Source organism: Burkholderia cepacia ATCC 25416 (assembly GCF_001411495.1).
Classification (GTDB): domain Bacteria; phylum Pseudomonadota; class Gammaproteobacteria; order Burkholderiales; family Burkholderiaceae; genus Burkholderia; species Burkholderia cepacia.
In genome coordinates this window covers 2,702,327-2,933,012 of the sequence record NZ_CP012981.1, presented here as the reverse complement: position 1 = coordinate 2,933,012, position 230,686 = coordinate 2,702,327, and the positions used below count along the sequence as shown (strand labels likewise).

The window sequence follows — 230,686 nt, the reverse complement described above, 5'->3', positions numbered from 1 at the left end:
CGCGTACAAGCCGCTGCCCGATGACGTCCTCGCGTACCTGCGCGAGCATGCGGACGTCGTGCAGGCCGACGGCGCCGCAGCCCTCGCCGATGCGCTCGGCGACGCGGACGGCGCGATCGGCGCGAGCCTGAAGGTCACGCCGGACATGCTCGACCGCGCACCGCGGCTGAAGGCGTGGTCGACGATTTCGGTCGGCTACGACAACTTCGACGTCGCGGATCTCACGCGGCGCGGGATCGTGCTCGCGCATACGCCGGACGTGCTGACCGAATCGACCGCCGATACGGTGTTCTCGCTGATCCTCGCGTCCGCGCGACGCGTGGTCGAGCTGGCCGAGTGGGTGAAGGCAGGCCACTGGCATCGCAGCATCGGCCCCGACCTGTACGGTACCGACGTGCAGGGCAAGACGCTCGGCATCGTCGGGCTCGGGCGGATCGGCGGCGCGGTCGCGCGCCGCGCGGCGCTCGGCTTCCGGATGCAGGTGCTGTATGCGAACCGGTCCGCGCATGCGGAAGCCGAAACGCAGTACGGCGCACGGCGCGTGACGCTCGACGAACTGCTCGCGCAAGCGGATTTCGTGTGCCTGCAAGTGCCGCTGTCACCCGAAACGCACCACCTGATCGGCGCGGCCGAATTCGCGAAGATGAAACGCGGCGCGATACTGATCAATGCATCGCGCGGGCCGGTGGTCGACGAAGCCGCGCTGATCGATGCGCTGCGCGCGGGTACGATCCGCGGCGCGGGGCTCGATGTGTTCGAGAAGGAACCGCTGGCCGCGGATTCGCCGCTGCTGCAGATGAAGAATGTCGTCGCGCTGCCGCATATCGGCTCGGCGACGCACGAGACGCGCCACGCGATGGCGCGCTGCGCCGCGGAAAACCTGGTCGGCGCGCTGGCCGGCACGCTGCGCACGAATCTCGTCAATCCGGATGCGCTCGCACGCGCCTGAGCCGCGGCGGGTAACGGGCCGACCGCGAGCGGGTGCCCGCCCGGCGGCCGGGCGGCTTCGTTAGAGTCGATGGTCTTGGTGCCGGAGGGCTGGCTGCGTTATGATCCCCGCGCGTCGTATCGACGGCACGGCAGCGCTGCCGGCGGCGTCTCGCGACGGGTATCCGCGCCAGGTCCGGTGCGGCCGACTGCTTGTGCACGTGACCGGGGCGGGTGCCGACGCGCCGGCGCTGATCGACCGCGAAGCATGGGATCCGCGTAAGCGGTGAAGGGCGGACGCTGATCGACCGCGAAGCATGGGATCCGCGTAAGCGCTGAAGCGCTAACGCGGATCGACAGGAGATTCCACCGGGTGGCTTACGTTTCCAACAACAAAGATCCGTCTGCTCACGACGCGGCGCGGATCGAACGTCGCGAGGCACGACAGTGACCGATTCGCAACCAACCACAACGCGTCCGGCGACGATCAGCGATGTCGCGCGCGAAGCCGGCACCGGCAAAACCAGCGTGTCGCGCTACCTGAACGGCGAGACGCACGTGCTGTCCACCGATCTGCGCCAGCGGATCGAAGCGGCAATCGCGCGGCTCAACTACCGGCCGAACCAGATGGCGCGCGGGCTCAAGCGCGGCCGCAACCGGCTGCTCGGCATGCTCGCAGCCGACCTGACCAATCCCTATACCGTCGAAGTGCTGCAAGGCGTCGAGGCGGCCTGCCAGGCGCTCGGCTACATGCCGCTGATCTGTCACGCGGCAAACGAAGTCGAGATGGAGCGCCGTTTCCTGCAGCTGCTCACGACCTACCGCGTCGAAGGGCTGATCGTCAACGCGCTCGGCGCCGATGAGGACGTGCTGCGCCCGCTGCGCGGGGCCGGCATCCCGGCCGTGCTCGTCGACCGGACCGTCGAGGGCTTCGAGGCCGACCTGATCGGCCTCGACAACGCCGACGCGATCGAGACGGCACTCGCGCACCTGATCGAACACGGTTTCGACGCAATCCATTTCGTCGTGCAGCCGTTCGAGCGCGTCAGCTCGCGGCGCCTGCGCGAGGCCGCATTCCGCGCGGCACTCGGCGCGCGCGGGCTGACGGTGCCGTCGACGGTCGTGCTCGACCTGAACGAGCCCGATGCGACCGCGGCGGCGTTCGCCGACATCGATGCCCGCATCGACGACGCGGCACGGCGCGGCGTGCGCGCGGCGCTGTTCGCCGCGAACGCGCCGGTCGCGCTCGCGATCGCGCGCCACCTGCGCGCGCGCTTCGGCGCCGCATGGCAGCAGAAGGCGGCGCTGCTGTCGATCGACGATCCGGAATGGGCCGAGTTGATCGGTATCACGACGATCCGGCAGCCGACCTACGAAATCGGCTACAAGGCCGTCGAATTCGTGCACGAGCGGATCGACGGCGCAGCGGGCGACGTACGCGTCTCGCTGTTGCCCGGCGAGCTGGTTGTGCGCGCGTCGACCGCAAGCTGAGTATCATTCGGGGCACGCAGCGCGTCAGGTGCGCTGCCCCGAACAAGGAAATACATGACTGTCGCCCCCGTCACGCTGGCGGTGCTGATCGCCGCCACGCTGATCATCGCGCTCCTGCCGCTCGTCCTCTTCCGTATCCTGCGCAAGCCGCTTGCGCTGAACCGCCGCGACACGATCGTCGGCGTGGCCGTCTTCACGCTGTTCGCGATGATCCTCGAACGCGCATTCCACGGGCTCGTGCTGAGCCAGACGCCGCCCGACGGCTGGCTCACGCAGCCGCTCGCGTTCGTCGCGTACAGCGCGCTTGCGACCGCCGTGTTCGAGGAAGCCGGCCGTTATCTCGGGATGCGTTTCCTGAACCGCCGCTACGGCGCGTCGGCCGGCGACAGCCGCGGAATCGGCTACGGGATCGGCCACGGCGGCGCCGAAGCGTGGTTCGTCGGCGTACTCGTGTGGGGCCAGTGGTCGTATCTCGCGTGGCTCGCGAGCCGCGGCCAGCTCGAGACCCAGCTCGCCGACCTGCCGGGCGATACCGTCGTGCGGCTGCACGTGATGCTCGCGACGCTGTCGGCACAGTCGATCCTGCTGTTGCTGCTCGAACGCTGCGCGGCGTTCGTGCTGCAGCTTGCGCTGTCGGTGCTGGTCTGGCGCGGCGTGCGCGCCGGCCGCGCGGGCGTGTTGCCGCTCGCGATCGTGCTGCATGCGCTGGCAGCCGCGCCGGCGCTGCTGTACCAGGTGCGCGTGCTGCCGGCCGGCTGGGTCGAGGCCGCGTATTTCGTGCTGGCCGCGCTTCTGGTCGTCGTGCTGGTGAAGGCGTGCCGGCCGCCGCAATCGGCAGCCTGACGGGAGAGACGGGATGGACGACTATCTGATCGAATGCCAGAGCGCGGAATTCGAAGCGCTCGCACGCGTGATCTGCGATCTCTTTCCGGAGCAGACGCGGTTCGCCGAAAGCAGCGACGCGCGCGGGCGGTTCTTGTCCGTGCACTGGCTCGCGATGCGTTTCGGCGCGACGCCGAAGCGGATGACGCTCGATATCCGCATCGTGCCGGCGGCACTCGCTCGCTATCTGGCGCTCAAGCCGATGCAGCGCGCGCGCAGCCATGCGGTGCTGCATGCGTATACGGAAGCGATGCTCGGGTCGCTCGAGGAGCGCCACGCGGCCGGCGAGGCCGTCGAGCGGGACGCCGAACTCGAGCTCGACGAAGACTTTGCGTGATCGTTCGCGCCGGCGCGATGCCGGCACGACGCGTCACGCGTCGCGGTAGACCTGCGCGAAGCGCTGCGCCTGCACGACACCGTAGTCGCCGGGCGCGTATTGCATCACCCAGTCGCCGGCGACGCCGCGCAGCGTGTCGCCGTTTTCCGAGCGGGCGATCGTGAACGGCTCGTCCATCCGGCGGGCGAGCACGACGGCCGGCCGGTTCCGGTAGGCGCCCGGTGCGCCGTGTGCGAGTGCCGGATCGGCGGGCAGGTATTTGGCGTCGAAGCGCGCGCGCGACACGACCCAGCGGTCGCCGGTGGAGCCCGTGATCAGCGCGTCGCCCGCCACATAGCGGTTCGGGCCTTCGAGGCTCATCAGTTCGCCGTCGGCGTCCGCGAAGGAAACGGCGACGGTTTCGTCCTTGACGACGCGACGGGCCTGCGGATCGGTACGCAGGTCGATGTGCTTGAGTTCGAGCATGGCGGGGAAGTGCGGGAAAAGCCGGGAGCTTATCCCGAATCCGGCGCGCCGTGTGACGCGCCGGTCGCCTGTAGCGGTGCCGTTCGGCCCGGACGGGCCGTGTGCGGTGCCGGCGGAGCCGGCAGGGCGGGCGTCAGGGCTGCGCGGGTGCGCTGGCAGCCGGCGCGGCTGCCGCCTTGCCTTCCTTGCCCTTTGTCTTGCCCTTGCCACGATGCTCGCCGCCGTGGTGCAGCCAGCTGCGGAACGTCGTGTCGGCCAGTGCCTTCTGGTCGGCCGGGAAACTCTCGTAGAGCGGTGCGAAGGCGTCGGCGAGCTTCTTCGCGCCGTCCGCGTTCGCCTGCGACAGTTCCGCATACTGCTTCATGTCGTCGAGTGCGGAGACGTCGTGCTTGGCCATTCGTTCACGATAGAGGCGGCCCATCGTGTCGCCGTTGCCGCGCATCGTGTCGGCGAACGTCTTCCACTGCGGCTCCTGCGCCGACGTGATCTTCAACTGGTCGTGCAGGTACTTGATGCGCTGCTCGACGCGGGCTTCATGGCGCGCCTCGCGCTGCTCGGCGGTCGGGGCCGAAGCCGCGGCTGCGGTCGTCGTGGCCTGAGCGGGCGCTTGCGGCTGCGCCGGGGTTTGCGCGAACGCGCTGGCTGCAACGGCGAGCGTAGCGAGGGTGAGCGAGATTTTCTTCATGGTTGGCTCTCCGGGGTGGTGTCTGGCGAGCGGGCGCGGCGGCAATTGCCGCAAGCACGCATCTCGCATCGCCAGCTATTAGTAGCACGTTGAGTGCGGCGCAGCAGTGAATGCGACACTTGCTTACATCCGATACGAATCGAAATTGAAAGGTTCGAATCGGTTCCGGGCGATGCCGTTTGGGCGGGCCGGCGTTCGGCGCTATCATCGCGTCACCTTCCACTTTGCCGGCACGTCGTGCCCCGGCCCAGCCTCATGCGTCCACCCCGCCTCGACCAACTCGACGATCTCGACCGGCAACTCGTCGCGCTGCTGCAGGCCGATGCGCGTGCCAGCGTCGCGGATCTCGCGCGCCAGCTCGACGTCGCGCGCACGACGGTCGTCGCACGCATCGCGCGGCTCGAACGTACCAACGTGATCGCCGGCTACAGCGTCCGGCTCGGGCAGGACGTGCTCGACGCGAGCATTTACGCGTATGTCGGCATCATCCTTACGCCGAAGTTCGGCAAGGACGTGTTGCGCAAGCTCGACCGGATGCCCGAGGTGCAACTGCTGTGCGCGGTGAGCGGCGAGTACGACTACGTCGCATGGCTGCGCGCCGATTCGCCCGAACGGCTCAACGACCTGCTCGACCAGATCGGCACGCTCGAAGGCGTCGAGCGCACGACGACGTCGATCATCCTGTCGCGCAAGATCGATCGCGGGACGATCGGCGGCTGACGTTCAGGCGCGGTGTTCGTTGCACCGCGCTTGTTGCGCTGCCGTATCGGCCCGACATAGAGCCGCTCGCATTGCGGTGTGACGATCGTGTCGATAGACAGCGTGCGTTCAACGCGATGCCGCACGATGAAGATCGCCGCGAGCGCGCCGCGTTGATCGTCGCGCTCGCGTGGAGGCTGACGTTCACTTCGACGATGAGCAGGTCGGCGATTCGCGTACCGACGATGTTGACCAGCACCACCGTTGGCTGGCAGATCCACGGCACCTCGCAGTGCGTACGCAACTGCATCCACAACGCAATCGCGAGCCGCGACGCCATCGCGATGCGCGCGACGATCCGGCCGGGCCCCACGTTGAGCGCGAGATAGTCCGCGCCGGTTTCGCCGACCGTGGTCGACATGATCTTGCCGATCCGGAGCGACAGCGCGACGTCGGGCACCTTGGTCAGCCAGTGCCGCGTGCGTTCGGCGGGCAGGGATTGCATGCGATGCCTCCTCGGCAATCGTGTAGTCGGCATGCAGTCCGGCTCGCGAGACTTTGGCCAGTCACGGCAGGCCCGCGACGGGTGAAAAAACCCCGTTTCGACGTTTCGACGAAATATGTCGTCGTAACGTCGAAATTATCGGTCGTTTCGCATCATTCTTCGTCTTGGAACTGATTTTGCGCGTCCCTAAACTGTGTTCATGGCTCAACGCCGTCCACTACATCACACCCATCATCAGGAGATAAGCGCATGAAAATCGCCATCGTCGGCGCAGGTCTGATCGGCCACACCATTGCTCACATGCTGCGTGAAACGGGCGACTACGAAGTCGTCGCGTTCGACCGCGATGCGGATGCGCTCGCGAAGCTGTCGCGCGAAGGCATCGCGACGCAACGGGTCGATTCGGCCGACGCAAACGCGATTCGCGAAGCAGTGAAGGGTTTCGATGCACTCGTCAATGCGCTGCCTTATTACCTCGCGGTCAACGTTGCCGCCGCCGCGAAGGCAGCCGGCGTCCACTACTTCGACCTGACCGAAGACGTGCGCGCGACCCACGCGATCCGCGAGCTGGCCGAAGGCTCCGACCGTGCGTTCATGCCGCAGTGCGGCCTCGCACCGGGCTTCATCGGTCTCGCCGCGCATGAACTGGTGAACGGCTTCAGCGAAGTGCGCGACGTGAAGATGCGCGTCGGCGCCTTGCCCGAGTATCCGACCAACGCGCTGAAGTACAACCTGACGTGGAGCGTTGACGGCCTGATCAACGAATACTGCCAGCCGTGCGAAGCGATCCGCGACGGCCGCAAGCAGTGGGTGCAGCCGCTCGAAGGCCTCGAGCACTTCTCGCTCGACGGTACCGAATACGAAGCGTTCAACACGTCGGGCGGCCTCGGCACGCTGTGCGAGACGCTGTCGGGCAAGGTCGAGACGCTCGACTACAAGTCGGTGCGCTACCCGGGCCACCGCGATCTCGTGCAGTTCCTGCTCGAGGACCTGCGCCTGTCGACCGATCGCGACACGCTGAAGTCGATCATGCGCCGCGCGGTGCCGTCGACGAAGCAGGACGTCGTGCTCGTGTTCATCACCGTGACGGGCGTGAAGGACGGCCAGCTGGTGCAGGACGTGTTCACGCGCAAGATCTTCGCGAAGGACGTGTGCGGGATGCACATGAGCGCGATCCAGATCACGACGGCCGGCGCGATGTGCGCGGTGCTGGATCTGTTCCGCGAGAAGAAGCTGCCGCAAAGCGGTTTCATCCCGCAGGAAAAGGTGTCGCTGAAGGCGTTCCTGTCGAACCGCTTCGGCAAGCTGTACGAAGGCGGCACGATGGAGCGCGTGCACGCGGTGGCCTGACCGTCCGCCAGCCTCCGGCACGAGGGCCGTACGACGCCGGGAGCGCAGCAGCGCTTCCGGCGTTGTTTTTTGCGGGAACGAACAGGAGGGGCGATCAGGCCGGCAGCGGCGGGACGATCGTTGCCGCAGGCGGAGGCGGCGCGATGCGGTACAGCAGCGTATCGATGTCGGCGTCGGATGGCGCGGTGTTGTCGAACATCACGATGCCGTCGCATTCGTGGCCGGTCGGCACGAAGCGGCGCTGCCGGTATTCGTCCCAGTGCGCGAGCTTGTAGGCATCGTTCGGGTTGCCGCGCGCGACGATTCGCTGGTGCGCGACGTCTTCCGACGTGTAGACCCAGACGACCGTCAGCGTGACGTCGGGGGAGATGCCGAGCCATGCGCGGTCGAGAATGCGGCGATCGCGCACTTCGCGCGACAGCGGGCCGACGACGAGCGCGCCGATGCCCAGCGCGAGATTTTCACGGGCCGTGTCGAGCAGGCCCTGGTATTCGGGATCGCGCAGGTGCTTCAGGTAGAGCGGGCTGTCGCGGTCGTTCGGATCCTCGGTGAGCGCACCCATTGCGGCCGAGCTGTAGCGGCCATACAGCGTGTCCTTGTCGAGCAGGCAGAAGGCCTCGCCGGTCGCGCGCATCAGCGGCCCGATGAGCCGCTTCGCGAGCGTGGTCTTGCCGGTGCCGGCGTGACCGCAGAAGAACACCAGGTGCGTCACGAAGCCTTGCCTCCCGGCTGCGGGCTCGGCGCACCGTTGCGCTTGTCGCCGCGCGAGAACACTTCCGCCTCGAGCCACATCGCGTTGATGATGCCGAAGCCGAGCGCCACGCCGATGCCGAGAATCCACGAGAAATACCACATGGGTCTGTCTCCTTGACGGTTGGGCCGCAGTGTCCTGGTGCGCGTGCTGCGGCGCACGCAGCCCGATCATGACCAATATCGTCGTGCCGCGCAAGCCGGGCCGCCCGCGCAGCAAACCGGTAAACTGATGCGCAAACCGCAACATCAGAGACACCATGCTGATCAACTGTGCTGCATACCAGGACGGCCGCAAGCTGGCCGACATCGATATCGACGCCATCAGCGACTACGTGTCGAAGCCCGAATGCTTCGTGTGGGTCGCGCTGAAGGATCCGACACCCGAGGAAATCGACCTGATGGGCGAGGAGTTCGGGCTGCACGAGCTCGCACTCGAGGATGCCCGCAAGGGGCACCAGCGGCCGAAGATCGAGGAGTACGGCGATTCGCTGTTCGCGGTGCTGCATACGGTCGAGCTCGATGACGACGGCGAATTCAAGGTGGGCGAGCTGAACGTGTTCGTCGGCCCGAACTACGTGCTGTCGATCCGCAATCACACCGAGCAGGATTTCCGCGACGTGCGCAAGCGCTGCGAGCACGAGCCGCATCTGCTGCGGGAAGGCTCGGCGTTCGTGTTCTACGCGCTGATGGACCAGGTCGTCGACCGCTATTTCCCGATCCTCGAAACGCTCGGCACCGAGCTCGAGGAACTCGAGGATCGGATCTTCGCGAAGGCCACGCCCGCGTCGTCGCGCGCGATCATCGAGGATCTCTATTCGCTGAAGCGCCGGCTCGTGACGCTGTACCAGCACACGGCGCCGCTGATCGAGCCGCTCGCGAAACTCACCGGCGGACGCGTGCCGCAGGTCTGCAGCGGGATGGCGGCTTATTTCCGCGACGTGTACGACCATCTGCAGAGGATCGTGAAGACGATCGAAGGGCGCCGCGAGATGGTCGTCACGGCGATCCAGGTCAACCTCGGGATGATTTCGCTGGCCGAGAACGAAGTGACGAAACGGCTCGGTTCGTTCGCCGCGCTGTTCGCGATACCGACGATGATCGCCGGCATCTACGGGATGAACTTCGCGAACATGCCCGAGTTGCACCTGAAATACGGTTTCTACGGCTGTATCGCGGTGATGGTCGTCGCCGACTTCGCGCTGTGGTGGCGATTCAAGCGGGCAGGGTGGCTGTAGTCCTGCGTCGCGCCTAGCGCGGCGCGTGCTTGCCGATAACGACGCGCCACGGACGCACACGCCACGATTTCACGAGGCCGTTCTGCACATACGGATCGGCGCGCGCGAACGACTCGGCCGCCTCCGGCGAATCGCCCTCGAACACGAGCACGGCCTGGTCGGCCGGGTCCGACAGCGCGCCGGCGAGCACGAGTTCGCCGCGCTCGGTCGCGGCCTGTGCAAGCGCGAGATGTTCGGCGCGGAACGGTTCGCGCCGCGACAGGTAATCGTCGACGAGTTCGTAGATCAGCTGGTAATGCATGCGTGGCTCCGGGAAGGGGGCGGCGGCGCGGTCGTCGTGTCGGCGCGGCTGCCGGTCGGTCTGTTGCGGCCAGTATAGGACAGCCGGGTGGCCGGCGCGTCGCCACCGGGAGCGTAATCCTGTTCTCGAGATTGCAACTAACGGTCAGCCAACTCAGCGACCTGAAATCCTGCCCGCGGTCGCGCCTTTGATCCCACCGCTTTTTCTTCGTGTTTCGCAGGTCCGGGAGACGCGGTTCGCATCGACGATGCGGTCACGTCTGCAGGGCAGGCCCTGGCGGAAGCTCGATGTATGCGCCGCGGCCGCACCGGCGGCCCGCGCCTACGCCTTGTATCCGATCGTGCGCAGCAGATCCTTGCGCCAGCGCACGTCGTCGTCGTTTTCGACGCCGAGCGGCGGAAAGCCGTCGACAACACCGGCGATCCCGCGCCCCTGCGCGCTTTCCGCGACGATCACGTCGGTCGGGTTCGCGGTCGCGCAGTAGATCCGGCAGACCTCCGGCACGGCCTTGATCGCATTGAGCACGTTGACCGGATAGAAACCGTCGCCGAGGAACACGATGAACGCGTGACCGGCGCCGATCGCAAGGGCGTTGCGGCACGCGAGCTCGACGAGTTCCGCATTGGTGCCGGAGCGGCGCACGAGACGTTTGCCCGATGCCTCGCAGAACGCGAGCCCGAAACGAATGCCCGGCACGGTGCCGACCAGCGTCTCGTGGATGTCCTCGACGGACTTGATGAAATGCGACTGGCCGAGGATGAAATTCACGGCCTCGGGTTTGTCGATGGTGACGGTTTCGAATTGCAGCATGGCGGACCTCGTCTGGCGATGCGGCGCGCGCGCCGCAATGGGCTCTCCAAGCTTAGTACGCGGCGGCTGGCGTCGAAAGCGACGCGTCCTATCCTTGGTTGTGTAGGGCGCGCGAGCGCGAATGCAACGGAGGGGAGCATGGACGTGCGACACGGCTTCGTCGACTGCGTGGGACGCACGCCGTTGATCCGGCTGGCGAAGCTCAGCGCGGAAACGGGCTGCGAAATCCTGGGCAAGGCGGAATTCATGAATCCGGGCGGTTCGGTGAAGGATCGCGCGGCGCTCTACATCATCCGCGACGCCGAGCAGCGCGGCGCGCTGAAGCCGGGCGGCACCGTCGTCGAGGGCACGGCGGGCAACACGGGCATCGGTCTTGCGCACATCTGCGCGGCGCGCGGTTATCGCTGCGTGATCGTGATTCCCGACACGCAATCGCCGGACAAGATGGCGATCCTGCGCACGCTCGGCGCCGACGTGCGCCCGGTGCCGGCGGCGCCGTATCGCGACCCGAACAATTATCAGAAGATTGCCGGGCGGCTCGCGGACGAACTCGACAATGCGGTATGGGCCAACCAGTTCGACAACGTCGTCAACCGGCAGGCGCACTACGAGACGACCGGACCGGAAATCTGGCGCGATACGGCGGGCACGGTCGATGCGTTCGTCTGCGCAACCGGCACGGGCGGCACGCTGGCGGGCGTGAGCCGCTACCTGAAGGAGCAGAATCCTGAGGTCCGGATCGTGCTGGCCGATCCGCACGGAAGCGGGCTCTACGGTTACGTGAAAACGGGCGACCTCGGTGCCGAAGGCAGCTCGATCACCGAAGGCATCGGCTCGACGCGCGTCACCGCGAATCTGGCCGGCGCACCGATCGACGACGCCGTGAGGATCGACGATTCGCAGTGCGTGACGATGGTCTACCGGCTGCTGCGCGAAGAAGGGCTGTACGTCGGCGGATCGAGCGGAATCAACGTCGCGGCGGCGGTCTGGCTGGCCCGCAGGATGGGCCCGGGGCATACGATCGTGACTTTGCTGTGCGATCGCGGCGACATCTATCGTGCTCGGCTCTTCAACCGCGAATGGCTGCGCGAAAAGGGGCTGGAATCGGGGTTGGAACCAGAACGGGCACCCGAATGAGGAAGGGGTGAGGCGGCGTTTCCATTGACTCGAATGCGACCTATGCTGAACAAATCCGGAGCGAACGCCGTTCGCCCGATTCGCCCAGACGAGGTGTGCCATGCCAGTATCAGCCACCCTGCAGGATTGCCTGCGCCAGAAGTCATCGCGGTACGAAGTGGTGTACCACCCCTATAGCCATACGAGCATGGAGACGGCCGCCGCCGCGCATATCCCCGGCGATCGCCTCGCGAAAACCGTGCTCCTCGAAGACGACGAAGGCTACGTCGCAGCCGTATTGCCGACCACGCACGCCGTGCGCCTGTCGGATCTCTGGGTGAAGACGGGACGCCATCTCGTGCTCGCCCGCGAGGTCGAACTGCGCGAGCTGTTCAAGGATTGCGACATGGGTGCGCTGCCGCCGGTCTGCATGGCGTACGGCATGAAGACGTTTCTCGAGGAACGACTCGCACAGCAGCCGGAAGTCTATTTCGAGGCCGGCGACCACGAAGCACTGATCCACATGATGCAGGATGAATTCCTGACGCTGATGGAGACGGCCGAGCGTGCGCATTTCTCGCACAAGATGCAGGGCATGCAGTCCTGACGCTTGCGGTGCACGGGCATTTGTCGGTGCGAGTGTGACAGGGTTGCAGGTCTTGTCAGCGGGATGGCCGTCGGATAGTTAATTCGCCATCCGAATTTTTTGGCGGCGTATTTACGGCGGCCGACCAATCCTTAATTTAAGTCGCATTCCAGATTAACTGTTCTGGTACCTCTGGTTCGACATCTCCGGTGCGCCGTCCTTGAGGAAACGATCCCGGCCAGTTCGAGGCGGTCGACTGGCATGTCCGTCGACATGCGGGCGATGACGAGGCGGGGGATGCATCCTCGAGGTTACTTTCCGAATGCCCTTTTTTGGTGCTATGCAGGAGATATGCCGATATTTATGTTGAAGCGGATCAATATCCGTTTTCGCATATACCCATACAATTCAATTACCAAATTAATAATAAAAGTTGTATTTGTGCTTACCGGAATATTATTTGAATATCCCCTCCAAACTTTGTATTCGGGTATCAAATAAAGTTTGACGGCAAAATTTTTTCCTTGCTATCTTCTGCACCCAAGTGAACGGCGCCAATGACATCACCGCGTAACGAACGGCGAATCGTCATACGAAACATGCGGCGCCGCCCGCTCAGCTGACAATTGCCTGAACGTGCAGGCGCGTGGTTTTCCGGTGCAACACCGGGCCGCGCCGGCCGGAACGATTCCTTGAAAAAGAGTGTATTGGAATTCGAATGCAATTCTTTCAATTCGGATTGCAAATTGAATTTGAAATGAAATGTTCGGGTAGATGCGATGGCGATGCCGACCTGGTTTCGCCGCCGGCAGCAATCCGAAACTGGGCGAATCGCTTGGGGGATGGATGGTGGGCATGAAAGTCGAAGAAAGTCTGGTTACGTCGAACAGCGGACTGGCTACGCTGGGCCGTCCGCGAGAGTTCGGCAAGAAGCAACAGAATCCGGTACGCCGGTTCGGCGGCGTCGGAATCGTCCTGGTGCTGCATGCAGTGCTGATCTACGCGTTGCTCAACGGCCTGGCGACGAAAGTCGTGCAGGTGATCCAGCACCCGATCGAAACCCGCATCATCGAGCCGGTCAAGCCGCCGCCGCCACCGCCGATGCCCGTGGTCAAACTCCCGCCGCCGAAGTTCGCGCCGCCGCCGCCCCCGTTCGTCCCGCCGCCGGAAGTGCCGGTGCAGGCGCCGCCGCAGGCGACGATCACGCACCAGTCGGCCCCGGTACCCTCCGCGCCGGCCGTGCAGGCACCGGTCGTGGCGCCCCCGGCGCCGGCCAAGCCCGTCAGCCATGACGTGGGTGTCGTCTGCCCGAATTCGGACGCGCTTCGCGCGTCGATCCAGTATCCGAAGGAAGCGCAGGAAAACAACATCACGGGTGACGTAACGATCGAATTCGTCGTGGATGCGGAAGGGAACATCACGAACGAGCGCGTGGCGCAGTCGGCAGATCCGGTCCTCGATCGCGCTGCCTACAACACCGTAAAACGATTCAAGTGCGTCGCGCAGGGCCAGTCGGTGCGGGTCCAGGTACCGTTCTCGTTCAATCTGAATTGATGCAGTGGGCGGCCCGGCGCGAACCGGGTCGGGAAAAACCATCACGAACTGCCGTATTAAGTTCACCGAAATAACTGGAGTGGGGTATGACGAAGCGTTCACTGGCCGCGTTGGCGGCAAGCATCCTGATGTCCGTCGTCGCAGTCGACGGGTTCGTTGCGCCGCAGCTCGCCCATGCGCAGGCAAGCGGCGCGGCCGGCACGGCGGCACAGGCCGCGGCGCCGTCAGCCGCACCGGCCACGGCTCCGGCCGCCGCCGAACCGGCTCCGCCGCCCGCGCCGGCCACGACGGAAGCGGTCGAGAACCCGTACGGGCTCGGCGCGCTATGGAAGAACGGCGACTTCGTCGCCCGTTTCGTGCTGATCCTGCTGGTGATCATGTCGATGGGGAGCTGGTACATCATGATCACGAAGTTCCTGGAACAGTTGCGCGCCAACCGCCGCGCGAAACTGGCAGATGCGCAGCTCTGGTCCGCACCGTCGCTGGCCGAGGGCGCCAAGCTCCTCGACGAGGCGTCACCGTTCCGGTTCATCGCCGAAACGGCGATCGAGGCCGGCGAGCATCATGAAGATGCGCTGCTGGAAGCCGTGGACCGCAACACGTGGATCGACGTATCGGTCGAGCGCTCGATCACGAACGTGTCGAACCGGATGCAGGACGGGCTCGCATTCCTGGCCACGGTGGGCTCCACGGCGCCGTTCGTCGGGCTGTTCGGCACGGTCTGGGGGATTTATCACGCGCTGACCGCCATCGGCATCGCAGGCCAGGCGTCGATCGACAAGGTCGCGGGCCCGGTGGGCGAGGCGCTCATCATGACCGCGATCGGCCTCGCCGTCGCGGTGCCCGCGGTGCTCGGCTACAACTTCCTGGTCCGGCGCAACAAGTCGGTGATGGAGCGGGTTCGCAACTTCGGCGCGCAACTGCACACGGTGCTGCTGGCCGGCAATCGGCGCCCGGTACGCGCGGCGTCCTCGTCGCCGGCCGCGGCGTCGCTCGCGAACTGACCGGCCGACGGAGACGCGCGATGGCCATGAACGTCGGGCAGGACGATAGCGACGAGGTGATCGCCAACATCAACACGACGCCGCTCGTCGACGTGATGCTGGTGTTGCTGATCATCTTCCTGATCACGATCCCGGTCGTGACGCACACGATCCAGCTTCAGTTGCCGAAGGAGACGGTGCAACCGCTGCAGACGACGCCGAAGAGCATCGAGATCGCGGTGAACCGCGATGGCGACTTCTTCTGGGGCGAACAGCTGGTGGATGCGCAGACACTGCTCGCGAAGCTGAAGGACGTGTCGCAGCAGCAGCCGCAGCCGAGCGTCCACGTGCGCGGCGACCAGAACACGCGTTACGAGTTCATCGGCCGGGTGGTCACGATGTGCGAGCGCGCGGGGATTGCGAAACTGTCGTTCATTACGGAGTCGCCCGCGCGCGGCGGCTAGTCGTGGACGGGAATCTTGGTGAGATGGCGGGCTGGCGGTTGGGGGTGATGCACTGACGCTGGTCGGCCTTGGGGCATGGGGTCGGCGTAGGTGCTGAAGCATTAATGCTGATTGATTGCGAAGCATGAGGGCGGCGTAGGCGCTAAAGCACCAACGCTGATCGACCGCGAAGCATGGGATCAGCGTAAGTGCTAAAGCACCAACGCTGATCGACCGCGAAGCATGGGATCAGCGTAAGTGCTAAAGCACCAACGCTGATCGACCGCGAAGCATGGGATCAGCGTAAGTGCTAAAGCACTAACGCTGATCGACAGGAGTCGACGATGGGAATGAATGTGCCTTCGGGCGGAAGCAATGCCGAACCGGAAGTGATGGTCGATATCAACACCACGCCGCTGATCGATGTGATGCTGGTGTTGCTGATCATGCTGATCATCACGATCCCGATTCAGATGCATTCGGTGAAGATGGACCTGCCGGTGGGTAACCCGCCGCCGCTGGCCACGCCGCCGGAAATCGTGCAGATCGACATCGATTTCGACGGCACGACGACGTGGAACGGCGCACCGGTGCCGGACCGCACGGCGCTCGAGGCGAAACTGACCCAGGTGGCGGCGGAACCCGTGCAGGCGGAAATCCACCTGCGCCCCAACAAGCTGGTGCCGTACAAGGACGTGGCCGCCGTGCTCGCGTCCGCGCAACGCGTGGGCGCGACCAAGATCGGCCTGATCGGTAACGAACAGTTCATGCAATGACGACACGGACGAGCCGATGAACCAGCGACGATGGAAACGGATGATGGCGGTGGCGGCGCTCGGCGCGGCAGGCTTGCTCGGACGCCCGGCATTACCGGCGGACGCGCTGCGGCCGGACGTGGCAAAGCCATTGGCGGCCGCACAGGACCTGTACCGGGCGCACAAGTATCGCGATGCACTGGGCAAGATCGCCCAGGCGGCGGCCGTGCCGAACCGGACGCCGTACGAAACCTACATGGTGGAGGAGATGCGCGGCGCGGCCGCGATGGCGGCAGGCGACTTGAGCACGGCCGCGCAGGCCTACGAGGCCGTGCTGAACTCGGGGCGGCTGTCGGGCGAGGACGAGCAGCGGACCACGGCGGCACTGGCCGGCATCTACTTCCAGCAGAAGAACTACCCGCTGGCGATCCGGATTGCACAGCGCTACCTGAAGGCAGGCGGATCCGATCCGGAAATGCGCACGCTGCTCACGCAGTCGTACTACCTGTCAAACGATTGCACACCGCTCGTGAGCCAGTTGAAAGCGAGCACCGACGCGCAGGCGAACGGCGGACACGCGCCGGATGAAGGGCAGTTGCAGATGCTTGCGACCTGCGCGCAGAAAGTGAAGGACGGCAACGCGTATCGCGGTGCGCTCGGGCTGCTGGTGGCTTACCACCCGAGCCCCGCGTACTGGGACGAAATGGTCACGGCGATTCGCGGCAACCCGGGGTATCTGCCGTCACTCGATCTCGACATCTACCGGTTGCGCCGGGCGACGGGCTCGCTCGCGACAGCCGACGCGTACATGGAGATGACGCAACTTGCGCTGGTGGCAGGGTCGCCCGCCGAAGGCAAGCAGGTGATCGACCAGGGGTTCGCGTCCGGCGTACTCGGCAAGGACGCACAGGCGGATCGCGAGAAGCGGCTGCAGGCGCTCGCGGCAAAGCGCGCGCAATCGGGCGGGGAAGCCGCGACGCCGGCTGCGCCGATCGACGCGGGTATGAACCTCGTCTTCGCAGGCAAGGCGCAGCAGGGCCTGCCGATGATGGAGCAGGCGATCGCGAAGGGCGGGCTCGAGCATCCGGACGCGGCGCGACTGCGGCTCGGCGAGGCGTATTACGTGGCCGGTCAGAAGGCGCGTGCGGTCCAGGTGCTGCGCACGGTCAAGGGCACCGACGGTTCCGCCGACCTCGCACGGCTCTGGACCGTGGTGGCATCCCGCTAACGCAACGCACGGGCACGACGGCCCGCGGCGCGGGAGCGGGCGTGGTCGGTGAGCGGAAATCGGTGCGCCGATCAGACGGCACCGATGCATGAGGGCAGGTCAGCCGAGGGAAAAGGGGTAGCCTTGTTGATTAGTAAGCCGAATGAAATGTGCGGGATCGGCACGGCCGAGCGATGCGGGTGCCGTGCCGCACCACGCGTGGCGTGCACGCCGCGACAGCGTGCAGTCGGGTATCGCGCCGGGCCGGTCGCGTCATGGCATCGGTCGAGGCTTGACGACATCAAACCGATTTCGACTGCGAGGGTCCGTCTTTCCATGGTTTTGCCCCCTGATGAGTCGGTGCTCGTCGCCGTGTCGCTAGGCAACAAGATCCGGGCGCTGCGCCAGCGCCTGAAACTCACACTCGACGAAACGTCGACGATCGCCGGCATTTCGAAGCCGTTCCTGTCGCAGGTCGAGCGTGGGCGGGCGACGCCGTCGATCACGTCGCTGGTCCGGATCGCAAAGGCGCTGGGCGTGACGATGCAGTACTTCATCGACACGCCGACGGAGGCGCGCTCGGTATGCCGCGGCAATGCGCTGCAGTATTTCCAGTTCACCAACTCGGCCAGCCGGTTCGCCCGGCTGACGAATCTGGTGGACGGCCGCAAGCTCGACGCGATCCTCGTCAGGATGCCGGCGGGGCAGTTGTCGTCCGAGATGACGACGCACGCGGGCGAGGAGTTCGTCTATGTGTTGCGCGGGCAGGTGGCGCTGACGCTCGAGGATTGCACGTTCACGCTGAACGAGGGCGATACCGCGCATTACGAATCGACGATGCCGCATGCGTGGCGCAACACCGCCGACGAAGAGGCGGTGATCGTCTGGGTCGGCACGCCCAGGCTGTTCTAGCAAGGGCGGCCGGTACGGCGGGCCGTCAGAAAGGAGAGGTACCCGATCGGTAGCGGATGCCGGTCGAATCGGCAGGAAGCAAGTAATGCGCTCAATGTAGGTGTTTAGTATGGCGAATCAAAATAGAAAACGACGGTGATGCTGAATGGTGCTGGTGCCCCGAAGCCGTGCCGTTCGAGTCGTGGCGGTAGAAAACGTGGCAATCGAAGGCGTGGCAATCGCGGGTTCCGTTACACGGGCACCCAGGACGCGCAAGGAATTCACAAGGTTCCGGCGCGCAGCAGGTGGGGTCTTACTACGAGCGAGAGGGAACAAGATGAAGCAGAGAGTTTTGGCGTTGGCCATCAAGAGGATAGTCTGGGCGGAGCTGGCGCTGACGGCGGCATTGGCGCCGCCGGCGTTTGCCCAGAGCCAGCCGGCGCCGGGCGCCGTCGCGATCGCGGATGCGGTCGCGAACGGCGCGCCCGTGACCGTTGCACAGGCGGGCGGCACGCCGGATGCCGCCGCTGCCACGGGCGCCGCGGCGCCCGACGCGGCAGCGAGCGCGGCAACGGAGGCCACGCCCGCCGCATCCGGCGCGAACGGGCAGGGCAAGGTCGCGCAGATCAAGCGCTTCGAAGTGACGGGTTCGCTGATCCGGCAGGCCGACAAGACCGGTTTCCAGCAGGTGCAGACGATCACGCCGAAGGAAATCCAGGCCAGCGGCGCGGTGACCGTCACCGACTTCCTGCGCGATGCGGCGGCCAACTCGGCGAACAGCTGGGGTGAAGGGCAATCGGGCAACTTCGCGGCCGGCGCGGCCGGTATCGCGCTGCGCGGCCTGTCCGAGAAGTACACGCTCGTGATGGTCGACGGCCAGCGCGTCGCACCTTACGCATTCTTCTCGAACAGCGTCGACTCGTTCTTCGACCTCAACACGATCCCGCTCAACGATATCGAGCGGATCGAAATCGTGAAGACGGGCGCCGTGTCGCAGTATGGTTCGGACGCGATCGGCGGGGTTGTCAACATCATCACGAAACACAATTTCCGCGGCCTGCAGCTCGACGGCAGCCTCGGCAGCGCGATCAATGCCGGCAACGGCGACGGCACGACGAAGTTCGGCGTGCTCGGCGGCTTCGGCGACCTGAACGCCGACCGCTTCAACGTGACGGCCGCGCTCAGCTACTACAAGTCGAACGGCTTCACGCTGGCCGATCGCGATTCGACGCGCAACCAGGACTTCACGGGCAAGCCGGGCGGCTTCTCGCTGCTCGCGCCGTCGTACTGGAACATGCCCGGCGGCGTCGCGCAGGCGCTGAGCGGGGGCTGCCCGTTCGGCGGCTCGGTCCATCAGGCCGCGTCGAATTCGCTGTCGTCCGGATCGCCGGGCACGATCTGCGCGTACAACACGGCTGAAAGCACGTCGATCCTGCCGATGACCGAGCGCCTGAACGCGAAGCTCCATGGGGACTTCAAGATCGACGACAAGACGACCGCGTTCGCGGATTTCCTCGAGAGCTACAACACGACCACGACCAACGACGGCCTGTGGAACAACGTGATCGGCAACCCGCAGAACCCGGCGCTCGTCTGGAATCCGCAGACGAAGCTGCTGTCGCCGTTCAACTACACGGTACCGGTCAGCAACCCGTACAACACGACGGGCGCGGCCACGCCGCTCACCTACGCGTTTCCGAACACGGTCGCGCAGAAGACCTGGGCGAACTACTGGCGTGCGGCCGCCGGCATCAAGGGGTCGTTCACGCTGCCGTACGGCGACTGGGACTGGGCGACGTCGGTCAGCCACTCGCAGAGCACGGTGTCGAACGTGTTCACGAACCAGCTGAACGTCAACGCGCTGAACAACATCTACCAGAACGGCACGCTGAACTTTGCGAACCCGGCGGCGACGCCGAACGCGTTCAACGGGCTGTTCCAGGAAGCGAACAACCTCGGCATCTCGAAGCTCGACACGATCGACGCGACGCTGTCGACGCCGAACCTGTTCCATCTGCCGGCCGGCGACGTCGGGATCGGTTTCGGCGCGCAGTTCACGCATCAGAGCGAAGTGCTGACGCCGGGCTCCGAATACCTGAGCGGGGCGGTCGTTACCCCGGACCTCGAGACGGTGAACGGCCAGCGCAACGTCGCGGCCGTCTATTACCAGATCAACGTGCCGATCCTCGAGAACCTGACGTTCAGCCAGGCCGGCCGCTACGACCACTACACGGACGTGGGCGGTGCCTTCTCGCCGCGCTTCGCGTTGCGCTACCAGCCGATCAAGGCCCTCACGCTGTATACGTCGTACAACCGCGGCTTCCGCGCGCCGACCTTCGTCGAGGACAGCAAGTCGCAGACGCTCGGCATCCAGGTCGATCCGGCCACCGGCCAGAACTACACGTCGATCACCGTCGGCAACCCGAACCTCGCGCCGGAACGCACGCGCAACTTCAACATCGGCTTCCAGGTGTCGCCGAGCCGCTACACGGATCTCGGCTTCGACTGGTACAAGATCCGCATCGACAACGTGATCGGCCAGGGCGCGCCGTCGCAGGTCGTGACCGATCCGACGACGGGCCAGCTGCTGTACAAGATGATTCCGTACCAGAACCTCGGTTACCTCGACACGAACGGCTTCGAAGGCACGTTCCGCCAGGGCCTGCCGCTCAAGGGCTGGGGCACGGTCACGCTGTCGGGCGACTGGGCGTACATCAACAGCTACAAGATCGGCTTCCCGGGCGGCACGCCGGTCAACGGCGCGGGCAACAACTTCACGATCACGCAGCCGTTCGGCGGCAGCTTCCCGCGCTGGCGCGGCAACACGACGCTGGACTGGAACTACCGGAAGTTCGATGCGGCGCTGACGTGGCAGTTCACGGGCCCGTACGCGCAGAACCTGCTGCCGGCGCCCGCGCCGTCGAAGGTCGGCTCGTACAGCCAGTTCAACCTGATGATGACGTACACGGGCTTCAAGAACTGGACGATCTACGGCGGCATCAACAACCTCTTCAACCGCACGCCGCCGTACGACCCGATCTTCGCGAACGGCACGCTGGACCAGAGCGGGTACGACACGTCGGTGTATTCGTACATCGGCCGGTTCGCGCAGGTCGGCGCGACGTACAAGTTCTGACGGCGACCGCAATGCGCTGACAGGCTTTGGACAGGCCGCTCCACGTCCACTACCCCCTTTTCGGGGCGGCCTTTTTTCGCCTGGCGCCACGACGTCCCGCAACCGGGCCGCGCGGCGGCGCAGTTGATCCGATCGTGTACAGCACGAACCCCCACGCGGGACGCGGCCGGCATGCGGCGTCCGGCACAGGCATCGACCGTGCGCAGGCAGCGCGCCCGCACGCTTCCGGACAGACTGACCATGAGACTGTTGAATGGGCGACGGGCACGCGTGCCGCGCCACTCGCACCTGAAGCGCCTGAAGCGCACGCATGCGCGGATGCGTGCCGCCACGCGCGTCGCGCTGCTTGCGTGCGCCGCGTGGTTCGTGTCGGGCGGCGTCATGCCGCAGGCCGCGCTCGCCGTGCCGGCGATCTCGCAATACGACCATCCGAAGTATCCGCCGGGCTTCATGCATTTCGACTACGCGAATCCGGACGCGCCGGACAGCGGCACGCTCGATTTCGAAAACTACGACGAAGCGCAAAGCTACGATTCGCTGAACCCGTTTCTCGTGCGCGGCTCGCCTGCGCCGGACATCAAGAACCTGATGTTCGACACGCTGATGCAGCGCAGCTGGGACGAGCTCGCATCCGAATACGCGCTGATCGCCGACGACGTCGAGGTCGCGCCCGACGGACTCTCGGCCACGTTCCACCTCGATCCGGCCGCACGCTTCTCGAACGGCGACCCGGTCACCGCGGCCGACGTCAGGTATTCGTTCGATACGCTGACGAGCCCGCAGGCCTCGCCGCTGTACAACGCGCAGTTCTCGATCATCAGGCGTGCGGTGGTCGTCGACGGCCACACGGTGCGCTTCGAGTTCAAGCACGCGGAGCGCGACGCCGCGCTGATCGCGGGCGACCTGCCGGTGTTCTCGCCGAAGTGGGGGCAGCGTGCGGACGGCACGCGGCCGCCGTTCGACCAGATCGCAACGGTGCCGCCGATCGCGAGCGGCCCGTACCTGATCGAGCAACGCAAGAACGACAAGCAGATCGTCTATGTGCGCAACCCGCACTACTGGGCGGCGAACCTGCCGTCGCGACGCGGCATGTTCCGCTTCGCGCGCGTGTCGTTCAAGCTGTACCTGGATCAGTACACGGCGCTCGAGGCGTTCAAGGCCGGCGACATCGACGCGCGCATGGAATACAGCGCGACGCAGTGGGCGCGCAAGTACGTCGGCAAGAACTTCCGCAACGGCATGCTCGAGCGCGGCGAGTTTCCTGACGGCCCCGCGCAGATGCAGGGCTTCCTGATCAACATGCGCAAGCCGATGTTCCGGGACGTGCGGGTGCGGCACGCGCTCGCGCTGGCGTTCGACTTCGACTGGATGAGCCGGATGATGTTCTACGGGCAGTATCGCCGTACCAACAGCTTCTGGGAGGCGAGCCCGTTCGCGGCAACCGGCATGCCGAGCGAGAAGGAGCGCGCGTTGCTCGAACCGTTCCGCTCGACGCTGCCACCGGAGGTGTTCGGCCCGATGGTTCGGCAACCGTCGACGCTGCCGCCCGACTCGTTGCGTGCGAACCTGAAGCAGGCGCGCGACCTGCTCGCGCAGGCGGGCTGGCGTTACCGCGACGGCGCGCTGCGCGACGCGAACGGCACGCCGATGACGATCGAGATCATCGACGACCAGCCCGGCATGGACCGCCTGATCCTGCCGTACACGCAGGCGCTCGCGATGCTCGGCATCCACGCGTACCTGCGCGAGATCGACAGCGCGGTCTACCTGAAGCGGCTCGACAACTTCGAGTACGACATGACGACGTACATCTACCTGCCCGTGACGATCCCGGGTGCGGAGCTGACGCGCCGCTTCGGCAGCGCGGCTGCGTCGCAGCCGGGCTCCGAGAACTATCCGGGCGTGAAGTCGAAGGCGGTCGACGCGCTGATCCGCGCGGCGCTCGCGGCCGACACGCTCGACGATCTCGAGACGGCCACGCACGCGCTCGACCGTGTGCTGATCAACCTGTACGCGCTGATCCCGCAGTATTACCTGCCGAATGCGCGGATCGCGTACAAGGCGACGCTCGGCCACCCGGCGATCGTGCCGGACTCCTATCAGTACGAAGACTGGATCATCGACTACTGGTACGTGAAGCATCCGGCGGCGAAACCCGCGCCGGCGGCCTGACGGGGGAACGACGATGCTCGCATACATACTCAGGCGGTTGCTGCTGATGGTCCCGACGCTGATCGGGGTGGTGACGATCACGTTCGCGGTCACGCAGTTCGTGCCGGGCGGGCCGGTCGAACAGGTGCTCGCGCAGTTGCGCCACGGCAGTGCGCGCGGCGGGGAGGCGGGCGGCGGAGGCGGCGGCTACCACGGCAGCCAGGGCGTCGACCCGCAGCAGATCGAACAGATCCGCAAGCAGTTCGGCTTCGACAGGCCGCCGCTCGAACGCTACGTGCTGATGCTGAAGAGTTATGCGACGTTCGACCTCGGCCAGTCCTATTTCGCGCATCGCAGTGTGTGGGCGGTCATTCGCTCGAAGCTGCCGGTGTCGATCACGCTCGGGATGTGGACGGTGATCCTCACGTACCTGGTGTCGGTGCCGCTCGGCATCGCGAAGGCGGTGCGCAACGGGTCGCGGTTCGACACCGTGACGAGCGTGCTGGTGCTGGCCGGCTACGCGGTGCCGGGCTTCGTGCTCGGTGTGCTGCTGCTGATGCTGTTCGGCGGCGGCACGTTCTGGCAGGTGTTCCCGATGCGCGGGCTCACGTCCGACAACTTCGACGACCTGACGCTGATCGGAAAGGCGCTCGACTATCTGTGGCACATCGTGATGCCGGTGACGGCGTCGGTCGTCGGCAACTTCGCGATCGTCACGATCCTCACCAAGAACACGTTCCTCGAGGAGATCGGCCGGCAATATGTGCTGACCGCCCGCGCGAAGGGCGCGCCCGAGCGCGACGTGCTGTGGAAGCACGTGCTGCGCAACGCGGCGATCCCGCTGCTGACCGGGCTGCCGGCCGCGTTCGTCGGCGCATTCCTGAACGGCAACCTGCTGATCGAGACGCTGTTCTCGCTCGACGGCATGGGGCAACTGTCGTACGACTCGGTGATCCGCCGCGACTATCCGGTCGTGCTCGGTTCGCTGTTCCTGTTCACGCTGATCGGCCTGCTGACCAAACTCATCGCGGATATCTGCTATGTCCTCGTCGACCCCCGTATCCAGTTCAACCGCCTGGACCACTGACCAGGCATGCGCCGCGTGCGCGGCCTCGCCGTCGCCGTGGCGGCGCACGTGGTTGCGTTTTCGCGCGCAGCCGCTCGGCTACTGGAGCCTCGTGATCTTCACGGTGCTGTTCGTGCTCAGCCTGGGCGCGAACCTGCTGTCGAACGACCGGCCGCTGATCGTGCGCTACGACGGGCACTATTACTTCCCGATCGTGAAGGACTATCCGGAGACCGCGTTCGGCGGCGATTTTCCCGCGATGACGAACTATCTCGACCCGTACATCCGCACGAAACTCGAGTCGCACGGCAATTTCGCGCTTTATCCGCCAAACCGCTATCGCTACGACACGATCGACTATTTCGCGTCGCGGCCGTATCCGGCGCCGCCGTCGGCCAGCAACTGGCTCGGCACCGACCAGTTCGGGCGCGACGTGCTCGCGCGGCTGCTGTACGGGTTCCGGCTGTCGGTGCTGATGGCGTTCGCGCTGACGGTATCGGGCGTGCTGGTCGGCGTGCTGACCGGCGCGCTGCAAGGCTTCTACGGCGGCCGTACCGACCTGGTCGGCCAGCGCCTGATCGAGATCTGGAGCGCGCTGCCCGACCTGTACCTGCTGATCATCTTCGCGTCGATCTTCACGCCGTCGCTGTGGCTGCTGTTCGTGCTGTTGTCGATGTTCGGCTGGCTCGTGCTGTCCGACTACGTCCGCGCCGAATTCCTGCGCAACCGCGCGCTCGACTACGTGAAAGCGGCACGCACGATGGGGCTGACGAACGCGCAGATCATCTGGCGCCACGTGCTGCCGAACAGCCTCACGCCGGTGATCACGTTCCTGCCGTTCCGGATGAGCGCGGCGATCCTGTCGCTGACGAGCCTCGACTTCCTCGGGCTCGGCGTGCCGCCGCCGACGCCGAGCCTCGGCGAGCTGCTGCAGGAGGGGAAGAACAACCTGGATGCGTGGTGGATCTCGATCGCGGCGTTCGCGGCGCTGGTGGTGACGCTGCTGCTGCTCACCTTCATGGGCGATGCGCTGCGCAACGCGCTCGACACGCGCACGCGCGGCTCGGCATTCGGCGGAGGGCGATGATGACGAGACCGTTGCTGCAGATCGACGGGTTTTCCGCGCATTTCGGCGCGAACGCGGCCGTCCAGGACCTGAGCCTGTCGATCGGCCGCGGCGAGCGCGTGGCGCTCGTCGGCGAGTCGGGGTCGGGCAAGAGCGTGACCGCGCTGTCGATCCTGCGGCTCGCGCAGCAGGCGACGCTGTCGGGGCGGATGCTGTTCGACGGCGAGGACCTGCTCGCGAAGACCGAGCAGCAGATGCGCGGGATCCGCGGCGCCGATATCGCGATGGTGTTCCAGGAGCCGATGACGGCGCTCAATCCGCTGTATACGATCGGCAAGCAGATCGCCGAGAGCCTGCGGCTGCACGAGGGGCTGCGCCCGGGTGAAGCGCGCGAGCGCGGGATCGCGCTGCTTCGGCGCACCGGGATTCCCGAGCCGGAGCGGCGTATCGACAGCTTTCCGCACCAGCTGTCGGGCGGGCAGCGGCAACGCGCGATGATCGCGATGGCGCTGGCGTGCCGGCCGCGGCTGCTGCTCGCGGACGAGCCGACCACCGCGCTCGACGTGACGGTGCGCCAGCAGATCGTCGACCTGCTGATCGAGTTGCAGGAGCGGGAGGCCGCCGAGCGCGGGATGGCCGTGCTGCTGATCACGCACGACCTGAACCTCGTGCGGCGCTTCGCGCAGCGTGTGGCCGTGATGGAGAAGGGCGTGCTGGTGGAGACCGGCACGACCGCCGGGCTGTTCGCGGCGCCGCAGCATCCGTACACGCGCCGGCTGCTCGACAGCGCGCCGCAACGGGCGGTCGAGCCGGTCGCCGCCGGCGCGCAGACGATCCTCGACGTGCGGCAACTTGCCGTCGACTACCGCATCGCGGCAAAGGGCTGGCGCTCGGTGCTCGGCAAGACGACGTTCCGCGCCGTGCACGACGTGCAGTTGAGCCTGAAGCGCGGCGAAACGCTCGGGATCGTCGGCGAGTCGGGTTCGGGGAAATCGACGCTCGCGTCGGCGGTGCTCGGCTTGCAGCGGCCGGCGTCGGGCGGGATCGAGATCGACGGCATGCCGCTCGCGTCGCTGCGCACGACGCAGGGCCGGCGCACGCTGTACGGGCGCATGCAGGTGGTGTTCCAGGATCCGTTCGGCTCGCTGTCGCCGCGCATGACGGTCGAGCAGATCGTCGGCGAAGGGCTGGGCGTGCACCGGCCGCAGGTGACCGGCGACGCGCGGCGGGCGCGGATCGCCGCGCTGCTGCAGGAGGTCGGGCTGCCTGCCGAGGCGATGCTGCGCTATCCGCACGAGTTTTCCGGCGGGCAGCGGCAGCGGATCGCGATCGCGCGGGCGCTGGCGGTGGAGCCGGAACTGCTGGTGCTCGACGAGCCGACGAGCGCGCTCGACGTGTCGATCCAGAAGCAGGTGCTGAATCTGCTGACGAATCTGCAAAAGAAGTACAAACTCAGCTACCTGTTCATCACGCACGATCTGGCGGTGATGCGCGCGATGGCCCACCGGGTCATCGTGATGAAGGCGGGGCGCGTGGTCGAGGAGGGCGAGACGCTCGACGTGCTGCACGCGCCATCCCATCCGTATACGCGGGCGCTGCTCGCGTCGTCCATGCCGGCGCCGGCGCGCGGCCCGCAGCAGAGGCAAGAGAGAACCGATGATTGACGAGAACCGGGCGCCGGGCGCCCGAGCCGTACAGGCGGCGCAGACGTTGCGCAGCGACGCCGATTTCTGGTCGCTGCGCATCGTCGACGAGACGATCGACGAACATGCGGTGCGCAACGACGTCGCGCAGCCGTTCTCGCGCACGCGCGAGCGCGGCGCGATGCTGATGGCCCGGGCCGGCACGGGCGCCGGTTATGCGGCGACGCCCGACCTGTCCCCGGCCGGGCTGCAGGCGGCGCTCGACATCGCGACCGCGCGGGCACGGGCAAGCGCGCCGTGGGCGCTGGTCGATCATCGCCAGGCCGCGCGCCCGCAGACGAGCGGCACGTATGCGTCGCCCGATGTCGACGCGGCACTGCCGTCGCGCGCGGAATGGATCGAGCGTCTCGCGCACGAATGCGCGGCGGCGAACCTCGGCGCGCGCATCGTCGAGCGCGCGGCGAGCGTGATGATCGTCGACACCGAACAGTGTTACCTGACGAGCGACGGCGTCCGGATCGACCAGCGGTTCCGCTTCCTGATGCCCGAGCTGCACGCCGTCGCCCACGGCGACGGCGACACGCAGACGCGCTCGCTCGGTCAATCGGGCACGCTGGCGCAGGGCGGCCTCGACGTGCTGGCGCGCTACGGCTTCGACGGCGCCGGCGCGCGCGTCGCCGACGAGGCGCTGCAGCTGCTGGCCGCACCGAACTGCCCGACCGGCCGGCGCGACCTGTTGCTGATGCCCGACCAGATGATGCTGCAGATCCACGAGTCGATCGGCCATCCGCTCGAACTCGACCGGATCCTCGGCGACGAACGCAACTTCGCCGGATCGAGCTTCGTCAGGCCGGAGATGGTCGGCCACTATCAGTACGGCTCGCCGCTGCTGAACGTCACGTTCGATCCCGAGCCGGTCGCCGAAGCCGCGTCCTACGCGTTCGACGACGACGGCACGCCGGCGCGCAAGCAGTACCTGATCCGCAACGGCGTGCTCGAACGGCTGCTCGGCGGGGCGCTGTCGCAGCAGCGTGCGGGCCTGCCGGGTGTGGCCAATTCGCGCGCGTCGAGCTGGAACCGCGCGCCGATCGACCGGATGGCGAACCTGAACGTCGAACCCGGCGACCAGTCGCTCGATGCGCTGGTCGCGGGCACCGAGCACGGGATCCTGATGCGCACCAACACGTCCTGGTCGATCGACGACCACCGCAACAAATTCCAGTTCGGTTGCGAATTCGGGCAACTGATCGAGAACGGCCGGCTCACGCAGGTCGTCAAGCGCCCGAACTACCGCGGCATCTCCGCACAGTTCTGGCGCAGCCTGCGCGCGGTAGGCGATGCGGGCACGTTCGGCATCTACGGCACGCCTTATTGCGGGAAGGGCGAGCCCGCGCAGATCATCCGGGTCGGCCACGCCGCGCCGGCCTGCGTGTTCGCCGGCGTCGACGTATTCGGAGGCGCGTGATGACGGGATTCGAACCGATGGCACGCCGCGCCGGAATCGACTGGCATGCGCATTTCACCCGGCTCGCCGACGAGGCGCAACGGCTGAAGGCGCCGGCCGAAACCGTCCTGCTCGGTTTCTCGAGCGAAACGTCCGACTTCGTCCGCTTCAACGGCGGCAGGATTCGCCAGACCGGTCGCGTCACGCAGGGGCGATTGTCCGTGCGGCTCGTCGACGGGGCGCGGCAGGCGCATTCGGCGCTGACCGTCTGCGGCGATCCGGCGGCCGACCTGCCCGAACTGGCCGCGGCGCTGGCCGTGCTGCGCGACGGCCTGCGCGATGCGCCGGACGATCCGCACCTGCTGTTCGATACCTCGTCGTGGCTGCAGGAAACGCACCGCACCGGGCGCCTGCCGGATGCGGACGGGCTCGCGCGCGTCGTCGCCGAATGCGCGCGCGGTCTCGACTTCGTCGGCTTTTACGCGGGTGGCACGCTGGCGCGCGGCTTTGCGTCGTCGACCGGCAGCCGCGGCTGGTACGAGGTCGAGAACTTCAACTTCAGCTGGTCGCTGTACGACCCGAGCGGACGGGCGATCAAGACCGCCTATGCGGGCGACGACTGGAGCGATGCGGCGTTCGCCGCCCGCGTCGAGGCGGCCGCCGCGCGGCTGCCCGTGCTCGGCCGCACGCCGAAGGCGCTTGCGCCCGGACGCTACCGCGCGTATTTCGCGCCGGACGCCGTTCACGAGATGACGAGCCTGCTCGGCTGGAGCGGCTTTTCGGCGCGTGCGCTGGCGAGCGCCCGCAGCCCGCTGCATCGCCTGTACGCCGGCGAGGTCGCGCTCGATCCGCGCGTGTCGATCACCGAGGATTTCTCGCTGGGCATCGCGCCGGCGTTCAACGCGGACGGCTACCGGCGCGACAGCGTGCCGCTCGTCGTCGGCGGGCGGGGGGAAGGGCAGCTCGTGAGCGCACGCACCGCGCGCGAGCACGGGCGTGTGCCGAACGGGGCGGACAACGGCGAATCGCCGCAGTCGCTGACGATCGCGGGCGGCACGCTCGCGGATGCCGACGTGCTGGCCGCGCTCGACACGGGGCTCTACGTCGGCAACCTCTGGTACCTGAACTTCTCGGACCCGATCGCCTGCCGGATGACGGGGATGACGCGCTTCGCGACGTTCTGGGTCGAAGGCGGGCGCATCGTCGCGCCGGTCGACGCGATGCGGTTCGACGACAGTTTCTACCGGCTGTTCGGATCGGAGCTCGAGCAACTCGGCGCGGCGCCCACGCTGCTCGCGAACGACGACACGTACGGCGAGCGTGCCACCGGAGGCGCGCAACTGCCGGGGCTGCTCGCGCGCGCGTTCGAACTCACGCTGTAGCGCGGCTGCCGATACTCGCCGATGCCGTCATTCTTCATCGACCGTCCCGTCTTTGCGTGGATCGTCGCGCTCGCGATCGTCGTCGCGGGCGTGCTGGCCATTCCGCAGTTGCCGATCGCGCAGTATCCGCGCCTGGCGCCGCCGCGGGTCGTGGTCACCGCGTCTTATCCGGGCGCGTCGACCGAGACGGTCGATGCCGACGTCGGCAGCGTCATCGAGGAAAGCCTCGACGGCGCCGACGGGCTGCTGTACTACGAGACGAGCAGCGACGGTCACGGCAACCTCGAGATCGACGTGACGTTCTCGCCCGGCACCGATCCGGACATCGCGCTCGTCGACGTCAACAACCGGTTGAAGCAGGTCGAGCCGCGGCTGCCGCAGCAGGTCGTCCAGCAGGGGATCGGCGTGTTCAAGGCGGCGAACACGTTCCTGATGCTCGTCACGCTGACGTCGACCGACGGCACGCGCGATTCCGCGCAGCTCGGCGATTACCTGAACCGCTACGTGCTGCGCGAGCTGAAGCGTGCGCCGGGTGTCGGCGCGGCCGAGCTGTGGGATGCCGACGAGGCGCTGCGGGTCTGGCTCGATCCCGTGAAGTTGCGCGAATACGATCTCGGCGCCGACGACGTGATCGCGGCGATCGGCGCGCAGAACGCGACGGTCACGGCCGGCGCGATCGGCGACGCGCCGTTCGTGCATGGCCAGCAGCTGACCGCGACGGTCGTGGTCAAGGGGCAGCTTGCGTCGCCCGAGGAGTTCGGCCGGATCGTGCTGAAGTCGAAGCAGGACGGTTCGGCCGTGCGCGTCGCCGACGTCGCGCGCGTCGAGATCGGCCGCGACGACTATTCGTTTTATTCGCGGCTGAACGGCCGGCCGGCCGCGACGGTCGGCATCCAGCTCGGCCCGCGCGGCAACGCGCTCGAAACGTCGAATGCGATCCGCGCACGGCTCGCCGAGTTGTCGCGGACGCTGCCGCCGGGCGTCGCGGTCGAGATTCCTTTCGACGGCGCGCATTTCGTCAAGATCGCGATCCACGAAGTCGTGCTGACGCTCGTCGAGGCCGTCGTGCTGGTGTTCTGCGTGATGTGGCTGTTCCTGCGCGACCTGCGCTACACGCTGGTGCCGACCGTCGTGATTCCGGTCACGCTGATGGGCGCGTTCGTCGCGATGTGGGCGTTCGGTCTGTCGATCAACGTGTTCACGATGTTCGGCCTCGTGCTGGCGATCGGCATCCTGGTCGACGATGCGATCGTCGTCGTCGAGAGCGTGCATCGCGTGATGGAGGAGGGCGTGTCGCCGCGCGACGCCACACGCCGGGCCATGAAGCGGATCGGCGGGGCGATCGTCGGCGTGACCGCGGTGCTGACCGCCGTATTCGTGCCGATGGCGTTTTTCCCCGGCAGTGTCGGCGGCATCTACCGGCAGTTCGCGGTGGCGATGATCGCGTCGATGCTGGTGTCGTCGTTCATGGCGCTGTCGCTCACGCCCGCGCTGTGCGCGAACCTGCTGAAGCCGGTCGCGCGACACGGCGGCGGAACCGGCCGGGCGAGGCGACGCGGCATCGGCGCGCGTCTGGCCGACCGGTTCGGCGTGGCCTTCGCGCGCGCCGAATCCGGCTATCGCCGCGTCGCGGTGTTTGCCGTGCGCCGCACCGGGATGGTCGTGGCCGTCTATGCGGCACTCGTGATCGCGTGCGGGCTGCTGTACTGGATGATGCCGGGCGGCTTCCTGCCCACCGAGGACCAGGGGCAACTGCAGGTGATGATCCAGTTGCCGGCGGGCGCCACGCAGGCGCGTACGCTCGCGGTCGTCGAGCGTGTCGAGGCGATCCTGCGCGGGGAGCCGGCGATAGCGAACGTGACGAGCGTGATCGGCTGGAGTTTCGCGGGCAGCGGGCAGAACGTCGGGATGGCGTTCGTGGAACTGAAGGACTGGGCGCAGCGCGACGTCGACGCGATGGCGTTGCGCGACCGGCTCAACGCGCGTTTCGGCGCGATCCTCGACGGCGACGTCGAGGCGGCGCTGCCGCCTTCGGTGCGCGGTATCGGGCATTCCGACGGATTCACGTTCCGGCTCGAGGATCGCGGCGGGGGCGGGCTCGACGCGCTGAAGGCGGCCCGCGCGCAGCTTGCCGAGCGTGCGAAGGCGGATCCGCTGCTCTCGGCCGTGCATTTCGAAGACCTGCCGGACGCGCCGCGTATCGAGCTCGATGTCGATCGCGCGAAGGCGTATGCGCTCGGCGTGCCGTTCGAGCGGATCGCCGGGCTCCTGGGCGGCACGTTCGGCTCGAACTACATCAACGACTTTCCGGCGTCGGGCCGGATGCGGCGGGTGATCATCGAGGCCGACCCGGTCGCGCGCGCGACCGATGCGCAACTGATGGCGCTGACCGTCCCGAACCGCACCGGCGACATGGTGCCGCTTTCGGCGATTGCCGCGCCGCACTGGACGATCGGCCCGGTGATGCTGAACCGGTACAACGGCTATCCGTCGCTCGACATCAGCGGCCGGGCGGCGACCGGCACGAGTTCGGGCGCGGCGATGGCGGAGATGGAGCGGCTGGCCGGTGCGCTGCCGGCCGGGATCGGTTTCGACTGGGTCGATGCGGCGCGCGAGGAGCAGGTTGCCGCGCGGCAGACGCCGCTGCTCGTCGGGTTGTCGGTGCTCGCGGTCTTCATGGCGCTGGCCGCGCTGTACGAAAGCTGGACGATTCCGCTGTCGGTGCTGACGATCGTGCCGCTCGGCATGATCGGCGCGATCGCCGCGGCACTCGTGCGCGGCATGCCGAACGACGTGTACTTCAAGGTCGGGATGATTACCGTGGTCGGGCTGGCGGCGAAGAACGCGATCCTGATCGTGCAGTACGCGCGCGACCTGGCCGGTCATGGCGTGCCGCTGCGGCAGGCGGTGGTCGATGCGGCCGCTGCGCGATTCCGGCCGATCGTGATGACGTCGATGGCGTTCCTGCTCGGTGTCGTGCCGCTCGTGCTGGCGACGGGCGCCGGGGCGGAAAGCCGGCGATCGATCGGCACGGGCGCGTTCGGGGGTGTGCTGGCGGCGACGGTGTTCGGGCTCGTGTTCGCGCCGGTGGCGTTTCGTGTCGTGGCGTCGGCCGGGCGACGCGGCCGGCGTGCGGCGGTGGCGACGCGCGACGATCGTCAGGCTGAGGTGGTGGGGGAGTGACGCAGTCACGCAGTGCCGGCAGGTGGTTTTCGTGCGTTGCGTTGATTGAATGCGATCGTCGTGCGGACGTCTCGCAGACGGCGCGATGCTCAATTCGAATTCAAGGAGACGGATTCAAACCATGTCCTACGTTCTGTATTACTCGCCCGGTGCGGCAAGCATGGCCGTGCATTGGATGCTGATCACCGCGATTGGCGCGATACTGAGGCGGGACGGCTTTACGGTTCGGCAGACCAGCGTGGATAATCAGATTATTATTTACACGAACCGCAATAATCGATCCGCCACAATGGCTCGATTCCCGAATTTCTCGCAAGGATCAACGGAAATTGTAAGGTTCGCATTCTCGGGTCGGCCACGAGGGCACCGTAACAAAGCTTGACGATCTGAGTCACGCAGTCCGTCTAGAATGGCTTTGCTAAATCGGCATATAGTCTAATAGCGGGATTCCGATTGATTTGGAAAGCGCTGGGAAATTTCCGATCGACGCCATGAGGACGCTGGATCATCAGCACCCGGTTTATGTCCTGACGACGCCGGCACCAATGGATGTCTTGTCCGTATTGTTGGGCGATTAGTCGGATTTCGGTCCAGCGGTTCGCTGTTTCCTGTCGCCATTCGATGCGCTATTGGAGATGGTGTTCCTGCTGCGACACGATGCAAAGGTAGTCGAAGGCGTCTTGCTGTCGAGTCGCCTGCCGCGGCGCGTTCTCTATTCAGGCAGGTCTCGACCGTGGCCGCTCACAGTGCCTCTCGCGTGGCTTGCCCACGAGAACCGGCTCGTCGTGCATCACGATGGCCATCTCTTCAGGGTTGCTCGAGACCAGGCTGCACGATGGCGCCAGCACCAAACGGCGGTAGCAATTGAAGCAGCGACGTGGTCGACGCTCGATCGACTGCACCAGTCCGCAGGCCTCTTTGCCTGGCAAGAGACGCGGCAGATCGCTCGACGCTGTCGATGTGATCGTTGTACCTCCCGGCGATGCCGAGCAGTTGGCGCTGTACAACCCGGAAGCCGGGTGCTGGCACTTCGTGCCGCGAGTCGAGACCGTTTGAACAAAAATTGACGGAAGGCCACGTTGTGGCCGCCCGGGCATGAACATAAAACTGAGAGGGCCGAAGTGAGCATCAGCGACACACTTAGTAGCTTCGCGTCGGGCGCGGTCGACTGGAACCGACGTCCGGTCGCTTTGAATTTCGGGCGGCTGCAAGGGACGTTGGGGCGCTTGCTTGCGCTTCAGCACGCAAACGTTCACGAAGGGCTGATGACCGGCATCCACGGCCATCTCACGTGCGTATCGACACGACACGACCTACCGCCCAAGCTGTTTATCGGCGTGCCTGTCTCATTGCGACTGGTAACCGACCGCGGCCAGCTGCAGATGATCAACGCGATCGTTGAGAACGTGCAAGTCGGACAAAGCGATGGCGAGCTGTGCGTTTACCAGCTGACCGTTTGTGATGCGTTGTCACTGATGAACAAACGGACGAACTCGCGCGTCTTCCGCAAGCAGAGCGTCGTTGACGTCCTCACGGTGATGTTCAACGAATGGCGCCAGCGTAGCCCGGCACTCGCGCGAGCCTTCGAATTCGACCTGTCATTCCTGAATCGCGATCGCTATCCGGCCCGGGAATTGACGCGCCAGGTGAACGAGCCGGACGCAGCGTTTGTGCGGCGCTTGTTGCGTCGAGAAGGGATTTCGGTCTTCGTCAAGGCAGGGCCCGCCAAGGGCGGCTCGACCTCCGAAGATGACACCCCTGTTCACACTTTGGTCTGTTGCGACAATCCTGACTCGTTGCAGGAAGCACCGGCCGGAACGGTGCGTCTACACCCACGCGACGCTGGAACCGAAGAGCGCGATACGGTCACGCTGTTCGCGCTGCATGCGCGCCTGGTGCCGGGCGCAGCGAGTCGACCATCATGGGACTACAAGAAGGCGCGTATTGACGAGTCGACCGTGGCGGGCGAAGTCGACCAGGGCGATGCCGGTAACGATCTGGCGACGCTCCTGACCGACGTGGCGATCGATGTCCCGCACGCAGGCGACTCATGGGACGACCACGATCGCCTTACGCGCTCGCGTATGCTGGCGCACCAATTCGAAGCTGAACAGTACGATGGCGCGAGCGGGATCCGCGATCTCGCCGTCGGCACCTGGATCACGCTGACGGGTGACCCCGACCTGGACATGCTGTCGGCCGACAAGCGGCAGTTCGTCGTCACGTCGATTCGTCACGACGTCTCGAACAATCTCCCGAAGGGGCTGACCGAACGCGTGCAGCAGCTCTTTGCTGCGAGCAAGAACCTCGTATCGCCTTCGCCGGCCCAACTGGCCCCGTCGTCCGCTGAATCGGATACGCGCTACGAAAATACCTTTACGTGCGTGCGCCGCGGCGTCCCGATTACGCCGGCATACGATCCCAGAATTGACCTGCCACCCGTCCATTTGCTGACCGGGGTCATCGTCACGCGCGACGGCGATGAGGTTGTGACCGACGAGCTCGGGCGGGTCTACGTGAGGATCCAAGGCCTGGATCCTGCCGATCATTCTCATGCGCAAGGGGCCGGCACGAACGATAACGCAGGCGACAGCGCGCCGATCCGGGTGGCGTCGAGCCTCGCGGGCACGCAGTTCGGTGCGTCGTTTCTGCCTCGCATCGGTATGGAGGTCCTGCTCGGCGCGATCGGGGGCGATCCAGACCGGTTGGTGATCATCGCTGTCCTCGGCAACGGGGCGAACCCGCCGGCGGCGTTCACGCACACCGGTTCGCTGCCAGGCAACCGATATGTGTCGGGTATCAAGACGAAGGAAATCAAGGGACAGCGTTACAACCAGTTGCGGCTCGACGACACGCCGGGAGAAATTTCCAGCCAACTTGCGAGCGAGCACGCTCATTCCCAACTGAATTTGGGTTTCCTCACGCAACCGCGCCAGGACGGGCAAGGGAAGGGCCGCGGCGAGGGTGCGGAGCTGCGCACCGATGCGGCCGCAGCGCTGCGCGCCGCGCAAGGGATCTTGCTAACAACATATGCCCGCTCGCAGGCAAGCGGCGGGCAGCTTGATCGTGACGAGCTGCTGCAACTGCTCGGCGAGTGCACCGAGTTGTTCAAGTCGCTGGGCGACTATGCCGGTGAACATGGAGGGCAAGCGACAGACACTGCCGGCCAGCAGGCTGTCGCCGCCGCGTTCAAGAGCTGGACGCCCGCCGGCGGAGCATCTAACACCGGAGCTGGAGCGGGCACCGGGAGCGGCTCACAGGCGCTGATGGCTTTCGGCGCGCAGGCCGGATCGGTTGCTATCACCCCGAAAACCCACGTGACGTACGCGGGCGAAAACATCGATCAGGTCGCTCAGCAGCACGTCCAGGTGACCAGCGGCCAGCGCATCAACCTGCACGGCGGTCGCGGCGTCGCGATGTTCGCTCACAGCGATGGTGTGTCGGCGATCGCGAACCAGGGCAAGGTTACGCTGCAAAGCCAGAACGACGATACGCAGATCGATTCGGCGAAGAACATCCAGTTCACAGCGGCCGACGGAAAGATCACCGGCATGGCGAACGACCAGGTGGTCTTTACGACATCCGGTGGTGCCTACCTGAAACTTCACGGCAGCGACATCGAGCTTGGGTGCCCGGGAAAGTTCACCGTGAAGTCCGCCGGGCATTCATGGCAGGGACCTGCCAGCATGAGCACGGACATGCCGAAGTTCGACCATGCGGCGCTCGGGCGCGTGCCGAAGCTGGTGCGGGCATCCGACGGGAACCCGATCGAAGGATACGTGGGTGAGGTCCACAAAGCGTCGGGCGAGATCGTGAACGGCCAGACGGACAGCGCAGGCACGATGGCTCCGATCGACCACAACCAGTTCGAACAAGTGGTCGTGAAGTTTTTCAAGAAAGACGCATAACTGAGAGACAGGGTACGGGTCATGCCAACAACACAACGCACTCCAGCAGCCACTACCAAGGGTACGATGCTGCCGAACAAGAAGAAGGAACTCGTTGCGGTCAAACCAATGCCGCTCCCTGGCGTCGTGATCTTCGTTCACGGCGTCAACTCCGAGGGCGAGTGGTTCGGCCCGGCCGAAGAGGGTCTCTGCAAGGGATTGAACCGGCGCCTTGGGCGGCTCGACGATCAGATGATGTTCAAAGGACCGGAAGGTGGACAACTCACCCCAGCCAAGTACGTCAAGTTCCTGACGAACGACGGCTTCATCAACCCGAAGATGACGCCGCAAACCTACGTGCAGCCCGACCCGTCGTGGTCGCCGGTCATCCACTTCCGTTGGGGACACAAGGCGAACAAAGAAGAACTGCAGGAGTTTGGCGGCAACATTTTCCTGAACGAACAAAACTACTGGGGGGGAGGCCCGTTTGCAAATGGGTGTACAACTCTTCCGGATTTGTGGAACGTCGGGGTGAACGATCGACTATTCCTGTGGCTACAGGTTCAGGATTTGAACCCCGTTGATGCCCGCATGGTGTACTCGACGCCAAACCGGCAATACGGAGTCATGGCTGCGCTGCGTCTCGCGAAACTGATCGAGTCGATCAGGAAAAAGCAAGCGGACTGTCCGATCACCGTCGTTTGTCATAGTCAAGGGAACATAGTCGGGCTCACAGCCGCGTTTCTCGGCGACCAATTGCCGGAGGTAAAGGATGGCCAGGGGAAATCTGGCCGTTGTGTCGCCGACGCCTATGTATTGGCAAACGCGCCGTACAGCTTGGTTGACAGCAACTTGCCCGATAACTGGACTCAACGCGGCGCAAAGGATGCAGAGGGTCGACGCGGCCGCGAGACATGGGAAGCGCGGGTCCGCACGCTGTCGAACTTCTTCGACATCATTCGGGCACGGTTCAGCCTAGAACCGACGCCAGAAGATATCGATCCGGAAATGTCCAATATGTCCACGTCGTCAAAAGGCAAACCGTATAAGGCAGCGGACGATCGACAGGCGCACGGCCTTCAGGTATGGGGAAAGACCTCCATGGGGCCGACAGGTTACGGAAACACGTATCGCACATTTGGCCGCGTCACGCTCTACTGCTGCCCGCATGATCAAGTCATCTCGGCGACAACGGTCCAGGGGATCGGCTGGCGTGGCTTGAGCGAGTACGAGATAGAGGTTACGGGCGGTGCTGATTGCTTCACGCAGCGAGTCTTCGCTTCGGGCTACCTGGTCGGCCAGAAGCCCGGGGGATTTTACGATTACACGAAGAATGACTGGCGCTACAAGAAAGGAAAGACGAAAGGGTTTTGGTATCCCCCATCTCCCGAGGCACGATTCTCGCTCATCAAGTCGTTAAAGAACCGAACGACTCTTCACGACATGTGGGGAATCTGGAAGATGCAAAGCATCGGAACGGCCGTAAACATATTCCGGCCGGCGGTCAATGCGACACCATCAGAATGGTGGGCAATCCCGATCGACGCGCCCAAGCTGGATCACCCGTTCACCCCAGTAGCAATGAAGTTTGGCAGTCCGATCGCACCCGTCCATGACGGCCCCGCAGCAACGAGCCAATTTAATGAGGGTAATGACCCGGTTGCGGCCGCACGCGACAGAAACAAGGCTTCTGCTAACAAAAAGCCGGGGGACGCGATCGACAACTACAAGGGCGCGGCACCGATTGGGAATGAGGATAGCGAAGCAGATATGCGGTACGAATTGCATGCGGTCGTGCGACAGACCGTCCGCCAACGTGAGCAAGGAAATGGCTCGCTCATTGACGCGTATGGAAACGTAACCTCCGAGCAACCCGGCTTCAATGCTGACGGCAAGGCGAAGGAGTATTCGACGTCCACCGTGACAACCTATCTCGGTGCGACGGAGAAGAACAATCCGACGAACCATTCGACGATCATGACGAACGCCATGCACGCGGAGCACGCGCTCGCCTACGATGTGGCAATCGGTGTGTGCAAACTGACACCCGAAGATTGGAAGGATTTGCGCATTGAAGCTGACTGGCGCTTCGGTGAAGGCATGGACAAATCGAATCCACACCGGAAGTACGCGTCGTACTTCTCGAAAGGGAAGATGAGTGGTCTGTTTCTATCAGACTGGGTTAAGGCCGATGCAGATGCACATATGCCGAAGAAAATCCAGGACGAACGAGATGGTGGGTGGTTCCTCAGTGCGACGCACGCCCTATGAGTACCGCTCTCTCGACTTGGCCGCGACGTGTAGGCGTCGCTATCGCGATTCTCGTCTTGTCGGTCGCGGTAGCGGCGACGTGGACGTATCATGCTCAGCAGGCTGCGCCGCAGCCGCTTTCGGTTGAGGAATGGATGAAACGATTGATTGTGTTGCCGCTCCTGGTTTTGGTTGCCGTGCTGGCGCTCTGGGCGGGAATTCGGAAATCCAGCGGTGAAAAGGTCGCTTTGGCCACGACTGGGGCAGCTGCCAGCGTTGCAATGGCAGCACCTGCACCCAATCAGCCGTTCCGCGCTCAAGTCGTCGGCCTGGCGTGGCTCAATCCGTTAGAACGACGTGACTATCCGACCGAATGGCAATTGCTTTGGACGATGGGCCTCGTCGGGCCCAATGAGCACGACGACATGGTGAAGGAGGATCCGAAGAGTTTCACGACTGTTCAACCGGTCGCGGGTGTTGCGTATGGAAACGATGGGCGCGAGACGTTTGACGGATTCTACGAAAAATATGTCGACAAACTTCTCAGCTTGTTTGCTGAGATTTATGTGATGAGCCCGGCGTACTTTTACAACGTGCATTCGAAGGACCGAAAAGGCTGGCGAGAACTCGCAGGTACGCATATCGAGTTTGCAATCCCCGAGAAGCGACTCGATCCGGAAGAGTCACGTAAATATCTCGTCGACCAGTTTGTCGACTATTACGAGATCGGGAATAAGTCCGCACCGAGTCTGTGGAACAGTGACACTCCGCCAGATGTCCACATCACGCCAGGTGGTCCAAATGCGGGCTTCACGTCGCTGAATCGTGCGCTTGAGTACCTGCAAGCACACCCCGATAAAAGCGTATGGGTGATGAACTGGGACGCGCCGAGTTTCCCACCGAAGGACAACCAGATGAACGAGAACATGGTGCTGCTCGTTCTGACCGGGCCGGACTTTGCGACGGGGCGAGAGCCGCTCGCGTGGATCGGGCGAGCCGCAGTCGGCAACGTGAACGACTTCGAAAAGAAGTCCGGGACGACCCGCGCAGTCCAGGCGTGGAAATCGACCATTGAGCAAGCTGCCCACAATGCTGGGGTGGCGACGGCTGATCTTCATTACGTGGTCCACGACGCCGGCAAGGGCAGCGACGCCGCATCCGCTCGCCTGGGTACGTTGTCCCAGACGTTGACCGAAGTGCTGCCGGAATATGACTACAAGAAACAGACGTTCAACACGCCGGCGCTCCTCGGTGAGATGGGCGCAGGTACCGCGTTGACGGACGTAGCACCGGCGATCGGTCGCGCAAACCATATCGGCGGCAATACGCTCGTGGCAGGCACGACAGACCTCGAACACCCGACGGCGGTCGTCGTGGTGCCGCCGGCGAAGCTGAATCCCGTCGATCCAAAGAAACCGTGGTTCCGCGCGGCCGGAGAGGGTAGTGCCTATCTGCCTTGGTGGGGGAAGCGCCACGATGTCGATTACAGTCGATCCGGGCAAGGCTACAGCTTCTGAGCACGCGAATGATGCGATAGATCGGGTGCGGCGTGCGGTCCACTGATTCGCGCGTCGTTTGCTTTCGTTGTGGGGAATTTTTATGGAATCGGGAGCGTATAGACCCTCTCGCCGTCAGCAGCTCATGGGGTGGGGCGTTGGGCTGGTTGCCGCTGGGATTTGCCTTTCCGCTGCCTTATTTGTTCTTCTGATCATTGGCGCATTCGACCAGTGGCATATTCAAAGCGATGCACAGTTGACGTTTGTCTTCTCGGTGCCCGTTTTAATGGTATTCGTCGGACTCGTCCTGTTCGTCGTGGGCGTGGTCAACGCATTCAGAGCGCGCAAATGAACCGAATTGGCCACCGCGCGTGGATTGTCATAACGATGGAAGTGCGATGTGATTGTGCGGCGGGATCTATGACGAACACGAACCTGGATCAGAGGCTTTCATGCGCGGTGTAATTCGGGTTGGAGACGTACACAGTCACGGCGGGCGCGTTGAGTCCGGTGCTGCGAACAGCGAGGTGATGGGTCGGCCAGTCGCACGAATCGGCGACCGCTGCACCTGTCCGATCCACGGCGAGTGCGTAATTGTGGAAGGCGATTCCGATTTCAACGTGGAGGGTAGCTTCGCCTCGTTCGACGGTCACAAGACGTCATGCGGCGCGGTGCTGATCACGTCGCTTCCGACGTCCGGGCGATCCTAGCTTCTCGCACGAGCGCGCACGCGCTGATCAGCGTGGTATCGCTCGATAGGTCTCACCTAGGCGTTCTATCGAATACCGACGCGGCCTCCGTACTCCGGCCTTGGACTATCGCGCCGCGCTGTAGCGTACCATCACGGTGCCGAGGCTCATCACGGCGAGGCACGTGACATAAACGCCCATAGAATTAGTCAGAACTCAATTTTACATAATCAGCATTATCGGTATGACTGGTTGTAGTGGCTAGATTGAAATGTCCGCTTTTGGCTACATAGAAATGTCCGCTTTCGTGCCGCGTAAGCTGTTCGGCCGCCGGGTGTCCGGCGCCGGAGGCTGCGATGGCTGCAACGGAGCGGATCACGATGACGATGCGCGAGCTGGACAGGTTCAAGGTCATTCAGGACGTCGCGGACGGCAAGCTCAAGCCTTGGCGTGCAGCGGAACGGCTGGAATTGACGACGCGGCAGATTCGCCGGCTGGTCGCCCGGCTTCGGGAATACGGCGCGGCGGGTTTGGTATCGGGACACCGATCGAAGCCCGGCAATCGTCGGCTGGACCCAGGAGCCGCCGACCGGGCGCTGTCGATCATCCGCGATCGCTACGCCGATTTTGGGCCGACGCTGGCCTGCGAGAAGCTCTGGGAATGTCACGGCATTCGGCTGGCCAAGGAGACGGTTAGGAAGCTGATGACGGAGGCAGGTTTATGGGTGCCGCGCCGGCAGCGACCGCCGAAGATTTATCAGCCTCGAGCGCGCCGGGCGTGCCTGGGCGAACTGATCCAGATCGACGGCAGCGACCATCGGTGGTTCGAGGAACGGGCGCCAGCCTGCACGCTGCTGGTGTATGTGGACGACGCGACGAGCCGGCTGATGATGCTGCACTTCACGCAGACGGAATCGACCTTCAGCTACTTCGAAGCGACACGCGCGTACATCGAACGGCACGGCAAACCTGGGGCGTTCTACAGCGACAAGGCCAGCGTGTTCCGCAACGTGAAGCCAGGCAAGACTGGCAATCGCGTGACGCCGTTCGGCCGGGCGATGTACGAGTTGAACATTGACACGTTCTGCGCGAACAGCAGTTCAGCCAAGGGGCGAGTCGAGCGAGCACACCTGACGTTGCAGGACCGATTGGTCAAGGAGATGCGATTGCGCGGCATCAACACGGTAGCCGACGCCAACGCTTACGCGCCCTCCTTCATGGCCGCCTACAACGCACGCTTCGCGAAGCCGCCGAAGAGCGACTTTAATGCGCACCGACCACTGCGGCCTGACGAAAGCCTGGACCTGGTGCTGACGTGGCGCGAGCCGCGGAAGGTAACGAAGTCGCTGACGGTGCAGTACGACCGAGTGATGTACTTGCTGGAGGACACGCCGGCCAACCGGAAGCTGATCGACCGGCAGATCGAGGTGTGGGAGTACCCGGATGGACGGATCGAACTCCGGGCTGACGACCGTGTGTTGGACTGCAGACAGTACGACCGACTGTCTGAAATCGATCAAGGTGCCGTCGTCGAACACAAGCGCTTGAGTCACGTGCTGCAGATCGCGCAAGCGCTTCAGGCGCAACGCGATAACAGTCGAATCGGCAAGGCCCCATCTCGAACGCATCGTGGCGACTCGACGCGAACCAACCGAAACGAAGCCGAACCGGGTAAGAAGAAGCAACGCAAGATCACGCAGGCCGACGTCGAGCATGTGATCGTGAATCTGGCGCAACGTCGGCAAACCGCCAAGCCAGCAGACAAACCAGGCCGTCGGTCTGCAAAAGCTGAGGAAGCGAAGGTAAGCGCCCTGCCCGTTCAGGCGCCGACCTTCGACTCTGCGTAACGGTTAAAGCGAAGAAAGAAACGCAGCAAAACCAACCTCAAAACCGGACATTTCTATTTAGCTGGCGCCACGACATCTTGAAATGGCTACGACATGTGTGTAGGTCCCAAGTTCAGATGCCGCGTTTCCGCTAAAGGTTGATCGCCTGCACCCTTGGGAGCGCCGGCGATGAACGCGACTGGGACGATCACCATGACGATGCGCGAGCCGGATCGATATTGACGACCCGACAGGTCCACCGACTGGTCGCCCGGCTTCGGGAACATGGCGCGGCATGTTTGGTATCGGGACACCGAGCGAAGCCCGGCAATAAGTGAGCAATACCAACGGGATCGAGTCGAGCGCTTCCCATGGATCGGCGCTTCTTCGCGAGAAGATGATGACCGACCGCCAGAACGAGTCGCTCCGTGAACAGCTGCTCCGATTCGATATCGTCCCGCGACGCGGGATGAAATGCGATGCCGGGCTCAGACCAGCGCGCTCCGATCGAGATGCGCGCACACCGCGACGCGTGCACTCGAACGCACCCTGCGAAGATCCACGCCCGCCCACTCCTGCCGCGACACCCCGCCCGGCAACTACCACTACTGCCAGTACCTCCGCTGTCCGTGCCCCCTTACTCTTGTCGGCATCGCTGGCGCGCCGTCCGAGGCCGCGCCGCTTCGACCGGAGACACGACAGATGCCATTTGACTGGACGCAGGAACAGCATGCGACGCTCGCGCGCTTTCGCGACATCGGCACGGAGATCGCCGCGGCGGAACGCGACGCTCGCGCGCCTGCCGGATTCGATGCAGCCGGCTGGACCCGGCTCGGCCAGGAAGGACTGTGGGACATGATCGTGCCGGAGACCTACGGCGGCGACGGTCACGGTTGGTGGCACTTTTCCGCGGCGCTGGAGGGGCTTGCATCGACGATCCGCCGCCCGGCGCTGCTGCTGTCGGTGATCGCGCAGGCCGGCATGGTGCGCGCGCTCGAACGCTACGGCACGGCAACCCAGCAGGACCGCTATTTCGGCGCGATCCTGCGCGGCGAACTGAGCGCGACGGCGATCGCCGAACCGGGCACCGGCACCGACGTGCGCAGCATTGCGACGAAGCTGGTCGAGCACGGCGACGGCTACCGGCTGACCGGCAGCAAATTCAACATCGCGCACGCGCCGCTCGCGCGCTTCATCCTCGTCGTCACGCGTGTCGAAACGCTCGGCCGGCGCAATACGGCGCTCGTGATCGTCGACCGCGACCAGCCGGGCATGACCGTCGCGGCGCCCGACAGCAAGCTCGGCCTCGACGACCTGCCCACCGGCGCGCTGCATTTCGACGATTGCCCGATCGCGCGTGGCCAGCTGCTGGGCGAACCGGGCGCCGGGCTCGGCAACCTGATCGACATCATTTCGCTCGGCCGTCTCTACTACGGCCTCGTCGCCGCGCAGGTGACGGCGCCGTACCTGCGCGACGCAATCGCCTATTGCCGCGACCGGCGCAGCTTCGACAGCACGATCGACGCGCACCAGTACGTGCAGCGTCGCCTGGTCGACCTGCAGATCGGCATCGAGCGCGGCACGTGGCTCGCGCGCGGCGCGCTCGCGCAGTTGCTGACGGATCACCCCCAAGCGCTGATGTCCTGCTCGATCGCGAAGCTGGTCGGCGCGCAGGATCTCGTCGACGGCGCGCTTGGCCTCGTGCGGCTGTACGGCAGCCTCGGCTACCAGGCCGGGCCGGTGGCCGCATTCGCGTCGGACGCGCTGGGTTTCATGAGCGTCGGCGGAACCGAGGAAATGCATCGCAAGAACATCTTCAACCAGATGATGCGCGCCGGCTGAACGCCCGCCATCGACATGCGTACGACGCACCCTACAGGAATCCAAGCATGACAACGACCCACCGACGCCCTTCCCGCCTGCGCCGCTCCTGGCTGTTCCTCGCCGGCGCCGATCACGATGCGCTCGTCGACGGCGCCGCGAGCGGCGCGGACGTATTGATCCAGGAACTCGAGACCTTTACGCCGCCGGACCGGCGTCCGGCCGCGCGCGAACTCAGCGAGCGCGTGCTCGCGGGCTGGCGCGATGCCGGCATCCTCGCGTCCGTGCGCGTGAACCCGCTCGACGCGGGCGGCATCGACGACCTGCGCGCGGCGATGCGCGGCCGGCCGGACATCGTGATGATGTCGTACGTCGCGACGCCCGAGCAGGTCGTCGCGCTCGACGAAGCCGTCACGCGCTTCGAGCGCGAATACGATATCGCGCCCGGCTCGACGGAACTGGTGCCGAACATCGAGTCGACGCTCGGGCTCGTGAACACGATGGCGATCGCGCGTTCGAGCCCGCGCGTGTCGGCCGTGCTCGTCGCGACCGAGGACATGGTGGCCGACATGGGGGCCGAGCGCACCCGCGCGGGCCGCGAACTCGACTATGTGCGCTCGCGCTTTCGCGTCGAATGCGCGGCCGTCGGCGTCACCGCGATCGACTGCCCGTACAGCTATGCCGACAACGAAGGCGCGGAGCTCGACATGCGCGTGTCGCGCGGCCTCGGATACCAGGCCAAGGCGATCGTCAACGCGCAGTTCGTGCCGGTCGTCAATCGCGTGCTGACGCCGACGGCCGACGAAGTCGCCCTCGCCCGCCGCGTGATCGACGCGTTCGACACCGCCCGGCGCGCGTCCGGCGGCCGCCGCGTGGCCGCGGCCGTCGTCGACGGTTTCCTCGCGGAAGTCCCCGACTATCTCGCCGCGCACCGGCTGATCGCCCGCGCGACGCAATTCGGCATTGCCTGAGCCCGCCATGGATACGATCGCCACGCGCCTGAAGGCGCTGAAAACCCTCGCGCATGCGGCGCCGCACGTTCCGGCCGAGAACTGGCCCGACACGCCGCAAGCGCAATTCGAACGCTGGCTCGACGAGGCCGTTGTCGCAGGCGCCGTCGAACCGCAGGTGATGACGCTGTCGACGGTCCGCCCGGACGGGCGGCCCGACGCACGCTCCGTCGTACTGCTGAACGTCGACGCACGCGGCTGGCATTTCGCGGCGAGCACGCGCAGCCCCAAGGGGCGCCAGATCGAAAACCGGCCGTTCGCCGCGCTGACGTTCTATTGGCCGGTGATCGCGAGCCAGGTCCGCCTGAGCGGCCCGGTCGAGCGGCTGCCGGCCGCCGAAGGCCGCGCCGATTTCGCGGGCCGCCCGGAGCGGTCGCGAGCGAGCATCCTGGCCGGCCGGCAAAGCGAACGGCTCGACGATCCCGCCGACCTGACGCGCGCGATCGACGCGCAGCTCGCACGGCTGGCCGCCGACCCCGCACTCGTGTCGGAGGACTGGCACCTGTACACGCTCGCGCCGGACGAAGCCGAATTCTGGCGTGCCGACAGCGCACGCCGTTTTGCGCGGCAGGCGTACCGTCGTGACGGTCAGTGCTGGGAACGGTGTGCGCTATGGCCTTGAAATCCGCCGCGCTCCCGTCGCGACCGGGCGGCACCCTGCACGACGGCATGAATGACCGGATGCACGAAGACACGCGCCTCATGCACGCGGGCCGCGACAGCGCGGCCTGGCACGGCTTCGTCAATCCGCCTGTCTACCATGCGTCGACCGTGCTCAGCCCGACGGTGTCCGATCTGCTGAATCGCACGCAGCCGTATATCTACGGCCGCCGCGGCACGCCGACGACCGACGCGCTCGAGCGGGCTGTGACGAGCCTCGAAGGCGGTGCCGGTGCGGTGCTGTGTCCGTCGGGCTTGTCCGCGTGCACGCTGGCGCTGCTGTCGTGCCTGAAGCCCGGCGATCACCTGCTGATGACCGCATCGGTCTACGGCCCGGTACGCCATGCGTGCGAAGGCGTGCTTGCACGGCTCGGCGTCGAGACGACCTGGTACGACGGCAGCACGCCCGTCTCAGCCGCATTCCGTGCGAATACGCGCGCGCTGTATGTCGAAGTGCCGGGTTCCTATACGTTCGACATGCACGATATCCCGGCGCTCGTCCGGCTCGCGCACGCACACGGCGCGCTGGTCGTCGCGGACAACAGCTGGGCCACGCCGCTCTTCTTTCAACCGCATGCGTTCGGCATCGACCTGTCGATCCAGGCCGGCACCAAGTACCTGGTCGGGCATTCCGATGCGATGCTCGGCACCGTGTCGGCCACCGAACGCGCGTGGCCCGCACTGAAGCAACTGCATGGCGATCTCGGACTGTGCGCAGGCCCCGACGACGTCTATCTCGCGCTGCGCGGGTTGCGCACGCTTGGCGTGCGGCTGCGGCAGCACCAGCGCAATGCGCTGGCGGTCGCGAGCTGGCTCGCGACGCGCCCCGAAGTGCAGCGCGTGCTGTATCCGGCCCTCCCCGGCGACGACGGACATGCGCTGTGGCGCCGCGATTTCCGCGGCGCATCGGGGCTGTTCTCGGTCGTGCTGCAGCCGGCGCCGGCGCACGCGGTCGAAGCGTTTCTCGACCACCTCGCGCTGTTCGGGCTCGGTTATTCGTGGGGCGGCTACGAGAGTCTCGCGCTGCCGTTCGAGCTGGACGCGCACGGCCTTGCCGCGCGCTGGCCGGCCGGCAGCCGCGGCGTGCGCGTGCATGTCGGGCTCGAGGACCCGGACGACCTGATCGCCGATCTCGCGGCCGGTCTCGATCGTTATGCGGCGTGCGCGCGGCAGGCCGCCGCCTGCGAGGATGCCGCGCGATGCTGACCGTCTGGGGCCGCCGCACGTCGTTCAACGTGCAGAAGGTGTTGTGGCTCATCGGCGAGCTGGGCGTGCCGTACCGGCACATCGCGGCAGGCGGTGAACACGGTTCGCTGCAGACGCCCGCGTTCGCGGCGCTGAATCCGACCTGCCGGATTCCGGTGATCGACTGGGATGGCGACGTCGTGTGGGAGTCGCACACGATCCTGCGCTATCTCGCCGCGCGGGTGCCGAACAATCCGTTCTGGTGCCGCGACGCGTTCGCCCGTTCGCGCGCGGAGCGCTGGATGGACTGGTCGCAGACCGCGCTCGAACCCGACGTGATGACCGGGCTGTTCTGGGCGCTCGTGCGAACGCCGCCGGAGCGGCGCGACGATGCGCTCGTGCGCGACAAGGCCGCACGCAGCGCGACGCATTTCCAGCTGCTCGACCGGCTGCTGTCGACCCAGCCCTTCCTGGGCGGTGCGACGCCGGGCCTGGCCGACATTCCGGCCGGCGCGACGCTGTTCCGCTATTTCTCGCTCGACGTCGAGCGGCCGCCGTTGCCGCACGTCGAGGCCTGGTATGCCCGCCTGAGCCGACGCCCCGCCTATCGCGAACAGGTCATGGTGTCGTTCGACGCGTTGCGCGGTCAGCCGGGCTGACTCTGCGCGTGACGACTCACACGGCCTCGCGGTTTCACGAACTCACGACCCTCTCGACACGACATGACGCACTCCGCCCTTCGTCCGATCCTGATCGTCCTGCACCGCGAACAGTCGAGCCCCGGCCGGATCGGCCGGCTGCTTGCCGCCCGCGGCCATCCGCTCGACATTCGACGCCCGCCGCTCGGCGATCCGCTGCCGGCGACGCTTGCCGACCATGCGGGCGCCGTGGTGTTCGGCGGCCCGATGAGCGCCAACGACGGCGATCGCTGGATTCAGGATGAAATCGACTGGATCGGCGTGCCGCTGCGCGAGGCGGCGCCCTTTCTCGGTGTCTGCCTGGGGGCGCAGATGATGATCCGCCACCTGGGCGGCCGCGTGAGCGCGCATCGCGACGGGCGCGCGGAAATCGGCTATTGGCCGATCGCCGCGACGCCCGCCGGCCGGCGCCTCGGGTCGTGGCCGTCGCACGTCTACCAGTGGCATCGCGAGGGCTTCGAACGCGTCGCCGGGCTCGAGATCCTCGCGACCGGCGAGCACTTCGAGAACCAGGCCGTGCGCTACGGGCCGCGCGCATACGGCGTGCAGTTTCATCCGGAAGTGAGCTATCCGATGATGCGGCGCTGGAGCACGGCCGCCGCGCACAAGCTGTCGGCGCCCGGTGCGCAGGACCTCGCGACGCAGGCACGCGAAGGCCGGCGGCACGACCGCGCGACGGCCGCGTGGCTCAGCGCGTTTCTCGACCGCTGGCTCGACGACGCGCCCGCATCAGGTCGGCACGGTCACGTCGGAGATGCTGATCAGCCCCCACTCGACCGCTCGCAGCACGGCTTCGTGCCGACGTGACACGTTGAACTTGCGGCGGATGTTCATGAAGTGGAAATTGATGCACGACTCGGTCACGTTCAGGATGTGGCCGATTTCCCACGACGTCTTGCCGGCCGCGTGCCAGCGCAGGCATTCGACTTCCCGCCGGCTCAGCCGCGGCACGCTGTCGGGCGGTGCATGGCAGCGCGTGCCGGCGATCGCTTCGCACGCGACGTCGCGCAGCAGCGTCAGCGCCGCGAGATGGCGGTCGCAGTGCTCGCGCGTGGCGGCGAGCTCGTCGGTGCTCGCACACAACAGCATGCCGACCTCCCCCTTCGCGCCGCGCACCGGCAGCACGACGCCGCTGCGCATGCCGTACGCGGCCGCCGCTTCGTAACACGGGCGCTGCTCTGGCAGCGCGAACAATGCGTCGTCCCAGACGAGCGGCAGTGCCGAACGGAAGCAATGCCGCAGCATCGGGTCGACGCGGTCGAACTGGCGCTGCCGGTACAGCGCCGTCCAGCCGGGCACGCCGCTGCTCCATTTGCGCGCGAGATCGAACGACGCGCCGGTAAACGGCAACACGATCAGCACGACCTTGTCGAACCCCATTCCGGCGGCCGCGTCGGTCATTCTCTGCCATGACGCGTCCGTGTCGCCGGGTACCAACCATTTCAGACAATCCAGTCCATTCATACAAGCCACCCCGTTCGTTTAGTTGGAATCTGCAGCCAGGCGGACTTGCGCAACCGGTTCGAGACGTTGCGCGCGAACGGGCCGCGCTAGACCGCCTCGGCCAGACGTCGCCGGCCTGCCTGCCTCGCGTCGTCGAGCGACGCCGTCACGTCGAACGGAATGCCGAACGCCTTTTCGATGCCGGATGCGTTCGCGATGGCCGCTTCACGCTCGGCCGGGTCCGGTTCGATCGTGATGAGCGCACGGCAGACCGCGGCGAGCGCGGCGCGGTTCTGCTTGAGCCACATGCCGCGTTCCTTGCGGTCGTCGTGCGCTTCATCCGGGCGGGCCGGCGGAAAGATCATGACAAACGGCTCGCCGTGCCGCATCAGCGCGTGCATGTCGTCGAGCCAGCGCTGTGCGTAGCCGGCGGATGCGATCGCGTCGTTGCGCACGACGACGAACGGAAATTCCGCGACGTCGAACACGGCGAGCGTCGCCAGGTCGGGGGGCATGGCACCAGCGTGGTGGGTGGGCATCGGGTCAACCTCCATCGAATTGAACAGCATGGGTCGGAACGGGCCGCGCAGCGCCCGCTTCATCGTTTCGCGGCGGCGCCGGGGCCGAACGGCGGACGGGCGAGCCAGACCACCGCGATCACGGCGAGATACACGCAGCCGAGCGCGAACGAAACGTCGTTGAACGAGATCTGGTACGCCTGCGCATCGACCAGGTTGCCCAGCAGCGTCGCCGCGCGCTGCGGATCGCCGCCGCCGAGCCGCGCGACTTCGGCGCGTACGGCGGGGTCGAACGCGCTCACGTGCTCGCTGAGCTGCGCGTGGTGCAGGATCGCGCGCCGGTCCCACAGGAACGACGTGATCGACACCGCGAAGCTCGCGCCGAGCGTGCGCAGGAACGTCGACAGGCCGGAGCCGGCGGCGATCTCGTCCGGCTTCAGGTCGGACAGCAGGATGCTGTTGATCGGCATGATGAACAGTGCGAGGCCGAGGCCCTGCAGCAGCTGGATCAGCGCGATGTGCGTGAAGTCGATGTCGGGCACGAAACCCGCGCGCAGGAACGACGACGTGCCGAGGATCGCGAACGCGCAGCACACGAGCACGCGCATGTTGAAGCGCGGCGCGTACTTGCCCATGAACGGCGTCATCAGCACCGGGATCACGCCCATCGGCGCGACGGCGAGCCCGGCCCAGAACGAGGTGTAGCCGAGCGTGCGCTGCAGCCACTGCGGCACGATCACGTTGACCGCGAAGAACGCCGAATACGCGAGCACGAGCGTCAGCGTGCCGGCCGCGAAGTTGCGATGCGCGAAGAGCCGCAGGTTCACGATCGGGTTCGGCTCGTTGAGCTCCCAGATCAGGAACAGCGCGATGCCGAACGCGGCGACCACCGACATCACGACGATGAACGTCGAGTTGAACCAGTCGGCTTCGTTGCCCTTGTCGAGCACGATCTGCAGCGCGCCGACGCCGACGATCAGCGCGGCGAGGCCCACATAGTCGACGCGCGCGGCAACGGTCGCCTCGACGCGAGCGCGCATCTGCGCGAACACGCACATCGCGGCGAACACGCCGATCGGCAGGTTGATCAGGAACGCCCAGCGCCACGAGTAATGCTCGGTGACCCAGCCGCCGAACACGGGCCCCGCGATCGGCGCGACGACCGTGACCATCGCGATCATCGACAGCGCGAAACCGCGCCGCTGCGGCGGGTAGATCGACAGCATCAGCGCCTGCGTGGTCGGGATCATCGGCCCGGCCACCAGGCCCTGCAGCGCGCGGAACGCAACGAGCTGCGGCAGGTTTTGCGCGAGGCCGCACAGGAGCGACGCGAACGTGAACGCGAGCGTCGCCCACACGAACAGCCGCACCTGCCCGACGCGCTTGACGAGAAACCCGGTCAGCGGCAGCGCGATCGCGTTGCTGACCGAGAACGTCGTGACGACCCACGCGCTCTGCGTCGTGCTCACGCCGAAGTTGCCGGCGATCGTCGGCAGCGACACGTTGGCGACGGTGCCGTCCAGCACCTGCATGAAGACCGCGAGCGCGAGGCCGAAGGTCGTGAGCCCGACGCTCGACGGTCGAAAACCGCTGTCGGCGGCCGCCATCGGGCCGCTCATCGCACCGTCTCCGCGCGCGCTGCCGACGGCAGGTTCGCATGGATGACGTCGGCGATCAGGCTGTCGGCGCGGGCCAGCTCGTCGCGGTACACGTCGGTGCGGAAGACCGGTGCGCGCTGCTCGCGACGCGACAGCATCGCGCCGCTGCGGTCGTGCTGGTCGACGCGTGCGTGCATCGACAGGCCGATGCGCAGCGGATGCGCGTCGAGCTGGGCCGGTTCCGTCAGCTCGATGCGCACCGGCAGCCGCTGCACGATCTTGATCCAGTTGCCGGTCGCGTTCTGCGCCGGCAGCAGCGAAAACGCGCTGCCGGTGCCGACGCCGAGGCTTTGCACGCGGCCGGTATAACGCACCGCGTCGCCGTACAGGTCGGCGGTCAGTTCGACCGGCTGCCCGATGCGCATGTGCTCGAGCTGCTTCTCGGTGAAGTTCGCATCGACCCACAGCTCGCGCAGCGGCACCACCGCCAGCAGCGGCACGCCGGGCGACACGCGCTGCCCGACCTGCACCGTGCGCTTCGCGACATAACCGGTGACGGGCGTGACGATGTCGGTGCGTGCATGCGCGAGGTACGCGGCGCGCAGCCGTTCGGCCGCGGCCTGCACGTCGGGGTGCGACGCGACCGCGGTGTCGTCGATCAACGCCTTGCTCGTCTGGTGCTGCTCGCTCAACGTGGCGAGCGCGCTTTGCGCGGCCGCGTACGCGCTTTGCGCGGAGGTCAGCGTGTCGCGTGCATGCGCGAGTTCCTCGCGTGAAATCGCGCCGGAGCGGCCGAGATCCTCGCGACGGCTGTAGTCGGCCTTCGCCTTGTCGAGCGCGGTGCGTCGCGAGTCGAGTTCGGCGCGTGCGCCGTCGATGCTGTTCGCCAGCCCGCGTTCGTTGCTGTACAGGCCGCGCACCTTGCGCACCGTTGCCGCGAGATCGGCCTGCGCGGTCGCGAGCGCGATCTGCGCGTCGCTCGGGTCGAGGCGTACGAGCGGCGTGCCGGCGCGGACGAGGTTGCCGTCGTCCGCGTCGATCGACACGACGGTGCCCGTCACCTGCGGCGTCAGCTCGACGACGTTGCCTTGCGCGTATGCGTTGTCGGTGGATTCGTACCAGCGTCCGACGATCACGTACCAGATGCCCCAGCCGAGGATGCCCAGCGCGAACACGGCGACGAGCGCGCGCACCAGATGCTTGCGCCGTGCCGGCGGTGCCGGCGGCGTCGCGGGTGCGGCACCGCCGGGTGCCGGTGGCGTGCGGGTGTCCGGCCCGCCCGGCGCGCGGGGTGCGCCGGTGTGGTCGGCCGCCGGCTGCTGGCGGGCGCTGGCGGAATCGGCGGCGGCCGGCCGCGCGGGAGTCTGCAGGGAGTTGTCGCTGCTCATGGTTCGATATCAAGGACGTTGGGAAGGAGTGGCGGCGAGCGCGACGTCGTCCGGCTCGGCGCGAAAGCCGCCGCCGAGCGCGGCGACGAGCTGCAGCGACTGGTCCGCGCGCTGCGCGCGCAGCGCGGCGACCTCGCGGCTCGCGACCAGCAGTTGCTGGCGCACGACGAGCGCGTCGAGGTAGCTGCCGACGCCGGCCCGGTAGCGCGCGTCCGCGAGCCGCCACGCATCGGTGGCGGAGTCGAACGCACGCTGCTGCGCATCGGTCTGCACGGCGAGCGAATCCAGCCGGTGCAGATCGTCGGCCACCTCGCCGATCGCACCGATCAGCGTCTTGTTGTAACCGGCGACCGCGAGGTCGTATTGCGCGTCACGCCTGCGCAGCACGCCGCGCCGCTCGCCGCCGTCGAAGATCGGCAGGCTCACGGCCGGGCTGGCGTTATAGGTGCGCGACGCGGCCTGGAACAGCGATGCGCCCCCGCGCGTCGCGAGCCCGATCAGCGCGGTGAGACTGACGTTGGGCAGGAAATCCGCACGGGCGGCCGCGACGTTGTGGCTGGCCGCCTCGACCCGCCAGCGCGCGGCGACGAGGTCGGCGCGCCGGCCGAGCAGCGCGGCCGGGAGGTCGGCCGGCACCGCGAGCGCGGCGGTCGGCAGCGGCGCGGGCCGCACGAGCGCGAGGCCGCGGTCGGGGCCGGCACCGAGCAGGATCGCGAGCGCGATGCGCGCACTGTCGATCGCCTGGGCCGTGCGTGCCTGCTCGCGCGTCGCGGCCGCGACTTCGCTTTCCGCCTGGCGCTGTTGCGCGACGTTGTCGATGCCTTTCGTGACGCGCTGGCGCGTGAGCGTGAGCGCTTCGTCGGCGCGCGCGTATTCGGCCCGCGCGACGTCCTGCTGATCGAACGCATACGCGAGATTCACGTAGGCACGCGCAACGTTGACCGACAGCAGCACGCGTGCGGCCTGCGCATCGATTTGCGCGGCGCGCGCTTCGCCGAGCGCGGCTTCCCACGCGGCACGGCGCCCGCCCCACAGATCGAGATCCCAGCTCAGGCCGAGATTGACCTCGCGCGTGTGGCTGAAGAAGCCGCCGCCCTCGCCCGACGAAAACTGGGTACCGGACAGCCGCTCGGCCTTTGCGCTCGCGCGGCCGTCGAGATGCGGCAGCCGCGCGGCCCGCGCTTCGATCACCAGCGCCTGCGCTTCGCGTGCGCGCGCATCGGCGGTCGCGAGATCGGGGTTGCCGGCGAGCGCCTCGTCGATCAGCGCGCTCAGTTGCGCATCGTTCAGCGCGCGCCACCAGTCGGCGGCCGGCCAGTCGGCGGCGGGCACATGCGCGAGGCTGCGCGATGCGGCGAGCGTATCGGCGCCGCGCAGCGTGCCTGCGGGTGCGAGCCCGTCGCGGCTCGCGCACGCACCGAGCACGACGAGCGCGGCGGCGGCGGCGATTCGCGACATGACGCGCAGTGCGCCGGCATCGCGTGTCCAGGGAGCAAGTGCTGCATGCATCGCATTCCTCTGCTTCGTATCGGTTTGAACACGACACGCATTGTTGGACGCCCCCGGGCAAAGCTGATAATGTCGTTTAGACAAAAAATAATGAATTCCGGCCATGCCCATCCGAGACACTTCTCCACCGCGCACCGTGCAGCGCGCCAATTCCGATCCGAGCGAACGCGAGGACGGCCCGTCACTGATCGCCGTCTGGGGGGAGGACGACGGCAGCAACACGTACCGGCTCGGCACCCGCGAGGTCGACTGGCACAGCCATCTGCGCGGGCAGGTGTTCTGCGTGGAAAGCGGTTTCGCGCACGTGCGCACGCCGCACGGTTCATGGCTGTTGCCGCCGCATCGCGCGGGCTGGATTCCGCCCGGCGAGCAGCACAAGGTCAGCATCAGCGGCGCGTTGAGCGGCTGGAGCGTCGTGATCGCACCGGCCGCAAGCCGGCGGATGCCGGGGCAGCCATGCGTGATCGCGATCACCGAGTTGATGCGCGCGCTCGTGCGGCGCGCGGTGTCGTGGGCGGACCAGGACAGGCTCGACGTCGAGCAGGCACGCATCAGCGTCGTGCTGCTCGACGAGATGCGCCGCGCGCCGCACGAGCCGCTGCACCTGCCGATGCCGCGCGACCGGCGGCTGCTGCGCATCGCCAACGCGATCCTCGGGCAGCCGCACGACAGCCGCACGCTCGAAGCGTGGGCCGAATGGGCCGGGCTGTCCGCCCGCACGCTGAGCCGGCTGTTCGTCGCCGAAACCGGCACGAGCTTCGCGCAATGGCGCCAGCAGGCGCGCCTCACGCATGCGCTCGAACGTCTCGCGAGCGGCGACAGCGTCGCCAACATTGCCGACGCGCTGGGCTATGCGACGCCGAGCAACTTCATCGCGATGTTCCGCCGCGCGTTCGGCGATTCGCCCGCCCATTACTTCGCGAAGCGCAGGCAGCCGTAGCGCGATACGGCCCTGCCCCTATCACCCCTGCCAGTACAGCACCCGCATCGACGTCGCTATAGTCGCCGTGCGACCGGCCGGTCGGTCGCTCAATGTGACTTGTGGAGGGTGTCGATGTCGAATGCCGTTGGGTCGGACCACACGCCGATCGTCTCCGAGCAGCAGCTCGCCGATCATCTGGCCGCCGGCTGCAAGCCGGCCGTGCAGTTCCGGATCGGGACCGAGCACGAGAAGTTCGTCGTCGCGCGTGCGACGCACGCAGCCGCGCCTTACGACGGGCCGTCGGGCATCGCCGCGGTGCTCGCGGGGCTGCAAGGCGACGGCGCGCCGATCGTCGATGCCGGGCGGATCGTCGGCGTGATCCAGCGCGACGGCGCCGCGATCTCGCTCGAGCCTGCCGGCCAGCTCGAACTGTCGGGGGCGCCGCTCGAAACGCTGCACGATACGCATGCCGAGCTGCATGCGCATCTCGCCGCGGTGCGCGGCGCGTGCGAACCGCTCGGCCTGCGCTGCGCGCCGCTGGGGTTTCACCCTCACCTTGCGCGCGCGGCACTGCCGTGGATGCCGAAGCAGCGTTACGGGATCATGCAGCGCTACATGCCGCGCGTCGGAACGCGCGGGCTCGACATGATGCAGCGCACCTGCACCGTGCAGGTCAACCTCGATTTCGCATCGGAAAGCGACATGGCGCGCAAGATGCGCGTGTCGCTGGCGTTGCAGCCCGTTGCGACCGCGCTGTTCGCGAACTCGCCGTTCGCCGAAGGCAGGCCGACCGGCCTGCTGTCGACGCGCGCGCACACGTGGCTCGACACCGACGAGGATCGCTGCGGGGCGCCGGCGCTGTTCCTGTCGCGCAGCTTCGGTTTCGAGCGCTACGTGAGCTGGCTGCTCGACAACGTGCCGATGTATTTCGTGCGGCGCGGCGACCGCTACGCGGACGCGACCGGATGGACGTTCCGCGATTTCATGCGACGCCGCATTCCGCATCTCGAGGGCGAGACGCCGACCCTCGGCGACTTCGCCGACCACCTGACGACGGTCTTCACCGAAGTGCGGCTCAAGCGCTACCTCGAGATGCGCGGCGCCGATGCGGGTTCGCCCGCCATGATGGTCGCGCTGTCGGCATTCTGGACCGGCCTGCTGTACGATCCGACCGCGCTGTCGGAGGCCGAGACGCTGGCCGCCGCGATCGACCGCGGCACGCTGCTGACCCTGCGGCGCGACGTACCGCGTTTCGGGCTCGGCGCGTCGGTCGACGGCCGGCCGTTGCGCGCGTTTGCCGCCGATGCACTCGCGATCGCGCATCGCGGCCTGCGCGCGCGGGCGCGCAGGGATGCAGCCGGCCGCGACGAATCCGTGTATCTCGCGCCGCTCGACGAGATCGTCGCCGGTGCGCCGACCCAGGCCGAGCACTGGCTTGCCCGCTATCGCGACGCGTGGGCCGGCGACGCGACGCGGATCTACGACGAAGCCGAAATCTGACCGCGTCGCGCGGGGCCGCTCATGCGCAGCACGCGAGGAGCGGCTCGTGCGCGAACTCGACGTCCGGCGCCGGCGCATGGCCGCGCCGGCGCGCACGAACCGCGTGCGCGAGCGTTTCGAGGAGCTGCGTGGTATCGGCGAACGAGAGGCACGCGTCGGTGATGCTCTGCCCGTAGCGCAGCGGCACGCCGGGCACGAGATCCTGGCGCCCTTCGATCAGGTTCGACTCGACCAGCACGCCGACGATGCGCGTATCGCCGGCCGCGACCTGCGCGGCGACGGCCGTGCCGACGCTCAACTGATTGCGGAACTGGCGGCGGCTGTTGCCGTGGCTGACGTCGATCATCACGCGCGGCGCGCAGCGCGCGGCCGCCATGCGTTCGCATGCGGCATTCACCGCGGCTGCATCGAAATTCGGCTCGCGCCCGCCGCGCAGCACGACGTGCGTATGCGGATTGCCGGGCGAGGCCGCCGCGCATAGCCGGCCGCCCGTGTCGACCGACAGGAAGCGATGCGCGCGCGCGGCCGCGCACATCGCATCGACGGCCACCTGGACATTGCCGTCGGTGCCGTTCTTGAAACCGATCGGGATCGGCAGCGACGACGCCAGCTCGCGATGCACCTGCGATTCCACGGTGCGGGCGCCGATCGCCCCCCATGCGACCAGGTCGGCCAGGTAGCGCGGCGACAGCGGATCGAGAAACTCGGTCGCCGCCGGCATCTCCGCGCCGTTGATGTCGCACAGCAGCGCGCGGGCCGTATGCAGCCCCGTGTCGATCCGTTCGCTGCCGTCCAGCAGCGGGTCGTTGATGAGCCCCTTCCAGCCGACCGTCGTGCGCGGCTTCTCGAAGTACACGCGCATCACGATTTCCAGCTCGTCCGCGAAGCGCGCGCGTTGCAGCGCGAGCCGTGCCGCATAGTCGCGCGCCGCGGCCGGGTCGTGCACCGAGCACGGGCCGGCGATGACCACGAGACGGTCGTCCGCGCCGTTCAACACGTCGACGATCGCGTGGCGAGCCAGATGAACCGTGCGCGACGCGCGCAACGCAGGCTGCAGCGCGCCGGCCAGATCCGCGGGGGACGGCAGGTGCAGCTCGGCGTCACGGTTCGTCGTCCAGGTATTCGCATGCATGGGGACTGCCCTCCTGTCGATAATTCGGGGGATTTTTTACTACAGCGCGACTGTATTGAATGGCGCTTTTGGTGCGCAACTAACATAGTTGCCAGTTTCTAATTCATAACCTTATGAATGACAGAAATAAGCAAGGCGACCGGAAATTGAGGCATTGGGTTTGCCTGATTTCGAGACGCGCTCCGGGCCGGGAATGCGATTTTTTATTCTGGATTCTGGAGCATTTTATGACGCACGGCTGCCGATTGTTCAGCCTTTCGAAGCGGGTTGCTATTCGTTCTGATAGTGGCGTCGCGATAGGCGTTCAATTAATTTTCAGATTCCTGACAGGCCAATCAGGTTCATATATATAAATCAACCCAGTTATTGCGGAGAATCACCATGTCGAAACGTCATTACGAAACGCCGATTCACGTCAAGTATCGCGATACCGATTCGATGGGGCATGTGAGCAGTCCCGTCTATTACGACTATCTGCAGCATTCCTACCTCTGCTACATGTTCGATCTCCTCGGCCTGCCGCGGAGCGAGAAGCTGCCGCACATCATGGTGAAGACGCAGTGCGAGTACCTCGCACCGGCGCAATTCGGCGACAACCTGACGATCCGGTCGAGCATCGTGCGTTTCGGCAGCAAGAGCTTCGATCTCGAACACCTGATGGAACGCGACGACCAGACCATCGTCGCGCGCGGCATGTCGACGCACGTGATGTTCGATTACGCGAACAACACGACGCAGGCCGTGCCCGACGAGTTCAAGGCGCGCGTGCTCGAATTCCAGGGTTCGCTGTGATGCGCGCGCGCCATTTCGGGAGCGACACGTGAGCGCCGCGGTGGCGCGCGCCCGGCGCCGGATCGGTGCGATCGTCGAGCGCCGCGACGACCGTGCGATCGTCATCGTCCGGCATGCGGCGCAGGCGTTGCTCGAGCCGGCCGCGCTCGAGCGGCATCGTTCGCTCGTCAGCCGTCACGAGGACGAACTCGAGGTGCTGCTGCAGCCGTGCGGTGGCGCGCACGACGGCGTGCGCCCGCTGCTCGGGCGGTTGCGGGATGCCGGCGTGACCGTCGCGCTCGACGCGGCGACGCTCGCTCACGACGCGTCGCTGCTCGAGTTCGCGAGCTGGGTCACGCAGTGCGCGACGCCCGGCGACACGGCGCAGCCGCGCGACGATGCAGCCGTGCCGGGCGGTGGGCTGTTCTGCGGCCTGGTCGTGCGACGGCGCGACTTGCGCAACGGGTGGCGGCGGCCGGAACGCGACGACGCGCCCGAACGCACGCCGCAAACGATCGCGGCGGATGCGGCCGAGCACATCGCGGCCGGCGATCCGGACGGGCAAGTGCTCGGCGCGCTGCTCGACGCCGACGACGCAGCCACCGACGCGGCGCTGGACACGTTGTCGGACGCGGTACGCGCGCGGCGGATCTGCGCGGCGACGCGGGCCGGCTGGCCGCTTGCGCGACGGTTATGAGCGCCGTCGCCACGGCGGTCGACGCGCGTGCCCTGCCCGACCGCGCGTTCCTGGTCGGCATGATGGGTGCGGGCAAATCGACGCTCGGCCGCGCGCTCGCGGCATCGCTCGGCTGGACGTTCGCCGACAGCGATGACGAGATCGCGCGGCGCACCGGCCGCTCGGTCGCCGAGCTGTTCGACAGGGTCGGCGAAGGCGGCTTTCGTCTGCTCGAAACGCAAATCGTCGACGAACTGACGCAGCGCCCGAACGTCGTCGTGGCGACCGGCGGGGGCGCGGTGCTGAATCCGCGCAGCCGCGCGCGCCTGAGCGAGCGCGGCTGCGTGATCTACCTGCATGCGGACCCCGATGCGCTGTGGCGCCGCACGCGCGATGACACGCGGCGGCCGCTGCTGCAGGTGGCCGACCCGCGGCAAACCCTCGCCGCGCTGTACCGGATGCGCGACCCGCTGTATCGCGAATGCGCACACGCGCTCGTCGATACGACGGCGCAGGACGTCGCGTGCGCGACGGCCGACGTGTTGACGGTGCTGCTGGCGCGGATCGATGCGCCGGATTGACGGTGCGTGCGGCGGACGTTCGCTTCCCTGCCCCCGAAGCGATGGCGGGACGCATGGGCGTGGCGCGAGCTTTGAGTATCCGACGCGTTTTCGAAACGGCGAGTTTGGATTTTCAATCGTGTTGTTGTGATAAGAAAAGTTATCTCGATGATGTGGGAGGGAACGGAAAAGCGCTAGGAAGGCGGCGCTGGAACGTGGGCTGTTTCATGCCGGATTTCCTGGCCGGCGCTTCGATCGGAACGCAATTTCCGCGGCACGGCCGGATGTGCGTCGGCATGCCGCCGATACGCGTCGTTTCGTCCGCTTTCCGGAGTACCTCGGGAATGAATGGCGGCCGCCTGCCTTCACGAATTGGCGCATCGTCTCCGGCGAGCTTCGCGGGTCCCGCTGCGCGTGCGGAGTTCGTCGACGACTGCGCCTCGCGCCAACGGGCGACAACTACCCTCCGCCGCATTTGTTCCCGAGACGCAAGACTGTTGCGCCACGGTGGGTGTTCGAGATCGTGACCGGCGTGTCTACAGTGAGCCCATCGGATTCATCGATCCGTTCGGCACTGAAGCCGGGAACCCATCACCTATCGAGGCAAATCATGAGCGCATCCAAGGTCGTCATCGTCACCGGCGCATCGCAAGGCATCGGCGCGGAAACGGTCAACGCATTCCGGGCTCGCGGCCATCGCGTCGTCGCGACGTCACGTTCGATCGGCCCGTCAAACGATCCGGATCTCGTTACCGTCGCGGGTGACATCGGCGATCCGGCCGTCGCGCGGCGCGTGGTCAACGCGGCCATCGAGCACTTCGGCCGCGTCGACACGCTCGTCAACAACGCAGGCGTGTTCATCGCGAAGCCGTTCACGCAGTACACCGCGGACGACTATGCGCAGATCACGAGCGTCAACCTGAGCGGTTTCTTCCACGTCACGCAGCATGCGATCGCCGCGATGCAGAAACATGGCGGCGGCCACGTTGTCAGCATCACGACGAGCCTGGTCGATCATGCGAACAGCAACGTGCCGTCGGTGCTCGCATCGCTGACGAAGGGCGGATTGAATGCGGCGACGAAGTCGCTCGCGATCGAGTATGCGAAGGCCGGCATTCGCGTGAATGCGGTGTCGCCCGGCATCATCAAGTCGCCGATGCATGCGCCCGACACGCATGCGACGCTTGCGTCGCTGCATCCGGTCGGCCGCATGGGCGAGATGAGCGACATCGTCGACGCGATCCTGTACCTGGACTCGGCACCGTTCGTCACGGGCGAGATCCTGCACGTCGACGGCGGCCAGAGCGCCGGGCATTGAGTCGCGGCGTCGAAACCGCGAGCCGGCGCGTCTATCGCGATGCGCCGGGCCGCCTGGCGCGTGTCCCGGCCGGCCGCCTGGCCGGCTCGCGCGCCAGCTGCTCGACGAGAAAATCGACGAACACGCGCACGCGCGACGACAGGAAGCGCGCATGCGGATACAGCAGCATGAAGGGCCGCGACCGGCCGCCGAGGCCGGGCAGCACTTCCACGAGCGTGCCGGCGCGCAGATCCTGCTCGACGATGAAGCGGTAGGTCTGGAACAGGCCCGCACCGCCGCGCGCGAGCGTCACACCGGCGAGGACGTCGCCCGACGTACCGTAGCTGCCGGTCGTCGCGACGTCGACTTCCTCCGATCCATCGTTGAACAGCCAGGGAATCGGCCGCCCGCTGCTCGGCAGCTCGAACTGGATGCATTCGTGCGCATGCAGGTCGTCGATGGCGGCCGGCATGCCCGCGCGCTTCAGGTAGCCGGGCGTCGCGACGACCACGAGTTCGGCGTCCTCCAGCTTGCGCGCGACCAGGTTCGAATCGGCCGGCGCGCGCCCGCGAATCGCGAGATCGTAGCCTTCCTCCGCGAAATCGATGTTGCGGTTGCTCAGGTGGGTTTCGACGCGCACGTCCGGGTACCGCTCGCGAAATGCCGGCAGCAGCGGCAGCACGCGATAGTGTCCGTACGGCGTCGGCATGCTGATCCGCAGCAGGCCGGCGGGCGTGGCCTGCTGGCCGGTTGCCTCGCGCTCCGCGTCGACGAGTTGCGCCAGCGCGTCGCGGCATTGCTCGAAGTAGCGGCGGCCGGGATCGGTCAGGCGGATCTGACGTGTCGTGCGCACGAACAGCCGCACGCCGAGACGCTCCTCGAGCCGCGCCACCGACCGGCTGACCGCGGCCGGCGTGACGCTCGCCGCGTTTGCCGCGAGCGTGAAGCTGCCGAGTTCGGCGGCAAGACAGAACAGCTCGATGCTGCCCAGCAGCAGATCGTCGAATTGTCGTTGCATGGTTCCTGCGGTCTCCGGCGGATGGCGCGCGATGGAGCGACGAGTGTGCATGAATCTCGTGCGGGAAACCAGCGGGCGCGCATGGCGCGATTCGTTACACCGCGTCGTGAATCAATTGCGCGACCGACATTTACCGGCTTCGGCCGCGTGACTACAGTGCAGTGACTCGCTGGCAGTACCGACCGCCCGACCCTTTTCCCGCAAGGAGCATGACATGACCGTCGAACAGAAGCTGGCCGACCTCGGCCTCGCGCTACCCGAACCGCCGAACCCGCTCGGCAGCTATACGGCCGTCAGCGAAGCGGGCAATCTGTTGTTCGTGTCGGGACAACTGCCGCTCGTCGACGGCAAGGTCGCGTATACCGGCCGCGTCGGCGAACAGTTGAGCGTCGACGACGGCAAGCATGCCGCCCGGCTCGCGGCGCTGAACGTGCTCGCGCAGATCCGCCGGCATCTGGGCGGCTTCGAGCGCCTGAGCAAGATCGTGCGCGTCGAGGGACACGTCAGTTCGGCCGACGGCTTTTTCGGGCAGCCGGCCGTGATCGACGGCGCGTCGGACCTGTTCGCCGCCGTGCTGGGCGACAAGGCGGGACACGCGCGCTCGGCGTTCTCCCAGCGCCAGTTGCCGGCCGACGCGGCCGTGATTCTCGTCGTGATCGCCGCGATCGATCCTGCGTGACGGTTCGGCCGCCCCGCAGGGCCGCAAACGGCCTCCCCCGCGCTACACGGCCGTCAGCGACGCCGGCACGCCGCCTTTCCGAATCAGCGCGTCGGGCGTCAGGCCGCTGCACCGTTCGACGCCCAGCATGGCCATGTTCCGGTCCACTTCGTCGCGCAGCAGCCCGATCGCGTGCATGACGCCGGCTTCACCGGCCACGGCCGCCGCGTAATTGAACGGCCGCCCGACGAACACCATGCGCGCGCCCATCGCGACCGCCTTCAGCACGTCCGACCCGCGCCGAAAGCCGCTGTCGATCATCACCGGATAGTCCGCGCCCAGCGCCCGAACCACGTCGGGCAGGATCCGCATCGGCGAGACCGCGCCGTCAAGCTGGCGGCCGCCGTGGTTCGACAGGATGATGCCGTCGGCGCCGGCGTCGCGGGCGATGACGGCATCGTCCACGCTGAGGATGCCCTTGATCACCAGCTCGCCCTTCCATTCCTGCCGGATCCGTTCCAGGTGGCCCCAGTCGAGATGGTCGCGGGCCGAGAAATCCCGCTGCACCGTGGACGACAGGATCGGCGCGCCGCGTGTGGCAAAGGAGTTCTCGAAATGCGGCATGCCGTGCGCGAGCAACGTCCGGGCGAAGGTGCCGGCGAGCCAGCGCGGGCGCACGATGCCGTCCCAGAACAGGCGCGGCCCGGGGCGCAGCGGCGTGGTGAAGCCGGTCCGCACGTTGTTTTCGCGATTGGCGGACACGGGGATGTCGACCGTAATCACGAGCGTCCGGTAGCCGGCACGCGCCACGCGTTCGAGCAGCGCGCCGATGCGGCCTGCGTCGCCGGGCAGGTATGCCTGGAACCAGGTTTCCGGCGCGGCGGCGGCGACCTCCTCCAGTGGAATGAGCGATGAGCCGCTCATGATCGACGCGATGCCCGCGCGCTGTGCGGCACGCGCCAGCACGATATCGCCGCGATAGGCCGACAGCGCATGGATCCCCATCGGCGCGATGCCGAAAGGCGACGCGTAGCGTCGTCCGAACAGCTCGACGCCCTGCTCCCGCTGTGAAACGTTGCGCAGCACGCGCGTCGCAAACCCGTACTCGTCGAACACGGCACGATTGTCGTCGCGCGTGCGGTTGTCTTCCGCGGCGCCGCTGACGTAGCCGAAGATCGGGCGCGGCAGCGCGCGGCGTGCCGCGGCTTCGAAATCGTGGAGACACAGCATCTTTCGCAGCACGCGCGGCATGTGCGGCGTGCGCGTATCGGCCAGGGGGCGGCTTGTTCCGGGAACGGATGAGGCGGAAGGAGTCATGTCTGAAGCCTGTTTTCGAATCGATGGCGGAATTTTAGGTACGCGCGGCTTGCTTAAAAAGCGATAATCTTCCAATGAATTTGTTCGATAAAAGCGAAAGACAATGGCGACTCCGACTCTCAAGCAGCTCGACGCGTTCTACTGGGCGGCGACCTGCGCAAACTTCTCGACCGCTGCGCAACGGCTGCACCTGTCGGTGTCGTCGCTGTCCAAGCGCATCAACGAACTGGAACAGGTCGTCGAACGCACGCTGTTCGACCGGAGCGGCCACCGGGCCGTGCTGACCGACGACGGCGAGGCGCTGCTGCCGGCCGTGGTGCGGGTGCTCGAGTCCGTCGCCGCGCTGCAGGAATCGGTTGCCAGGGACGAAGGGTTGAGCGGCCGGCTGCGCTTCGGCGTCGGCGAACTGTCGGCGCTGACGTGGCTGCCGCGCTTCGTGGCGGCGGTCCAGAAGCAGCACCCGAAGCTGGCGCTGGAGCCGTATGTCGACGTGGGCGCGGCACTGGAGGAGAAAGTCGATGCCGGTGAACTGGATTTCGCGGTGATCGCCGGCCGGTCGTCGCGCAGCAGTGTGCTGTCGCAGCCGGTGGCGGAAGCGCGGTTCGCGTGGATGGCGGCCGAGGCGCTGGTCGGCCGCGAGCGCGTCCTGACGCCGGCGCTGCTCGCCAGCCACGCGCTGGTGCTGCTGCCGTCCGGTTCGGGCGTGACACGTATTCTCGACGACTGGCTGCTCGCGTGCGGCGTCAATCACGCGCGCAGGATCGAGTGCAACAACTGGAGTGCGGTGGCCGGCATGCTGGGCGAAGGCGTCGGCATCGGCTTCCTGCCGGTCGACTGGGCTCGCGCGCGGCCGGGCGGCCATCTCGTGCAGCTGACGAGCGAGCCGCCGCTGGCGCCGCTTCAATATGCGTTCCAGTGGCGCCGCGGCGACGTGCGCGGGCTGATTCCGTCGATGCTGTCGCTGGTGCGGCATTACGCGGACTTCCGCTGAACCCGTGACTTGCCGCCCGGCGTCAGGCCCGGGCGATCGCGAAGAAGCGTGCCGTCGTCACGCTTCGTCGATGCGCGAGACCTGCTTGGGATCGGGCATCCACAGGTAGCACAGCAGCGACACGAGCACGCACGCCGACACGTAGTAGAAGAACCACGCTTCGTGTCCGATGCTCTTCATCCACAGCGCGACGTATTCGGCCGTTCCGCCGAACAGCGACACCGTGATTGCGTACGGCAACCCGACGCCCAGTGCGCGCACGCCGACCGGAAACAGTTCGGCCTTGGCCACGGCGCTGACCGACGAATACAGGCTGACGATCAGCAGCGCGGCGACGATCAGCGCCAGCGCGGCGCCGGTTGTCTGAACGCCGCGGAGCGCCTGGAAGATCGGCACGGTGCAGAGCGTGCCGAGTACGCCGAACGCGATCAGCAGCGGGCGACGCCCGACGCGATCGGACAGGCTGCCGAAGATCGGCTGCATCGCGACGAATGCCAGCAGGCTGATCACGGAGACCATCGATGCGTCGGCCTTGCTCATCCCCGCGCTGTTGACGAGGAATTTCTGCATGTACGTCGTATAGGCATAAAACGCGACCGTGCCGCCGAGCGTCAGGCCGGCCACGATCAGGCACTCGCGTTTGTGGTGGAACAGGTCGGCGATCGACGCGTGGCGGCGCTTGCTGCGGCGGTGCTGCTCGAACGATGCCGTTTCCTGCATGTTGCTGCGCAGGAAGATCGCGCTGCAGGCCAGCAGCGATCCGAGCAGGAACGGGATGCGCCATCCCCAGCTTTCGAGTTGCGCGGTGGTCAGGAAAAACTGCTGCAGCACGACCAGCACGCCCATCGCGAGCAACTGGCCGAGCGACAGGGTCGCGAACAGGAAGCTCGAATAGAAGCCGCGCCGGGACTTGTCGGCCATCTCGCTCAGGTAGGTTGCCGAACTCGCGTATTCGCCGCCGAGGCTCAGCCCTTGCAGCAGTCGCGCGAAGACCAGGAGCACCGGCGCGGCAAGGCCGATCGTGTCGTAACCGGGGGTCAGGCCGATGATCAGCGAGCCGACGCACATCGCCAGCACCGAGACGAGCAGCGCGGCCTTGCGTCCGTTGCGATCCGCGTACAGGCCGACGAGCCAGCCGCCGATCGGGCGCATGACGAAACCGACGGCGAAGATGGCCGCCGTGTTCAGCAACTGCACGGTCAGGTTGCCGTTGGGAAAGAACGCCTTCGCGAAATACAGCGAAAACGCGGAATACACGTACCAGTCGTAATACTCGATGAGGTTGCCTACCGATCCGCTGAAGATGGATCGGAGGTTCGCGAGGGTTCCGGTCGGCCGGGAATCCGTGGCCGTTGCAAGAGGGCTGACGCGCGACACGTAATGTCTCCGTTTCGATTGTGCTCGTGATCCGTGCAAGTGCCGGCCGTGGGCGGGCCGCTTGCGATCGGGTGTGGCAAGGTTAGAAGAGACAATGCATTGTAGAAAGCGAAATAATGACAAGGAGCCTGTTCGCTTTCTGGAAAGTCAGACCGGCAGCTCCCCGCTTCCGTGTCTGTTTCGGCGTCGTTCCGTGTTCCCCGGTTATCAGGGATCGATCGCCGGAAAGGCTTGTCCTGGAAGGCGCTACGCGTTCCGGATACATTGAAATACAAAATATCGCATGCGATTTAATCGAATGCGCTTGACGTGGGCGGGCGACAAGACCAAACTGCGTCGCATGCGATCGAATCGCATCTGAGACAAACCTCAACTGACGGAGCAAATGATGAGCAAGATCGAACAAGTGCTGTACACGGGCAAGACGCATACGACTTCCGGCGGCCGCGACGGTGCGGCACGCAGTTCCGACGGCCGCCTCGACATCCAGTTGTCGTCGCCGGGCAGCGCCGGCACCGGCACCAATCCCGAGCAACTGTTCGCGGCAGGCTGGTCGGCCTGCTTCATCGGCGCGATGCAGCTCGCGGCGCGTGCCGCGAAGGTGACGTTGCCGGCCGATCTCGCCGTCGACGCCGAAGTGGATCTCGGCACCGCCGGCAACGCGTACTTCCTGCAGGCCCGGCTGAACGTGAGCGTGCCGGGGCTCGATCGCGACGTCGCGCAGCGCATCGTCGATGCCGCGCACCAGACCTGCCCGTATTCGAAGGCGACGCGCGGCAACATCGACGTCGACATCCGTATCGCTTGAACGCACGTCGGGCGGCCTGGCGCCGCCTGACCGAATGCCCGGTTCTAATTCTTTCTTTTAGAGGTGAATGATGAATACCCGACTGATCGCCGCCCTTCTCGTCGCTGTTTCGGCCTCTGCTGCCGCACCGGCGTTCTCCAGCGAAACCACCGTGACGCGTGCGCAGGTGCGCGCCGAGCTCGCCCAGCTGCAACACGCCGGTTACCCGCTGAATCGCGCGACCGACGCAACCTATCCGGACGATCTCCAGGCCGCACTCACGCGGATCCAGGCGGCCGATGCGGTCGCCGGCAACGACCAGGCGTCCGGCTACGGCGGCAACGGCGATGCGGCCACGCAATCGGGCCGCCGGCATGCAGTCAGCGTGGCCGACCGCTCGGTGTATTTCGGACATTGAGCGTGCTTGCGCCGTCCGTCGAAACGCGAACCCTGAATTCCTTCCATCCCTGTTCTGTCGAGGTAAATGATGAAAACCCAATTGATCGCCGCCCTTCTCGTCGCCGTGTCTGCCTCCGCCTCCGTACCGGCGTTCGCCGATGAAGCCGTCGTGTCCCGCGCGCAGGTGCGTGCCGAGCTCGTCCAGCTGGAACAGGCCGGTTATCAGCCGGGCCGCGCGAACGATCCGCACTATCCGGTCGACCTGCAGGCCGCGCTGACGCGCATTCACGCGAACGACGCCGTGGTGGCCGATGCGGCGACATCCGGCTACGGCAGCGAAACCGTCGCCGCGACGCAGTCGGGCCGGCGGCCCGCGACACGCGTCGCCGAACGCTCGATCTACTTCGGTCATTGAACGAAACCGCGAACGGCGCCGGCTGCCGGCGCACGATGCGCAACCGCTGAATCCATTTTTTTGTCGAGGTGAATGATGAAGACCCCACTGATCGCCGCCCTTCTTGTTGCCGTGTCGGCCGCCGTTGCCGCGCCGACGTACGCTGGCGAAAGCACCGTGACGCGTGCGCAGGTGCGTGCGGAACTGGCCGCACTGCAAAAGGCCGGCTACCTGCCGAACCGCCCCAACGACCCGAACTATCCGGACAATCTGCAGGCCGCGCTGCGCCGGGTTCACGACAACGATGCGGTCGCGGTCGGGTCGCAAGCGTCCGGTTACGGCGACGATGCCGTCGGGGCGACGCAGTCGGGAAACCGCAGCGCGATTCGCATGGCGGAACGCTCGATCTACTTCGGCCATTGAGCATGCGTCGCCGGAATCGTTACGCCCGTCCGGGCGGCGCGGTACGACGTGCGGGGAACGGGGGCGCGCGAGCACGACGCGCTCCTCGTCGGCCTTCGGCGGCAAGCAGCGATGCAGGTTGATGTACATCCGTTACTTGCGTCGGCCCGGGATTCGATCGCGCGCGGCACCGATGCGGCCGCCGGTTCTCGCGACCCGCGCGCATGCAAGAAGAGACAGCATTCGTGGCAGGCCGAACAACACTCCATTCCCAAGCGCGTTCACGATGATGAACGCACGTCTGCCGATGGCCCGGCGCCGCTCGAATCGAGTGACGGCGTATGGCGCAACCGGATGATATCGACGCCGTGCAGGATCGTTGCTTCCGCAACCGCATCCCGCTGCGGCGGTGCATCAGTCCATTGACGGCCGATTGCATCGACCCGGCGTTCGAAGCGGTACACGACGGCGGGCGGAAAGTTCATCCACGCGATGCCGATCCGGATGGCGCGAATGTGCATCGCCTCCAGGTAGCGCGCCGGGATCGGGCAGCGCGGCACGTAGGTGAACGGGTAGAACACGCCATCCGCGGCCAGGTGGCGCACGAACGCGCAGTGAACGATCGCGACGGCCTGTTCGACCGGCATCGCGACAAGCGGCATCTCGTCGAGGTGACTGCCGGTACCGGAGGGCACGGGCTGGCGGTGATCCTGTCGTTTCCGGTCAGGGCGGAGCCGGCGCGCCGGCAACGCTGGCCCGGGCTTCGGCAACACGTGCCGCGCACCCCGCACCGTACCGGTGACACGATCGATGTTGCGCCGCGCCCTGCCTCTCCGGTCCCGGTCTATGCTGTGCAACCGAAACCTTCAATCGAGGAGCAGCCGATGTCCGATGCAACGACCGGAAACGCGACAGGCGCAACAGGCAGTACGCACCCGCTCGACCATGTGGTGTGGAACGCGCTGACCGGCAGGCAGCGCCGCTTTGCGCTCGGCGATGGCCGTGCATGGCGGTTTCCGGCCGCCATCGCGCCGTTTGCCGCGATCGAGGATACCGGCGCGGCATCGTTCGACGCGTTGCGCGCACTGGTCGCCGCACACGGGCCGGCGGCACTCGTCATGCCCGACGAGATCGAATTGCCGGCGGGCTTGTCGGCGATCCGGCGCGCGACCCTGTTGCAAATGGTCTGGCAAGGGACGCTCGCCCCGGCACCTGAAGCGGGCCACGTCACGCTCACCGAAGCCGACGTGCCGGACATGCTCGCGCTGACCACGGCCGCGCAGCCCGGCCCGTTCGGCCCGCGCACGTTCGAGCTTGGCCGCTATATCGGCATCCGCAACGAAGGCAGGCTGGCCGCGATGGCCGGCGAGCGGATGCAGGTCGACGGGTATACCGAGATCAGCGCCGTGTGCGTGGATGCCGCGTTCCGGCGGCAAGGGCTGGCGGCACGTCTGATCCGGTCGTTGATCGCGGCCATCGATGCGCGCGCGGAAACGCCTTTCCTGCACGTCCTCACGTCCAACCGGGTCGCGATCGAGCGTTATCTCGCACTGGGTTTTGTCGTGCGCCGCGAGATGCACCTGCTGGTGCTGGGCGACGGGCACGCATGACGACGCGGCCGGCACGATGCACGTGCCGGCCGCTGGTAGCCCGTGGGGTTATTCGTCGGTCGACTGGATCAGGTTGCCGCGCAGCGTGACGATCGCCTTCTGCATCTTCGCGAATTCGTCCGGCTTCAGCCCGGTGGCCTCGACGAGGTTCATGTCGAGCCCCTTCTCGCGCACGCGGCGCCCGCTCTTCGTCAGGCTGACGAGCACCTGGCGTTCGTCCGACGGATCGCGATGCCGCTCCAGGTAGCCCATTGCCTCGAGCTTCTTCAGGATCGGCGTCAGCGTATTGGATTCGAGGAACAGCTTCTCCCCGAGCTGGCCGACCGTCTGGTTGTCCTGCTCCCACAGCGCAATGATCGTGATGTATTGCGTGTACGTGAGGCCCAGCTCTTCGAGGATCGGCTTGTAGGCCTTGCCGAACGCGAGGTTCGTCGAGTAGATCGCGAAGCACAGGAACTCGGACAGCTTCGGCGCGGCGGTGGATGGTGCTTCGGTCGGTTTCATGAACGTCCTCCAGCGACGCGAACGGCCGCAGATGGACGGATTATATATCGCGTGCGATCTTATCGGAAGCATGATAAATCGGTCTCGATGAACCAACGGGCGCCGCGCGCCGTCAATGCGGCGTGCGGCGCTTGCCGGTCTGCACGCGGCTGGCCGACAGCAGCGTGCATTGCACTGGATGCGCGATTTCGGTCGCGACTCCGCCTGCCGCAAACAGCAGGATCATCAGCCAGCGTTTCATGCGTCCTCCACGACCGAAAGGCTCGCGCCGTCGGCGACCGTCGCGTCGAGCGCATACGGGTCGATACCGTCGAGGCAGCCGAGATTGACGCGCCAGCAGGCCGGGTCCTTGCGGGTCTGATGGAACGGATAGACGCCACAATGGCTGCAGAAATAGTGGCGTGCCGTGTGTGTGTTGAAGCGGTAGCACGTCAGCGCGCCCTCGCCTTCGACGATCTTCAGTTCGCTCGCGGCGAACATCTGGCTCATCAGCGCGCCGCGCCGGCGGCACAGGCTGCAGTTGCAGCGAACCGCCGGCGTCACGGCGGCTCGGACTTCGAATCTGACGGCCCCGCAATGGCAGGACCCTTTGAGCCAGGTTGCAGACATCGTGCGCTCCAGAAGAGGTCATGCCTGCTTTATAGCGGACGCCCGAACCTGCGATGTATCGCGATGTATCCGCGGTTCGCGCAGATACAGGACGTTTCAAATCGGCGGCGGGCAATCGCGTTGTGTTTTCCGATCGCCGGCATGCGCATGCGGCCCGCCGCGTGTGGAGCGCGGATCGCGCGATCAATCCAGCACGTGCTGCATCCGCTCGATCGCCGCCCGCGTCTCGCGTTCGAGTGCGGCGAACAGCTCGGCCGCCGGCAGCTGCCGCACGAGCGGCGCCGCCTGCCCGGCCCACTGCGCGCCGTAGCCGAATTCGCCCTTTGCCTTCGCGGCTGCATGCAGCGCCTTGCCGGCGTCGTAGGCGATCGGGTACGCGGGCGTGGCCGGCGCCTGCGGGTCGTCGCCGAGCGCGGTCAGCCGGTTCGCGATCCCGCGCGCGGTCCGGCCGGAGATCGCGGCCGTGAACGTCGTGCGCCGTGCGGCGTCGCTTAGCAGCGCGCGGCGATAACCGTCGTCGATCGCTGTCTCCGGGCACGCGACGAACGCGGTGCCGAGTTGCGCGGCCTGCGCGCCGAGCGCGAGCGCGGCGGCGATGCCCTCGCCGTCCATGATGCCGCCGGCGGCGATCACCGGCAGCGCGCATTCGCGCACGATCAGGCGCGTGAGCGCGAACGTGCCGAGGCGGTCGTCATGGGCGGTCGAATCGAACACGCCGCGGTGGCCGCCCGCTTCGATGCCCTGCGCGACGATCGCGTCGATGCCGGCGGCGGCGATCCGGTGCGCCTCGTCGAGATTCGTCGCGGTCGCGAACAGCGTGACGCCCGCGCGCTTCAGCGCGTCGATCACGTCCGCGGACGGCAGCCCGAAATGGAAGCTGACGACGGCCGGCTTCTCTTCGACGAGCAGTGCCTGCATCGCGTCGTCCGCGACGAAGCTCGTATAGATCTCCGACAGCGACGCGGGCGGCGTCGCGCCGTATTCGCGGAACGCCGGCGCGAGCCAGTCGAGCCACGCGCGTTCGACGGCCGCGTCGGCGCGTGCCGGCCGGTGGCAGAACACGTTGATGTTGAACGGCCGGTCGGTGAGCGCGCGCGTGTCGCGGATCATCTTGCGGGCGCCTTCGGCGTTCGTCGCGCCCACGCCGAGCGAGCCGAGCCCGCCCGCATTCGACACGGCGGCCGCCAGCGCCGGCGTGCTGACGCCGGCCATCGGCGCCTGGACGATCGGTGTGCGCACGCCGAGCGTGCGCAACAGCGTCCGGTTGTCGGTCGATTGATTCATGTCGCTGGCCTCCTGCAAGATCCGCAATCGAAATGCCTCGACCGGATGCGGGCCGAAGCGCGTGCGTCGGGTTCGGATCGGTGCGCGTGGGTCGTGCCTTGCGCGCAGCCGGTCGCATGAAAGTTCTGTCGAAAAGGCGCGCAGCCGTGCGGTGCGGTGTTTGCCGTCGCAGCGACGGCGTACGACATCGCGCGTTGCGCGGCGCGGCACCTGCTGCTGCGCCCATCCTACGCCCGCCCGTGACCCGTCGGCCAGCGGCTATCGGCTATCGGCTATCGGCCGCGCGCCCAATGCGCGAGCCCCGCGCAAGCCGCCAGCAGCGCACCCGTCACGAAGAACACCGAATGCAGCCCGAGCGCGACGCCGATCTGCCCGCCGATCACCGGGCCGATCACCTGCCCGCTGAACTGGGCGGACTGAAGGTAGCCGAGCATCTGCCCGGTCGCGCGCTCGTCGACCGATTGCCGCACGAGCTTGCCGATCGACGGCAGCAACCCCGCGAGGGTCATGCCCATCAGCGCGCGCAGCGCGGCGAGCTGCCACCAGTGCGTGACGAACGCCTGCGGCACCATCGCGAGCGCGGTCAGCAACAGGCAGCCGATGATCACGTTCCAGCTGCCGATCCGGTCGGCCAGCGCGCCGAGCCGGGCGGCGGTCAGCATGCTGCCGAGCGCCGAGCACGCCATCACGACGCCGGCGATACGCGCAAGATGATCGCCACCGACACCGAGGCCGCCGATATAGACGGTGATGATCGGCTCGATCGACATGTTCGCGAGCAGCACCATCATCGCCGTCACCAGCAGCGCGGCCACCGCCGCACGATTCGTGCCGCGCGACGTGCCGGCCGTCGCGCTCGAGGTGCGCGGTTTCGCGTCGGTGCCCGCGTGGAAATCCTCCTTCACGACGAAGATCGTCAGCAGCGCGGCGACGGCGATCATCGCGCCACCGGCGAAGAACGTGCCGCGAATGCCGAGCCAGCCCGGCAGCAGCCCGCCGACGAGCGGCCCGACCAGGTTGCCCGCGAGCGCGCCGGTCGACAGGATGCCGAGCGCCCAGCCCGCGCGTTCGCGCGGCGCCTGCGTGCCGACCATCACGGTCGAGGCCGACGCGTAACCGCCGACGAGCCCCGCGAGCAGCCGCAGCACGACGAGTTCGACCACGTTGTGCGCGACGCCGATCAGCGACATCACGATCGCCATGCCGATCGCCGCGCGCACGAGCATCGGCTTGCGGCCGAAGCGGTCCGCGAGCCGGCCCCACAGCGGCGCGGTGACGGCCGTGCCGAGAAACGTCGCGCCGAACGCGACGCCCGACCACTGGATCACGGCCGATTGCGCTTCGACGCCGAGTTGCCGCACGTACAGCGGCAGGAACGGCAGCAGCATGCTCAGGCTGACGAGCGTCGTGAACGACCCGAACACGCAGACGGCGAGATTGCGCCGCCAGTAGCGCGCGTTGCGTTCGGCGTAGCCGGCGGCGGGCCGTTCGGCCCGTGCCGCGGCGGGGGCTTGCGAGATCGTGCTCATTGCGCCCTCGTCGTCGCGGTCGTCGGTGCGGCGAACCCTTGCGCGACGAAGTTCGCCGGCAACGGCACCAAGGCGAAACGCGCAACGCCGATGCCTGACCCGGTGCGGCGCGCGCTGAACGCACGGGCGCGGGGCCGGCCAGGAAGCGCTCGATCCATGTTGACCTCCATTCGCTGAACGGGCGCCATGCGCGTCCGTTGGTTGAAGGAAGTCTAGATTGAGCCGATTGCCGAGTGAATCGCCGTCACTCGAAAGCCATTCTTCCGTATCCCGGTTCAATCGCCGTCGGTGATGGCCGCCAGCCGCGCGAAGTGCTCGCGCAGGCGCGGCGCCGCGAAATCGACGAACGCGCGCACCTTCGGTACTGAAAGGCGCCCGTAAGGCATGACGAGATGGATCGGCAACGGCGCGTGTTCGCTGTCGCGCAGCACGATCCGCAGCGTGCCGTCCCGCACCGGTTCAGCGACGTGATAGGAAAAGAGCCGCGTGACGCCGTGGCCGGCGACGGCCGACGCGACCGCGCCGCGGATCGTGTTGATGATGAAGCGCGGCGCGAACTGGACGACCTGCGGCAGCGCCGCCGGCGCGGACGGCGGGAAGCTCCACGAATCGAGGCCGAAATGCGTCATCGAGATGATCCGGTGCCGGGCGAGATCGGCCGGCGTCTCGATGGCCGGATGCCTGGCCAGGTAATCGGGCGACGCCACGACGACCCGCCGCACCGCGCCGACCGGAATCGCGACCAGCGTCGAATCGCTCAGGTGCGCGATCCGCAGCGCGACGTCCATGCCTTCGTCGATCAGGCTGACGGGACGGTCGAGCAACTGCAGGCGGATCGACACGGCGGGATGGCGTTCGATGAATTCGTCGAGCAGCGCGCGCAGCACGTCCTCGCCCGCGGCGACCGGCGCGGTGACGGTAAGCATGCCGCGCGGCGCCGAGCGTTCGTCGGCGACCAGCATGTCGGCTTCCTCGAGATCGGACAGGATGCGGCGGCACGCGGCGGCGTAGCGTTCGCCGGCTTCGCTGAGCCGGATCGTCCGGGTCGTGCGGTACAGCAGCGCGGTGCCCGTGTGCGCTTCGAGAAACGCGATCGCGCGGCTGACCGCCGCCGGCGACCGGCCGAGCTTGCGGCCCGCGCCCGCGAGGCTGCCTTCGTCCAGCGTGGCGACGAACACCTTCATCGCGTCGATTCGATCCATGGTTTGAGCGGGCCGGGTGCGAACGGCCGTGTGATGGGCGGCAGGCAAGCGAGCGAGCAGTCTACCGCACACCGGTGCGATGCCCGGCCCGGGGGATGCTGCGCTTGCCGCTTTGGCCCTACAATGCGCAGGCGAAAAAACCGCACGAAAGGCCGTCAGGGCGCCGCGTTCATCGAACGCAGCGTCCGACATTCAAGCGGTTCCGCTGAATAACGAACCACAACCAACCCGCACTCATGAAAAGAAGAACATTTCTCGCGCTGCCCGCCGTGGCCGCGTCCGGCATGCTTGCCGGCTGCTCCAATTTCGGCCCCGTCACCAAGGCGTGGATGAGCGATTCGAAATACGACGAAACCCTGTCGACGTTCCTGATTACCGCGGACGGCAAACAGCTCGTCGTGCTCGGCAAGAAGTATCACTACATCTTCGAGATGCCGCCGAGCCTTGCGACGGTGCTCAACGCCCCCTATCGCCCCAAGATTCACACGGCGTTCAGCGATTTCGAGGCGCACGGCGACGCGATTACCGGTCAATACACGATGAGGCTGGACTACGCGGATGCGCCGACCGGCTCCGACGTGCGCGAGCGTGCGCTCGCGGACGGTTTCAAGAAGGACGGTGCCTACCTGGAGTCGGAAGGCAGGATCAGCGGCAAGCGCTATCTGCCGAACGATGTCACGTCTTCGTCAGTCCCGCAGGCGTTCAATCGGCCGTACGAGGTCACGGTGACGGACAAGCTGACGGCTGTCGGCCGCGGCGCGAAGCTGGCCTTGTCGCCGATCGCGATGGCGGCCGATGGCGCGTTGGGCCTGCTCGGCCTCGCGCTGTTTCCGATCGCGCTCACCACCTTCATCATCGTGGCGAGTTGAGGTGCGATCGGCGATGAAATCTCCTGTCCGAAACCTGTTCCGCATCGGCTGCGTGGCGGCCTGCCTCGCGTTCGCGCAGCATGCCGCTGCCGAAAGCGATTGGGACGCTGCGCGCCATGTCCGTACCGACTGGGTGTTCGCGTCGATGAAGGAAAGCGACGTGCGGCCCACGCTCGATCGCGCGCTGAAGGACCAGGCGCGCTGGGCCGGCCTGCCCGGCAACGCACCGGATGCCGGTGCGTTCAGCTGCACGAAGCTCGCGCTGCCGCCGCCGTCGGCCGAAGCGCAGGCCGCGTTCGACGCGGCGCCGTCGTCGCGCGGCCGCGACGCCGACAAGGCCTACGCGAAGGCCGCATCGCTCGGTTCGTGGCGTGCGGCCGCGCGCCTCGCGAGCAGTTCGCTCGACGACGAGGATTGGGAAGGCGCGCAGCCGGCGATTGCGTGGCTGCTCGTTCATTACGTGCCGGCCGGCTACAACAAGCTCGCGGACGTCTTGCAGGCGATGTCGGGCTACGACGGCGAAACGCCCGGCGAGGGCATGAGCGGGATGATCGCGTCGCTGCGCTGGCGCGCGGCGCGCGAAGGCGATCCGGTCGCGCAGATGGAAATGGCCGACCTGTTCGAGAAGCTCGGCCAGCCCGATCTCGTCACCGCGTTGCGCGCGTGTGCGACGCAGCAGAATCCTGCGCTGAAATGATGCGAGCCGGTATGCCGCAATGACGGGCGGTGTACCGGCTTGTGCGGTGACATTTGCCGTGACGCCGCCGCATCAGACTTCGTACCGCACCGCGTGCGCCTCGGTGGGCAGCGGCGGATCCCAGCGCGGCAGCATCGCCTCGAGCGCGCGGTTCGTCAGCGACGTGTCGCGCTGCGCGTTGCGGCGCAACAGCTCCGCGCGCGGCTTCTCGAGATAGACGAGCGTCACGTCGGCGCCGTACGCGAACAGCAGGTCGAGCGTCTTCTTGCGCATCAGCGGCGACAGGTTCGTCGCGTTCCACACGAACGGCCGCTTCTCCCGCAACAGTGCCTTCGCGGCGTCGACTGCATGGTGCGCGACGGCGCCCTCGTTTTGGCCATGGCGCAGCCCCAATGCATCGCGTGCATCGTCGAACGACACGACGGGCAGGTCCGGATGATGCCGCGCGACCCACGTGTTCTTGCCCGACGCGGGCAGGCCCGACATCATGACAACCTGCGAGCCCGGCGTGCGGAACAGCGGATAGTCGGGATGCACGTCTGCGCCGCGAAAGTAGCTGAGCGCGGTGTGCGCGTCGGCGAACGCGCGCGGCTGGCCATAACACCCTTCCTCCCGCGCCAGTTCGCGCAACAGTTCGATGTTGTCGAGCACGCGCTGCGTATCGCTGCAGATGCGCCCGCGCATATCGGCTTCGGCGAGCAGGCACAGCAGCGGCAGGCTCACCTGCCACGACAGTTCGCGCGCGATGAACTCGGGCGTGCCGCGGCGCGACCCGCTCATCGCGAAGAACGGCACCTGGTGCACGGCGATCATCCGGCAGATCGCCTCGCGCACCGCGAACGGCACGCCGGCATCCCACAGCGCGATACGCGCATCGATCGCCCCCTTGCGCGAGTGGCCGGGATGACCGATCGCGCCGGTGACGGGATCGACGACCGTCGTGCGGTACTTCGCGATGTCGTGCAGCAGCGCGGCCAGGAACACGATTTCCTGGTCGGCGCGCGACGCGGCCTGATAACCGGGCAACGCGAGCAGCGCATCGATCACCATCGTCGTATGCGTCCACACGTGGCCTTCGCCGTGGTATGCCGGCTCCTGCGGTGTCGTTTTCGCCTGTTCGAGCGCGGGAAACGCCGCGATGCATGCGCGGTAGTCCGGCTGCCGTCCGGGCGCGGGCACGAGTGCCTGCAGTTGTTCGTACTTCATGATCAAGACTCCTCTCGAAACGGCGCACGGCCGTTCCGCATTCATGGGTGCGCGCGCGTCGCGGCGATCGATCGCCACGTGACCGTCGGCCGCGGCGCATACAGGTCGACATCCGGCGCGAGCAGGTTCGGGATGAACGGTTGCTCCGAGTGATGGCGCGCCGATTCGAGAATCGCCTGCACGAAATCGTGGCGGACCCACTTCAGGCGCGCGGTCGTCGTGTCGTCCGTCTCGACCTTCACGTAGAGCCCTTCCGCGCGGGCCGACTTGTCGCACTGCTGCCATGCGCGTGCGAGGTCGAGCCCCTGCCGCCGCACCGTTTCCTCGAACGCGCGACGCCAGTCCGGCGTCTTCGCGAGCGACGGGCCGAGCAGTGCCTTCAGGTCGGCGAGCCGCGCCGGCGCGATGCCTTCGTACAGCACGGGCACCGACAGCACGGGCCCGTCGGCAAGCAGCGCGCGACGCGCGCACGTCGACAGGAAACGGCCCGTCGTGCGGTCGAACACGTCGAATTCGAAGAAGTGATGCGGCAGCGCGTCGTAGAACACCGCGTGCTTCTTGCTCATCGTCTCGCCGTACATCACGTAGCGATCGCCGAGGCGGTCGAGCAGCCAGCCTGCATGGGCGGCGGCCCACGTCTTCACGAAACCGAACTGCCGCTCGCGGCCGCCGCCGGCCAGATAGTGGCCGCGCGACTGCAGCAGCAGTTCGCCCGCCGGGCCGAAGCTGATGCCCGTGTTCGCGCCGTCGAGCTTTTCCTCGACGACGATGTGTGCGCCCGCGAGGGTGCGATAGGGAACGTGTTCGCGACCTTCGTCGCCGTCCTGCAGGCGCGAGCCTTCGAGATGCGGCGTGCGCGGGTAGCGGGCGAGGTCGAGCGATTGCGCGTATGCGCGAAAATCCAGCGTCATGGTCTTTCTCCGGAAACAGGGGAAAAAGCCGACGACGTGAACGAACGGTCTGGTGTGCGTTGCGGTGTCAGTGCTTGTCCGGGCGCGTTCCTGCAGTCGACGTTCCGGCGCCGCGAGGCGGGCGGAAACGGGCAGGACGACACGCGGCCGGGACGGCAGTCGTCGGCGTATCAGGCGAAGGGACGAATGTTTGCGGGCACTTGGATCACCGGTTCGATGAGGGTTCAGGGATGAAGCAGGCGGATGCTACGAAACGGCTTTTGCACTGTCAAGCGCTGCCGGAGCCCGCTGATGCGGCCGCCTGCATGCGTTGAGTGCCTGCTGTGGCGTGCCGCACGCGCCATCGGCACGAACATTGTCAGGATGTCTATATGTGTGTTTTTCGCCACATCGGGCGACGATTCGGTAGGCGCCGCCGCGCTACCCGCTTGCTGCGCCCGCTGCGTGCATGCTAGAGTCGCCGCCATTCCGATCAACCCCTCACTCGCAAGGAGAAGAACATCATGACGTCACGCCAACGCTCCTCCCGTCGCGGGTCGTAGTCCGGGTTTTTCGCGTCCGTCCGTTTCATCGTTCACGCCACGCAGCAGCACACCGTATCGCCGTCACGGCGATGAGCCGGGTCGTTCCGATCCGGTCGTGCCGCCCTCTTCCCGACTTCCGATGTCAGGCAGCGCATTCGGGCGCTGCCTGTGCCATGGCCCGCCGTTCTACCTTTTCATCGAACGGAAACCTCCATGGGCAATTCCATGCAATACCTGGGCGAGCGCGTCACCTTGTGCGCTTGCGCCACCACCTGGATCGAAGGTGAGGCCATCCGGCAGCTCGAACACGCTGCCACCCTCCCCGGCATGCGGCGTGTCGCCGGCATGCCCGATCTTCACCCCGGACGCGGCTACCCGGTCGGCGCCGCGTTCTTTTCGACGGGCCGGCTGTACCCGGCGCTGATCGGCGGCGATATCGGCTGCGGAATGGCGCTTTGGCAAACCGCGCTCGATGCGCGGCGCGTCAGCGCGTCGAAGCTCGCGAGCCGGCTCGGCTCGATCGACACCACACCCGACGCAAGCTGGCAGCCGCTCATCGCGGCCGCCGGGTTCGCGGATCACGCGTTCGCGGCATCGCTCGGCACGATCGGCAGCGGCAATCATTTCGCGGAAGCGCAGCGGATCGACGCGGTGTACGACGCCGATGCCGTCCAGGCGCTCGGCCTCGATCACGACCGCCTGCTGCTGCTCGTGCACAGCGGGTCGCGCGGTTTCGGCCAGTCGATCCTCGAACAGCACATGCGCGAGCACGGCTACAACGGGCTCGACGACACGGATGCCGCATGCACGGCGTACCTTGCGCGCCACGACGCGGCGTTGCGCTACGCGATCGCGAATCGCGACCTGATCGCGCGGCGCATGCTGGCGCGCTGGCGCAGCGACGGCCGGTGCGTGCTCGACGTGAACCACAACCTGGTGAGCCGCGCGCGCGTCGACGGCGAGCCCGGCTGGCTGCATCGCAAAGGCGCGACGCCGGCCGATGCGGGGCCGGTCGTCATTCCCGGGTCGCGCGGCGACTACAGCTATCTCGTCGCCCCCGTGCGGCCCGACGATGCGGCCAGCCTCGCGTCGCTTGCGCACGGCGCGGGCCGCAAGTGGGCGCGCGGCGATTGCAAGGGGCGTCTCGAACGGCGCTTCACGCCATCGCAGCTCACGCGTACGCCGCTCGGCAGCCACGTCGTCTGCGAAGACCGCGAACTGCTGTACGAGGAAGCACCGCAGGCCTACAAGCCGATCGACAGCGTCGTCGACGCGCTCGAGGCGGCCGGCCTGCTGCGCAAGCTCGCGCGGCTCGCGCCGGTGCTGACCTACAAGACGTCCGGGGAGGCCGGCCGATGCTGATGCAGATTTCTTCGGCGCACGGGCCGCTGGAGTGCCAGCTCGCCGCAGCCAATGCGTTGCGGCGCCTGCAGGCGGAAGCCGATGCGCAGCGCGTCGTCGTCACGGTGCTCGATGTGCAGCCGGGCGAACGGCCCGGCACGCTGCGCTCGGCGCTGCTCGATCTCGACGGTGCCGGCGCGCAAGCGCTGGCGGACCGCTGGACGGGCACGCTGCAATGGATTTGCGCGAGCCCGTACCGGTTGCGCCATCCGCGCAAGAACTGGTTCATCGGTGTCACGCGCTGCGCCGACGCGCAGCCGCTGCCGGATGGCGACGTGCGGTTCGAAGCGATGCGCGCACGCGGGCCGGGCGGCCAGCACGTGAACAAGACGAGCTCGGCGATTCGTGCGACCCATGTCGCGACCGGCCTGTCGGTGCGCGTGGAAAGCGAGCGCAGCCAGCACGCGAACAAGCGCCTCGCGCTGCAGTTGCTGCAGGTTCGACTGCAGCAGGAAGCCGACCGTCACGCGTCCGACGCGCGCCGGCAGCGACGGATGCAGCACTTTGCGCTCGAGCGCGGCAACCCCGTGCGCGTGTTTCACGGGGCGGCGTTCGTGCCGGCCGACTGAGCATGACGGCCCGACTGCCGGTGGTTGTTTCGCCGGCAGTCGCGCAACGGGCCTCATGGTTTTCCCGGCCAGCCGGTTGCGTGAGCGCGCCGGCGGTTCCGGTGCACGACCGCACGCCACGCAGGCTGCACGGGCCTCACGCGCGGATGCCGGCTGCCGCGTGTTCCGCACCCTTTCTGCGCGGGAAAGGATGCTTGAAACATCCGCAATTATCACGTGCCGCGGATTTGCCCACCATGTGCCGGACGATCGGTACAGCCCGCCTGTCCGGCCCTTTCAACGGCCTTGCGGTGCCTGCCGCCACGTCGTGCGACCGGATGCATCGCGCCGGTCGCGAACGGCCGGGCTTCGCGCCACGGCGTACCGATAATCAGGAGACACGATGAACAGCCATTCCCTCGATCTCGGCGGCAACGCGGGCGAACCCGCGCCCGCACGACCTGCGTCCGCCGCCGGCACGGGCGCTGCCGGGTCGGCCCTCCCCGCCCGCCGCGTCACGCTCGGCGATTTCATGGACGACCTGCCGGTTGGCGCATTGCACCGGTTCGTCGTCTGGGTGATCGGTATCGGGCTGTTTTTCGACATGTACGAGATCTTCCTCGTCAGCACGATCGGTTCCGCGTTGCAGAACGAATACGGGCTGAGCCGGCAGAGCACCGATTTCAAGCTGCTGCTGGCCTCGGCGTTCATCGGCATGTTCGTCGGCGCGATGTGCCTCGGCAGCCTCGCCGACCGCATCGGCCGGCGCAAGGCCTTCCTGCTGACGCTCACGTGGTACAGCGCGTTTTCGCTGGTCGGTGCGTTCTCCGTGAACGCCGACATGCTCGTCGCGTGCCGGTTCCTGACCGGCATCGGCGTCGGCGCGATCTATCCGGTTGCCGACAGCTTCCTGTCCGAGATCCTGCCGAAGGAAAAGCGCGGGCGGCTCGCCGCGTGGGCCTATACGACTTCCTATGTCGCGGTGCCGCTCGTCGGTTTCCTCGCGCTGTGGCTGAATCCGCTGCACGTGGGCGGCGTGGCCGGCTGGCGCATCATCCTCGCGATCGGCAGCCTCGGCGCGGTGTACGTGCTGTTCGTCCAGCACCGGCTGCCGGAAAGCCCGCGCTGGCTGCTCGCGCAGGGCCGCACCGCCGATGCGTACGCGGCATTGCGGCGCTTCGCTGAGGGCACCGGCGTGCGCGTGCCCGAGCAATTCGCGGAACCGGGCGAGCCGCAACGGCCGCTCGGGCTCGGCGAGCGTTTCGCGCTGCTGCGGCGCGAACCGTACGGCGCGCGCTACCTGATGCTCGCGATCTTTCATCTGTTCCAGGGCTTCGGTTATTACGGCTTCGGCACGCTGGCCGGCACGGTCGTGAAGAGCCGCGGCTTCGACGTGACGGACAGTACGCTGTTCATCGCGCTGTCGTTCATCGGCTATCCGGTCGGCTCGCTGCTGTCGATTCCGCTGCTCAACTGGATCGAGCGCCGCACGCTCGTGATTGCGTCGATCCTGTCGATCGCGGCGTTCGGGCTGTGTTTCGCATACTCGGGCCAAACCGTGCTGATCGTCGGCTTCGGGTTCCTGACGACCTGCGCGTCGAACGTGTTCAGCAACGCGTATCACGTGTACCAGGCGGAGATCTTTCCGGCGCGCGTGCGCTCGACGGCGATCGGCAGTACCTATGCGCTGTCGCGCATCGTCAGCGGTGCGCTGCCGTTCGTGTTGCTGCCGGTGCTCGGCGGTTACGGCGCGGGCGCGATGTTCGGCGTGATCTCGGTTGCGCTCGGCATTGTCGCCGTCACGCTGCGCGTGCTCGGGCCGCTGACGACGCGGCGCAGCCAGGACGAAATCAATCCGGTTTGAGCGTGTGTCGATGCGGGGCGCGGGAACGCGCTCACGCATCGTTCCTGATGCTTCGCGGATGGTCGGGCTATCGGTCGCCCGGCGGCCCACGGCAGACGGGCGCATCTTCCGCGCACGGTCACGGTTACGGCTGCGGTCACGCAACGCCCGCGTGCGCCGACCGCTGGCGGGCAAAATCCGAAGCAGGATGCCCGGCGATCGACGGTTCTGCCCTTCACGGCGCGCCGTCGCGGCAAGGGCCCTGCGACGCCATGTCCGCTCGAGAAACGACGACCGTGAATTCGATCCCGGATTCAAAATCCAGTGTCATGGTCGAGAAGCGCGGATCGTCATCGAGATAGTGCTTGTACGGTCGAACGGCGTCCTCGGCCGTGTACATGTTGTCGGCCAGGACGATCGACCCCGGGCGCAGCAGGCGCTCGATCTGCCTGAACAACTTCAGGTAGGCGTCGGCCCAGACGTCGATGAATACCATGTCGAAGTGCCCGTCCAGCTCGGCAACGGTCTCGAATACGTCGCCTTCCCGGATGTCGACATGGGCATCCAGGCCCGCCGTGCCGACGTGATCGCGCAATCGGGCGCACTTGAGCGGGTCGCGTTCGGTCGCGACGACCACGCCACGGCCCAACGTGCGCAGTGCCTCGGCGAAATACAGCGTGGACACGCCGCACGAGCTGCCGAGTTCGAGGATGCGGGCCGGCCGTTGCGAGAGCACCATGTTGCGCAAGAACCCGCCCGTTTCCGGCGACACGGCCAACGATAGCCGGCTGCCTTCCGGGGATTCGAAGTCGTCGGTGAACAGCCCGAACGTTTCGAGAAACCGCCCCCGCAGACGAGGGGCGATCGCTTCGTATTCCTCTGCTAACGACAGAAGCTCCTCGTTCGATCCCGGGAACTGCGCGCGGGCGCGGGCGATGATTTCGGTCCGGCTCTCTTCGTGGAGCCGTCGCAGAAGAACGGCGGTAGGTGAAGCCATGTGCGTTCCTTGACGAGATTGATCACGTCGACGATGTATCTGGCGGCGCCTCTCCCGCCAGGGTTTCGGCGCGGTCGCTCGATATCGGCGACATGCGGAGGTTGTCATGTGATTCGGGCGAGCGTGATGGCGCGCTCGGGGCACGCGGTCACACACAGTCCGCATGACCGGCACGCATGCGCGTTCGGCGTGTAGGCGACTTCCATGCCGTGCACGCGCAGCTTCAGGCGATGCATCAGGCCGAGGCCGACGTAATCGGCCGGGTCAATGCGTCTGACCTCGAACACGTTTTCAGGGCAAACCGCGACGCAATCCCCTTTGCCTTCGCAACGCTTCAGATCGACGACCGGCGCGATCACGCCCGGTTGCTGTTTGCAGTCGCTCGTGGATTTTTCGCGCACGTTCACGCTCCCGAGGGCCGGTCGTCGCCGGAGCGCCACGCGTTGCGGAAATGCTCGCGTTCCTCGGGCGTCATCGATTCCCACTTGCGCCAGTGGCGCCGGCCACGCCAGCCGTGGTGTCCGCGGAATCCGCCGAACAGGATGCGGCTCAACACGAGCAGGCCCAGCGCCCGGGCGAAATCGATCGTACGGGCCCCGACGAACAGCGCCGGCATCACCCAGTTCCACAACATCATGACGACCCATCCGAGCACGCCTATGGCAATCAACGCGAGCACCGCCTTGCCCGCGCATCTGATTCGAAAATTCATTTGTCGACTCCTCTAGGGTCTGTTTACATATGGAACGCACATGCGTTGCCACGAGAACGGCCGCTCGCGAGGCGCGTGACGCCGCGAATACTGACGTATTCGCAAGGAGCGCAACGCGGCGAGCGGCCGTTCTCGTGGCAACCCCTAATTAAAAAATTCATTCCACGGGAATGCCCGAAATCGCCCGTATGGCGGCGTCGCTCGTCGCTTGTCCCCCAAGGGGACTTCCTGCGGGGCGTTTGGCTCGGCCAAACGGCGCTCCTCACTTCTTGCCCTACGCCCCGGAGGAAGTCCCCTTGGGGGACGAGCGATTTCGGGCATTCGCATGTGCGTTCCATATGTAAACAGACCCTAGATATTGTCCAGTTCGTCATGAATGAGCTGCAGTCGTGCACGCAGATGCAAGACCGCATAGCGTTTGCGCGCGAGCAGCGTATTGAGCGCAACGCCGCTTTGCGTGGCCATCTCCTTGAAGGAACGGCCCTCCAGTTCGTGCGCGATAAATACCTCGCGCTGATTCGCCGGCAGCTCGTCGAGCGCATCCTGCAAGGCTTCGAGCAGGAGCGTGCGCGCGTAGACTGCTTCGGGGCCGGCATCGTGCGCCGGCAGCACGAGATCCAGCCGGTACTCGCTGTCCGCGTCGTCGTCGGCCTCGGACAGATCCGTCAGCGGCTGCTCCTTCTTCTTGCGAAAGCGGTCGACGATACGGTTGCGCGCCGCGCGGAACAGCCACGCGCTCACCTGTTCGATCGGCGCCGGAAGCCGGTAAGCCTGGACGAATTCGTGAAACACGTCCTGAAGGATGTCCTCGGCATCGTCCGGGTCGCGAATCCGACGCCGGATGAAGCTCACCAGCCTCGTTCGTTCACGCATCACTATCGCGGTGATGTCGCGGTCTGGGTCGGTCATGTGCGTGAAGTGGGTGGCGATTCCATGCACCTGAAGACGTTTCAGGCGCGGGAATATTGTGTCGAGTGCGAAAAATGACTGCTCAACGGGGCGGCTTCAAGGGAGAGATCGGTTACACCGCCCATCCAGCGGGCAGCAATTGGGCCGGCCCGACGGTCATCGCCGACACGAGCGGGAACGGTGTAACGATAGTGCAAGGAACGAACCCGCGACGACAAGGCGAAGTGTGCGGGCGGCAGGCACGGGCGTTGCCGGGGCCAGACAGGAAAGTATGTGCCGTGCTCGCGACTGTCGGCTGCATCCGGGCCGTACTACTCGCCGGCTGTTCGCGGTCGTCGGCCGGTCGGTCCGGCGCGGCTGCTATGAATAGGCTTCCCACAACGGCATCGGCTCCCCGCCGCGGCGAGCCGAACGCTCCCCGACGATCGCCCTTCCCGAAGCCGCACCGCGACAATCCCCGCCAGCTCGCAGGCCGGCCTCAACGCGCCGACATGAAATCGAACAGCTTCGCGATATCGGTCGTCAGCACCGTTCCGGCCTTCACGCCGACCCAAAGCGTGCGCGTCGCCCACGCATCGTCGAGCTTCACGACCCCGAGCCGCGCCGCGCGCTCGCCGGTCACCGCGTCGCGCGGCAGGATGCCGATCCCGAGTCCCGCCTCGATCATCCGGCTCACGCCGTCGAAATTCGATACCTGGATCCGCAGCTTCAGCGAACGCTCGACCGCGAACGCGGCGTCGGTCATGCGCGCGAGCAGCGAACTGCCGTCGCTGAGCCCGACGTAGTCCTCGTCGAGCGTGTCCGCGAAGCGGATGCTGTCGCGCGCGGCGAACCGGTGCGTGCGCGGCACGAGCAGCACGAGTTCGTCGCGGCGGTACAGCCGCCGTTCGATACCGGGGGCCGGCACGTTGTCGGCGAACACGCCGAGATCGGCCTTGCCGGACGCGAGCGCATCGACGATCTCGTGGCTCAAACGCTCTTCGAGGCTGACCTTGATACCCGGATTGTCAGTGAGGAACGCCGCGAGATCGGCGGGCAGGAACTGGACGATCGCGGACGTGTTGGTCCACACATGGATGTGGCCACGCACGCCGGCGACGTAGTCGCTCATCTCGTGCGCCATCCGGTTGACCTGCTCGATCACCTTCGCCGCATGGTCGAGCAGCGCGCGGCCCGCGGGCGTCAGCTCGACACCGCGCGCATGCCGGACGAACAGCGCGCTGCCCGTCACGCTTTCGAGCTCGGCGATGCGCTTGCTGACCGCGGACAGCGTGAGCTGGCCGTGCTCGGCCGCTTTCGTCAGGCTGCCGTGCTCGGCGACGAGCGCGAACACGCGCAGCGATTGCAGATCGAAATGAAGCGGATTCACCATGTCGTGGGTCCTGGGGAGGCCAGGCCGGCGCTTGCCGTCAGCGCGGCGGCCTGACGCCGATCATACGCCCGGCCGACCCCGCGCGATACGGTGCGGTACGGCGCAAAACAGCGCCTAGCGCGGCGCGATCGACTGCAACGCGGCGAGCATCGCACCGTCCGGCTTCGCGAGATCGTCGAGCACGTCGAAGTGCCGCATGCCGGGGAGCCCGACGTGGACGATCCGTTCGCCTGCCGCTTCGCATGCCGTCGCATAGTCGCGTGCCTGCCGGACGAGTTCGGGCAGCTCGGCATCGCCGACCGCAACGACCGTCGGTGCGCCGGGCCCGACATGACGCAACGGGCTGTACGCGTCGACTTCGCGCGCGCTGAGCTGCAGCTTGTCGTTCAGGACGCACAGCGAGATCGGTTCGAGATCGACGAGCGGGCTGATCGCGAGCGCCGACACGACGGCCGGATGCGCGCGGTACACGGCCGTCAGGTGGCCGCCCGCCGAATGGCCGCTCAGGTGGATCGGCCGCCCGGCGGTGCCGATTGCGTCGGGATCGTTCGCCAGGTAGTCGAGCAGCCCGCCGATCTCGCCGACGATGCCGGTCATCGTCGCGACCGGCGCCAGCGTGTATTCGGCGAGTATCACGTCGAAACCGCGCGCGAGCGGCCCGCTCGCCGCGTACGCGAAATCCTCTTTCGCGCAGTGCTGCCAGTAGCCGCCATGAATGAACACGAACAGCGGCGCATCGGGCCGACCGCACGACAGCCAGTCGAATCGCTGCGCGGGCTGCGCACCGTAACGCAGGTCGCGCCGGCCGCGCGTCGTGTCGTAGAGTGCCGCGCTGCGCGCCTGCATCGATGCCAGCAACGCAGGGAAATCGGGTACCACCTTCGTGTTCAGATAGGCGGCGTCGAGTGCCGCGCGGTCCATGCCGCGATAGAGGATCGTCATCGGAATCGTATGGGTCGGGTTGCGGAAGCGCGGACGCAGGCGTCGCGTCCGGTGCGAAGGCGGCTTCTCAGTCGCCGAAGCACACATTATCCGCAGCGCGGCATGGGCCGGCTATCCGGAATCGGCGAGCGCGGAAACCGGCTGTCCGTTTTCGGCGGCAGATCGACGCGGCATGCGTCCGCACCGGTACGATCCGGGCCGCATGCGCGATGGCACGAGATGCCCGCCGGCGCGCCCGGCGGTCGGCTCGAGTCAGATCAGCTCGGAGATCTCGATCAGGTTCAGGTCGGGATCGCGCACGTAGACCGACCGGATCTTCCGCGTCGCGCCCGTGCGTTCGACGGGCCCTTCGACGATCGGCCATTCGACGCGCTTCAGGTGCGCGATCACGTCGTCGAGCGGCACCGATGCGATGAAGCACAGGTCGAGCGCGCCGGGCACCGGCACATGCGCTTTCGGTTCGAACTCCGCGCCGCGCACGTGCAGGTTGATCTTCTGGTTGCCGAAGCGGAACGCGATCCGGCCGGCTCCGAAGGTTTCGAGCTGCATCTGCAGCACCTCGGTGTAGAAATGCGTCGTCCGGTCGGGATCGACGCAGGTCAGCACGAGATGGTCGAGGTGGTCAATCAGTGCCATGAGGTTCGCTCCGGTTGGTCGTTCACGAGAAAGCGCGTTGCGCGGGCATGTCGCCGGCGTCCGCGCGCGGCGGCGGATGAAGGTCCGAGCGGCGCCCGGCCTTCAGGATCTGGCTCGGCACGTCGTGGCCGATCAGCGCGGGCAGCCGTGCCGACGCGACCAGCACGGCCGCGAGATCGACGCCCGTATCGTAGCCGTCGAGTTCGAGCATGTGCACGAGTTCCTCGGTGCACGCGTTGCCGGTCGCGCCCGGCGCGTACGGGCAGCCGCCGAGGCCGCCGAGCGACGCATCGAAGCGGTCGATCCCGGCGTCGAGTGCCGCGAGCGTGTTCGCGAGCGCCATCCCGCGGGTGTTGTGGAAGTGCAGCGTGAGCTGCAGCGCGCCGAAGCGCTCGCGTGCACGTGCCGACAGTTCGCGCACTTGCGACGGAAACGCCATGCCCGTCGTATCGCACAGCGTGAAGCCGTGCACGCCGAGATCCGCGAAGCGCTGCATCCACGCGAGCACGCCCTCGGCCGCGACGTCCCCTTCCATCGGGCAGCCCATCGCGGTCGACAGCGAGACGTTGATGGCGACACCGGTGCCGCGTACCGCGTCGATCACGTCGCGCAGCTGTGCGAACGATTGCTCGCGCGTCATCCGCAGGTTCGCGCGGTTGTGGCTTTCGCTCGTCGACATCACGAGGTTCACTTCGTCGATGCCGCACGACAGCGCGCGCTCGGCACCGCGCACGTTCGGCACGAGCACCGTATAGACGACGCCCGGTGCGCGCGCGATGCCGTGCATCACCGCCTCGGCGTCGCGCAACGCGGGGATCGCCCTCGGCGACGTGAACGACGTGACCTCGATCTTCGCGTAGCCGCAGGCGCTCAGCGCGTCGACGAGCGCGATCTTGTCGTCGGTGTCGACGAATGCCGCTTCGTTCTGGAAACCGTCGCGCGTCGCGACTTCGTGGATGTAGAGCCGTGTGCGTTGCCCGCTCATGTCGTCGTCTCCTGGTTCGGGTTCAGATCACGCCGCGCGTGCGCCAGTCGCCGCGCGTCGCCGCATCGATGCCGAGCGCTTCGAGTACCGCGTCGGTATCCGCGCCCAGCGCGGGCGCCGGGCGCTCGATGCGCCCGGGCGTCGCACCGAGCTTCGGCACGATGCCGGGCACGAGCACGGGCGTGCCGTCGGGCAGCGCGGCATCGACGAGCATGTCGCGCGCGCGGTAATGCGGATCGGCGGCGATGTCGGCCACGTCGTAGATGCGCCCGGACGGGATGCGTGCGTCGTTCAATGCGGCCAGCACGGCGTCGAGATCGTGCCGCGCGCTCCACGCGCCGATCGCCGCGTCGATGCGTTCGACCTGCGCGACGCGCCCGTCGTTGTGCGCGAGCGCGGGATCGTTGCCGAGATCGGGCCGGCCGATCAGCTCCATCAGGCGCCGGAAGATGCTGTCGCCGTTCCCGGCGATCAGTGCGTACCGGCCGTCGCGGCAGCGATACGCGTTGGTCGGCGCGATGCCGGGCAGGCTGCTGCCGGCCGCCTCGCGCACGGCACCGAACGCCGAGTATTCGGGCAGCAGGCTTTCCATCATGTTGAATACCGACTCGTACAGCGCGACATCGACGACCTGCCCCTTGCCGCCCTGCTGCTCGCGATGCCGCAGCGCGAGCAGCACGCCGATCACGCCGTGCAGCGCCGACAGCGAATCGCCGAGCGAGACGCCGACGCGCACCGGCGTGCGGCCCGGCTCGCCGGTCAGGTGCCGCAGGCCGCCCATCGCCTCGGCGATCACGCCGAAGCCGGGACGGTCGCGGTACGGGCCCGTCTGGCCGAAGCCCGACACGCGCAGCATCACGAGCCCCGGGTTGATCGCGGACAGCGCGTCCCAGCCGAGCCCCCAGCCTTCGAGCGTGCCGGGCCGGAAGTTCTCGATCAGCACGTCGGTTTCCGCGACGAGGCGGCGCACGACGTCCTGCCCTTCGTGCGTGCGCAGGTCGAGCGTCAGCGAGCGCTTGTTGCGCGACTGCGCGGCCCACCAGACCGACGTGCCGTCGTGCAGCAGCCGCCATTTGCGCAGCGGGTCGCCGAGCGCGGGCGGCTCGACCTTGAGCACGTCCGCACCGAATTCGGCGAGCATCCGGCCCGCGAACGGGCCGGCGATCAGTTGTCCGAGCTCCAGCACGCGGATGCCGTCGAGGGGGCGTGTCATGGCAGTCTCCGATGAAAGCGTGTTGTCGATGACGGCGATCATGACGGCGTTCCCGCCCGGCGAAAATCGATCGATGCTCAACCAGCCTTTCCGAAACGGAAAGGCGTGCGCCGCGGCCGTTCACATATGCGGTGCGCCAGCCTTTCCGTCCGGGAAAGCGCACTCGCGCAACGGTCAAACGACGGCCCGCGCGCCGCCGGCAGAATCGAACCCGTTCCGCGCCCGCCCCGGGCGCCTGCCAGCGAGGCCCGCCATGTTTTCCGTTTCCTCTCCCGCGAAGATCGTGTTCCTCGACCGCGCGACGCTGTCGCCGCAAACCGTGCTGAAGCCGTTCCCGTTTCCGCACGCGTTGTGCACGTTCGAGCGGACGGCCGCGCACGAGGTCGCTTCACGCATCGGCGACGCGGACATCGTCGTGACCAACAAGGTGCGGCTCGACGCGGCGGTGCTTGCCGGCGCGCGGCGCCTGCGGATGATCGCGATCGCCGCGACGGGCACCGACATCATCGATCTCGACGCGTGTGCCGCGCACGGCATCGTCGTGAGCAACATTCGCGGGTATGCGGCCCGCACGGTGCCCGAGCACACGTTCGCGCTGATCTTCGCGCTGCGCCGCAGCCTCGTCGCGTACCGCGACGCGGTGCGCGCGGGGCGTTGGCTCGACAGCGGGCAGTTCTGCTTCTTCGATCATCCGATTCGCGACCTGGCCGGCTCGACGCTCGGGATCGTCGGCGACGGCGTGCTCGGGCGTGCGGTGGCCGGCATCGCGCGCGCGCTCGACATGCGGGTACGGTTCGCCGCGCACGGCGATGCGTCGGGGGACGCCTACGCGCCGCTCGACACGCTGCTTCGGGACAGCGACGTGATCACGCTGCACTGCCCGCTCACGCCCGCAACGCGGCACCTGATCGACGCGGCCGCGTTCGCGCGGATGGCGCGCCGGCCGCTGCTGATCAATACCGCGCGCGGCGGGCTCGTGGATGAAAACGCGCTCGTCGACGCATTGCAGTCGGGGCAGATCGCGGGCGCGGGGTTCGACGTGGTTACGCAGGAGCCGCTGCCGGCAGCGCATCCGTTCCACGCGATCCTGTCGCATCCGGCCTTCATCCTGACGCCGCACGTCGCGTGGGCGAGCGACGAGGCGATGCAGGCGCTCGCCGATCAGCTCGTCGACAATGTCGCCGCGTTCGTCGACGGCGCTCCGACGCATGTGGTGTGATGCGCAGCCGCGGAGATCGTTTCGACGGCCCTACGAGAAAAGCCCCGCTCGACTGCTCGAAGCGGGGCTTTGGATTGGGAGTTGCTTACGCCGGCGACCCGGCACGTAGCGGGTTTGTGCATCCACCCTGTCCTGCAGCGGGTTTCTGAATGCCTGACGAGCGCTACGTCAAGGAACTCGGGCCGCCGATGCGGCAGGGCCGGTCTGGCGCTGGCCGGGCCCCGCACTGGAACTCGCCGGCTTTGGCTGCGGCGCACCACCCGGCACGCTGATCCCGACCCGAATGCGCGCGTTTCAGTAAGCGGACATCTCGACGCAAGGATCGACCTTGGACGGCGAGCAGATGACCGAATACTTGGCGCTCTCGCGCATCAGCGCTTCGCCTTCGTGCAGCGCGATCTTGATCTCGGGATGACGCTCGTACGCGAGGAATGCCGAGCACACGACCGCGGACATCACGACGAGGGAAAACACAAATTTTTCAAGGGTTTGGAAACGTTCAGGCATGGTTCGACCTATCACTTAGGCCGTGATTATATCTCGAAATAAGGGTTTTCCCTATAAGCCGGCCCGCATACCGAGGATGCATTCGGTCGCGCGCGGACGCGATGCTCGCGCCCTTTTTTCCTGCCAGTCCGCGCCTGAGTGTCGGTCGAACAGGATGGGGCGACCGGTTGCGGGGTTCGCGCCGTACCGGCGCTGCCGGCAACCGTGTCCGGCCACCGGGCCGGTCGCTGGCACCGCCCCGCCGCTGCGCCAGCCCCGGTGCATCCGGCGATGTGCTCGCGGGCAATCGGTCGGTGGCGTGAAGTCGGCGGAAGGCGCGGCGCGGCGTTCGGGCGCGACAGGCCGCGTATTACCGGAGGGAAACGCCCCGCCCTTCGCCCTCGCAGGTCACCGCGTCACTGCGGCGCCGACGCGCCGCTTGCCGCATTGCCGGGCCATGCCTTGCCGATCTGGTCGACCAGCGATTTCGCGGTGCCCGTCACGATCGCCGCGTCGACGCCGGACGTCTGCCACGAGCCGTCGGCGGCCTTCACGAAGGTCAGGTTCGCGCGCGACGGCTTGTAGTCGGTATTGCGCCACGTGACCACGACGTCGCACGAGTAGGTGCGATCGCCGACCTTCTTGCAGTCGCCGTCGGGCTTCGCCGACACGACATCGGCCGAGACGGGCAGCGGCTGGCCGAACAGCGCGTTCAGCCCGCCGTGGTTTTCCGCCTCGAGCGCGCGGCGCACGGCGGCATCGACGTCGCCCGATCCGGGGCCGTCGTGGAGCAGGTTGCAGGCGGCCAGGAGGGTCGATGCACCGGCGAGTGTCAGCAGCGTCTGGAACTTCATGGATATCCGTTATCGGGGGAACGCCGCGTAGTCTGCAACGTCCGCGTATCGTGCGCGGTATCCATTTGTAACCAATTGCACGGGCGCGATCGCCCCTCCGCTTCTCCCTCGCCTACTGACGCGCCTACTGACGCGCCTACTGCCGCTCCTGCTTCACGCGGCTCACGAGCTGCGTCGGGCTCACGAACTGCAGCGCGATGACCACCCATACGAGCGTGATGGCCATGTAGATCATCGCCATCGCGTCGATCGACTGCGGCGCGCGCACGCCGGTCGAGAACACCGCGTAATACAGCGCGACGACGAGCGTCTGCGTGCTCGGCCCCGCGGTGAAGAAGGTCAGCTCGAACATCCCGATGGTGCGCACCAGCACGAGCAGCCCCGCCGCGAGCATGCCGGGCACGAGCAGCGGCAGCAGCACATGGCGGAAATAGCGCCACGTGTTCGCGCCGAAGATGCGCGCGGCGGCTTCGAGATTCGGATCGATCTGCTCGATGAACGGCGTCATCACGAGGATCACGAACGGCAGCGCCGGCACGAGGTTCGCGAGGATCACGCCGGGCAGCGTGCCCGCGAGCCCGACCTTGTACATCACGGTGGCCATCGGGATCCCGTACGTGACGGGCGGCACCATCAGCGGCAGCAGGAACACCAGCAGCGCGAAGCGCTTGCCGCGAAACTGCACGCGCGCGAGCGCATAGGCGGCCGGCACGCCGAGCGCGATCGACAGCAGCACGACCGCGCCGACGACCTCGACGGTCACCCACAGCACGCTCGCGAGCTGGAAGTCCGCCCACGCCTTCGCGTACCAGTGCAGCGTGAAACCCTGCGGCAGCGGCGTGCCGAACCAGCGTGTCGCGACCGAGTTCACCGCGACGGTCGCGATCAGCAGCATCACGTTCAGCAGGAAGAACGCCATCAGCCCCCAGACGAGCGCGTGCCACGCACGGCCGGCGAGATGGCCTGCCATCTTCCGCGGTTTCCTCGCGTCGGCGGGCCGCACGTCGGGCGGGTCGGGTGCGTCGTGCTTCGGCGGCCACGCGCGGGCGGCATGATTGTCGGTCGCCATCAGCCCTTGCCCCCCGTCACCGCGCCGGTATAGAAGAAGCGGCGCGCGCCGAGCATCGACGCAACCACCAACAGCTGCACGAAACCCATCACGATCGCGATCGCCGATGCGAGCGAATAGTCGTAGCTCTCGAACGCCGCTTCCGCCGCCGCGATCGAGATCACGCGCGTGGGCCCGGCCGGCGCGCCGAGCAGCACGGCCGACGGGAACACCGAGAACGCCTGCACGAACGACAGGCACGCGGCCATCGTGAGCCCGGGCACGAGCAGCGGCAGGTAGATCCGCCGGAACTGCTGCCACGGGTTCGCGCCGAGCGTCGCCGCCGCGCGCGCGAGTGTCGGGTCGATGCCGCTGATGTACGAGAGCATCAGCAGGAACGCGAACGGAAAGCCCGACACGATCAGCGACAGCAGCACGCCCCAGTAGTTGTGCGTGAGGCGCACTTCGTCGGTGTACAGGTGCAGCCCCTGCAACGCCTGCGGGAACCAGCCGTTCGGCCCGAAATACGTGAGCATCCCGTCGGCGACGAGCACCGTGCCGAGCGTGACGGGAATCACGAGCAGCGTCGTGACGAACTTCTGGTAAGGCGAATTACGGCGCAGCGCGAACGCGACGGGTACGGCGACGCCGACGTTGAGCAGCGTCGCGGGCACCGCCAGCTTCAGCGTGACGAGCACCGTGGGCCACATCGCGGTGTCGGTGAAGAACTGCACGTAGTTCGCGAGCGCGCCGCCGCCGTTCATCGGCTGGAACGACAGCACGAGACCGTATGCGAACGGATAGATGAACAGCGCGACAATGAACGCGAGTGCGGGTGTGACGAGCCAGACTTTCGCGTCGCGCGGTGTGCCGCCGGCCGGGAGCGTGCTCACGCGGCCTCCCGGTGGCGCGTTGCAGCGCACGCGATGCGGCGGCCGTTCATCGCGCGTCTCCCGCATAGACGAGCGTGCGCGACGGCGCAACACATAACCGCAAATGCTCGCCTTCCGCGAATTCGCCGGCCACGCGCGCCCAGATCGGGCCGAACGGCGTGGCCGCACGGATCAGCGAATCGCGGCCGCCGTATTCGACCGTTTCGACGGTCGCGTCGAACGCGTTGCCGGCGCCGTCTGCCGCGCGCTCGATATCGTCGGGGCGCAGCGCGACCGCGACGTCCTTCGCGTCGAAGCCGGCCATCGGCACGCCCGTGAGCCGCACGCCTGCGGCGCTGACGTTGACGTGGCCGCCGGCCATCCCGTCGAGCGTGAACGGCAGCACGTTGCGATAGCCCATGAAACGCGCGACGTGCAGGTTGTGCGGGCGCGTGTAGACGTCCTTCGGCGTCGCGACCTGCTGTACGACACCCTCCTTCATCACGACGATGCGGTCGGCCATCGACAGCGCCTCGTCCTGGTCGTGCGTCACGTAGATCGTCGCGCGTTCGAGCTGCGTGTGGATGCGGCGGATCTCGGCGCGCATCTCGATGCGCAGCTTCGTGTCGAGGTTCGACAGCGGTTCGTCCATCAGCACGAGCGGCGGCTCGATGACGATCGCGCGTGCGATCGCGACGCGCTGCTGCTGCCCGCCCGACAGCTGCCCGGGCAGCTTGCCCTCGTGCCCGACGAGCTGCACGAGTTCGAGCGCCTGCTGCGCGCGCCGCCGCGTTTCCTGCTTCGGCACGCCGCGCATCTTGAGGCCGAAACCGACGTTGTCGAGCACCGACAGGTGCGGAAACAGCGCGTAGTTCTGGAACACCATCCCGAAGCCGCGGCGCTCGGGCGGCAGCACGTCGATGCGCGTGTCGTCGAGCCAGATGCCGCCGCTCGTGAGCGGCTGCAGCCCGGCGATGCAGTTCAGCGCGGTCGACTTGCCGCAGCCCGACGGGCCGAGCAGCGCGATGAACTCGCCGCGCCGGATCTCGAGATCGAGCCCGTTCAGCGCGGCGACCTGCGCACCTTCCGCATTGGTGAAGCTGCGGCTGACGCCATCGAGCCGCAGCCGTTCGAAACTCTGCTTCATTGCGCGAACTCCATCGACGCGGGCGCCGCGGCGCCCGCCGGCCCATGCGTCACTTCGACTTCTGCGAACCGATCTCGCGATCCCACTTCTGGAATGCGGCGACCATCGCCTGCGCGCTGAGCGGCTGCACGTGCGGGCGATCCGCCAGCAGCTTCGCGTATTCGGGGCGGCCGAACTTGCGGATCACTTCCTGGCTGTGCGCGGGCGCCATCTCGAGCGTCACGCCCTTCACCGCCGGGCCCGGATAGAAGTAACCGTCGTCGTAGGTCATCGCCTGCTGCGCCGGTTCGAGCAGGAAGTTCATCAGCTTGAACAGGACGTCGAGCTTGTCCTTCGGCACGCCCTTCGGGATCACCATGTAGTGCGCATCGTTGACCCACGTCATGTTGTCGAACGCCTGGACCCGGAACTCGGCCGGCACGATGCCGAGCGCACGCGGGTTGAGGTCCCAGCCGGTGACGGTCACGGTCATGTCGCGCGTGCCTTCGCCGAGCTCCTTCATCACCGCCGACGTGCCGCCCGGGTAGTACGGGACGCAGTCGTTGAGCTGCTTCAGGAACGCCCAGGTCTTGTCCCAGCCGTTGATCGGGTCCTGCGGGTTCTTGTCGCCGAGCACGTACGGCAGCCCCATCAGGAACGTGCGGCCGGGGCCCGAGTTCGCCGGGCGCGCGTAGATCAGCTTGTTCGGGTGCGCCTTGCACCACGCGAGCAACTGATCGGGTGTTTTCGGCGGGTCGCTGACCTTCGCCGGGTTGTATTCGAGCAGCGGGCCGGCCGGCATGTAGGTGACTTCGAGGCCGAAGCCCTGTGCGAGGTCCTGCATCTTGCGCGGGCCGGGTGCGTACCTGTCGAGCACGCCGGGGAATGCGCCCGCGTTGTCGGGCAGCACCTTCAGCCACAGGTTCTGCTCGATGCCGGCGGCCAGCGCGTCGGTGCCCGTCAGCACGAGGTCGATGTCGGCGCGCCCCGCCGCCTGCATCGCCTTGATCTTGCCCGGCAGCTGCGGCGCCGGTGCGTTCGTGAACGTGACGCTCGACACGAGGGTCGGGTTCTTGTCCCTGAAGGCTTCGATGGCCTTCTGCGTGAGCTGCAGGTTGCCCGCGACATCGACGATGTTCAGCGATACGGGGGCGGCAACGGCTGCCGCGGCCGACAGCGTGAAGCCCACGGCGAGTGCGATCCGGCGGACACGGCGAGCGATCGTGGTGGCGTTCATGTCTCCTCACTTCGGTCGGTGGATGGGACCTTTCTTTTCAGGAAATCATGACGGCGTTATACGATGTCGGTCAACAAAAAACCGATCGGCGCGGGGCGGGACTTTCCCTGACAAACACCTTCCGGTGAGTGCCAATTTGGTTACCTGGCAAGATGGGCCGGGGATCGCGGCTGGACGCCAAGTCGTCTTGCGACGTCATATCTCTGCGGGGGCAATCCGGGCGAAGCGGATACAACGGGCCCCGACCGGATCGGTGCCGTCAGCGTTCGGCAGGCCCGGCAAATCAGCGGTTCTTCAGCGCGATCAACACGTCCCGGTGTCCGGAAATGACTTTTCGCGCCGCGCGCGGCACGTCGCCCTTCTCGGCTTCGGTCGAAGCCTTGACCTCGCTGGTGGGACGGATGATCGTGCGGGGTTTCAACGCGACTTCGTACAGCACCTTTCGTTTGGGATCCACGACGGCATTCCGCAAAAAATGACAGTGATCGACCGCTTGTCCGTCAATCGGATGCAGCGGTCGCGTCGCTGTCAGTCATGGCGTCCGACGAACGGACGAAAACGGCCGCAAGGCCGGCAAACAATGCCCGAATATCAATTCCTCAAGCCTGAATCGCCTTCACCCAACGCCCTCACCTCGTCGATCAACCGTTCCGCATCACGCCACTCGCCATACCCGGACGTCGGATTCAGGTGCCCGACCTCGCCGAGATCGACGAGCCTGCTGCCCCACCCTGCCGCCAGCGTTTCGACGCGCTCGTAGCGCGCGAGCGGATCGTTGCGGCTCGCGGCGACGATGCTCGGAAACGGCAGCCGCCCGGTCGGTACCGGCGTCCAGCCGTTCGCGTCGATCGCGTCGGGCGCCGGATAACCGGCGGGCATCGGCGTATCGAGATCGGCCGGCGCCGCGAGCAGCGCGCCGTGGATTTTGCGCGTGGCCTGCCGCGCCCAGTGCACGGCAATCATCACCCCCGCGCTGTGCGCGACGAGGATCACGGGGCCGTCGATCGCGGCCAGCGCCGCATCGAGCGCCGCGACGCGTGCCGCGCGGCTCAGCTTGTCGGCTTCGAGCGGCGCGACGGATCGTGCGTTCGGCAGGCGCCGTTCGAGGTGCGTCTGCCAGTGGTCTTCGACGTGATCGCGCAAGCCGGGCACGATCAGGATGGTGGGTGCGGTCGTCAGGGTCATGCAGCCTCCGAAGCGTTCAGGAAAGTCTGGGCGCGCGCCGTTCGCGTTCGACGCGCGCGAGATCGGCCACATAGCTCGCGCGTCCGATCGCGAACAGCACGGCGGCCATGAGCGGCACGACGGGAATCCATTGGAGTGCGCCGACGAGGCCGGCGCGATCGGCGGCCCACCCCGTCAGCAGCGGGCCCGGCGCCATGCCGAGCAGGTTGTTGGCGAGCGTGAGCGTCGCGAACGCCGATGCGTGGATCGCGGCCGGCGTCAGGTTCGCGACCATCGCGCCCGACGCACCGGACGCGCCCGCGCCGACCAGCATTCCCGCGCAGATCAGCGCGAGCTGCAGCGGCCCGGGCGGCAGCCGGAACGCGACCGCGAGGCAGACGCCGGTCAGCACGCAATATGCGATCGCGGTCAGCCACTTGCGCTTGCCGTCGGTTTTGCCGACGCGGTCGGTGACGATCCCGCAGCCGACCATCCCGATACCCGCGAGCAGCACGAAACCGGCGGCGAGCACGGCCGCGCGGTCGGGCGCCATCGCGTAGTAGCGGTTCAGGTAGCTCGGCAGCCATGCGAACAGCGCGCCCGGCACGAACAGGTGCAGCCCGCTGCCGAGATATGCGCAGATCACCGAACGCGACGCGAACAGCCCCGACATCAGCACGCGCACGCTGCCGCGCAGGTCGCGCGGCGTGTCGGTGTCGCGCCGGCAGGGTTCGGCGCCGCATTCGGTGCCGTACTCAGTGCCGTATTCGGAGCGATATGCGGCGAGCCGCCGTTCGGTCACGACGCAGCGATACGCGACGAGCAGCACGATGCCGAGCGCGGCCATCACGCCGAACGACCAGCGCCAGCCGAGATGCGCGCCGACGAGCCCGCCGAGCGCCATGCCGAACACGGAGCCGAATGCGCCGCCGGCCATGAACGCGCCGGTCAGCGTCGCGCGCAGCCGCGCCGGGAAGATGCTGAGGATCAGCGCGACGCCGACGCTGCCGTACGCGGCTTCACCGAGCCCGACGAGGCCGCGCGCGACGAGCATCTCCGTGTAATGGGTCGACAGCGCGCAGCCGAGCGTCGCGACGCTCCACAGCGCGGCCATCAGCACGATGCTGCGCACGCGCCCGAAGCGGTCGGCGAGCACCGACAGCGGAAACGTCAGCAGCCCGACCAGCAGCGCGACGACGCCGGAGAGCGAACCGAGCTGCGTGTCCGACAGCGCCCATGCTTGCTTGAGCAGCGGGAACACGGCGTTGAGCACCTGCCGCGACATGTAGTCCGACAGCAGCAGGCCGACGGTCAGCCCGAACACGAGCCACGCATAGGCAGGCGCGCGCCGGCCGGCGGCGGCGACGTCCTGGATCGACGGCTCGACATGATGGATCAGCATGCGTGTCTCCTCCGGCACCGGAGCGATCGTGCTCCGGCGCGGCTTGCGTGGCCCCGCTCCGTTGACCGGAGTCCGCCCCCGCATCACGCGCGGGGATGGGTGCCACGCCACAACGATCGGCGGGCCGCGGCCGCCATGGCCGCGGGCCCGGATGCGCGGATGCGCGGCGCGTCAGGCGGCCCGCAGCGGCACGTTCGGCTGGCCCGGCCGGCGGTTCGGCGCCATCCCGAGCTGCGCGAGGGTCTCGTCGATGCCGTCGTACTGCACGCCGATCCGGTAGATCGCCTTCGCTTCCTTGCCGGTCGCGATGTCGCGGCCGAGTTCGCGCGCGATCCGTGCGCACTGCTCGACCTGCTGCACCGACGTCATCCGGTTGCCCTTCTGGTCGATGATCGTGTCCTCGATCCCGCAGCGCGGATGCAGGCCCAGCGCCATCGCGACCGTATTGATCGGCAGCACGTTCTTCATCAGGGATTCGAGCGTGATGCACGCGCCGTCCGGGCAGCGCCGCACGAATTCCATGAAGTTGTACGGATTCGGGCCGTCGAAGCCGCCGCCGATGCCGACCCACGTGACGTTCAGCGGGCCGCGATAGACGCCGCGGCGGATGATCCGTTCGAGCGTTTCCAGCGCATGCATGCCGGTGAGCTGGAAATGGGGCTGGATGCCGGCCGCCTGCAGGCGGCGCAGGTGCTCGTCGACCCAGCCGGGGCCGGCCGGCACGGTCATCTCGCGGTACGCGTCCCACAACGCGGCTTCGTTCAGCGACGTGCCGGCGATGTCCTTGCGGTTCATCAGCTCGGTGATGTTCATCTGCACGGTGTTGATCGCGACCGTCACCTGGTCGGGCTTCGGCGTCAGCTCGGCGAGCATGTGGCGCGTGTCGTCGGACAGCCATTTCGCTTCCGCGCCGTCGCCTTCCGGCGCGAACGAGATCGAGCCGCCCACCTGCAGGATCATGTCGGGCACCGCCTCGCGCAGCCGGCCGAGCAGCTCGTTGAACTTCGACAGCCGCTTGCTGCCCTTGCCGTCGAGTTCGCGCACGTGCAGGTGCAGCACCGTCGCGCCCGCGTTGTAGCAGTCGACGGCCTTCTGCACGTGCTCGTCCATCGTCACCGGAATGTCTTCCGGAAAGTCGGCGGGCATCCATTCGGGGCCGTACGGCGCGACCGTGATGACAACCTTGTCCTGGTTTTCCGGGTGCAGCGAATCGTCGAGAAATTGCATGTCGTCCTCCAGTGGAAATCGTTTTTGTGCAGGCGTACGGGCGTGCGTATCCCGCCGTGCCGGGCGGCGGGCCCGGCGCGTTGTTTGGGGTGGCGAATCGGTTAAGGTGCGAGCGCGCTCAGAACGGCACGTCGCCGACGATGCCCGCGCGCTCCATCCGGCGCACGCACGGCGGGTAGTCCATGACCGCGTAATGCTGCGTGCTGCGGTTGTCCCAGATCGCGACGCTGTTCTTCTTCCAGCGCCAGCGCACCTGGTATTCGGGGATGTATGCCTGGCTGATCAGGTATTGCAGCAGCTGGCCGGCGCCGGGATTCGCGTCCTGCCCGACCCGCACGCGCGCGGGCGTGTGGTAGTTCGTGAAATGCGTGGTGAACGCGTTCACGTACAGCACCTTCTCGCCGGTTTCGGGGTGCGTGCGCACGACCGGATGCTCGGCGTCCGGGTACTGCGCCTTCAGCGCGAGGCGCTTGTCGATCGGCATCGCCGCACCGAAGCTCGCTTCGATGCTGTGGCGCGCGCGCAGGTCGTCGATCTGCTGCTTCACGTGGTCCGGCAGGCGCTCGTAGGCGAGCACCATGTTCGCCCACATCGTGTCGCCGCCAACCGGCGGACCGTCGATGCAGCGCAGCACGCAGCCGAACGGCGGCGCCACGCGCCAGCTCGCATCGCTGTGCCACGCATTCTCGTAGCGGTCGTTCGGCTGGTCGGGCGACTTGTAGATCCGCACGAGCCCCGGGTGCTCCGGGTCGCTGCCGGCGACCGGATGATCCTCGAGTTCGCCGAAGCGCCGCGCGAACGCGACGTGCTCGGCGCGCGTGATGTCCTGGTCACGCAGGAACAGCACGCGATGCCGCAGCAGCTGCGCGCGGATTTCGGCGAACAGGCCGTCGTCGTGCACGGCGTCGGCGAGGCTCACGTCCAGCAGTTCCGCGCCGAGCGCACAGGTCAGGGGTTCGACTCGCATGCGCGTCTCCTCAGACGATGAACACCGACGAACCGGTCGTCTTGCGCGATTCGAGATCGCGGTGTGCCTGCGCGGCATCCTGCAGCGCGTAGCGCTGGTTGATTTCGATCCTGATGCGGCCGGCCGCGACGTGCGCGAACAGTTCGCCGGCCAGGTCGTTCTTCTCGGCCGGATCGGCGATGTAGTCGGCCAGCGCCGGGCGCGTCAGGTACAGCGAGCCCTTCATCGCGAGGCGCTGCGGATCGAACGGCGGGATCGGGCCCGATGCGGTGCCGACGCACACCATCAGCCCGCGCCGCTTCAGCGAATCGAGCGAGCCTTCGAAGGTGTCCTTGCCGACGCTGTCGAACACGACGTCGACGCCCGCGCCGTCCGTCAGTTCGCGCACGCGTTTCGCGACGTCCTCGCGGCTGTAGTCGATCGTATGGTCGCAGCCGTGCGCGCGGGCGATCGCGGCCTTGTGCTCGCTCGAAACCGTGCCGATCACCGTGAGCCCGAGCAGCTTCGCCCATTGCGACACGATCAGCCCGACGCCGCCGGCGGCCGCGTGCAGCAGGATCGTGTCGCCCGGCGCGAACGCGTGGATACGGCGCAGCAGGTAGGCCGACGTCAGGCCGCGCATCGTCATCGCCGCGGCCGTTTCGCACGAAATGCCGGCCGGCAGCCGCACGAGCGGTGCGGCGGGGATCAGCCGCTCGGTGCTGTACGCGCCGAGCGTGTTCAGGAAGCCCGTGTAGGTCACGCGGTCGCCGACGGCGACGTTCGTCACGCCCGGGCCGACGGCGTCGACCACGCCGGCCGCCTCGACGCCGATTCCGGCCGGCAGCGGCACCGGATACAGGCCGCTGCGGAAATACGTGTCGGCGAAATTCAGCCCGACGGCTTCGTGCCGCAGGCGCACCTGGCCGGCGCCCGGGTCGCCGACGTCGACTGCTTCCCAGCGCAGCACGTCGGGGCCGCCGGTTTCGTGGAATCGCACTGCATGTGCCATCGTGTTCTCCGTATGTTGTCAGTCGGATGCGCGCCGCGCATCGTCGGGTTCGTTCATGCCCGGCGGCGTCGCGGCCGCGCCGTCCGCCAGCGGTTCATCCAGCCCGGCCCAGTCCGCGTCGCCCAGGTAGCGACGCGCGGCCGGGAAAATCACGCCTTCCATCCGCCCCATCTGCTCGAACGCGCCGTGTGCATAACGGGCGAGCGCCGCGTCGAACGCGGCCGACGGCAGCCCGTCCGCGGCAATCCGCTCGAGCGCATCGAGCGCTTGCGCATCGCGCTGCCGCTGGCGGTCGAGTTCGTCAAGTTCGGCCGCGACGCACTCCGCGCGCACGCGCAATGCCGCGAAGAGGTGCGCTTCGGCGGCCGTGCCGACACGGGCGCGCTGCAGCGCGGCAAGCGATGCCAGCGCACGCTGCGCGTCGGCCGCGTGCCGCTGCGGTACGTCCGCGTGTGCGGCGGACGCCATCAGGCCATGCTGCGCGTCGCTCGCTTGCCGCTGCCGTGCATCCGCATCCGCGTCCACGCCGGACGCCATCAGCGCATGCAGCAACCCGCCGACCGCGCGATGCGCATCGAGGCAACGCGCCATCACGCGCGCCTCGGCCGGCGTTCGCCGCGACGTGCACACGAGCACCGGTACACCGCTCGTCGCGAGCAGGTGCTGCCGCTGCGCGCAGGCCGCCGCATCGGCATCGTGCGGCAGCGCCGCGACGCCGATCAGGTCGCAGCCGAGTTCGGCCGCCAGCGCGCCGGGTGCCGCGTCGCCGGCCCCCGGATGGCCGGCCCCCGGATGGCCGGCCCCCGCGATCGCATGGGACAACCCCTGCGCCCGCGCGGCGGCTTCCACTTTCGCACCGTGTTCCGGCAGCCGCGCTCCGGATAAACGCGAGGCCGGCGCGGCGCCGATCAGCAGGAACGTGACCCGGGCGCCGACCGCGCGCGCCAGTTCGAGCGCATGGCCGATCGCGTCGATGCCACCGGGCGCGCCGTCGACCGTCACGAGCAGATGGCGGTACATCGTGCCGCTCCGTTTATCCGGCGAGCGACGCGTTGCGCCGTGTGCCGGTCGATACGATGTTCATGGCCCTCTCCTCGTTGCGTTCGTCATGGATCGGAACCCATGCTATCGACGCGGTGCCGGCACGGCCCCACTCGTCGCGGGGGGGATTGACGCGCGAACGCGCTTCGGCCGATCCTTCCCCCCACACCCACCCCGGACGCTGGCCCGCACGGCACCGCCGGATTCCGACTGCTGCCCCGATGGCCCACCCACCCGCTCGCGCCGACGCGCCTCCCACCGAACTGGTCCTGAAGACGACCGCGCCGCGCGTGCCGGCGCAGTTGCTGGCCCGCGCGCGGCTGAGCCTCGCGTCGCCCGCTTTCGACGGCCGGCCGGTCACGCTCGTGCAGGCGCCGGCCGGTTACGGCAAGACGTCGCTGCTCGCGCAATGGCGCCGCGAGACCCTCGCGCTCGGCCGCGCGGTCGTATGGCTGTCGGCCGACGAGCGCGACGATGCGTCCCGGTTGCTGCAGGGGCTCGTGCAGGCGGTGCGGACCGGTTGCGCACGGCCCGGCTTCGGGCGCCTGATCCCGCCCGGCGCGGCCGACGCGGCGCGTGCGCTCGAAGGCGTGACCGCCTGGCTGGCCGAGGTCGCGCAACTGTCGATCGACGCGCTCCTGATCGTCGACGATGCGGAGCGGTTGCCGCCGGCCGGCCTCGAGGCGCTGACCTACGTGCTGCACAATGCGCCGCAAAACCTGCATGTCGTCGTCGCCGCGCGGCGCGGGCTCGACCACACGGCCGGCGACCTGCTCGCCGGCGGGCAATGCACGCTCGCGGGCCCCGACTGGCTGCGCTTCACGCTCGACGAGACGATCGCGCTGGTCGGCGCGCGCTTTGCGCAGCGGGTCGACGCCGACGCGTGCGCGCGGCTGTTCGAACGCGTCGACGGCTGGCCGCTCGGCCTGCAGCTCGCGATGGCCGCGATGGCGCGCTCGGCCGATCCGCGCCAGGCGGTCGACGCGCTCGCCGCGCGCGTGGACGGCACGCGCGACCGGCTCGTCGAGCTGCTGCTCGCGAACCTGTCGGCCGACGACACCGCGTTCCTGACACGCACGAGCGTCGCCGATCGGCTGCATCCGTCGCTGTGCGCCGCGCTGCTCGACGACGCGGGCGCGCCCGACCGTCTCGCGCGGCTCGCGCGCGACACGCCGCTGTTCATTGCATCGGACGATTCGGACTGGTGCCGGCTGCATCCGCTCGTGCGCGACACGCTGCGCGACCGCCTGGCCGCGAGCCCGGAAGCAGAGCGCAGCGTGCTGCATGCGCGCGCGGCCGCGTGGCTCGACGCGCACGGGATGACCGAGGAAGCCGCGCGCCACGCGTATGCGGCCGGCCAGGTCGAGACCGCATACGCGCTCGCGCAACGTTGCCTCGAGGATGCGATCAAGCAAGGCCGCATCAACGACGTGCTCGACTGGCTCGCACTGCTGCCCGACGCGGAGCTCGACAAGCGCCCGACGCTGCGCATCGCGGTCGCGTGGGCACTGGCGCTCGGCGAGCGCCACGTCGAGGCGCAGCGCCAGATCGCGGGCATCCTCGCGGACACCGGCACGCCCGCGGCGATGCGCTACGAATGCGCGCTGATCCTCAGCGCGGCCGCGTATTACGCCGACGAAATCGACCGTTTCGTCGAGCTGTTCGAACCGTGGGCCGACTTCACGCCGCCGGCGGCGACCTGGCTCGCGCAAATGCACGCGAACCGGCTGTCGGCGCGCGCGATCATCGTCGGCGAACCGGCGCAGGCGCGCCGTTTCCAGCACGCGGCACCGCGCGGCGAGACGGCGGCCGGGTTCGGCTACGTCGCGCGCTGGGGCGAGCTGATCACGGGCCTGAGCTACCTGCGCGAAGGCCAGGTCCGGCTGGCCGACGACACGCTGTCGCCGGCGCTGGCACGCGCGGAAGCCGATCTCGGGCGCCGCCATCCGCTGACCTGCATGCTCGCGGCGATGTGCGCGGCGCTCGCGTACGAGGCCGACCGCGTCGACCAGGCCGCCGCGTTGCTCGCGAACCGGCTCGACGTGCTCGAACATGCGGGCACGCCCGATACCGTGCTGCTCGGCTATCGCACCGCCGCGCGCATCGCGCTGCTGCGCGGCGTCGAGCACCGCGCGATCGACCTGCTCGAAGCGCTCGACGCGATGGGCGTTGCGCGCCGCCTGCCGCGCCTGTCGGTCGCGAGCCTCGCCGAACAGGTGCGCATTCACGCGGCGCGTTATCGCGAGGCGACCTGCCATGCGCTCGTCGAGCGGATCGATGCGATCGCGGCCGCCGAGTTTCCGTCGCACGGGCCGTTGTGGCGGCGCCCGGTCGTGCTGCTGCAGGCGAGCGCGCATGCGGGTGCGGCGCTGGCCGCGCGCCGCTGGGACGACGCGCGCGCGGCGCTCGACGAAGCGGCGGTGCTGGCCCGTGAAATGAGCATGGGCCAGGCGCGCATCGAGATCATGGCGCTCGGCGCGTTCGCGCGCGAACAGTCCGGGGGCGGCGGCCGCGCGCTGCTCGACGAGGCGATGAACCTCGCGGAGCTGTTCGGGCTCACGCGCACGCTCGCCGACGCGCATCCGGCCATCGCCGACTGGGCGCGCCGCGCCGGCGACGAAGCGGCCGCCGGCGCCGGTTCCGCGCGGCACGCGTTGCCGCCGCCGCGCATCGTGCCGCCCGCCCCGCGCGGCGCGGCCAGCCCGCGCGCGGTGCCGAGCGTCGTCTTGACGCCGAAGGAGCGCGCGATTCTCGAGCTGCTCGCGCGCAACCTGTCGAACAAGGAGATCGCGGTGGCGCTCGCCGTCGGCGAGGAAACCGTGAAGTGGCACCTGAAGAACCTGTTCGGCAAGCTCGACGCCAGCTCGCGCAAGCATGCGGTGCGCCGCGCGCTGGTGCTCGGCCTGCTCGAAAGCGCGCCGTAACGCCGGTTTCGCCGATCGGGCGGCGCTCCCGCCCCCACCTTCCGCGATTCTCCGCAACCCTGCCCCCCGCGCATGGGGGGGAGCGGCCGCCCGCCGTTGCGTAGTCTTTCCGCATGGCTCACGCGGGCGCCGCCTGTCACGTCTTCCCGCCCGCCTCGTTGCTTCCCCGCTTCAACCGGACGGGCTCGACCCCGTCCGGTCCAATACGACCCTGGAGACTTCATGAAGACGAAACTGGCCGCGCTCGCGGCGCTTGCCTGCTGTTCGGCGCTCGCGCACGCGCAATCCTCCGTCACGCTCTACGGCGTGATCGACACGGGCCTGCTGTACCAGAGCACGTCGGCGGCGTCGTTCAGCCCCACCGCGCCGAATACGGGCAAGGTGTTCCGCATGAAGGACGGCGGCATCTACTCGAGCTTCTGGGGCATCAAGGGCAGCGAGGACATCGGCGGCGGCTACAAGGTCAACTTCAAGCTGCAGGGTTCGTTCGACAGCGGCACCGGCAAGCTGCAGCTGAGCGATACGCCGGGCGCCGTCGCGATCTTCAACCAGGTCGCGTCGCTCGGCGTGTCGGGCCCGTTCGGCACCTTCACGGCCGGCCGCCAGATCGTGCCGATGATCTACGCGATGGCCGACACCGACGTGCGCAACGCGCAGTTCTTCGGCAGCGTGCTGACCGCGTGGCTCGGCCTGAACACGGCGGCCGGCTGGCCCGGGACGAGCACCAACGGCGCGATCGGCGCGCTGTACGACAGCAATGCGCTCGTCTATCAGTCGCCGGTGTTCGCGGGCGCGTCGATCGCGCTCGAATACGCGCCGGGCGGCGTGGCCGGGCAGTTCCAGGGCGGCACGCGCGAATCGGTCGTGCTCAAGTATGCGAACTACGGGCTGAACGCGTCGGCCGTCTACTACAACGGGCACGACACGAACCCGGCGCCGGGCGTCGCGCCGACCGGCGTCGACAACAACCGCTTCGTCTACGTCGGCGCGAAATACACGATCCGCGACTTCTCGGTGTCGGCGTCGTACGGCAACGGCCGAAATCCGTCGCATGCGGACAAGGTGAACCTCGACATGCTGTCGGCCGGCATCGGCTATCGCTTCACGCCTTTCCTTCAGGTGAGCTCGGCCGTGTATTACCTGAAGGATCGCAACGTCTCGGCGAACAAGTCGACGTCGGTCGTGCTCGCGGCCGACTACAGCCTGTCGAAGCGCACGACGGTCTATGCGCAGGTCGGCCATGTGAACAACCGCGGCACGATGGACCAGATGCTCGTGTACGGGCAGCCGGTCGCGCCGGGCGTCGGCACGACGGCCGCGATGGTCGGGCTGCGGCACAACTTCTGACGGCGGCCGGGCGTGTGGCGGACGTGCGGCGGCCATTGGTGACCCTTGGCGGCCGTCGCGCGCGGCCGCCGCCAGCATCGATCGCCGGGATCGGCTACAGTGGGCGTTTTCGGCGCGCGCCGTTCCGCCGCCGCGCCACCGTCCGTGGCGCGCGGCAGCAAGGACGGTGCGCAAGTCATTCACTTCGACGAGCGAACCTTCATGCCCGATCTGTCCGCCTTCCCGATCACGCAAAAGTGGCCGGCCCAGCATCCCGACCGTCTCCAGCTCTACTCGCTGCCGACGCCGAACGGCGTCAAGGTGTCGATCATGCTCGAGGAAACCGGCCTGCCGTACGAGCCGCACCTCGTGCGCTTCGACACGAACGACCAGCTCTCGCCCGCGTTCCTGTCGCTGAACCCGAACAACAAGATCCCGGCGATCATCGATCCGGACGGCCCCGACGGCAAGCCGCTGCCGCTGTTCGAATCGGGCGCGATCCTGATCTATCTCGCGGACAAGACGGGCCAGTTGATCCCGAAGGATCTCGCGGGCCGCTACGAGACGATCCAGTGGGTGATGTTCCAGATGGGCGGCATCGGGCCGATGTTCGGCCAGGTCGGCTTCTTCCACAAGTTCGCCGGCCGCGACTACGAGGACAAGCGCCCGCGCGACCGCTACGTCGACGAGTCGAAGCGCCTGCTCGGCGTGCTCGACGCGCATCTCGCGAACCGCCAGTGGGTGATGGGCGATACCTACACGATCGCCGACATCGCGATCTTCCCGTGGGTGCGAAATCTTGTTGGTTTCTATGAAGCGGGCGATCTGGTCGGCTTTAGTGAATTCCGCAACGTCAAGCGGGTGCTCGATGCGTTTGTTGCGCGTCCGGCCGTTGCGCGTGGGCTCAATATTCCGGCGCGGGGCTGAGCGGCTGGGCGGGTCGCGCGTTGTGCGGCCCGCGCGGCTGCAGACTTGAAGCGCCCGCCGTGTTGGGCGGCGGGCTTTCGGGGGCATTGCGATTTTCCGGGGAATGCTGGGGAGACGGTCGGTGTTCGGCCAATGACGGTCAGTCGCCGCCGATCCCCGGGAGTCCGCTATCAAACAACAGTTCGTCGGCCGCTGTTGGGCTGGCGATGAACCGACCTCTTGAGTAACGAATTCGGAAACCCTCGTTATAGGACGGACTCCTCCGCCGTCACCTACGACGCTATGCGAGAAGTCGTGCGTCGCGAATGATTTCCTCTCCACACTCGGTTGGCGCGGCCAACATTCTCTTAACTCTATTGAGCGCTTTTCGCGACGGTAACCAAATTACACCATCGCCCCGAGAATATTCGGTCGCTAGTTGGTGGCGCTTTAGCAATTCAAGGACATCGGAAACACAACGCCGCTCGTCAACATCGAGCCCCCTGAATAGTGCCCCCTCTGCGCGCCCCGATAAACTTTGAATAAAAAGCTTCCGCAGCGTTATCAGCAAGACTTTCTCGCCGATGCTCATTTGTGCAGACCGGATTGCTCCGTTCGTTCCGCTAGAATCAAATGCAACGAACTCGCACGTGGCAGAAAATCTATCGCTCGGCAAATCCTTAGAAGAGATTCGGCCACTCATCTGTTCGAATAGGCAGTTGTCAAAGTAGGGAAGTTTATTGGAAGGAGTTTCCGGCTCGAGTAGAACATGATCGAAGATACAATGGGAAAACGAAAGCTTACTAAGATCCGACTGTGCTTGGTGAAATTCGATGACATCGCCTGCGAAGCTAATTTCAGACGCATTAAGCGAAATGTCCATTTCGATGCTGCCCTTAAGCAGTACCATTGCCACATCTCCGCGCGCACATGCTAAATCGGTTCTGCTGTTCAGAAACGCAGTAGCCTGTTGGATGTTGCTTCGAAGGTTTCCTTTCGCTTTCAATCTTCGCACCGCCAGTTCGGCACCAACATGAGATATTGCACGGTCACAGGTATTCATAACATCCACCCACGAGCGGTCCTTGGCTACCTCGTATGGGGATTCAAGAAACATCAAAAGTTCACGGCCGTTGCAAACCGAAGCTAGTTCTTTGTCCACGAAGCAGCGACTTTCATCTTCAGCCCTGTAAATTCCCAAACCTGGTAGCCGCTGAATCGCAAGTACGCCTTGTTCGTCTGGCTCATAACCGCAAACCTCGCTAAAGGCGGAGAAGAGATCGCTTCTTGCGATGGGGCCCAATCCATCTTCGGAGGTCCGAGCCGAAGTTGCCGCACGTTGCAGGATGCGCCGCAACGTGGGGCCATCGAGATTGGTTTCGATTGCTTCCTCTCGAACGTAAATCCGGTCAAGGAGGTAGTCCCAACCGTCGACGGCGTCGGGAACGCTTGCTGGATTTGAAAAATCTGTAAGCAACCCCCGCGATGCAAGGTAACCTAGCAGCAACGGACGAGTAGGGAGCCAAGCCGGGAAGGCATGATCACTTGATAGGTTTGGAAACGAAGAGAGAAATTTCTTCACTTGGTCATCGTTAAACTCATCAACGCTTAATACCTGTGCGTTGCCCAAACCCAAAGCTCGACACAGTTCTGACTCATTCTCGAAATAATGGCTTCGGCCGCTGACAACTACGCCACTGCCATTACTATCACGCACAAGTTTCCGAATGCCTTCCAAAGAGCGTGTGCGAAGATCCTTAAGCTTTTTCCACGAGCCCTGTACACCCAGTGACGTAACCTCGTCAAATCCATCGGCTAGTAAAATGACGAATCCAGCCCTCCACGCTCGGATTAGCGAACTGGGAGAATCGAACCCAATGCTTCGAGCATGTCTTTCGAGTAGCTCAATAGGATCGCTTTGCCCAGAATGCTCGCGCAAGTTGATGTAGACAGGAAACTTTGCTGTCCTTCCTTTGATATACATGTCTTGAAGTCGCATGTAGATCTCGCGCAACGTCATGCTCTTTCCTGCACCGTACTGCCCGACGATTGCGAAATGCTCGCCCACAAGGACTCTCGTCACAATGTTGTCAACCATGCAGTAGCTGTCGGTCGCGGCATGGCTGAGACCGATTTCCACAAAGGGGGCCGCGGGTATTTTAGACTTCGTTGCGAAATCTTGAACGCTTCCAAATGAATGATTGCCCCGCGCTGACAAATAGGCACGTACATCGATGAGGCTTTGCTGAAACTGAGTGAACGACACCGCGCGGACTTGTCCCTTGCCCAATTCTTGGACTTCTTTCCGCTGTTCTGCTGTCGGTTCGCTTTTTGTCACGAACCAACCAATCGCAATTTTCAGTGCTCCAGTGCGATTGTGTTCAGAAATAGCTTTGAAAAGCTTCCGCGTATCTTCTTTTGCTTTCCCGGTCCCTGCCGATACCGTAGCTTCGATAAAGTTGATGGACTCTTCTGTTTCAAAAACGCCATCCCTTTCACGGCCTTCTAACATCTGTGCCCCTGAATACTGAGCCGCCGACCATTTCGCTCTTGCAATTCGGCGGACCTCATCTTCAAAATCTCGGTCTGATTGTGTAGTTGACATATTCTTAGAGTTATCAAAATTATGGTCGAAGCCTGTCTTTCAGGCCCCCCGTGATTATAGTGCGGCATCACACCAGGGAGTCGCCGCGGTGGCAGTCAGAATTGGGGCTGCACTGCAGACGTTCACGAGGCCGGATCGAGCGTCCGAAACGGGTCGCCAAGCGACATCCACGAAAATTCACGCAGAACCGTGCTTTTGCCCGCAGCGCGCATTTGCGTGACGCATTCCGCGGCGCTACTTGCCTTCCGGCTCTCCCGGCGCCCCGCCCCCCAGCCCCGCCAGCAGCTTCTCCAACAGTCGCGACAACTGCGCCTGCTCATCATCCGACAGCACGGCCAGCAACGCGCGCTGGTTGTCGATGTGCGCGACGACCGCTTCGTCGATCAGCGCGCGGCCGGTATCCGTCAGCGCGACGAGCGTGCCGCGCCCGTCGGCCGGGTTCGGCCGGCGCTCGACCCAGCCGGCCTTCTGCAGCCGGTCGATGCGCGCGGTCATCCCGCCCGACGACATCATCAGCGCGTCGTACAGTGCCGTCGGCGTCAGCGCGAACGGCGCACCGCCGCGCCGCAGCGTCGCGAGCACGTCGAATTCGCCCGGCTGCATCCCGTAGCGCGCGAACAGCGGATTGAGACGGTCGCGCGCGATCACGAGCGCCGCTTCCTGCAGCCGCCCCATCACCACCATCGACGACGCGTCGAGATCCGGACGCTCGTTACGCCATTGCGCGAGCGCATGCGCGGCTCGATCCACCTGATCCATTAACCCTCCTCGGCCTACCAGTTATCTTGACGTCGAGATAAATCGGCGTTTATCTTGATGTCGAGATACTTTACATGAAAATCGCACGGCTCCCTTCCGGGGCCGCGCACCGATTTCGAGGGCCTTGCGATGAATCGCTTCACTTCCCCCGGATGGCGGCTTGCCGCCATCGTGCTCGTCGGGCTGAACCTGCGGCCGGCGCTCGCCGCGGTCGGCCCGCTGCTCGACATGATCCAGCGCGCGACCGGCATCGGCGACGGCGCGGCCAGCCTGCTGACGACGATCCCGATCCTGCTGATGGGGCTCGGCGCGCTGAGTGCGCGGCGCCTGCAGCGCGTGACCGGCATCGCGGGCGGCGTGTGGCTCGGCGTCGCGCTGATCGGGCTGGCCTGCGTGTCGCGCATCGGCGCGCAGCACGCGTGGCTGCTGCTCGCGAGCGCCTGCTGCGCGGGTGTCGGGATCGCGATGGTGCAGGCGCTGCTGCCCGGCTTCGTGAAGGCCCATTTCGCGACGCGGATCGGCGGCGCGATGGGCGTCTATTCGACGTCGATCATGGGCGGCGCCGTGCTCGCGAGCGTCGTCGCGCCGTTCGCCGCGGCCCGCTGGGGCTGGCTCGCCGCGCTCGCGGGCTGGGCGCTGCCGGCCGCGGTGGCCGCGCTGGCGTGGCCGCTGGCCAGCCGCGGCGGCAACACGCTCGCCGCCGGGCCGGCGTCGGCAACGCATGCGCGGCCGTCGCGCTCGCCGCGCGCGTGGCGGCTCGCGCTGTTCTTCGGCATCGCGACCGGCGCGTACACGCTCGTGCTCGCGTGGCTGCCGCCCTACTACATGCGGCTCGGCTGGTCGCCGACGGCGGCCGGCAGCCTGCTCGGCGGCGTGACACTCGCGGAGGTCGTCGCGGGCCTGACGATCTCCGCGACGATCGACCGCCTGCCCGATCGCCGCCCCGCGCTGCATGCGGCGATCGCGTCGCTGTTCGTCGGTTTGCTGGTGATGCTGGCCGCGCCCGAAGCGCTCGCGTTGCCCGCCGCGCTGCTGATGGGCGCGGGGATCGGCGCGCTGTTTCCGCTGTCGCTGATCGTCACGGTCGACCATGCGGCGACGCCGGCCGATGCCGCGTCGCTGACGGGATTCGTGCAGGGCATCGGCTACCTGATCGCCGGGCTGTTTCCATTCGCGGCCGGCATCGTGCGCCAGCATCTCGCGGACCTGACGCCCGCATGGGTCGCGATGGCTTGCCTGTGTGCCGCGCTGTTCGGGCTGGCCGCGGGGTTTGCACCGCGGCTCGCGCGGCGTGTTGCGCGTGCCTAGCGCGGGACGGGGAACACGGCCGTTGCCGTTCGGCTGCGGCCGCCGCTCAGCAGTGTCCTTGTGATCGACTGCGGCGCGACTGCACGCGCGACACCGAACGCAAATCGTCGCCCCTGGCCCGGAAGCAACGTTCGCGGCGCGCGCGGCAACGCATCGTACTGGAGCGTGGTCGTGCTCAACCCGCCCCCCGTCGTCGGCATCGCCGCGTCGATCCTGATCCTCGGCGAATCGGCCGCGCCGATCTACTTCACCGGCGGTGCGATCACGATCGACGCGGCGCTCTGCACGCTTCTGCGTGAACGCCGCGCCCGTGAGTAATCAACCCGCACTCGCGTACAACGTCGAATCCGCAAACCCTTCGGCGTCGAGCACGCGCCCGATCAGGATCAGCGCGGTGCGCTCGATCTGCGTGCCCCGCACCTTGGCGACGATGTCGGCGAGCGTGCCGGTCACGCGTTCTTCATCCGGCCAGCTCGCGCGATAGATCACCGCGACCGGGCAATCGGCGCCGTAATGCGGCAGCGCTTCGTCGACGATGCGGGCGAGATGGCGCACGCCGAGATGGATCGCGAGCGTCGCGCGGTGCGCCGCGAGCGAGCCGAGCGCTTCGCCTTCCGGCATCGTCGTCTTGCCCGCGAAGCGCGTGAGGATCACCGTCTGTGCGACGCCGGGCAGCGTCAGCTCGACGCCGAGCGTCGCCGCGCATGCGGCCGTGGCCGTCACGCCGGGCACGATTTCGTACGGTATCCCGAGTGTCTTGAGACGGCGGATCTGTTCGCCGATCGCGCCATACAGCGACGGGTCGCCCGAATGCACGCGCGCGACGTCCTGCCCTTTCGCGTGCGCAGCGGCGAGCAGCGCGACGATGGCATCGAGGTCGAGCTCGGCCGTGTTGACGACCTGCTCCGCGCGATGGCCGTCGAGCACGGCGGCCGGCACCAGCGAACCCGCATACAGGATCACCGGGCACGTGCGCACGAGGCGCTGGCCCTTCACCGTGATCAGCTCCGGGTCGCCGGGGCCCGCGCCGATGAAATACACCGTCATCGAAAAATCTCCGTCAATTCATGGGATGACCGGCCGCGCGGCGTCATGCGCGCGCGGCCGGATCGAGCGCGTCGATGAGCGCCGCGGCCGAGTCGAACGCGCGGTCGGCGTCGGGCAGCGGCGGCCGGCGCAGCATCACGACCGGCAGCCTGCGTTCGCGCGCGACGTCGAGCTTGGCTTCGGTGGCCGCGCCACCGCTGTTCTTGCTGACGACGACGTCGATGCCCGCCAGCGCGAACAGCGCGCGCTCGCCGTCCAGCGTGAACGGCCCGCGCGCGGCGACGACCTGTGCACGCGCGTTGCCGGGATGCGGGTCGAGGCAGCGCACGAGCCAGAACTGGTGCGGCGGGATCGCGTCGAGATGTGCGAGCGGTTCGCGGCCGAGCGTGAACAGCGGCCGCCGGAACGGCGCGAGCGCGGCTTCGATGCCGGCCCAGTCGTCGACCATGCGCCAGTCGTCGCCGGGTTGCGGCGACCACGGCGCGCGGCGCAGCGCCCATAGCGGCACGCCCGCTTCACGCGCCGCGGCGGCGGCATTCGCGCTGATTTGCGCGGCATACGGATGCGTCGCGTCGATCACGAGGCCGATACCGGCGTCGCGCAGATACGCGGCCAGCCCGGCAGCGCCGCCGAAACCGCCGACGCGCACGTCGCAGCGCAGGTCGTCGGGCGTCTTGCCGAGGCCGGCGAGACTATAGACATGATGCGGGCCGAGCGCGCGCGCGATCTTCAGTGCGTCGCCGGTGCCGCCGAGCAGCAGGATGCGGGCGCTCATCGCGCTGTCCCGACGAAGCGGCCCTGCCGGTCGATCGCGAACATCTCGACCGCAACCGACGGCGGCACGATGTCGCGCGCGACGCGCAGCGCATGCGCGCAGACGAGATCGCCGAGCGGCACACCGTCGGCGTGCGCGAGCTTCAGCGCTTCCTGGCTCGTGTTCGCGGCGCGCATCGCGGCCTGCAGCGCGTCGCTCGCACCGGCCTCGGCCGCCCACTGCGCGAGCAACGGCAGGTCGATGCTCGAATGGCGGCTGTGCAGGTCGAGATGGCCGGCCGCGAGTTTGCTGAGCTTGCCGAAGCCGCCGCACATCGACAGCCGCGCGACCGGCGCGCGCCGCAGGTGCTTGAGCACCGCGCCCGCGAAATCGCCCATCTCGATCAGCGCCATGTCGGGGAGGTGGTAGTGCGCGCGCATCGCATCCTCGCTTGCGTTGCCCGTGCACGCGGCGATATGCGTGATGCCGTTCGCCCGCGCGACGTCGATGCCCTGGTGGATCGACGCGATATAGGCCGAGCACGAGAACGGCCGCACGATGCCGGTCGTGCCGAGGATCGACAACCCGCCGACGATGCCGAGGCGCGGGTTCATCGTCTTCAGCGCGAGCGCCTCGCCGCCCTCGACGCCGATCGTCACGTCGAAGCCGCCCGCATACCCATGCTCGGCCGCCAGCGCTTCCAGGTGCGTCGTCATCATCCGGCGCGGCACCGGGTTGATCGCCGGTTCACCGACCGGCAGCGTCAGCCCCGCGCGCGTGACCGTGCCGACACCCGGCCCCGCATGAAAACGCACGCCGGGCGCCGCCGCGAGCGCGACACGCGCGAAGATCAGCGCGCCGTGCGTGACGTCCGGATCGTCGCCGGCATCCTTGATCGTGCCGGCTTCCGCGCCGTCGGCCGTCGTCCGGCAGAAATCGAGCCGCATCATCACGCGCTGCCCCTTCGGCAGCACGATCTCGACCGCGTCGTCCGCACGCCCCGCGAGCAGCAGCCGCGCGGCGGCGAGCGACGTCGCGGTCGCGCAACTGCCGGTCGTGTAGCCGAAGCGTAGCGGCGCGGGCTGTTCGGGGGTTTCGTCGCGCATCACGCGTCCGTTGTATGCGTCGTGGCCGGCGAAGCCGCCGTGTCGGCCATGTCGACCGTGTCCGGCTTGCGCACGTCGTACAGCGTGACCGGCAGCGGCTGACGCCAGGTGTCGAAGCGGCCGAGCGGCTCGGCATGCGCGAGCGACACGCGCGTGAGCGTGCCGCCATGCGTCTCGCGCCATGCGGCGAGCGCCAGTTCGCCCTGCAGCGTGACCGCGTTCGCGACCAGCCGGCCGCCGGGCTTCAGCGATACCCAGCACGCGTCGAGCACGCCGGCCGCGGTCGCCCCGCCGCCGATGAAAATCGCGTCGGGCGCGGCGAGCCCCGCGAGCGCATCGGGTGCGCGGCCCGCGACGAGTTGCAGGCCCGGCACGCCGAGCGCGTCGCGGTTGTGCTCGATGAAGCGCTGCCGCTCCGCATGCGCTTCGATCGCGATCGCCTGGCATGACGGATGCGCGCGCATCCATTCGATGCCGATCGAGCCGCTACCGGCGCCGACGTCCCACAGCAGCTCGCCGGGCACGGGCGCGAGGCGGCCGAGCGTCATCGCGCGCAGGTCGCGCTTGGTGAGCTGGCCGTCGTGGCGGTACGCATCGTCGGGCAGGCCGGGTGTGAGCGCGCGGCGCGGCGCGTCGGGGCCGGCCCGGCAGTCGAGCGCGACCAGATTGAGCGCGGCCGTTTCGGCGACGCGCCAGTCCTGCGCGAGCCCGTCGAGACGCCGCTCGAGCGGGCCGCCCAGATGCTCGAACACGCTGATGCGCGTCGGCCCGAAGCCGCGTGCGACGAGTTCGGCCGCGACGGCGGCCGGCGTCCGGCCGTCGGCGCTCAGCACGAACAGGCGGCGGCCCGGCAGCAGGTGGCGCGCGAGCGCCGCAAGCGGACGGCCGACGAGCGAAACCGCGCCGACATCCTGCAGTGCCCAGCCGAGGCGTGCGGCCGCCAGCGACAGCGACGACGGCGCGGGCAGCACGCGCCATTCGTCAGGGGACAGCGAGCGCGCGAGCGTGGCGCCGACGCCGAACAGCATCGGGTCGCCGCTGGCGAGCACGCAGACGGGCGACATGCGCCGTGCAAGCACGCCCGCAAGGTCGAACGGCGACGGCCACGCTTCGCGCGCGGCCGGCAGCCGCGCGGGCAGCATGTCGAGATGCCGCTTCGCGCCGACGACGAGCGTCGCGTCGAGCAGCGCGCGGCGCGCGCTGCGGCCGAGCCCCGCGTAACCGTCGTCGCCGATGCCCACTACCGTCAGCCACGCCGTCATGCACCCTTCCCCATCGTTCGATTCCATCCCGTTTGTTGCGATGCGCGGCTGCCGGAGCGCCGCGCGTTGATTCGTTGCTGATCCCGATCCGCTTTCGCGCCACGCACGCCCTTCGGTGCGATGCAGCGGCGACGTCACCCGAGCGGCACGCCGACGACAAACGTCAGCAAGGCCAGAACCATGCCGCCGATCGACGCGATCAGCAGCCAGCCGAGCAGCAGCCACATGAGCGGCCGCGTCCCGCTTTTCCTGTACAGGAGCGTGCCGCCCGCGACGATCGGCACGCCGAGGCCGGCGAGCCCGACATTCTTCGGCCACTCGGCCGACGGTGCAAGCGGGATCAGCACGCACGCGAGCAGGACCCATGCGGGGATGGCCAGCAGGCCCAGTGCGATGCCCATGCCGAACAGTTCCGTCCTGCCGAGTTTCATGGCGGATGCCGGCGGTCGCCGATCTGATGTCGAGGCGCCAATCCTACCATTTGCGAGACAGCGCAAAACCGTCTGCGGCCATGCTGCGACGCGGTTGCGCGACGTACCGCCGATGCCGGATCGTCGCGAAAATCGGGTATCCTACGGCCGTTCGTTCGCCGGTGCCCTTCGGGGCCGAAGAGGGAACACAGGGCGCCCCACGCGCCGCTGTGGCTGCCCCCGCAACTGTAGACAGCGAGCCGATCTCCCCCTCATGCCACTGGTTTCGCCGGGAAGGCCGGGAGCCGGCGCCGACCTGTCAGCCAGGAGACCTGCCGGCCAGAAAGTGCGTGCGTGCCAGTCGGCGTCGGGCGGGGTGTACCGACGCGTTGGCCGCGGCGCGACACTGCCCCGGTACCCCGTGAGTTCCGCCCCCGATTCGATTCCTGCGTCGCCCGTCGTGCGCCCGTCGGCTTGCCCGGGGCTCGTGCGCGTGGTCGCGGCCGCCGACGGCGGGCTGTGCCGGATCAAGCTGCCGGGCGGCCGGCTCGATGCGCATCAGGCGCGCGCGATCGCCGCCGCTGCGCGTGCCTGCGGCTCCGGTGCGATCGACGCGACCAATCGCGCGAATCTCCAGCTGCGCGGCATTCGCGACGGCGCGGCCGACGCGCTGATACGCGCGTTGCTCGACGCGGGCCTCGGCCCGTCCGTCGACGCCACCGCGGATGCCGTCGCCGATACCGCCGCGCTCGCCGCGAGCGACGACGTCCGCAACGTGATGCTCAGCCCGCTCGCCGGTGACGACCCCGCCGCCCTCGTCGACGGCCGCGCGCTCGCCGCGCCGCTCCTCGACATGCTGGCGCGCGAGCCGCGCCGTGGCGAGCTGTCGCCGAAATTCTCGATCCAGCTCGACGGCGGCGAATCGGTTGCGGCGCTCGATCATCCGCACGACATCTGGCTCGCCGCATGGCGTCGCGGCGACGGTGCGATGCGCATCGCGGCCGGGCTGGCCGGCTGCCCGCCGGTCGCGCACGACGACCGACCGGCCTCGGTCGATGTCGCGCCCGATCAAGGTGTCGCGCTGGTCCGCGCGCTGCTGCTCGCGTTCCTCGATCTCGCGCCGGCGGACGTCACGCGGATGCGTGCCCTGCTCGCGACCTGCGGCGAACGCGCGCTGCTCGAGCGCGCGCAGCACTATGTGCCGTTCGCGCTTGCGGCCGATCCGGCGCTCGCCGGCTGGCGCCGCGCGCGCACCGATCCGGCGCTGCGTTTCGGCGTACATCCGTCGCGCGATACCGCGCGCTGCCACGTCGGCGCGCAATTCCCGCTCGGCCGGCTCGACGCCACGCAACTGGAACGGCTCGCCGCGCTGGCCGAAACCGACGGCGACGGCACGCTGTCGATGACGCCCTGGCAAGGCGTGTTCATGCATCGCGTCCCGCGTGAACGCGCGCCGGCCACGCTCGATGCGCTGGCATCGCTCGGCCTCGTCTGCGCGTCGTCCGACCCGCTGGCGCCGCTCGTCGCGTGCACCGGCAGCGCGGGCTGCGCGAAAGCGCGCGCCGACACGAAACACGACGCGCTCGCGCTCGCCGCGCGCATCGGCCATGCGGTCGACGTGCACCTGACCGGCTGCGAGCGCCATTGCGCGCTGCCGCATCCCGCGACGCACACGCTCGTCGCGGTTGCGCCCGCGCACTACGACCTTTACCGGCGCGATGCGGCCGCGGGCCTCGGCGCCCCGCTCGCGCGCCATCTGACGATTGACCAGGCCGCGGCCCGACTGACGGGCGCGCGGCACAGCCAGGACACCACCGATGCTTGACTACATTCGCGACGGGCAGGAAATCTACCGCCAGTCGTTCGCGACGATCCGCGCCGAGGCCGACCTGTCGCAGGTTCCGCCCGACCTCGAGAAACTCGCGGTGCGCGTGATCCATGCGTGCGGGATGGTCGACGTCGTCTACGACCTGCGCTTCTCGGCCGGTGCCGGCACGGCGGGCCGCACGGCGCTCGCGGCCGGCGCGCCGATCCTGTGCGACGCGCGCATGGTCGCCGAAGGCATCACGCGCGCGCGGCTGCCGGCCGGCAACCGCGTGATCTGCACGCTCGGCGAGCCGGAAGTGCCCGATCTCGCGCGGGATCTCGGCAACACGCGTTCGGCCGCCGCGCTCGAACTGTGGCGTCCGCAGCTCGCCGGCAGCGTCGTCGTGATCGGCAATGCGCCGACCGCGCTGTTTCACCTGCTCGACATGATCGACGCCGGCGCGCCGCGCCCCGCATTGATCCTCGGTTTCCCGGTCGGCTTCATCGGTGCGGCCGAATCGAAGGCGCTGCTCGATGCCGACAGCCGCGGCGTCCCGTACGTCACGCTGCTCGGCCGCCGCGGCGGCAGCGCGATGGCCGCTGCGGCGGTCAACGCACTCGCGACGGAGGTCGAATGACGACCGCGCGCGGACGCCTGTTCGGGGTCGGCGTCGGCCCCGGCGATCCCGAACTGATGACGATCAAGGCGCTGCGCGTGCTGCAGGCCGCGCCCGTGGTCGCGTATTTCGTCGCGAAGGGCAAGAAAGGCAATGCATACGGCATCGTCGAGGCGCACCTGCGGGACGGGCAGACGCAACTGCCGCTCGTCTATCCGGTGACGACCGAGGCACTGCCGCCGCCGCTCTGCTACGAGACGGTGATCGCCGATTTCTACGACACGGCCGCCGGGGTCGTCGGTGCGCACCTCGATGCGGGGCGCGACGTCGCGGTGATCTGCGAAGGCGACCCGTTTTTCTACGGCTCGTACATGTACCTGCACGACCGCCTCGCACCGCGCTACGACACCGAGGTGATCCCCGGCGTATGCGCGATGCTCGGCGGCACCGCCGTGCTCGGCCAGCCGCTCGTCTATCGCAACCAGAGCCTGTCGGTGCTGTCGGGCGTGCTGCCCGAGCACGAGTTGCGCACGCGGCTCGCGCAGGCCGATGCGGCCGTCGTGATGAAGCTCGGCCGCAATTTCGACAAGGTGCGGCGCGTGCTCGACGAGCTGGGGCTCGCGAAGCGCGCGCTGTATGTCGAGCGCGCGACGATGGCAAGCCAGCGCATCGTGCCGCTCGATGAAGTCGATCCGATGGCGTCGCCGTATTTCTCGCTGCTCGTCGTGCCGGGGGAAAAATGGCAAGGATGACGACCCCGCCCGCGATCGTGATCCTCGGCGCGGGCGCGCTCGATACCGCGCGGCGCATCCAGGCGCGTTATCCGGGTGCGCGCGTGCACGGCCTCGCATCGCGCGTCGCCGCCGACGTGCCGTTCGACGATCTCGGCGCGCACTTGCGCGAACTCTATGCACGCGGCCTGCCAATCGTCGCGCTGTGCGCGGCCGGCATCGTGATCCGCTGCATCGCTCCGGCGCTTGCCGACAAGGGCGTCGAACCGCCCGTGCTCGCGGTGGCGGAAGACGGTTCGGCGGTCGTGCCGCTGCTCGGCGGCCTGACGGGCGTCAACGTGATGGCGCGCGAAATCGCCGCCTGCGTCGGCGTCGCGCCGGCGATCACGACGAGCGGCGAACTGCGCTTCGGCGCGTGCGTGCTCAATCCGCCGGAAGGCTATGCACTCGCCGATCTTGCCCAGGGCAAGCGCTTCGTGTCCGACCTGCTCGCGGGTGCGTCGACGCGCATCGACGGCACGGCGCCGTGGCTCGACGATGTCGCGCTGCCGCGCGACGCCGCCGCGGCGCATGCGATCCGCGTGACGCCCGAAGCCTGGCGCGGCACGCGTGACGAGCTCGTGATTCATCCGCGCAGCGTGGTGGTGGGCGTCGATGCGCACGCTGTCCACGCGGACGGCGCGCTCGCGGCGCGCATCGCGGCATCGCTCGACGCGCAGGGGCTCGCCCGGCTGGCGCTCGCGGCCATCGTGGCGCCCGCAGCGGCGATCGGCGATGCCGCGCTGGAGGATGCGGCGCACACGCTCGACGTACCGCTTCGTTTCGTCGATGCAGACGGCGACGGCAATGTACCGGCCGACGCGGCCGCGCTGCTCGGCCGCGCGTTGCGTGTCGCTCACACGCTGCGGGCCACGACGAACGGCATCGCATGCGCGGTCGCGGCGCATCCGGTCGATCCCGCCACGCTCGGCCGTGCGCGCGGCCGCCTGACGGTGCTCGGGCTCGGCCCGGGCGGCGCCGCGTGGCTCACGCCGGCCGCGCGCGCCGCGCTCGCGGACGCGACCGACATCCTCGGCTACACCACCTACGTGAACATGGCCGGCCCGTTCCGCGACGACCAGCGCGTGCACGGCACCGACAATCGCGAGGAGATGCAGCGCGCGCGCCATGCGTTCGAACTCGCGGCCGAGGGCCGGCGCGTCGCGGTCGTGTCGTCCGGCGACCCGGGCGTGTTCGCGATGGCCGCGGCCGTGCTCGAGGCGCTCGACGAAGCGCGCGACCCGCACTGGGCCGCAGTCGACCTGCGCGTGGAGCCCGGCATCTCGGCGTCGCTCGCGACGGCCGCCCAGGCCGGCGCGCCGCTCGGCCACGATTTCTGTGCGATCTCGCTGTCGGACAACCTGAAGCCGTGGGACGTGATCGAGACGCGCCTGCGGCATGCGGCGCAAGCCGATCTGGTGATGGCGTTCTACAACCCGATCTCGCGCGCGCGGCCGTGGCAGCTCGATCGCGCGCTCGATGTCGTGCGCGCGCATCGCACGGCCGATACGGTGGTCGTGCTGGGCCGCGACATCGGCCGGCCGGGCGCGACGCTCGCGACGACGACGCTCGGTGCATTGCGCAGCGACCAGGTCGACATGCGCACGATGGTGATCGTCGGCTCGTCGACGACGCGCCGCTTCGCGATCGGCGAGGGTCGCGAGTGGGTCTATACGCCGCGCTGGTATCGCTGAACCCGGTCAGCGCGCCGGCCTGACGCCGTGCGCGCGGGCATACGCCGTGCCGCCCGCCCCCCAGAACCGATACACGAGCACGCCGACGACGGCCTGCGCAACGACCACGAACGCGACGCAGCCGGCCCATCCCCACCGGTGCCAGCCGGGCACCGGCAGGATCGAGCCGAGGCTGCCGCCGAAGTAATAGCAGGACAGGTAGATGCCGATCGCCGTCGAGCGCGCGCTCGATGCCGCCTGCGAAATGAACGTGTTGGCCGACGCCTGTTCGACGAACACGGCGGTCGAGCCGAGCGCGAGGCCGGCCAGGATCACCGGCACGTGGTCGGACAGCGTGAGCAGCGCTCCGCCGATCGCGAGCGCGGCCGCGGCGAGCCCCGGTGCGCGCGGGCCGCGATGCCGCGCGAGGCGCCCTGCCAGCGGCGTCACGACCACCGCCACCAGGAACACCGCATAGATCGCGCCGATCCCGACCGTGCCGAAGCCGAACGGCGCGCGGGCCAGGCGCAGGCCGACGAACGTAAACGTCGCGACCTGCGACGCGAGCACGCACGCGCCGATCGCGAACGACGCGAGCAGCGGGCCGCGCGTGACGATGCGCCAGGCCGGCCCCGCACCGGCCTCCGTGTCGGGTTCGACACGCCGCGCGATCGCACCGGACGCCGGCAGGCTCGCGTAGATCGCGACGCCCGTGACGAGACACAGCGCCGCGACGACGTCGAGCGCATGCCGCCAGCCCCACATCGACGTCATCAGGTTGGTCGCGAAGCGGCCGGCGAAACCGCCGAGCGTCGTGCCGGCGACGAACAGCGCGCTGATCTCGGCCGACGTGCCGCGATCGAAGCGCTCGGCGATGTACGCGATCGACAGCGCGAAGACGAACGGCATCACCAGGCCGGCGGCAAAGCGCGCGCCGAGAAACGACGCGAAACCTGCCGCATGCGCGGACCACACGACCGGCAGCGCGACGGCCATCGCCGCCAGCGAGATCGCGATGCGCCGCTCGATGCGCGCGGCCAGCACGCCGACGAACGGCGCGATAATGGCGACGGCCGTCGTGGTGGCGCTCACGCCCTGCCCCGCGCGCTCCGCGCTGACGCCGAAGGTGGCCGCGAGTTCGTGCAGGATGCCCTGCGTCGAATACAGATTGAGAAACGCGGCGAAGCCGCAGAGAAAGAACGCGAAGCGCGTGGTCCTGTCGTTCATCGGAGCTGCCTGGTCGTCGATGCCGACAGTCTGACGAGCGCGCCGTGCGCACGCCAATACCGTTTTCATCGCGATTGATACCGGAACGACAACAATGCTCGACCTGCGCCGCCTCCGCTATTTCGTGGTCGTCGCCGACGAACTGCACTTCGGCCGCGCGGCATTGCGCCTGCGCGTCGCGCAGCCGCCGCTCACGCGCCATATCGCCGCGCTGGAAAGCGAGCTCGGCGTGCGGCTGTTCGAGCGTTCGACGCGCGCGGTGCGGCTGACGCCGGCAGGCGCCGCGTTCCTCGAACAGGCGCGCAACGTCGTCAGCGCGGCCGCCGAGGCCGAGGCGAGCGCGCGCAAGCTCGCGCAAGGCATCGCCGGACGAATCGTGATCGGCTATGCGAGTGCCATTCCGATGTCCGACACGTTCCCGGACGTCATCCGCGCCGCGAGCCGCACGATGCCCGACGTCGAACTCGCGTTCCGCGAGGCGGCGACCGCCAGCCAGCACCGGCAGATCGCGGACGGCACGATGGACATCGGTTTCGGCTGGGCATGGGGCGACGCGCCTGGCGTGCCGGTGGCGTCGCTCGTCGTGTCGCGTGAACCGCTCGTGGCCGCCGTGCCGGCCGCGAATCCGCTCGCGGGCCGCGCGAGCGTCGACGTCGCGGCGCTGGCGAGCGAAACCTTCGTGACTTTTCCGCCGGGTTACGGCTCGGCATTGGCCGCGGCACTGGACGACCTGTGCGCACAGTCCGGATTCGCGCCGCGCATCGGCGCGACCGCGGCACAGATCACGACGCTCGTATCGCTGGTGGCCGCCGAACGCGGCATCGCGATCGTGCCGGGCTTCACGGCGACGCTGCGGCGTCCGGGCGTCGTGTACGTGCCGCTCGCCGGCGCGCGCGCGGTCGAGCAGATCATGTCGTGGAGCGAGCCGTTTGCGTCGGCGTGCGTCGAACGCTTCGTCGCACTCGCGCGCTCGCTTGTGCAGCCCGCATCGGCTTGACGCGAGTCAAGCGATCCGGATCGACCTTCCCCGTGGTTTCGATGTTCCGGCCGCGCGACACCCTCTTCCACATCGATCACGTTTGCCGGAACGGTTGATCGCCCTCACCGAATGCCGCGGGTATCGCCGGAATGACGCGCGCCGCACAGCCGCCGCGACGCGCGTCCCGAATGCCGGCGCGCTCGCCCGCGAAATCGATGAGGGCTGCTCGATACCTCACTGCACCACGATGGTGTAAACCGCTCGCGCGTCAGCCAGTCCCCCGTCATTCGTGGCCGTGACGGTAAACGTGTACCGCCCGGTCTTCCTCGGCGTACCAACGATCCCGCCCGTATCCTGATTGAACTGGAGGCCTGGGGGCAAACCCCCGTTGGTCACCGTGAAGCGGACGGTCGCAGGCGTATTCGTCGTGATTTTCGCTCCGTAGAGCGTGCCTTGAGTGGCGACCGGCAGGACGGCGGGGCCCAGTTGCGGTGTGGGTGCCGATACGGTCTGCGGAGCGCCGATCGGGACGCCGTCGGCATTCACCTGCTGCAACGACCAGCTTTGCCCGGGGGTGACGGCGCTCAGGGTCCACGAGGTCGTCTGGTCGCGAAGCGCGGCCCTCTGCTTTTCGGTGAATGCGCCGAGATTCCTGGCGGTTTCCCACTGCTTGATCTTGTCGAGGATATCCGGCGTCGACTCTGCCGAGAGCAGGAATGCCACCGTGCTCTGGAAGCCAATGCCGGCGTTGAGCGCCGCGCCGCGTGCGAGCCTGGTTTCGATCGTGGTCAACGAGACGCCCGTGATATCGAACCATCCAAGCATGCCCGGCAGGTAGTTGGCCTGGTAGAAGGCGTTGTCGCGGTACAACTGATCCACGTCCGGGTTGGACCAGCTCGCGCGGGTCAGCGTGTCCCATGCGTTCGAGGTCATCCGGCTCGTCTCGCTGATGTATCCGTCGTGCCCGGTCTGGGCGGCGTAGGTGCCGTTGATCAACCGGGCAATGCCGAAGCTGCCCCAGCCGGTATCGCTGGCGGATTCCACCCCGTCGAAGGAGTGGGACCGGATGCCGACGTTGTTCCTGAGGGCGCCCAGCCGGGTGGCGATCTCGTCGATGATGCCGAGGCCGCCGATGGCCCCGCCGTACGAATTCACGATCACCCTCGCAACGGGCGTGCCACGCGCGGCTTCGGCCGGGACGGAGCCCCACTGGCCTCGGGTCAGTCCACTGACTTGCCATTCGGTGACGCCCCTTTGGACCGCGTTGAACGAGATGAACTCGTTGCCGATACGCAGCATCTGCTCGTTGATCCCGTCCCGCACCGGCGCGAATCCGCTCAAGTAGAGCATCGTGCTCGTCATGCTCAACTGCCGGGACAAGGCGGCTTGACCGCCCAAGGCCAGACGAGGATCCGCGGGCGGCGAAACGTAGGGATCGATGGAGGTGGGCTGGCCGACGCTGATGAAGTCCGACATGGTATGGACGCCGACGCGGACGCCGTGCTCCTTTGCCGCTTCCACCAGCTTTTCGGCTCCGCTGTCGCTGTCGCCGAAGGTGAAGTCGAACTGATAATGCCCGGTATATTTCCAGGGGCCGCGAAAATTCCGTGGCGAGTAGATGTAGTTGATTCCCGCGCTGCTGGCGAATCGGGCTGCCTTGCCGACATTGCCGGTGTCGAGATCGTCCAGCACGAAAGACGACTGGCCGCTGGCCTGCGCCACTTTCTGCCACTGGCCGTTCTGGGTCGGATACGGGAGGTTTTCACCCGAGGCAATGAACGACAACAGGGTCGTCACGAGTTCCGGTGCGCTGCCGTACAGCGCAATCTTCGAACCGATGACCGAGCCCGCGCTGTCGAGCGGGCCGAGCGGGATCGGATAGCCATTGGGATTGAGCCGGTCGCGCCGGCGCGTATAGTCGAACGTGAAGGCGCGCAGCACGGCCCCCCATGACGTCTTCGCCGCCGCGCACCACGGCTCCAGCGCCGCCACGTCCACGTTGTAAGGATTGGGGATGACGTCGCTTTCCCAGCCGTATTGCGGATATTCCTTGGGCCACGCGCCTTCGGTGCGGTCGTTGAGCGGCTTGAGGCCGATCGCGAATTCGTTGTCTCGCACCACGCCCGCGGCTTCGCCGACGGTCTGGTTGATCGCGACAGGCAACGGCCCCCACAGCAGCGTCTGAACGTCGGAAGCGGGATCGGTCGACACGCGGGTGACTTCAAAGGTGGCGTAGCCGTTTTTCTGCAGGACGCGGACATCGACCTCGAATGCGAGGCCGGCATCATTCACGAAGGACAGCGTGTTGTCGGCGGACGACCATCGGACGCCGGCGGGTTTCGCCAGTACGCCGTTGATCACGAGCCTGACGAGCGGGACGGATTTCCCGGGCGAGATGTAGTTGCGGCCGCTGCGCGAATCGATGAGTTCGACGACAGCGCCGGTGGAGTCCAGGCCGAGCGTCAAGTAGCCGGCCGGAATGTGTAGAGTGCTTGTCATGTTTCGACTTTCCTGACGAAAATGGCGGGGCCGCGAGCGGCGCAGATGCACCCGTGCCCCCGTCCTTGGCGTGCCGCGAGCCAATGTTGGAATTCCGAATCGATCGACCCGACGGACAGATGGCGACGGTCGGCGGATACCCCGGACATTGGACGTAGCGGGTCTGCCCGACCGATTCGAGCGCTCCCGCGTGCCGTCGATGCCGGCATTTTTCATTGGAAGGCCACCGTGCCGGCTATCGAGCGCGATCCTTTGCGGCGCCAGGATCGCGGGATCTGCGTCGTGAGCCCTGGGTCCTGGGTCCAGCAACGCACCATCACCGCCTCGACCGCCCTCGCCTGCGCAAACAACCTGCGCGGAGCATGCGGCGCAACGAGCGACGCCGATGGCGGCCAGCCGCAGTGAATGGCTGCGGCTGGCCGGCCGCCGGAACTGCCTCGTCAAACTTCCGGCGGTGAAACCGGCGCAGTTGGAAAGAGGCAGCGGCCGCGTGATTCCGGTTCGGGTTTTACTGGCTCGGCACTTCGGCGATATACGAAACGTAGAGGTTTTGCCCCCAGTCGCTGCCCGAGTAGTTGGGGAACACCCTGTCTTCGCGGGTGATGTTGACGTTGAATCCGGTCGTCGTGACCTTGGTCACCGTCACCGAGAACGTGTCCGGATAACTGGATGCGTCGTTGGGGTCCTGGAGGGCCGTCACGACCACGATGGGTGCGGTCGAAAACGTGCCCGGAAACGTGATTTGGGCATTGAAAGGCGGGTTGATCCAGGAATCCTGATTGCCGCCTTGAACGCTTCCGACTGCCTGCTTTGCTACGATTCTTTCCAGCATGTTGAGCTCCTGATGGTTGGAACGACGTGACGTCGTGAGTGAGCCTCGCGCGAAAGCACTTCGCTCGCAGACAAAGTTATGCCGCGCATGCGTCGAAAGCGATTACACGTGATTACATGATCGAGGCGGCCATCAAGGGGCGTCGAAAGCGTCGATTTCAAGTCGAAATCGACGGCAATTTTGTCCCGCTCCGCGCCCGATGCATGACGGAACGATGTCGAATCGGCAAGATCGTTACGTATCGAGAATCAAATAACAAAAAGAACAACTAAGCATTCACTATTCGACGCGAATCCTCCAAGATGGGCACGCCGCCGGCCGGGCATGCCCGGTCGCCCGACCGGCGGCGATACGCGGGCCAGCGTATCCCTCTTCCACTTGGAGAACACAATGCACAACAATGTGTTGCCGCGTTTCATCCCGCGCGCGCTTGCCGCGGGTTGCCTGCTCGCCGTGGCGAGCGTGTCCCAGGGCGCCGGCGTCTATGCGCCCTATGTCGACGTGACGCTCTATCCGACGCCGCTCGTCGACCAGATCGGCGTCCGGCAAGGCATCCAGCAGTTCACGCTCGCGTTCGTGGTCGCGGGCAACGGGTGTACGCCGTCGTGGGGCGGCGTGCAGCCGATCGGCAACGGCGCGAGCGGCGGCCTGCTGACCGCGCTGTCGACGTCGATCGCGAGCTATCGCGCGAAAGGCGGCGAAGTCGCCGTGTCGTTCGGCGGCGCGAACGGCACGCCGCTGATGCAGGCATGCTCGACGGTTCCCGCGCTCGCGAGCGCGTACCAGACCGTGATCGACACGTATGGCCTCACGCACATCGACTTCGACATCGAGGGCGCGTCGCAGCTCGACACGGCCGCGGTCGCGCGCAACTTCCAGGCCGTCGCCCAGCTGCAGGCGAGTTATGCGGCGAAAGGCAAGCCGCTGCACGTCACGCTGACGCTGCCGACGATGCCGACCGGGCTCACGCAGGACGGCCTGAACGTCGTCAACGCGGCGATCTCGAACAAGGCCGTGTTCGATGCGGTGAACGTGATGGCGATGGACTACGGCCCCGCGAACATCGATATGGGGGCGGCCGCGATCAGCGCCGCGCAGGCGCTGTACGCGCAACTCGATACGGCCTTCAAGTCGGCCGGCCAGCCGAAGACCCATGCCCAGCTCTGGCAGATGGTCGGCGTCACGCCGATGATCGGCGTGAACGACGTGCAGGGCGAAACCTTCACGCTCGCGAATGCGCAGAGCGTGCTGAACGCGGCGGTCGCCAACGGCTACGGCTTCTTCGGCAACTGGTCGGTCGGCCGCGACCAGGCGTGCCCGTCCGGCGGCACCTATGCGTCGCCGACCTGTTCGGGCGTCGCGCAGCAGCCGTATGCGTTCGCAACGATCTTCAGGCAGCTCGACGGCAAGTGGGGCGCGGGCGTCACGCAGGATCCGAACTACGGCGGCGGCTCGGACGGCGGCACGCCGCAACCGGGCGCGCCCTGGGCGGCCGGCCAGGTCTATACGGCCGGCGCGACCGTCACCTACCAGGGCACGACGTATCAGGCGCAATGGTGGACGCAGGGCGACGTGCCCGGCCAGGCCGCCGTGTGGAAACCGGTCGGCGGCGGCACGGCCACGTGGTCGGCGACCACCGCGTATTCAGGCGGCACCTGCGTGATGTACCAGGGCGCGAAATACTGCGCGAAATGGTGGACGCAAGGCGACAACCCGAGTGCGGGCGGTGTGTGGGTGAAGTCGTGATGCCGCGGATCGGCCGTCGCTAGGCCTGCACGCGCATCGGGGGCCGTTCACGGCGATCGCGGCCCGATCGCCGGCGGACGGCCCGCTTCGCTTGCTGGCCCTCCTCCGGCGCGCCCCGCCCGCCGTCAGCCGCGCGCGTGCTCGGCGAGCAGCCTGGCCTTCGCGTCGACGAGCAGCGCCGCATGCGTATCGCGATGCTGGCGGATCCGCTCGGACGGCCCGACCACCGACAGCCCGTACCAGTCGCCGTCGAGCGTCAGCGCAACCGCGATCGCCGACAGCTCGGGCGCGCTCTCGCCGAAGTTCTCGGCCCAGCCGAGTTCGCGAAACCGTGCGGTTTGCGCGACGAGCGCGGGCAGGTCCGCCACCGTCGCGTCGGTGAAGCGCTCGAACGGCAACTGCGCGCCGAGCGCCTGCTGCGCGTCGCCGGCCAGTTCCGCGAAAATCGCCTTGCCGATCGAGTTCGCATGCAGCGGGCGCAGTTCGCCCGGCTCGCGCGTATAACGGATCGCCTGCTCCGATTCGACGACGTCGAGGTAGGTGACCGACACGCCCTGGATCTTGCCGAGCACGGCCGTCTCGCGGCTCGCGTCGCGCAGCGCGACGAGATGCGGATGGACGACGTCGACGACGGGGTCGGTCGCGTCGATCGCCGCGGCGATCGTCTGCAGGCGGCGCGTCGGGTAGTAGCCGCCGCGCCTGCGCACTTCGTACAGGTAACCGCGGCTCACGAGCGTGCGCGCCATCGCGAGGCAGCTCGACGCCGGCACATTGAGCAGGCGCGCGAGTTCGGTGAGCGGCAGCGGCCGCCGTTCGGCGGCGAACAGCTCGAACAGGTCGAGCGTGCGGGCAACGAGTTTGACGTCCATGACGAGCGCTTGAATCGGAACGGGAAACCGCGCGCCGGGCCGGCCGCCGGGTCGATACGGTCAGTACGACTTCGGCAGCCCGAGCACCTTCTCCGCGATGTAGCACAGGATCAGTTGCGGACTCACGGGCGCGAGCCTCGGAATCATACACTCGCGCAGGTAGCGTTCGACATGGTATTCCTTCGCGTAGCCCATCCCGCCGTGCGTCGCGACCGCCGTCTGGCACGCCTGGAACGCGGCTTCCGCGCCGAGGTATTTCGCGGCGTTCGCTTCCGCGCCGCACGGCTGCCCCGCGTCGTAGCGCGTCGCGGCCTTCATCACCATCAGCCACGCGGCCTCGAGCTGCATCCACGCCTGCGCGAGCGGATGCTGGATCGACTGGTTCTGCCCGATCGGCCGGCCGAACACGACGCGCTCGCACGCATACTGCGTCGCGCGGCGCAGCGCGGCCTGCCCGAGCCCGATCGCCTCCGCCGCGATCAGGATGCGTTCCGGATTCAGCCCGTGCAGCAGATAGCGGAAGCCATCGCCTTCGTTGCCGATCAGGTCGCCTTCCGGCACGCGCAGGTTGTCGATGAACAGCATGTTCGAATCGACCGCCTTGCGGCCCATCTTCTCGATCTCGCGCACCTCGACGCGCGACCGGTCGAGATCGGTGTAGAACAGGCTCAGCCCGTCGGTCGGCTTCGCGACCCGGTCGAGCGGCGTCGTGCGCGCGATGATCAGCATCTTGTTCGCCACCTGCGCGGTCGAGATCCAGATCTTGCGCCCGCTCAGCACGTAGTGGTCGCCGTCGCGGCGGGCCTGCGTGCTCAAGTGCGTGGTGTCGAGGCCCGCATCGGGTTCCGTCACCGCGAAGCACGCCTTGTCGCGCCCGGCGATCAGCGGCGGCAGGAAACGCGCCTTCTGTGCGTCGTTGCCGAACACCTGCACCGGGTTCAGCCCGAAGATGTTCATGTGGACGGCCGATGCGCCGGACAGGCCGGCTCCCGATGCGCTGATCGTGCGCATCATCAGCGCGGCCTCGGTCATCCCGAGCCCGGCCCCGCCGTGCGCCGGGTCCATCGCGATGCCGAGCCAGCCGGCCTCGGCAAGCGCCGCGTGGAAATCGGCGGGAAACCCGCCCGCGCGATCGCGTTCGAGCCAGTAGTCGTCGCCGAAGCGCGCACAGATTTTCTCGATCGCGCTTTCGATTGCGCGCTGGTCGTCGGTCAGGTCGAACTGCATGGATGGCTCTCCGGGAAAAGGCCGAGCGGCCGCGCCGCTCTGAAGAAAATGCCAGGCGGCGCCAGGGGGTGCGCCCGGCGGAACGTTCCCTCGCGGGATCGCCCCGTCGGAGCGCCGGCACGACGCGGCAGGCCTGGGGCGCTCACAACGGAAACACGCCGACGATCACCGCGGCAAACACCATCAGCACCGTGGCGGCGAACAGGAACGGAAGCGTGAATTTCTGATGCTCGGCGAGCTCGACGCCGGTCAGGCCGACGATCAGGAACGTCGCGGGCGTGAGCGGGCTCACCGGGAACCCCGTCGTCATCTGGCCGAGCAGCGCGGCCTGCGCCATCTGGATCGGCGGCACGCCGAGCAGCTTCGCGCTTTCCGCGAGCACCGGCAGCACGCCGAAGTAGAACGAATCGGGGTCGAACAGCAGGCTGAGCGGCATCGACAGCAGCCCGAGCACGAACGGCATGTGGCGCGCATGCTCGACCGGCACGTGCGCGACCACCACGTCCGCCATCGCCTTCAGCATCCCGGTGCCGGACATGATGCCGGTGAACGCGCCGGCCGCGAGCAGCACGCTCGCCATCATCAGCGCGGCCTTCGCATGCGCGTCGATCCGCTCGCGCTGGGCCTGCACGTCCGGGTAGTTGATCACGAGCGCGGCGACCGTGCCGAGCATGAACATCACCATCGGGTCGACGATGCCCGACACGAGCGTGACGAGCACCACGAGCGTCAGCGCGAGATTGATCCGGAAGCGTTCCGGCCGGCGTAACGCGCGCTCGGCATCGGTCAGCGCACGCGGCGCGATCTCGAGCGGTGCCGCGCCGGCACGATCGAGCCCGAGCCGTTTCGCCTCGCGCACGCCGAGCACGTACGCGGTGCCGAACACGAACACGAGCCCGACGATCTGCACCGGAATCATCGGCATGAAGATCGCGGAACCGGGAATGTGCAGCGCCGCCGACGCCCGCAGCATCGGCCCGACCCACGGCAGGAAATTGACGCCGGCCGCCATCGACGCGACGCACGCGAGGATGCGCCGATCCATTCCGAGCCGCGTATAGAGCGGCATCATCGCGGGCAGCGTGACGAGAAACGTGACGGCGCCGGAGCCGTCGAGGTGAATCAGCAGCGCGAGCAGCGCCGAGCCCATCACGATGCGCGGCGGATGGCAGCCGATCACGCGCAGCACGCCCGCGATGATCGGGTCGAGCATCCCGGCGTCGGTGAGGATACCGAAAAAAAGAATCGCAAAAACGAACATCCCGGCGATCGGGCCGATGTTCTGTACGCCGTGCACGATGAACTTGCCGGTCGCGAGCCCGAAACCGGCCGCGAGCGACGCGGCCACCGGCACGACGATCAGCGCGACGAGCGGCGACAGCCGCTTCGTGATGATCAGGCCGAACAGCGCGACGATGGCGATCGCGCCGATCCATGCAAGCATGATGCGTCTCCTCTTCAGCCGGTGCGCCCGTGGGTGGGCCGGCGTGGGGTTCGAATGGTCGTGCGGTACAGCGCCGCCGGTCGCGCGGTACGCGTCGGCGGCCGCGATGCCGGTCAGTTCCGGCGCGGGGCGTTATCGCGGTCGTTATCGCGTTCGGTCGCGCAGCCGGTCGTGCCGGCGTCGGCGAATACCTGCGCCACGTGTTCGTTCAGCGCGGGCGGCGGCCGCCGGTACGTGGCCGGCGTGCGGCCGAGCTTGATCGGCGACGCGATGCCGCGATGCCGGCCCAGCTCGACCTTCATCTCCCGATGCGCGACATGCGGATGATCGAGCGCCGCATCGAGCCCGAGCACCGGCGCGCACGGCACGCCGCGGCGCATCAGCTGCTCGGCGAGCGCCGCGCCGTCGTGCGCGGCGAGCGCCGTTTCGAGCAGCGTGCGCAGCACGGCGCGGTTCGCGCTGCGCGCGCGGTTGTCCGCGAAACGCGGATCGCCGGGCCAGTCGCGCGTGCCGAGCACGTCGCACAGCGCCGCGAACTGCCCGTTGTTGCCGACCGCGAGAAAGATGTCGACGCTCGCCGTCGGAAAGCTGTCGTACGGCGTGATGTTCGGATGCGCGTTGCCGGTGCGCACGGGCGCGTTGCCCGAATGGAAGAAGTTCGGCGTGTGCGGATGCAGGATCGACAACGCGCAGTCGAACAGCGTCGCTTCGACGAACTGGCCGCGGCCGCTCGCGTCGCGCTCGCGCAGCGCCATCAGCACGCCGAGCGCCGCGTTCAGCCCGGTGACGAGATCGACGATCGGCACGCCGACCCGCAGCGGCGCGCCGCCCGCTTCGCCATTGACGCTCATCAGCCCCGCGAGCGCCTGCACGGCCGCGTCGTAGCCGGGCAACCCGCCGAGCGGGCCGTCCGCACCAAAGCCCGACACGCGGCAATGGACGAGGCGCGGAAACCGCGCATGCAGTGCGTCGAAACCGAGCCCCCAGCGCTCCATCGTGCCGATCTTGAAGTTCTCGACGATGGCGTCCGCGTCGTCGAGCAGGCCGAGCAGCCGCTCGCGGTCGGCCGGTTGCGTCAGGTCGAGCGCGATGCCGAGCTTGTTGCGGTTCACCCCGAGGAAGTACGACGCGGTATCGCCGTCGAACGGCGGCCCCCACGTGCGTGTTTCGTCGCCGGACGGCGGTTCGACCTTGATCACCTCCGCGCCGTGGTCGGCAAGGATCTGCGTGGCGTACGGGCCGCCCAGCACCCGCGACAGATCGATGATGCGCAATCCCGCCAGCGCGCCCTGCTGCTCGTATTCCGCCATGCGTCCCGCTCCTGGTTCCGGTTGATCGGACTGCCGGTTCCGGCAGGCCAGGCGCCTGCGGCGCGACCGTCCGGATTCGACGAATAATTCTTGTGCGTGAATTTATATTCACATCCGGGAATTATGTTGTCAACCCCGGCGGCACCCTGAGACCCTGCGGAAGACGTCGCCGTGCGCAAGTGGGGACGACACCGAACACGGGCCGGTTGCGATGGCGCCCCGCCTTTCGCTAAGCTGGCGGGAAATCTCTATCTCGAAAAATTCAGGCGGACTATTCATGAAACGGATGCTGCTGGCGGCCTTCGTGCTGGCGTCGACGCTGGGTGTCGGACATGCGCAGACCCAGACGTACCACTTCGGCGAGGGACAGACGCAGATGCCCGGGGGAGCGCCGCACGCCACCGCGCCGGCCGCACGGCACGCGAGCCCGCCGCCTCACCATCGGCGTGCCGTTCACAAGCGCCGCCATCCGCGCCACGTGAAGCCGACGCGCAACGGGATCTATACGCACACATGACCCGGCGTCCGTTGCGCGACGCCGTGCACGGAACTGTCATGAACGACCGGTAGGATCGCTGCGGCTGCCTGCAAGCCGTCGCGGCCGCGGCCGGGCAACGCGCCGCCGACGCGCACATTCTCCACGATTCAGCACCTGTTTTGCCGAACATGAGTACCGGGCCGGACACCCTCACCGTCATCAAGGAACGCGCCACGATCGTGTGCCGCCAGCACGGCAGCGTGCTGCTGGTCGCTCGCACCGCGTCGCGCTGGTCGCTGCCGGGCGGCACGATCCGGCGCGGCGAGACGCCGCTCGACGCCGCACTGCGGGAGCTTGCCGAGGAAACACGGCTGGAGGGGCTCGCACTCGACTACGCGGTGCAGTTCGGCGGGCTGACGAAGCTCCACCACGTGTTCGTGGCCGACGTGCCGGCGCACCTGACGCCGCGCGCGAGCAACGAGATCGCCCGCTGCAAGTGGTTCACCGTCGACCGGCTCGACACGCTCCGGGCGAGCGTGCCGACGCGCAAGATCATCGAGCTGCTGCGGCTCGACTGTTTTTCGGCGATTGCGAACGGCCGGCTGCGCTGACGTCGATCCCGCCCGCGCCCGTCACGTGCGCAGGAACGGGCCGGCCTTGCGTTCGAGCAGCATGACGAGTTCGGGCTGCATGTACGTGTAGCGATCGGGAATGTCGAGGCAGACGACCTTCTTGTGCCGCAGATGCGTACCGAATTGCGCGGCCAGTCTGGTCTTGTGCGCGCGCTCCATCACGAACACGACGTCGGCCCAGTCGAGCTGCTCGGCGCACACGTGCGTGTCCGCATCGGGCGCGAGGCCCGCCGAATCGGTTTCGACACCCGGCCACGCGGCGAATACCGCTTCGGCCGTCGGGCTGCGCAGCCGGTTGCGGCTGCAGATGAAGAGTGCCCGTGTCATGTCGCTACGAGGTTCAACCTTGCGGAATCGTGCCCGGCCGGACGTACGCGAGCATGTGCGACACGTAGTCGGCCTTGCCGAGTTCGACGCCATGGTGGCGCAGGATCGCGTAAGCGGTGATCGCGTGGAAATTGAACTGCGGCAGTGCCCAGTCGCGCGCGTACTGTTCGCCTGTCATGTCGAATGCGACTCCGTTCGGCAACTCGAGCGCGATCGGCAGCGCGCCGCCGCCGTCGAGCGCGTCCGGCGCGAGTTCGCCGAGAAATGCGAGCGTGCCGGCGATGATCGCCTGCGCATCGGCGAGCGAGCCGGGCTGCGCATCCGCATTCCATCCCGCCTCGCGCAAGGCCAGCAGTGCAGCCGGCAACGGTTCGCCACGCAGCCGGTGGATGGGCTCCATGGCCTGGAAGCACGAGAAGCGCACCTGTGCCGCGAGCGGATACATGTCGGGCGCCAGCTTCAACGTCATCGCCGCGTCGGGCGCGTCGCCCGCGGCCTGCCGGTGCGCGGCGGCCTTGTCGAGCCACGCGGTCTGTGCGCGCAGCATGTGGGTGAAGGTCGGAACGAGAAGTTGGGTCGGTGTCACGCGTGCGCTCCTGGGTTGGGTTGTCGTTTGCGCCACGATAGCAGCGTCGGTGCAAACGTGCATCCCGGCCCGGGTGATGAACGCGATTCGATGCGGATTCAACGGTGCGGCATGGCGACGCATGGCGTGCGGGTGTTCCCCCGCTTCAGGACGATCACGACGCGCGGCCGTTGCCCCCGGCCTCAAGGCTTGCCGTGCCGGGCCAGGAACCGGTCGAGCTGCGATGCAAACGCCTTGCCGTCGCGCGCGCTGAACGGCGCCGGCCCGCCCGTGTCGATCCCGGCGCTGCGCAACTGGTCCATCATCGCGCGCGTCGACAGGCGTTCCTCGATGTTCTCGCGGCTGAACCAGTTGCCGCGTGGGTCGAGCGCATGCGCGCCCTTGTCGAGGACGGCGGCGGCCAGCGGGATGTCGGCGGTGATCACGAGGTCGCCGGCTTCCGCCAGCTCGACGATGCGCGCATCGGCGACGTCGAAGCCGGCCGGCACCTGCACCGCCTTGATGAACGGCGACGGCGGCGTGCGCAGGAACTGGTTCGCGACCAGCGTCACGCAGATTTCGGCACGACGCGCGGCGCGAAACAGCATGTCCTTGATGACGGCGGGACACGCGTCGGCATCGACCAGTACTTGCATGGCGGTTTTTTCCAGTGGGCAGAAGGGGAAGCGGCGATCATAGCGCACCGCGGCCGGCGATCAGCCGGTGTGGCCCGAGCACAGCGCGTCGGCCGTCACCCACTGCGCGCCCCACGCGGCGGCCAGCCGCTCACCCTGCCCGATCCGCACGGCCGCATCGTCGAAGTCGACGAACAAGACGTGATCGGCCGCCGCGGGTTTGGCCGGCATCTCGCGCGTGCGTCCGTCGGACAGCACCCACAGCCAGCGCTGCTTGTCCGGATCGCGCCGCGCCGCGCGCGCGAGCAACTGCGCGGCGGCCGCGATGCCGTCCGCGAGCGGCGTACCGCCGCCACCGTCGACCGGTTCGAGCCAGCGCGCATTCCACCAGCGCGGCACGGCCGGGCCGAAGCGCCGTGCCGCGCCGTCGCCGCCGAAACAGACCAGCGCGGTTTCGACTCGATCGCGCGCGGCCTGGTCGAAATACGCGACGATCAGCCCCTTCGCCAGTGCGAGCCGCTCGTGCGACAGCATCGACGCCGAACAGTCGAGCACGAAGCAATGCAGTGCATCCGGTGCGCCCGCCCGCTTCCGGAAGCGCAGATGGCCGCGATGCAACGGATCGCCGCGCTTCGCGGCGAACGTCGCCGGCCATGCGACGGCCGTGCCGGTGCGCGCCGTGCCCGGCACGCGCGCGGCTGCGCCTGGCTGCCATCGAGGACCGCGAACGGCGTTCGCGGCGGCGCCGGCTCGATGGCTCAGTGTTTTTTTAGCGGCAGCGGCACCACGCTTTTCACGTCGCGCAGCCCCGCCGGCTCGGGCCGCAGGTAGCCCCAGTCGCCCTGCGCGACCGCGGCGCCGTTCCCGCTTGCGGCCGGTTGATCGTCCGGCTGCTGGCGTGCATCCGGCGGCGAACGGTCGTCGCTTGCGCGATCCGGCTGCGACGCGCCGGACGACGGCGGCGCACCGGCATGGCGCCGGTGCCGCAGCACGGCTTCGGCCACGCGCGCCACATGCGACACCGTCACCGCATCGGCCTGCTCCAGTGCGGCGAGCGCGCGCGCCGCGCGCAACATCACGAGATCGGCACGCAGCCCGTCGACGGCCGCGTCGATGCACAGCGCGCTGACGTGCGCATGCACCGCATCGCCGAAATCGAGTGTCGCCAGCCGTGCGCGCGCCGCGTGAATCCGTTCGCCGAGTGCGCGCTGCGCGGATGCGTGGCGCGCGCGGAACGCCTCCGGATCGAGATCGAACGCAAGCCGCGCCTTCACGATCCGCTCGCGCTGCGCGGCGTCGAAGCAGTTCTCCAGTTCGACCATCAGGCCGAAGCGGTCGAGCAGTTGCGGACGCAGCTCGCCCTCCTCGGGATTCATCGTGCCGACGAGCACGAAGCGCGCGTCGTGCGCATGCGACACGCCATCGCGTTCGACGATGTTCACGCCGCTCGCGGCGACGTCGAGCAGCGTATCGACGAGCCCGTCGGCGAGCAGGTTCACCTCGTCGACATACAGCACGCCGAGATGCGCCCGCGCGAGCAGGCCCGGCCGGAAGCGCAAGCCGTTTTCGGCGAGTGCATGCGCGAGGTCGAGCGTCCCCGTCACCTGCTCGTCGCTCGCCGACAGCGGCAGCGTGACGAACTGCCCTTCCGGCAACAGCTCGGCGAGGCCGCGCGCGGCGGTCGATTTCGCGGTGCCGCGCGGGCCGCTCACGAGCACGCCGCCGAGCGACGGGTCGATCGCGGCGAGCAGCAGCGCCTGCTGCAGCGCGTCCTGTGCGACGAGCGCCGCAAACGGAAAAACCGCGCGCGCGCGGTGCGTCGTCGGATCGGTCATCGCCGTCCCCCTTCCTGGAGTTGTTCGCTGTCGAGCCAGACCGCTTCGATCCGCTCGCGATAGTCGCCCGGCTGCTGCCACAGGCCGCGCTGCATCGCCTCGACGAAGCGTTCGCAGATGCCGTGCAGCGCCTTCGGGTTGTGCCGCTCGAGGAACGCGCGGGTGGCGTCGTCGAACAGGTACGCGTCGGCGACGAGCGCGTACTGGTGGTCGGACAGCACGCGCGCGGTCGCGTCATAGCCGTACAGGTAGTCGACGGTCGCCGCCAGCTCGGCGGCACCCTTGTAACCATGGCGCTTCACGCCGTCGAGCCATTTCGGGTTGACGACGCGTGAACGGATCACGCGCGCGATTTCCTCGCGCAGCGTGCGCATCTTCGGCGCGACCGGGTTCGCGTGGTCGCCGTGGTAGATGCTCGGCTGCTGCCCGGACAGGTGCCGCACCGCCGCGGTCATCCCGCCCTGGAACTGGTAGTAGTCGTTCGAATCGAGGATGTCGTGCTCGCGGCTGTCCTGGTTCTGCACGACCACGTCGATCGTCGCGAGCCGCTCGCCGAACACGTCGGCCGCGGCGTCGCCCGCGCTGTTCTGCGCATACGCATGACCGCCCCACTGGCGGTACGCCTCCGCGAGATCGGCGTCGGTCTGCCAGCGGCGCTGGTCGATCAGGTCCTGCAGGCCCGCGCCGTAGCTGCCCGGCCGCGCGCCGAACACGCGCCAGCCGGCGCGGCGGTGCGCTTCGTCCGGCGCCACGCCCTGTGCGACCCACTTCGCGCGTTCGCGCTCGATGCGCGCGCGGATCGGGTTCAGTTCCTCCGGCTCGTCGAGCGCGGCCACTGCCTGCACCGCTGCGTCGAACAGATGCATCAGGTTCGGGAACGCGTCGCGGAAGAAACCCGATACGCGCAGCGTCACGTCGATGCGCGGCCGGTCGAAGATCTCGATCGGCAGGATCTCGAAGTCGGTCACGCGGTGGCTGCCGTGCGCCCATTTCGGCCGCACGCCAAGCAGCGCGAACGCCTGCGCGATGTCGTCGCCGCCCGTGCGCATCGTCGCCGTGCCCCACACCGACAGCCCGATCGCGCGCGGATAGTCGCCGTGATCCTGCAGATGGCGCTCGATCAGCTGCTGCGCGGATTTCAGGCCGAGCGTCCACGCGGCCTGCGTCGGCACCGCGCGCGTGTCGACCGAGTAGAAATTGCGGCCGGTCGGCAGCACGTCGGGGCGGCCGCGCGACGGCGAGCCGCTCGGCCCCGGCGGCACGAAGCGGCCGTCGAGCCCGCGCAGCAGCTGCCGCATTTCCTCGCCGCCGCACGCGTCGAGCGCCGGCAGCAGCGTCGCGCGGACGCGCTCGATCACGACAAGCGTGTGCGGCCAGTCGCCGGGGGGCGTCGCGTCTTCCGCGCCCGTATGGCTGCCGTCGGCTGCACACACCCTGTCCAGCCATTGCTGCGCGAGCCGTTCGAGCCGCTCGCGCGTATCGCCCGCGTGGCGCCACGGCGATGCGTCGAGCGCCTGCAGGATCGCCGGTCGCGGGCCGACCCACGGCGCGGCCCAGTCGGCCGCGAGCGGATCGAAATCGTCGCCGAGCGCGAGATCGCGCGCGAGCGCGCCGATCAGTCCTGCGCGTGCGCCCTTGCCGTCGCCGACCGGAAAGCGCGCGAGCGCCAGCAGCGTGTCGCGCCGCTGGCGCCCGGCCGGCGACGCACCGAACACGTGCAGCCCGTCGCGAATCTGCGCTTCCTTCAGTTCGCACAGCCACGCGTCGACGCGCGTCAGCAGCGCGTCCTCGTCGCCCGCGTCGCGCGGCGGCGACACGCTCAGTTCGTCGTGCAGCCGGTGTTCGGCGATCGTCGCGAGGATCGTCTTGCGCAGCAGCTTCGCGCGCCGCGCATCGACCATCAGCGCTTCGTAGTATTCGTCGACCTGCCGCTCGAGATCCTGCAGCGGGCCGTAGTTTTCCGCGCGCGTGAGCGGCGGCATCAGGTGATCGACGATCACGGCCTGCGCGCGGCGCTTCGCCTGGCTGCCCTCGCCCGGATCGTTGACGATGAACGGATAAAGATGCGGCAGCGGCCCGAGGGTCAGGTCGGGCCAGCACGCGTCGGACAGCGCGACGCTCTTGCCCGGCAGCCATTCGAGGTTGCCGTGCTTGCCGAGGTGGATGACCGCGTCGATGCGATACGCATCGCGCAGCCAGAAATAGAACGCGAGATACGCATGCGGCGGCACGAGATCCGCGTCGTGGTAGCTCGCGTAGTCGTTCTCGCCGCGCGAGCGCGACGGCTGGATGCCGACGAACACGTTGCCCGCGCGCCAGCCAGCGATCGTGAAGCGCCCTTGCCGCAGCGTCGGATCGGCTTCGGGCGGGCCCCAGCGTGCGTTCAGCGCGTCGCGCACGGCCGCCGGCAGCCGCGCGAAATGCGCGACGTAGTCGGCCAGCGGGAAGCTCTGGAAGGCGGGGCGCAGCGCATGCACGGCCGCGTCGTTGGTCACGCCTTCGGTGAGCCGCGCGATCAGCGCGTCGCCGTCGGGCGGCAGGTCGGCCACCGCATAGCCCGCGTCGCGCAGCGCCGCGAGCACGCGCAGCGCGGACGCCGGCGTATCGAGCCCGACACCGTTGCCGATCCGCCCTTCGCTTTGCGGATAGTTCGCGAGAATCAGCGCGACGCGCTTGGTCGCGTTGTCGAGCGTGCGCAGCCGGCACCAGCCGCGCGCGAGCGCCGCGACGAACGCGATCCGCTCGGCGTCCGGCTGGTAGCGCACGACGTCGACCTCGGTGTGCGGGCAGCGATACGCGAGCCCCTTGAAACTCACCGCGCGCGTGACGATCCGGCCGTCGACCTCGGGCAGCGCGATGTGCATCGCGATGTCGCGCGCATGCAGGCCCTGGTTGTCGGCCACCCATGCGTCGCGATTGCCGCCGGACAGGATCACCTGCAATACCGGCGCGTCGCCGGCGAGCACGTCGTGTTCCGGGCTGTCGATCGCGCCGGCCGCGAACGCGGTCGTGTTCAGCACGAGTGCGACGTCGTGCGTGTCGCAGAGCTGCGTGATGACTTCGCGGCTCACCGCATCCTTCAGCGACGTGACCGCGATCGGCAGCGGATTCAGTCCCTCCTGAACGAGCGCATCGGCCAGCGCATCGAACACGGCCGTGTTCGCGGCCTGCCAGTGCGCGCGATAGAACAGGATCACGACGACGGGCGCGCCCGGCGTCCAGCGCGGCCGCCAGTCGTCGACGCTCGCGCGGTCGCGCGCCGGGTGATACAGCGCGGCGGCCGGCAACGGGCGCGGCGGTTCGGGTTCGTCGCCGAACCCGAGTGTGTGGAATGCGATGCTGCGCAGCAGCGCCTCGGCGTTGTGCACGCCGCCTTCGCGCAGGTAGCGCCACCACAGCCGGCACAGGCCGGGCGCGACGGTGCTCTTCGCGACGAGGTTCGGGTCTTCCTGCAGGTCACCCGAGAACATCGCGAGCTGCTGCGCGCGCTTCGACGCGAGCGACACGGCCTGCTCGATCCCGTACGGCCAGTACGCCTCGCCGCCGAGATGGTCGATCACGACCGCCTTCGCGTGCTGCAACACGTCGTCGACGTAGAAATCGACCGACGCCGGCTGCCGCAGGAACGTGACGTTCGCGAGCCGCACGCTCGGGAAGCCCGCAGGCAGGTGCGGCACGACGCTGGCAAGCAGCGACAGCGTCGTGTCGGCCGAACTCAGGATCACGATGTCGGCCGGCTGCTGGTCGATCCGGACGACACCCTGCGTATCGTCGACGAAGCCGCCCGGCGTGGTGCGCAGCAGATGCATCGTGCGTTACGCCTGTTGCGGCTCGGCCGCGCACGCGGCGTCGAACGCGCGTTGCAGCGCCGCCGCGTCGAGATCCTCGCCGATCAGCACGAAGCGGCTCGCGCGGGTTTCGCCGTCCTGCCAGCGACGGTCGAAATAGCTGTCGAAGCGGCGGCCGACACCCTGGATCACGAGCCGCATCGGTGCGCCGGGCAGCGCGGCGAAACCTTTCGCGCGGTAGATCGTATGCGCTTCGACGACGCGCTGCAGCGCGGCGATCGTCGCCTCGCGCGTGCCGGCATCGCCGGACACGACCACCGAGTCGAAATCGTCGTGATGGTGATCGTGATCGCCGTCGTCGGCCGAGCCGTGATGGTCGTGGCGCAGGTGGATCGTTTCTTCCGACGCCGACTCGAGGCCGAGCAGCATCGCGAGATCGAGCTCGCCGCGCGTCGCGCGCACGATCTTCACCTGCGGCGGGATCTCGTCGCGGATCGCGGTTTCGATCTGCGCAAATTCCGTGTCGCCGACGAGATCGGCCTTGTTCACGATCACGAGATCGGCGGACGACAGTTGATCGGCGAACAGCTCGTGCAGCGGCGATTCGTGGTCGAGGTTCGGATCGGCGCGGCGCTGCGCGTCGACGGCCTGCGGGTTTTCCGCGAACTGGCCGGCTGCGGCGGCCGGCCCGTCGACGACGGTCACGACCGCGTCGACCGTGAAGCTGTTGCGGATCGTCGGCCAGTTGAACGCCTGCACGAGCGGCTTCGGCAGCGCGAGCCCGGACGTCTCGATCAGCACGTGGTCGATGTCCGCGCGGCGCTCGACGAGCGCTTCCATCACCGGATAGAACTCCTCCTGCACGGTGCAGCACAGGCAGCCGTTCGCGAGTTCGTACAACTGGCCCGATGCTTCGCCCTGCGCACCGTCGGCCTCCTCGCAGCCGATGCCGCAGCCCTTGAGGATTTCGCCGTCGATGCCGAGTTCGCCGAATTCGTTGACGATCACCGCGATGCGGCGGCCTTCGGCGTGCTGCAGGATGTGGCGCATCAGCGTCGTCTTGCCGCTGCCGAGAAAGCCCGTGACGATCGTGACGGGAAGCTTGCGTAGGGTCATGGTAGGTCCTGTGTCGAAAAAGGAATCAGCCCGGGATCGTCGCGTCGATGGCGGCGTGGCAGTTCATCTGGCGGATCGCGGGCATGCCGCCGCGCGATCCGGACGGGCAGTCGCGGGACGGGCGGAACGACGAATCGGACATGGTGCTTCCTTGCGAACGGTCGACATCGTGAATGCCAACACGGCTGCCGCCGGCCCGGCTCGCGCGCCTGCCGTGCACCGCGCCGGCCGGCGCGGGTTCGCGCAGCGGCAGATCGGCGGTGGAAACGAGCAACACGCGGGCGTCGGGCCTGCTGCGGCCGTGGACGATGCGCCGCCTCCCCGCGGCGCTGAACCCCAACGTTTGGGCCGGTATCCGGGCTAGCGAACACGCCGCTTCGCCTTCCCGGATGCACAGCAATCCAGTGGCGGTCGTCCGCATGCGCGCGGCATGCGGCGAAGCGGCGCTGCGTGGCGCTTGCGCGCGACGCGTTCGCTTACCGTTGCGGGGGCAGCACAGGTTGGCTCGACTGCGGCGCAGGCAGGCTCCCTGTTTCCCGTTTAACTGCGCGCACCGGAGCGGCGCGCGCGAGCACCAAAACGCGTGCGAGTGTAGGCGGCGGTGCGGGGAGCGTCAAGGCAAAACGGGCCGCCGGGCCCGGTTCCGGAGGGCCGCCGCGCGCGGCCGGACGCCGCGCACGGCGGTTCGCGCGGGGGGATCGCTGTGCTATCGTATGCGCCGCGTTCGGTGCTCGCATGCGCATTCCGTGCATGCAGTTAAACGGGAAACAGGAGGCGGATCGCCGCCCTGCCTGTGCTGTCCCCGCAACGGTACGCCGCCCGCGCGACGCGCTTCCCCGCGCACGCGCCCATGCCGCCCACGATGCCACTGCCCGTCCACCGGGCGGGAAGGCTGCGGCCTGGCAAGTGGCCAGCCCGGATACCGGCCGACGCAAGGGGCGAGCCCGATGCTCGCCGAACGCCCGATCCGCGGGGGACGGATCGAGTGCGCATTCCGCCCGCGTCCGCGCGGGCTTCGTCCGATCCGTCATGCTTCACCTGTCTGCTGGCCGCCGCCCCGCCCGCCTTCCCGTTTCCACTGTTTCGACACGGTGCGCGCCGTGCCGCGCCCGATGAGCCGCGCCTGGCTCATCGGCGCCGGCCCCGGCGACGCCGACCTGCTGACGCTCAAGGCCGTCCACGCGATCGGCTCGGCCGACGTGCTGCTCGTCGACGATCTCGTGAACCCCGACGTGCTGCGCCATGCGCGCGCCGATGCGCACATCGAGCACGTCGGCAAGCGCGGCGGTCATGCATCGACGCCGCAGGAGGCGATCGTCGCGGCGATGCTCGCGCATCTGCGCGCGGGCCGCAGCGTCGCGCGGCTCAAGGGCGGCGACCCGTTCGTGTTCGGCCGCGGCGGCGAGGAGCTGGCCGCGCTCGGCGTCGCGGGATTTCAAGTCGAGGTCGTGAGCGGCGTCACGGCGGGCATCGCCGCGCCGGCCGCGCTCGGCATCCCGGTCACGCAGCGCGGCGACGCGCAGGGCGTGATCTTCGTCACGGGCCACGGCGCGGGCGCCGACGAACCCGACTGGCGCGCGCTCGCGGCCACGCGCATGACGATCGTCGTCTACATGGGCATCCGCCGGCTCGACACGATTGCAGCCGCGCTGCGCGAAGGCGGCCTGCCCGGCGACACGCCGTGCGCGGCGATCGAGAACGCGACGCGCCCCGAACAGCGGCACGTGCTCGCGACGCTCGACACGCTCGTCGAGCGTGTCGGCGCGACCGGCATCGGTTCGCCGGCGATCGTCGTGATCGGCCGCGTCGCGGCGTTCGCCAACGATCCCGCGGTACGCGCCGCACTCGGCAGCCGCGCATGATGCGCGTCGCGATCGGTGTCGGTTTCCGCGCGGGCGTGACGGCCGCGCAACTCGATGCCGCGATCCGCATCGCGCTGATGCGGTACCCGGCTGCCGAACCGGCGCTCGTCGCCACGCTCGCCGACAAGGCGCGCGCACGCGCGCTGCGCACGCTGTGCGCGAGACGCGGCTGGCCGCTCGTCGCGTTCGACGCGGCACAGCTCGCGAGCCGCCCCGAACTGGCCGTGAGCGGCCCGTCGGATGCCGCGCTCGCCCGCTTCGGCGTCGCGGGCGTGGCCGAGCCGTGCGCGCAGCTCGCGGCGCCGCACGGCCGGCTGCTGGGCCCCAAATCCATCCGGGACGGCGTGACGGTCGCACTCGCCGGCCCGCTCTGAACCCTTTGTTTCGCTTTCTTTCGACAGGACGAATCCGATGAAAACCGACGCCGAATCCCATCAACGGATGACCGAACGCCGCCGCGCGGGCCACGAGAAGAAGCAGGCCGCCGCCGTCAACGAAAAGGGCCTGCTGATCGTCAACACCGGCAACGGCAAGGGCAAGAGCACGGCCGCGTTCGGCATGGCCGTGCGCGTGCTCGGCCACGGCATGCGGCTCGGTGTCGTGCAGTTCATCAAGGGCGCGCTGCACACGTCCGAGCGCGACTTCCTCGGCGCGGTTGCCGAATGCGATTTCGTGACGATGGGCGACGGCTACACGTGGAACACGCAGAACCGCGACGCCGACATCGCGACCGCGCGCAAGGGCTGGGACGAGGCGCGCCGGATGATCGAAAGCGGCGACTACCGGATGGTGATCCTCGACGAGTTGAACACGGTGCTGAAGTACGAATACCTGCCGCTCGACGAAGTGCTCGCGACGCTTGCCGCGCGTCCCGATTCGGTCCACGTCGTCGTGACCGGGCGGCATGCGCCCGACGCGCTGATCGACGCGGCCGACCTCGTCACCGAGATGCGGCTCGTCAAGCATCCGTACAAGGAGCAAGGCGTGAAGGCGCAGCGCGGCGTGGAGTTCTGAGCATGCCCGCCTGCCCCGCGCTGTTCGTCAGTGCGCCCGCGTCGGGCCAGGGCAAGACGTCGGTGACGGCCGGCCTCGCGCGGCTGCACCGCCGGCTCGGCCGCCGTGTGCGCGTGTTCAAGACCGGGCCCGACTTTCTCGATCCGATGCTGCTCGAACGCGCGAGCGGCGCCCCCGTGCATGCGCTCGATCTCGGGATGGTCGGCGAGGCCGGCTGCCGCGCGTTGCTTGCCGATGCCGCACGCGATGCCGACCTGATCCTGATCGAAGGCGTGATGGGGCTGTTCGACGGCACGCCGAGCAGTGCCGACCTCGCGGCTGCGTTCGGCGTGCCGGTCGTCGCGGTGATTTCCGCGAAGGCGATGGCGCAGACGTTCGCGGCGATCGCGTTCGGGCTCGCCCGGTTCCGGCCGGGGCTGCCGTTTCACGGCGTGCTCGCGAACCGCGTCGGCTCGGCCCGGCACGCGGAACTGCTGCAACAGGCGCTGCCCGACGACCTGCACTGGCTCGGGCACGTGCCGGCTGACGCGGGCATCGCGCTGCCGGAGCGGCATCTCGGCCTGCACCAGCCGGCCGACATCGACGATCTCGACGCACGGCTCGATCGCGCGGCGGACGTGCTCGCGCAGACGGCGCTCGCCGAATTGCCGCCCGCCGTCGCGTTCGCCGAACCGGACGCCGCGGCGCCGCTGCCGCGTGCGCTCGCCGGCAAGCGGATCGCGATTGCGCGCGACGCGGCGTTTTCGTTCATCTATCCGGCGAATCTCGCGCTGCTCGAGGCGCTCGGCGCGCGGTTGCGCTTCTTCTCGCCGCTCGCCGACGAACCCGTGCCGGACGATTGCGACGCGCTGTTCCTGCCGGGTGGCTATCCGGAACTGCATGCGGCGACGCTCGCGGCGAATGACGCCACCGCACGGACCCTTCGCGCGCATGCGGCGGCTCGCCGGCCGATCGTCGCGGAATGCGGGGGGATGGTGTATCTGTGTGAATCGCTGACCGACGTCGACGGTGTCACGACGTCAATGCTCGGGCTGTTGCCGGGGCGGGCGACGATGCAGCGCCGGTTCGCGGCGCTCGGCATGCAGCAGCTCGATACGCGTACCGGGCCGATGCGCGGCCATACGTTTCATTATTCGACGCTCGCGACGCCGCTGGAACCGGTCGCGAACGCGGCGCGCCCCGACGGCAAGCCGGGCAGCGGCGAAGCCGTCTATCGCCACGGCGCGATCGTCGCGACGTACATGCACCTGTACTGGCCGTCGAATCCGGAGGCGGTCGTGGCGCTGTTCGGCGGCACGGCGTTCTGACCGAAAAAACGGCGAGGCGCCGCGATGTCAGGGTTTTTCGCGGCCCGGCGCTTCCGAGCGCGAAGTGCGGATCACGGTGCCGTCGGGCGAGAAATGCGCGTTGAACATCGCGTCGCCCGATACGCCGCCCTCGGCCCAGTGCCAGCTCCACACCTCTTCGTGGCTCAGCGCGTATTGCGCGATCTCGGTCGGCTTGCCGAGCAGTTGGCGCACGTCGTCCTTCGACATCCCGGGCACGACCTTCGCGATGTTCGCCGCCGTCAGCGCCTGGGTGATCGACACGAGCCGGCCGTCGGGCCCGAAATCGAGCATGTAGGTGCTCGTGCCGTACGGGCCGCGCGGATATTCGAACCGCTGCGAGCCGTCGTCGCCCTGCCTGACCATTTCCGGCTTGCCCGCCTGGCGGAGCACGTCCTCGGTCGTCGACACGCCCGGCTGCAGATTGCCGAACGCCATCGGATCGGGCTTGATCGCATTCACCGCGTCAGCCACTTTCTGGTCGTCGCACCCGGCTGCCAGCATGGCGACCGCACAGGCGGTCAGTACGGTCAGAAACTGTTTTCGCATTTCATCCACACCTGTATTCATCGCGCCGGTCCGGCGTCGCGCGCAGCGTAGCACGCGACCTGTTCCGTCGATGTCAAGGAGCGTCAAATGCGGTCACGGCCGCTGCGACCGGTTTTGCAGGCGCGGCAGCTCGCACGCCGCCGCGCCGCCGCATCACACCAGGAACGCCTCGGCCAGCTTGACCCAGTACGACGCGCCGGTAGGCAGTGCCGCGTCGTTGAAGTCGTAGCCGGGGTTGTGCACCATGCAGCCGCCCTCTCCGTCGCCGTTGCCGATGATCAGGTAGCAGCCCGGCCGCTTCTCGAGCAGGAACGCGAAATCCTCGCTGCCGGTGAGCGGCACCATCCCGTCGATCAGGTTCGCTTCGCCCACCCACTCGCGCGCGACGCCGCGCGCGAACGCGGTCATATCCGTGTCGTTGACGAGCACCGGGTAGCGGCGCTGGTAGTCGATCGTCGCGGTCGCGCCGAACACGGCGGCCTGCGCATGCACGACTTCCTTGATGCGCGTCTCGAGCAGGTCGCGCACCTCCGGCTTCAGCGCCCGTACCGACAGGCGCATCTGCGCGCGATCGGGAATCACGTTCGGCGCCTCGCCCGCGTGGATCGCGCCGACCGTGACGATCGCCATGTCGAGCGGCGACACGTTGCGCGACACGATCGTCTGCAGCGCAATGACGATCTGCGCGCACACGACCACCGAATCGACCGCCTTGTGCGGCACCGCGCCGTGGCCGCCGCGGCCCTGCACGTCGATGACGACGGTATCGGACGACGCCATGAACGGCCCCGGCAGGAAGCCGAATTTGCCCGTGGGGAACCCCGGCATGTTGTGCATCGCGAAGATCGCGTCGCACGGGAACAGCTCGAACAGCCCTTCGTCGAGCATCTTCTTCGCGCCGCCGAGCCCTTCTTCCGCCGGCTGGAAAATCAGGTTCAGCGTGCCCGAGAAGCGGCGCTCGCGCGCAAGATGCTTCGCGGCCGCGAGCAGCATCGCCGTGTGGCCGTCGTGACCGCATGCGTGCATCTTGCCGGCGATCTTGCTCTCGTACGGCAGGCCCGTGGCCTCGTGGATCGGCAACGCATCCATGTCGGCGCGCAGGCCGAGGCGCTGCGTGCCGTTGCCGACCTTCAGCTGCGCGACGACGCCCGTGCCGCCCAGCCCGCGATGCACCGTGTAGCCCCACGACTGCAGTTGCTCGGCGACGAGATCGCTCGTCGCGAATTCCTCGAAGCCGAGCTCGGGGTGGGCATGGATGCGGTGCCGGATCTCGATCATTTCATCGGCGAGGCCTGCGGGAATCACGCTGTGCGTCACGGTGTCGTCTCCTGTTTCTGCGGGGAATGTGCAGGCAAGGATAGTCGGTTCGCCGGCAACCGGGCAGACGAAAAGTCGTCGCGGTAGCAACCGATGGTTGCCGGACAGGGTATCGCGCGCGATATGAGCTGACCGGCCATCCGGGTGACTGCCGCACACGGTTCGGGCGCGTGAGACTGTGGGCTTGACAGCGATTTGACGAGCGCCAGGATTCGACGATGACCGTTCAAGCATCCGGAATAATGCCGACACATCAACGTGTTACAGGCAATTGTTCATTTTTTGACGCATGTACATTTTTTGTGTACGCTGATGAGCAAGTGAACAAGCAATCGCCTCCGATGCCCGAGAACGCCCCCCTTCCGATGTCGGAACAGCACGTGCTCGACGAAGCCTGCGCCGCGTTCGAACGCGCGACCCGGCGCTTCGGCGCGCGGCCCGTGCGCGTGCCGGCCGCGTATGCCGGGCAAGCCGACGCGATGATCCGCTTCGACGTTGCCGGGCACGTATTCGAGATGCCGGCCGCCGTGAGCCTGCGCGTCGAATCGCTGCCGGGCGCACTCGCGGCACTGCGCCGCCGCGGCATTGCGACCGCGACACCCGGCGAGCGGCCGCTGATGCTGATCGCCCCCTATCTTTCGGCCGAACTGGCCGCCGGCCTGACCGACCAGGGCATCCCGTTTCTCGACACCGCGGGCAACGCATGCCTGATCCAGCCGGAAGCGACCGTGATGATCGCGGGCCGGCCGAAACCCGCGCGCACGCCGCGCCGGCAGGCATCGCGCGCGACGACGCCGAAGGGGCTGGCCGTGATGTTCGCGGTCGCGACACAGCCGGGCCTCGTCGCGCAGCCGTATCGGGCGATTGCGGCCGCATCGGGTGTCGCGCTCGGCACGGTCAACCTCGCGATGGACGACCTGATCGCGCGCGGCCTCGTCGGCCAGCGCCGCAATGGCGAGCGCCTGATACCCGACTGGCCGCGCTTCGTGCACGAATGGGTTGCGCTGTACCCGAGCCGCCTGCGCGCGAAACTGCCGAGCCGTCGTTATGCCAGCCTCGCGCCCGACTGGTGGCGCGATTTCGATTTCGCGTCGTTCGATGCGCGGCTCGGCGGCGAACCGGCGGCCGACCTGCTGACGCACGATCTGAAGCCGGCCGAGATCACCGTCTATACGCACGGCGCGGCATCGAACCGCCTGCTGCTCCAGGCCCGCCTGCGCCCGGACGACCGCGGCGACGTCGAAATCGTCGAAGCATTCTGGCCGCACTCGCCCGCGCTCGATTGGCACGAGCCGCGCATGCCGCTCGTACCGCCGCTCCTGATCTATGCGGATCTCGTCTCGTCCGGGGACAGCCGCAACCTTGCCGCCGCCGAACGGATCCATGACCGATACCTCGCCCATCCGCCCGCTTGAAGTCGACGCGCGCCGGCCGCTCGACCCGGCGGCGGTCGCGCTCTTGCAAGCGGTGAGCCGTGCCTGCGCGCGCGTCGATGCGGCCTTCGTCGTCGCCGGCGCAACCGCGCGCGACATCCTGATGTGGCACGTCCACGGCATCCGGCCGGTGCGTGCGACACGGGACGTCGACGTCGCGGTGTGCGCGGTGAGCTGGCCGTTTCACGCGCAGCTCGTCGATACGCTCGTTGCGACCGGGCAATTCACGCGCGCACCGAAACAACAGCAGAAACTGCTGTTCGACAGCGGCACGCACGGTTTTCGCACCGAACTCGATCTCGTGCCGTTCGGGCCGCTCGAAACGCCGCCGGGCGCGATCGCGTGGCCGCCGGGCGGCGAATTCGTGCTGAACGTGCTCGGTTTCCAGGAAGCGGTGGACACCGCGCAGCCGGTGTCGATCGACGCGCGCACCGTCGTGCCGGTGGCCAGCCTGCCGGCGCTCGCGCTGCTGAAGCTGCTCGCCTGGAAGGACCGGCGGGCACGCCAGAACAGCGATGCGTACGACCTGCTGTTCCTGCTGCGGAATTTTCACGATGCAGGCAATCGCGAGCGCATCTGGGACGCCGCCCCCGACCTGCTGGAGCTGCATGCGTTCCAGCCCGGCCTTGCCGCCGCCGCGCTGCTCGCGCGAGACGCGAAACGGATTGCCTCGCCGCACACGCGCGACGCGATCCGCGTGCTGTTGTCCGACGAAGCGACCTATGCCACGCTCGGCCAGGATCTGCTGGCACGTGCGTTCGCGCTGTTGCCGGGTGAATTCAGCGATGACGCCAACCGGTATCTCGACGCATTCCGCGACGCCTTTCTCGCGGATTCACCCGCACCGCACGCATGACACGACGCCGTGGATGTGAAGCCGCGACGTCATCCCGCTTTCGCACTGCCGCGCTCAGGCCGCCCAGTCTTCGAGCGACAACCCGGCCACCCGGCCGAATTCCCGGCCGTTGTTCGTGACGAGCACCGCACCGGCGGCGATCGCATGCCCGGCGATCGACGCATCGTTCGCACCGATCGGCGTGCCGCGCGCGGCGAGATCGGCACGAATCGCGGCCGTCGCATCGACGGCCGCCGTATCCCACGACAGCACGCCATCGAGCCGCGAGACAAAGGCCGTCACGAGTTCCGCATGCTTCGGCGACGCCTTCCTGCCGACTGCGCCGAACCGCATTTCGGCATAAGTGATGGCCGACACGACGATCCGGTGCTGCGCATTGACGCACGATTGCAGCCGCGACAGCACTACCGGCGGCCGCTCGCGCATGATGAACGAACAGATGTTCGTATCGAGCATGTAGAGCGTGGTCACTGGCCGGACTCCGTCGGCGCGGCGCCGCCGGAAAGGTCGAAGCGGCCGGACTCGATCACGGCCGGGCGTTCGGCGAGGAAATCGGCGTCGGCCAGCGGTTCGCTCGCGAACGAGAGCCACGTGGGCCGCACCGGCCGCAGCATCAGTGTGTCGCCCTCGCGGCGGATCTCGAGTTCCGTCACCCCCTCGAACTCCATGTCCTTCGGGATGCGGATTGCCTGGTTACGGGCGTTCTTGAAAATGGAAACGGTACGCATGAGCCACTCCATGGGAGTACGATGCGCCCATTCTAGACATATGCCAGCATATGTCAAATTGAGAGGACGCAAATCGGACGTCGCGCCCCACGCTGCCACGGGTGTTTTTGTCATGTTGCCGGCCTGTCGTCGATGAGGAGAGCGATCCATTCTTCACGACGCAGGCCACGCAGTCCATATCCCGAACGGCCGATGCCGGTGCGGCACCGCACCGCGCGCAACGCCGCACCGACGCTGCGCACCCGCGCCGTCACGGCAACCGGAAAGTGTCGAAGAATGTGTCTCGCTCGATCACGGTGAGCGCCGCGCGCTTGTGCGGGAAGTCGAACTCCTTCAGCGTGTAGAACCCGAGCCGGTGCATGTACGCGATGTGCCGCACGTGATCGACGCGCGGCTCGCCGACGAGCCGCTGCGTGCGCGGTTCGTCGACGAACATGTAGTGCAGCACCCCGCTCCACCATGCATGCAGCTTGCCGGCGCTCTGGAACCGCGAGTCGCCGATCAGCAGGTGCAGCCCGCGATCGTAGTCGTGCGCATCGTAGAACGGCGCGAGACGATCCTCCTTCGCCCAGTAGAACTCGAAATAGCCGAACGGCGTGTCGTCGAAATAGCCGATCATCGGGTGCATGTGCGGATCGGCGAGCCGCTCGGCAAGATACGCCGCGTGCTCGTCGCGCGTGCCGCGTTGATCCCAGAAATGCGCGACGCGATCGAGGTTCATCCAGCCGCTGAACAGGTCCGCATGCGCGTCGATGTCGACGGTACGCAGGCTGAACGTCATCCCGACCTGCGGCATATGGCGTGCATAGATCTCGCCGGCCGGCGACGGCGGCCGCACCGGGTGCCGGTGGCCGTTCGTGATCGCATGGCGCAGCGGCATCCCGCCCGACGCGGGCGCCTTCAGCCACGGTCGCGGGTTCTGCCAGAAGGTCGTGCGCGATACGGTGAACCGCAGCGTGTCGCCCTCGGCCTGCGCGCCGTCGATCACGCCCTCGCGCACCGCGCGCGCGACGTACGACGCAACAGCCGCCGCATCGGCGCCGCCGAGCGGCACCGTGATCGTCGCCGCGTCGTATCGCGTGTCGGTGTTGAAGAGCGCGACGAACGCCGCGAGCAGTGCCTCCGGCGAATCGTCGGGCCGCCATGCGTCGAGCGAGCGCTCGGCGACCGTCATCGCCGGCCCGTGCGCGGCGCCGTCGAGCGCCGCGGCCACTTCACCTTCGACGGCGTCGGCGGCGCCGGCCGGTTTCGTCAGCGTGTCTTGCATCACAGTGCTCCCGCGTCGTGGCGATCGGCGAGAACGTGCAGCCCCCGCTCGAGCGCCGGAAACAGGCTGCGCTGGAAGTTGTTCCAGCGCAGTTCGAGAATCGTGTCGCCCGGTGCGATCGGCGTGTCGAGCACGTCGCAGATCACCTCGCCGGAATCGATGCCGTTGTCGACGTAGTGGAACGACGCGCCCGTCATCATCACGGGCTCGACGGACGACGTCGCGCCGCTCGCCCAGTCGACCCGTTCGCCGCGCGCGCCGTGCAGCGCGTCGAGCGTCGCCCATGCGCCGCGCCGCTGGTACGGCGAACCGTCGGCGGTGATGCCCGGGTGGATGTTGGCGATGCGCCGGTGAAAGCGCGCGCCGGGCCGTACGAGCTCGTCGAGGATCACGAGCAGCCCGTCGAGCACGACGACATCGGCTTCGAGTTCGAGCAGGCGCTCGAGCAGGCGGCGCTCGAACGCCTGTTTGCCGGCTGCACGCTCGCGTGCGTCGCGCGGCAGCCGCCGGTATGTCGACGCAATCGTGCAGAACAGTTCGTCGACCGGCCGGCCCTGCACCGTCAACCCTTCCGGCAGGATCCACGGGCGGCCCGGCGTACGGGCGAAGCCGTAGTCGGCCACCTTCGCGCGGTCGGCCGGCGAACCGTCGTCGTCGTCGACGATCACGCCCTTGAGCGTGTAGCGCTCGCCGAGCAGCGAGTCGTTCAGGCGCTCGACGAGGAATTCGAGCGGCGCCTTCATGTAGCGCGTGCCGCCCTGATAAGCGACCGGCTGGCCGGCGCGATCGGCTGCGCCGTTGCGCAGCGACTGGATGTAGACGAGATTTTTCTTCGGCATGGATGCGTCGTGGAAAAGCGGACGAAGGCGCCGCGACCGGCCCGCGCCGGCCACGAAGGCCGGCCGGCGGGCCGCGGCGCGCATCGTCACCAGTTGTATTTCGCGGTCGCGATCACCGTGCGGTCGGTGCCGAACACGCAGACGTTCATCGACTGGCAACCGCTGATGTAGTGGCGGTTGAACAGGTTCGTCCCGTTCACGGCAAAGCGCCAGTTACGCGTGTCGTAATGCACGCCCGCGTCGAACAGCGTGACGCTCGACACCGTCAGCGAGTTGTCGGCCGCACCGGCCGACGCGCTCTGGTAGCGAACGCCGCCGCCCAGGCCCAGGCCCGACAGCGGCCCCGTGTGCCACGTCCAGTCGGCCCACAGCGACGCCATCTGGCGCGGACGCGGAATATCGACCGGCCAGTTGTTCAGTGACACATCGTTCGCCTTCACGTTCTTCACGTCCTGGTACACGTACGACGCGATCAGCGACAGGTTCCGCGTGACCTTGCCGGTCGCGCTCAGTTCGATCCCGCGCGAACGCACTTCACCGGTCTGCACCGACTTCGTGCCGGTAGGGTCCTGATCCGGCAGCGCCGGCGTGAGCACGTTGGTCTGGTTGATCTGGTAGATCGCCGCGTTCAGCATCAGGTTCTTGCCGGGCGGCTGCCAGCGCAGGCCGGCCTCGATCTGCTTGCCGCGCGTCGGCTGGGGCAGCCCGCCGCCGAGCAGGTTCACGCCGATCAGCGGGTTGAACGACGTCGCGTAGCTGACGTACGGCGACAGCCCGTAGTCGCCCTGGTACGTGAGGCCGACGCGGCCGGTGAACGCCGTCACGTCCGCCTTCGTCGACGTGCCGCCCGCGCGGTCGTCCATCCGCATGTTGACCCAGTCCTCGCGGCCGCCGAGCGTCAGCGTCCAGCGGTTCCACTTGATCTGGTCCTGCGCGTACAGGCCGAACGTGTTCATCGCCGTGTACGTGTTCGTACGGAACGTGGTGTCCGGATTCGAGAACACCGACAGCGTGACCGGCGTGTAGACCGGGTTGTAGATGTTCAGCGGCGACGCGGCGGCGAGCCATTCGCTGTCGGTCGCGGTCTGGCGGTTGTACTGGAAGCCGAGCAGCAGCGTGTGCTGGAGCGGGCCCGTCGCGAAGCGGCCCTCGACGTTGTTGTCGATGTCGAAGCGGCTGTAGTTCATCTGGAACACGCCGGCCCAGCGCGACACGTCGGTCGTGCTGCCCTCGACGAAGCCGTTGCCGAACACCGAGCCGTTGTCGAGCGACAGGTGCATCAGGCGGACGTTCTGCCGGAACTTCCACGCCGAAGTCAGGTTCTGCTCGAACTGGTAGCCGACCGACCACTGCTTCTTGCGGTAGTAGTTGAAGTTCGGGTCGCCTTCGTAGACGTCCTTGTTGATTTGCCCGCTCGGGTTCGGCAGCACCGTGCCCACCGCCGGGACGAAGTTCGACGAGATGTCGCCCCAGTCCTGCAGGTACGTCGCGGACAGCGTCAGCGACGTATCCGCGTTCGGGCGCCAGCGGAACGACGGCGCGAGCGCGACGCGCTGGTCGTTGTTCGGGCCGGTCAGCGCATTGCCGTCGCGCGCGACGCCGACGAACCGGTACGCGTACTTGCCGTCCGGGTCGAGCTTGTCGCCCACGTCGATCATGAACTGCTTGCGCGCGTAGTTGCCGATCTGCACGCCGGCCTCGCGCACGCGCTCGCCGTCGGCGAGCTTGGTCTGCACGTCGATGATCGCGCCGGGGTCGCCCGCGCCGTACAGCACCGAGGTCGGCCCGCGCAGCACGGTGATGCTGTCGATCATGTACGGATCGACGCGCCAGCTCGCGAGGTTGATCGTGTTCGGCACCTGCAGCCCGTTCACGTAGGCGGTCGGCGTGAAGCCGCGCAGTGCCGCGTACCAGTCGGAACGGTTGTCCGAGCCGTACGACGAGAAACCCGGCACGTAGCGCAGTGCCGCGTTCACGTCGGTCGCACCGGTCATCTCGATCTGCTGCGCGGTGACGACGTTGATCGTCTGCGGGATCTCGTTGATCGGTGTATCGGTCTTCGTGCCGGTCCGGCTGCGCTTCGCGACGAGCCCGACCGTGCCGTCCCCTTCCGAGGCCGCGTTGACGTTGATCGTCGGCAGCGTACCGGTCGACGCACTGGCCGCCGCACCGCCCTGCGCACTGCTGGCCGACGCCGCGGCGCCTGCGTTCACGGCCGGCGCCGTCTGGGCATATGCCTGCCCCGCCGCCGCACCGAACGCCACGCTTGCCGCGGCTGCGATCGCACGCAAACGCGTGCCTGTTGCCCACTCCATCTTTCTCTGCTCCACTTTTTTCATGCGGTCTCCGACCGCGCCTTTGTCAAAGAGCGAAAGCCATCCGGCCCGCGCTCACCCCGTTTTCTTGTCTTGCCTTGGCCGCGCCTTCGTCATGGGCGGGCGCGATCCCGTCTTCGAGCGACGCGCAGATTTCGTCCGCGCGGCGTGCCAGTACCGACAGCAACGTGTCGGACAATCCATGGCTGTCTTCGCAGCAGCCTTGCAGGTAGATGCGCGGCGCGAAGTGCGCGGGCGTCGCGAGCAGGTAGTCGCGCGTCACGTCGCCACGCTCGAGCGCATCGCCCAGGTGCGGCGCGAGCCCTTCGAGCAGCGCCGAATGCGTGTCGCGGCGGTAGCCGGTCGCGAGCACGAGCGCGTCGAAGCGCTCGACGCGCGTCGCGCCGCTCATCCGGTCGCGCAACGTCAGCTCGATGCGGCCGTCGGCGGTGCGCGCCGCGCCCTCGATCGCGCTGTTCGCGAGCAGCGCATGACGCGGCGTGCCGTCGATGCGCTGCAGGTACAGCATTTCGTAGATCTGTTCGATCAGCGGCCGGTCGACCACCGCGTAGTTCGTGTCGCGATAGCGCTCGAGCAGCGCGCGGCGCGCGTCATGCGGCTGCGCATAGACGACATCGGTGAATTCGGGGCTGAAGATCTCGTTGACGAACGGGCTGTCGTCGGCCGGCTTGAGCGCGCCCGCGCGCATCACGAGGCTCGCGTCGACATGCGGGAAGCGGCGCGCGAGATCGATGAACACCTCGGCCGCGCTCTGCCCCGCGCCGATCACCGCGACGCGGCGGCGCTCGCCGTCCGGCGATGCGACGAGCCGGTCGATGTCGGTCAGGTAGGACGACGAGTGGATCACGCGGTCGCGGCCGAGCGCGGCGAACGCGTCCGGGATCGCCGGCGTCCCGCCGACGCCGACCGACAGCGCGCGCGTGACGCGTTGGCGCTCGTGGCCGGCGGCGTCGCGCGACAGCACGCGCAGCGCGTCGATCCGCGCGCCGTCGCCGCGCACGGGCTCGATGCCCAGCACGGTCTCGCTGTAATGGACGCGATCGTCGAACGCGTCGGCCACCCAGCTCAGGTAGTCGTGGAATTCGACGCGGGTCGGGTAGAAGTTCTTCAGGTTGACGAATTCGTTCAGCCGGCCGCGTTCGAACAGGTAGTTGATGAACGTGTAGCGGCTTTTCGGATCGCGCATCGTGACGAGATCCTTCAGAAACGAGATCTGCATCCGGCAGTCGTCGAGCAGCATCCCGCGATGCCAGCCGAATTCAGGCTGGCGCTCGACGAAGCAATGGGCGAGCGTACGTGCGCCGCCGCGCTCCGCGAGGCGCACGGCCAGCGCCAGATTCGACGGCCCGAAGCCGACGCCGATCAGGTCGAATACGGTTTCTCTCTGCATGTCTCAGCTCCCTTGTCGGTGAATCCGGCCCGTCAGACGTGACGGCCGGAGAAGAACGTCTCGCGCAGCGTGCGCATCCACAGCGGCTGCGCGTCGGCCAGCGCGAGACGGCGCTGCCGCGCGAAGCCATGCCGCGCGAGATGGTCGGCAACCCGCGCGTGGCCGGCCGGAACGGCACAGCCGACCGCTTCGGTACGCGGGTCGTCGAGAAACAGGTAATGAACGACGGACGGCAGCCAGCCCGCCACGCAATGCGGGCCGCGCCAGCGCGATTCGCCGACCAGCATCCGCAGCCCGCGGTCGTAGTCGCGCGCCGCGACGTGCGGCGCGAGCGCGTCTTCCTTCAGCCAGAACGCCTCGAAATACGCGAACGGTTCGCCGTCGAAGCAGCCGACGAGCGGCGTGACGTGCGGGTCGGCATCCGGCGCCGCACCTTGCCCGCCGTCCACGCCAGGCTGCGCGCCCGGCCAGCCGTCGCGCACGCGCGGCTCGTCGAACCAGCGCGCGACGCGTTGGGCATCCTCGGCCGGCTGCCAGCCGCGCAGCGTGAAGCGCACGCCGAGCGCCGGCAGGTCGCGCGCATACACTTCGCCGCGCGGCGCCGGCGGCCGGCGCGGGTGGCGGCGGCCGTCGGTGAACACCGGCAGCGTCGCGCACGGCAGATGCGGGCCGACGAGCCACAGGTCGGCCTGCTGTGCCCAGCCTTCGCGCATGCAACGGCCGGCGTCGGCGAGCACGCCGCTCGCGCGCAGCGCATCGAGCGCGACCGCCGGCCATGCGGCCGGGTCGAGCCGGATCGACGCGTGGCGCGCGCTGTCGGAAAACGCCGCGGCCAATGCGGCCAGCAGCGCACGCCGCTGGTCGGTCGGCGACGCGCGATGGTTGTATGCGACGAGGCGCAGTGCGCCGTCGTCGCCGAGTTGCGCGCGCAACAGCTGCGCACCGATGCCGTCGCCCTGCGCGACGCGGATCTCCGCGCCGTCGCGCACGGCGAACAGGCCGTCCGCGAACGCGAGGCGGTAGGTATCGAGCATCGTGAATCCGTCCGGACGCACTTCAGCCAGCATGGCGTTCCTCCTGTCCCGTTTCCGTGCATGCCTCGAGCCGCGCGCCGAGTGCTGCGAAGGTCGGCGACGCGAACAGGTCGGCGACCGTCAGCGCGTGACCGGCCCGGCTGGCCGCGTCGACGAAGCGCACGACGTCGAACGACGTCGCGCCCGCTTCGAACAGGTCGGCATCGGGCTCGGGCGCGGCCGTCGCGAACGTGTCGGACCACAGCGCCGCGAGCGCGGCAGCCGCATGCGGTGCGCGTGACGACGTTGCGGCGCGTGCGTCGCCTGCCGCGGGCGCGCGCGGCGATGCTTGCGCAGCGGCATGCGTGTCGGGCGCGCCGAGCGCGGCTTCCGACGCGCCGGCGAAGCGCGCGACTTCGTCGTGGTAAACGTCGACGAGCGCATCGACGAAGCTGCGGTCGAGCAGTTCGTCCGCATACGAGAACGCGGCGCTCACGCGCCCGTCCGGATGCTCGACGACGTCCAGCTCCAGCGTGAACACGACGCGATGGCGTACCTCGTCGAACCCGGCCAGCGACAGGCCGGCCCAGTCGCGCGCGGCGGCACCGGTCGGGCGCAGGTAGTTGAACATCACCTGGAACAGCGGATTGGCCTGCGCGGCACGCGGCGCGCGCAGCGCCGCGACGACGTCCGCGAACGGCACGTCGGCGTGCGCATAGGCCGCGAGCGCCGTGTCGCGCACCTGTGCCAGCACGTCCGCGCGACGCGCGGCCGGGTCGATCCGCGTGCGCACGACGACCGAATTGATGAAGAGGCCGAGCGCCTCGCGGGCCGCGTCGCCCGTCAGCTCGCGCGTCGACGCGAGCACGCCGACCGGCTGGTCGGCCGCACCCGTCGCGCGGAACAAGGCGGTGTTGAGCGCCGCGTGCAGCAGCATCGGCAGCGTCGCGTGCGCGGCCGACGCCGTATCGCGTGCGGCGCGGATCAGCGCGCCGTCGAATTCGAACGCGATGCGCGCCGCGCGCCATTGCGGCACGGCCGGCGCGTTGGCGCGCTGCGGCAGCAGGCGCACCGGCAGGTCCGTCAGCGCATCGCGCCAGTAAGCGACGCGGGCCGGATGGCACGGCGCGGGCAGCACGAGCGGCCGGGCGACCGGCTGGGCGATCTCTCCGGCTGCCACAGCACCGCCCTGCATGCGGGCGACATAGCGCGCGCGAACCGCATCGAGCCACAGCTCGATCGATTCGCCATCCGACACGATGTGATGAATCGTCAGCGACAGCACGTGATCGTCCGCGCCGAGCCGCAGCACCCGCGCGCGCCACAGCGGCGCATCGGCCGCGAGGTCGAACGGCGCGAGCGCATCCTCGTCGGTCAGTGCCGCCGCGCGGGCAAGCACATCGGCTTGCGCCGACAGGTCGATCACCGGCAGTTCGACGGAAACGCCTGCGTCGATCCGCTGGCCCGGCAGCGCGCCGTCACGCGCCACGAGCCGCGCGCGCAGCGCCGGATGCACGGCCACGACGTCCGAGAAGGCCGCACGCAGCGCATCGACGTCGAGCGGGCCGCGCACCCGCAGCGCGACCGGAATGTTGTACGCGGCGCTGTCCGGCTGCGCGCGCCACAGGAACCACAGGCCGAGCTGCGCCGGCGACAGCGGCCATACGCCGTGGGCGTCCGGTTTCGCCACCGCAACACCCGGCGCCGCGGCACCGGCATGCGCGGCGCGCGGGGCATCGGCCACCTGACGCGCGTACTGCGCGAGCACCGGCGCTTCGAACAGCGCGCGCACCGGCACGTCGCGGCCGAGCCGTTCGGCCACGCGCGTCGCGACGCGCACGGCGGCGAGCGAATGGCCGCCGAGATCGAAGAAGTGATCGCCCCGGCCCACACGCTCGAGATTGAGCACGTCGCACCAGATCGCCGCGAGCGCGGCTTCGTCGCCGTCCTGCGGCGCTTCGTACGCGCGTTCGACGCGCACGGGCGCCGGCAGCCGTGCGCGGTCGACCTTGCTGTTCGCGTTGCGCGGCAGCGCGTCCAGCACGATCAGCTGCGCGGGCACCATGTAATCGGGCAGCGTGCGGCGCAGGTGTGCGTCGAGCGTCGCGGCTTCAACCGGCTGCGCGGCCGCCCGTGCGTCGGCGGTCAGCTCGACGTACGCGACGAGCTGCGCGAGTGCGCCCTGCCCGTGCACGACCGCGCATGCTTCACGCACCGCGTCGTGCGCGGCAAGCTGTGCCTCGATCTCGCCGAGTTCGATGCGCAGCCCGCGCAGCTTCACCTGGTGGTCGACGCGGCCGATGAAGTCGAACACGCCGTCCGCGCGGCGCCGCACGAGGTCGCCCGTGCGGTACAGCCGCGCGCCCGGCGCGCCGTACGGATCGGGCACGAAACGCTCGGCCGTCAGCGCCGGGCGGTCGAGATAGCCGCGCGCGACGCCGATCCCCTCGCCGCCCAGGTACAGTTCGCCGATCACGCCGACCGGCAGCGGATGCAGCCGCTCGTCGAGCACGTGCGCGGTGCGTGCGCCGACCAGCGTACCGATCGGCAGGTACGCGGCGTCGCCGAGCTTCGCGAGATCGTCGCCGGGCCGGAACATCCACAGCGTCGGCGTGATGACCGTCTCGGTCGGCCCGTAGCCGTTGACCACGCGCACGTTCGGCAGCGCGCGGCGCAGCATCGCGAATGCCTCGCGCGACGTCGCTTCGCCGCCGACGGTCAGCGACCGCAGTGTCGGCGGCGCGCCGTGCGCGAGCGCCCATTCGGCGAGTTGGGCGGCGCAGCCGGGCGGCACGTAGGTCATCGTCACGCCGTCGCGGACCATCATCGCGCAGGTCTGCGCGGGCGGCCACAGCACGTCGGCCGTCACCGACACGGCGGCGCCCGACATGTACTGCGAGAACCAGCCTTCATGCGCGCCGTCGAAGTTGACCGACTGGAACAGCAGGAACACGTCCTGCTCGCCCGCGCCGTAGCGTTCGGCGATCGCCGCGCAATGCAGCGCGAACGATGCATGGTCGACGATCACGCCCTTCGGCTTGCCGGTCGAGCCCGACGTGTAGATCGCATAAGCCGCATGCCCCGGCAGCACGTCCGGCAGCACGACGTGCGCCGCTTCGTCGAGTGCAGCAACTTCATCGGCGCGCCACACGCGCAGCGCCGGCAGCTCGGGCAACGACGCGGCGCTCGCGCCGTCGGTCAGCACGTGCGCGATGTTCGCGTCGCCGACGATCTGCGCGAGCCGTTCGCGCGGATGAGCCGGATCGAGCGGCACGAACGCGGCGCCCGACTTCAATACCGCGATCAGCGCGACGAGCAGGTCCACCGAGCGCTGCAGCGCGACGCCGACCCGCATTTCCGGCCGTACGCCGGCCGCCACCAGATGGCGCGCCAGGCGGGCCGCGCGCGCATCGACTTCGCCGCGCGTGAACGCACGATCGATATCGGCGACGCCGCGCGCGTCGGGCCGTGCCTGCGCATGCGCGGCGATGCGTGCATGCACGGGCACGAACGGCTCGGCATCGGTCGCGCCGGCCGGCGCGTTCCATGCAAGGAGCTGCGCGCGCTCGGCGGCGGGCAGCCAGTCGAGATCGCCGACCGGCATGTCGGGGCGCGCGAGCGCATCGGCAAGCAGCGTGACGAAGCGCGCGGCCAGCCGTTCGATCGCATCCGCATCGAACAGGTCGAGCGCGTAGATGAACGCGGCGTCGAAGGTGCCGTCCGGCGTCGCTTCGACCGACAGCGTCAGGTCGAATTTCGCGGAAGGCGTACCGGACGGCAGCAACGCGGCCGACGCCGCGCCGAGCGCCGGCAACGCACGACGCTCGCCGTATGCGGCCATCACCTGGAACAGCGGATGGTGACTCGCGCTGCGCGGCACGCCGAGCGCGTCGACCACCTGCTCGAACGGCACGTCCTGATGCATCTGCGCGTCGACGAGCGCACGCTGCGTGCGCGCGACCAGCGACGAGAAATCGCCGTGCGCGGGCACGTCGACGTCGATCGCCAGCGTGTTGACGAAGAAGCCGATCAGGCCGGCGACTTCCGCGCGTTCGCGGTTCGCGGCCGGCACGCCGACGCAGATCCGCGCATCGCCCGTCGCGCGCGCGAGCAGCGCATCGAGCGCGGCGAGCAGCACCGCGAACGGCGTGGCGCCCGACGCGGCCGCGAATGCGCGCAGTTGCGCACCGATGCGCGCGTCGAGCGAAAACCCATGGCGGGCGCCGCGCGCACTGCGGCGCGCGGGTCGTGCGGCCGCGCCCGGCAGCGTCAGCACGCCGCGCTGCGGATCGAGCCGTTCGCGCCAGAACGCGAGCTGGCGTTCGCGCTCGCCGGCGTCGAGCCAGCGGCGCTGCCACAGCGCGTAGTCGGCGTACTGGATCGGCAGCGGCGCGAGCGGTACCGGCCGGTCGGACGCATACGTGCGATAGAACGCCGCGAGTTCCTCGAGCATCACGCCCGACGACCAGCCGTCCGACACGATGTGGTGCACGGTCAGCGCGAGCCAGTGATGCGTCGCGTCGAAGCGCACCAGGTGGGCGCGCACGAGCGGCGCCACGCCGAGATCGAACGGTTCGGCTTCCTCGGCCGTCGCGACGGCTTGCGCGCGCGCCATGCGCTGCGCGTCCGGCAGCGCTTCGAGACCGGTTTCGCGCCACGGGCAGCGCATCGGCGCGTGGATCGTTTGCGCGACGCCGTCCGGCGCTTCGTCGAAGGTCGTGCGCAGCGCCTCGTGGCGCGCGATCAGCGCGTCGCATGCCAGGCGCAACGCGTGCGCGTCGAGCGGGCCCGTCAGCGCCAGGCGCTCGGTGATGTGGTACGCGTCCGGCGCATCGATCAGCCGCGCATGCAGCCACAGCCGCGTCTGTGCGAACGACGCCGGCACGCGGTCGCTGCGCGGCGTGCGCGGCGGGATCGGCAGCACGCGAAAATCGATGCCGGCCGCGCCGAGCTTGTCGATGAACACCGCGCGCTGCGCGTCGGGCAGTTGCGCGAAACGCGTCGCGAGCGCCAGCCAGTCGGGTTGAACCTTCGTCATCCGTCGTCCTTATTGGGTTTCCAGTTCGCCGAGCAGCGCGTCGATCGCGCTCGCCGCATCGGTCGCGCCGCGTGCCGCGCAGGCCGCATCGATCGCTTCCGCGCAACGCGCCAGCGTGCGCGTGTCGAACAGCGTGCGCAGCGGCAACGCGAGCCCCCAGTGCAGGTTCGCCTGCGCATGGGCCTGCGTCGCGAGCAGCGAATGGCCGCCGAGCAGGAAGAAGTCGCCGTCGCGGCCGATCGCGTCCACGTGCAGCACGCGTTGCCAGATCCCGGCGAGCGTGCGTTCCGTGTCGGTCGCGAGTGCCGCTTCGGCTGCCGTCTCGCGTACCGGCGCGGGCAGCGCATGGCGGTCGCACTTGCCGTTCGGCGTGACGGGCAACGCGTCGAGTTCGACCAGCTGCGACGGCACCATGTAGGCCGGCAGTTGCGCACGCAGCGAGTCGAGCAGCGCCGCCCGGTCAAGCGGGGCCGCATCGCCGCGTGCGACATAACCGACCAGTTGCTCGTCGCGCACGATCACGACCGCATCGTTCACGCCGGGCGCCGCGCGCAGCAGCGCCTCGATCTCGCCCGGCTCGATCCGCTGGCCGCGCAGCTTGACCTGCGTATCGACGCGGCCGAGGTAGTCGAGCGCACCGTCCGCACGCCGTCGCGCGAGGTCGCCCGTGCGGTACATGCGCGCGCCCGGGACGAACGGATCGGGCACGAAGCGCTCGGCGGTCAGCGCCGGACGGCCGAGATAGCCGCGCGCGAGGCCCGCGCCCGCGAGATACAGTTCGCCGGTCGCGCCGGCCGGCACCGGCTGCCATGCGGCATCGAGCACGTGCAATTGCAGGTTCGCGATCGGATGGCCGATCGGCACCGCGACCGCCTGCGCGTCGTCGGGGCCGCACGTCCAGTGCGACACGTCGATCGCGGCCTCGGTCGGCCCGTACAGGTTGACGAGCGTCGCGTGCGGCAGCAGCCGCGCCATTTTCTCGACGAGTTCGGGCGCGAGCGCCTCGCCGCTCGCGACGATCAGGCGCACGCTGTCGCATTGCGCGGCGGCCGCGAAATCGTCGAGATGCGCGGCGAACGCGGCGAGCATCGACGGCACGAAGTGCAGCACCGTCACGCCGTGCGCATGGATCGCGGCCGCGAGACGCGCCGGATCGCGATGGTCGCCGGGCGCGGCGATCGCGAGCTTCGCGCCGATCGCCAGCGGCCACACGAATTCCCACACCGACACGTCGAAGCCGAACGGCGTCTTGTGCAGCACGACGTCGTCGTGCGTCAGCCGGTACGCGTGCTGCATCCACGCGATCCGGTTCGCGAGCGCGCCGTGCGTGTTGCCGGCGCCCTTCGGCTTGCCGGTCGAGCCGGACGTGTAGATCAGGTAGGCAAGCTGTGCGTCGTCGACTTCGGCGGTCACGCCGGCGTTGTCGTCGACCGTTTCGTCGACGGTTTCATCGGCCAGCAGGTCCGCGACCGTCAGCAGTTGCGTCGTTGCACCGTCGCCCAGCGCCGCCTCGACCTGCTCGCGCAGATGGGCCTGGGTGATCGCGACGGCCGGCCGCGCGTCGCGCAGCAGATACGCGATGCGTTCGGCCGGATAGTCGGGATCGACCGGCAGGTAGGCCGCGCCGGCCTTCAGCACGCCGACCAGCGCCATCACCATGTCGAACGAACGCTCGACGCACAGCGCGACCGGCGTATCGGGCCGCACGCCGCGTCGGCGCAGCGCGGCGGCGATGCGCGACGTACCGACGTCGAGCTCGCGATAGGTCGCGCGATGCACGCCGCCGTGAACGTCCGCGTATTCGAGCGCGATCGCGTCGGGCGTCGCCCGCGCCGCATCGGCGAATTGCAGGTGCAGCGGCTGCCGTTGCGAAGCCGGCCATGTGTGCGCGGTGTCCTGCGCCCGCGCCAGTGCGTCGCGGGTGGCGTCGTCGGCGATCGACAGTGTGCCGAGCAGCGCATCCGGCGTGCGGGCCAGCGCATCGAGTGCGCAGGCGAACGCGCGGTGCCAGGTTTCGACCTGCCGCGCATCGACGCGCGCGGTGTCGTAGCCGTAGTCGATCGTCAGCTCGGCGCCGCTCTCGATCACGAGCGTCAGCGCGAAATCGGTGGCTTCGATGCTGCGCACGCCGCTCAAAACCAGCGCGCGCGGATCGGCGTCGCGCGCCGTGTCGTCGACCGGGTAGTTCTCGAACACGACCAGCGTGTCGAACAGTGCCCCGCCCGCGCCGCGCGCCCAGCGCTGGATGTCGGCAAGCGGCGTATGCGCGTGCTCGGCGGCCGCCGCGTTGTCGCGTTGCAGGGCCTGCAGCCAGTCGGCCGCGCGTTGCTGCGGCGCCGGTGCGGTGATCACCGGCACCGTGTTGATGAAGAGGCCGAGCACCGAATCGACGTCCGCGAGTGCGTCGGGACGGCCCGCGACGGTCGCGCCGAACGCGACGGCCGGCTGGTGCGTCATCCGTTGCAGCGCGAGCGCCCATGCGCCCTGCACCAGCGTGTTGACGGTCAGCTTCAGCGCCCGTGCCGTCTGCGCGACACGCGTCATCGCGTCGGCATCGAGCGTCGCGCGCCACGTGACCATGTCGGCATCCGCACGGTCGGCCGTGCGGTCCGCGATCAGCGTCGGGGCGTCGAGCCGTGCGAGGCGTTCGGTCCAGAAGCGTTCGTCGGCGTCGCGGTCGCGCGTGCCGAGCCAGGCGATGAAATCGCGATACCGGAGTACCGGGCGGCTCGCGAACGGCGATACGGCGTCCGGGTCGCGATAGTCGCGCAGCACGTCCGCCAGCAGGCGCGCGGTGCTCCAGCCGTCGAGCAGCACATGGTGACGCGTCCACACGATGCGCCATGCGTCGTCGGTCACCCGGATCAGCGTGACGCGCATCAACGGCGGCTCGCGCCAGTCGAAGCCGCGTGCGCGATCGGCCGCGAGCCATGCGTCGAAATCGGCGTCGAGCGTGTCGCCGCGCGTGCGCCAGTCGAGCTGTTCGACCGGCATCCGGGCGTGGCGATGCACGCACTGCAGCGGCGCGGCTTCGTCCGGCATCACGCTCGTGCGCAGGATGTCGTGGCGCGCGATGGACGCTTCGAACGCGGCGACGAGCCGGTCGGCATCGAGCGCGGCCGCGGTCGCGACGAGCTGGTTCACGTAGCTGGCGTGACCGGGTGCGAACAGCGCATGGAACAGGATGCCCTGCTGCATCGGCGACAGCGGATAGACGTCGTCGATCGTGCGCCAGTCGAGCGGCGTGCGTTCGATCGCGGCCTGCGTGAGACCGGCGGCCTGCGCGAGCGGGAAATCGCCCGGCGTCGCGCCGGCGCCGCGATGCGCGACGCGTGACGCACACGCATCGACGAGCTCGCGCAGCGCCGCCGCGAAGCGTTCGGCACATGCGTCGATCGTCGTGCGCTCGAATTGCGGTGCACCGTAGACCCAGTGCACTTTCAGCGTGCGTGCGCCGTCGCGATCCGTATCGAGGTACGCGTGGATCGCGAGCGCATTGCCGAGCGGACCTTGCGGATCGCGCTCGACGCCGGTGCCGCCGAAGCGCGGCACAAGCGTGGCGTCGCGCGGTGCGTCGAACTGGCCGAGATAGTTGAACGTGACGCGCGGACGCGGCACGGCGGCGAGCACCGCGCGCGTCGCCGCATCGCCGTAGTGCGCGAGCACGCCGAAGCCGAGCCCCTTGTGCGGCACGGCGCGCAACGTGTCCTTGACCGCGCACAGCGTGTCGCGCGCGGTGGCCGCGACCGGCAGCGTCACCGGGTAATGGCTCGTCAGCCAGCCGATCGTGCGGCTCGCATCGGCATCGTCGAACAGCGCCTCGCGGCCATGCCCTTCCAGTTCGATACGGCACGAGGCGGCGCCGCTCGCGCCGGCCAGCGCCAGTGCGAGCGCGGCACCGAGCAATTCGATCGTCTGCGTGCGATAGGCGGCATGCGCATCGGTCAGCGCCGCGCGGGTCAATGCCGCGTCGATCGTCTGCACGACGACGGCTGCATCGGCGTTCGTCGCCGTCGTGTCGGGATGGTCGGGCACGACGTCGTCACCCTGCGCCATGCCGGCCCAGTACGTCGCCTCGGCCGCGAACGGCGATGCCGGTTCCGTCGCCGCACGGGCCAGCCGCGACGCCCAGGCATCCGCGCGCAGGCCCGGCTGCGACAGCCGGATGGGCGTGCGCTCGCATGCCGCGCGGTAGGCCGAGTCCAGGTCGTCGAGCAGGATGCGCCACGACACGCCGTCGACGATCGCATGGTGAATCGCCAGATAGAGCTGCGTCGAGCCGTCCGGCAAGCGAGCCGCGCATGCGCAGGCCAGCGGCCCGCGACCGAGGTCGAGGCGGCGCTGCAACGCGTCGAAGCGCGCGAGCGCGTCGGCTTCGTCGTGTGCGGCGACTTCGACGAACGGCAGCGCGTCGTACGGTTTCGCGGCATCGCCGGCGCGCCACGTGCCGTCCGCGCCGCGCGCGAAGCGTTGGCGGAATGCGTCGTGATGCGTCAGCAATGCGTCGAAGGCGCGCGCAAACGCGTCGGCGTCGAACGGCCCGCGCACGTCGAATGCAACCGACTGGTTCCAGTGGCCCGGGCGCGGGATGTCGAGCGCGAAGAAGCGCTGCTGCGCGGGCGTCAGGACCTGTGCTGTCACCGGTGCGCCGGCAGCAGATCCGGCAGCAGGCTGCGCGACGGCGGCGGCGGCAGCCACGTCCTCCGTCTTCGCGATGCGTGCGAGTTCGGCGACCGTCGGGCCGTCGAACAGCTGCTTCGGCGTGAAGCGCACGCCGCGCTTGCGCGCACGGGCGATCACCTGCAGCACGAGGATCGAATCGCCGCCGAGTTCGAAGAAGTTGTCGTCGCGGCCGACCTGCGGCGCCTTCAGCACGGCCTGCCAGACTTCGGCGAGCACCGTTTCGACCGCGCCCTGCGGCGCATTCCCGGACGCCGTCGCGACCGGCGCGGCCGCCTGTTCACGCAACGCGGCACGATCGATCTTGCCGTTCGCGGTCACGGGAAGGCGTGCGAGCGCGACGAACTGCGCGGGCACCATGTAGTCGGGCAGCTTCGCGGCAAGCGCCGCGCGCACGGCGGCCTCGTCGAAGGTCGCGCCGTCGCGCATCACGACGAACGTCGCGAGCCGCAGGCGGCCATCGTGTTCGATCGCGAGCGTTTCGGCCTGCGCGACCGGCCCGGCCGCACGCACGGCCGCACTCACCTCGCCCGGTTCGACACGGTAGCCCCGAATCTTCACCTGGTCGTCGATGCGGCCGAGGAACGCGAGACGGCCGTCGGCGCGCAACCGGACGCGGTCGCCCGTGCGATACAGCCGCGCACCGGGCGTAAACGGATCGGGCACGAAGCGCTCGGCGGTCTGCGCCGGGCGCCCCAGGTAGCCGCGCGCGACGCCCGGCCCGCCCAGATACAGCTCGCCCGTCGCGCCGGCCGGCACGCACGCGCCGAACGCGTCGAGCACCAGCGCGCGCGCATTGGGCAACGGCAGGCCGAGCGGCACGCCGCTCGCGGGATCGCGCGCATCGGCGGGGATCGACGCCGTATCGCACGCGATCGCACCGACCGTCGCCTCGGTCGGCCCGTAGTGGTTGATCACGCGACAGGCCGGCGCAAGCGCGGCCAGGCGCGCGACGAGCGCCCACGTCAGCGTTTCGCCGCCGGTCACGAGCGCATGGCGCGGCAGCACGTCGGCCGGCACGCGCGCGTCGAGCAGCGCCTGCAGGTGGCTCGGCACGATCTTCAGCACGCCGACGTCACGGCGGCGCATCTCGTCGGCGAACAGGTCCGGATCGAACGCGCACGCGGCCGGCAGCAGGTGCAGCGTGCGGCCCGCGCACAGCGCGCCGAACAGCGTCGTGTGACCGAGGTCGGCCGCGACGGTCGATACCATCGCGAACGATGCGTCCGGCGCGAACGCGAGTTCGTCGAGCATCCCCTGCACGTAGTCGGCCAGCGCGCCGTGCGACACGACGACGCCCTTCGGCGTGCCGGTCGAGCCCGACGTATAGATCAGGTAAGCGCCCTGTTCCGGGTGCGGCGCGACGCGCACGCCGGCCGCGAGCGTTGCGTCCTGCGCGAGCGTGTCGACGTCGAGCGGCTGCGCGTCGATGCCGGCCGGCCACGCCGCGGTATCCGCGACGAGCGCCCAGTGCGCGCCGCAGTCGGCTGCCGCCGCGGCCAGCCGGGCGGCCGGCTGCGCGGGATCGAGCAGCACGGCGAGCGCGCCGGCCTTCAGCACGCCGAGCAGGCCGACGACGAAGCGCGCGGAGCGTTCGATGCAGACGATCACCGGCGCTTCGGCGCCCACGCCTCGCCCGGACAGCGCGCGTGCGAGGCGGTTCGATGCGTCGTCGAGTTCGCCGAACGTCAGCGACGCCGACGCATCGGCAAGCGCGACGCGATGCGGATACGCGGCCGCCTGCCGCGCGAACGCGGCGACGATGTCGGCATGTTCGACGCGCAGCGCACGGCCGTCGCGCGGCTGGCGCGCAGCGGCCGACGCGTCGCACGGCAGGACGGCCGTCGTCTGGTGCGGATCGCGCGCGGCGGCACCGACGAGCGCCGCGTAGCTGTGGAGCCACGCGCGCGCGGTGTCCGCATCGATGCAGTCGGTCGCATAGGCCGCGACCAGTTCGATGCCGTTCGCATCGTCGGTGAAATCCACCGCGTAGTCGAAGCGTGCGGCGAGATCGGGGCCCGGCGTCGCAACGGCCGTCGCGCCCGGCAGCACGCTGTCGTGCCGCGCGTCGAACTGCTGCGCGAATTTCACGCGCAGCCATTCGTCGCCGCGCTTGACCGGCGGCTTCACCGCATCGACGACACGCTCGAACGGCACGTCCTGGTGGGCGACCGCGTCGAGCGCCGCCGTGCGCGCCGCGTCGACGAGCGCGCGGAACGGCAGCGTCGGCGCCACCCGCACGCGCAGCGCGACCGTATTCAGGAACAGGCCCAGCAGCGCGCGCGTTTCGGGGCGCTGACGATGCGCGACCGGTACCGCGACCACGACATCCGTTGCGCCGGTCAGGCGCGACAGCCATGCGTCGAGCGCGGCCAGCAGCACCGTGAAGACGGTCGCCTGCGCGTCGCGCGCGAGTTGCCGCACGTCGGCCGCGACCGCGTCGGGCAACCGCACCGACACGCGCGCGCCTTGCAGCGTGCGCGCCGCGCCCGGCTGGCGGTCGACCGGCAGCGCGAGCGGGCCCGGCACGTCGCGCAATGCGTCGCGCCAGTAATCGAGCTGGCGTTCACCCTCGCCGCCGGCCAGCATGTCGCGTTGCCAGTCCGCATAGTCGGCGTACTGGATCGGCAGATCGGGCAGCGACGGCGCGCGGCCTTCCGCATACGCGCGATAGGCGGCCGACAGTTCGTCGAACGCGCAGCGCGAGCTCCAGCCGTCGGTGATGGCGTGATGGGCGGTCAGCAGCAGGCGGTGACGGTCGCCCGCGAGCGCGACCAGCGTCGCGCGCAGCAGCGGGCCGCGCGCGAGGTCGAACGGTTCGGCCGCCTCGCGCTCGGCAAGACGCGCGGCTTGCGCGTCGCGGGCGGCGGGCGGCTGGTCGCGCAGGTCGACGTCGGCGATCGACACCGGCAGGTGCGCATGAATCCGCTGCATCACCACGCCGTCGTCGTTGTCGACGAGCGTCGTGCGCCATGCCTCGTGCCGGCCGATCACGTGATCGAGCGCGCGTTGCAGCGCGTCGCGATCGAGCGTGCCGTCGATCGTCCAGTGCGCGGCGATGTGATATGCGGCGCTCGCGTCACGCGTTTGCGCGAGCACCCAGAAACGTTGCTGCGCGAGCGAGGCGGCGCGATCGACGTACGGCGCGCATGCCGCGGCGGCATCGGCCGCATCCGTCGTCAAACGGCGCGCGGCGATCGTGGCCAGCGGTTCGCCGGTTTCGCGTTCCGCACGATCGACCGCTTCGGCCAGTTCGGCGAGCGCCGGATCGGCGAACAGCGTATCGAGCCGCAGGTTCACGCGTACCGCGGCACGGATCGCGGCCTGCAACTGCATCGCCGCGAGCGAATCGGCGCCCAGCGCGAAAAAGCGATCGTCGCGCGACGGTGCGGCATCGAGGCCGAGCAGCGTCTGCCAGAGGCCGGCGAGCTGTTGTTCGGTCGGCGTGCGCGGTGCGTCGCCGTCACCCTGCGTCGTGTCGCGCGCGGCGGCAATCTTCTCGCGCAGCGCGGCACGGTCGATCTTGCCGTTCAACGTATACGGCAGCGCATCGCAACGCACGAACCGGTGCGGCTGCCATGCGGCCGGCAGTTGCTCGGCCACGTGCGCCTTGAGCGCCGCATCGTCGGCCTCCGCGCGCAGTGCGACGCACGCGATCAGGCGCGTCGGCCCGTTGCCAGTTTCGGCGACCACGGCCGCGTCGGCCACGGCCGGATGAGAGCGCAGGCACGCGGCGATTTCGGCCGGCTCCACGCGCACGCCGCGTACCTGGACCTGGTCGTCGAGGCGGCCGAGATAGTCGAATGCGCCGTCGTCGCGCAGCCGTGCGAGGTCGCCGGTACGGTACACGCGCGCACCGGGTTCGCCGTCGGCATCCGGAATGAAACGTTCGGCCGTCAGCGCCGGGCGGCCGTGATAGCCGCGCGCGACGCAGACGCCGCCCAGCAGCAATTCACCCACACCGTCGCCCTCGCCGCCCTCGCCACAGTCAACGCGCGCGACGCGCGGGCCGATCACGCGGCCGATCGGCAACGACGCATAGGCATCGTCGGCGGCCAGCGCGGGCGTCTCGCCCGGTTCGACCGGCCACAGCATCGGCGAAATCACGGCCTCGGTCGGCCCGTAACCGTTGATCAGGCGTACCGACGGGAAGGTGCGGCGCACGAATTCGAATGCCTGCTGCGGCAGCGCTTCGCCGCCGAACGCGAGCACGCGTAGCGCCGGCGGCACGCCGTCGCGCGCGGCCACCGCGGCGAATTCGCGCAGGTACGCAGGCGGGAACGCCGCCACGTTGACTGCTTCGCTCACCATCAGCGCATGCGCGGCATCCGGCGCGAACGGCTGCGGCGGTGCGACGACGATGCTCGCGCCGGTCGCGAGCGGCGCGAGCCAGCACTCGTGCGCGGCGTCGAAATTGACCGACGCGAAATGCAGCAGGCGGTCGCCGGCCTCGATCGGCAGCGCGGCCGCGAGCGCGTCGCAGTGCGCGGCGAGCGGCCCGTGCTCGACGACGACCGCCTTCGGCGTGCCGGTCGAACCCGACGTGTAGATCATGTAGGCGGCCGCACGCGGGTGGACGGGCGCCGCCTCGTCATCCTGGGTGACCTCCTGGCCGTCCGCCGCATCGGCTGCCGCGTCGAACGCGTGCTCGAACGGCGCGCCGAGCGCCGCGCGGCCGGCCGCGTCGACGATGCCGTGCCGCAGCTGGGCATCCCGGACGATCCAGTCGAGGCGCGCGGCCGGATGGCGCGGGTCGAGCGGCACGAACACGCCGCCCGCCTTCAGCACGGCCAGCAGCGCGACGAACAGTTCGCACGAACGCTCGACGCACACGCCCACCCGCACTTCCGCGCCGACACCGGCCGCGCGCAGTTGCCGGGCCAGCCGCGACGCCCGCGCGTCGAGCGCGCCGCGCGACAGGCGCAAGCCGTTCTGGAAAGGTGCCGCGATTGCGGGTGCGTCGGGCGCGATGCGCGCCAGTTCGCGGATTCGGTGATGCAGCGCAGTCGGGAAACTCGTCATGTGCGTGAAGTCCTTCGGTCCGGCCGCTTCGGCCAAGTCTCGGGGCCGCTTGGGGCGGCTTCACTGGTGTGACGAACGGCGCGGCCGATTTTTTACCGTTTTGTGCGCAAAGTGCGGGCGGACGCTTTTTTTGAACGCGCGGCTAAATATTTGCGCGGCCCGTTCGTCTATCAGGGAGGAAAGCCGCAACGGGGCCCCGCCTCGCCCGCCGCTTTCGCGCCAGTTTTGCCGTTCTGGCGTTTTCGCCTGCCTTCCCTTTACCGACGTTGCCGATGACCGCTGCCCACGAGCCTTCTTCCCCGCCGTCCCTCGACGCCTCCCCCGCCCGCCCCGCGGCGCGGCTGATCCTCGCGCTGCTGCGCGAAAGCCGCGCGTCGCTCGCGCTGGCGCTCACCGCGTGCGTGCTGAACGGCGTCGCGAGCGTGCTGCTCGTCGCGACGCTGAACCGCGCGCTGTCGCAGCCGGGCGCGGCCGACGCGTCGCTCGCATGGCGCTTCGCGCTGTGCGCGGTGATCGCACTCGTCACCCGGATCGTGTCGGGCACGCTGTTCGCGCGCCTGTCGCAGGACACGATGGCGCGGCTGCGCGTGCATCTCGCGCGGCGCGTCGGCGCGGCCGAGCTGCGCGACATCGAGCGGATCGGCGCGGCGCCCGTGCAGTCGGTACTGACCGACGACGCGACCAACGTGTCGATGCTGTTCTTCGCACTGCCGAACCTGGTCATGCACGGCTCGATCGTGTTCGGCTGCCTCGGTTATCTCGCGTGGCTGTCATGGCCGGTGTGCCTGCTGGCGCTGGCCGCGATCGTCGCCGGCTCGCTCGGCTATCACACCGGCGATCGCCGCGCGATCGCGTCGCTCGAGGCGGCCGGTCAGGCGCAGGACCGCCTGTTCGGCTATCTCGGCTCGCTGTTTTCCGGCGCGAAGGAGCTGAAGCTGCACGATGAACGCGCAAGACAGTTCGTCGACGGCCAGCTCGGCGCCGCGATCGGCGAAGTGCGCGACCACCGCCGCCGCGCATTCAGCGCTTACGCGGTCGGCGTCGGCTGGATCATCTTCCTGTTCTATGCGTTCCTCGGCGTCGCGTCGTTCTGGCCGCAGCTCGGCGTGCATGCCGATCCGGCCGCGGCCGCCGGCTACGTCGTCGTGTTCCTGTTCATGCTCGTGCCGCTCGACGGGCTGCTGAACAACCTGCCGACCGTCAACGCGGCACGCGTGTCGCTGACGCGGATCGAAGGCGTGATGGCCGAATTCGGCGCGCTGCGCACGGTGCCGCCCGCGGCCGACGCACCCGACGTGCCGCCGGCCGGCGCCGTCACGCTGCGCGGCGTCACGCATGCGTACTTCCACGAACGCGACGAACGGATGTTCAGCGTCGGGCCGATCGACCTGACGATCAAGCCGGGCGAGCTCGTGTTCATCGTCGGCGGCAACGGCAGCGGCAAGACGACGCTCGCGAAGGTGCTGACGGGGCTTTACGAACCGGAGGAAGGCACGATCGAGGTCGACGGCCGCCCGATCGGCTGGCGCGAGCGCGCCGCCTATCGGCAGCGCTTCAGCGCGGTGTTCAACGATTTCCACCTGTTCGATGCGCTGCTCGGCATCGTCGACCCCGACGATCCGTCCCGCGCGCAGGCCGATGCGCGCGCGAACGCGCTCGTCGCGAAGCTCGCGCTCGATCACAAGGTGAAGGTGGTCGACGGCGCGTTCTCGACCCGCGCGCTGTCGACCGGGCAGCGCAAGCGGCTCGCCCTCGTCGTCGCGTACCTGGAGGACCGGCCGTTCTACCTGTTCGACGAATGGGCGGCCGACCAGGATCCGTCGTTCAAGGCCGTGTTCTACGAACAACTGCTGCCCGAGCTGCGCGCGCGCGGCAAGGCCGTGATCGTGATCACGCACGACGACCGCTACTTCGATCTCGCCGACCGCTTGTTGAAGCTCGACAACGGACGTATCGTCAGCGACACGATGCCCGCGCGGTCACGCGCGCAGGACGGCGTCGACGCGCTGAGCGCGTAATCCGGCAATCGATAAAAAATCGCCGGTGGGCTGCAATGGCAGCGCACCGGCGATATTCGTTTCAGAAGGATATGTTGGTGGCGCGCGGCGCGATCGTCGCAACGCCCCCGGCCGTCCAGCGCGAGTCGGGTCTAGCGCAACACCCTGCTCGCCCGGGCGGCATCGACCGCCGCACACTCAACGCACGGCCGGCAGCTTCAGCATCGTGTCGGTCATCACGTCGGCCAGTTTCAGCGCCGACATCGGCCCGCCGAACCCCCAGATATTGCGTTCGATCAGCGCGATCCGGCGTTCCTTCATCGCGGGAACGAAACGCCACACCGGCGAATCGAGTTTCGCGGACAGCGGCACGTCCATGCCCGATGCGGTCACGAACAGCACGGCCAGCTCGCGCTGCCTGAGCAGATCGGCCGACGTCACGTACAGCGTGCCTTCCCGCGTCGGTTTCTTCGGCCACGGATCGAGCCCGAGCGCCCGCGCGAGGCCCGCCGACGTGCTGTTGCCCGTATAGGCCCAGTAGCGGTCGGGCAAGCCGAGATCCTGCAGCAGCGCGATGCGCTCGCCTTTCCTGCCAGCGGCCGCGAGCCGCGCCGCGTTGCGCGCGATGCCCGCATCGAGTTGCGCATCGACCGCCTGCGCGCGCGCGTCGCGCCCCGTGACCGCACCGATCGTCCGGAAGATCTGCCGCATCCAGTCGAGCTGCGTCACCGGCACGCCGCCGTCCGACACGTTCGGGCTGAACTGGAACAGGATCGTCGGCGCGATCCGGTCGAGCGCATCGAAAATCGGCGCATGACGGAAGCCGACGCCGATGATCAGGTCGGGCTTGACCGCCGCAATCGCCTCGAGGCCCGGCTCCTGGCGCGAACCAATGTCGGTCACGTTGGCGAGCCGGTCGCTTTGATAACCGAGCCAGCCCGGATAGAACGCCGTATCGGCCATCCCGACCGGCACGATGTCGAGCGCGATCACGCTTTCCGCGAACATGAAGTCGAGCGCGACCACGCGCTGCGGCCGCACCGGCATCGTCGCGCTCGCCTGCGACACGACGGGATTGCCGGCCAGCGATACCGCACCCGGCGCGCCCTGCGCGCGATGTGCATCGAGGGCCGCGGCAACGGCGCCGGACGAGGCCGACAGCGCGCCGCAACACGCGGCGCCGAGCGCCGCGAGTGCGCCGATCGCGCCGAGTGCGTGCCGGCGGCCGGCATCCGTCACCGGATCGCGTCCTGCTCGGCCAGCGCCGCGTCGTCCATCGTCAGTAGCAGGGGGCAGCTTCCACACAGTTGCGTTTCTCCAGGAATTTCATAGCGCAGGCAGCACACGCGTCGCGCGCGGAACGGCGTGGGCAGCAGCGCCGAACGCGGCACCGCATCGCGCACGGGCATGCGCAACGGATTCGGTTCGCACGCAAAGCATGTCGCACCGAACAGCCAGCCCGCGTCGCGCACCGGATCGGCCGCGCATGGCAGCGCACGGTACGTATCGAGCAGATAGTCGAGCAGGTTGCCCGCGTTGCTCCACAGCACGCGCGGCGTGACGCGCCCCATCGCCGCGAGCAGGTCGATCACCGCGCCGAGATGCGCGACGAGCCCCGCGTAGCGTGGCGCCGGGTCGTCGCAGGGTTCGCCGAGCGCATCGTGCGTGAAATACAGCGCGGCGGGCATCCCGTCGTCGAGCGCGACGAACGTGCGCTCGGGTGTCATGTCGAGCGGCCGGCCGAGCGTCAGCGCGGCGACGACGCCGGCCGGCGCCGCGCGGCCGAAATAGTATTTGCTCCATTGCGACATCAGCGCGCGCGCGTGCTGCGCCGGATCGCCGCCGTAATGGCGGACCATCGCGTCGAGCACGACGTCGCGGTACGCGGGCAACGCGCTGACCGGCACGACAAGGCGGCCCGGCGCGTGCGCGTCGTCGGGCAAACCGAGCCAGACGACGTCGAGATGGTCGGCGAACGGTTCGGGCGCGAACGCCGAGAAACGCGTGGCGCGCGCGCCGTCGAGCGGCAGCGTCATCGCCCCGCGCGCCGGGCGCGGCGCCCCTCGAGGATCAGGAGCCCGAGCAGGTACGGCGCGCCGATCAGCGCGGTCAGCACGCCGGCCGGCACTTCGCGCGGCGCGACGACCGTGCGCGCCGCGAGGTCCGCCACACCGAGGATCAGCGCGCCGCACGCGGCCGCGAGCCACAGCCGCGTACGGTGCCGGCGCGCGCCGAGCATCGTCGCGACGTGCGGCGCCATCAACCCGATGAAGCCGACCGGCCCGACCGCCGCGACGGCCGCACAGGCGGCGAGCGTCGCGATCGTCAGCGCGAGCGGCCGCAGCACAGCCACCGGCAGGCCGAGCGCGGCCGCCTGGTCGTCGCCGAGCGCGAGCATGTCGAGCGGTTTCGCGAGCCACGCGAACACGGGCACCGCGAGCACGCACCACGGCAGCAGCATCGACACCTCGCCCCAGCTGCGGCCGTAAGTCCCGCCGACGAGCCACACGACGAAGCGCGCGGGCTGCACGCTTTCCTGCGTGATCAGCCATTGCGCGAGCGTGGTCCACAACGCGCCGATCACGATGCCCGTCAGCGCCACCGCGAGTGGCGCATAGCGATGCCGGTGATTCAGCGCGAGCGTGATCGCGAGCGACAGCCCGCCGCCGATCAGCGCAGCCGCTGCGAGCGTCGCGTGGCCCATCAGCGGCCACGTCGACAACGCGAACAGCGTGACGAGCCCCGCACCCTGCGTGACGCCGAGCACTTCGGGGCCCGCGAGCGGATTGCGCACGACGCTTTGCATCGCGACCCCGCTCACCGCGAGCAGCGCGCCCGCGAGGAGCGCGCACAGCAGCCGCGGCATGCGCAGGTCGATCAGCATCCGCGCGAGCGCATCGTGGCCGGACAGCGCAGCGGACCAGCGCGCGATCGACAGCCACTCGGGGCCGGCCGACACGCCGACGAACACGGCCAGCACCCCTGCCACGACGAACAGCGCCGTGCGCAGCGGCCAGCCGAGCCGTTCGAGCCAGCCGACGAGCCGCGTCGAGCCGCCGCCCGCCGCGCGTTCGGCATCCGCATGCAGCACACCCGACCACGCGGCGCCGCGCCGGATCATCGCCAGCATCAGCGGCGTGCCGACCAGCGCGATCGCGACCCCGGTCGACAGCGTGGCGTCGAGCCCCGATGCGAGCACCGCGCTGTCAGTGACGAGCACGAGCGCCCCGCCCGCGAGCGCCGACAGCGGCACGAGCACGCCGAGCCGCGCGGCGCGCGCGCCGCGCACCTGGCGCAGCAGGTTCGGGGCGACGAGGCCGACATACGACAGCGGGCCCGCGATACTGACGGCCACGCTCGTGAACGCGACCGCGACGATCGTCGCGGCGAGCCGCGTCGCATCGACGCGCACGCCGGCCGCGGCCGCCGCGTCGTCGCCGAGCGTGAGCGGATTCAGCGGCCGGATCACGAACGGCAATGCGATCAGCGGCACGACGAGCCAGCGCGCGGCGAGCGCGAGGCCCGTCGCGCCCGGCTGGTACAGGCTGCCGTTGGTCCACAGCGCGGCGCCCGCGATGTTCTGCTCGAAGAAGGCGAGCACGAGCGTCGACAGCGCGGCGAACAGCAGCATGCACACGCTGCCCGCGAGCACGAGACGCAACGGCGTCGCGCGCCAGCCGCCGGCCGCGACGATCGCGCAGGCAGCCGCGGCCAGCCCGCACACGAACAGCAGCGGCACCGACGCGACGCCGGCCAGCGCCGGCACGAGCATCGCCGCGAGCAGGCCGAGCTGGGCGCCGCCCGTCACGCCGAGCAAATCAGGCGACGCGAGCGGATTGCGCGTGAGCGACTGGAACAGCGCGCCCGCGATGCCGAGGCACCCGCCCGCGACGAGCGCGGCCGCGACGCGCGGCAGGTTGAGGTCGAACAGGAATACGTGCGCAAGCGCAGCGGCATCGCTGCCGGGCACCGCGCTCCACCACACGCGCAGATCGGGGGCGACGCGCAACGCCGCCAGCACCGCGATCAGCGCGAGGAGGCCGATCGCGATCGCACCGGCCCGGCCCGATGTCGTGCCCCTCCCCGCCGCCGCGAGGCGCTTGCGCATCGCGAACGTGGTCATACGGCGAGATCCCGGTCGAAGACACCGGCCGCCTGCGGCGCGCCGTCGGTTGTCGGCCCGTAGGCCGGCACGCACATCGGTGCGCCCGTCTGCGGATGCGCGAGCTTCAGCATCTCGACGCCGAACGCCGCGCGCAGCCGCGCCGGATCGAGCATCGCGTCGGGCGTGCCCTGCGCGACGAGGCGGCCCGCGCGCATCAGCACGATTTCGTCGCTGTATGCGGCCGCCTGGTTCAGGTCGTGCAGCACCCAGACGATCGTCAGCCCGCGCGTGCGGTTCAGCGTGCGCAGCGCATCGAGGATGTCGAGCTGATGATGGATGTCGAGATAGGTCGTCGGTTCGTCCAGCAGCACGATCGGCGCCTGCTGGGCGAGCGCCATCGCAATCCACGCACGCTGGCGCTCGCCGCCCGACAGTGCACCGACGTCGCGCTCCGCATCGCCGGCGAGGCCGCTCGTGTCGAGCGCCTCGTCGATTGCCGCGTGGTCGGCGCGAGACAGGCCGCGCAGGAAGCCGCCGTACGCATAGCGCCCGTACGCGACGAGTTCGCGCACCGTCAGGCCCGACGGGATCTGGTTGAACTGCGCGAGCATCGTCAGTTCGCGCGCGAGCGCGCGACGGCGAAACGACGCGAGCGGCTGCCCGTTCACTTCGACATGGCCGGCACGCGCGGGCTGCAGGCCCGCGAGCGTGCGCAGCAGCGTGCTCTTGCCGCAGCCGTTCGGTCCGCACAGCGCGGTTACGCGGCCGGCCGCGATCGACAGGTCCAGCCCGTCGATCACGACATGGTCGCGATATCCCACCGACAGCCCGCGCGCGGCAAGCGCGGCGGTACTACGCGTCATCAATCCTCCGTTCGGTCGCGCGGGACCGTATAACTCTGCGCCATCGCGACGACGACCTTGCGCGGCCCCTCGAACGGGTCGCGCGCATGCGCGGTCAGCATGTTGTCGAGCATCAGCACGTCACCCGTGCGCCACGGGAACACGATGCGCTGCTGGTCGAGCACGCCGCGGATCTCCGCGAGCGCGTCGGCTTCGAGCGGTTCGCCGTCGCCGTAATACACGTTGCGCGGCACGTTCTCGAGCCCGACCGCGTCGACGAGCGCTTCCTGCATGTCGTCGTCGAGCGCCGACAGGTGAAACAGGTTCGCCTGGTTGAACCACACGCGGTCGCCGGTGCGCGGATGGCGCGCGACGGCCTGGCAGCGTTCACGCGTGCGCAGCAGCAGCTCGCCGTCGTCATCGGTGCGCCACGCGCATTCGATGCCGCGCGCCGCGCACATCCGTTCGACCTCGGCCGGTTCGTCGGTGCCGAACGACTGCTGCCACGGCAGGTCGAGCCCCTGCCCGAAATTGCGCACGTACAGCAGCTCGCGCTTCTCGAAACGCGCGACGAGCGCCGGATCGAGCGCGCGATACACCGCGCGGCTGTCCGCGATCGGCGTCGCCCCGCCCTTCGGCGCGGCGAGCGCGCAGTGGAACCAGATCCGCAGCGGCCATTCGCGCGTATACGACTGCTCGTTGTGCAGCGGAATCGCGCGGTGCGGCGGGTACTCGGTCGACGTGTAGACGGCGCCCTCGACCTGGCTGCGCGGTGTCGATGCGTATTCATAGCCGATCAGCGGATCGCCGAACGACGCCGCGAACTGCTGGAACGCGTCGATCGACGGCACGTGAAAACCCGTGAACAGCACACCGCCCGCCCGTTCGAGCGTGTCGGCCGCGATCTCGCGCGCCAGCGGCGCGACGTCGTCGATCGACATCCCGTCGCTGCCGCGCGGCGACACGACGGTGGGCAGCCCCGGCTCGATACGCAGGTCGTCGAGCGTCGGCAACGAAAGCAGGGTCATGCAACGTCCTCTTCAGGTAGCGCGCCGCCCACGCGGCGCGGCGGGTCACGACGCGCGCGATGCGCGCTCGCCGTCCATCGCGCGGCGCAGGCTTGCGGGGCGCATGTCGGTCCAGACGGTCTCGATGTGCGCGAGACAGTCGGCTTTCGGGCCGCTCACGCCCACTTCGCGCCAGCCGGCCGGCACGGGCCGGAACGTCGGCCAGATCGAATACTGTTCTTCGTCATTGATGACGACCGTATAGACGAGATCGTCGGTGTCGGCGGAAGGCGTCGTGGCTTGCGTCATGATCGGAAATCGCTGAGGCGGTTGAAAGTGGCAAAGCGGATGGCAAAACGGCGGTTTCGGCCGCTCCTGTCTGATAGACGATTGGCCGGCGCGTTTTTTTACCCGCGCTTACCGGCGCCGCGTGCGGCCGCCCAGGAACACCGGGCACGCGACACCGCGATGGCATGCGTCGAGGCATTCCGCGCAGTGGCGCTCCGCGTCGCGCACCATGAAATGCACGAGCGTCTGCGACACGTTCAGCGCGCGCGCCGCGGTCTGCAGCGTCTCCTCGCGCAGCCGCACCATCTCGAAGGCCGCGCGGCTGCGCGCCGGCAGGTCGTCGAGCGCGGCCCACACGCGCCGCAGCGTATCGCGCGTCAGCAGTGCGGCTTCCGGCGTCGGCTCGGGCGACGGCACGTCGAAGCCGTCGTCCTCTTCCGTGTGATAGACGTTCTCGAGGTTTTGCCGGCGGCACGCGTCGATCGACGCATTGCGCACCATCCGCGTCACGTACGCGACCGGCTGGCGCACCGCATCCTGGTTCGGGAATTCGACGAGCTTCACGAACACGTCGTGCACGACGTCCTCGGCACGGCTCGCGCAGCCGACGAAGCCGCGCGCGACGTTCACGAGCATCGCGCGATGCGAGATCAGCACGTCGAGCAACGCGCCTTGCGCACGGGGCTCCGTGGCGCGGCGCGCACGCGGCGGCCGGTCGGGATGACTGCCGAGGAACGGGTTCGCCGCTGCCGCCGCCGGTCGGTCGAGCACTTCCGCCATCGCCATCGATCTGCTCCGTCAAATTCCGAGATAGCGCAATTTAACGTAAACGCAAATCATTCTCAATCTGATTACTGAATGCCCCTTTCAGTCGACAGGATTTGTCTGAACAATTGACGGAATCGTTGCCCGGGTGGAGGGGACGCACGGCAGCTGGTTCGGTACGTGGTCATCGGCTAATCCGAACGGCACGACCGGCCTGCGCCCCACCGACACGATCTTTCACGCGTCTGACAAAACGCCTGCACGTGTCATGTGCGGTAGCAACTTCTTACTACGTGAAATTTTGGGGGCTCGTACGATCGGGGTGCTGTTTCCAAGGGAGAAAACCATGAAATCCATCGTGTTGTCCGCTGTCATGGCTGGCGCGCTGTCGAGCGTGATGCTGACCGGGTGCGTCGCCTATCCTGCCGGCCCGGCTCAGGTCACGATCGGCTGGCATGGCGATCGTTACTGGGACGGCAATCGCTACTGGGAGCGCCGCGACTGGGAAGCGCAGCATCCCCGCGGATATGACGACCGCCGGGACGACCGACGCGATGACCGTCGGGACGACCGCCGGGACGACCGACGCGATGACCGTCGGGACGACCGACGCGACGATCAGCGGCCGCAGTGGTAAGGCGTTCCCTCTTCCCGTGATTCACTTTTCAACGATCAGGACTGCAACATGAAAACGCTACTGAAATCGCTCGCCGTCGCGGCGCTCGCCGCCGCCGTGCTCGTGCCGGCCATCGCCGAAGCGCATCCGCACCGCGTGTGCCACTTCGACCATCACCATCACAGGATGTGTCGCTGGGTGCGGTAAACGAAACAAGGCGCCGGAAAACCGGCGCCTTGTTTCATCGCTTCACCTGCGTGCGACCACGCTCGTCAGCGTGCGGCCGGCAACCGCGGCAGGCATCGCGCGAGCTGCGCCGGGCTGACGGGCATGCGGCACACGCTTCGATGCATCGCTGCGTCCGGCTTCGCCGCCAGCATGCGTGACGCCGCCTTGCGCGGCGAAGCCCGCACCCGCAATGCGTCGGCGCCCGGGCTCGCCGGCTGCAACGCACGCAGGGTCGCCGCATCGATGTGCACTTGCCAGAACTGCGGCCGATAGTCGGGATCGCCGTCGCGATAGCCCTGCCCCGTGATGGTCTGCCCGTCGGGGCTCACACCGATCACGTTGGTCAGGTTCAGCGTGCCGACCGACAGGCCGGCCGCTTCGAGCAACGCAACGAGGCTGCGCATGCCGCTTTGCGGCGTCCACACGAAGACGCGCTCGACACCGGTTTGCCCGTTGCTCGATGTGCCGATGACGACCCGCCCGTCCGTGCTGATCGCTTGCGCGTAGCTGCTGTCGTCACCGTCGAGAAAACCGAGCCGCTGAATGCTGTCGCCGCCGTTCGTCCACAGCACGGCCTCCGAGTCGACCCGTTGTCCGTCCGGCGTGACCACCAGCGTGCCGATCGAGCCGGCGACCGTCCGTTCGTCTTCGGTCACGCCGCGGGCCATATCCATTCTGGCCACGCCCGCGTTGATCGTCGGCAACAGTCGTTCGCCGATTCGTTCTGTCCAAAGGAGCGCGCGCGAGCCATACACGCCGTCGACATTGCCGGCCAACCCTGCTGCCGCATTCCCGGACGAGGTCATCGACAGGAGCTGCACGATATAGTCGCCGCCCGGCGGCAACTCGCGGAAACCCCTCGGCTGGTCCCACATGAACCGTGCATTCCGGCCGTCTGTCGCCGTGAAACTGCCCGTCATCCTCGTGCCGGCGAGGTTCGCGACTTCGACCGATGCGTCCCGGCCCGCCGTATCCGGAACGAGTTTCTGTGTGCGACCGTCGCCGGGCCATCGCACCGCCCATCGATCGAGGTTGCTGCTGTCCACCTGACGCGCACTGATCGAGCCGCCGATCACCTGCCCGTCGCCCGACACCGTCTGTGCCAGCGAGTCATAGGCGTTCGCCGGCGCGGCCAGCCGTTGCCAGCCCGTCGCGGCCGACCACGAGAAGGCCATCGAGTTACCGGGCTGCGCGTCGCTCCAGTAGGAGCCGATGATCGTCTTGCCGTCGGCGCTGACGGCATTCCCGTTGTACCGCATGTCGCGCGGACCACCCAGGTCACCGATCACGGTCAGCGAATAACCCCCCGCCGATACCGTCTGTGCGTGAGCCGCGCCCACCGTCGAAGCAACGAACAGTGTCGCTGCCATGGTGCCCTTCAGATGCATTTTCATCTCCCCCAATAAGCGCTCGATCGTCGCCCTGCCAGGGCCTCGCGCGCGTCAGTAAATAAACAAGCGGATCGTCGCCGTTGCGTCGAACCTTCCGATCTTCGGTGGCCCGAACGACTTCAGCACCGCGTCCATCAACACGCTCTGGTTCATGACGTTCGACGGGAATTGCGCGAGCGTGAACTGTTCGTTGAATGGAATCGCCTTACCCTGGCTGTCTTCGATGCCGATACCGAAATTGCTGTCCGACGCGGGCACCAGCAAACCGTTCCGAACCGGAAAGCTCGTTTCGAAGTACCCATCGACCTTCACCGCGACATTGCATTTCTTGGTCAGCGACAACGAGAAGCGTTTGCGCGGCACCGCCGGCAGAAAGCCATTGCCGACCGACTGTACCTGCCCGAAATTGACGATGCCCGGTTCGGGCGTCACCAGCACGTCGACGAAGCACGGTGTCGGCTTGAGATTGCGCATGCCGCTCAGGCGGTACTGGAAGCTCGGGTGGATCGCATTCAGCCCCTTCGCTCCGTCGAACTGGAATACCGTGTAGATGTCGCTCGGCGGTTGCGTCCACGAGCCGCGCTTGCGGACGACCACCTGATAGGAAATGTCGATAGGCACCTTCGGGCATTGGCCCCATGCCAGTTTTTCGTCACTGCACGCCGGTACCGTCTTGCCCGTCGCCACGCCGGTGCCAGGCTGACTCCCCGCGCCAAAGTGGTCCTGTCCCAGGTACCGGATGCCGATTTCGAGCCCCCAGGCAGCCGGGTTCTGCTTGTTCGGATTCGCGTAGAAGGAGATCGGATCGTCGATGTCGATGTTGCCCTTGCCGCCCAGATCCTTGAAGCAATACCCCGTCGTCGTGCGAACCGGCGACACCCAGATCACGTAGCCGTCAGGTGCGTCGGTCGGATAGGAGGCGACACCGCCGATCGATTCCGTCATCGACGTCGCACCGCTGCTGGTCACGCAGCGTACGGCAAACGCCGGCTGCATGGCGGCGACCAGCACCGCGAAGATCGCCAGGCGCAGCCACGACGCCATCGTCAACATGCGGGGGGCCTGTCGTCCGCCCCCGCTCATTTCTTCACGCTCTTGCAAGCACCGGCCTCGCACGCATACTCGACCGCCACCTGGCCGCCGTAATCGTCGATGTGCGTGACGAACAGCGTCGCCGGCGTCGCGGCCTTGAACGGCACGTCGGCCGTGCTCATCGGGCTGACCATCACCGGCTCCAGCGGCACGTGCGTCTTCTGCGCACCCGCCGCCACGTCGACGATCGTGATGTGATACGGCGTCGGATTGTCGAACACGAGCTTGTGCGCGGCCGCATCGACGCGCAACGTCATCGGCAGCGTCCAGTCCTCGTCGCGCGCGGGCTGTACGGCCTTCGGCCGGTAGAACAGCTTCATCTGCGTATGCAGCGCGATCTGCAGCGTGTTCGGCGTATCGGTCTTCGGCGGCACTTCGCGGATGTTCAGGTAGAACACCGATTCGCGATCGGCCGGCAGCTCGGTGCCCGGCAGCTTCGCGATCCGCAACACGTTGCGCTCGTTCGCCTCGACGCGCTGCAACGGCGGCACCACCATCAGCGGCGACGTGATCTTGTTGCCCTTCGCGTCCTCGAGCCACGACTGCACGAGATACGGATACGTCGTGCTCTTGTTGGTGATCGTGACGACCGCCGCCTGTTCGCCTTCGTTGAAGATCACGCGCGTGCGATCGGGCACGATCGCCGCCTGCGCGGCGCCCGCGAGGAGCGCACCGGCGGTCGCGAGCACGCACCATGCGCGCCGCGAAAAGGAAAGGGAGAAGGAGTTTTTCATCGCTGGATCCGTGAATTCATCGTTCGACCCGTGCGGCCGCTGCATGCGACTCGCCGGGCGTCTGGCACGTCACCGGAATCGGCGTGCCTTCGAGTTGGAGCTGGTTCGGCAGCGTGTCGATCGTGCAGAGCGTGCGTTCGCCCGCGCGCACCGCCAGCGTGGATTTCGGTTGAACCTGGGTCAGGAACGCCGCGCCGCCCTCGCCGACGATGCCGAGTTCCTTGCCGTTCGCCATGTCCTGCACCGATGCGCCGAACGGCAGCGGTTTGCCGACCGGGTCGGTCAGTGTCAGGTACAGGTTGCTGCCGCGCGCGGCGGAGAACTTCACGAAGCCGATCGCGCCGTCGGTCAGCACCATGCGCTGGATCGGGTTCGACACCTGCACCTCGAGCGGCAGCTTCTCGACGTTGACCGTCGCGTCGTAGACGTTGTACGGCGAGATGCCGTCGAGCACCGTATAACCGCGCGAATCGGTATGCGAGAGCGTGCCGGACAGCGGCACGTCGGGCACGCCGTCGGTCGACACCAGCAACCGCGTGTCGCCCGCGTTGCCGTTCGCGTGCGCCGCGACGCCGTATTGCGTCGCGACAAACGAGCCGTCGACTTCGAGCGACGCGGCCGCATACGCATTGGCGAGCGTCGACGCCTGCGCGGTCAGCTGATACGCCGACGAGCGCTGGCGGTAGCTCGCGTTCGCCGACGCCCGTCCGTCGGTCGCGCCCGCGTTGACCTGGTAGGTGCGGCCATCCGGATCGTCGTAGATATAACCGGCGTTCACGCTCATGCTGCCGCTGCCCGTCGTCAGGTTCGACGTGACAGTGTGGCGGCCGCCGATCGGCAGCGTCGCGGTGACGGAGACCTGGTTGCCGCTTGCACCGGCGCTCTGCGTGCGGAAGGCCGATACGCTCACGTTCAGGTTGCGCAGCGTGCCGATCGAGAACGCGCGCGTCAGCGTGAGGCCGACGCGCTGCTCGTTCGCACGTTCCCAGTAGGTCGTCTGGTCGTACGAGAAATAAGTCGACGTGTCGCCGAAACGCTTCGACAGCGTCGCCGAGTAGCGCTGCTTGCTGTTGGCGAGGCCGTACGCGGTCGGGTCGCCCGAGAACTGCGCGAAGTTCGTGTATTCGCGCTCGGAGAAGCGATAACCGAAGAAACGCACGTCGGCATCGAGCCCGTCGAAGTGCTTCGAATAGTTGATGCGGTACGAGTTGCCGTTGCGCGTCGCGCCGTTCCACCACAGGCGTGCCCGCGCATGCGTGACGTCGGCCGACAGCGCGCCGAACGCGCCGAAGTCGCGGCCCACGCCGAGCGCGATCGACGTGTAGCCCGACGCGGCGATGAAACCGCCATACGCGGTGACGTCGAACGGCAGGCCGTAGGCGATTTCACCGAAGCCGAAGAACGGCGTGATGCCGGCGCCGCCAAAGAGCCGCGGCTTGCCGACGGCGGCCTTGTAGCGCAATTGCCCGGCGCGCGCGAGGAACGGCACGGCGGCCGTCGTCACCTGGAAGCGCTGCACGCTGCCGTCCTCTTCCTCGACTGCAACGTCGAGCGTGCCCTGCACGCTCGTATTGATGTTCTGCAGCGCGAAGGCGCCCGGCGACACGCGCGTCACGTACAACACGCGGCCCGCCTGGGACACGGTCACGGTCGCGTTGGTGCGCGCGACGCCCGAGATCAGCGGCGCATAACCGCGCAGCGAAGGCGGCAGCATGCGGTCGTCGCTGCGGATCGACGCGCCCGTCAGCGCGAACGTATCGAAAATGTCGGACGTCAGGTAGTCGTCGCCGAACGTCACCGTCGACTGGATCGACGGCAGCGCGCGAAATGCATAAAGCCGGCTGAAGCGGAACGTGCGGTCCGCGTAGGCCGTATTGCCCACGTTCGATTGCGCCTGGTAGTCGCCGCGAAAGCGCCATGCATCCCAGTTCGCGCCAACCGTCCCGTAGGCCTGGATCGAATTCGTTTGCCCGCCACCCGTGCCGAAGTTGCGGTTCGTGTTCGCGATCACGCGATAGTCGAGCATCGCGCCGGGGATCCCTTCCGACCAGCGCTCCGGCGGCAGGTAGGTCGTATCGTTGAACTCGAGCGCAGCCTGCGGAATCGTGATCTTGAGCCGCCCGTCGCTTTTCAGGTAGCGCACGGTCGCCCCCTCGATCGCGCCGAGATCGACGCAACGTCCACCCTGGAAGCGCGGCAGGTCCTTCGCGAGCGACGGCTTCAGCCCGAACTGCGCGACGAGTTCCGGGCGCAGGCACGGTTTGCCGGCCCCCGACGCGTCGACGGCGATGAACTCGATCGCCTGCAGCCCGTAGAACAGGTCGTTGACCTGTACGTCGAGCATGTACTCGCCGGGCAGCGTGAAGTCCGCCTGCGAGAACTGCGACAGATCGACGTTGTTCGAGCCGTCGATGCTCAGGAACGACGAATTGAATTCCGTCGCATGGCTCTGGCTGCCGACAACCAGCACGGAGACGCAAAGGAAGGAATGTCTGATTCGCACGCGGCGCTACCGGAAGTCCAACGAAGGAGGAGATGAGGAAATACGAACGAGGAAGGGTGCGCGCACCCTTCCCCGGTACGGCGGCTTACTGGTAGCGGACGGTGAAGTTCGCCACGCCTTCGGCGGTACCCGGCGTCACGCCGGCTGCGGTCGCTTCGTACATGGCCGCGAAGCGTGCGACGTTCGTGCCGTTTTGCAGCACGGTCGGTGCCTTCTGCTCGGCGCCGTTGTCGAGGTATTCGCCCGACGCTGCCTGCAGGCGGATGCCGACGTTGGTTGCCGAACCGATCGTGGCGAGCAGCTTCGGCTGGCCCGCGCTCGACGTGCCCGTGAACGTGAAGTACGCGTTCTGCGCGACGCTCGTGTCGCAGTCGGTCAGCTTGATGTCGAAGTTGGTCGGCGTGGACTTGTCGCCAGCTTGCTTGAACACGTTGGTCGGCACCTTGCCGAGGTTCACGGTCTGGTTGACCGAGCCCGAATCGATGCCGCATGCGCCCGCGACGATCTCGCCCGTGAAGTTGATCGTGCCGGTGCCCGCTGCGAAGGCCGAGGTCGACAGGGCCGCGAGTGCGACAGCGGTCAGGATGGATTTTTTCATGACGTTTCCCGAAAGGACTGCAAATGGAATAGATGACGTGGCGGACTCAAACGGTAGCGTGTGGTGGCTCCCGTCCGTCACGAGGCGGCATTATCGAGATAATCGTGAAAGTTTTCTGTAAATCATTGTCAAATGCATCTGACAATGTTCGATTTACCCCTCTAGATCCGCACTATTTCTCGTCAATTTTCAATCCCGGAATTTTTATCCGCAGTCCTTTTTTATTCTTCGGAAACAATTGAAGATTAAGGATATTTTCGATCGATAGCCACAACCTCCCCGCTCACCCTTGCTGGCATTGACTCCGGCAAATCATTCTCGAAAATGACAAAACATTGTCCATAGCCGCCATCGTTGTCCGACGACAACGCCAATATCAAATCATTTTCAACAAACAGGAAATTAACCGGCGATTCAATCAATGCAATTTTTTCGCGCAAACGATTGCGACATGAATACAAACGTTTTACCGCGACACTTTGCCGCCCTCATTATTTCCGATATAGGGTTAATTCGTTTGTCAATTCCGGATCGTAAATCGCACGCATGAGCGATCGCAAGACGACGGCTGTTCCGCAACGCGCACGCGTGCGTTGCCGCAGGATGAAAAACGTCCCGACCGGCCTGTCGATGGGGAAAGATATCGCTGGAACCAGCGGTATGGATCGAAGGAAGCGGCGGCAGCACGTCGAAACGTACCACCGCCGTCATGCCGCCCGACGCGCTGCGGCGTCAGGCGACGGGCATTACGCGGAAGCCGCGGCCTCCGCCGACGCCGGCGACCAGCCGCCGCCGAGCGCGCGGTACAGCGCGATCGCATTCGCGAGCCTGAGCTGCTTGAGCCGGATCAGTTCCTGCCCCGACTCGTACGTGCTGCGCTGCGCGTCGAGGAGTTCGAGATACGTCGCGACGCCGCCCGCGTAGCGGCGTTCCGCGAGCTTCAGCCGCGCGCCGTCGGCCGCATACACGTCCTGCTGCGCGGCGAGCTGGCGATCGATCCAGTCGCGCGCGGCGAATGCGTCGGCCACTTCGCGGAACGCGGTTTGCACCGTCTTCTCGTAATCGGCCACCGCGATGTGCTTGCGCGCGTTCGCGACGTCGAGGTTTGCGCGGTTGCGTCCGCCCGCGAAGATCGGCAACGTGATGCGCGGCGCGAACGTCCATACGCTGGTGCCGCCGGCAAACAGGCTCGAGAACGCATCGCTGACCGAGCCGTAGTCGCTCGTCAGCGTGATGCGCGGAAAGAACGCCGCGCGCGCGGCGCCGATCTGCGCGTTGGCGGCCTTCAGCCGCGCTTCCGCCTGCCGAATGTCCGGCCGCCGTTCGAGCAGCGCACTCGGTGCGCCGGGCGCCACGGGCGCGATCGACAGCCCGTCGAGCGCGGTCGTGTCGCCGGGCACGTTGCGCGCGAAGTCGCCCGCGAGCAACTGCAGCGCCCGCACCGACTGCGCATGCTCGCGCTGCAGCGCGGCCTGCGATGCGCGCGCGGATGCCACCAGCATCTCGGCCGAGCGCAGCTCGATCGCGTCGCTCGTGCCGGCCGCATAACGACGCTGCGTAAGCGCGGCCATGCGTTCGCGCGCGTCCAGCGTGCGCTGCGCCAGCGCGAGCTGCTCGTGCAGCGAGCGCTCCGACACGTACGCGCCCGCCACGTCGGCGATCACGCCGATGCGCACCGTGCGTTGCGCGTCGGCCGTCGCGAAATACTCGGCGAGTGCCGCGTCTGACAGGCTGCGCACGCGGCCGAACAGGTCGAGCTCGTACGCGCTGACGCCGACGCCCGCACGATACAGCCCGCTGATCGCGCTTTCGCGCACGACCGGGTCGTACTGGCGCGCACGCTCATAACCCAGATTCGCATCGACCGACGGCATCAGGTCCGCGCGCTGCACGCCGTAGAGTGCGCGCGCTTCCTCGAGCCGGCCGGCGGCGACCCGCAGGTCGCGGTTGTTCGCGAGCGCCGCGTCGATCCACGCCTGCAGCGCGGCATCGGTGAAGTACGCGCGCCAGTCGTCGAGCAACGCGGCATCGGCGGGCGATGCCGCGGCCGCCGCCGGCGCGGCACTGCCGTCGACCGGCGCATAGGTCGCCGGCACGGGCGCCGCCGGCCGCTCGTAACGCGGTGCGAGCGTGCAGCCGGCCAGCGCGAGCGCGGCGGCCAGCGCAACCTGAACCCGCAGCGCTGCCTGTGCATTCAGCGCAAACATCATTGAGAACCCTCCATCGCCGCCGGCTGCGCTCCGCCGCGCCGGCGCGGGCCGACGTCGAATAGGCGGCCGACGATCACGAAAAACAGCGGAACGAGGAACACCGCGAGCACGGTCGCCGTGATCACGCCGCCGAGCACGCCGGTGCCGATCGCCATCTGCGCGCCGGACGCGGCGCCCGACGCGAACGCGAGCGGCAGCACGCCGACGCCGAACGCGAGCGACGTCATCACGATCGGCCGCAGCCGCAGGCGCGCGGCCTCGAGCGCGGCGTCGACGAGCGACATGCGCTGCGCGACCAGGTCCTTCGCGACTTCGACGATCAGGATCGCGTTCTTCGCGGACAATCCGATCGTCGCGATCAGCCCCACCTTGAAGTAGATGTCGTTCGGCATCATCCGCAGCGTGACGCCGAGCACCGCGCCGATCACGCCGAGCGGCACGACCAGCATCACCGCGAACGGAATCGACCAGCTCTCGTAGAGCGCCGCGAGCGCGAGGAACACGACGAGCACCGACAGCGCGAACAGCATCGGCGCCTGCGCGCCCGACAGCCGCTCCTCGAACGACTGCCCCGACCACGCATAACCGGTGCCGGCCGGCAGCTTCGCCGCGAGTTGCTCGATCGCGGCCATTGCCTCGCCGCTGCTGTGGCCCTGCGCGGCCGAGCCGTTGATCGTGAACGACGGAAAGCCGTTGTAGCGCGTGAGCTGCGGCGGCCCGAGCGTCCAGTGCAGCGTCGTGAACGCCGCGAGCGGCACCATCTCGCCATGCGAGTTGCGCACGCGCAGCTTCTTCACGTCGTCCGGATCGAGCCGGTGCAGCCCGTCGGCCTGCACGATCACGCGCCGCACCTGCGTGCCGTGCATGAAGTCGCCGATATAGTCGGAGCCGAACATCACCGCGAGCGTCGTGTTGATCTCATCCATGGACACGCCGAGCGCGGACGCCTTCGCACGATCGATGTCGAGCTTCAGCTGCGGCGCGTCCTGCGTGCCGGCGAACATCAGGTCGGTCAACGCGGGATCCTTGCGGCCCGCCCCGAGCAGCTGCTCGCGCGCGGCGCTGAACGTCGCGTAGTCGAGCCCGCCGCGGTTCTGCAGCCGGAAGTCGAAACCGCTCGACGAGCCGAGATCGGGCAGCGCCGGCGAGTTCATCGCGAACACCGTCGTGTTCGGCGTGCCCGCGAAGCGCTCGTTGATGCGCGCGACGATCGCCTGCACGTGCGCGTCCGCGGCCTTGCGCTCCTTCCAGTTCTTCAGCGTGACGAAGATCATCCCGCCGTTCGGCCCTTCGCCGTACAGGTTGAAGCCGCCGAGCGCGAACGTATACGCGGCCGGCTCGTCATGGCGGATGTACGACTCGACTTCCCGCACGCTCTGCATCGTTTCCGCGAGCGGCGTGCCTTGCGGTCGGATCACCATCACCATGAAGTTGCCCTGGTCCTCGTCCGGCAGGAACGCGGTCGGCAGTTGCGTGAGCATCAGCCCCGCGGCCGCGGTCAGCGCGCCGTACACGACGAGCCAGCGCACCGGCTTCTTCAGCATCTTGCCCACGCGCGTCGCGTAGCGCTGCGTCGAACGCGCGACGAAGCGGTTGAACCAGCCGAAGAAGCCGCGCTTCTCGTGATGTTCGCCGGACACGGGCCTGAGCAGCGTCGCGCACAGTGCCGGCGTGAGCGACAGCGCGAGGAAGGCCGAGAAACCGATCGACACCGCGAGCGACAGCGCGAACTGCCGGTAGATGTTGCCCACCGCGCCGCCGAAGAACGCCATCGGCACGAACACCGACGTCAGCACCACGGTGATGCCGACGATCGCGCCGCTGATCTGCTTCATCGCCTTGACGGTCGCGTCGTACGGCCCGAGCCCCTCCTCGACCATCAGCCGCTCGACGTTCTCGACCACGACGATCGCGTCGTCGACGAGGATGCCGATCGCGAGCACCATCCCGAACATCGTCAGCACGTTGATCGAGAAACCGGCCGCATACATCACGCCGAACGTGCCCGCGAGCGCGACCGGCACGACGAGCGTCGGGATCAGCGTCGCGCGCAGGTTCTGCATGAACAGGAACATCACGAGGAACACGAGCACGCCGGCCTCGATCAGCGTCGTGACGACCTTGTTCATCGACACGCGCACGAACGACGACGTCTCGTACGGGATCTGGTACTTCACGCCCGGCGGGAAATACGCGGACAGCTCGTCCATCGTCGCGCGCACGCGCTTCTCGGTGGATACCGCGTTCGAGCCCGGCGCGAGCTTGATGCCCATCCCGGTCGCGACCTTGCCGTTCACGTACGACGGGTAGTTGTAGTCGTTGCCGCCGAACTCGACGCGCGCGACGTCGCGCAGATACAGCGCGGAGCCGTCGGCCTGCGTGCGCAGCGCGATCGCGCCGAACTCGGCCGGCGTCTTCAGCGGCGCATCGGCGAACACGGTCGCCGCGATCGGTGCGCTGGCCGGCACCGCGGTGCGGCCGATGTCGCCGATCGTCACGCGTGCGTTGTGCGCGCGCACCGCCGACGCGATATCCGACGCGGTGAGGCCGTGCCCGGCCATCTTCACCGGGTCGGGCCAGATCCGCATCGCATATTCGGCGCCCCAGAACTGCACCCGGCCGACGCCGTCGACACGGCGCAGCGCCTGCACGACGTTCGCCGACGCATATTCGCCGAGCTGCACGTCCGTCATCCGCCCGTCGTCGGATGTCAGCGACACCACGAGCTGGATGTTGTCGGCGGCCTTCTCGACCTGGATGCCGTCGCGCCGCACCGGTTCCGGCAGCCGCGCATCGACCGTCTTCAGCCGGTTCTGCACTTCGACGGCCGCGAGATCGGCGTTGACGCCCTGCTTGAACGTCAGGTACAGCGACGCCGCGCCGGTGCTGCTCGTCGCGGACGTATACATCAGCCCCGGCGCGCCGTTCATTTCGCGCTCGATCAGCGCGGTCACCGATTCCTCGACGACCTGCGCGGATGCGCCCGGGTACGTCGCATAGATGCTGACGACGGGCGGCGCGATGTCCGGGTACTGCGCAACGGGCAGCGAGCGGATCGCGAATGCGCCGCCCAGCATGATGAAGATTGCGATCACCCATGCGAAGACGGGGCGATCGATGAAGAAACGTGCCATGGTGGTGTGGTGTTAACCGGTCAGGTTTGACGGGCGGCCGCCTGCGAAGCGGCCGCTGCCGGCGCCGCTTTCGACGGCGGCGCCTTCTCGACGGGCTTGACGGCCGTATCGGGCGCGAACTGCGCGGCATCGTCGACGATCACGCGCTCGCCGCCCGCGAGGCCGCGCGTGATGCGCCAGTCGTGGCCGCTCATCTGGTCGGCGGCGACCTCGACGTCCTTGACCTTGCCGTTCGTGCCGACCACGCGCACCGACGTGCGGTCGGCCGTGCGCAGCAGCGCATCGCGCGGCACGAGGATCGCCCGCTGGTCGACCGCCGTGTCGAGCGCGATCCGCACGTACGCGCCCGGCAGCAGTTCGCGCTCCGGATTCGGGAACAGCGCGCGCATCGCGACGGTGTCGGTGGTCGGATCGACCGCGAGATCGCTGAACAGCAGCTTGCCCTTCAGCGGATACGCGGTGCCGTCGGCGCGCAGCAGCGTCACCGTGATGTCGTGCTGCGCGATACCCGTCGCGCGTCCGCTCTTCACCGCCCGGCGCAACGCGTCGACGTCGGCGGCCGGCTGCGAGAAGTTCACGTAGATCGGGTCGAGCTGTTCGACGGTCGTGAGCGGTGTCGCCTGGTCCTGGCCGACGAGCGCACCCTCGGTCACGAGCGCGCGCCGTGCGCGGCCCGCGATCGGCGCGGTGACCGTCGCATAGTCGAGCTGCAACTGCGCCCGTGCGAGTTCCGCCTTCGCGGACGCAACGTCGGCCTTCGCCTGCGTGTCGCCGGCAACGGCCTCGGTGTGGTCGCGCTCGCTCACCGCGCGATCGCGCACGAGATCGTCGTAACGGCGGCGCTTGTCGCTCGCCGCGAGCGCGGCAGCCTGCGCCTTCGCGAGCGCCCCCTGCGCGGCGTCGCGCGCGGCCTTCAGCGGCGCGGGATCGATGCGGAACAGCACCGCGCCCTGCTTCACTTCCTGGCCTTCCTCGTAGGTGCGTGCGGTCACGATGCCCGCGACCCGCGCGCGCACTTCCGCCTGCCGGTATGCATCGAGCCGGCCCGGCAATTCGACGGTCATCGGCACGGCCGTCGGACGCACCGTCACGACCGTCGCCTGTTTCGCGGCCTCCGGCGCGGCGTCCTTGTCGCCCTTTCCACATCCGGCCAGGGCCAGCACGGCCGCCAGCGCGAACGGCGCCAGCCGGTGGCGCAACAGGGAGCGATTGTTATTCATATGTGACCTCGGATCGTTCGCCGCCGATACAATGCGGCGGCTCAGGGTGGCCGATTATAATCAGTCACGATTGATTAAATACGTGCCGCTTCAATCTGACCGTCATACTGTCTCAATAAAACGACAGCGAACTGTAAGGAATTTCAGGACATGGCCCGCAAGACCCGCGAAGAATCGCTCGCCATCAAGCACCGGATCCTCGATGCCGCCGAACTCGTGCTGCTCGAGAAAGGCGTCGCGCAAACCGCGATGGCGGATCTCGCCGAGGCCGCCGGGATGTCGCGCGGCGCCGTCTACGGCCACTACCGCAACAAGATGGAAGTGTGTCTGGCGATGTGCGACCGCGCGTTCGCGCGCACGTCGGAAGGCTTCGACGCGGGCGACGGGCTGCCGCCGCTCGCCACGCTGCGGCGCGCCGCCTCGCACTATCTGCAGGAATGCGGCGAGCCAGGCCCGATGCAGCGCGTGCTCGTGATCCTCTATACGAAGTGCGAACAGAGCGAGGAAAACGGCGCGCTGCAGCGCCGCCGCATGCTGCTCGAATTGCAGATGCTGCGGATCACGAAGGCGCTGCTGCGTCGCGCGATCGCGGCCGGTGAACTCGCCGCCGATCTCGACGTGCACCTGGCCGCCGTCTATCTCGTGTCGCTGCTCGAAGGCGTGTTCGCGTCGATGATCTGGACCAACCGGCTGCGCGGCAACCTGTGGAACGACGCCGAGGCCATGCTCGACGCCGGCTTCGACACCGTGCGCACGTCCGCCGCGTTGCGCGGCCGCGCGCACAAATTGCCGGACTGACGAAATTTGTCGTAATAAATGCTGATTTAACCCGATTTACCGCACTGCGAAACGAATGAGCTGACCCTCTTTAAAATTTTTAACGTTGTGCGGAACACCGGTAGACTGGCGCTGTCATCTTTCTTTAGCGTCTTCGTGATAACCGGGTTCGACCCGGTATGCACGCCGCCGTTCGAAGCGGGCCCGCCCCGCGCGTTGGGTCGAACGGAAACGACACAGGCCCCTGGCGGGGCCTGTTTTGTTGCACGCCCGCCGCCCGCCCCCGTCGCCGCCCGACGGATGTGCCGCCGGCGGCCCCTGCCCACACCCCTTTGAACCGCTTTCCTGGATGTGGACACCTTGGTCAAGTCTGCCGCTACCCCTGATGCTTTCGCGCCCGGCCGCGCGCAGCGCGTCGTGCGCGCGCTCGTGCCGGCCGCCGTGCTCGGCGCCCTCGCCGCACTCGGCCTCGCCGCGCTGCCGGCCGTGTCGCAACTGCCGGGCGCCGTCGACTCGGGCACGGCCGCGCTGCCGCAGCGCGTGCTGTCCGACACGCCGTTTCCCACCGCGCAGCATTTCGTGACGAGCGAGCTCGCCCGCACGATCGGCGAGCGCAACGATTCCGACGAACACCACGACCGCAGCCAGCAGCCGGGCCTGTTCGCGCCGCTCAGCGCGCACCGCAACGACATGCTCGGTTATGCGAACCTGTTCCAGTTCGCGGCCCCCGAAAACCGGCACGGCATGCGCGCGGGCGACATCGAGCTCACGCTGTCCGACACGCTGAACCGTCTCGACGTGCCGCCCGAGGTGCGCATCCAGCTCGGCGATCTCGTCAGCGGCAAGGTCGCGATGCGCGCGAGCGCGCAGCGCGGCGACTACTACCGCGTCGCGTTCGATACGAACGACGGCACGCCGCGCCTTACCGCGCTCGAGCTGCGCGTCGCCGGCCGCACGTTCGGCGCGATCTGGTTCCGCGCGCCGGGCGCCGAGCACGGCGCGTACTACGCGCTCGACGGCTCGCCGCTCGAAGCCGCCGCATTCACGATGCCGGTCAAATGGACGCGCATCAGCTCGTTCTTCGGCGAGCGCGTCCATCCGCTGTCGCAGGCGATGGCGTTCCACACGGGCGTCGATCTCGCCGCGCCGACCGGCACGCCCGTCGACGCGGCGGCCGACGGCGTCGTGTCGTTCGTCGGCACCGATCCGGGCGGCTACGGCCGCTACGTGATCGTCGATCACGCCGACGGTTACTCGACCTACTACGCGCACCTGTCGGCGTTCGCGCACGGCCTCAAGACGGGCGAAACCGTGAAGCAGGGCCAGCGCATCGGCTCGGTCGGGATGACCGGCGCCGCGACAGGCCCGCACCTGCACTTCGAGGTGCGGGTCGCGAACAATCCGGTCGACCCGCTCGTCACGCTCGCGAGCGCGCAGACGGCGCTGTCCGACATGCAGCTCACCGCATTCCGCCAGGAAGCGGCGCAATGGCGCTTCCGTCTCGCGTCGATCAATACGGCGCCGTTCGCGTTCGCGCAGAACGACGGGCCGCTGTGGGGCGATTTCGCGACCGACACGTCGACGCTGCGCGCGGTCTTCAATACGCACTACGCCGCGTCGTGATGCACCGGCCGCCCGCCGTCGCTCGACGAACAGCGGCGCGCGGCCGCCCCTCCCCCTTCCTTGTGCGTACTGCCCGCCGGGCCCGACCAGCCCGGCGCGTTGTCCGCCGCGAAGATTCCGCGACACTGCCGCCTCACCGGCACGTCGATGCGGCCGCGGCTCGCCGTTACCGCGCCGGTTCCGTGTACTCGGCCGCCGCATCCGCGGCGCGTTGCGTTCGCGGACGGCGTGACAGCAGCCAGCGTGCCGCGCCGTCGAGCGACGTACACAGCACCAGGTAGATCAGCGCGACGAACAGGAAGATCTGCGCCGGATACACCATCAGCCGGTTGTTCACCTGCGTCGCGACGAACGACAGTTCAGGCACGCCGACGATATAGGCGAGCGACGTGTCCTTCACGAGCGCGACCCACTGATTGATGAACGACGGCGTCATGATCCGGATCGCCTGCGGCAGCAGCACGTAGCGCACCGTCTGCCAGCGCGTGAGACCGAGCGACAGCCCGGCCTGCCATTGCCCGTCGCCGGCCGCGACGATGCCCGCATGCACCGCGTGCGCGAGATACGCACCGCCGATCAGCGCGAGCGCGCACACGACCGTCGCGAGCCCCGGCACGTCCATGTGCAGCAGCACGGGCATCAGGAAGTAGGTCCAGAAAATCAGCATCAGCACGGGAATCGCGCGGAAGAAGCCGATGAACGCGAGCAGCAGCACACGCACAGGGCCGCGCGCGAGCGCCATGGCAACGCCGAGCGCGATGCCGAGCACGGCCGATGCGACGGCCGACGCGATCGCGAGCAGCAGCGACAGCGCGGCACCGCCGAGCGGCCCTTCCGGGAACGCGCCGACGAGCAGGTACGGCAGATTGGCGAGCAGCAGCGAGAAATCCATGGTCAGCGCCCCGCTCCCAGCCGGTCGCGCCATTGCGTCGCCGCATACGCGCCCGCTTCGATCGCGGCCACCGCCGCGACGTACAGCACGGTCGCCACGCCGAATGCGGCGAAGGTCTTGAACGTTTCGGTCTCGACCTGCCGCGATGCATACGACAGCTCGGCCACGCCGATCGCCATCGCGAGCGACGAGTTCTTCACGAGATTCATGTACTGGCCGAACAGCGGCGGCAACGCGATGCGCACGGCCTGCGGCAGCACCACGTAGCGCAGCGACTGCATCGGCGTGAGGCCGAGCGCGGCCGCCGCATCGTGCTGCGCGCGCCGCACGCCGCGCAGGCCGGCTTCGCATTCCTCCGCGACGAACGCGGCCGTATACGCGCTCAGCCCGACCCAGCCCGCGACGAATTCGAACGACGGCCATGCGAGCGTGAACGGACCCATGCTCAACGCATGGCGCGCGTTCAGCCATGCGACCCACGTGTCGGGCAGCAGCGACGCGACACCGAAATACCAGAACAGCAACTGCACGAGCAGCGGCGTGTTGCGGAACGTGACGACGTACGCGGCTGCTACCGCGCGCGGTGCCGTGCCGCGCGCATGCCGCATGACCGCGAGCAGCAGACCGCCGGCGGTCGCGGCGACGGCCGACGCGGCCGCGAGACCGAGCGTCAGCAGGAAGCCCTGCCAGAGCCAGGACAGATATTTGGGAGCCAACCCGAGCATGCTGTGTTGCGGGCGCGAAGCGCGCGATCGGAAGAAAACGGAAAGCGCCGCGAGGCCGGTGATCCGGCCGGTCGCGGCGCGCGTGCGATGCGGATCAGGTCTTGTCGCCGATCCGGAAGATGCGCGTGAGCGGCGTCTTCGTCGTCGGCCCGAACCATGCGTCGTAGATCTGCACGGCGCGGCCGTTCGCCTCGAGCCCCTTCAGCGTGTCGTTGACGAAGCCGAGCAGGCGCGTCTCGCCTTTCGGCACGCCGACGCCCATGTAGTCGTTCGAGATCGTGAACGCCGGGATCTCGTAGTTCTGCTTGTCCGGCACGTTCGCGAGCAGGCCGATCAGCTTCGGGCCGTCCTGCGTGATCGCCTGCACGTTGCCGGCGCGCAGCGCGGCGAACGCGAACGGCGTGTCGTCGTACGCGACGATCGTCGCCTTCGGGAATTTCTCGCGCAGCGTGATCTCGTTGGTCGTGCCCTTGTCGGCGCCGACGCGCAGCCCGTTCAGCTGGTCGGCCGATTTCAGCACGCCCTTCTTCGCGAGAAACTGCTGGCCCGACGAGAAATACGGGATGCTGAAGTCGACCTGCTTCGCGCGCTCATCGGTGATCGTGAAGTTCGCGAGCACGAGATCGACCTTGCCGGACGTCAGGAACGGAATGCGGTTCGCGGGGTTGGTCGGCTGGAGCTGCAGCTTCACGCCGAGCTTGTCGGCGAGCGCCTTCGCATAGTCGACGTCGAGACCGACGATGTGATTGCTTTTGCCGTCGACATAGCCGAACGGCGGGTTGCTGTCGAACGTCGCGACGCGCAGCACGCCGGCCTTCTTGATATCGTCGAGACGGTCCGCATGCGCGACGGTACCTGCGGTAACGAGCGCAGCCCCGACGAGCCACGTAGCGAGAGTGTGGATTTTCATGAGCACGACCTGATTTGTTATGAAGGCCGCCGCGGATCGCGCGGCGGCCCGGTTCGAAGAACATCGCGACGGAGTGTGTCGTCGCGAAGCCGCTAACGTATCAGCGCGTGCGGCGAATCCGAACCAACAAATGGTGCTTTGCTCAGCGGGTTTCGTGATGAGGCTGGCGGCGCGGTCATGCGCCGTCAGCGCCCTCTTCCCCGTCCGCGGACGCCGCACACAGGAATTCGCCTGCGTCCGTGTCTTGCAGATAATCGAGCGAGCGGTCCATGCTGAGGAACGACAGCGTGCCCGCAGCGCCCAGTGCGTAGAGCGTGCGATGGTCTGGCGCGAAGATCACCTGCGACACGCCGCCCGCCACCGGAAATTCGCCGACCGTTCGGCGGGTCGCCATCTTGATCACGCGCATCGGCGAACCGTCGTACGCGGTCACGGCGATCAGCTTGCCATCATCGCTGCCGTCGAAGCTGTGTGCCGAAGTCTGGCAGACCGGATAGGTCTTCAGCGACGCCAGGCTCGCCGGGTCCACCCATTTGACCGACGACGCGCCGTAGAACCATGTTCCCGCGCCCGACGCGCCCGGTTCCGCCCGGATGAAACCTGCATCGAGCGGATACGAGCGGAGCGGCTCGTTCGTCGACGTATCGAACGCGACGATCGTGCCTTTCTGCATCGCGTTGACATTCAGTTGCTTGCCGTCCGGCGACAGCCACATCGACAGTGACCGCCCGAACTCGACGCCCGCCCCGTCGCCATCACCCAGTTTCAGCGTCGCGACGACCTGCGGCCAGTGCGTAATGCTGACGACGGACACCGTATCGTCGACGCCGTTCAGCACGTAGAGCCTGTCGTGCGATGCCGATGCGACGATCGCACGCGGAAACCGACCGAGCATCGCACTGTCGACGATCTTGCCGCTCGCCAGATCGATACGTACGACGCTGTCCTCGCGCATCGACGTCACATACGCATAGCGCTCATCCGGGCTGACAACTACTCCGCTCGCGCCGCGGCCGCGGCACATGTTGCTTGGACAACCGTTGAGCCCCGTCTTGAATGGCTCGCCGGCAATCGTTTGGACCACCGTGCGCTTGTCGACGTCGACGACGACGAGCGTGTTCTCGTCGTTGTCGGTGATGTACAGGCGCTTGCCCGACGCTCCCATGACCATTGCATAGGTACCCTTGCCGACCGGGACGACCGTGCCTGCGGCCAGTTCCGCGGACACAGGTGCGGCGCGATGCTGCTCGTCCTCGCGGATCTGCTCGGCGATCGTGTCCGCATCGCGCTTCGCCTGCTGCCGCGCGTCGTCCTGCGCACGCTCGCGATCCACGGCCGTGCGTAGCTCCTGCAGCTCCGCGCTGCCCGCGCGCTGCGCCGCAAACAACATCACGCCGCTACCCAGCACCGCCAGCGTGACCGGCAGCACCGCGCCACGCAGCGAAGCGCCCGAAGGACGAAAACCGTACAGTATCCAGCCGGCGACGAAACCCGTGACGACACCGCCAAGATGCGCAGCCTGGTCGATACCGGAAATGAAGAATCCCGACGCCAGGTTGATGGCGATCACCTGGGCCACCGCGCCGAGATTGATGACGACGCCCGCATCGCGACCGCGGTCCGCACGCCGGTGCAATGCGAGCGCGGCGGCCGCGCCGGCCAGTCCCATCAGCGCGCCCGACGCACCGACGCTGACGACCGGGCGGATGCCGCTCGTCGGCATCACGATGCCGAACGCGACCTGCATTGCGCTGACCTCGTGATGCCCGGACCAGAGCGCGCTCAGCAGCGAGCCGCCGAGCGCCGACAGCAGGTACGCGACGCCGAACCGCAGTGAGCCGCCCGCGCGCTCGAGCACGGTGCCGAGCACGATCAGCATGTAAAGGTTCAGCGCCAGATGCAGCCAACCGCCGTGCAGGAACGCGCTGGTCAGCAGGCGCCACGGCTGCCCGGTCAGCGTATATGGCGCGAAGTTGGCGCCCCAGCCGAGCAGCAGACTGTTCGTCAGCGCACCGTACGATGCCTGTCGCCACATCAGCACGAAGACGGCGAGGTTGACGACGGCCAGCAGGATCGTCAGGCCCGGAACGGATGATCGTTGTTCTTTCATGGATATTTTTTCAATCGTCGATGGCGCCTCGGACAGGCGTTGGCGATTGTATATCCTGGACACGCGAATGATCGGAACAAAAAAAGACGCCCGCTGCACGCAGCGGGCGCGAATCCCAGTCAAGGAGGTGTCACACGAACTACGGGTTCAGGTTACGGAAATCGTCCGCAACGGACAACGAATCGATTTCGATAACGATATGACGCGACACGCTCACGCCGGCTGCTGTTGCGTGGTGCAGTGGATGCCGCCGCCACCCGCGGCGATGCCGTCGATGTTCAGCTGGATGACCTCGCGGCCGGGAAACAGGTCGACGAGCGTGTCGCGCGTATTGCGGTCGGCACGGCTGTCGCCGAATTGCGGCGCGATCACCGCGCGATTGCACACGTAGAAATTGATGTAGCCGGCCGCGAACTCCGCGTTCTCGTATTGGTGCCGGACGGTCTTCGGGCCCTGCAGCACGACGACCTTCAACGGGCGCCCCTTCGCATCGGTGGATTTCCGCAGGATCTCCAGATGCTGCCGCGTCACCGCGTGGTCGTACGACGAAGGGTCCGTGTCGAGCCCGGCCACCACGACGCCCGGGCTCGTGAAGCGCGCGTAGAAATCGGTATGCCCGTCGGTGATGTCCTTGCCGGCGATGCCCGGCAACCAGATGATCTTCTTCAGCCCGAGCAGGCGGCTCAGCTCGGCTTCACACTGCGCCTGACTGACGCCCGGATTGCGGTTCGAATTGAGCACGCAGCTGCGCGTGATGATCGCCGTGCCCTCGCCGTCCACCTCGATGCCGCCGCCTTCCAGCACGAGCTTCGTGTCGATCAGCCGCGCACCGGCGCGTTCGGCCACGAACGGCGCGACTTGCGCGTCCTGGTCGTGTTCCTGCTTGTTGCCCCAGCCGTTGAAATTGAAGCTCACGCCACCGAGCTGGCCCGACGCGTTCTTCACGAACACGGGCCCGGTGTCGCGCATCCACAGGTCGTCGACCGGATGCTGGACGAGCTCGACCGACGAGCCGCACAGGCGCGACGCGACCGCGTAATCCTCTTCCCGCACCAGCATCTTGACCGGCTCGTGCGCGGCGATCGCTTTCGCGACCGCGGCAAGATGCTCGCGCACCACCGGCAGCAGCCGCGCGCCCCAGATGTCCGCGCTCGGGCCGAACGCCATCCAGGTCGCCGTGTGCGGCGCGCCTTCGTCCGGCATGTGCCAGGTGGCGCCCTGCTGCGCATGCGCGGCGCGGCCGAACAACCCGCCCATCGCGCCGGCGGCCAGCGCCGCGCCGGAGACGGACAGGCCGCGTTTCAACAGTTGACGTCGTGTAGTCATGGCATTCCTCTTTCGCTTGCCGGTTATTTCGGTTGTTGCAGGGCAGGCCGTCACGGTCGTGCCGTCTTGAAGCCGAGCCAGGTCCGGCCTTCGAGACGCATCGCGGCCGGCGATTCGGCGATCGGCGTGAACAGCGTGCGCCGCGTCGATTCGTCCGGATAGACGCCCGGATCGCGCACCAGCGCCGGATCCATCAGCTTCAGCGCGCCCTGGTTCGCATTCGCGTAGCGCGTCGAGTTCGAGATCTTCGCGATCACGTCCGGACGCAGGATGTAGTTGATGAACGCATGCGCGTTGTCCGGATGTTTCGCGGATGCCGGAATGACCATCGCATCGAACCACATCAGGGTGCCGAGCCTCGGAATGTCGTACACGACGTCGCGCTTCGGATCGCGCGCCTTCGCCTTCTGCGCGGCCAGGTTGATCGCGCCGGAAAAACCGACCGTTACGCACAGCTCACCGTCGATCAGCTCGTTGGCGTCGGACGAACCCACGAACTCGCGGATGAATGGCCGGATCTTCATCAGCATCGCCTGCGCGGCCGCGTAGTCCTGTGCGGACGGATGCATCGGATCGCGGCCGACATAGCGCAGCGCCAGCGGCAGCACGGTGCTCGCGGAGTCCTGCAGGCCCAGGCCGCACTTCGCGGCGACGCGCGACGCGATCTCCGGCTTGAACAGCAGGTCGAGGCTGTCGGCCGGCATGTCCTTGCCGAGGATCGCGCGCACCCTGGCGCGGTCGTAGCCGACGCCCACGGTGCCCCACATGTACGGCACGCCGTACTGGTTGCCGGGATCGGACTGCGCCATCTGCTTCAGCAGCGACGGATCGAGATACTTCAGGTTCGGCAGCCGGTGCTTGTCCAGCTTGCGAAACACACCCGCCTGGATCTGCCGGGCCATGAAGTCGTTGGTCGGCCACACGAGGTCGTAACCGCTGTTGCCGGTCAGCAGCTTCGACTGCAGCGTCTCGTCGCTGTCGTACGCGTCGTAGCGCACCTTGATGCCGGTTTCCTTCTCGAAGCCGGCCAGCGTATCCGGCGCGAAGTAATTGCTCCAGTTATAGAGGTTCAGCACCGTCTCTTCGTCGGCGCGCGCCGTTCCCGCCAGCACGCACAGCGCGAGGCCCGGCGCCGCGACACGCAACCATCCTTGCCGTTTCATCGGGCGTCCCTCATCGATAGCAGGACGATACGCCGTCGCTGGTCAGCAACGTGCGATACATCTCCGGACGGCGATCGCGGAAGAAGCCCCACGATTGCCGGTCGGCGCGGATCGCATCGAGATCGAACGTATGCACGAGCACCGCCTCGTCGGTGCGGTGCGCCTCGGCCAGCTTCTCGCCGGTGTGATCCGCGATGAAGCTCGACCCGTAGAACACGCCGGTGAGCGCCTGCTGCTGCGGATTGCCGTTGCCGAAGCCGGCTTCGCGGCCGATCCGGTTGGCCGCCACCACCGGCACCATGTTGGCGGCCGCGTGGCCCTGCATCGTGCGCTGCCAGTGGCCGGACGAATCGAACGCACTGCTGAACGGCTCCGAGCCGATGATGGTCGGAAAGCACAGGATCTCGGCGCCCATCAGCGCGAGGCAACGCGCCGTCTCCGGATACCACTGGTCCCAGCAGATACCGATGCCGATCCGGCCGAAGCGCGTATCCCACACCTTGAAGCCGGTATCGCCCGGTGTGAAATAGAACTTCTCCGTATAACCCGGCCCGTCCGGGATATGTGTCTTGCGATAGACGCCGAGCACGCGCCCGTCCGCGTCCGCCACGGCGATCGAGTTGTACGCGGCATTGCCCGCACGCTCGAAGAAGCCGATCGGCAGCACGACGCCGAGTTCGCCGGCCAGCGCCGCGAAACGGGCGATCTGCGCGTTGCCTTCGAACGGCTGCGCGAGTTCGAGATGGCGCACGTTCTGGTCGAGGCAGAAGTACGGCATCGCGAACAGCTCCGGGCACAGCACGAGATTCGCGCCCTGCGCGGCAGCCGCGCGGATCAGGCGCTCCGCGGTGGCCATGTTGTCTTCGAGATTCCAGCTGCCCGACGCCATCTGGACGGCGGCGACGGTGATGTGTTTGGACGGCATTGCGATTGCTCCTCGATGGAACCGGAAACCGCTCACGGGACGTCGCTCAGTGCGCGACGGACGGCTGCTGCTGCGTCGAACAGTGGATGCTCCCGCCGCCGATCGACAGCGTCGGGATCGGCAGCATCTGCACCTTGCGCGTCGGGAACGCCCGGCTGAAAGCGTCGCGTGCGGCCTCGTCCTGCTCGACGCCGAATGCGGTCACGATCACCGCGCCGTTCACCAGAATGTAGTTCGCATAGCAGTCGCAGTAGCGCTCGGAGCCGAAGCGTTCGCTGACGATCGGCGACGGCAGGTCGAGCAGCTCGAAACGGCGCCCCGCCGCATCGGTCGCGAGCTCCAGCGCGCGGCGGTTTTCCCGCATCACGCGGAAATAGTCGCCCTGTTCCGGCAGTGCGGTCTGGCACAGCATCCGGCCCGGTGCGATGAACGACGCGATGCCGTCCACGTGCCCGTTCGTCTCCACTTCGTCGGGGTTGCCCGGCAGCCACACGATCTTCTCGACGCCCAGCATGCGGCGCAGCTCCGCCTCGATCTCCGCGCGGCTCAGGTGCGGATTGCGGTTGGGATGCAGCAGGCAGCTCTCGGTCGTGACCAGCGTGCCCTGCCCGTCGACGTAGAACGAGCCGCCCTCCAGCACCATGTGCGAATTGAAGATCTCGGCGCCGGCCGCGCGCGCGATGTCCTGACCGGCCTGCTGGCAGCCGTCGTACGGCTGGTACTTCTCGCCCCAGCAGTTGAAGCGGAACACGGCCGCGCCCAGACCGTGCCGTTCGCTGACGAGGAAGATCGGCCCGCAATCGCGCAGCCAGTTGTCCTCGGCCGCGACCGGCAGCACGTCGACGCTCGGGCCTACCAGTTCGCGCGCGGCATCGGCCTGGCTGTGGTGCACCGCGACCACGCAGCGCTGATAGCGCGCGATCGTGCGCGCGACCAGCGCGAATTCGCGGCAGACCTGCGCGTAATGCGTCCCCCACAGGTCCTCGCGATTGTCGAGCACCGGCCATCCGAGCCACGTCGTGTGCATGGATTCCCATTCGGCGGGCATCCGGTAACCGCGCTGGCGAGCATCAAAGCGACCCATCGATCCGACTCCGTTGTGATTGATGAGCGATTTTCCGCCAGGTTAAACTTGATGAATATTGATATTTTTTGGCCGAATCAATCAATTCGCCTCATACCTCGATGCAACGCGTTCCGTCCCTGAAACTACTGACCGGCTTCGAAGCCGCGGCCCGGCTGGGCAATTTCTCGCGCGCGGCCGACGAGCTGCACCTGTCGCAGTCGGCGATCAGCCATCAGATCCAGCAGCTCGAAGCGCAGCTCGGTCAACCGCTGTTCCGCCGGCGCGGCCGCGGCGTCGAGCTGACCATCGCCGGCGAGGTCCTGCAGCGCAGCGTCCAGCGCGCGATGGACACGTTGCGCGGCGGGCTCGACCGCATCGCAACCTACCTGAACCCGGGGCTCGTCGTGCTGGTGTGTCCGGCGCCGCTGCTGCACGGCTGGCTGCAGCCGCGCCTCGAGCAGTTGCAGCAGGCGCTGCCGGACCTGTGCCCATTGCTGTCGACCGACGAAACCGCGCGCTACGTCGACGAGATCGACGTCGACATGACGATCGGCACGCGGCCGATGCTGCAACCGGGCCTGGTCGATATTCCGTTCATGCGGGACGAATGGGTGACGGTATGCGCGACGCCGCTGGCCGAGACGCTCGCCCGCGTGCCGCGCGCCGAACACGCGCGGCACGCGGGGCTCGTCTGCCTCGAAGCGAGCCTGACCGACGAGCGCATGGCGACCGTCTTTCGCGAGCAGCTGTCGGATTTCCGGATGCAGGCGATCTACGACGACCAGCGGCTCGTGCTGGACGCCGTGCAGCGCGGCCGCGGCATTGCGTGCCTGCCGCGCCTCGTCGCGCAGGCCGGCCTCGACCAGCACACGCTGACCGTGCTCGCCGACTACCCGCGCCTGCCCGGCACCACATGGTGGCTGTCGCGGATGGAAGGCCCGTCGCGCTCGCCGATCGTCGAGCAGATGTTCGACTGGCTGGTCCAGCAAGGCATCCTGTCGAGCGTGGCCGACCCGGCGCCCGACCACGCACCGCCTCCGCCCGCGTAATCGAACGCCGAAAAAAAACGTCCCGCCGGCTGGCGGGACGTTCGTCATGATGCGAATGCGTACGATGCGCGGCCGATCACGGCTCGTGACGCAGGTACCCTTCCTTGCTCGGATCGCGCATCCGCCACGACACGATCAGCGAGATCGCGCACAGCACGGTCACGTACCAGTAGAAGGTTTCCTCGCTGCCGATCGACTTGAACCACAGTGCGACGTACTCGGCCGAGCCGCCGAAGATCGCGTTCGCGACCGCATACGACAGGCCGACGCCCATCGCGCGCACTTCCGGCGGGAACATCTCGGCCTTGATCAGCCCGCTGATCGACGTGTAGAAGCTGACGATCGCGAGCGCGACCGTGATCAGCACGAACGCCGCCACCGGGCTCGTCACGTCCTTCAGCGCGTGCATCAGCGGCACCGTGCCGATCACCGCGAACGAGCCGAACAGGATCATCGACGTGCGGCGGCCGATCCTGTCGGACAGCGCGCCGAACACCGGCTGCATCAGCATGTAGACGAGCAGCGCGACGGTCATCACGTTGCTGGCCGTCTTCGCATGCATGCCGGCCGTGTTCACGAGGTACTTCTGCATGTACGTCGTGAACGTGTAGAAGATCAGCGAGCCGCCGGCCGTGAAGCCGACCACCGTGAAGAACGCCCCCTTGTGCTGCCACACGCCGCGGATCGTGCCCGCGTTTTTCTTGTCGCGCGATTCGGACGTCGACGTCTCGTCGAGCGACTTGCGCAGGTACAGCGAGATCAACGCGGCCGCCGCGCCGACCACGAACGGAATGCGCCAGCCCCACGCCTTCAGTTCGTCGCCCGACAGCGTCTGCTGCAGGATCACGAGCACGAGCAGCGCGCACAGCTGGCCGCCGATCAGCGTCACGTACTGGAACGACGCGAAGAAGCCGCGGCGGCCCTTCAGCGCCACCTCGCTCATGTAGGTCGCGCTCGTGCCGTATTCACCGCCCACCGACAGCCCCTGGAACAGCCGCGCGACCAGCAGCAGCGCCGGCGCGAGCGCGCCGATCTGCGCATAGGTCGGCAGCACCGCGATCACGAGCGAGCCGCCGCACATCATCAGCACCGAGATCATCATCGCGTTGCGGCGGCCGTGGCGGTCGGCGATGCGGCCGAACAGCCAGCCGCCGATCGGACGCATCAGGAAGCCGGCCGCGAATACCCCCGCCGTGTTCAGCAGCTCCGTCGTCGTGTTGCCGCTCGGGAAGAATGCCGGCGCGAAGTACAGCGCGCAGAACGAGTAGATGTAGAAGTCGAACCACTCGACGAGGTTGCCCGACGAGGCGCCGACGATGGCGAACACGCGCCGCCGGGTGTCATGCGCGGACAGCGCGGCTTGTTCGGTCTGGACATCCATGGATTGGTCTGTTCCTTGTAGTACTTTCTGGGCGAGGCGGCTGGGCCGCCGCGTGCGATCGAACGTGGCACCGGTTCCGGCGCACGGCGCTACGGGATTTTAGCGAAATGTAAAGTAACAGGCTCTCCGGGTTCGTCCGGATGTAGAAAATTTTTCTCCCGCCATGCGTTCGTCATATGAAAACGCCAGCCCGCAGGCTGGCGTTCGATGCAAACTTCCCGCTGGCGATGTTCAGATCCGCACCTCCGGCGGCACGTAGCGGCACTCGTAGCGCTTGCGCACGGTACCGGCCTCGTCGACGCTTTCCAGGAACACGTCGAATTGCCAGAGCCGGGCCATGTGCTTGAGCACTTCGTCGCTGTCGTTCGACAGGTGACGGTTGTCGGTCATGAAGTGGCGCAGCGTGAGGCTGCGGTCGCCGCGCGTGTTCACCGCCCACACCTGAATGTTCGGTTCGCGGTGATGGATGTCGTACTGCCTCGACAGTGCCTGCCGCACATACTGGTAGCCCGAATCGTCGTGGATCGCCGACACCTCGAGCGAATCGCGCATGTCGTCGTCGAGCACCGAGAAGAGCCGCATGTCGCGGATCAGGCTCGGCGACAGGTACTGCGCGATGAAGCTCTCGTCCTTGAAGTTGCGCATCGCGTAGTGCATCGCCGGCAGCCACGGGGTGCCCGCGATCTCGGGAAACCACTTGTAGTCTTCCTCCGTCGGCGCTTCGCAGATCCGCCGGATGTCGCTCATCATCGAAAAGCCGAGCGCGTACGGGTTGATCCCGCTGTAGTACGGCTTCGTGACGGGCGGCTGGTAGACCACGTTGCTGTGCGAATGCAGGAACTCCATCATGAAGCTGTCTTCCAGCTTCCCCTGGTTGTACAGCGTATTCAGCAGCGTGTAGTGCCAGAACGTCGCCCAGCCTTCGTTCATCACCTGCGTCTGCCGTTGCGGGTAGAAATACTGGCCGATCTTGCGCACGATGCGGATCACTTCCCGCTCCCACGGTTCGAGCAGCGGCGCATTCTTTTCCGCGAAATACAGCAGGTTCTCCTGCGGCTCGGGCGGATAGCGGTCTTCCTGCTCCTCCATCAGCTCGGGCTTCTTGCCCGGCAGCGTGCGCCACAGTTCGTTCACCTGCGACTGCAGGTACGCCTCGCGCTCGCGCCGCAGCGCGGCCTCCTTCGACAGCGAAGGCTTCTGCGGCCGCTTGTAGCGGTCGACGCCGTAGTTCATCAGCGCATGGCACGAATCGAGCAGTTCCTCGACACGATCGAGACCGTAGCGCTCCTCGCATTCCGCGACGTAGTTCTTCGCGTACACGAGATAGTCGATGATCGCGTGCGCGTCGGTCCACAGCCGGAACAGGTAGTTACCCTTGAAGAACGAGTTGTGCCCGTACGCCGCGTGCGCGATGACGAGCGCCTGCATCGTCATCGTGTTCTCTTCCATCAGGTACGCGATGCACGGGTTCGAGTTGATGACGATTTCGTACGCGAGGCCCATCTGGCCGCGACGGTAGCTCTTCTCGGTCGACAGGAAGTGCTTGCCGAACGACCAGTGACGGTAGTTGACGGGCATCCCGACCGACGCATACGCGTCCATCATCTGCTCGGCGCTGATCAGTTCGAGCTGGATCGGGTAGATGTCGAGCTCGTATTGTTCGGCGACCTGCGAGATGTGCGTGTCGTATTCCTCGAGCAATTCGAACGTCCAGTCGGACGGGCACGGCAGCGGCTTGCGTTCGGCAACGTTCATACGCGCTTCCTTTTGCCCTGGGCCGGGCAAATCGGCGGCCGGCGGCGGCGGTTCGGCCTGCCCGCGTTGCTGCGGTGCGGCAGGGCCGGCCGTGTCGTCGCCGGAAGGGCGCGGCGCATAGCCGCGCGACTCGTTGTGCAGATGGCGGGTCGTCATGACATTTCCACCTGCTTTTCGAACAATTCGCGAAACACCGGGTAAATGTCGGCAGCCGATTCCACTTTTTTCATCGCGAGATGCGGCTGAGACAGGGCCAGTTGCGCGTATTCCAGCCACAGGTTCTGCTCTTCCGGCGCGACCTGGATATACGCGAAGTAACGCACCTTCGTGAGGATATCCTCTTCCAGGATTTTGCGACACTTGGGCGAATCGTCAGTCCAGTTGTCGCCGTCGGACGCCTGCGCGCCGTAGATGTTCCACTCCGTCGGCGAGTAGCGCTCGTTCATCACCTTGCGCATCAGCTCGAGCGCACTCGACACCACCGTGCCGCCGCTCTCGGTCGAATGGAAGAAGGTGTCCTCGTCGACTTCCTCGGCACGCGTGTGGTGGCGGATGAACACCACCTCGATGCGCTCGTAGTTACGCTTGAGGAACAGGTAAAGCAGGATGAAGAAGCGCTTCGACAGATCCTTGCGCTGCTCGTCCATCGAGCCCGACACGTCCATCAGGCAGAACATCACGGCCTGGCTCGAGGGTTGCGGCTGCTTCACGCGGTTGATGTAGCGCAGGTCGAACGGATCGATGAACGGAATCCGCCAGATGCGCCCCTTCAGGTGATGGATCTCGGCCTCGAGCACCGCGATCTCCGCGCGCCGGTCTTCCGGGTCGCTCTTCATCGCCTCGAGCTGCGCCTCCAGCTCTCGCAGCTCGTTGACGAGCGGCGAGCCGAGCGCGATGCGACGCCCGAGTGCGCTGCGCAGCGAACGCACGACGTCGATGTTGTTCGGCGTGCCTTCCGCCGACCAGCCCGCGCGCACGTTCTTCCAGCTCGGCACCGTCAGCAGGTGCGTCTTCACGAGGCGAGGCAGTTCGAGATCGTCGAAGAAGTACTGCATGAACTCGTCGCGCGACAACTCGAACACGAAGTCGTCCTGCCCTTCGCCCTCGTTGCTCGCCTGACTGCCTCCGCCGCCCGAGCCGCCCTGCGGGCGCGGGATCTTGTCGCCGCGCACGTAGTCCTCGTTGCCGGGGTGCACGTATTCACGACGCCCGCCAGGCGCGTGCCGGAAATTCGGCTCCGCGATGTCCTTGCGCGGGATCGTGATGCTCTGCGTGCTCTGGATATCCTTGATGCTACGGTCGCGCACCGCGTCGGACACGGCACGACGAATGTAGTTCTTGACGCGACGCAGAAAGCGTTCGCGGTTGGCGATACTCTTGTTCTTGCCGGCCAGCCTGCGGTCGATGATTTGATGAAGCACTCCCGGTCTCCCGCTCGAAAGTCGATCTGCCGGGGCACTCGCCGCGCATGCCGTCTGCCGTCATGCGGGCGGCGCCTCTGAAAGCGCCCGTACGGTCTCGCCGTACGGGCGCAGTACCGCGCGCGTCATGATGACTTGCGCACGCGCAGGTACCAGTCGCAAAGCAGCCTCACCTGCTTCGGCGTATAGCCCTTCGCGACCATCCGGTTCACAAAGTCCTCATGCTTGCGCTGCTCCTCCGCCGAACCCTTCGCGTTGAACGAAATCACCGGCAACAGTTCCTCGGTATTCGAGAACATCTTCTTCTCGATCACGACGCGCAACTTCTCGTAGCTCGTCCACACGGGGTTCTTGCCGGCGTTCGCCGCCCGTGCACGCAACACGAAGTTCACGATCTCGTTGCGGTAATCCTTCGGATTACTGATGCCGGCCGGCTTCTCGATCTTCTCCAGCTCCGCGTTGAGCGCGGCGCGGTCGAAGCTCTCGCCCGTATCGTGATCGCGGAATTCCTGGTCCTGGATCCAGAAGTCCGCATACGTGACGTAGCGGTCGAAGATGTTCTGGCCGTACTCCGAATACGACTCGAGGTAGGCCGTCTGGATCTCCTTGCCGATAAAATCCGCGTAGCGCGACGCCAGTACGTCCTTCACGAAGGACAGATACTTCTGCTCGGTTTCCGGCGGGAACTGCTCGCGCTCGATCTGCTGCTCGAGCACGTACATCAGGTGCACGGGGTTGGCCGCGACCTCGCTCGAATCGAAGTTGAACACGCGCGACAGGATCTTGAACGCGAAGCGTGTCGACACGCCCGTCATCCCTTCGTCCACGCCCGCGTAGTCGCGGTATTCCTGGTACGACTTCGCCTTTGGATCGGTATCCTTGAGGTTTTCGCCGTCGTACACCTGCATCTTCGAGAACAGGCTCGAATTCTCCGGCTCGTGCAGGCGCGACAGCACCGAGAACTGCGACATCATCTTCAGCGTGCCCGGTGCGCAGACGGCCTCGGCCAGCGACGAGTTGCGGATCAGCTTCTCGTAGATCTTGGTCTCTTCCGATACGCGCAGGCAGTACGGCACCTTCACGACGAAGATCCGGTCGAGCAGTGCCTCGTTGTTGCGGTTGTTGCGGAACGCCTTCCATTCCGACTCGTTCGAGTGCGCGAGGATGATCCCGTCGAACGGAATCGCGCCGAAACCCTCGGTGCCCTTGAAGTTGCCTTCCTGCGTGGCGGTGAGCAGCGGGTGCAACACCTTGATCGGCGCCTTGAACATTTCGACGAACTCGAGCAGGCCCTGGTTCGCGAGGCACAGGCCACCGGAGTAGCTGTACGCGTCGGCGTCGTCCTGCGCGTACTGTTCGAGCTTGCGGATATCGACCTTGCCGACCAGCGACGAGATGTCCTGGTTGTTCTCGTCACCCGGCTCCGTCTTCGCGATGCCGATCTGCCGCAGGATCGACGGATAACGACGCACCACGCGGAACTGGCGGATGTCGCCGTTGTATTCGTGCAGGCGCTTGACGGCCCACGGACTCAGGATGTTTTTCAGGTAGCGGCGCGGAATGCCGTACTGTTCCTCGAGGATCGGGCCGTCTTCGTCGTAGTCGAACAGCCCGAGCGGCGATTCGTTGACGGGCGAACCCTTCAGCGAATAGAACGGCACACGCTCCATCAGTTGCTTCAGACGCTCGGCGATCGACGACTTGCCGCCGCCCACCGGGCCAAGCAGATAGAGGATCTGCTTCTTCTCTTCGAGCCCTTGCGCAGCGTGACGGAAATATGCGACCACCTGCTCGATCACCTCCTCCATTCCGTAGAACTCACGGAACGCGGGATAGACCTTGATGACCTTGTTCGCGAAGATCCGCGACAGGCGCGGATCGTTGCGGGTATCGATGTGTTCAGGTTCCCCGATTGCTGCCAGCATGCGTTCACCAGCCGTCGCGTACGCGGATGGATCGTTCTTGCAGAGCGCGAGATACTCCTCCAGCGAGAGCTCTTCCTCTCGCGTTTTTTCGAAGCGGTTCGCGAAGCTGCTGTAAATATCCATGCTACCTCCCTCGCCTGAGTCTGAAGACGTGCCTGCCTTCGTACGACTGCGCAGAAGCAAGCGCGTTCGAATTCATCCTAAACCCTTTCTTATTTTTTTTCACGAACTCTTCGTATGAAGTTCGTCATTCTCGACAACACCGCTTGGACAACGCATTTCGTCGTTTTACAATCGATCTCCCGAGCCGCAGAAACTGCATCCGTCGCGTCTCGTCGAACAACGGAACGTCTTGTGCGTTGGACACATCCGACGTCGTCACTTCCCCCTTCATCCCTATACGTTCGAGCAGCCGTTTGCGACGACACGTTGCGCGCGCCGTTACAAATTTTTTTCGCAGCGCCCTTACGGAGATACCCGTACGACGGATGCGGGAACTTCACTCGCACCTGTGCGCAACTTCCGTCGATGCAGATCGCTCGATGCACGCAACCCTGCACGATCGTCGTTCATGTACGTCGACTGTCACATTTCTCCGCCGCAGAAACGACGACGCCCGCGTGTTGCGGGCGTCGTTCGCTACCAAATGGGGATAGATGCGCGGCACGCGCGAATCAGAAGGTTTCCCAGTCGTCCGCGCCACCGGGAGCGGCCGCCTGCGCGGGCGCAGCGGCGGCCGCGACGGGCTTGCGCACCGGCGCCGCCGCAGCCGCGCGTTTCGGCGGGGCATCGCGATCGTCGCGCGCAGCAGCGACAGGCGCGGCAACCGCCGCGGAAGACGCACGCGGCGCGTGACGCACCGCAACCGGTGCCGCGGCACCCGGCCGCGACGTGTCGTCGGCGAGCTGGAATACCGCTGCCGTTTCACGCAGGCGCCCGGCCTGTTCGTCGAGCGACTGCGCGGCGGCCGCGGCTTCCTCGACGAGCGCCGCGTTCTGCTGCGTGACCTCGTCCATCTGCGCGACCGCGCGCGCCACCTGGTCGATCCCGCCGCTCTGCTCCTCGGATGCCGCCGCGATCTCGCCCATGATGTCCGTCACGCGCTGCACCGCGCCGATCACGTCGCTCATCGTGCGCCCTGCCTCGTCGACCAGCGTGGAACCCGACCGGATGCGCTCCACCGACGCGTCGATCAGCACCTTGATCTCCTTGGCCGCGGCCGACGAACGCTGGGCCAGGCTGCGCACCTCGCCCGCGACGACCGCGAAACCGCGGCCTTCCTCGCCGGCCCGCGCGGCTTCCACCGCTGCATTCAGCGCAAGAATGTTGGTCTGGAACGCGATTCCCTCGATGATCGCGATGATGTCCGCGATCTTCGCCGAGCTGTCGTTGATCTCGCCCATCGTGCCGACCACCTGGCCGACCACCGTATTGCCCTTGTTTGCAATCTCCGACGCATTCGCGGCCAGCGAACTCGCCTGGCGTGCATTGTCTGCGTTCTGCTTCACGGTGCCGGTCAGCTGCTCCATGCTCGACGCGGTTTCCTGCAGCGCAGCGGCCTGCTCCTCGGTGCGCGACGACAGGTCGATGTTGCCGGCCGCAATCTGGCGCGCCGCGGTCGCGATCGACTCGCTGCCGCCGCGCACGGTGCGCACCGTCTCGACGAGCCCGCGCTGCATCTTGCCGAGGCCCTCGAGAAGCTGGCCCATCTCGTCACGCCGGTCCACGACGATCGGCCGGCGCAGGTCGCCGGCGGCAATCGCGTCGAAATGCGCGAGCGCGTCGGCAATCGGGCGGCCGATCGCGCGGCTCAGCGTCAGCCACGACACCACCGCGGCAGCGAAGCCGGCCACCAGCGCGACGATCGCCAGCACACGCAGCGTCTCGTACACCGATTCCGCATGATCGAAGTTGGCTTGCGCGTCACTGAACTGGTAGTTGCGCAACGCCTCGCTCGCCGTCGAGAGGTCGGTGTAGCGCGCCTGGAGCTGCTTGGCGCCGTCGCCGATGCGGTCGGCCTGATTCGCCCCGAGCACGCTCGCGAACGCGTCGCACTCGTGCTGCAACGCCTGCCGCTTCGCGGCGACGTCCTGTGCGATGCGATCCTCCTCCGGGCCGCGCGGCAACGCGAGATACTTTTGCCACCAGGTGTCCGACTGCGCGCGCATCCCGCGGCTTCGCTCGATGGCAGCCGCCGCATCGGGCGTGCCGGCCAGGAGCGCCGCCCGGTCGAGGGCCAGGCGTTCGCGCGCCGAATAGATCTCGGCAAGCGAGACATCGACCGCGCTTGGCATCTGATTCTTGAAGATCTCGCGCGTCGTGCCGTTCGCGCGCGTCATTCCATACACGCCGAGCCCACCGATCACACCGAGGAGCACCGCCAGAAACGCCATCGTGAAACCGATGCGCGCACGAATCGTCAGGTTTTTGAACGCCATCATCCTTCCTGTGTTGCGTCGTGATGGACGGGACGGACCCGTCGCTTCGAAGCATTGCTTCACCTGATGCATTTACGACCATGCATCGCACAACTTGATGGCGTTTCCGCTATTTTTTCGAATTATTCGTCTGTTTATTACAAATAGCTGAACGAAAATACGTGCATCGCCGTGCACTAGAGCGCACATCGATGGAAGGCCCTCCGTCGCCGGCGCGCATCGCGGATACGCGGCCGGCCGTCGTTTGCGACGAACCGGCTGCGATGCGTGATCAGGCCCTATCCGGCCAGTTCGGCAAGCGTGGGAATCGACGGTTGCGCGCCCGCCCGCGTGACCGACAGTGCCGCCGCGCGTTGCGCGAAACGGATCGCGGTGTCGACGTCCGCCCCGGCCGCGAGCCGCGCGGAAAAGCCGCCGATGAAGGTATCGCCGGCCGCCGTCGTGTCGACGGCCTGCACGGCCGGCGCCGGATAATGCCGCGCGGCGCCGTCGGCCGTCAGCGCAAGCACGCCGCGCGCGCCCAGCGTGACCAGCACGTTGCGCGCGCCGCCAGCCTGCAGCGCGCGGGCGGCGGCTTCCGCCTCCGCCGGGTCGCGCACCGGCAGCGCGGTCAACGCGGCCGCCTCGACCTCGTTCGGGATCAGGTAATCGACGAGCGGCAGCCAGCCCTCCGGCAGCGGCGCGACGGCCGGGGCCGGATTGAGCACCACCGTGCGGCCGAGCCGACGTCCGGCCGACAGCGCCGCGAACACCGCATCCGGCGGCGTCTCGAGCTGACAGATCACGACGTCGGCCGACGCCAGCGCGGCCTCGTGCCGCGCGACCGTATCGGTCGTGACCTCGCCATTGCCGCCCGCGACGATCACGATCGCGTTCTGGCTCGCATCGTCGACGACGATCAGCGCGACGCCGGTCGACGCCGACGCGCTCGTCGCGAGCCCCGCGCAGTCGATCCCCTCGGCTTCGAGACCCGCACGCAGTGCCGCGCCGTGCGCATCCGCGCCGACGCAGCCGATCATCGCGACCTGCGCGCCGAGCCGCGCGGCAGCGACGGCCTGGTTGCCGCCCTTGCCGCCCGCCGCCTGCGCGAACGCATGACCAGCGAGCGTTTCGCCGGGCAGCGGCAGGCGCGGCGCCCGCACGACGAGATCCATGTTGAGGCTGCCGACCACCGTCACGCGGCCGGCGCCCGCTGCGGGCGCCGTCATGCGCGACCGCCGGAAGCCGGCGGCTCGCGGTAGATCGCCGTCGATTCACGCAGCACGAGACGCGGCGACACGACGCGACGGCGGCTCGGCACGGCCGACGAGCCGCCGCCGATCCGCTCGATCAGGGTCTGCGCCGCCATTTCGCCGAGCGCGCGCACCGACTGGCCGACCGTCGACAGCGCCGGATAGGTGTAGCGAGAGAATTCGATGTCGTCGAATCCGATGATCGAACAGTCGTCGGGCACGCGCATGCCGCGCTCGGCCGCCGCACGCAGCGCGCCGACGCCCATCAGGTCGTTGCCCGCGAAGATCGCGCTCGGCCGCACCGATTCGAACAGCCGCGACGCCGCGTGATAACCGCCGAGGCACGAGAAGTCGCTTTCCGCGATCGCGCCCGGCACGATGTCGACACCGCGCTCGGCCATCGCACGGATGAAACCGTGCACGCGCATCGCGCTGACCGCCGTGTCGGTCGGCCCCGTGATGCAGCCGATCTTCGCGTGCCCGAGCTCGAGCAGGTGGCGCGTCGCCAGGTACGCGCCGCGCTCGTGGTCGATCTGCACGAGGTCGGCCGCGAGCCCCTCGATGTTGCGATCGACGACGACGAGCGGCGCATGGATGTCCGCAAGCGTCTGCGCGAGCACCGCATCCTCGCCCGCCGACGCGACGATCAGCCCGTCGATGCGCTTTTCCTGCAGCACGCGCAGGTAGTTGCGCTGCTTCACGGGATCGTCGTCCGAGTTGCAGAAGAACACGCAATAGCCATTGGCCGCGCACTGATCCTCGATGCCGCGCGCAAGTTCCGCGAAATACGGATTCGTGCTGTTCGGCACGACGAGGCCGATGGTCGCCGTCGCACGCGCCTTCAGCGAGCGCGCCACGGCCGACGGCACGTAATTCAGCTCGCGGATTGCGCCCTCGACCTTCGCACGCACATCCGCAGACACCGGCCGCGAGTTGTTCACCACGTGCGAGACGGTCGTAAACGACACGCCCGCCATGGCTGCCACATCCTTGATCGTCGCCATTTCCCGTTTCTCTCTGGTCTGTTCTGTCTGTCTTTCTACCGCACGCGCGTGCGCCGGCTGCGATACGTATCGAGCACGACCGCCACCACGATCACCGCGCCGGTGATGATCCGTTTCGTCGGCTCGTTCGCGCCGATCTGCGCCAGCCCCGCGGCCAGCACGGAGATGATCAACACGCCGAAGAACGTGCTGATCACCGAGCCGCGCCCGCCCATCAGGCTCGTGCCGCCGATCACGACGGCCGCGATCACCTGCAGTTCGAGGCCGACGCCCGCGTTCGGGTCGGCCGCCTCGAGCCGCGAAATCTGGAACAGCGACGCGAGCCCCGCGAGCGCGCCCATCAGCGCGAATACGAGAATTTTATACGGCCTCGGGTTAACCCCGGCAAGTCGGACGGCTTCTTCGTTCGTGCCGATCCCGACGAGATAGCGTCCGAACACGGTGCGCGTCAGCACGAACTGGGCCGCGATCATCACCGCGACCGCGATCAGGAACGCCGGCGAGATGCCGAGCGCGATCGGGTTCGACAGGAAATCGAACGCGTCGCCGATATAGGCGGTGCGCGAATTCGTCAGCTGGTACGCGAGGCCGCGTGCGGCCTCCAGCACGCCGAGCGACACGATGAACGACGGAATCCGCCAGCCGACCGTGACCGCGCCCGTCAGCGCGCCCGTGACGGTCGCGACCGCGATGCCGATCAGCGCGGCCGGCAGCGGCCCCCACTGCCATTTCAGCGCGGCGACGCTGACCATCGACGCGGCGAGCGCGAGCACCGAGCCGACCGACAGGTCGATCCCGGCGATGATCAGCACGAAGGTCATCCCGACCGACATCACGACGAGATCGGGAATCTGGTTCGCGATCGTGCTGAACGTATCGTAGGTCAGGAAATGCGAGCTCAGCGTCGAAAACAGCACGATCATCGCGGCAAGCGCGCCGGCGAGCCCGAGATAGTTCGACAGGCCGAGCCGCGTGCCGGACAGCGTGCGCGCGCGGCGCCCCGTCACGTCCTGCTGCGCGCCTGCGTCGGTCGGGGATACGGGAGGCTGGGTCATTGCTGTCGTCCTGTCGTCGAAGTGCCCGGAGCGGCGCCTTGCGCCTGCCCCGCGTCCGGATGCCGAGCGCCGTCCGGCGGCGTCTCGCGGCCGAAGCCGGCGAATGCCGCGGCCAGCAGTGCATCCTGGGTCCAGTTGCCGCGCTCGAACACGGCGGTCATGCGCCCGGCCGACATCACGCCGATCCGGTCGCAGATCAGCATCAGCTCACGCAGGTCGCTCGACACGACGACGAGCGCGCGGCCTTCGCGCGCGAGCGCGCCCATCAAAGTGTAGATCTCGAACTTCGCGCCGACGTCGATCCCGCGCGTCGGCTCGTCGAACAGCAGCACGCCCATGTCGCGCGCGAGCCAGCGGCCGATCACGACCTTCTGCTGATTACCGCCCGACAGCTCGCCGACCGCCTGCGCCGCACCGTGCGTGCGGATTCGCAGCGCGTCGATCTGCTGCTCGGCGAGCGCCGTTTCACGCGCGCTGTCGACGATGCCGCCGCGCGCCAGCCGGTCGAGCTGGCCGAGCGACACGTTCGCGGTGATCGACTGCGTGAGCAGCAACCCTTCGCCCTTGCGATCCTCGGTGATCAGCGCGATGCCGTGCTTCACCGCCTCGACGGGCGAGCCGATCCGCACCGGCTTCGGCGGCTGGCCGATCGCGATCGTTCCCGCATCCGGCGCATCCGCGCCGTAGATCAGCCGCAGCAGTTCGGTACGTCCCGCGCCGATCAGCCCCGAGATGCCGAAGATCTCGCCCGCGCGCACCTCGAGCGACACGTCGCGCACCGCCGTCCCGCGGGCGAGGCCCGACACGACGAGCCGCGGTGCGCCGATACGGCGCTCGCCGAGATCGATGTGCTCGCCGATCTCGCGCCCGACCATCAGCGTGACGAGCCCGTCGGACGTCGTCGCCGCCATGTCGCCCGCATGGACGAGCCGGCCGTCGCGCAGTACCGCGACCCGCTCGGCGACACGCGCGAGCTCCTCGAGCCGATGCGAGATGTAGATGATCGCGACCCCGCGTGCCTTCAGCCGGTCGATCTGCTCGAACAGCAGCTCGACTTCACGCGCGGTCAGCATCGCGGTCGGTTCGTCGAGAATCAGCACGCGGCAGTCGCCGATCAGGTTGCGCGCGATCTCGACCATCTGCTGATGGCCGATGCCGAGCGCGCCCACCGGCGTATCGGGATCGACCGTGTCAAGCCCGACCTGGGCCATCGCGGCCCGCGCGTCGTCGCGCAACCGCGCGCGATCGATGATCCCGAAGCGCCGCGGCAGGCGGTTCAGGAACAGGTTTTCGGCGACCGTCAGGGTCGGCAGCAGGTTCAGCTCCTGCATCACCATGCGCACGCCGAGCGCCTCGGCCTGCGTCCGGCTCGCCGGCGCATAGGGCTGGCCGCCCAGCTGCATCGTGCCGGCGGTCGGCTCGACGAGCCCGCCGATGATCTTCGACAGCGTGCTCTTGCCGGCGCCGTTCTCGCCCGTCAACGCAAGCGCGTGGCCCGCCTCGAGCGTCAGCGTGACCTCGGCGAGCACGGGTTCGGCATAGGTCTTGCCGATGCCGGATACGGACAGCACGGGAGCGGCTGCGCGGGAGGGTTGGGAAGTCGGGTCCATCGCGATCCTGATTGCGGCCGCGCGCACGCGGCGCGCGGGTATGACGCTCACAAGTGCATGTGCATGCAGTGGCCGTGATCGCGCTCACCCCTGATAACGGCCGCCGCGCCCGATTCTTGAGGGCGGCGGCTGTATCGGGGTTGCGTCACTTCGTCACGAGATCCACCGGCGTCTCGACCACGCCCGACATGTCGGCCTGCTTGCGATGCTCGGAGATCGCCTTGAGCGCCGTGTCGATGCCGAACACGGCCTGCTTCGCCGCGTACTGATCGGCCGTCGCGAGCACGCGGCCGTCCTTCAGCATCGGCTTGATCGCGTTGATGTTGTCGTAGCCGACCACGAACACCTTGCCCTGCTTGCCGGCCGCGCGCACGGCCGACACGGCGCCGATCGCCATGTTGTCGTTGCCGCACAGCAGCGCCTTCAGGTTCGGGTATTCGTTGAGCATCGCGGCCGCGACCGCATTGCCCTTGTCGATCTCCCATTCACCGGACTGCACCGATACGACCTTCATCCCGCCCGCCTTCATCGCATCCTCGAAGCCGGCCGTGCGCTGCTGCGCATTGGTCGTCGTCGACACGCCCTCGACGATGCCGACCTGGTCGCCCGCCTTCAGCCGCTTCGCGAGGTAATCGCCGATCTTGCGCGCGCCCTTGCGGTTGTCCGGGCCGACGAACGGTACGTTCAGGTTCTTCGATTTGAGCACGTCGGGATCGAGCCGGTTGTCGATGTTCACGACGATGATGCCGGCGTCGACCGCCTTCTTCACGACCGGCACGAGCGCCTTCGAATCGGCCGGCGCGAGCACGATCGCGTCGACCTTCGACACGATCATCTGCTCGACGATGCGGATCTGGTTCGCGGTGTCGGTCTCGTCCTTGATGCCGTTGGTGATCAGGTCGAACTGGTTCGCGTTGTGCTTCTGGTATTCCTTCGCGCCCGTTTCCATCGTCAGGAAGAACTCGTTGGCGAGCGACTTCATCACGAGCGCGACCTTCGGCTTGGCCGATGATTGCGCATGGACGGCCGGTGCGGCGGCAACCGCGACGGCGGCGAGCGCGGCGGTCAGGAAGCGACGGCGAAAGAGGACATTCATACACATCTCCTGGCGACCGGCCCCAAGGACCGGACTATTGTTTGACTGTTGTTTTAATGTGAGCAAACGTTTGCGCCACACTACCCGGGCAATGGCCATCGATGCTGCTGTCGGTACCACGGAATGGAAGCGAGGCAGACGGCCGACTGCCTGACGCGTGCTGTTGTTTACGCGCCGCCGCCGGCGGGAAGCCGGCGGAGTGAAGGCTATGCTGTACCGATTCGCGTCGGCGCGCAACCTGTCTGATCAATATTTAAGGGTTTATTCGGAGCGCGTGTCACGCCGGATCCCGCGGCGCCGGCTCGTCTTCATCGGCTGACGGCGGCTCGCCGAAGCGGTTCGCATGCGGCGTGCCGGCGATGAAGCCGTTCATCACGAACAACGCGAGCGCGCCGACGATCGGCACGAACACCAACAGCATCCACCATCCCGACTTGTCGATGTCGTGCAGCCGCTTCACACCGACCGCAATCGACGACCACGCCGCGACGACGGCGACCACGATGAGCACCAGCATCGCCAGCAGCGGCAGATCATCATCCGGCGAGCGGTGCGAATCCGCATCGAAAAACACGCTGAGCAACGCGGAAACCAGTGCGTAGATCCACCACGGCAGGCGTCCGATCCGGCCTTCGAAGGAAAAGAGAAACCATTTCAGGTTCATTGTTTACCTCGTCGTCACGCGTGTTGCGTGCTGTGCGCCATGCTGCCGAATGTGTCCGAACGGGCAATCCGCGTGCGTTGTGTTGCGAATGCGAACGGGCTGTCGGTCATGTGCCCCGCGCTTCGTTCCGGCGTCGCGCAGGGTGTCGTTGAAGCGGGCGGGCCAGTCGGGATGGTGCCGGAGAGTCGCGTCAACACCCGTCAGCCGGTATTCACGCGCATTGAATCACAGACAAGGAGAAACGGGGCGGCCGGTGTGCAGGATGGCAAGGCCCGATGTGAGGCGCTCGAACGTGCCGTCTTGATTTCTCGCTGGCAGGCGAGCGCATGTCATGGAGTGCGGGGATGAATCGGCAGGAAACCGCGATTGCGGCCGGTGATTCGGTGAGTCTGGGTCGAACAACCAGGCGGCGGCAGATCGCCTGCCGCCGCCTGATGCATGACGGGACGTCGCGCCATCCGCGTTGATCGCGCGGACGGCGCACGACGTACTGTCTTCAAACGGCTTCGCGCAACAGCCCCGCGATTTCCGCTTCGTTCAGGTGTGGCGCGAACATCTCGATCAGCCGGTACGCATACGCACGCAGGAATGCGCCCTTGCGCAGGCCGACCCGCGTCGTGCTCGCCTCGAACAGGTGCTGCGTATCGAGCGCGACGAGCCCCGTGTCGCGCTGCGGATCGTAGGCCATCGCCGCGACGACGCCGATCCCCATCCCGAGCTCGACATAGGTCTTGATCACGTCGGCGTCGATCGCGGTCAGCACGACGTCGGGCACGGCACCCGCCTGCGTGAATGCCTGGTCGATGTGCGAGCGGCCCGTGAAGTCCTGGTCGTACGTGATGATCGGGTACTCGGCGATTTCCTCGAGCGTCAGGTTCTCGCGACCGACGAGCGGATGGCCCTTCGGCACGACGACCGTGTGGTGCCACGAATAGCACGGGAACGTGACGATGTCCGGATAGCGGTCGAGCGCTTCGGTCGAGATGCCGAGATCGGCCTCGCCGTTCAGGATCATCTGCGCGATCTGCTGCGGGCTGCCCTGGCGCAGCGCGAGATGGACCTTCGGGAACACGTCGGTAAACTGCCGGATCACCTTCGGCAGCGCGTAGCGCGCCTGCGTGTGCGTCGTCGCGACGACGAGGTGGCCGCTGTCCTGGTCGGCGAACTGGCGCGCGACGCGGCGCAGGTTCTCGGCATCGAGCAGCATCCGCTCGATCAGCTGGTGCACGGCCTTGCCGGGCTCCGTGAGCCCCGTCAGCCGCTTGCCGCGCCGGATGAAGATATCGACGCCCAGTTCATCCTCGAGATCCTTGATCTGCTTGGACACGCCGGACTGCGACGTGTACAGCACGTTCGCGACTTCCGTCAGGTTCATGTTCTGGCGCACCGCTTCGCGCACGAACCGCAATTGCTGAAAATTCATGGGTATGCCTCTTAGGCTGTCGTTGTTTGATTGTCTGATCGGAGCGCGCTCCGCCCCCTGCCCTGCATTCTGGCGTCAACGCGCGGGAAACACACGCACCGCGCGCGGCACGGCCGTCGCACCGTCGCCGACCTGCAGCGACAGCGCACGCCATGCGTCGCGATCGAGTTCCGCCTCGAGCGCGCCGCCCGCGCGCGCCTCGAGCTCCACGCGCACCGAACCGCCGAGCGGAATCACGCGGCGCACGTCCACCGCGATGCCGTCGCGGTGCCCCTCACCGGCCGGCCAGAGCTGCAGGTCGTGCGGCCGCACGTACGCGTTCGCAGGGCCCGCGAAATCGGCGTCGACCTCGATCGGCGCAGCCGCGCCCTCGGCCACGAAGCCGCGCCCGGCGACCGTGCCCGGCAGCCGGTTGGCCGCGCCGAGGAACTCGTAGACGAACGCGCTCTGCGGATGATCGTAGACGTCCTGCGGGCTGCCGACCTGCTCGACGTGGCCGCGGTTCAGCACGACGATGCGGTCCGCGACTTCCAGCGCCTCCTCCTGGTCGTGCGTGACGAAGATCGTCGAGATGTGCAGGTCGTCGTGCAGACGACGCAGCCAGCCGCGCAGTTCCTTGCGGACCTTCGCGTCGAGCGCGCCGAACGGCTCGTCGAGCAGCAGCACCTTCGGCTCGACCGCGAGCGCGCGGGCGAGCGCGATGCGCTGGCGCTGGCCGCCCGACAGTTCCGACGGATAACGCTGCGCGAGCCAGTCGAGCTGCACGAGCTTCAGCAGCTCGTGCACCTTGTCGCGGATCGCGCTTTCCGACGGCCGCTCGCGGCGCGGCTTCACGCGCAGCCCGAACGCGACGTTCTCGAACACGGTCATGTGGCGGAACAGCGCGTAGTGCTGGAACACGAACCCGACCTGCCGATCGCGCGCGCCGACCGACGCGACATCGAGCCCCTGCAGCACGACCTGGCCGGCGTCCGCGTGCTCGAGGCCCGCGATCACGCGCAGCAGCGTGGTCTTGCCGCAGCCGGACGGCCCGAGCAGCGCGACCAGTTCGCCGGGCGGGAAGTCGAGCGACACGTTGTCGAGCGCCGTGAAATCGCCGAAGCGCTTCTGAAGGTTACGGACGGTGATACCCATTCTGGTTGCCTCTTTACGATTTCGACGAAACGGCGGCGGGGCCGGCGTGTGCGGGAACGGTGTCGCTCGCGCCGGCCAGTTCGGCGGCGAGATGACGCTCGGCGATCAGTTTCAGGGCGAGCGTGACGAGCGCGAGCAGCGCGAGCACCGACGCCACCGCGAACGCTGCCGCAAAGTTGTATTCGTTGTACAGGATCTCGACGTGCAGCGGCATCGTGTCGGTCACGCCGCGGATGTGGCCCGATACGACCGACACCGCGCCGAACTCGCCCATCGCACGCGCGTTGCACAGGATCACGCCGTACAGCAAACCCCACTTCACGTTCGGCAGCGTCACGCGGCGGAAGATCTGCCAGCCCGACGCGCCGAGCACGCGCGCGGCTTCTTCCTCGTCGGTGCCTTGCGCCTGCATCAGCGGAATCAGCTCGCGCGCGACGAA

General features: G+C 67.9%; 198 protein-coding genes, 1 pseudogene and 3 riboswitches (2 of these 202 cut by a window edge). Of the genes and pseudogenes, 81 read left to right on the top strand and 118 right to left on the bottom strand.

The features are described from left to right. From APZ15_RS13515 to APZ15_RS13500, 4 genes are all read left to right on the top strand, one after another. A protein-coding gene (locus APZ15_RS13515) for an NAD(P)-dependent oxidoreductase (protein WP_021160916.1) crosses the window boundary here: on the top strand, positions 1-949 show its 3' portion. It extends 17 nt beyond the left edge of the window; the window shows 949 of its 966 coding nt (coding positions 18-966); its start codon lies beyond the left edge, outside the window; its stop codon occupies positions 947-949. 425 nt (positions 950-1,374) lie between these two features. Next, the gene (locus APZ15_RS13510) at positions 1,375-2,418 is read left to right on the top strand and encodes a LacI family DNA-binding transcriptional regulator (protein ID WP_027787319.1); all 1,044 of its coding nucleotides are present in this window, start codon (positions 1,375-1,377) and stop codon (positions 2,416-2,418) included. A 54-nt stretch (positions 2,419-2,472) separates the two neighbouring features. Beyond that, on the top strand, positions 2,473-3,261 hold the full coding sequence (locus APZ15_RS13505) for a YhfC family intramembrane metalloprotease (protein WP_027787320.1): 789 nt from the start codon (positions 2,473-2,475) through the stop codon (positions 3,259-3,261). A 13-nt stretch (positions 3,262-3,274) separates the two neighbouring features. Beyond that, the gene (locus APZ15_RS13500) at positions 3,275-3,637 is read left to right on the top strand and encodes a DUF3022 domain-containing protein (protein WP_027787321.1); all 363 of its coding nucleotides are present in this window, start codon (positions 3,275-3,277) and stop codon (positions 3,635-3,637) included. A 33-nt stretch (positions 3,638-3,670) separates the two neighbouring features. On the opposite strand, the gene APZ15_RS13495 is transcribed toward APZ15_RS13500, so the two are convergent. Then, positions 3,671-4,102 carry a PGDYG domain-containing protein gene (locus tag APZ15_RS13495; protein ID WP_021160921.1) on the bottom strand — a complete coding sequence of 144 codons (432 nt, stop codon included), beginning with the start codon at positions 4,100-4,102 and terminating at the stop codon, positions 3,671-3,673. A 133-nt stretch (positions 4,103-4,235) separates the two neighbouring features. After that, on the bottom strand, positions 4,236-4,787 hold the full coding sequence (locus APZ15_RS13490; RefSeq protein ID WP_027787322.1) for a Spy/CpxP family protein refolding chaperone: 552 nt from the start codon (positions 4,785-4,787) through the stop codon (positions 4,236-4,238). 255 nt (positions 4,788-5,042) lie between these two features. Here APZ15_RS13490 and APZ15_RS13485 point away from each other — a divergent pair, with 255 nt between their 5' ends. After that, positions 5,043-5,507 (top strand): Lrp/AsnC family transcriptional regulator, encoded by a 465-nt coding sequence (locus tag APZ15_RS13485; RefSeq protein ID WP_006481526.1) that lies wholly within the window; start codon positions 5,043-5,045, stop codon positions 5,505-5,507. Here APZ15_RS13485 and APZ15_RS13480 read toward each other — a convergent pair. Further along, on the bottom strand, positions 5,464-5,991 hold the full coding sequence (locus APZ15_RS13480; RefSeq protein WP_051363278.1) for a COG4705 family protein: 528 nt from the start codon (positions 5,989-5,991) through the stop codon (positions 5,464-5,466). The two genes, APZ15_RS13485 and APZ15_RS13480, sit on opposite strands and share 44 nt — an antisense overlap. Before the next feature lie 249 nt (positions 5,992-6,240). On the opposite strand from APZ15_RS13480, the gene APZ15_RS13475 reads away from it, so the two are divergent. Continuing rightward, positions 6,241-7,341 (top strand): saccharopine dehydrogenase family protein, encoded by a 1,101-nt coding sequence (locus APZ15_RS13475; protein WP_011352168.1) that lies wholly within the window; start codon positions 6,241-6,243, stop codon positions 7,339-7,341. Between the two features lie 94 nt (positions 7,342-7,435). On the opposite strand, the gene APZ15_RS13470 is transcribed toward APZ15_RS13475, so the two are convergent. Further along, on the bottom strand, positions 7,436-8,053 hold the full coding sequence (locus tag APZ15_RS13470) for a P-loop nucleotide/nucleoside kinase family protein (protein ID WP_027787323.1): 618 nt from the start codon (positions 8,051-8,053) through the stop codon (positions 7,436-7,438). Continuing rightward, positions 8,050-8,196: a cytochrome bd-I oxidase subunit CydX gene (gene cydX / locus APZ15_RS38455; protein ID WP_027787324.1), complete on the bottom strand. Its 147-nt coding sequence runs from the start codon at positions 8,194-8,196 to the stop codon at positions 8,050-8,052. Before cydX ends, APZ15_RS13470 begins: the two co-directional genes overlap by 4 nt. Before the next feature lie 155 nt (positions 8,197-8,351). Between cydX and corA the strand changes: the two genes are divergently transcribed. Beyond that, complete coding sequence (gene corA, locus APZ15_RS13465) at positions 8,352-9,329, top strand: magnesium/cobalt transporter CorA (RefSeq protein ID WP_027787325.1); 978 nt, start codon at positions 8,352-8,354, stop codon at positions 9,327-9,329. Between the two features lie 13 nt (positions 9,330-9,342). Here corA and APZ15_RS13460 read toward each other — a convergent pair whose 3' ends face one another. Next, the gene (locus APZ15_RS13460; RefSeq protein WP_021160928.1) at positions 9,343-9,630 is read right to left on the bottom strand and encodes a YciI-like protein; all 288 of its coding nucleotides are present in this window, start codon (positions 9,628-9,630) and stop codon (positions 9,343-9,345) included. Between the two features lie 321 nt (positions 9,631-9,951). Further along, entirely contained in the window at positions 9,952-10,440 is a 489-nt protein-coding gene (locus tag APZ15_RS13455; protein WP_027787326.1) for an adenosine-specific kinase, read from the bottom strand. A 138-nt stretch (positions 10,441-10,578) separates the two neighbouring features. On the opposite strand from APZ15_RS13455, the gene APZ15_RS13450 reads away from it, so the two are divergent. Together APZ15_RS13450 and APZ15_RS13445 are read left to right on the top strand one after the other, a co-directional pair. Next, the gene (locus APZ15_RS13450) at positions 10,579-11,577 is read left to right on the top strand and encodes a cysteine synthase A (protein ID WP_027787327.1); all 999 of its coding nucleotides are present in this window, start codon (positions 10,579-10,581) and stop codon (positions 11,575-11,577) included. Positions 11,578-11,677: 100 nt separating this feature from the next. Next, the gene (locus APZ15_RS13445) at positions 11,678-12,163 is read left to right on the top strand and encodes an aminoacyl-tRNA deacylase (RefSeq protein ID WP_027787328.1); all 486 of its coding nucleotides are present in this window, start codon (positions 11,678-11,680) and stop codon (positions 12,161-12,163) included. Positions 12,164-12,635: 472 nt separating this feature from the next. Here APZ15_RS13445 and APZ15_RS40900 read toward each other — a convergent pair whose 3' ends face one another. After that, complete coding sequence (locus APZ15_RS40900) at positions 12,636-12,875, bottom strand: hypothetical protein (protein ID WP_138143323.1); 240 nt, start codon at positions 12,873-12,875, stop codon at positions 12,636-12,638. Between the two features lie 122 nt (positions 12,876-12,997). Between APZ15_RS40900 and APZ15_RS13440 the strand changes: the two genes are divergently transcribed. The 27 genes from APZ15_RS13440 to APZ15_RS13315 all read left to right on the top strand — a co-directional run bounded on the left by APZ15_RS13440 (position 12,998) and on the right by APZ15_RS13315 (position 49,375). Continuing rightward, a complete protein-coding gene (locus tag APZ15_RS13440) occupies positions 12,998-13,696 on the top strand; it encodes an energy transducer TonB (RefSeq protein WP_027787329.1) in 699 nt (232 codons plus the stop codon). Between the two features lie 86 nt (positions 13,697-13,782). Further along, positions 13,783-14,700 carry a MotA/TolQ/ExbB proton channel family protein gene (locus APZ15_RS13435; RefSeq protein ID WP_027787330.1) on the top strand — a complete coding sequence of 306 codons (918 nt, stop codon included), beginning with the start codon at positions 13,783-13,785 and terminating at the stop codon, positions 14,698-14,700. A gap of 20 nt (positions 14,701-14,720) precedes the next feature. Further along, the gene (locus tag APZ15_RS13430) at positions 14,721-15,143 is read left to right on the top strand and encodes an ExbD/TolR family protein (RefSeq protein ID WP_027787331.1); all 423 of its coding nucleotides are present in this window, start codon (positions 14,721-14,723) and stop codon (positions 15,141-15,143) included. Positions 15,144-15,466: 323 nt separating this feature from the next. Beyond that, positions 15,467-15,898 carry an ExbD/TolR family protein gene (locus tag APZ15_RS13425; protein ID WP_027787332.1) on the top strand — a complete coding sequence of 144 codons (432 nt, stop codon included), beginning with the start codon at positions 15,467-15,469 and terminating at the stop codon, positions 15,896-15,898. Between the two features lie 16 nt (positions 15,899-15,914). Beyond that, positions 15,915-17,105, top strand: a complete 1,191-nt coding sequence (locus APZ15_RS13420) for a tetratricopeptide repeat protein (RefSeq protein WP_027787333.1) — start codon at positions 15,915-15,917, stop codon at positions 17,103-17,105. A gap of 315 nt (positions 17,106-17,420) precedes the next feature. After that, entirely contained in the window at positions 17,421-17,996 is a 576-nt protein-coding gene (locus APZ15_RS13415) for a helix-turn-helix domain-containing protein (protein WP_027787334.1), read from the top strand. A 316-nt stretch (positions 17,997-18,312) separates the two neighbouring features. Further along, a complete protein-coding gene (locus APZ15_RS13410; RefSeq protein WP_027787335.1) occupies positions 18,313-21,111 on the top strand; it encodes a TonB-dependent receptor in 2,799 nt (932 codons plus the stop codon). A 318-nt stretch (positions 21,112-21,429) separates the two neighbouring features. Beyond that, the gene (locus APZ15_RS13405; protein ID WP_027787336.1) at positions 21,430-23,283 is read left to right on the top strand and encodes an extracellular solute-binding protein; all 1,854 of its coding nucleotides are present in this window, start codon (positions 21,430-21,432) and stop codon (positions 23,281-23,283) included. Positions 23,284-23,296: 13 nt separating this feature from the next. Continuing rightward, positions 23,297-24,349 (top strand): microcin C ABC transporter permease YejB, encoded by a 1,053-nt coding sequence (locus APZ15_RS13400; protein ID WP_027787337.1) that lies wholly within the window; start codon positions 23,297-23,299, stop codon positions 24,347-24,349. Further along, positions 24,303-25,415, top strand: a complete 1,113-nt coding sequence (locus APZ15_RS13395) for an ABC transporter permease (RefSeq protein ID WP_027787338.1) — start codon at positions 24,303-24,305, stop codon at positions 25,413-25,415. The genes APZ15_RS13400 and APZ15_RS13395 overlap by 47 nt, the downstream gene beginning before the upstream one ends. Next, positions 25,415-27,058 (top strand): ABC transporter ATP-binding protein, encoded by a 1,644-nt coding sequence (locus tag APZ15_RS13390; RefSeq protein WP_027787339.1) that lies wholly within the window; start codon positions 25,415-25,417, stop codon positions 27,056-27,058. The genes APZ15_RS13395 and APZ15_RS13390 overlap by 1 nt, the downstream gene beginning before the upstream one ends. Further along, entirely contained in the window at positions 27,051-28,502 is a 1,452-nt protein-coding gene (locus APZ15_RS13385; RefSeq protein WP_027787340.1) for a TldD/PmbA family protein, read from the top strand. Before APZ15_RS13390 ends, APZ15_RS13385 begins: the two co-directional genes overlap by 8 nt. Further along, entirely contained in the window at positions 28,502-29,863 is a 1,362-nt protein-coding gene (locus APZ15_RS13380) for a TldD/PmbA family protein (RefSeq protein ID WP_027787341.1), read from the top strand. Before APZ15_RS13385 ends, APZ15_RS13380 begins: the two co-directional genes overlap by 1 nt. Positions 29,864-29,884: 21 nt before the next feature. Further along, positions 29,885-33,046 carry a multidrug efflux RND transporter permease subunit gene (locus tag APZ15_RS13375; protein ID WP_027787342.1) on the top strand — a complete coding sequence of 1,054 codons (3,162 nt, stop codon included), beginning with the start codon at positions 29,885-29,887 and terminating at the stop codon, positions 33,044-33,046. Between the two features lie 121 nt (positions 33,047-33,167). After that, positions 33,168-33,428, top strand: coding sequence for a thioredoxin domain-containing protein (locus APZ15_RS40895; RefSeq protein WP_099318690.1), 261 nt, complete (start codon positions 33,168-33,170; stop codon positions 33,426-33,428). Positions 33,429-34,167: 739 nt separating this feature from the next. Next, the gene (locus APZ15_RS13370; RefSeq protein ID WP_027787343.1) at positions 34,168-36,954 is read left to right on the top strand and encodes a type VI secretion system Vgr family protein; all 2,787 of its coding nucleotides are present in this window, start codon (positions 34,168-34,170) and stop codon (positions 36,952-36,954) included. Positions 36,955-37,020: 66 nt separating this feature from the next. Continuing rightward, entirely contained in the window at positions 37,021-39,204 is a 2,184-nt protein-coding gene (locus tag APZ15_RS13365) for a DUF3274 domain-containing protein (RefSeq protein WP_226153305.1), read from the top strand. Further along, the gene (locus APZ15_RS13360; protein WP_027787345.1) at positions 39,201-40,700 is read left to right on the top strand and encodes a hypothetical protein; all 1,500 of its coding nucleotides are present in this window, start codon (positions 39,201-39,203) and stop codon (positions 40,698-40,700) included. The genes APZ15_RS13365 and APZ15_RS13360 overlap by 4 nt, the downstream gene beginning before the upstream one ends. 82 nt (positions 40,701-40,782) lie before the next feature. Then, positions 40,783-41,031, top strand: a complete 249-nt coding sequence (locus APZ15_RS41765; RefSeq protein WP_099318689.1) for a hypothetical protein — start codon at positions 40,783-40,785, stop codon at positions 41,029-41,031. Positions 41,032-41,131: 100 nt separating this feature from the next. Continuing rightward, positions 41,132-41,389, top strand: coding sequence for a PAAR domain-containing protein (locus tag APZ15_RS13350; protein WP_027787347.1), 258 nt, complete (start codon positions 41,132-41,134; stop codon positions 41,387-41,389). Between the two features lie 335 nt (positions 41,390-41,724). Beyond that, on the top strand, positions 41,725-43,215 hold the full coding sequence (locus APZ15_RS13345; protein ID WP_027787348.1) for an ISNCY family transposase: 1,491 nt from the start codon (positions 41,725-41,727) through the stop codon (positions 43,213-43,215). A gap of 681 nt (positions 43,216-43,896) precedes the next feature. Then, entirely contained in the window at positions 43,897-45,036 is a 1,140-nt protein-coding gene (locus tag APZ15_RS13340) for an acyl-CoA dehydrogenase family protein (protein WP_027787349.1), read from the top strand. A 47-nt stretch (positions 45,037-45,083) separates the two neighbouring features. Beyond that, on the top strand, positions 45,084-45,986 hold the full coding sequence (locus tag APZ15_RS13335; protein WP_027787350.1) for an HpcH/HpaI aldolase/citrate lyase family protein: 903 nt from the start codon (positions 45,084-45,086) through the stop codon (positions 45,984-45,986). Positions 45,987-45,993: 7 nt separating this feature from the next. Beyond that, positions 45,994-46,647, top strand: a complete 654-nt coding sequence (locus APZ15_RS13330) for a pyridoxine/pyridoxamine 5'-phosphate oxidase (RefSeq protein ID WP_027787351.1) — start codon at positions 45,994-45,996, stop codon at positions 46,645-46,647. A gap of 47 nt (positions 46,648-46,694) precedes the next feature. After that, on the top strand, positions 46,695-47,891 hold the full coding sequence (gene metC / locus APZ15_RS13325; RefSeq protein WP_034195875.1) for a cystathionine beta-lyase: 1,197 nt from the start codon (positions 46,695-46,697) through the stop codon (positions 47,889-47,891). After that, positions 47,885-48,529, top strand: coding sequence for a glutathione S-transferase family protein (locus tag APZ15_RS13320; RefSeq protein WP_021160969.1), 645 nt, complete (start codon positions 47,885-47,887; stop codon positions 48,527-48,529). Before metC ends, APZ15_RS13320 begins: the two co-directional genes overlap by 7 nt. 63 nt (positions 48,530-48,592) lie before the next feature. Beyond that, entirely contained in the window at positions 48,593-49,375 is a 783-nt protein-coding gene (locus APZ15_RS13315; RefSeq protein ID WP_049098307.1) for a glutamine amidotransferase, read from the top strand. On the opposite strand, the gene APZ15_RS13310 is transcribed toward APZ15_RS13315, so the two are convergent. The 5 genes from APZ15_RS13310 to APZ15_RS13290 form a co-directional block, all read right to left on the bottom strand. Continuing rightward, positions 49,298-50,032 carry an autoinducer binding domain-containing protein gene (locus APZ15_RS13310; protein ID WP_080982137.1) on the bottom strand — a complete coding sequence of 245 codons (735 nt, stop codon included), beginning with the start codon at positions 50,030-50,032 and terminating at the stop codon, positions 49,298-49,300. The two genes, APZ15_RS13315 and APZ15_RS13310, sit on opposite strands and share 78 nt — an antisense overlap. A gap of 86 nt (positions 50,033-50,118) precedes the next feature. Further along, on the bottom strand, positions 50,119-50,526 hold the full coding sequence (locus APZ15_RS13305; protein ID WP_021160972.1) for a hypothetical protein: 408 nt from the start codon (positions 50,524-50,526) through the stop codon (positions 50,119-50,121). Positions 50,527-50,609: 83 nt separating this feature from the next. Next, the gene (locus APZ15_RS13300) at positions 50,610-52,148 is read right to left on the bottom strand and encodes a DHA2 family efflux MFS transporter permease subunit (protein ID WP_027787353.1); all 1,539 of its coding nucleotides are present in this window, start codon (positions 52,146-52,148) and stop codon (positions 50,610-50,612) included. Next, positions 52,145-53,515 carry an HlyD/EmrA/EmrK family protein gene (locus APZ15_RS13295; protein WP_027787354.1) on the bottom strand — a complete coding sequence of 457 codons (1,371 nt, stop codon included), beginning with the start codon at positions 53,513-53,515 and terminating at the stop codon, positions 52,145-52,147. Before APZ15_RS13295 ends, APZ15_RS13300 begins: the two co-directional genes overlap by 4 nt. A gap of 9 nt (positions 53,516-53,524) precedes the next feature. Then, positions 53,525-54,973, bottom strand: a complete 1,449-nt coding sequence (locus APZ15_RS13290; protein WP_027787355.1) for an efflux transporter outer membrane subunit — start codon at positions 54,971-54,973, stop codon at positions 53,525-53,527. A 154-nt stretch (positions 54,974-55,127) separates the two neighbouring features. Between APZ15_RS13290 and APZ15_RS13285 the strand changes: the two genes are divergently transcribed. After that, complete coding sequence (locus APZ15_RS13285; RefSeq protein WP_027787356.1) at positions 55,128-55,964, top strand: AraC family transcriptional regulator; 837 nt, start codon at positions 55,128-55,130, stop codon at positions 55,962-55,964. Between the two features lie 114 nt (positions 55,965-56,078). Then, positions 56,079-57,446 (top strand): glutamate--cysteine ligase, encoded by a 1,368-nt coding sequence (locus APZ15_RS13280; RefSeq protein WP_027787357.1) that lies wholly within the window; start codon positions 56,079-56,081, stop codon positions 57,444-57,446. 19 nt (positions 57,447-57,465) lie between these two features. Here APZ15_RS13280 and APZ15_RS13275 read toward each other — a convergent pair whose 3' ends face one another. Continuing rightward, positions 57,466-58,578: a 3-deoxy-7-phosphoheptulonate synthase gene (locus APZ15_RS13275; protein WP_063623142.1), complete on the bottom strand. Its 1,113-nt coding sequence runs from the start codon at positions 58,576-58,578 to the stop codon at positions 57,466-57,468. Positions 58,579-58,959: 381 nt separating this feature from the next. Between APZ15_RS13275 and APZ15_RS13270 the strand changes: the two genes are divergently transcribed. The 4 genes from APZ15_RS13270 (at position 58,960) to APZ15_RS13255 (ending at position 61,903) form a co-directional block, all read left to right on the top strand. Then, positions 58,960-59,370, top strand: coding sequence for an acyl-CoA thioesterase (locus APZ15_RS13270; RefSeq protein WP_021159585.1), 411 nt, complete (start codon positions 58,960-58,962; stop codon positions 59,368-59,370). A gap of 28 nt (positions 59,371-59,398) precedes the next feature. Next, positions 59,399-60,046: a hypothetical protein gene (locus tag APZ15_RS13265; protein ID WP_027787358.1), complete on the top strand. Its 648-nt coding sequence runs from the start codon at positions 59,399-59,401 to the stop codon at positions 60,044-60,046. Further along, positions 60,043-60,606, top strand: coding sequence for a shikimate kinase (locus APZ15_RS13260; RefSeq protein ID WP_049097269.1), 564 nt, complete (start codon positions 60,043-60,045; stop codon positions 60,604-60,606). The genes APZ15_RS13265 and APZ15_RS13260 overlap by 4 nt, the downstream gene beginning before the upstream one ends. Before the next feature lie 589 nt (positions 60,607-61,195). Further along, on the top strand, positions 61,196-61,903 hold the full coding sequence (locus APZ15_RS13255) for an SDR family NAD(P)-dependent oxidoreductase (RefSeq protein WP_027787359.1): 708 nt from the start codon (positions 61,196-61,198) through the stop codon (positions 61,901-61,903). A gap of 31 nt (positions 61,904-61,934) precedes the next feature. On the opposite strand, the gene APZ15_RS13250 is transcribed toward APZ15_RS13255, so the two are convergent. Continuing rightward, a complete protein-coding gene (locus APZ15_RS13250) occupies positions 61,935-62,900 on the bottom strand; it encodes a LysR family transcriptional regulator (RefSeq protein ID WP_027787360.1) in 966 nt (321 codons plus the stop codon). A 214-nt stretch (positions 62,901-63,114) separates the two neighbouring features. On the opposite strand from APZ15_RS13250, the gene APZ15_RS13245 reads away from it, so the two are divergent. Further along, positions 63,115-63,579: a RidA family protein gene (locus APZ15_RS13245; protein WP_027787361.1), complete on the top strand. Its 465-nt coding sequence runs from the start codon at positions 63,115-63,117 to the stop codon at positions 63,577-63,579. A 42-nt stretch (positions 63,580-63,621) separates the two neighbouring features. Here APZ15_RS13245 and APZ15_RS13240 read toward each other — a convergent pair whose 3' ends face one another. After that, a complete protein-coding gene (locus APZ15_RS13240; protein ID WP_370448786.1) occupies positions 63,622-64,809 on the bottom strand; it encodes an alpha-hydroxy acid oxidase in 1,188 nt (395 codons plus the stop codon). Positions 64,810-64,978: 169 nt separating this feature from the next. On the opposite strand from APZ15_RS13240, the gene APZ15_RS13235 reads away from it, so the two are divergent. Next, a complete protein-coding gene (locus APZ15_RS13235) occupies positions 64,979-65,866 on the top strand; it encodes a LysR family transcriptional regulator (protein WP_027787364.1) in 888 nt (295 codons plus the stop codon). A gap of 57 nt (positions 65,867-65,923) precedes the next feature. Here the strand turns inward: APZ15_RS13235 and APZ15_RS13230 are convergent, their stop codons facing one another. Then, complete coding sequence (locus tag APZ15_RS13230; protein ID WP_027787365.1) at positions 65,924-67,243, bottom strand: MFS transporter; 1,320 nt, start codon at positions 67,241-67,243, stop codon at positions 65,924-65,926. 388 nt (positions 67,244-67,631) lie between these two features. On the opposite strand from APZ15_RS13230, the gene APZ15_RS13225 reads away from it, so the two are divergent. The 4 genes from APZ15_RS13225 (at position 67,632) to APZ15_RS13210 (ending at position 69,246) form a co-directional block, all read left to right on the top strand. Next, positions 67,632-68,051: an organic hydroperoxide resistance protein gene (locus APZ15_RS13225; protein ID WP_027787366.1), complete on the top strand. Its 420-nt coding sequence runs from the start codon at positions 67,632-67,634 to the stop codon at positions 68,049-68,051. Between the two features lie 70 nt (positions 68,052-68,121). Beyond that, complete coding sequence (locus APZ15_RS13220) at positions 68,122-68,448, top strand: DUF4148 domain-containing protein (RefSeq protein ID WP_027787367.1); 327 nt, start codon at positions 68,122-68,124, stop codon at positions 68,446-68,448. Positions 68,449-68,517: 69 nt separating this feature from the next. Next, positions 68,518-68,844: a DUF4148 domain-containing protein gene (locus APZ15_RS13215; RefSeq protein WP_027787368.1), complete on the top strand. Its 327-nt coding sequence runs from the start codon at positions 68,518-68,520 to the stop codon at positions 68,842-68,844. A gap of 72 nt (positions 68,845-68,916) precedes the next feature. Beyond that, positions 68,917-69,246: a DUF4148 domain-containing protein gene (locus APZ15_RS13210; protein ID WP_027787369.1), complete on the top strand. Its 330-nt coding sequence runs from the start codon at positions 68,917-68,919 to the stop codon at positions 69,244-69,246. A 260-nt stretch (positions 69,247-69,506) separates the two neighbouring features. On the opposite strand, the pseudogene APZ15_RS42595 reads toward APZ15_RS13210, so the two are convergent. Further along, a pseudogene (locus tag APZ15_RS42595) lies at positions 69,507-69,887 on the bottom strand (phospholipid methyltransferase); the annotation flags it as partial. A gap of 222 nt (positions 69,888-70,109) precedes the next feature. Between APZ15_RS42595 and APZ15_RS13200 the strand changes: the two are divergent. Further along, positions 70,110-70,835: a GNAT family N-acetyltransferase gene (locus tag APZ15_RS13200; RefSeq protein WP_027787370.1), complete on the top strand. Its 726-nt coding sequence runs from the start codon at positions 70,110-70,112 to the stop codon at positions 70,833-70,835. Positions 70,836-70,883: 48 nt separating this feature from the next. Here the strand turns inward: APZ15_RS13200 and APZ15_RS13195 are convergent, their stop codons facing one another. The 6 genes from APZ15_RS13195 to APZ15_RS13170 all read right to left on the bottom strand — a co-directional run bounded on the left by APZ15_RS13195 (position 70,884) and on the right by APZ15_RS13170 (position 75,963). Further along, the gene (locus APZ15_RS13195; RefSeq protein WP_027787371.1) at positions 70,884-71,339 is read right to left on the bottom strand and encodes a MarR family winged helix-turn-helix transcriptional regulator; all 456 of its coding nucleotides are present in this window, start codon (positions 71,337-71,339) and stop codon (positions 70,884-70,886) included. 112 nt (positions 71,340-71,451) lie between these two features. Further along, positions 71,452-71,580 carry a hypothetical protein gene (locus APZ15_RS42520; RefSeq protein WP_255221834.1) on the bottom strand — a complete coding sequence of 43 codons (129 nt, stop codon included), beginning with the start codon at positions 71,578-71,580 and terminating at the stop codon, positions 71,452-71,454. Continuing rightward, the gene (locus APZ15_RS13190) at positions 71,577-71,948 is read right to left on the bottom strand and encodes a GFA family protein (protein ID WP_027787372.1); all 372 of its coding nucleotides are present in this window, start codon (positions 71,946-71,948) and stop codon (positions 71,577-71,579) included. Before APZ15_RS13190 ends, APZ15_RS42520 begins: the two co-directional genes overlap by 4 nt. Before the next feature lie 183 nt (positions 71,949-72,131). Continuing rightward, the gene (locus APZ15_RS13185; protein ID WP_027787373.1) at positions 72,132-73,232 is read right to left on the bottom strand and encodes an NAD(P)H-dependent flavin oxidoreductase; all 1,101 of its coding nucleotides are present in this window, start codon (positions 73,230-73,232) and stop codon (positions 72,132-72,134) included. A 272-nt stretch (positions 73,233-73,504) separates the two neighbouring features. Beyond that, positions 73,505-74,761, bottom strand: a complete 1,257-nt coding sequence (locus APZ15_RS13180; protein ID WP_027787374.1) for an MFS transporter — start codon at positions 74,759-74,761, stop codon at positions 73,505-73,507. Positions 74,762-75,036: 275 nt separating this feature from the next. Then, complete coding sequence (locus APZ15_RS13170; protein WP_027787376.1) at positions 75,037-75,963, bottom strand: LysR family transcriptional regulator; 927 nt, start codon at positions 75,961-75,963, stop codon at positions 75,037-75,039. 236 nt (positions 75,964-76,199) lie between these two features. Here APZ15_RS13170 and APZ15_RS13165 point away from each other — a divergent pair, with 236 nt between their 5' ends. Together APZ15_RS13165 and APZ15_RS13160 are read left to right on the top strand one after the other, a co-directional pair. Next, positions 76,200-76,832, top strand: a complete 633-nt coding sequence (locus tag APZ15_RS13165; protein ID WP_027787377.1) for a hypothetical protein — start codon at positions 76,200-76,202, stop codon at positions 76,830-76,832. A gap of 13 nt (positions 76,833-76,845) precedes the next feature. After that, a complete protein-coding gene (locus tag APZ15_RS13160) occupies positions 76,846-77,529 on the top strand; it encodes a hypothetical protein (RefSeq protein ID WP_027787378.1) in 684 nt (227 codons plus the stop codon). Positions 77,530-77,601: 72 nt separating this feature from the next. On the opposite strand, the gene APZ15_RS13155 is transcribed toward APZ15_RS13160, so the two are convergent. Further along, positions 77,602-78,735 (bottom strand): AAA family ATPase, encoded by a 1,134-nt coding sequence (locus APZ15_RS13155; RefSeq protein ID WP_027787379.1) that lies wholly within the window; start codon positions 78,733-78,735, stop codon positions 77,602-77,604. A gap of 41 nt (positions 78,736-78,776) precedes the next feature. After that, positions 78,777-79,646, bottom strand: coding sequence for an RNA ligase family protein (locus tag APZ15_RS13150; protein ID WP_027787380.1), 870 nt, complete (start codon positions 79,644-79,646; stop codon positions 78,777-78,779). Positions 79,647-80,383: 737 nt separating this feature from the next. On the opposite strand from APZ15_RS13150, the gene APZ15_RS13145 reads away from it, so the two are divergent. The 3 genes from APZ15_RS13145 (at position 80,384) to APZ15_RS13135 (ending at position 83,983) form a co-directional block, all read left to right on the top strand. After that, positions 80,384-81,532 (top strand): RNA ligase RtcB family protein, encoded by a 1,149-nt coding sequence (locus APZ15_RS13145; RefSeq protein WP_027787381.1) that lies wholly within the window; start codon positions 80,384-80,386, stop codon positions 81,530-81,532. Beyond that, entirely contained in the window at positions 81,526-82,140 is a 615-nt protein-coding gene (gene prfH, locus APZ15_RS13140) for a peptide chain release factor H (protein WP_021159612.1), read from the top strand. Before APZ15_RS13145 ends, prfH begins: the two co-directional genes overlap by 7 nt. 382 nt (positions 82,141-82,522) lie before the next feature. Beyond that, a complete protein-coding gene (locus tag APZ15_RS13135) occupies positions 82,523-83,983 on the top strand; it encodes an MFS transporter (protein ID WP_027787382.1) in 1,461 nt (486 codons plus the stop codon). Positions 83,984-84,197: 214 nt separating this feature from the next. On the opposite strand, the gene APZ15_RS13130 is transcribed toward APZ15_RS13135, so the two are convergent. The 4 genes from APZ15_RS13130 to APZ15_RS13115 form a co-directional block, all read right to left on the bottom strand. After that, positions 84,198-84,959 (bottom strand): O-methyltransferase, encoded by a 762-nt coding sequence (locus tag APZ15_RS13130; protein WP_049098244.1) that lies wholly within the window; start codon positions 84,957-84,959, stop codon positions 84,198-84,200. 104 nt (positions 84,960-85,063) lie between these two features. Beyond that, a complete protein-coding gene (locus APZ15_RS13125) occupies positions 85,064-85,360 on the bottom strand; it encodes a 4Fe-4S dicluster domain-containing protein (protein ID WP_027787383.1) in 297 nt (98 codons plus the stop codon). A gap of 2 nt (positions 85,361-85,362) precedes the next feature. Next, positions 85,363-85,671, bottom strand: a complete 309-nt coding sequence (locus tag APZ15_RS13120; RefSeq protein WP_027787384.1) for a hypothetical protein — start codon at positions 85,669-85,671, stop codon at positions 85,363-85,365. A 351-nt stretch (positions 85,672-86,022) separates the two neighbouring features. Continuing rightward, the gene (locus APZ15_RS13115) at positions 86,023-86,544 is read right to left on the bottom strand and encodes an RNA polymerase sigma factor (protein ID WP_226127201.1); all 522 of its coding nucleotides are present in this window, start codon (positions 86,542-86,544) and stop codon (positions 86,023-86,025) included. Between APZ15_RS13115 and APZ15_RS42155 the strand changes: the two genes are divergently transcribed. Beyond that, positions 86,455-86,658 carry a hypothetical protein gene (locus APZ15_RS42155; RefSeq protein ID WP_226129744.1) on the top strand — a complete coding sequence of 68 codons (204 nt, stop codon included), beginning with the start codon at positions 86,455-86,457 and terminating at the stop codon, positions 86,656-86,658. The genes APZ15_RS13115 and APZ15_RS42155 overlap by 90 nt on opposite strands. Before the next feature lie 400 nt (positions 86,659-87,058). Here the strand turns inward: APZ15_RS42155 and APZ15_RS13110 are convergent, their stop codons facing one another. The 5 genes from APZ15_RS13110 to APZ15_RS13090 all read right to left on the bottom strand — a co-directional run bounded on the left by APZ15_RS13110 (position 87,059) and on the right by APZ15_RS13090 (position 91,728). Beyond that, positions 87,059-87,952 carry a LysR family transcriptional regulator gene (locus tag APZ15_RS13110; RefSeq protein ID WP_021159618.1) on the bottom strand — a complete coding sequence of 298 codons (894 nt, stop codon included), beginning with the start codon at positions 87,950-87,952 and terminating at the stop codon, positions 87,059-87,061. 114 nt (positions 87,953-88,066) lie between these two features. Continuing rightward, positions 88,067-88,894 (bottom strand): alpha/beta hydrolase, encoded by an 828-nt coding sequence (locus APZ15_RS13105; protein WP_027787386.1) that lies wholly within the window; start codon positions 88,892-88,894, stop codon positions 88,067-88,069. 252 nt (positions 88,895-89,146) lie between these two features. Further along, on the bottom strand, positions 89,147-89,530 hold the full coding sequence (locus APZ15_RS13100) for a VOC family protein (RefSeq protein ID WP_027787387.1): 384 nt from the start codon (positions 89,528-89,530) through the stop codon (positions 89,147-89,149). A 22-nt stretch (positions 89,531-89,552) separates the two neighbouring features. Then, on the bottom strand, positions 89,553-90,515 hold the full coding sequence (locus APZ15_RS13095) for a hydroxymethylglutaryl-CoA lyase (protein ID WP_027787388.1): 963 nt from the start codon (positions 90,513-90,515) through the stop codon (positions 89,553-89,555). A 22-nt stretch (positions 90,516-90,537) separates the two neighbouring features. Continuing rightward, positions 90,538-91,728 carry a CaiB/BaiF CoA transferase family protein gene (locus APZ15_RS13090; protein WP_027787389.1) on the bottom strand — a complete coding sequence of 397 codons (1,191 nt, stop codon included), beginning with the start codon at positions 91,726-91,728 and terminating at the stop codon, positions 90,538-90,540. Positions 91,729-91,981: 253 nt separating this feature from the next. Here APZ15_RS13090 and APZ15_RS13085 point away from each other — a divergent pair, with 253 nt between their 5' ends. Beyond that, positions 91,982-92,947, top strand: a complete 966-nt coding sequence (locus APZ15_RS13085) for a D-2-hydroxyacid dehydrogenase (protein ID WP_027787390.1) — start codon at positions 91,982-91,984, stop codon at positions 92,945-92,947. A 294-nt stretch (positions 92,948-93,241) separates the two neighbouring features. On the opposite strand, the gene APZ15_RS13080 is transcribed toward APZ15_RS13085, so the two are convergent. The 13 genes from APZ15_RS13080 to APZ15_RS13025 form a co-directional block, all read right to left on the bottom strand. Continuing rightward, a complete protein-coding gene (locus APZ15_RS13080) occupies positions 93,242-93,454 on the bottom strand; it encodes a hypothetical protein (RefSeq protein WP_006497261.1) in 213 nt (70 codons plus the stop codon). Positions 93,455-93,849: 395 nt separating this feature from the next. After that, positions 93,850-94,287 (bottom strand): hypothetical protein, encoded by a 438-nt coding sequence (locus APZ15_RS13075; RefSeq protein WP_021159623.1) that lies wholly within the window; start codon positions 94,285-94,287, stop codon positions 93,850-93,852. Positions 94,288-94,423: 136 nt separating this feature from the next. Continuing rightward, the gene (locus APZ15_RS13070; RefSeq protein WP_027787391.1) at positions 94,424-95,356 is read right to left on the bottom strand and encodes an ABC transporter permease; all 933 of its coding nucleotides are present in this window, start codon (positions 95,354-95,356) and stop codon (positions 94,424-94,426) included. Next, on the bottom strand, positions 95,356-96,228 hold the full coding sequence (locus APZ15_RS13065; RefSeq protein ID WP_027787392.1) for an ABC transporter permease: 873 nt from the start codon (positions 96,226-96,228) through the stop codon (positions 95,356-95,358). Before APZ15_RS13065 ends, APZ15_RS13070 begins: the two co-directional genes overlap by 1 nt. 46 nt (positions 96,229-96,274) lie before the next feature. Next, positions 96,275-97,354: an ABC transporter ATP-binding protein gene (locus APZ15_RS13060; protein WP_027787393.1), complete on the bottom strand. Its 1,080-nt coding sequence runs from the start codon at positions 97,352-97,354 to the stop codon at positions 96,275-96,277. A gap of 49 nt (positions 97,355-97,403) precedes the next feature. Beyond that, positions 97,404-98,570: an extracellular solute-binding protein gene (locus tag APZ15_RS13055; RefSeq protein WP_027787394.1), complete on the bottom strand. Its 1,167-nt coding sequence runs from the start codon at positions 98,568-98,570 to the stop codon at positions 97,404-97,406. Between the two features lie 283 nt (positions 98,571-98,853). After that, entirely contained in the window at positions 98,854-99,027 is a 174-nt protein-coding gene (locus APZ15_RS41755; protein ID WP_167562610.1) for a hypothetical protein, read from the bottom strand. Between the two features lie 134 nt (positions 99,028-99,161). Next, positions 99,162-99,755, bottom strand: a complete 594-nt coding sequence (locus APZ15_RS13050) for an RBBP9/YdeN family alpha/beta hydrolase (RefSeq protein WP_027787396.1) — start codon at positions 99,753-99,755, stop codon at positions 99,162-99,164. Positions 99,756-99,771: 16 nt separating this feature from the next. After that, entirely contained in the window at positions 99,772-101,136 is a 1,365-nt protein-coding gene (locus APZ15_RS13045; protein ID WP_027787397.1) for an MFS transporter, read from the bottom strand. A 171-nt stretch (positions 101,137-101,307) separates the two neighbouring features. Further along, entirely contained in the window at positions 101,308-102,363 is a 1,056-nt protein-coding gene (locus APZ15_RS13040) for a beta-keto acid cleavage family enzyme (RefSeq protein WP_021159631.1), read from the bottom strand. 118 nt (positions 102,364-102,481) lie between these two features. Continuing rightward, positions 102,482-103,330 carry a TauD/TfdA dioxygenase family protein gene (locus APZ15_RS13035; RefSeq protein ID WP_021159632.1) on the bottom strand — a complete coding sequence of 283 codons (849 nt, stop codon included), beginning with the start codon at positions 103,328-103,330 and terminating at the stop codon, positions 102,482-102,484. Between the two features lie 10 nt (positions 103,331-103,340). After that, positions 103,341-104,321: a quinone oxidoreductase family protein gene (locus APZ15_RS13030; protein WP_021159633.1), complete on the bottom strand. Its 981-nt coding sequence runs from the start codon at positions 104,319-104,321 to the stop codon at positions 103,341-103,343. Between the two features lie 18 nt (positions 104,322-104,339). Further along, complete coding sequence (locus APZ15_RS13025) at positions 104,340-105,341, bottom strand: universal stress protein (protein ID WP_027787398.1); 1,002 nt, start codon at positions 105,339-105,341, stop codon at positions 104,340-104,342. 242 nt (positions 105,342-105,583) lie between these two features. On the opposite strand from APZ15_RS13025, the gene APZ15_RS13020 reads away from it, so the two are divergent. The 3 genes from APZ15_RS13020 (at position 105,584) to APZ15_RS13010 (ending at position 110,539) form a co-directional block, all read left to right on the top strand. Next, positions 105,584-108,286, top strand: coding sequence for a winged helix-turn-helix domain-containing protein (locus tag APZ15_RS13020; protein ID WP_027787399.1), 2,703 nt, complete (start codon positions 105,584-105,586; stop codon positions 108,284-108,286). Positions 108,287-108,508: 222 nt separating this feature from the next. Continuing rightward, positions 108,509-109,633, top strand: coding sequence for a porin (locus APZ15_RS13015; protein ID WP_027787400.1), 1,125 nt, complete (start codon positions 108,509-108,511; stop codon positions 109,631-109,633). 201 nt (positions 109,634-109,834) lie between these two features. Beyond that, positions 109,835-110,539, top strand: coding sequence for a glutathione S-transferase N-terminal domain-containing protein (locus APZ15_RS13010; protein ID WP_027787401.1), 705 nt, complete (start codon positions 109,835-109,837; stop codon positions 110,537-110,539). A gap of 280 nt (positions 110,540-110,819) precedes the next feature. Here the strand turns inward: APZ15_RS13010 and APZ15_RS39215 are convergent, their stop codons facing one another. Together APZ15_RS39215 and APZ15_RS13005 are read right to left on the bottom strand one after the other, a co-directional pair. Beyond that, a complete protein-coding gene (locus tag APZ15_RS39215) occupies positions 110,820-113,123 on the bottom strand; it encodes an NACHT domain-containing protein (RefSeq protein ID WP_080982142.1) in 2,304 nt (767 codons plus the stop codon). Between the two features lie 234 nt (positions 113,124-113,357). Beyond that, entirely contained in the window at positions 113,358-113,873 is a 516-nt protein-coding gene (locus APZ15_RS13005) for a MarR family winged helix-turn-helix transcriptional regulator (RefSeq protein ID WP_027787402.1), read from the bottom strand. A 138-nt stretch (positions 113,874-114,011) separates the two neighbouring features. Here APZ15_RS13005 and APZ15_RS13000 point away from each other — a divergent pair, with 138 nt between their 5' ends. Both APZ15_RS13000 and APZ15_RS40890 read left to right on the top strand, forming a co-directional pair. Next, positions 114,012-115,190, top strand: a complete 1,179-nt coding sequence (locus APZ15_RS13000; RefSeq protein ID WP_057056461.1) for an MFS transporter — start codon at positions 114,012-114,014, stop codon at positions 115,188-115,190. 171 nt (positions 115,191-115,361) lie between these two features. Beyond that, entirely contained in the window at positions 115,362-115,508 is a 147-nt protein-coding gene (locus APZ15_RS40890; protein ID WP_155253124.1) for a hypothetical protein, read from the top strand. On the opposite strand, the gene cobM is transcribed toward APZ15_RS40890, so the two are convergent. The 5 genes from cobM to APZ15_RS12970 all read right to left on the bottom strand — a co-directional run bounded on the left by cobM (position 115,509) and on the right by APZ15_RS12970 (position 119,790). Then, positions 115,509-116,237, bottom strand: coding sequence for a precorrin-4 C(11)-methyltransferase (cobM, locus tag APZ15_RS12990; protein ID WP_027787404.1), 729 nt, complete (start codon positions 116,235-116,237; stop codon positions 115,509-115,511). A 43-nt stretch (positions 116,238-116,280) separates the two neighbouring features. Beyond that, positions 116,281-117,012, bottom strand: coding sequence for a cobalt-precorrin-6A reductase (locus APZ15_RS12985; protein WP_027787405.1), 732 nt, complete (start codon positions 117,010-117,012; stop codon positions 116,281-116,283). Next, positions 117,009-118,097 carry a cobalt-precorrin-5B (C(1))-methyltransferase gene (locus APZ15_RS12980; protein WP_027787406.1) on the bottom strand — a complete coding sequence of 363 codons (1,089 nt, stop codon included), beginning with the start codon at positions 118,095-118,097 and terminating at the stop codon, positions 117,009-117,011. The genes APZ15_RS12985 and APZ15_RS12980 overlap by 4 nt, the downstream gene beginning before the upstream one ends. Further along, a complete protein-coding gene (locus APZ15_RS12975; RefSeq protein WP_027787407.1) occupies positions 118,097-119,359 on the bottom strand; it encodes a bifunctional cobalt-precorrin-7 (C(5))-methyltransferase/cobalt-precorrin-6B (C(15))-methyltransferase in 1,263 nt (420 codons plus the stop codon). The genes APZ15_RS12980 and APZ15_RS12975 overlap by 1 nt, the downstream gene beginning before the upstream one ends. A 134-nt stretch (positions 119,360-119,493) precedes the next feature. After that, the gene (locus tag APZ15_RS12970; RefSeq protein ID WP_027787408.1) at positions 119,494-119,790 is read right to left on the bottom strand and encodes a hypothetical protein; all 297 of its coding nucleotides are present in this window, start codon (positions 119,788-119,790) and stop codon (positions 119,494-119,496) included. A 142-nt stretch (positions 119,791-119,932) separates the two neighbouring features. Next, a riboswitch (cobalamin riboswitch) is annotated at positions 119,933-120,123 on the top strand. Positions 120,124-120,229: 106 nt separating this feature from the next. Here APZ15_RS12970 and cobG point away from each other — a divergent pair. From cobG to cobJ, 4 genes are read left to right on the top strand one after another with little or no spacing between them, the layout of a single operon-like run. Next, positions 120,230-121,594: a precorrin-3B synthase gene (cobG, locus tag APZ15_RS12965; RefSeq protein WP_027787409.1), complete on the top strand. Its 1,365-nt coding sequence runs from the start codon at positions 120,230-120,232 to the stop codon at positions 121,592-121,594. Then, positions 121,587-122,213 carry a precorrin-8X methylmutase gene (locus APZ15_RS12960; protein ID WP_027787410.1) on the top strand — a complete coding sequence of 209 codons (627 nt, stop codon included), beginning with the start codon at positions 121,587-121,589 and terminating at the stop codon, positions 122,211-122,213. The genes cobG and APZ15_RS12960 overlap by 8 nt, the downstream gene beginning before the upstream one ends. Continuing rightward, positions 122,210-122,944 carry a precorrin-2 C(20)-methyltransferase gene (locus APZ15_RS12955; RefSeq protein ID WP_027787411.1) on the top strand — a complete coding sequence of 245 codons (735 nt, stop codon included), beginning with the start codon at positions 122,210-122,212 and terminating at the stop codon, positions 122,942-122,944. Before APZ15_RS12960 ends, APZ15_RS12955 begins: the two co-directional genes overlap by 4 nt. Further along, positions 122,941-124,656, top strand: coding sequence for a precorrin-3B C(17)-methyltransferase (gene cobJ, locus APZ15_RS12950; protein ID WP_027787412.1), 1,716 nt, complete (start codon positions 122,941-122,943; stop codon positions 124,654-124,656). Before APZ15_RS12955 ends, cobJ begins: the two co-directional genes overlap by 4 nt. Before the next feature lie 6 nt (positions 124,657-124,662). Here the strand turns inward: cobJ and APZ15_RS12945 are convergent, their stop codons facing one another. After that, a complete protein-coding gene (locus APZ15_RS12945) occupies positions 124,663-125,862 on the bottom strand; it encodes an MFS transporter (RefSeq protein ID WP_027787413.1) in 1,200 nt (399 codons plus the stop codon). Positions 125,863-125,956: 94 nt separating this feature from the next. Between APZ15_RS12945 and APZ15_RS12940 the strand changes: the two genes are divergently transcribed. Then, the gene (locus APZ15_RS12940; protein WP_027787414.1) at positions 125,957-126,859 is read left to right on the top strand and encodes a LysR substrate-binding domain-containing protein; all 903 of its coding nucleotides are present in this window, start codon (positions 125,957-125,959) and stop codon (positions 126,857-126,859) included. Positions 126,860-127,075: 216 nt separating this feature from the next. On the opposite strand, the gene APZ15_RS12935 is transcribed toward APZ15_RS12940, so the two are convergent. After that, on the bottom strand, positions 127,076-129,340 hold the full coding sequence (locus tag APZ15_RS12935; protein WP_034195774.1) for an Ig domain-containing protein: 2,265 nt from the start codon (positions 129,338-129,340) through the stop codon (positions 127,076-127,078). A gap of 508 nt (positions 129,341-129,848) precedes the next feature. Next, a complete protein-coding gene (locus APZ15_RS12930) occupies positions 129,849-130,172 on the bottom strand; it encodes an H-type lectin domain-containing protein (protein WP_027787415.1) in 324 nt (107 codons plus the stop codon). 390 nt (positions 130,173-130,562) lie between these two features. On the opposite strand from APZ15_RS12930, the gene APZ15_RS12925 reads away from it, so the two are divergent. Continuing rightward, on the top strand, positions 130,563-131,918 hold the full coding sequence (locus APZ15_RS12925; protein WP_027787416.1) for a chitinase: 1,356 nt from the start codon (positions 130,563-130,565) through the stop codon (positions 131,916-131,918). A 125-nt stretch (positions 131,919-132,043) separates the two neighbouring features. Here the strand turns inward: APZ15_RS12925 and APZ15_RS12920 are convergent, their stop codons facing one another. The 4 genes from APZ15_RS12920 to APZ15_RS12905 form a co-directional block, all read right to left on the bottom strand. Beyond that, positions 132,044-132,787: an IclR family transcriptional regulator gene (locus APZ15_RS12920; protein ID WP_027787417.1), complete on the bottom strand. Its 744-nt coding sequence runs from the start codon at positions 132,785-132,787 to the stop codon at positions 132,044-132,046. A 60-nt stretch (positions 132,788-132,847) separates the two neighbouring features. Continuing rightward, positions 132,848-134,014: an acyl-CoA dehydrogenase family protein gene (locus APZ15_RS12915; protein ID WP_021160073.1), complete on the bottom strand. Its 1,167-nt coding sequence runs from the start codon at positions 134,012-134,014 to the stop codon at positions 132,848-132,850. Between the two features lie 142 nt (positions 134,015-134,156). Continuing rightward, positions 134,157-135,458 carry a CitMHS family transporter gene (locus APZ15_RS12910; protein ID WP_027787418.1) on the bottom strand — a complete coding sequence of 434 codons (1,302 nt, stop codon included), beginning with the start codon at positions 135,456-135,458 and terminating at the stop codon, positions 134,157-134,159. A gap of 113 nt (positions 135,459-135,571) precedes the next feature. After that, on the bottom strand, positions 135,572-136,768 hold the full coding sequence (locus APZ15_RS12905) for a CaiB/BaiF CoA transferase family protein (RefSeq protein WP_027787419.1): 1,197 nt from the start codon (positions 136,766-136,768) through the stop codon (positions 135,572-135,574). Positions 136,769-137,045: 277 nt separating this feature from the next. Here APZ15_RS12905 and APZ15_RS12900 point away from each other — a divergent pair, with 277 nt between their 5' ends. Both APZ15_RS12900 and APZ15_RS12895 read left to right on the top strand, forming a co-directional pair. Then, positions 137,046-137,285, top strand: coding sequence for a hypothetical protein (locus APZ15_RS12900; RefSeq protein ID WP_027787420.1), 240 nt, complete (start codon positions 137,046-137,048; stop codon positions 137,283-137,285). A 149-nt stretch (positions 137,286-137,434) separates the two neighbouring features. Beyond that, the gene (locus APZ15_RS12895) at positions 137,435-137,857 is read left to right on the top strand and encodes an NUDIX hydrolase (RefSeq protein WP_027787421.1); all 423 of its coding nucleotides are present in this window, start codon (positions 137,435-137,437) and stop codon (positions 137,855-137,857) included. A 21-nt stretch (positions 137,858-137,878) separates the two neighbouring features. On the opposite strand, the gene APZ15_RS12890 is transcribed toward APZ15_RS12895, so the two are convergent. The 8 genes from APZ15_RS12890 to APZ15_RS41750 all read right to left on the bottom strand — a co-directional run bounded on the left by APZ15_RS12890 (position 137,879) and on the right by APZ15_RS41750 (position 146,484). Beyond that, positions 137,879-138,205, bottom strand: a complete 327-nt coding sequence (locus APZ15_RS12890) for a low molecular weight protein tyrosine phosphatase family protein (RefSeq protein ID WP_027787422.1) — start codon at positions 138,203-138,205, stop codon at positions 137,879-137,881. 13 nt (positions 138,206-138,218) lie between these two features. Then, on the bottom strand, positions 138,219-138,791 hold the full coding sequence (locus APZ15_RS12885; protein WP_027787423.1) for a DUF1993 domain-containing protein: 573 nt from the start codon (positions 138,789-138,791) through the stop codon (positions 138,219-138,221). Positions 138,792-138,973: 182 nt separating this feature from the next. Continuing rightward, the gene (locus APZ15_RS12880) at positions 138,974-139,426 is read right to left on the bottom strand and encodes a YaiI/YqxD family protein (protein ID WP_021160082.1); all 453 of its coding nucleotides are present in this window, start codon (positions 139,424-139,426) and stop codon (positions 138,974-138,976) included. A gap of 60 nt (positions 139,427-139,486) precedes the next feature. Further along, a complete protein-coding gene (locus APZ15_RS12875; protein ID WP_027787424.1) occupies positions 139,487-140,095 on the bottom strand; it encodes a vWA domain-containing protein in 609 nt (202 codons plus the stop codon). 68 nt (positions 140,096-140,163) lie between these two features. Continuing rightward, positions 140,164-141,240 carry a magnesium chelatase ATPase subunit I gene (locus APZ15_RS12870; protein ID WP_027787425.1) on the bottom strand — a complete coding sequence of 359 codons (1,077 nt, stop codon included), beginning with the start codon at positions 141,238-141,240 and terminating at the stop codon, positions 140,164-140,166. Then, positions 141,237-145,049: a cobaltochelatase subunit CobN gene (gene cobN, locus APZ15_RS12865; protein ID WP_027787426.1), complete on the bottom strand. Its 3,813-nt coding sequence runs from the start codon at positions 145,047-145,049 to the stop codon at positions 141,237-141,239. The genes APZ15_RS12870 and cobN overlap by 4 nt, the downstream gene beginning before the upstream one ends. Positions 145,050-145,055: 6 nt before the next feature. Beyond that, the gene (cobW, locus tag APZ15_RS12860) at positions 145,056-146,144 is read right to left on the bottom strand and encodes a cobalamin biosynthesis protein CobW (RefSeq protein WP_027787427.1); all 1,089 of its coding nucleotides are present in this window, start codon (positions 146,142-146,144) and stop codon (positions 145,056-145,058) included. Between the two features lie 25 nt (positions 146,145-146,169). After that, on the bottom strand, positions 146,170-146,484 hold the full coding sequence (locus tag APZ15_RS41750) for a hypothetical protein (RefSeq protein ID WP_162489887.1): 315 nt from the start codon (positions 146,482-146,484) through the stop codon (positions 146,170-146,172). Then, a riboswitch (cobalamin riboswitch) is annotated at positions 146,474-146,738 on the bottom strand. It overlaps the preceding gene by 11 nt. A gap of 113 nt (positions 146,739-146,851) precedes the next feature. Then, a riboswitch (cobalamin riboswitch) is annotated at positions 146,852-147,089 on the top strand. A 167-nt stretch (positions 147,090-147,256) separates the two neighbouring features. Here APZ15_RS41750 and cobA point away from each other — a divergent pair. From cobA to APZ15_RS12835, 4 genes are read left to right on the top strand one after another with little or no spacing between them, the layout of a single operon-like run. Continuing rightward, a complete protein-coding gene (cobA, locus tag APZ15_RS12850; protein ID WP_027787429.1) occupies positions 147,257-148,006 on the top strand; it encodes a uroporphyrinogen-III C-methyltransferase in 750 nt (249 codons plus the stop codon). Continuing rightward, positions 148,003-148,380: a cobalamin biosynthesis protein gene (locus tag APZ15_RS12845; RefSeq protein WP_027787430.1), complete on the top strand. Its 378-nt coding sequence runs from the start codon at positions 148,003-148,005 to the stop codon at positions 148,378-148,380. Before cobA ends, APZ15_RS12845 begins: the two co-directional genes overlap by 4 nt. Positions 148,381-148,417: 37 nt before the next feature. Further along, complete coding sequence (gene cobO / locus APZ15_RS12840) at positions 148,418-149,020, top strand: cob(I)yrinic acid a,c-diamide adenosyltransferase (protein ID WP_021160089.1); 603 nt, start codon at positions 148,418-148,420, stop codon at positions 149,018-149,020. 2 nt (positions 149,021-149,022) lie between these two features. Continuing rightward, positions 149,023-150,327, top strand: coding sequence for a cobyrinate a,c-diamide synthase (locus tag APZ15_RS12835; RefSeq protein WP_027787431.1), 1,305 nt, complete (start codon positions 149,023-149,025; stop codon positions 150,325-150,327). 27 nt (positions 150,328-150,354) lie between these two features. Here the strand turns inward: APZ15_RS12835 and bamE are convergent, their stop codons facing one another. Then, on the bottom strand, positions 150,355-150,894 hold the full coding sequence (gene bamE / locus APZ15_RS12830) for an outer membrane protein assembly factor BamE domain-containing protein (protein WP_027787432.1): 540 nt from the start codon (positions 150,892-150,894) through the stop codon (positions 150,355-150,357). 153 nt (positions 150,895-151,047) lie between these two features. Continuing rightward, positions 151,048-152,211 (bottom strand): M20 aminoacylase family protein, encoded by a 1,164-nt coding sequence (locus APZ15_RS12825; protein ID WP_027787433.1) that lies wholly within the window; start codon positions 152,209-152,211, stop codon positions 151,048-151,050. 341 nt (positions 152,212-152,552) lie between these two features. Between APZ15_RS12825 and APZ15_RS12820 the strand changes: the two genes are divergently transcribed. Next, positions 152,553-153,626, top strand: a complete 1,074-nt coding sequence (locus APZ15_RS12820) for a type IV toxin-antitoxin system AbiEi family antitoxin (RefSeq protein ID WP_027787434.1) — start codon at positions 152,553-152,555, stop codon at positions 153,624-153,626. Then, positions 153,595-154,500, top strand: coding sequence for a nucleotidyl transferase AbiEii/AbiGii toxin family protein (locus tag APZ15_RS12815; RefSeq protein ID WP_027787435.1), 906 nt, complete (start codon positions 153,595-153,597; stop codon positions 154,498-154,500). The genes APZ15_RS12820 and APZ15_RS12815 overlap by 32 nt, the downstream gene beginning before the upstream one ends. Positions 154,501-154,554: 54 nt before the next feature. Here APZ15_RS12815 and APZ15_RS12810 read toward each other — a convergent pair whose 3' ends face one another. The 9 genes from APZ15_RS12810 to APZ15_RS12770 form a co-directional block, all read right to left on the bottom strand. Further along, complete coding sequence (locus APZ15_RS12810; RefSeq protein WP_027787436.1) at positions 154,555-154,971, bottom strand: PIN domain-containing protein; 417 nt, start codon at positions 154,969-154,971, stop codon at positions 154,555-154,557. Further along, positions 154,968-155,228: a type II toxin-antitoxin system VapB family antitoxin gene (gene vapB, locus APZ15_RS12805; RefSeq protein WP_049096496.1), complete on the bottom strand. Its 261-nt coding sequence runs from the start codon at positions 155,226-155,228 to the stop codon at positions 154,968-154,970. The genes APZ15_RS12810 and vapB overlap by 4 nt, the downstream gene beginning before the upstream one ends. 250 nt (positions 155,229-155,478) lie before the next feature. Next, positions 155,479-156,495, bottom strand: a complete 1,017-nt coding sequence (locus APZ15_RS12800; RefSeq protein ID WP_027787437.1) for a GNAT family N-acetyltransferase — start codon at positions 156,493-156,495, stop codon at positions 155,479-155,481. Continuing rightward, positions 156,495-157,334 (bottom strand): formyltransferase family protein, encoded by an 840-nt coding sequence (locus tag APZ15_RS12795; RefSeq protein WP_027787438.1) that lies wholly within the window; start codon positions 157,332-157,334, stop codon positions 156,495-156,497. Before APZ15_RS12795 ends, APZ15_RS12800 begins: the two co-directional genes overlap by 1 nt. An 86-nt stretch (positions 157,335-157,420) precedes the next feature. After that, positions 157,421-159,649, bottom strand: a complete 2,229-nt coding sequence (locus APZ15_RS12790; protein WP_455768392.1) for a TonB-dependent siderophore receptor — start codon at positions 159,647-159,649, stop codon at positions 157,421-157,423. Between the two features lie 46 nt (positions 159,650-159,695). Next, entirely contained in the window at positions 159,696-161,060 is a 1,365-nt protein-coding gene (locus APZ15_RS12785) for a lysine N(6)-hydroxylase/L-ornithine N(5)-oxygenase family protein (RefSeq protein WP_027787440.1), read from the bottom strand. Positions 161,061-161,092: 32 nt separating this feature from the next. Then, on the bottom strand, positions 161,093-162,127 hold the full coding sequence (locus APZ15_RS12780) for a GNAT family N-acetyltransferase (RefSeq protein ID WP_027787441.1): 1,035 nt from the start codon (positions 162,125-162,127) through the stop codon (positions 161,093-161,095). Next, entirely contained in the window at positions 162,117-167,111 is a 4,995-nt protein-coding gene (locus tag APZ15_RS12775) for a non-ribosomal peptide synthetase (RefSeq protein WP_027787442.1), read from the bottom strand. Before APZ15_RS12775 ends, APZ15_RS12780 begins: the two co-directional genes overlap by 11 nt. Positions 167,112-167,120: 9 nt before the next feature. Next, complete coding sequence (locus APZ15_RS12770; RefSeq protein ID WP_027787443.1) at positions 167,121-176,813, bottom strand: non-ribosomal peptide synthetase; 9,693 nt, start codon at positions 176,811-176,813, stop codon at positions 167,121-167,123. 272 nt (positions 176,814-177,085) lie between these two features. Between APZ15_RS12770 and APZ15_RS12765 the strand changes: the two genes are divergently transcribed. After that, positions 177,086-178,831 carry a cyclic peptide export ABC transporter gene (locus APZ15_RS12765; protein WP_027787444.1) on the top strand — a complete coding sequence of 582 codons (1,746 nt, stop codon included), beginning with the start codon at positions 177,086-177,088 and terminating at the stop codon, positions 178,829-178,831. Between the two features lie 177 nt (positions 178,832-179,008). Here APZ15_RS12765 and APZ15_RS12760 read toward each other — a convergent pair whose 3' ends face one another. From APZ15_RS12760 to APZ15_RS12730, 7 genes are all read right to left on the bottom strand, one after another. Continuing rightward, positions 179,009-180,049, bottom strand: coding sequence for an ABC transporter substrate-binding protein (locus APZ15_RS12760; RefSeq protein ID WP_027787445.1), 1,041 nt, complete (start codon positions 180,047-180,049; stop codon positions 179,009-179,011). After that, complete coding sequence (gene fhuF / locus APZ15_RS12755; protein ID WP_027787446.1) at positions 180,046-180,846, bottom strand: siderophore-iron reductase FhuF; 801 nt, start codon at positions 180,844-180,846, stop codon at positions 180,046-180,048. The genes APZ15_RS12760 and fhuF overlap by 4 nt, the downstream gene beginning before the upstream one ends. Continuing rightward, positions 180,843-182,933, bottom strand: coding sequence for a Fe(3+)-hydroxamate ABC transporter permease FhuB (gene fhuB / locus APZ15_RS12750; protein ID WP_027787447.1), 2,091 nt, complete (start codon positions 182,931-182,933; stop codon positions 180,843-180,845). The genes fhuF and fhuB overlap by 4 nt, the downstream gene beginning before the upstream one ends. After that, the gene (locus tag APZ15_RS12745; protein ID WP_027787448.1) at positions 182,930-183,778 is read right to left on the bottom strand and encodes an ABC transporter ATP-binding protein; all 849 of its coding nucleotides are present in this window, start codon (positions 183,776-183,778) and stop codon (positions 182,930-182,932) included. Before APZ15_RS12745 ends, fhuB begins: the two co-directional genes overlap by 4 nt. Then, on the bottom strand, positions 183,778-184,785 hold the full coding sequence (locus APZ15_RS12740; protein WP_021163603.1) for a TauD/TfdA family dioxygenase: 1,008 nt from the start codon (positions 184,783-184,785) through the stop codon (positions 183,778-183,780). Before APZ15_RS12740 ends, APZ15_RS12745 begins: the two co-directional genes overlap by 1 nt. Before the next feature lie 45 nt (positions 184,786-184,830). Beyond that, entirely contained in the window at positions 184,831-185,073 is a 243-nt protein-coding gene (locus APZ15_RS12735) for an MbtH family protein (RefSeq protein WP_021163602.1), read from the bottom strand. 108 nt (positions 185,074-185,181) lie between these two features. Beyond that, the gene (locus tag APZ15_RS12730) at positions 185,182-185,838 is read right to left on the bottom strand and encodes an RNA polymerase factor sigma-70 (RefSeq protein WP_027787449.1); all 657 of its coding nucleotides are present in this window, start codon (positions 185,836-185,838) and stop codon (positions 185,182-185,184) included. A 325-nt stretch (positions 185,839-186,163) separates the two neighbouring features. On the opposite strand from APZ15_RS12730, the gene APZ15_RS39205 reads away from it, so the two are divergent. Both APZ15_RS39205 and APZ15_RS41745 read left to right on the top strand, forming a co-directional pair. Beyond that, positions 186,164-186,454, top strand: a complete 291-nt coding sequence (locus APZ15_RS39205; protein WP_081040816.1) for a hypothetical protein — start codon at positions 186,164-186,166, stop codon at positions 186,452-186,454. A 48-nt stretch (positions 186,455-186,502) separates the two neighbouring features. Beyond that, the gene (locus APZ15_RS41745; RefSeq protein ID WP_021163599.1) at positions 186,503-186,640 is read left to right on the top strand and encodes an HHHH-motif protein; all 138 of its coding nucleotides are present in this window, start codon (positions 186,503-186,505) and stop codon (positions 186,638-186,640) included. A gap of 65 nt (positions 186,641-186,705) precedes the next feature. Here APZ15_RS41745 and APZ15_RS12720 read toward each other — a convergent pair whose 3' ends face one another. From APZ15_RS12720 to APZ15_RS12685, 8 genes are all read right to left on the bottom strand, one after another. Then, positions 186,706-188,031 carry a calcium-binding protein gene (locus APZ15_RS12720; RefSeq protein ID WP_226153267.1) on the bottom strand — a complete coding sequence of 442 codons (1,326 nt, stop codon included), beginning with the start codon at positions 188,029-188,031 and terminating at the stop codon, positions 186,706-186,708. Between the two features lie 72 nt (positions 188,032-188,103). Continuing rightward, complete coding sequence (locus APZ15_RS12715; protein WP_027787452.1) at positions 188,104-189,135, bottom strand: fimbrial protein; 1,032 nt, start codon at positions 189,133-189,135, stop codon at positions 188,104-188,106. Continuing rightward, on the bottom strand, positions 189,132-189,878 hold the full coding sequence (locus tag APZ15_RS12710; RefSeq protein ID WP_027787453.1) for a fimbrial biogenesis chaperone: 747 nt from the start codon (positions 189,876-189,878) through the stop codon (positions 189,132-189,134). The genes APZ15_RS12715 and APZ15_RS12710 overlap by 4 nt, the downstream gene beginning before the upstream one ends. A 16-nt stretch (positions 189,879-189,894) precedes the next feature. Beyond that, positions 189,895-192,381, bottom strand: coding sequence for a fimbria/pilus outer membrane usher protein (locus APZ15_RS12705; protein WP_455768388.1), 2,487 nt, complete (start codon positions 192,379-192,381; stop codon positions 189,895-189,897). An 85-nt stretch (positions 192,382-192,466) separates the two neighbouring features. Further along, positions 192,467-192,979, bottom strand: a complete 513-nt coding sequence (locus APZ15_RS12700) for a fimbrial protein (protein WP_027787455.1) — start codon at positions 192,977-192,979, stop codon at positions 192,467-192,469. A 746-nt stretch (positions 192,980-193,725) separates the two neighbouring features. Further along, positions 193,726-195,186: an efflux transporter outer membrane subunit gene (locus tag APZ15_RS12695; RefSeq protein ID WP_027787456.1), complete on the bottom strand. Its 1,461-nt coding sequence runs from the start codon at positions 195,184-195,186 to the stop codon at positions 193,726-193,728. Continuing rightward, positions 195,186-198,323, bottom strand: a complete 3,138-nt coding sequence (locus APZ15_RS12690) for a multidrug efflux RND transporter permease subunit (protein WP_027787457.1) — start codon at positions 198,321-198,323, stop codon at positions 195,186-195,188. Before APZ15_RS12690 ends, APZ15_RS12695 begins: the two co-directional genes overlap by 1 nt. 20 nt (positions 198,324-198,343) lie before the next feature. After that, positions 198,344-199,543 carry a MexX/AxyX family multidrug efflux RND transporter periplasmic adaptor subunit gene (locus APZ15_RS12685; RefSeq protein ID WP_027787458.1) on the bottom strand — a complete coding sequence of 400 codons (1,200 nt, stop codon included), beginning with the start codon at positions 199,541-199,543 and terminating at the stop codon, positions 198,344-198,346. A gap of 150 nt (positions 199,544-199,693) precedes the next feature. On the opposite strand from APZ15_RS12685, the gene APZ15_RS12680 reads away from it, so the two are divergent. Both APZ15_RS12680 and APZ15_RS12675 read left to right on the top strand, forming a co-directional pair. After that, a complete protein-coding gene (locus APZ15_RS12680) occupies positions 199,694-200,341 on the top strand; it encodes a TetR family transcriptional regulator (protein WP_027787459.1) in 648 nt (215 codons plus the stop codon). A gap of 339 nt (positions 200,342-200,680) precedes the next feature. Continuing rightward, a complete protein-coding gene (locus APZ15_RS12675) occupies positions 200,681-201,943 on the top strand; it encodes a M23 family metallopeptidase (RefSeq protein WP_027787460.1) in 1,263 nt (420 codons plus the stop codon). 166 nt (positions 201,944-202,109) lie between these two features. Here APZ15_RS12675 and APZ15_RS12670 read toward each other — a convergent pair whose 3' ends face one another. From APZ15_RS12670 to APZ15_RS12635, 8 genes are all read right to left on the bottom strand, one after another. After that, entirely contained in the window at positions 202,110-202,835 is a 726-nt protein-coding gene (locus APZ15_RS12670; RefSeq protein ID WP_027787461.1) for an amino acid ABC transporter permease, read from the bottom strand. Positions 202,836-202,837: 2 nt separating this feature from the next. Beyond that, positions 202,838-203,560: an amino acid ABC transporter permease gene (locus APZ15_RS12665; protein ID WP_027787462.1), complete on the bottom strand. Its 723-nt coding sequence runs from the start codon at positions 203,558-203,560 to the stop codon at positions 202,838-202,840. A 94-nt stretch (positions 203,561-203,654) separates the two neighbouring features. Then, positions 203,655-204,470 carry an ABC transporter substrate-binding protein gene (locus APZ15_RS12660; protein ID WP_027787463.1) on the bottom strand — a complete coding sequence of 272 codons (816 nt, stop codon included), beginning with the start codon at positions 204,468-204,470 and terminating at the stop codon, positions 203,655-203,657. 175 nt (positions 204,471-204,645) lie between these two features. Beyond that, complete coding sequence (locus tag APZ15_RS12655; RefSeq protein WP_027787464.1) at positions 204,646-206,580, bottom strand: rhomboid family intramembrane serine protease; 1,935 nt, start codon at positions 206,578-206,580, stop codon at positions 204,646-204,648. A gap of 213 nt (positions 206,581-206,793) precedes the next feature. Then, positions 206,794-207,906, bottom strand: coding sequence for an agmatine deiminase family protein (locus APZ15_RS12650; protein WP_027787465.1), 1,113 nt, complete (start codon positions 207,904-207,906; stop codon positions 206,794-206,796). 50 nt (positions 207,907-207,956) lie between these two features. Continuing rightward, complete coding sequence (locus tag APZ15_RS12645) at positions 207,957-209,069, bottom strand: polyamine ABC transporter substrate-binding protein (protein WP_027787466.1); 1,113 nt, start codon at positions 209,067-209,069, stop codon at positions 207,957-207,959. 10 nt (positions 209,070-209,079) lie between these two features. After that, on the bottom strand, positions 209,080-209,994 hold the full coding sequence (gene aguB, locus APZ15_RS12640; RefSeq protein ID WP_027787467.1) for an N-carbamoylputrescine amidase: 915 nt from the start codon (positions 209,992-209,994) through the stop codon (positions 209,080-209,082). 46 nt (positions 209,995-210,040) lie between these two features. After that, positions 210,041-211,078, bottom strand: a complete 1,038-nt coding sequence (locus tag APZ15_RS12635; RefSeq protein ID WP_027787468.1) for an agmatine deiminase family protein — start codon at positions 211,076-211,078, stop codon at positions 210,041-210,043. A 101-nt stretch (positions 211,079-211,179) separates the two neighbouring features. On the opposite strand from APZ15_RS12635, the gene APZ15_RS12630 reads away from it, so the two are divergent. Beyond that, positions 211,180-212,109 carry a LysR family transcriptional regulator gene (locus APZ15_RS12630; protein ID WP_027787469.1) on the top strand — a complete coding sequence of 310 codons (930 nt, stop codon included), beginning with the start codon at positions 211,180-211,182 and terminating at the stop codon, positions 212,107-212,109. 76 nt (positions 212,110-212,185) lie between these two features. Here the strand turns inward: APZ15_RS12630 and APZ15_RS12625 are convergent, their stop codons facing one another. The 14 genes from APZ15_RS12625 to cysW all read right to left on the bottom strand — a co-directional run. Beyond that, positions 212,186-213,490, bottom strand: coding sequence for an MFS family transporter (locus APZ15_RS12625; RefSeq protein WP_027787470.1), 1,305 nt, complete (start codon positions 213,488-213,490; stop codon positions 212,186-212,188). Positions 213,491-213,721: 231 nt separating this feature from the next. Then, positions 213,722-215,401, bottom strand: coding sequence for a SpoVR family protein (locus APZ15_RS12620; RefSeq protein ID WP_027787471.1), 1,680 nt, complete (start codon positions 215,399-215,401; stop codon positions 213,722-213,724). Further along, positions 215,398-216,666: a YeaH/YhbH family protein gene (locus APZ15_RS12615; RefSeq protein WP_021163180.1), complete on the bottom strand. Its 1,269-nt coding sequence runs from the start codon at positions 216,664-216,666 to the stop codon at positions 215,398-215,400. Before APZ15_RS12615 ends, APZ15_RS12620 begins: the two co-directional genes overlap by 4 nt. Before the next feature lie 125 nt (positions 216,667-216,791). Then, complete coding sequence (locus tag APZ15_RS12610; protein ID WP_021163181.1) at positions 216,792-218,714, bottom strand: PrkA family serine protein kinase; 1,923 nt, start codon at positions 218,712-218,714, stop codon at positions 216,792-216,794. A 551-nt stretch (positions 218,715-219,265) separates the two neighbouring features. Beyond that, complete coding sequence (locus APZ15_RS12605; protein WP_027787472.1) at positions 219,266-221,029, bottom strand: methyl-accepting chemotaxis protein; 1,764 nt, start codon at positions 221,027-221,029, stop codon at positions 219,266-219,268. A 278-nt stretch (positions 221,030-221,307) separates the two neighbouring features. Further along, the gene (gene rbsK, locus APZ15_RS12600; RefSeq protein WP_027787473.1) at positions 221,308-222,237 is read right to left on the bottom strand and encodes a ribokinase; all 930 of its coding nucleotides are present in this window, start codon (positions 222,235-222,237) and stop codon (positions 221,308-221,310) included. Then, positions 222,234-223,265, bottom strand: a complete 1,032-nt coding sequence (locus APZ15_RS12595) for a LacI family DNA-binding transcriptional regulator (protein ID WP_027787474.1) — start codon at positions 223,263-223,265, stop codon at positions 222,234-222,236. Before APZ15_RS12595 ends, rbsK begins: the two co-directional genes overlap by 4 nt. A gap of 35 nt (positions 223,266-223,300) precedes the next feature. Further along, positions 223,301-224,320, bottom strand: coding sequence for an ABC transporter permease (locus tag APZ15_RS12590; RefSeq protein ID WP_027787475.1), 1,020 nt, complete (start codon positions 224,318-224,320; stop codon positions 223,301-223,303). Next, on the bottom strand, positions 224,317-225,930 hold the full coding sequence (locus APZ15_RS12585; protein ID WP_027787476.1) for a sugar ABC transporter ATP-binding protein: 1,614 nt from the start codon (positions 225,928-225,930) through the stop codon (positions 224,317-224,319). The genes APZ15_RS12590 and APZ15_RS12585 overlap by 4 nt, the downstream gene beginning before the upstream one ends. Before the next feature lie 145 nt (positions 225,931-226,075). Next, the gene (locus tag APZ15_RS12580) at positions 226,076-227,026 is read right to left on the bottom strand and encodes a sugar ABC transporter substrate-binding protein (protein ID WP_027787477.1); all 951 of its coding nucleotides are present in this window, start codon (positions 227,024-227,026) and stop codon (positions 226,076-226,078) included. A gap of 277 nt (positions 227,027-227,303) precedes the next feature. Further along, a complete protein-coding gene (locus APZ15_RS12575; protein WP_049098223.1) occupies positions 227,304-227,690 on the bottom strand; it encodes a DUF805 domain-containing protein in 387 nt (128 codons plus the stop codon). A gap of 496 nt (positions 227,691-228,186) precedes the next feature. After that, the gene (locus tag APZ15_RS12570; protein ID WP_006484201.1) at positions 228,187-229,113 is read right to left on the bottom strand and encodes a CysB family HTH-type transcriptional regulator; all 927 of its coding nucleotides are present in this window, start codon (positions 229,111-229,113) and stop codon (positions 228,187-228,189) included. Between the two features lie 75 nt (positions 229,114-229,188). Further along, entirely contained in the window at positions 229,189-230,247 is a 1,059-nt protein-coding gene (locus APZ15_RS12565) for a sulfate/molybdate ABC transporter ATP-binding protein (RefSeq protein WP_027787478.1), read from the bottom strand. A gap of 13 nt (positions 230,248-230,260) precedes the next feature. Beyond that, positions 230,261-230,686, bottom strand: the 3' portion of a protein-coding gene (cysW, locus tag APZ15_RS12560) for a sulfate ABC transporter permease subunit CysW (RefSeq protein WP_027787479.1). 522 nt of this gene lie beyond the right edge of the window; only the last 426 of its 948 coding nucleotides appear in the window; its start codon lies off the right edge, out of view — the gene reads right to left on this strand; it ends in the stop codon at positions 230,261-230,263.

Bases quoted from the DNA above. Each gene is read 5' to 3' on its own strand.
- APZ15_RS12980 (WP_027787406.1), bottom strand. From the start codon at position 118,097: ATGCGCGACGAAACCCCCGAACAGCCCGCGCCGCTACGCTTCGGCTAC.
- cobO (WP_021160089.1), top strand. From the start codon at position 148,418: ATGAAAACCGACGCCGAATCCCATCAACGGATGACCGAACGCCGCCGC.
- APZ15_RS13410 (WP_027787335.1), top strand. From the start codon at position 18,313: ATGAAGCAGAGAGTTTTGGCGTTGGCCATCAAGAGGATAGTCTGGGCG.
- APZ15_RS13450 (WP_027787327.1), top strand. From the start codon at position 10,579: ATGGACGTGCGACACGGCTTCGTCGACTGCGTGGGACGCACGCCGTTG.
- APZ15_RS12800 (WP_027787437.1), bottom strand. From the start codon at position 156,495: ATGCAAGACACGCTGACGAAACCGGCCGGCGCCGCCGACGCCGTCGAA.
- APZ15_RS13505 (WP_027787320.1), top strand. From the start codon at position 2,473: ATGACTGTCGCCCCCGTCACGCTGGCGGTGCTGATCGCCGCCACGCTG.
- APZ15_RS13195 (WP_027787371.1), bottom strand. From the start codon at position 71,339: ATGAAACCGACCGAAGCACCATCCACCGCCGCGCCGAAGCTGTCCGAG.
- APZ15_RS13035 (WP_021159632.1), bottom strand. From the start codon at position 103,330: ATGCGAGTCGAACCCCTGACCTGTGCGCTCGGCGCGGAACTGCTGGAC.
- APZ15_RS13340 (WP_027787349.1), top strand. From the start codon at position 43,897: ATGCCATTTGACTGGACGCAGGAACAGCATGCGACGCTCGCGCGCTTT.
- APZ15_RS13305 (WP_021160972.1), bottom strand. From the start codon at position 50,526: ATGCCCCCCGACCTGGCGACGCTCGCCGTGTTCGACGTCGCGGAATTT.
- APZ15_RS12645 (WP_027787466.1), bottom strand. From the start codon at position 209,069: ATGAAACGGCAAGGATGGTTGCGTGTCGCGGCGCCGGGCCTCGCGCTG.
- APZ15_RS12890 (WP_027787422.1), bottom strand. From the start codon at position 138,205: ATGACACGGGCACTCTTCATCTGCAGCCGCAACCGGCTGCGCAGCCCG.
- APZ15_RS13270 (WP_021159585.1), top strand. From the start codon at position 58,960: ATGTCGAAACGTCATTACGAAACGCCGATTCACGTCAAGTATCGCGAT.
- APZ15_RS13310 (WP_080982137.1), bottom strand. From the start codon at position 50,032: ATGAATGGACTGGATTGTCTGAAATGGTTGGTACCCGGCGACACGGAC.
- APZ15_RS12680 (WP_027787459.1), top strand. From the start codon at position 199,694: ATGGCCCGCAAGACCCGCGAAGAATCGCTCGCCATCAAGCACCGGATC.
- APZ15_RS13500 (WP_027787321.1), top strand. From the start codon at position 3,275: ATGGACGACTATCTGATCGAATGCCAGAGCGCGGAATTCGAAGCGCTC.
- APZ15_RS13225 (WP_027787366.1), top strand. From the start codon at position 67,632: ATGAGCAAGATCGAACAAGTGCTGTACACGGGCAAGACGCATACGACT.
- APZ15_RS12720 (WP_226153267.1), bottom strand. From the start codon at position 188,031: ATGGCAGCGACACTGTTCGTTGCTTCGACGGTGGGCGCGGCTCACGCA.
- APZ15_RS13185 (WP_027787373.1), bottom strand. From the start codon at position 73,232: ATGAATCAATCGACCGACAACCGGACGCTGTTGCGCACGCTCGGCGTG.
- APZ15_RS12590 (WP_027787475.1), bottom strand. From the start codon at position 224,320: ATGACCCAGCCTCCCGTATCCCCGACCGACGCAGGCGCGCAGCAGGAC.
- APZ15_RS13095 (WP_027787388.1), bottom strand. From the start codon at position 90,515: ATGAGCGGGCAACGCACACGGCTCTACATCCACGAAGTCGCGACGCGC.
- cobA (WP_027787429.1), top strand. From the start codon at position 147,257: ATGAGCCGCGCCTGGCTCATCGGCGCCGGCCCCGGCGACGCCGACCTG.
- APZ15_RS13400 (WP_027787337.1), top strand. From the start codon at position 23,297: ATGCTCGCATACATACTCAGGCGGTTGCTGCTGATGGTCCCGACGCTG.
- APZ15_RS13360 (WP_027787345.1), top strand. From the start codon at position 39,201: ATGAGTACCGCTCTCTCGACTTGGCCGCGACGTGTAGGCGTCGCTATC.
- APZ15_RS13295 (WP_027787354.1), bottom strand. From the start codon at position 53,515: ATGAGCAGCGACAACTCCCTGCAGACTCCCGCGCGGCCGGCCGCCGCC.
- APZ15_RS13155 (WP_027787379.1), bottom strand. From the start codon at position 78,735: ATGAAGTACGAACAACTGCAGGCACTCGTGCCCGCGCCCGGACGGCAG.
- APZ15_RS13335 (WP_027787350.1), top strand. From the start codon at position 45,084: ATGACAACGACCCACCGACGCCCTTCCCGCCTGCGCCGCTCCTGGCTG.
- APZ15_RS12910 (WP_027787418.1), bottom strand. From the start codon at position 135,458: ATGCTTGCATGGATCGGCGCGATCGCCATCGTCGCGCTGTTCGGCCTG.
- metC (WP_034195875.1), top strand. From the start codon at position 46,695: ATGAATGACCGGATGCACGAAGACACGCGCCTCATGCACGCGGGCCGC.
- APZ15_RS12685 (WP_027787458.1), bottom strand. From the start codon at position 199,543: ATGAATAACAATCGCTCCCTGTTGCGCCACCGGCTGGCGCCGTTCGCG.
- APZ15_RS12880 (WP_021160082.1), bottom strand. From the start codon at position 139,426: ATGCAAGTACTGGTCGATGCCGACGCGTGTCCCGCCGTCATCAAGGAC.
- APZ15_RS12940 (WP_027787414.1), top strand. From the start codon at position 125,957: ATGCTCGACCTGCGCCGCCTCCGCTATTTCGTGGTCGTCGCCGACGAA.
- APZ15_RS39205 (WP_081040816.1), top strand. From the start codon at position 186,164: ATGAAATCCATCGTGTTGTCCGCTGTCATGGCTGGCGCGCTGTCGAGC.
- cydX (WP_027787324.1), bottom strand. From the start codon at position 8,196: ATGTGGTATTTCTCGTGGATTCTCGGCATCGGCGTGGCGCTCGGCTTC.
- APZ15_RS13380 (WP_027787341.1), top strand. From the start codon at position 28,502: ATGACGGGATTCGAACCGATGGCACGCCGCGCCGGAATCGACTGGCAT.
- APZ15_RS12730 (WP_027787449.1), bottom strand. From the start codon at position 185,838: ATGGCGATGGCGGAAGTGCTCGACCGACCGGCGGCGGCAGCGGCGAAC.
- APZ15_RS13120 (WP_027787384.1), bottom strand. From the start codon at position 85,671: ATGAATTTTCGAATCAGATGCGCGGGCAAGGCGGTGCTCGCGTTGATT.
- APZ15_RS12915 (WP_021160073.1), bottom strand. From the start codon at position 134,014: ATGCAGTTCGACCTGACCGACGACCAGCGCGCAATCGAAAGCGCGATC.
- APZ15_RS13000 (WP_057056461.1), top strand. From the start codon at position 114,012: ATGAATCGCTTCACTTCCCCCGGATGGCGGCTTGCCGCCATCGTGCTC.
- APZ15_RS12690 (WP_027787457.1), bottom strand. From the start codon at position 198,323: ATGGCACGTTTCTTCATCGATCGCCCCGTCTTCGCATGGGTGATCGCA.
- APZ15_RS12710 (WP_027787453.1), bottom strand. From the start codon at position 189,878: ATGAAAAACTCCTTCTCCCTTTCCTTTTCGCGGCGCGCATGGTGCGTG.
- APZ15_RS12575 (WP_049098223.1), bottom strand. From the start codon at position 227,690: ATGAACCTGAAATGGTTTCTCTTTTCCTTCGAAGGCCGGATCGGACGC.
- APZ15_RS13420 (WP_027787333.1), top strand. From the start codon at position 15,915: ATGAACCAGCGACGATGGAAACGGATGATGGCGGTGGCGGCGCTCGGC.
- fhuF (WP_027787446.1), bottom strand. From the start codon at position 180,846: ATGACGCTGCCGCTCGACGGCGCGCGCGCCACGCGTTTCTCGGCGTTC.
- APZ15_RS13315 (WP_049098307.1), top strand. From the start codon at position 48,593: ATGACGCACTCCGCCCTTCGTCCGATCCTGATCGTCCTGCACCGCGAA.
- APZ15_RS12665 (WP_027787462.1), bottom strand. From the start codon at position 203,560: ATGCTCGGGTTGGCTCCCAAATATCTGTCCTGGCTCTGGCAGGGCTTC.
- APZ15_RS13160 (WP_027787378.1), top strand. From the start codon at position 76,846: ATGAAATCTCCTGTCCGAAACCTGTTCCGCATCGGCTGCGTGGCGGCC.
- cobJ (WP_027787412.1), top strand. From the start codon at position 122,941: ATGACGACCCCGCCCGCGATCGTGATCCTCGGCGCGGGCGCGCTCGAT.
- APZ15_RS13235 (WP_027787364.1), top strand. From the start codon at position 64,979: ATGGCGACTCCGACTCTCAAGCAGCTCGACGCGTTCTACTGGGCGGCG.
- APZ15_RS13290 (WP_027787355.1), bottom strand. From the start codon at position 54,973: ATGTCGCGAATCGCCGCCGCCGCCGCGCTCGTCGTGCTCGGTGCGTGC.
- APZ15_RS13130 (WP_049098244.1), bottom strand. From the start codon at position 84,959: ATGGCTTCACCTACCGCCGTTCTTCTGCGACGGCTCCACGAAGAGAGC.
- APZ15_RS13280 (WP_027787357.1), top strand. From the start codon at position 56,079: ATGTCGAATGCCGTTGGGTCGGACCACACGCCGATCGTCTCCGAGCAG.
- APZ15_RS13105 (WP_027787386.1), bottom strand. From the start codon at position 88,894: ATGACGATCCTCTATCGCGGCATGGACCGCGCGGCACTCGACGCCGCC.
- APZ15_RS13110 (WP_021159618.1), bottom strand. From the start codon at position 87,952: ATGGTGAATCCGCTTCATTTCGATCTGCAATCGCTGCGCGTGTTCGCG.
- APZ15_RS12795 (WP_027787438.1), bottom strand. From the start codon at position 157,334: ATGCCGAAGAAAAATCTCGTCTACATCCAGTCGCTGCGCAACGGCGCA.
- APZ15_RS13490 (WP_027787322.1), bottom strand. From the start codon at position 4,787: ATGAAGAAAATCTCGCTCACCCTCGCTACGCTCGCCGTTGCAGCCAGC.
- APZ15_RS12820 (WP_027787434.1), top strand. From the start codon at position 152,553: ATGCCCGAGAACGCCCCCCTTCCGATGTCGGAACAGCACGTGCTCGAC.
- APZ15_RS13025 (WP_027787398.1), bottom strand. From the start codon at position 105,341: ATGTACCGCCATCTGCTCGTGACGGTCGACGGCGCGCCCGGTGGCATC.
- APZ15_RS41745 (WP_021163599.1), top strand. From the start codon at position 186,503: ATGAAAACGCTACTGAAATCGCTCGCCGTCGCGGCGCTCGCCGCCGCC.
- APZ15_RS13455 (WP_027787326.1), bottom strand. From the start codon at position 10,440: ATGCTGCAATTCGAAACCGTCACCATCGACAAACCCGAGGCCGTGAAT.
- APZ15_RS13190 (WP_027787372.1), bottom strand. From the start codon at position 71,948: ATGTCTGCAACCTGGCTCAAAGGGTCCTGCCATTGCGGGGCCGTCAGA.
- APZ15_RS13365 (WP_226153305.1), top strand. From the start codon at position 37,021: ATGCTGCCGAACAAGAAGAAGGAACTCGTTGCGGTCAAACCAATGCCG.
- APZ15_RS13030 (WP_021159633.1), bottom strand. From the start codon at position 104,321: ATGGCACATGCAGTGCGATTCCACGAAACCGGCGGCCCCGACGTGCTG.
- APZ15_RS12790 (WP_455768392.1), bottom strand. From the start codon at position 159,649: ATGGAGTGGGCAACAGGCACGCGTTTGCGTGCGATCGCAGCCGCGGCA.
- APZ15_RS13015 (WP_027787400.1), top strand. From the start codon at position 108,509: ATGAAGACGAAACTGGCCGCGCTCGCGGCGCTTGCCTGCTGTTCGGCG.
- APZ15_RS13210 (WP_027787369.1), top strand. From the start codon at position 68,917: ATGATGAAGACCCCACTGATCGCCGCCCTTCTTGTTGCCGTGTCGGCC.
- APZ15_RS13375 (WP_027787342.1), top strand. From the start codon at position 29,885: ATGCCGTCATTCTTCATCGACCGTCCCGTCTTTGCGTGGATCGTCGCG.
- APZ15_RS12650 (WP_027787465.1), bottom strand. From the start codon at position 207,906: ATGACTACACGACGTCAACTGTTGAAACGCGGCCTGTCCGTCTCCGGC.
- APZ15_RS12715 (WP_027787452.1), bottom strand. From the start codon at position 189,135: ATGAGCGGGGGCGGACGACAGGCCCCCCGCATGTTGACGATGGCGTCG.
- APZ15_RS13390 (WP_027787339.1), top strand. From the start codon at position 25,415: ATGACGAGACCGTTGCTGCAGATCGACGGGTTTTCCGCGCATTTCGGC.
- APZ15_RS13330 (WP_027787351.1), top strand. From the start codon at position 45,994: ATGGATACGATCGCCACGCGCCTGAAGGCGCTGAAAACCCTCGCGCAT.
- bamE (WP_027787432.1), bottom strand. From the start codon at position 150,894: ATGCGAAAACAGTTTCTGACCGTACTGACCGCCTGTGCGGTCGCCATG.
- APZ15_RS13260 (WP_049097269.1), top strand. From the start codon at position 60,043: ATGAGCGCCGTCGCCACGGCGGTCGACGCGCGTGCCCTGCCCGACCGC.
- APZ15_RS13350 (WP_027787347.1), top strand. From the start codon at position 41,132: ATGCGCGGTGTAATTCGGGTTGGAGACGTACACAGTCACGGCGGGCGC.
- APZ15_RS13200 (WP_027787370.1), top strand. From the start codon at position 70,110: ATGTCCGATGCAACGACCGGAAACGCGACAGGCGCAACAGGCAGTACG.
- APZ15_RS12580 (WP_027787477.1), bottom strand. From the start codon at position 227,026: ATGAATGTCCTCTTTCGCCGTCGCTTCCTGACCGCCGCGCTCGCCGCC.
- APZ15_RS12570 (WP_006484201.1), bottom strand. From the start codon at position 229,113: ATGAATTTTCAGCAATTGCGGTTCGTGCGCGAAGCGGTGCGCCAGAAC.
- APZ15_RS12905 (WP_027787419.1), bottom strand. From the start codon at position 136,768: ATGGCGGAATACGAGCAGCAGGGCGCGCTGGCGGGATTGCGCATCATC.
- APZ15_RS40895 (WP_099318690.1), top strand. From the start codon at position 33,168: ATGTCCTACGTTCTGTATTACTCGCCCGGTGCGGCAAGCATGGCCGTG.
- APZ15_RS12945 (WP_027787413.1), bottom strand. From the start codon at position 125,862: ATGAACGACAGGACCACGCGCTTCGCGTTCTTTCTCTGCGGCTTCGCC.
- vapB (WP_049096496.1), bottom strand. From the start codon at position 155,228: ATGCGTACCGTTTCCATTTTCAAGAACGCCCGTAACCAGGCAATCCGC.
- APZ15_RS12785 (WP_027787440.1), bottom strand. From the start codon at position 161,060: ATGCAGAGAGAAACCGTATTCGACCTGATCGGCGTCGGCTTCGGGCCG.
- prfH (WP_021159612.1), top strand. From the start codon at position 81,526: ATGCTGATGCAGATTTCTTCGGCGCACGGGCCGCTGGAGTGCCAGCTC.
- APZ15_RS13085 (WP_027787390.1), top strand. From the start codon at position 91,982: ATGTTTTCCGTTTCCTCTCCCGCGAAGATCGTGTTCCTCGACCGCGCG.
- fhuB (WP_027787447.1), bottom strand. From the start codon at position 182,933: ATGACCACGTTCGCGATGCGCAAGCGCCTCGCGGCGGCGGGGAGGGGC.
- APZ15_RS12610 (WP_021163181.1), bottom strand. From the start codon at position 218,714: ATGGATATTTACAGCAGCTTCGCGAACCGCTTCGAAAAAACGCGAGAG.
- APZ15_RS12975 (WP_027787407.1), bottom strand. From the start codon at position 119,359: ATGACGGCGTGGCTGACGGTAGTGGGCATCGGCGACGACGGTTACGCG.
- APZ15_RS13070 (WP_027787391.1), bottom strand. From the start codon at position 95,356: ATGGCGACCGACAATCATGCCGCCCGCGCGTGGCCGCCGAAGCACGAC.
- APZ15_RS13485 (WP_006481526.1), top strand. From the start codon at position 5,043: ATGCGTCCACCCCGCCTCGACCAACTCGACGATCTCGACCGGCAACTC.
- corA (WP_027787325.1), top strand. From the start codon at position 8,352: ATGCTGATCAACTGTGCTGCATACCAGGACGGCCGCAAGCTGGCCGAC.
- APZ15_RS13240 (WP_370448786.1), bottom strand. From the start codon at position 64,809: ATGCCGCGCGTGCTGCGAAAGATGCTGTGTCTCCACGATTTCGAAGCC.
- APZ15_RS13010 (WP_027787401.1), top strand. From the start codon at position 109,835: ATGCCCGATCTGTCCGCCTTCCCGATCACGCAAAAGTGGCCGGCCCAG.
- APZ15_RS13405 (WP_027787336.1), top strand. From the start codon at position 21,430: ATGCGTGCCGCCACGCGCGTCGCGCTGCTTGCGTGCGCCGCGTGGTTC.
- APZ15_RS13415 (WP_027787334.1), top strand. From the start codon at position 17,421: ATGGTTTTGCCCCCTGATGAGTCGGTGCTCGTCGCCGTGTCGCTAGGC.
- APZ15_RS12960 (WP_027787410.1), top strand. From the start codon at position 121,587: ATGCTTGACTACATTCGCGACGGGCAGGAAATCTACCGCCAGTCGTTC.
- APZ15_RS12740 (WP_021163603.1), bottom strand. From the start codon at position 184,785: ATGACCCTGCTTTCGTTGCCGACGCTCGACGACCTGCGTATCGAGCCG.
- APZ15_RS12870 (WP_027787425.1), bottom strand. From the start codon at position 141,240: ATGACCGATCCGACGACGCACCGCGCGCGCGCGGTTTTTCCGTTTGCG.
- APZ15_RS13385 (WP_027787340.1), top strand. From the start codon at position 27,051: ATGATTGACGAGAACCGGGCGCCGGGCGCCCGAGCCGTACAGGCGGCG.
- APZ15_RS12695 (WP_027787456.1), bottom strand. From the start codon at position 195,186: ATGTTTGCGCTGAATGCACAGGCAGCGCTGCGGGTTCAGGTTGCGCTG.
- APZ15_RS12765 (WP_027787444.1), top strand. From the start codon at position 177,086: ATGACCGCTGCCCACGAGCCTTCTTCCCCGCCGTCCCTCGACGCCTCC.
- APZ15_RS12605 (WP_027787472.1), bottom strand. From the start codon at position 221,029: ATGGCGTTCAAAAACCTGACGATTCGTGCGCGCATCGGTTTCACGATG.
- APZ15_RS13445 (WP_027787328.1), top strand. From the start codon at position 11,678: ATGCCAGTATCAGCCACCCTGCAGGATTGCCTGCGCCAGAAGTCATCG.
- aguB (WP_027787467.1), bottom strand. From the start codon at position 209,994: ATGCCGTCCAAACACATCACCGTCGCCGCCGTCCAGATGGCGTCGGGC.
- APZ15_RS13300 (WP_027787353.1), bottom strand. From the start codon at position 52,148: ATGAGCGGCCCGATGGCGGCCGCCGACAGCGGTTTTCGACCGTCGAGC.
- APZ15_RS13135 (WP_027787382.1), top strand. From the start codon at position 82,523: ATGAACAGCCATTCCCTCGATCTCGGCGGCAACGCGGGCGAACCCGCG.
- APZ15_RS13060 (WP_027787393.1), bottom strand. From the start codon at position 97,354: ATGAAGCAGAGTTTCGAACGGCTGCGGCTCGATGGCGTCAGCCGCAGC.
- APZ15_RS39215 (WP_080982142.1), bottom strand. From the start codon at position 113,123: ATGTCAACTACACAATCAGACCGAGATTTTGAAGATGAGGTCCGCCGA.
- cobW (WP_027787427.1), bottom strand. From the start codon at position 146,144: ATGACCCTACGCAAGCTTCCCGTCACGATCGTCACGGGCTTTCTCGGC.
- APZ15_RS12735 (WP_021163602.1), bottom strand. From the start codon at position 185,073: ATGACGCAAGCCACGACGCCTTCCGCCGACACCGACGATCTCGTCTAT.
- APZ15_RS12585 (WP_027787476.1), bottom strand. From the start codon at position 225,930: ATGGACCCGACTTCCCAACCCTCCCGCGCAGCCGCTCCCGTGCTGTCC.
- APZ15_RS12925 (WP_027787416.1), top strand. From the start codon at position 130,563: ATGCACAACAATGTGTTGCCGCGTTTCATCCCGCGCGCGCTTGCCGCG.
- APZ15_RS13150 (WP_027787380.1), bottom strand. From the start codon at position 79,646: ATGACGCTGGATTTTCGCGCATACGCGCAATCGCTCGACCTCGCCCGC.
- APZ15_RS13475 (WP_011352168.1), top strand. From the start codon at position 6,241: ATGAAAATCGCCATCGTCGGCGCAGGTCTGATCGGCCACACCATTGCT.
- APZ15_RS12900 (WP_027787420.1), top strand. From the start codon at position 137,046: ATGAAACGGATGCTGCTGGCGGCCTTCGTGCTGGCGTCGACGCTGGGT.
- APZ15_RS13425 (WP_027787332.1), top strand. From the start codon at position 15,467: ATGGGAATGAATGTGCCTTCGGGCGGAAGCAATGCCGAACCGGAAGTG.
- APZ15_RS13440 (WP_027787329.1), top strand. From the start codon at position 12,998: ATGAAAGTCGAAGAAAGTCTGGTTACGTCGAACAGCGGACTGGCTACG.
- APZ15_RS12620 (WP_027787471.1), bottom strand. From the start codon at position 215,401: ATGACGACCCGCCATCTGCACAACGAGTCGCGCGGCTATGCGCCGCGC.
- APZ15_RS12565 (WP_027787478.1), bottom strand. From the start codon at position 230,247: ATGGGTATCACCGTCCGTAACCTTCAGAAGCGCTTCGGCGATTTCACG.
- APZ15_RS13020 (WP_027787399.1), top strand. From the start codon at position 105,584: ATGGCCCACCCACCCGCTCGCGCCGACGCGCCTCCCACCGAACTGGTC.
- cobM (WP_027787404.1), bottom strand. From the start codon at position 116,237: ATGACGGTGTATTTCATCGGCGCGGGCCCCGGCGACCCGGAGCTGATC.
- APZ15_RS12780 (WP_027787441.1), bottom strand. From the start codon at position 162,127: ATGCTGGCTGAAGTGCGTCCGGACGGATTCACGATGCTCGATACCTAC.
- APZ15_RS12930 (WP_027787415.1), bottom strand. From the start codon at position 130,172: ATGCTGGAAAGAATCGTAGCAAAGCAGGCAGTCGGAAGCGTTCAAGGC.
- APZ15_RS13075 (WP_021159623.1), bottom strand. From the start codon at position 94,287: ATGAAGTTCCAGACGCTGCTGACACTCGCCGGTGCATCGACCCTCCTG.
- APZ15_RS13100 (WP_027787387.1), bottom strand. From the start codon at position 89,530: ATGGCACTGATTGACCACCTCGACCATCTCGTGCTGACCTGCGTCGAT.
- APZ15_RS12955 (WP_027787411.1), top strand. From the start codon at position 122,210: ATGACGACCGCGCGCGGACGCCTGTTCGGGGTCGGCGTCGGCCCCGGC.
- APZ15_RS12835 (WP_027787431.1), top strand. From the start codon at position 149,023: ATGCCCGCCTGCCCCGCGCTGTTCGTCAGTGCGCCCGCGTCGGGCCAG.
- cobN (WP_027787426.1), bottom strand. From the start codon at position 145,049: ATGCATCTGCTGCGCACCACGCCGGGCGGCTTCGTCGACGATACGCAG.
- APZ15_RS13040 (WP_021159631.1), bottom strand. From the start codon at position 102,363: ATGCAATTTCTCGACGATTCGCTGCACCCGGAAAACCAGGACAAGGTT.
- APZ15_RS13050 (WP_027787396.1), bottom strand. From the start codon at position 99,755: ATGACCCTGACGACCGCACCCACCATCCTGATCGTGCCCGGCTTGCGC.
- APZ15_RS13495 (WP_021160921.1), bottom strand. From the start codon at position 4,102: ATGCTCGAACTCAAGCACATCGACCTGCGTACCGATCCGCAGGCCCGT.
- APZ15_RS13435 (WP_027787330.1), top strand. From the start codon at position 13,783: ATGACGAAGCGTTCACTGGCCGCGTTGGCGGCAAGCATCCTGATGTCC.
- APZ15_RS12625 (WP_027787470.1), bottom strand. From the start codon at position 213,490: ATGGATGTCCAGACCGAACAAGCCGCGCTGTCCGCGCATGACACCCGG.
- APZ15_RS13430 (WP_027787331.1), top strand. From the start codon at position 14,721: ATGGCCATGAACGTCGGGCAGGACGATAGCGACGAGGTGATCGCCAAC.
- APZ15_RS12745 (WP_027787448.1), bottom strand. From the start codon at position 183,778: ATGACGCGTAGTACCGCCGCGCTTGCCGCGCGCGGGCTGTCGGTGGGA.
- APZ15_RS12655 (WP_027787464.1), bottom strand. From the start codon at position 206,580: ATGAAAGAACAACGATCATCCGTTCCGGGCCTGACGATCCTGCTGGCC.
- APZ15_RS13275 (WP_063623142.1), bottom strand. From the start codon at position 58,578: ATGCATGCGAATACCTGGACGACGAACCGTGACGCCGAGCTGCACCTG.
- APZ15_RS13080 (WP_006497261.1), bottom strand. From the start codon at position 93,454: ATGCCTGAACGTTTCCAAACCCTTGAAAAATTTGTGTTTTCCCTCGTC.
- APZ15_RS13395 (WP_027787338.1), top strand. From the start codon at position 24,303: ATGTCCTCGTCGACCCCCGTATCCAGTTCAACCGCCTGGACCACTGAC.
- APZ15_RS13255 (WP_027787359.1), top strand. From the start codon at position 61,196: ATGAGCGCATCCAAGGTCGTCATCGTCACCGGCGCATCGCAAGGCATC.
- APZ15_RS12935 (WP_034195774.1), bottom strand. From the start codon at position 129,340: ATGACAAGCACTCTACACATTCCGGCCGGCTACTTGACGCTCGGCCTG.
- APZ15_RS13250 (WP_027787360.1), bottom strand. From the start codon at position 62,900: ATGCAACGACAATTCGACGATCTGCTGCTGGGCAGCATCGAGCTGTTC.
- APZ15_RS13245 (WP_027787361.1), top strand. From the start codon at position 63,115: ATGACCGTCGAACAGAAGCTGGCCGACCTCGGCCTCGCGCTACCCGAA.
- APZ15_RS12635 (WP_027787468.1), bottom strand. From the start codon at position 211,078: ATGGGTCGCTTTGATGCTCGCCAGCGCGGTTACCGGATGCCCGCCGAA.
- APZ15_RS13460 (WP_021160928.1), bottom strand. From the start codon at position 9,630: ATGCATTACCAGCTGATCTACGAACTCGTCGACGATTACCTGTCGCGG.
- APZ15_RS12770 (WP_027787443.1), bottom strand. From the start codon at position 176,813: ATGACGAGTTTCCCGACTGCGCTGCATCACCGAATCCGCGAACTGGCG.
- APZ15_RS12630 (WP_027787469.1), top strand. From the start codon at position 211,180: ATGCAACGCGTTCCGTCCCTGAAACTACTGACCGGCTTCGAAGCCGCG.
- APZ15_RS13220 (WP_027787367.1), top strand. From the start codon at position 68,122: ATGAATACCCGACTGATCGCCGCCCTTCTCGTCGCTGTTTCGGCCTCT.
- APZ15_RS12895 (WP_027787421.1), top strand. From the start codon at position 137,435: ATGAGTACCGGGCCGGACACCCTCACCGTCATCAAGGAACGCGCCACG.
- APZ15_RS13285 (WP_027787356.1), top strand. From the start codon at position 55,128: ATGCCCATCCGAGACACTTCTCCACCGCGCACCGTGCAGCGCGCCAAT.
- APZ15_RS13115 (WP_226127201.1), bottom strand. From the start codon at position 86,544: ATGCGTGAACGAACGAGGCTGGTGAGCTTCATCCGGCGTCGGATTCGC.
- APZ15_RS12985 (WP_027787405.1), bottom strand. From the start codon at position 117,012: ATGAGCGCCCGCATCCTGCTGCTCGGCGGCACCGGCGACGCACTGAAG.
- APZ15_RS41765 (WP_099318689.1), top strand. From the start codon at position 40,783: ATGGAATCGGGAGCGTATAGACCCTCTCGCCGTCAGCAGCTCATGGGG.
- APZ15_RS12845 (WP_027787430.1), top strand. From the start codon at position 148,003: ATGATGCGCGTCGCGATCGGTGTCGGTTTCCGCGCGGGCGTGACGGCC.
- APZ15_RS42520 (WP_255221834.1), bottom strand. From the start codon at position 71,580: ATGAAACGCTGGCTGATGATCCTGCTGTTTGCGGCAGGCGGAGTCGCG.
- APZ15_RS12670 (WP_027787461.1), bottom strand. From the start codon at position 202,835: ATGGATTTCTCGCTGCTGCTCGCCAATCTGCCGTACCTGCTCGTCGGC.
- APZ15_RS13480 (WP_051363278.1), bottom strand. From the start codon at position 5,991: ATGCAATCCCTGCCCGCCGAACGCACGCGGCACTGGCTGACCAAGGTG.
- APZ15_RS13165 (WP_027787377.1), top strand. From the start codon at position 76,200: ATGAAAAGAAGAACATTTCTCGCGCTGCCCGCCGTGGCCGCGTCCGGC.
- APZ15_RS12775 (WP_027787442.1), bottom strand. From the start codon at position 167,111: ATGACGAAGGTTCAACCCGACTGGCTGGCGCTCGCGACGCGTTTCGCG.
- APZ15_RS13215 (WP_027787368.1), top strand. From the start codon at position 68,518: ATGAAAACCCAATTGATCGCCGCCCTTCTCGTCGCCGTGTCTGCCTCC.
- APZ15_RS13180 (WP_027787374.1), bottom strand. From the start codon at position 74,761: ATGAGCACGATCTCGCAAGCCCCCGCCGCGGCACGGGCCGAACGGCCC.
- APZ15_RS12815 (WP_027787435.1), top strand. From the start codon at position 153,595: ATGACCGATACCTCGCCCATCCGCCCGCTTGAAGTCGACGCGCGCCGG.
- APZ15_RS12595 (WP_027787474.1), bottom strand. From the start codon at position 223,265: ATGGCGACGATCAAGGATGTGGCAGCCATGGCGGGCGTGTCGTTTACG.
- APZ15_RS12700 (WP_027787455.1), bottom strand. From the start codon at position 192,979: ATGAAAAAATCCATCCTGACCGCTGTCGCACTCGCGGCCCTGTCGACC.
- rbsK (WP_027787473.1), bottom strand. From the start codon at position 222,237: ATGACGGCGCCCGCAGCGGGCGCCGGCCGCGTGACGGTGGTCGGCAGC.
- APZ15_RS13320 (WP_021160969.1), top strand. From the start codon at position 47,885: ATGCTGACCGTCTGGGGCCGCCGCACGTCGTTCAACGTGCAGAAGGTG.
- APZ15_RS13045 (WP_027787397.1), bottom strand. From the start codon at position 101,136: ATGCTGATCCATCATGTCGAGCCGTCGATCCAGGACGTCGCCGCCGCC.
- APZ15_RS13090 (WP_027787389.1), bottom strand. From the start codon at position 91,728: ATGACACGCCCCCTCGACGGCATCCGCGTGCTGGAGCTCGGACAACTG.
- APZ15_RS13170 (WP_027787376.1), bottom strand. From the start codon at position 75,963: ATGGATCGAATCGACGCGATGAAGGTGTTCGTCGCCACGCTGGACGAA.
- APZ15_RS13145 (WP_027787381.1), top strand. From the start codon at position 80,384: ATGGGCAATTCCATGCAATACCTGGGCGAGCGCGTCACCTTGTGCGCT.
- APZ15_RS12660 (WP_027787463.1), bottom strand. From the start codon at position 204,470: ATGAAAATCCACACTCTCGCTACGTGGCTCGTCGGGGCTGCGCTCGTT.
- APZ15_RS12920 (WP_027787417.1), bottom strand. From the start codon at position 132,787: ATGGACGTCAAACTCGTTGCCCGCACGCTCGACCTGTTCGAGCTGTTC.
- APZ15_RS13055 (WP_027787394.1), bottom strand. From the start codon at position 98,570: ATGAACGCCACCACGATCGCTCGCCGTGTCCGCCGGATCGCACTCGCC.
- APZ15_RS12970 (WP_027787408.1), bottom strand. From the start codon at position 119,790: ATGAAACTCGGCAGGACGGAACTGTTCGGCATGGGCATCGCACTGGGC.
- APZ15_RS13345 (WP_027787348.1), top strand. From the start codon at position 41,725: ATGGCTGCAACGGAGCGGATCACGATGACGATGCGCGAGCTGGACAGG.